Consider the following 185,052-nt stretch of genomic DNA (forward strand, 5'->3'; position numbering starts at 1 on the left):
TTACTATAGAGAGCACATTTCGTGCAGAAAGTTGATGCAAAACACAGCTAATCTATAATAACATTTTTGTGACGTTAATATTTCTAACATCACTTTTTAAAATTTCTAAATAAACAAAAAATATAGATATTATATATAGGTATATATACCTTCTGCTCGTATCACAGTCGACATATCCGACATTTCCTTTAACCATCCGACCTTCAATTAGTCGCGTACAACCTGCCGTGATGGGACTTTTTTTTTCATTATCCCCCCCTTTACTCCGTTCATTTCTGTAAATAAAAATAGATAACTCACCACGAATCATCCGCACCACAAATAAATAACTTAAAAACAAATGTATTATCCATTTACAATTCATCGCATCAATTTTACAGAATTCACATAAGCATGTATCTTCTGCCGCAGTTATTTCGCCAGGGAATGCAACTTCGAAGGCAACTAACTATAAACATTGAAGAAATTACGTATAAAATCCCCAATGGAGAATTATTAATGAACAAGAAGATTTTAGCAGCCGCTCTGGCAGCCTCTTTCGTTGTTGCTGGCTCAGCTACTGCAGGTGTAGAAGGTGGGCAACTTAATATTGGCGGTCTGGTAACGACAGGAACCTGTGCCATGATCATCAACAACGAGAAAGGTTATGACTATAACGTCATGCTGAAGACAGTCACTATCGCTGACGTTGGTAACGTTGAACAAACCGCTATCAATGGTGAAAATAAGCAGATCGATATGAAACTCGATTGCACTGGTACCGCTGTTGACCTTAACAGCACCAGTATGACTTTTGACTCTATGTTCAACAATACAGCCCAGGGCACCCTGAGCAATATTGAAACTGATCAAGCGGCGAAAAACGTCGACATCGCTCTGCACAATGTTGCCTCTGGCGGCGCTCTGCAGTTAGTTAAAATTGGCGACAGTTCCAGCGCATTTGCAGGAACACTCAGCTCCGATAAGAAATCTGCAACCTGGACTTACAAAGCCTCTTACGCAACCAGCGAAGCTGGCGCGGCGGTATCAGCGGGCCACGTTAAAGCAAACACCTCTTATATCATTAGCTACAACTAAGGCGCATTTTTCCTAAGAAGCTTCTGCGGAAAAAACATTATGGGATGCCGTCATGGCATCCCATTTAAGGGATAGATATATAAAGGGATAAATGAATGTTTTTGAGTCATAAACTAAATATCGCAATATTGACTACACTTTGTGCGATGGTTACTCCAGTAGCTCATGCCGATATTGTTATCAATGGTACGCGTATTATTTACGCTGAAAAAGACAAAAGTGTAACTGCGCGACTAGAAAATAAAGGAGCTCGTCCTTTATTGGTCCAGACCTGGTTAGATACCGGCAATGATAATGCTGATCCATCAGCAATCCAGGTACCCTTTAATGCCACGCCACCAGTATCTCGTATTGAACCCAAACGCGGGCAGACCATCACCATCACCTATACCGGTAGCCAACAACTGCCTAAAGATCGGGAAAGCGTGTTCTGGTTTAACGTACTGGAAATTCCCCCTAAAGCCAATGCAGCCGATGTCGCTGATAAAAATATATTACAGCTTGCATTCCGCACACGTATTAAATTGTTCTATCGTCCGACAGGACTTACCGGTGATGCGTTTTCTGCCCCTGCCGCCATTAAATGGCGTTGGGAAGGTAATAAAATTAAAGCCACTAACCCTACTCAGTTTCACGTTTCCTATGCTTCTGTCACATTGAAAGCAAATGGCAAAGAATATGCAGTAAAGGCCTCAATGATACCGCCGAAAAACGAGGCTGTATTTAATGTTGAGGGACTCAGCTCATCAATTAGCGGTGCGAAAATAACCTATGCCGCCATTAATGATTTTGGTAGTTCAGTGACGGGAAATGCGTCGCTCTGATTTTTATTTCGTTTAATGGCTGAGCGCCAGTACATGAGCACAAGAGAATGATGATTCGTTGTAAGTTGAAACATATTGCCCTTTGTTGCATTAGTGCATTTAGTGGATTCGCAGTGGCTGCGGAATCCATTGAATACGATGCTAATTTTCTTATGGGCTCTTCTGCTGCGGGCATCGATCTTTCTCGTTATTCCGAAGGTAATCCTGTATTACCAGGGAAATATAACGCGCGCGTATATGTAAATGATATATCAGCCAGTAGTATGGAAATTGAGTTTATCGATACCGGAAGTAAAGTAGCTTCAGCGTGTATTTCTCATAAAATGCTGGCCCGTTTACATATAAAACAGCCTGAATTAAAAGATAACGAAGGTATTCTGCAAAAACGTGAAAATCCTGAAGACGATTGTCTGAATCTTAGTGTCGCTATCCCACAAGCACATGAGTATTTCGATGTCGGTGAACAACAATTTAATCTCACGATCCCCCAGGCATGGCTAATAACCAATTATCAGGGCTATGTCGATCCCTCTTTATGGGAGGATGGTGTCACTGCTGCAATGCTCTCTTACCGCTTAAACGGCTGGGAAAACTCATATCATGGCGATGATAATCAGTCATTTTATGCGGCGCTAAATGCGGGTATTAATCTGGGTAACTGGCGTCTGCGCACTAACGGAAACTATAGCTGGACAAATGACGGCGAAAGCCGCTTCGATTTTCAAAACCGCTATTTACAGCGAGACATCTCCGCCATCCGTTCACAATTAATTCTGGGCGAAACCTACACGACAGGTGAGACGTTCGACTCTGTATCCATTAAAGGGGTTCGACTTTATAGCGATGACAGGATGTTACCGCCATCATTGAACGGTTTTTCGCCCGTAATTCGCGGTGTGGCAAACAGTAACGCAAAAATAACTGTTACTCAGGGTAGTTATAAAATTTATGAGAGTACGGTGCCTGCGGGTGCTTTCGTTATTGATGATCTCTCGCCAGCAGGTTACGGAAACGATCTTGTTGTCACCATTGAAGAAGCAGATGGTTCAAAACGCACATTTACCCAACCCTTTTCGTCAGTTGCACAAATGCTGCGCCCTGGCGTTGGTCGGTGGGATATTAGCGGTGGTCAGGTGGATAATGACTCGCTACGCGATGATTACAATCTTCTTCAAGGAAGTTTCTATTACGGTCTGAACAACTACTTTACCGGTTACACCGGTATTCAGATAACCGATAGTGATTATCTGGCGCTATTACTGGGTGTAGGCGTAAACACTAGCATGGGTGCGTTCTCGTTCGACGTCACGCAGTCAAAAGCCATCGTCGAAAATGACAACACATATACCGGGCAGAGTTACCGTATTTCATGGAATAAATTATTCACCCCGACAAATACGTCTCTCAACCTGGCCGCATATCGCTATTCCACCAGCGACTATCTGGGATTGAATGATGCTCTGACCTTACAGGATAACGCAAAGTATCTTGATAAAGGCGACGATTCCACTATGGAGACATATTCACGTCTGCGTAATCAATTCACTGTGAGTCTTAACCAACCTTTAAAAGTAGGCGAAGAGGACTACGGTTCGTTCTACTTAAATGGAAGTTGGATGGATTACTGGGGAGGAAGAGGTAGTCGTTCCAACTATGGTATGGGTTACAGCAAAGGACATTCTTGGGGATCGTGGAGCGTCAGCGTACAGCGCACCTGGGACGAAAATAATAGAAAAGACGACAGCATGTATCTGAGCATTACCCTGCCAATTGAAACACTGTTGGGCGGGAAGCGCCGGGAGAGTGGTTTCCGTTATATCGACAGCCGAGTCAGCAGTGATTTCAATGGCAACCATACCATGAATATCAGCAGCAACGGCAGTAATGAGAATTACAGCTACAGCCTCAATACCGGCTACAACATGAATAAACGAAGCGCCGACCTGAGCACTATTGGTGGCTATTTTAGCTACGATTCCCCATGGGGAACGATATCCAGCTCTGCTTCAGCCACCAGTGATAACTCCCGTCAGCTATCCCTGAGTACCGACGGTGGTTTTGTGCTTCATAGAGGCGGCCTGACGTTTTCTAACGACAGCTTCAACGACAGCGATACCCTAGTCCTGGTAAAAGCGCCGGGAGCGAAAGGAGCACGAATAAACGGTGGTCAAAATACTGTTGACCGCTGGGGCTATGGCATCACTTCATCCGCATCTGCTTATCGTGAAAATGAAGTGTCACTGGATATCGAAGGACTTGAAAACGATGTCGAACTGAAAAGTACCAGTGTGAAAACTGTTCCGCGTAGCGGGGCCGTTATTCTGACCAGTTTTGAAACCGATCAGGGCCGTTCTGCGCTTATCCATATGCGTCGTAGCGACGGCAATATCCTTCCCTTTGCGGCTGACGTAACTGATGAGACAGGAAACGTTTTGGGGAGCGTCGGCCAGGGAAATCAGGTATTTGTGCGCGGTATTGCTGAAAAAGGTGAGCTCAACATTCGTTGGGTCGATGTAAAAACCCAGCAGCCACAGTCCTGTAAAGCCTTTTACCAAGCCCCTCTCGTTGAAGAGGATGGTAAGAGAACTGTCGTGCTGGATAACGTAATGTGTACGGTATCTGGAGCACATTAATGTCGTTCAATATGGAAATCCTATGAAACGAAAAAACCTTTATTTAGCCCTGGCCACACTGGTGATTTCGGCGCCATCCTGGGCTAATGAATTAGACCTGGAGTTTATTGCCGAGATTAATGAACCCACCTGCAATATGGAAATAACCAATGCCAGTGGTGGAACACTTACTGGTGATGTCGCTGGGGGCTATACCCTGACTATTCCTGATATTGAGTTAGACAAGATCCAGAATAAAGAGAGTGGTTCAGAAGCAACATTTTTCCTTAAACCAAAGGACTGCCAGAGTACAACTGCTGTCAGCACAACAATTTCGACACAAGAAAGCGTTGTAGCTGGTTCAAACTTAATCGTTCCACTCGATGTTAGCGATGGTAAAACCAAGAATATTGGTATGGGTTTTAAACGAACAAGCACCTCTGGCGATACCTTTGTTAAACCCAATGACAACACCAGTAAAATAACCTGGACTGCGCCTGAATTTGGTTCATCAACCGTCCAGGGAACAGGTGTACCCATGACTGTCGCACTCCGGGCGACCACGTCAACGTTGGGCGATCTTCGTGTCGGTACATTTAGTGCGAAAGCAACTTTTAATTTTAACTACGAATAACAGGGCTACACCATGAAAATGAAAACATTACCGTTATGTTTACTGAGTGTGCTGGCCTGTGGCGGTTTTCTGTCAACATCAGTACAGGCAACACAAAACATTGATTTAACCGTAACCACGAATGTAAAAACCGGTACCTGTAATGCAGTAATGCAAAATGGTGGTGGCACACCAATCACTCAGGTTACCTTTACCGGCCCGATATATACTGATGACATTAAAAATGGAACAAAGTCAGAACTGTTCCAGATTTCACTGACAGGCTGCGCAGGTATTCCGGGGAAAAAAGCACTTATTTCCGTTACCCCTGCAGCAGGTTTTTCTTGTGATAACAACGGTACGGGCAGCTATTTTGCTAACCGCAATTCAACCGCAACGGGTGGAGCAAATGCCGTCGCGGTAAAAGTTGGTCTCACTCATACACCTTCTACAGGGCCTGTTCTTGGTTGCAACAGCTCAACCCCTGGTGAGGTGGATCTGACAAATGCCATATCCAGACCCGGTGGAGATAGATTAGTTGATCTTTACGCAACGTTAGTGAGAGACACAGGTAAAGCAGACACAGACATCACTGCCGGTACCTTTAGCGCCCCAACCGTATTCAACATTACTTACCAGTAATAAACTGGCTAAATGTGATAAGGGACATTATGAAAAAACACCGCCTTGCGGTTGCTGTGGTGGTGGGGGCGTTGTTCCCCGCCCCTCTTCTTCACGCCGAATTACCCCTTGAAATGTTAGCGACAATTACCAGCGCCACCTGTGAGCTGGAAATTAGCAATGGCGGGATCATTAACTTATCTACAGTGAAGCTGGATTATTTCACCAGTGGTATGACTGCAGAACAAAATATTGACGGCGGTGAAGATTTTTCTATTAAAGTGAAAGGTTGTACTGCACCGGGAGAAAATTCGCTTTCCCAACTCCATCTCCAGTTCATGCCCAAGAACGGTGTATTTGCAGCTGGCTCGCAACAAATTTTCCCAAATGAGGAAACCGTTGGAGCAGAAAATGTCGGTATTGTGATTTTCTCGGCTGTAGATCATAACAACATGTTTAATGTCTGGTCGCCTGGTGGACAATCCCGCTCCATCTATAGCGTAACGGCTGACAAACTGGTGAATAGTAGCTGGACCTTTTACACCAGGATGCAACAAGTTAACGCCTTACAAACGGTGTCTGCCGGGAAAGTTTCCACGAGCGTGTTGGTGGATGCAAGCTATAACTAAACCAACTCAATGGATTGAAGAATATAATGAAAGCATCTCAAAATAGCCTTATGCATATCATAATGGCGCTTCTGGTACTGGCGACCATCACAGTATCGCTCCCTACTCAAGCTATAGAACCAAGTTACGGTGACATGCATGATAAAAATAGCCCCGGCTTTTTTTCGGGGCAATTAAGGCCTTTTGCAAGAACAGGTGCTGTCATCGCACCAACAAATTCAGTCTCCCCTGTTGACACCGGTCTGGAGCGTAGTGGCGGCACTTATGTCTCATCTTCGGGCTCTGGTCGCGTATACTGCTCTCTGGGTTCAGAAGCCCGTACGAATGTGGCACACAACTTAGTCGCAGAACCGGGGAAAATGGTTAATGGTGAACAATTATTTCGTACCGACCGTCAAGGACTCTATTTTACATTCCAGATCATCAACGTTAGCGCGTCATCGATAACATATTCACCAGGAACATTTTATTTAATCGACGGGATAAAAAAAACACAATCAACGGTTAGCAACTGTCGTGATATTCCTGCTGAGGGTGTACCACTGTCTGTAGATATTAGCGTTAGATATTATATTGATAATACTTTTAGCCCAAATGCCAATAGTCAGGGATTGTATGCATCCGACTTTCTGGTGAAATGGCTAATAAATCCTAACCCCGGTTATGCGTTAACTGCGAATGGCCCCGCAGTTATATTCGAAGCCAGTAGTGGGGCAAATACCTATATTGCACTTCAGCTAAACATGACCGACTTTTACGTCTCTGGCCCAACATGTTATACCGCCCAATTGGTTGGCGATAATATGAAAAATAGTACGACTGTTGATCTCGGGAAATACACCACTGTAGAGGTGAAAAAAAATATAACCCGGCAGGTACCTTTTCAGGTTATGTTAGCTAACTGCCTGGCGGTAAGTAATATTAAGGTTAAATTAAAAACAGCTTTTGCCGCGCGAACAGATCCGACATTGCTGGGCAATAATTCCGGTACCGCTCAGGGAGCTGCCGTTGCCATTTGGGCTAAAAGCAGCACAAAAACAATGTTACTGCGGGCCGACAGTGCAAATACTTATACGGAAAATGAACCTGACGTATGGAACAGTGATTTTATTAACCTGGACGACATCACCAGCGGTACATCACAAACGTTGAACTTCCTGGCGCAAGTCGTTCGTGATGGCCCGGTAGAAACAGTCGTCACGGGAGGAACCGTTGGCGCAAATGGGACGCTGGTTTTCTCCTATGAATGATTATTATATGAAGCTGGTTATTATATAAAAACCACGCATCACCATACTCACTACGCCCGGTCAGCAACTTCTGCCCGGGCGTAGCTGACATCACTAAAACGATTGCCCCCCCTTCTCCGCCTGATAGAATGCCAACAGATCTGACATTAGCCATCAGGATACGTTATGAAACCGACTACCATTTCCCTGCTGCAAAAATGTAAACAGGACAAAAAACGCTTCGCCACCATCACTGCTTACGACTATAGCTTTGCAAAATTGTTTGCCGATGAAGGAATTAACGTCATGCTGGTGGGTGATTCCCTTGGAATGACGGTTCAGGGACATGACTCTACCCTCCCCGTCACTGTGGAAGATATCGCCTACCACACAGCCGCCGTTCGTCGCGGTGCGCCAAACTGTCTGCTGCTGGCTGACCTGCCATTTATGGCTTATGCCACTCCTGAACAAGCATTTGAAAACGCCGCAACTGTCATGCGCGCGGGTGCGAATATGGTCAAAATCGAAGGCGGTGCCTGGCTGGTAGAAACAGTTCAAATGCTGACCGAACGTGCCGTTCCGGTGTGTGGGCATTTGGGCTTAACGCCGCAGTCGGTGAATATTTTCGGCGGTTATAAAGTGCAAGGGCGCGGCGATGCAGGCGACCGTTTACTCAATGACGCATTAGCGTTAGAAGCCGCAGGCGCACAATTGCTGGTGCTGGAATGCGTACCGGTTGAGCTGGCAAAACGTATTACCGAGGCGTTGGCGATTCCGGTTATCGGTATTGGCGCGGGGAATGTAACCGACGGACAAATCCTCGTGATGCACGACGCATTCGGCATAACCGGTGGTCACATCCCTAAATTCGCCAAAAATTTCCTTGCCGAAGCGGGCGACATCCGCGCTGCTGTACGGCAGTATATGGCTGAAGTGGAGTCCGGCGTTTACCCGGGCGAAGAACACAGTTTCCATTAAGGAGTCACGTTGTGTTAATTATCGAAACCCTGCCGCTGCTGCGCCAGCAAATTCGCCGCCTGCGTATGGAAGGCAAGCGCGTGGCGCTGGTGCCTACCATGGGTAACCTGCACGATGGTCATATGAAGCTGGTCGATGAAGCCAAAGCCCGCGCCGATGTGGTCGTCGTCAGTATTTTCGTTAACCCGATGCAGTTCGACCGCCCGGAAGACCTGGCTCGCTATCCACGCACCTTGCAGGAAGACTGCGAGAAGCTAAACAAACGTAAGGTGGATCTGGTTTTCGCTCCATCAGTAAAAGAGATCTACCCGAACGGTACAGAAACCCACACCTATGTTGACGTTCCGGGGCTGTCCACCATGCTGGAAGGCGCCAGCCGCCCAGGCCATTTTCGCGGCGTATCAACCATCGTCAGCAAACTGTTCAACCTTATCCAGCCCGATATCGCCTGCTTCGGTGAAAAAGATTTTCAGCAACTGGCGCTGATCCGCAAAATGGTTGCCGATATGGGCTTTGATATTGAGATTGTCGGTGTGCCGATTATGCGCGCCAAAGACGGTCTGGCGCTCAGTTCTCGTAACGGTTATCTGACGGCAGAACAACGCAAAATTGCGCCAGGTCTGTACAAGGTTTTATGTTCGATTGCAGACAAATTGCAGGCTGGAGAGCGGGATCTCGATGAGATTATTGCTATTGCAGGGCAAGAACTGAATGAAAAAGGTTTCCGCGCCGATGATATTCAGATTCGTGATGCTGACACGTTGCTGGAAGTCACTGAAAACAGCAAACGCGCCGTGATTCTGGTAGCAGCCTGGCTTGGCGACGCTCGCCTGATCGACAACAAAATGGTCGAGCTGGCGTAATATTTAACTGGCGCTACGGCTGATGGCGCCAGTTATTCATTTGCCCACGTCATGGCGATGACGTCTGTAAGCAATTATTCATATCGCAGGCAATTTAGTTAATCAGCTTATCAAGCTCAGCAAGAGGTAAATTGGCCATTTCTGCAACATCGTCTCGAGACATCCCTTTACTCAAAAGACGCTTGGCGAATTCCTGCCTTTCCTTCTGGAGTCCCTCTTGATATCCCTTCTGAAACGCCTCCTGATACGCCTTCTGAAATCCCTTATCTTCAAACCACTGCGCCAACGTCTGCCTGGTTTCTCTCCGTGTCTTTATGTCCATAGGTTCCCTTAATTATCTGGTCAGTTAACAATAACAATTATCTGGCTATAACTGATAATACCGACAACTTAATTACTCAGTTTATCAATCTCAGCAAGAGGTAAATTTGCCATCTCTGCAACGTCTTCCCGAGACATTCCTTTACTCAGAAGACGTTGGGCGAATTCTTGACTTACTTCCTGTCTTACTTCCTGTGTTACCTCCTGTCTCACCGCCTGTCTTACCTCCTGTCTTCCCTTCTCTTCAAACCACTGCGCCAACGTCATCATAGACTCCCCTCCCGATTCCCTGTCTCTCACCACACCGTAAAACAAATCCGCTTGTTCAGTATGACCGCGTTGCAGCATATAGTTTTGCATGGCAACTAACTGACTTCCGCTAGTGTACCCTTCGTCAATCAGCGTGACCAGTTGCTCCAGCAATAACATTAAGTCGCGCTGGCGAATATGTTTTTGCAGCAGTTCGAGGATCGCAATCCGCCGGTGCTGCATGATTTCGTCATCCGGCGTGATAGTGATATCCACCAGCGGGAAAGGGTTGTTGTAGACGCGTCGCGCCAGTTCCGGTGAGTAAAACATATCAAACCAGCACATGGAGAGCGGGTAAGGTGTGGCCTCGCCCTGATAAAACAGAATCGGCACCACCAGCGGCAGCTTATCGTGGTCAGCCTCCAGATGTCGGTGCATGGCAGCAATAGAGTAGCGCATCATGCGAAAGGCCATTTTTTTGTCCGGCTTACTTTGATGTTCAATCACGACATACAGATAGCCGGGATTACCCAGCATTTGCACGGAATAGAGCACGTCGGTGCTGTGCCCTTTCAGGCTCTCTTCGATGAAACTTCCCGACTCCAGATGCAGCGTGTTGAGATCGCAGATCTCACGCAATTCCTCAGGCAGGTGTATGTCGAGGAAGTCGCGAGCGGTATCCGCATGCATTAAAAATTGTTTAAACACCGCGTCATGCGGCGTGGTACTTGGTGCGTCCATCTTACCTGCCTTCCGTGTTGTCTTGCGTGAAGGCAGTATCCAGTCAAGGCACGCAGTCGTCAGCCGCCTCTTTGTTGTTTACCGAGCAGCGTTCAGAGAAATTTCAATCGGTTACAGGCGTTGCATGGCGGGCTTCGGCGCGGTACGCAAACTGCTGATGCAAATGCCGTCAGATGAGTAGACACTAAACAAAAATCGGGCAATACTGCGTGAGAATTTTCTCAAAGCAGGCTCCGCCTGCTTCGTTAACGACAGGGTAGAAAGGTAGAAGTTATGATTCGCACGATGCTGCAGGGCAAACTCCACCGCGTGAAAGTGACTCATGCGGACCTGCACTATGAAGGTTCTTGCGCCATTGACCAGGATTTTCTTGACGCAGCCGGTATTCTCGAAAACGAAGCCATTGATATCTGGAATGTCACCAACGGCAAGCGTTTCTCCACCTACGCCATCGCGGCAGAGCGCGGTTCGAGAATTATTTCTGTCAACGGCGCGGCGGCTCACTGCGCCAGCGTCGGCGATATTGTCATCATCGCCAGCTTCGTCACTATGCCAGATGCCGAAGCCCGTACCTGGCGGCCAAACGTCGCCTACTTTGAAGGCGACAACGAAATGAAACGTACCGCAAAAGCGATCCCGGTTCAGGTTGCCTGATAATCACCCCTGCGGCTGGTTACTCACCAGCCGCGACATCGTCTCCAGCGAATCCGTTCTTAAGATATAAAGCCGTTTTAGCAACAAGGGATTATCCCCCGGTTTAACTTTACCTTTCATGGTCGTCACCGCCAGATGAAACCCGGCATCATTTGCCGCTTTAACCGCTTTGTCATTAAATCCGCCAAACGGATAAGAAAGATACAATACATGCGGATTAAATTGCGTCAGCGCCCGACGTGAACGTTCAAAATCAAACAAAATATTATGCTCACTGCGGCTAAGTAATATGGGTCGGCGATAACCATCAACCCGATGTAAAAAATGGGTATGTGACTGGAAATCAAAAACATCGCTGACATCATGCAGTTCAGAAATACTCATAAACTGTAATGACTGTGGATTCCATTTCTGTGGATGACGTTTGATGCGAGAGGTAATAATAAATGCCGTCGCCTTCATACCGTATTTTTTCAGAATGGGATATGCATACCGACTCACCGACTTCAAACCATCATCAAACGTCAGCACAACCGCGCGAGCAGGTAGATTCATCGAATTACGCAGATATCCTTCCAGTTGATACAAGGTCAACGTGGTATATCCCCTGTCGCGCAACCAGGTCATCTGGTTATTGAATGCACGTACCGACGTTGTGGTCGAAGTATGCCGAAAACGGGTATTCTCTTCATCGCGTAAAATATGATGGTAGGTCAATACAGGAATACCATTATCCTGCTGCGCATCCAGCGCACTGATATAGGCCAGGCGTTCGCCAATACGAATTTGATACCAGGTTTGATTCAGGCGATCTTTCAATTTATTGATAATGGGATAACGCAAGTTATCGGCCAGCACGCCAAATGGCGCACTGCCTGCATCGGGCGCGTTATATACCGGCGTATCTTTCCAGGTAATAAGATTTTGGTTGCTCAGTGGTTTATTCAGATCGCCCAGACCATCTTCAACTTTTTGCCGCCCTTGTACAGGCTCAAGATGACCTTTATCAATATACCCCCTACCAAAACCAAAATTGAATTCATAATAATCGGCTGCGGTTGGGATGACCGAAATAATCTGCCCGGCACGAATGTTACCGACTGTTACCGTGTTGTCGCCAATTTTTCCCCAGATAGTCACATCCTGAGTGGTTTGCATATAACGCGTGGGAAGTGCTGCGCTGACAGCAGATGAAACCAGCAGCACCAGGAAAATTATCTTTTTAATCATGAGGAAACTACCAGGCGAGAAACAACGCAGTTAGTGTAGCAAAATCAGAATGCGATTTAATACTCGAACCAATTGTGCTTGAGGACAAAAGGGGGATTCTTTTGTTGCTGATGCCAGAGGCTACTGACTTCAGGCGCTCCTGATGCCACGATATGCTCTCGAAATGCCGCACTGGACATTGTCTCCCGACAGGGGAGCATCTGCTCAATTAACGGTAACGTCACCCCAGAAATGACTTCACAACGAGAATGCTTGTGGCTTAATAACGACGCAACGCGATAAGGTGCAGCGCCTGCTATATCGGTTAAAAAAATCACCCCATCGCCAGAGTCCGTTTCATGCAGAGCATCGCACATCATGCGGCTAAGCATATTTGAACTTAACCCGCGCCAGAAATTTACTGCCCGACACTGGATAAGTGCACCATGTTTTTTTTCCAGCGCATCCAGTATCTCTTGCGCCCTATCGTCGTGACAGGTAATGACCCAACCTAACATCGCTTTCCTCCTTAGCCGAAAATCAGTCTACCCTGACCAGTGTTGATAAAGGGTGATAGCCGTCAAAACTCCCCTCCCCCGCATCCGGAGGAGAGGAGATAGACTTAGCTACGCAAGCCGCGCCCACGCTGGATCAGCGACCAGCAGATCAGATAAAACGCAATAATAAAAACAACCAGTACGCCAAAAGTAGTGACCAGCGGCACATCATTAATGCCGAGGAAGCCGTAGCGGAAACCACTGATCATATAAACGATCGGGTTCAGATGCGACAGCCCCTGCCAGAACGGCGGCAGCAAAGTCAGGGAGTAAAAGACCCCGCCCAAATACGTGAGTGGCGTTAACACAAAGGTTGGCACCAGGCTGATGTCATCGAATGTTTTGGCAAACACACCGTTCAGCAAACCCGCAAGGGAGAACAACACCGCTGTGAGCACCAGCGTTAAAGCAACGAATACCCACGAATGCACCTGAAACGGCACAAAAAACAGCGAGATCGCCGTCACCAGAATGCCAACAAACAGACCACGCGCCACGCCACCGCCGACATATCCGGCGATAATCACGTGCGTTGGAACCGGAGCGACCAGCAACTCTTCAATATTACGCTGGAACTTGGCACCAAAAAATGATGATGCAACGTTGGCATAGGCATTGGTGATCACCGACATCATGATCAGCCCCGGTACGATGAACTGCATATAGCTGAAGCCATGCATATCACCAATGCGAGAACCAATCAGGTTGCCGAAGATAATAAAGTAAAGGGTCATGGTGATGACCGGCGGCACCAGCGTCTGCACCCAGATACGCATAAAGCGATGAATTTCTTTCGCCCAGATGCTTTTTAACGCCACCCAGTAAAGATGCATCATGCGCGATCTCCTTGTTTTTCATTAACCAGTGAAACAAACAGCTCTTCCAGACGGTTGGCTTTGTTACGCATACTTAATACCTGAATGCCCTGCTCGCTTAACTGCGTAAACACACTGTTGATCCCCTGCTCACGCAGCACTTCAACTTCAAGCGTGGCGGTATCTACCAGTCGGTACTGATAGCCATCGAGCTTCGGTAACGGGCTTTTCGGTGCGAGATCGAGAATAAAGGTTTCCGATTTCAGCTTCGCCAGCAGCGCCTTCATCGAGGTATTTTCCACCAGCTCACCGTGTTGAATAATGCCGATATTGCGGCACAGCATTTCTGCTTCTTCCAGGTAGTGTGTGGTGAGAATGATGGTGGTGCCTTTGTCGTTTAAATCCTTCAAAAAGCCCCACATTGAGCGGCGAAGTTCAATATCCACGCCTGCGGTCGGTTCGTCGAGAATCAGTAGTTTAGGTTCATGCATTAACGCACGGGCAATCATTAAACGGCGCTTCATCCCGCCAGATAACATACGCGCACGTTCGTTGCGTTTTCCCCATAGATCGAGCTGTTTAAGATACTTTTCGCTGCGAATGTACGCTTCTTTGCGCTCCACACCGTAATACCCTGCCTGATTCACCACAATTTGCTGCACGGTTTCAAACGGGTTGAAGTTAAATTCCTGCGGCACCAGTCCCAACTGACGTTTAGCGTTCACGACATCCTTCTCGAGATCATAACCAAATACGCTGACCCGCCCGGAGGTTTTATTTACCAGAGAGCTGATAATACCGATAGTGGTCGATTTCCCGGCCCCGTTCGGCCCGAGAAGCGCATAAAAATCACCCGCTTCGACCTGCAAATCTATTCCACGAAGCGCCTGAACGCCGCCTGGATAGGTTTTTTTAAGCTGTTGAAGTTCCAGTGCAATGGTCATAAATTTTTACTTACCTTACGTTCTTACACTTTATCTGTGGTTTAAATCGTCCCGGAGTTGCCCTATATTAGCCAAACGTAATTATTTGGTTACAGGTCGTTAACCTCCATGAAAGACATAGATACACTCATCAGCAATAATGCACTATGGTCAAAAATGCTGGTGGAAGAGGATCCCGGGTTTTTTGAGAAACTGGCACAAGCGCAAAAACCGCGCTTTCTATGGATTGGATGTTCCGACAGTCGCGTTCCTGCAGAACGTTTAACCGGTCTTGAGCCGGGCGAACTCTTTGTTCACCGTAATGTTGCTAACCTGGTCATTCACACTGACCTGAACTGCCTTTCCGTGGTTCAGTATGCAGTGGATGTACTCGAAGTTGAACACATTATTATCTGTGGCCACTACGGTTGTGGCGGCGTACAAGCCGCAGTTGAAAACCCGGAACTGGGGCTTATCAACAACTGGCTGCTGCATATCCGCGATATCTGGTTCAAACATAGCTCATTGCTCGGCGAAATGCCGCAAGAGCGCCGTCTGGATACCTTGTGTGAACTGAACGTCATGGAACAGGTGTATAACCTGGGCCACTCCACCATTATGCAATCAGCGTGGAAACGCGGGCAGAAAGTTACCATTCACGGCTGGGCCTATGGCATTCACGACGGCTTGCTGCGTGATCTGGATGTCACAGCGACTAACCGCGAAACCCTTGAGCAACGTTACCGTCACGGGATTTCCAACCTCAAGCTGAAGCACATCAACCACAAATAAATTCGCCATGCCGGATGCAACACATCCGGCAACTTCACACTTACTCGTCCAGCAGAATCACTTTGCCGATATACGGCAGATGACGGTAACGCTGTGCGTAATCAATGCCGTAACCCACCACAAACTCATCCGGGATCGAGAAACCGATAAATTCTACCGGGACGTTCACTTCACGACGGGACGGTTTATCCAGCAGCGTACAAATCGCCAGCGACTTCGGTTCGCGCAGGCTTAAGATCTCACGCACTTTCGACAGTGTATTCCCCGAGTCGATGATATCTTCAACAATCAGCACGTCCTTGCCACGGATATCTTCATCCAGATCTTTGAGGATTTTCACATCACGGGTGGTGGACATGCCGCTACCGTAGCTGGAGGCGGTCATAAAGTCGACTTCATGAGATACCTGAACTTCACGGCACAGGTCCGCCATAAACATAAATGAGCCACGCAGCAGGCCTACCAGCACCATATCGCTGCCGCTGTCTTTGTAACGCTCAGTAATCTGACGACCCAGTTCGGCGATACGCGCTTTAATCTCCGCTTCGGGGATCATTACTTCTACAGTATGTTTCATATCTCTAACCATATGATTTAAAAACAAATCACTTCGCACGGGCTGGCTTCGGCACCGCAGCAAAGCGCAAGACACGCAGTATACCAGTAAAACTATTCATTGGCGGAATCTGTTAATAAAGCTCAAATTGTGATGACGATCACACATGTTAAAACCTATAATTAATTGCTACTAAAATATTAATGAATTGAAATGGTGTTTCTTTATGGCAATTAACAATACCGGCTCGCGACGATTACTCGTCACGCTAACAGCTCTTTTTGCAGCTCTTTGCGGGCTGTATCTTCTCATTGGCGGAGGCTGGCTGGTCGCGATTGGCGGCTCCTGGTACTATCCTATTGCAGGCCTTGTGATGCTCGGCGTCGCCTGGATGCTGTGGCGCAGTAAACGCGCCGCGCTTTGGCTGTATGCGGCTCTGCTGCTCGGCACCATGATTTGGGGCGTCTGGGAAGTCGGTTTCGATTTCTGGGCGCTGACCCCGCGCAGCGATATTCTGGTCTTTTTCGGCATCTGGCTGATCCTGCCGTTTGTCTGGCATCGACTGGTCATTCCTTCCAGTGGCGCAGTTGCCGCGCTGGTGGTGGCACTGTTGATTAGCGGCGGAATCCTCACCTGGGCGGGATTTAACGATCCGCAGGAAATCAATGGCACCTTAAGCGCCGATGCCACACCAGCAGAAGCCATCTCCCCCGTTGCCGATCAGGACTGGCCTGCCTATGGCCGCAATCAGGAAGGCCAACGCTTTTCGCCTCTGAAACAAATTAACGCCGATAACGTCCACAACCTGAAAGAAGCCTGGGTATTTCGCACGGGTGATGTGAAACAGCCGAACGATCCGGGCGAAATCACCAATGAAGTGACGCCAATTAAAGTGGGTGACACGCTTTACCTGTGCACCGCTCACCAGCGCCTGTTTGCACTCGATGCCGCCAGCGGCAAAGAGAAATGGCATTACGATCCTGAGCTGAAAACCAACGAGTCTTTCCAGCACGTAACCTGCCGTGGCGTCTCTTATCATGAAGCCAAAGCTGAAACCGCTTCGCCGGAAGTGATGGCGGATTGCCCGCGTCGTATCATTCTTCCGGTGAATGATGGCCGCCTGATTGCGATTAACGCTGAAAACGGCAAGCTGTGCGAAACCTTCGCCGATAAAGGCGTGCTCAATCTGCAAAGCAATATGCCGGACACCAAACCGGGTCTGTATGAGCCGACTTCGCCGCCGATTATCACCGATAAAACCATCGTAATGGCCGGTTCAGTCACCGACAACTTCTCAACCCGCGAAACGTCTGGCGTGATCCGTGGTTTTGATGTCAACACCGGGAAGCTGCTGTGGGCCTTTGATCCGGGCGCGAAAGATCCGAACGCGATCCCCTCTGACGAACACACCTTTACTTTTAACTCGCCAAACTCCTGGGCACCTGCGGCCTATGACGCGAAGCTGGATCTGGTGTATCTGCCGATGGGCGTGACCACGCCAGATATCTGGGGCGGTAACCGCACACCGGAGCAGGAACGTTATGCCAGCTCGATTCTGGCGCTGAATGCCACTACCGGGAAACTGGCGTGGAGTTACCAGACCGTTCACCATGACCTGTGGGATATGGATCTTCCGGCACAGCCGACGCTGGCGGATATCACCGTTAATGGTCAGAAGGTGCCGGTTATTTATGCTCCGGCGAAAACCGGCAACATTTTTGTGCTCGATCGTCGTAATGGTGAACTGGTGGTTCCGGCTCCGGAAAAACCGGTTCCACAAGGCGCAGCGAAAGGCGATTACGTTACCCCGACCCAACCGTTCTCTGAACTGAGCTTCCGTCCGACGAAAGATTTGAGCGGCGCGGATATGTGGGGCGCTACCATGTTTGACCAACTGGTGTGCCGCGTGATGTTCCACCAGATGCGCTATGAAGGCATTTTCACCCCACCATCTGAACAGGGTACGCTGGTATTCCCGGGTAACCTGGGGATGTTCGAATGGGGCGGGATTTCCGTTGATCCGAATCGTGAAGTGGCAATTGCCAACCCAATGGCGCTGCCATTTGTTTCGAAACTGATCCCGCGCGGCCCTGGCAACCCAATGGAACAACCGAAAGATGCCAAAGGCACGGGTACGGAATCCGGTATTCAGCCGCAGTACGGTGTACCGTATGGCGTCACGCTCAATCCGTTCCTTTCACCATTTGGTCTGCCGTGTAAACAGCCAGCATGGGGTTATATTTCGGCGCTGGATCTGAAAACTAATGAAGTGGTGTGGAAGAAACGTATTGGTACGCCGCAGGACAGTATGCCGTTCCCGATGCCGATTCCGGTGCCGTTCAACATGGGTATGCCGATGCTTGGCGGACCAATCTCCACGGCGGGTAACGTGCTGTTTATTGCCGCTACGGCAGATAACTACCTGCGCGCTTACAACATGAGCAACGGTGAAAAACTGTGGCAGGGTCGTCTACCAGCGGGCGGTCAGGCAACACCGATGACCTATGAAGTGAATGGTAAGCAGTATGTGGTGATCTCCGCAGGCGGTCACGGTTCATTTGGTACGAAGATGGGCGACTATATTGTGGCTTATGCGCTGCCGGATGATGTGAAGTAAGATTCGCTCAGATTACTGACAAAGTGCGCTTTGTTCATGCCGGATGCGGCGTAAACGCCTTATTCGGCCTACAAAATCGTATGGTGCGTAGGCCTGATAAGCGTAGCGCATCAGGCAGTTTTGCGTTTGTCATCAGTTTAATGCCCGGAGAGATCCGGGCATCTTCCCGAATACAGTATTTTTACACCGTAAACCCTAACATCATCCCCGTATCTTCATGCTCCAGCAGATGGCAGTGCGCCATATAAGCGTGTTCTTTCGGGGCATCGTGATTAAACTTCACCAGCACTTCGCTGACATTACCTTCTACTTTAACGGTATCTTTCCAGCCTGCGCGATGCGTCGCTGGCGGTTTGCCATTTTCTGACAAGATACGGAACTGCGTACCGTGGATATGGAACGGATGCAGCATCATGTCACCCACGCCAGAAATAACCCAACGCTCGTACTGCCCTTTCGCCGCCGCAAACATCGGCTTGTTCATATCAAACGCCTGACCGTTGATTTTATTGGCATGGTGGAAATCGAACTTCCCGCCGTGGTTCATATGATTCATATTGCCGTGCCCCATATGCCCCATCATCTGGCTGTGATCCATCCCGGCCATCGCCTGATCGCCATATTTATCCATTAGCATCTGCATCCCCATCATATCGAGCATCGGGTCCATAGAGAGTTGCAGCTTGCGTACCGTCAGCCCTTCCAGCGAAGGTAACGCAGGCAGGCTACTTAATGTGTCTGGCAAAGCACCGGAGGCACTAATAGCAATCGGCTGAATCCGCATTACCGGATGCGGCTTGTCAAACGGCGCAATCGCCATCCCCATCTGGCTGACCGGCAGCGTCACCAGGTCAAACGGTTTGTTGTCGTTAACCTCCACCAGCACTTCAAAACGCTCTCCCATCAGCACCGGCAGCTCGCTCACCTTCACCGGTTCAGGTAGCAGACCACCGTCGCTGGCAATCACATACAGCGGGCGATTGTCGCTGGTGGCGAAATTGAGCGAGCGGGCATTACAGCCATTGAGCAAACGCAGACGCAGCCAGCCACGCGGAGCAGCATGTTGCGGGTAGATAGCGCCGTTGGTCAGCAGCGTATCGCCAAACCAGCCCATGGCGGCGGTCATCACATCCAGTTGATAATCAATCTGTCCGTCGGCGTTAAATTTTTTATCCTGAACAATCACCGGGACATCATCGATACCCCACTGTTTCGGCAGCATTAATTTCAGGATTTCGTCATCTTCAATCACCACCAGCCCTGCCAGCCCCATCGCCACCTGACGCCCGGTTTTGCCGTGTTGATGCGGATGGAACCAGCAGGTAGCGGCAGGTTGATCAACGTTCAACGTCACCGTGCGTTTACCGCCAGGCGGAATAATCCCCTGCGGGCCGCCGTCCACTTCACCCGGCACTTCCAGCCCGTGCCAGTGCAACGTCGTCTCTTCCGCCAGTTGGTTATAGATATCAACCGTTACCGCTTTGCCGCGCTGTAATTTCACCGCCGGCCCCAGCAGATTGCCGTTGTAACCCCAGGTGGTCGCCGTTTTCCCGGCAAAGCTGGACTGGCCTTCACCAATAGTTAACTGAATACGATTACGGGCATCGGTCGTGAGCAAATCAGGGATCGGTAACGTTGGACGATCCGCCGCAAATACTGCGCGGCTCCATAGCGGCAAGGCCGAAGCCACGCCCAGCGCGACGGAATATTTTAAGAAATCACGACGTTGCATAGTTATTTCCTTATTCTTAAGCAGGCGAAACAAAATCAAACGTTGAGCATAGTCCTTCCCCTTACAGGAAGGTCAAGCCACAGACATAATTTAATCCACAATAATGGTCGTCGCCTCGCTCGCAGTGTGCTAACGTTTATCATCTTTAAGTCCTGGTAGAAGCAATGAAGACGTTTTTCAGAACAGTATTATTCGGCAGCCTGATGGCTGTATGCGCAAACAGTTACGCGCTCAGCGAGTCTGAAGCCGAAGATATGGCCGATTTAACGGCTGTTTTTGTTTTTCTGAAGAACGATTGCGGTTACCAGAACTTACCTAACGGGCAAATTCGTCGCGCACTGGTCTTTTTCGCCCAGCAAAACCAGTGGGATCTCAGCAACTACGACACCTTCGACATGAAATCTCTCGGTGAAGATAGCTATCGAGATCTCAGCGGTATTGGTATTCCCGTCGCTAAAAAGTGCAAAGCCCTGGCTCGCGATTCCTTAAGCCTGCTTGCCTACGTCAAATAATCCCTGATACCTTTTTGTAGAAATATTGACCGTGCATCTGCGGTCAATGTTAGCTATTATGTTGCGCCCTTTTTTTACGGGTGTTAACAAAGGAGGTATCAACCCATGGCCGAAAAAAAACGGTGGCATGAAACGCTACACGACCAGTTTGGGCAGTACTTTGCTGTAGATAATGTTCTGTATCATGAAAAGACCGATCACCAGGATCTGATCATTTTTGAGAACGCCGCATTTGGTCGCGTGATGGCGCTGGATGGTGTAGTACAAACCACCGAGCGCGACGAGTTTATCTATCATGAGATGATGACCCATGTTCCGCTACTGGCTCACGGTCACGCGAAACATGTGCTGATCATCGGCGGCGGTGACGGTGCCATGCTGCGAGAAGTGACCCGGCATAAAAACGTTGAGTCAATCACGATGGTGGAAATCGATGCGGGTGTCGTGTCGTTCTGCCGTCAGTATCTGCCAAACCATAACGCCGGTAGCTACGACGATCCGCGCTTTAAACTGGTGATCGACGATGGCGTCAATTTCGTTAATCAAACCCGCCAGACCTTCGACGTGATCATCTCCGACTGTACCGATCCCATCGGTCCCGGCGAAAGCCTGTTCACCTCAGCATTTTATGAAGGTTGCAAACGCTGCCTGAATCCTGGCGGTATTTTCGTCGCGCAGAACGGCGTCTGCTTTTTACAGCAGGAAGAGGCCATCGACAGCCATCGAAAACTCAGCCATTACTTCAGCGACGTTGGCTTTTATCAGGCGGCGATCCCGACCTATTACGGCGGTATCATGACTTTTGCATGGGCGACAGATAACGACGCCTTACGCCATCTCTCAACCGAAATTATTCAGGCGCGTTTTCTCGCCTCTGGCCTGAAATGCCGTTATTACAATCCGGCAGTCCATACAGCAGCTTTTGCCTTACCTCAGTATCTGCAAGACGCACTGGCTTCACAGCCGTCCTAAGGAGAAGATAAGAAATTGAAAAAACTGAAACTACATGGCTTTAATAATCTGACCAAAAGTCTGAGTTTTTGTATTTACGATATCTGCTACGCCAAAACTGCCGAAGAGCGCGACGGTTATATTGCTTATATCGATGAACTCTATAATGCCAACCGTCTGACCGAAATCCTGTCAGAAACCTGTTCCATTATCGGGGCCAATATTCTTAACATCGCCCGCCAGGATTACGAACCACAGGGTGCCAGCGTCACTATTCTGGTGAGTGAAGAACCGGTTGACCCGAAACTCATCGACAAAACAGAACACCCCGGCCCACTGCCAGAAACGGTCGTTGCCCATCTCGATAAAAGTCATATTTGCGTACATACCTACCCGGAAAGCCATCCCGAAGGCGGTTTATGTACCTTCCGCGCCGACATAGAAGTCTCCACCTGCGGCGTGATTTCCCCGCTGAAGGCGCTGAATTACCTGATCCACCAGCTTGAGTCTGATATCGTAACCATTGATTATCGCGTGCGCGGTTTTACCCGTGACATCAACGGAATGAAGCACTTTATCGACCATGAGATTAATTCGATTCAGAACTTTATGTCTGAGGATATGAAGGCGCTGTATGACATGGTGGATGTAAACGTCTATCAGGAAAATATCTTCCATACCAAGATGTTGCTTAAAGAGTTCGACCTTAAGCACTACATGTTCCACACCAAACCGGAAGATTTGACCGACAGCGAGCGCAAAGAAATTACCGCTGCGCTGTGGAAAGAAATGCGCGAGATTTATTACGGGCGCAATATGCCAGCTATTTAACGGCTCAGGCGGAGCACCGAGGCTCCGCCTGATTTAGTTACTTCTGTTGCACGAAATTGCGGTAAGCCGCCACCACCTGAAGAAAATCCTCAACGCCGCACAGCGACAGGCTTTCTTCGTCGTAGTAGTTCATCCCCTCTTCCATTTCATCGCCAGCGAATTCCAGTTGATTGGCGCGAATCATCACCTCTTCGCCGTCCATCCATAGCGTGTACTCATGCCCTGCCCGCTGCCAGGAACGTTCGCTACCTTTGAGCGTGCGCGCGGCGTCTTCCACTTCATCAAGCAAGGCCAGGTTTTCTTTCACCTCTTCATTAAACCAGTGCCCGACCACTTCATGCCCCATGGACATACGCACCTTTACCACTCCGGTAATATCGCGCAGAAATTCGTAATCCATAGTGTGTTCCTCTGCTCCCGGCAATGCGCCGAAATCGCATTGCGCCATTGATGTAATTATCGCAGCCTTACCGGAGAAAAACAGCGGAACAGCGATGGTTTAGAAATAAAAAATGCCCGGGAATCACATTCACCGGGCATTGTCTCGTTTATGCGCAGCGCGTGCGCTGACTTTTTAAACCGCAGTCTGGAAAATCACCCCATCCGCTTTTTCGGTGTACTGAGAAAGCTGGTTGAAGTTCAGATAACGGTAAGTATCAACGGCAGTTTTATCTACCTGCGCAACGTAGGTCTGGTACTCCTCCGGCGTTGGCAGTTTGCCAATCAGCGCCGCAACAGCAGCCAGTTCCGCAGAAGCCAGGAAGACGTTCGCGCCAGTACCCAGACGGTTCGGGAAGTTACGGGTAGAGGTGGAAACCACCGTCGCACCGTCTGCTACACGCGCCTGGTTACCCATACACAGGGAACATCCTGGGATCTCGATACGAGCCCCACTCTTACCGAAGACGCTGTAATAGCCTTCTTCTGTCAGCTGCGCGGCGTCCATACGCGTTGGCGGTGCTACCCACAGGCGAGTCGGCAACTGGCCTTTATGCGCATCCAGCAGTTTACCTGCGGCACGGAAGTGACCGATGTTAGTCATGCAGGAACCGATAAACACTTCGTCGATCTTCTCACCCTGTACCGCAGACAGCGGACGTGCGTCGTCCGGGTCGTTCGGTGCACACAGGATTGGCTCTTTAATATCAGCCAGATCGATGTCGATCACCGCCGCGTATTCCGCATCCGCATCGGCTTCCAGCAGCTCAGGATTTGCCAGCCATTTTTCCATGCCCTGAATACGACGTTCCAGAGTACGACGATCGCCGTAACCTTCTGCGATCATCCACTTCAGCAGGACAATGTTAGAGTTCAGATACTCGATGATCGGCTCTTTATTCAGCTTGATGGTACAACCAGCAGCGGAACGCTCAGCGGACGCATCAGTCAGCTCAAAGGCCTGCTCAACTTTCAGATCCGGCAGACCTTCAATTTCCAGGATGCGACCAGAGAAGATGTTTTTCTTGCCTTTCTTCTCAACGGTCAGCAGACCTTGTTTGATCGCATACAGCGGGATTGCGTGTACCAGATCGCGCAGGGTGATGCCCGGCTGCATCTTGCCTTTGAAGCGCACCAGAACAGATTCCGGCATGTCCAGCGGCATGACGCCAGTTGCGGCAGCAAATGCCACCAGACCAGAGCCAGCCGGGAAAGAGATACCGATCGGGAAACGGGTATGGGAGTCACCGCCAGTACCGACGGTATCCGGCAGCAGCATACGGTTCAGCCAGGAGTGGATTACGCCATCACCCGGACGCAAAGACACACCGCCACGGTTCATAATGAAGTCCGGCAGCGTGTGGTGAGTGTTAACGTCAACCGGCTTCGGATAAGCCGCAGTGTGACAGAAAGACTGCATCACCAGATCAGCCGAGAAGCCCAGGCATGCCAGGTCTTTCAGTTCATCACGGGTCATTGGACCGGTGGTGTCCTGCGAACCGACAGAAGTCATTTTCGGTTCGCAATAAGCGCCCGGACGAATGCCTTTCACGCCACAGGCACGACCAACCATTTTCTGCGCCAGCGAGAAGCCACGGTCACTTTCCGCCACATCTTTCGCCTGACGGAAAACATCGCTCTGCGGCAGACCAAGTGCCTCACGCGCTTTGGTGGTCAGGCCGCGACCGATAATCAGCGGAATACGACCACCAGCACGCACTTCATCAATCAGTACGTCGGTTTTCAGCTCGAAGGTCGCCAACAGCTCGTTGGTTTCGTGGTTACGCACTTCACCTTTGTACGGGTAAACGTCAATTACGTCGCCCATATTCAGGTTGGAGACGTCCACTTCAATTGGCAGTGCGCCGGCATCTTCCATCGTGTTAAAGAAGATTGGTGCAATTTTGCCGCCGAGGCACAGTCCGCCACCGCGTTTGTTTGGCACATGCGGAATATCATCGCCCATAAACCACAGTACGGAGTTAGTGGCGGATTTACGCGAAGAACCCGTGCCCACAACGTCACCGACGTACGCCAGCGGGAAACCTTTCTGTTGCAGGGCTTCAATCTGTTTGATCGGCCCAACAACGCCTGGCTGGTCTGGCTCAATACCTTCACGGGCATTTTTCAGCATCGCCAGCGCGTGCAGTGGGATATCCGGGCGTGACCACGCATCCGGTGCCGGAGAGAGGTCATCAGTGTTGGTTTCGCCGGTAACTTTGAAAACGGTAACGGTCAGTTTTTCAGCCAGCGCCGGGCGATTCAGGAACCATTCGGCATCCGCCCAGGACTGCATAACCTGCTTCGCGTATTTGTTGCCTGCTTTGGCTTTTTCTTCTACATCATAGAAGTTATCGAACATCAGCAGCGTATGAGACAGTGCTTTGGCGGCAATTGGCGCCAGTTTGGCATCGTCCAGCGCATCGATCAGCGGATGAATGTTGTAACCACCCTGCATGGTGCCCAGCAGTTCAATGGCTTTTTCTGGAGTCAACAGTGGGGATTTGGCTTCGCCTTTCGCGACAGCAGCAAGGAAACCAGCTTTTACATAGGCGGCTTCATCGACGCCAGGGGGAACTCGGTTGGTTAACAGATCTAACAGGAATTCTTCTTCGCCCGCAGGCGGGTTTTTCAGCAGCTCTACAAGCGCGGCCATTTGGTTTGCATCCAGGGGCTTGGGCGCAATCCCCTCAGCGGCACGCTCAGCTACGTGCTTACGGTATTCTTCTAGCACGACGGTTCTCCTCGCTCTCATTGTCATAGTGCGGCAGGCGATTCTCTTCACGCTCCTGTGAGACAGCAGTTTGTAGGGTAAATGCCCAGTACCGCAACGGGCAGAATAGCAGGATTTTGACGATGTGTTAATCTGTTTACAAAAAAGCAACATAAAAAAGTGGCTGAATCGTTAAGGATGGTCTAGAGATTGTTTCCCTTCGTAAAAACTTCGTTAATTCGCCTGGTGATAATCACCTTTCTCAACGAATCCCAAGATTAGTCAAAATTTAAACTACCGCCTCTTTATACTCGGATTCACAGCACCTGCGGGTGGCAGTTCGCCGACCATTGCGATTTCCTTGAGATCCGAATTATGAAAATGACTTTGCCGTTTAAACCCCATGTGCTGGCGCTAATTTGCAGTGCCGGGCTTTGTGCCACTTCCGGTGCTTTGTATGTAAAAAGCCGCACTGTGGAAACGCCTGTAGAAGCGCAAACTGTGCCTGTTGTCACTACAGCTACGCTTCCTGCAACGGTTTCCGCGCCGCCAGTAACGCCCGCCGTCGTCAAATCTACCTTCAGTACTGCACAAATTGATCAATGGGTCGCGCCTGTCGCGCTGTACCCCGATTCTCTGCTTTCACAAGTGTTAATGGCATCAACCTATCCGGCAAACGTTGCGCAAGCAGTGCAATGGTCGCACGATAATCCACTTAAACAAGGTGACGCTGCTATTCAGGCAGTAGCTGACCAGCCGTGGGATGCCAGCGTCAAATCACTGGTGGCGTTTCCACAGCTGATGGCATTGATGGGCGAAAACCCGCAGTGGGTACAAAACCTCGGCGATGCGTTTCTGGCGCAGCCGCAGGATGTAATGGACTCGGTACAGCGTTTGCGTCAACTGGCGCAACAAACCGGATCGCTGAAGTCATCAACCGAACAGAAAGTCATTACGGCAACGAAGAAAGCTGTACCGGTAAAACAGGCTGTCACGGCTCCCGTCATACAATCCAATACCGTTTCAACAGCCAGCCCCGTCATTGCAGAGCCTGCACCAACCGTAATAACTATCGAACCAACCAATCCGGATATGGTTTATATTCCCAACTATAACCCGACCGTGGTTTACGGGAACTGGGCCAATTCCGCGTATCCGCCGGTTTATCTGCCGCCGCCAGCCGGAGAACCGTTTGTTGACAGCTTTGTGCGCGGTTTCGGCTACAGCATGGGCGTCGCCACTACATACGCGTTATTCAGCAGCATCGACTGGGATGACGACGATCATGACCATCATCATCATGACGATGATGATTATCATCACGATGGCGGTCATCGTGACGGCAACGGCTGGCAACACAACGGTGACAACATCAATATCGACGTCAACAATTTCAACCGCATCACCGGTGAGCATCTTACTGATAAGAATATGGCATGGCGGCACAACCCAAACTATCGAGATGGTGTGCCTTATCATGACAGGGATATGGCAAAGCGGTTTCATCAAACCGATGTCAGTGGCGGCATGAGCGCCACGTCGCTACCTGCACCGTCGCGCGACAGTCAGCGTCAGGCTGCGGCAAGCCAGTTTCGGCAACGAACACACTCCACACCTGAGACTACACGCGATACCCAGCGTCAGGCTGCGGCACAGCGATTTAATGAAGCGGAACACTATGGCAATTATGAAGATTTTCGCGAGTTCAGCCGTCGCCAACCACTGACCCAGCAGCAAAAGGATGCCGCTCGTCAGCGTTATCAGTCCGCGTCACCTGAGCAGCGCCAGGCGGTACGCGAGAAAATGCGAACTAACCCGCAGAACCAGCAGCGAAGAGAGGCGGCGCGTCAGCGTATTCAGTCCGCGTCACCCGAACAGCGCCAGGCGGTACGCGAGAAAATGCAGACTAACCCGCAGAACCAGCAGCAAAGAGAGGCAGCGCGTGAGCGTATTCAGTCCGCATCACCAGAGCAGCGCCCATTGAACCAACAACAGCGTGATAACGCCCGCCAGCGTATTCAATCGGCATCTCCTGAACAACGTCAGGTTTTTCGGGAGAAAGTTCAGGAGAACCGCCCGCAACGTCTAAACGACAGTAACCATATTGCCAGGCTGAATAACGAGCAACGGTCAGCGGTACGTGAACGGTTGTCTGAGCGTGGAGCAAGAAGACTGGAAAGGTAAATTGCAGGCGTAAAAAAAGCGGCGTTGTTAGCCGCTTAAGACTGATGACAAACATCGAATCGCCCGATGCGCAAGTTTATCGGGCCTACACGGCACCTGCAATGCATTGAATTTGCATGATTTTGTAGGCCGGATAAGGCGTTTACGCCGCATCCGGCATCAACAACGAGCACTTTGTCAACAATCTGAAGCGGCCAGAATAGCCGCTTCTTAATTTGCCGGATGTTCCGGCACACGAAGAATTACTTCTTCTTCGCTTTCGGGTTCGGCAGGTCGGTGATGCTACCTTCGAATATTTCTGCCGCCAGACCCACAGACTCGTGCAGAGTCGGGTGCGCGTGGATGGTCAGCGCGATGTCTTCCGCGTCACAACCCATTTCGATTGCCAGACCGATTTCACCCAGCAGCTCGCCGCCGTTAGTACCGACAATTGCACCACCGATCACACGGTGAGATTCTTTGTCGAAAATCAGTTTGGTCATACCGTCTGCGCAGTCGGAAGCGATAGCACGACCAGAAGCAGCCCACGGGAAGGTGGCGGTTTCGTAGCTGATGCCTTTCTCTTTCGCTTCTTTCTCGGTCAGACCCACCCATGCAACTTCTGGTTCGGTATAAGCGATAGACGGGATAACTTTCGGATCGAAGTAGTGTTTCTTACCGGCGATAACTTCAGCAGCAACGTGACCTTCGTGAACACCTTTGTGTGCCAGCATCGGCTGACCGACGATATCGCCGATAGCAAAGATGTGCGGTACGTTGGTACGCAGTTGTTTATCAACGCGGATGAAGCCACGGTCGTCAACTTCCACGCCAGCTTTGCCTGCGTCGAGGTTTTTACCGTTCGGCACACGACCAATCGCTACCAGCACGGCGTCGTAACGCTGCGGTTCAGCCGGTGCTTTTTTGCCTTCCATCGTCACATAAATACCGTCTTCTTTCGCTTCAACAGCAGTGACTTTGGTTTCCAGCATCAGGTTGAATTTCTTGCTGATACGTTTGGTGAAGACTTTAACGATGTCTTTGTCAGCTGCCGGGATAACCTGGTCGAACATTTCAACCACGTCAATCTGTGAACCCAGCGCGTGGTATACGGTTCCCATTTCCAGACCGATGATACCGCCACCCATAACCAGCAGGCGTTCTGGTACTTCTTTCAGTTCCAGCGCGTCAGTGGAGTCCCAGATACGCGGATCTTCATGCGGAATAAACGGCAGTTGGATCGGGCGAGAACCCGCTGCGATGATCGCGTTGTCGAAGTTGATCACGGTTTTACCGTTCTCACCTTCAACTTCCAGGGTGTTTGCCCCGGTGAATTTACCCAGACCGTTGACCACTTTTACTTTGCGGCCTTTCGCCATACCAGCCAGACCACCGGTCAGCTGATTGATCACTTTCTCTTTCCAGGTACGAATCTTGTCGATATCAGTTTTCGGTTCACCGAAGACGATACCGTGTTCAGCCAGAGCTTTGGCTTCTTCGATAACTTTTGCTACGTGCAGCAGTGCTTTAGAAGGGATACAGCCGACGTTCAGGCAAACACCGCCGAGGGTGTTGTAGCGTTCTACGATTACGGTTTCCAGACCTAAATCAGCGCAACGGAAGGCAGCAGAGTAACCTGCGGGGCCTGCCCCAAGTACCACGACCTGAGTTTTGATTTCAGTACTCATCATGACCTCTATATATTTATCTCCGGCGGGTCTGACGTTTTTTTTATGACGCCCATTATCCACCGGGTCGTTCTATCCGTCGGTATTTTACAAAATTGTTAACAATTTTTAAACAACAAACGGCAACCGATTTGTCTATTCGCTAATAATCTCAATACATTCATGAGATTACCAGAAAAAAGCCGGCCGTTGGGCCGGCTCTTTTATTTACATCACCAGACGGCGAATATCAGACAGCGTGTTGTTAATGATGGTAATGAAACGGGCACCATCAGCACCGTCGATCACGCGGTGGTCGAAGGAGAGAGAAATCGGCAGCATCAGACGCGGCACGAACTCTTTACCATTCCACACCGGCTCCATCGCGGACTTGGAAACGCCGAGGATAGCCACTTCCGGTGCGTTCACAATCGGCGCGAAGTGGGTAGTACCCAGGCCGCCGATACTGGAGATGGTAAAGCAACCGCCCTGCATTTCGCTTGCAGTCAGCTTACCGTCACGCGCTTTCTTGGAAATGGTCATCAGCTCGCGAGACAGCTCGATGATGCCTTTCTTGTTGACGTCTTTGAATACCGGAACAACCAGACCGTTCGGGGTATCCACCGCCACACCGATGTTGATGTATTTCTTCAGGGTCAGACGCTGACCGTCTTCCGACAGAGAACTGTTGAAGCGAGGCATCTGCTCAAGCGCCGCAGCAACGGCTTTCATGATGAAGACAACCGGGGTGATCTTCACATCCAGCTTACGTTTCGCTGCTTCTTCGTTCTGCTGTTTACGGAACGCTTCCAGCTCGGTGATATCGGTTTTGTCGAAGTGAGTAACATGCGGGATCATCACCCAGTTACGGCTCAGGTTCGCGCCAGAGATTTTCTGGATACGGCCCAGTTCCACTTCTTCGATTTCACCAAACTTGCTGAAGTCCACCTTCGGCCACGGCAACATGCCTGGGATACCGCCGCCAGTCGCCGCCGGAGCCGCTTCTGCACGTTTGATAGCTTCTTTCACGTAAACCTGAACGTCTTCGCGCAGGATACGACCTTTACGGCCTGTGCCCTTCACTTTCGCCAGGTTAACGCCAAACTCGCGAGCCAGACGACGGATCAGCGGAGTCGCGTGAACGTAAGCGTCGTTTTCAGCAAATTCAGATTTGCCTTCGGCTTTCGCAGCCGGTGCTGCTGCCGGAGCTTCAGCTTTTGCTGCCGGAGCCGGCGCTGCCGCTTCCTGTTTCGCCGGAGCCGCCGCAGGCGCTGCGCCTTCAACTTCGAAGATCATAATCAGCGAACCAGTTTTCACTTTATCGCCAACGTTGACTTTCAGTTCCTTCACAACACCTGCAAACGGAGCCGGAACTTCCATAGAGGCTTTGTCGCCTTCCACGGTGATCAGTGACTGTTCAGCGGCAACTTTGTCGCCCACTTTCACCATCACTTCGGTCACTTCAACTTCGTCACCGCCGATATCCGGAACGTTAACTTCTTTCACGCCAGCCGCTGGCGCAGGTGCTGCTGCCGGAGCTGCTTCCTGTTTAGCCGCCGGAGCCGGAGCTGCCGCACCTGCTTCACCCGCAACTTCGAAGATCATGATCAGCAAGCCGGTGGACACTTTGTCGCCAACATTCACTTTGATCTCTTTCACGGTGCCCGCAAACGGCGCCGGAACTTCCATAGAAGCCTTGTCGCCTTCTACGGTGATCAGCGACTGTTCAGCTTCAACTTTATCGCCCACTTTCACCAGGATTTCGGTCACTTCGACTTCGTCGCTGCCGATATCCGGAACGTTAACGTCTTTTGCCGCCGCTGCCGCTGGTGCTGCTGCCGGAGCTGCTTCTTTCTTCTCTTCTGCCTGAGCAGGTGCAGCGTCAGCTGCACCGTCGGCGGAATCGAAAATCATAATAAGTGCACCGGTCTGGGTTTTATCGCCAACAGAGACTTTGATCTCTTTAACAATACCTGCCTGCGGAGACGGAACTTCCATAGAGGCTTTGTCGCCTTCTACGGTGATCAGCGACTGTTCGGCTTCAACTTTGTCGCCCACTTTGACCAGGATCTCGGTGATTTCAACTTCATCAGCCCCGATGTCCGGTACTTTGATTTCGATAGCCATTATTCTTTTACCTCTTACGCCAGACGCGGGTTAACTTTTTCTGCATCGATGTTGAATTTGGCGATTGCGTCAGCAACCACTTTCTTATCGATTTCGCCACGTTTAGCCAGTTCGCCCAGCGCCGCAACCACTACATAGGAAGCATCAACTTCGAAGTGGTGACGCAGGTTCTCACGGCTGTCGGAACGACCGAAGCCATCAGTACCCAGGACGCGGTAGTCGTCAGCCGGTACGTAAGTACGAACCTGCTCAGCGAACAGTTTCATATAGTCGGTAGATGCCACTGCCGGAGCGTCGTTCATCACCTGAGCAATGTACGGAACGCGCGGAGTTTCCAGCGGGTGCAGCATGTTCCAGCGTTCACAATCCTGACCATCACGCGCCAGTTCGGTGAAGGAGGTCACGCTATATACGTCAGAACCTACGCCGTAATCTTTCGCCAGGATCTGTGCTGCTTCACGGACGTGACGCAGAATAGAACCGGAACCCAGCAGCTGAACTTTACCTTTGCTACCTTCAATGGTTTCGAGTTTGTAGATACCTTTACGGATACCTTCCTCAGCACCTTCCGGCATTGCCGGCATGTGGTAGTTTTCGTTCAGCGTAGTGATGTAGTAGTAAACGTTCTCTTGTTTTTCACCGTACATACGCTCCAGACCGTCATGCATGATGACAGCAACTTCGTAAGCGTAAGCCGGGTCGTAAGAGATACAGTTCGGGATAGTCAGCGACTGAATGTGGCTGTGACCATCTTCGTGCTGCAGACCTTCGCCGTTCAGGGTGGTACGACCGGAAGTACCGCCGATCAGGAAGCCACGCGCTTGCTGGTCGCCAGCTGCCCAGCACAGATCGCCGATACGCTGGAAGCCGAACATCGAGTAATAGATGTAGAACGGAATCATCGGCAGGTTGTTGGTGCTGTAAGAGGTCGCCGCTGCCAGCCAGGAACAACCTGCGCCCAGCTCGTTGATCCCTTCCTGCAGAATCTGACCTTTCTCGTCTTCTTTATAGTAAGCAACCTGCTCGCGGTCCTGCGGGGTGTACTGCTGACCGTTCGGGCTGTAGATACCAATCTGACGGAACAGACCTTCCATACCGAAAGTACGCGCTTCGTCGGCGATGATCGGCACCAGGCGGTCTTTGATCGACTTGTTCTTCAGCATCACGTTCAGGGCACGAACGAAAGCGATAGTGGTAGAGATCTCTTTGCTCTGCTCTTCCAGCAGCGCGCCGAAGTCTTGCAGGCTCGGCAGCTCAAGCTTCTCGGTGAAGTTCGGCTGACGGCTTGGCAGATAACCGTGCAGTTTCTGACGCTGAGCGTGCAGATAGGTATGCTCTTCAGAACCTTCCGGGAAGGTGATGTACGGCAGTTTTTCGATATCTGCATCAGACACCGGCACATTGAAACGGTCGCGGATGTGACGCACGCCGTCCATGTTCATTTTCTTAACCTGGTGCGCGATGTTTTTACCTTCAGCCGCGTCGCCCATGCCGTAACCTTTAATGGTATGAGCAAGGATTACCGTCGCTTTGCCTTTAGTTTCCTGCGCTTTCTTGAATGCAGCGTAGATTTTCTTCGGATCGTGACCGCCACGGTTCAGTGCCCAGATCTGCTCGTCAGTCCAGTCTGCAACCAGTGCTGCGGTTTCAGGATATTTACCGAAGAAGTGTTCACGAACGTACGCGCCATCTTTCGATTTGAAGGTCTGGTAGTCGCCGTCAACGGTTTCGTTCATCAGCTGGATCAGTTTACCGCTGGTATCTTTACGCAGCAGTTCATCCCAACGGCTACCCCACATCACTTTGATCACGTTCCAGCCAGCACCTTCGAAGATGCCTTCCAGTTCGTTGATGATCTTGCCGTTACCGGTGACCGGGCCGTCAAGACGCTGCAGGTTACAGTTGATAACGAAGACCAGGTTATCCAGTTTTTCACGGGTAGCGATGGTGATCGCACCTTTGGATTCCGGTTCGTCCATTTCACCGTCGCCGAGGAACGCGTAAACGGTCTGTTTAGAGGTATCTTTCAGGCCACGGTGTTCCAGATATTTCAGGAATTTAGCCTGGTAAATAGCACCAATCGGTCCCAGACCCATAGATACGGTCGGGAACTGCCAGAATTCCGGCATCAGTTTCGGGTGCGGATAGGAAGAGAGGCCATTGCCGTGAACTTCCTGACGGAAGTTATCGAGCTGCTCCTGAGTCAGACGACCTTCCAGGAAAGCACGAGCGTAAACGCCCGGAGAGATGTGACCCTGGAAGTAAACCAGGTCGCCGCCATCCTGCTCGTTGCGTGCACGGAAGAAGTGGTTAAAGCACACATCATAAATGGTTGCGGAAGACTGGAAGGATGCCATGTGGCCGCCCAGTTCCAGATCTTTTTTGGATGCACGCAGAACCGTCATGATGGCGTTCCAGCGGATAGCTGAACGAATACGGCGTTCCAGTTCCAGATTACCCGGATACTCCGGTTGTTCTTCAACGGGGATGGTGTTGATGTAGTTGCTGACGCCGGTGCCTGCGGCTACGTTGACTCCGCCTTTGCGGGCTTCAGCAAGCAGTTGGTCGATCAGATACTGAGCACGCTCAACACCTTCTTCACGGATGACCGATTCGATCGCCTGGAGCCAGTCGCGAGTTTCGATCGGATCCACGTCATTTGGGAAACGTTCTGACATGGGTTATTCCTTATCTATCTAATAACGTTGAGTTTTCTGGAACCTGTCCCATTGAACTCTCACCGGAAAGCTCAATAAGACAGGTTCTACGTTTAGTTGCCGCGCTTTTATATGCGCTTGATTTACAACATCTTCTGGCTAATTTTCACCAGAAAAATCACTAATTCTTTCGTTGCTCCAGACGGCGCAGAGAACGCTCACGGCGACTCTCTTCACGGCTTCTGTCGAGCAAAATTTCTTCGATAAAGGCCAGATGGCGATGTGATGCTTCGCGCGCTTCTTCCGGCTTACCGGCCATAATCGCTTCGAATATGCGGGTGCGGTGACTACTCACCAGCGGCAGCATCTCGCGACGCGAATAGAGCAATTCGAAGTTCTGACGGACATTCTGAGCCAACATCGGCTCCATACACCTTAGCAGATGAAGCAAAACCACATTGTGGGCCGCTTCGGTGACGGCAATCTGATACTGGAGTACGGCGTTTGATTCCGCGTCCAGATCGCCAGACTGCTGCGCCAGCTCTATGGCGTGATGGAGTTCACGGATGCGTTCCTTGTCTTCATCGGTACTACGCAGCGCGGCGTAATAAGCGGCGATACCTTCCAGGGCGTGTCGTGTTTCGAGCAAGTCATACTGTGATTCAGGATGGTCGGAGAGCAGCTCCACCAGCGGATCGCTGAAACTTTGCCAGAGGCTGCTCTGGACAAAAGTGCCGCCACCCTGGCGACGAAGCAACAAGCCCTTCGCTTCGAGACGTTGAATCGCCTCACGCAAGGAGGGACGGGAGACGTCGAACTGTTTCGCCAGTTCGCGTTCCGGTGGGAGTTTTTCGCCCGGACGAAGTGTGCCTTCGAGGATCAAAAACTCCAGTTGCTGCTCAATCACATCGGAGAGTTTTGGTTGGCGGATTTTGCTGTAGGCCATGAGTTCCTGTCTTAAGCCACTTGCCGAAGTCAATTGGTCTTACCAATTTCATGTCTGTGACGCTAAAGTAACAAAGTATTCACCTTATGTCCATACAGGTTTTGATTGAAATCATGAAACTGTGCACATTTTAACAACTTGACACATATGACGTTTCAAAATTGTAACTATGCGCAAATGTAGACTTTACGTGAGCAATGGTTTTTTTAACGTTTATTAAACTATAAAAATCCAAATTGAACCGATTCACTTACCAATTTTTCGATTTTTAATGCCATTAAAATGAATTTATATTCATTTATTGCGATGGGGTGTTTCGGGGCTTTCCTTTACAAACGATTTCTTTTTAGGCAACTCATCTTCAACCTGGCATAAAGCGAGTGCATTCACTGGCGCATACCATTATTCTTGATCTGACGGAAGTCCCTTTGTAACAATTCAAACGCTTTTGATGTAAACAAATTAATACAACAAACGGAATTGCAAACTTACACACGCATCACTGCGTAGATCAAAAAAACAATCACCGCACGAGGTTTCATGATGGAAGGTCAACAGCACGGCGAGCAGCTAAAGCGCGGCCTTAAAAACCGCCATATCCAGCTTATCGCGCTGGGTGGCGCGATAGGGACAGGACTATTCCTGGGAAGCGCCTCCGTAATACAGTCCGCAGGGCCAGGGATTATCCTGGGTTACGCTATTGCCGGTTTTATCGCCTTTCTGATCATGCGTCAGTTAGGTGAAATGGTAGTCGAAGAACCGGTAGCAGGCTCCTTCAGCCACTTTGCTTATAAATACTGGGGCAGTTTTGCTGGTTTCGCCTCTGGCTGGAACTACTGGGTACTGTACGTTTTAGTTGCCATGGCAGAGCTTACTGCCGTCGGCAAATACATTCAGTTCTGGTATCCGGAAATCCCCACCTGGGCTTCGGCCGCCGTATTCTTTGTGGTGATCAACGCCATCAACCTGACCAACGTTAAAGTGTTTGGCGAGATGGAGTTCTGGTTTGCCATTATCAAAGTTATCGCGGTGGTGGCGATGATCATCTTCGGTGGCTGGCTGCTGTTCAGCGGCAACGGTGGCCCGCAGGCGAGCGTTAGCAACCTCTGGGATCAAGGTGGCTTCCTGCCGCACGGCTTCACCGGGCTGGTAATGATGATGGCGATTATCATGTTCTCGTTCGGTGGTCTGGAACTGGTAGGCATCACCGCAGCAGAAGCAGATAACCCGGAGCAAAGTATTCCCAAAGCGACTAACCAGGTTATCTACCGCATCCTGATTTTCTACATTGGTTCCTTAGCCGTTCTGCTCTCCCTGATGCCGTGGACGCGCGTTACCGCCGATACCAGTCCGTTTGTGCTGATCTTCCACGAGTTGGGCGATACTTTTGTCGCTAACGCCCTGAATATCGTGGTGTTGACGGCGGCGCTTTCGGTTTACAACAGTTGCGTCTACTGCAACAGCCGTATGTTGTTCGGTCTGGCACAACAGGGGAACGCACCGAAAATGCTCGCTTCCGTCGATAAACGCGGCGTACCGGTAAACACCATTCTGGTCTCTGCGTTGGTTACGGCATTGTGCGTACTGATTAACTACCTTGCCCCAGAGTCCGCATTCGGACTGTTAATGGCGCTGGTGGTATCTGCACTAGTGATCAACTGGGCGATGATTAGCCTTGCGCATATGAAATTCCGTCGCGCCAAACAAGCACAAGGTGTGGCTACCCGTTTCCCTGCTCTGCTCTATCCGCTGGGTAACTGGATCTGCCTGCTGTTTATGGCGGCGGTATTGGTAATTATGCTGATGACGCCGGGAATGGCGATTTCGGTTTACCTGATCCCGGTATGGCTGCTCGTGTTAGGCATCGGCTATCTGTTTAAAGAGAAAACCGCAAAAGCCGTAAAAGCGCATTAATTTCTCTACGCCCTCACCCGCGCTGGGTGAGGGCTACAATTTTTACACTAACGCTCCGTAAATCGTCAGTAGCGCAATCACCACCACAACCACGAACGAAGTTTTCTTCGCCATTGAAACCGCTGCTTTCGGCGTCTCCACCTTATCAACATGCGGTTCACGCGCCAGAGAGAACTGCGCCAGACGCGTTAACACCTGATATTGCGAAGTATGGAAATCACCCAGCGAAGCAAACCAGGCTGGTAATGCTTTCTCTCCGTGACCGATCAAGGCATATACCACGCCCGCAAGGCGAACCGGCACCCAATCCAGCACATGAAGCACGGCATCAATGCCGGACTGTAAACGATGATGCGGCGTCTGGTAACGCGCCAGCCAGTATTGCCATGCACGCAAAAACGCATAACCCATCAGCGTAACTGGCCCCCAGGTTCCCCCTACAATCAACCAGAACAGCGGCGCCAGGTAAAAACGAAAGTTAATCCACAGCAGTGCATTTTGCAGTTCACGCAAGTATTCACGTTCATCGCAGCCTGCTGGGACGCCGTGAATCATAGTGAGTTCGCCAGCCATCGTGGAGCGGGCATGGCTATCATTACGTGAAGCGGCTGCCAGATATGCATGATAATGGAGACGCACTTTACCCGCGCCAATACACAGCAAACCAAGCAACAGCCATACCAGCAGCGTCGGGACGTTGAACAATAACCCATGCAACGCGCGCAACAGCAAAAAAGTCACCCCCATCGCAATAATGGTCATACCTAACGTGCGCCCCAGCGAAAAATGTTTCACCCGCCGAAAGAACGCTTCAAGACGGTGATCAAGCTGCCAGTGCTCGCCCAACTTAAACAGGCGCTCAAAAATTAACACCAGTAAGGTTGTGAATAGCGTCATGTTGTCTCCTTGCTGACCAGCGCACGAAACCGTGCCCAATCAAATGCAGGACCAGGATCGGTTTTACGATCCGGCGCAATATCGCAATGCCCCGTCATGTTATTAGCGATATCTGGATAGCGATGAATCAGCGCCCGCGTAACCGCCGCCAGTTGCTGATACTGCGCATCGGTATAAGCCAGCGTGTCGGTGCCTTCCAGCTCAATCCCAATAGAAAAATCATTACAGCGTTCGCGACCTTGATACTGAGATATCCCCGCGTGCCAGGCGCGTTTATCGAAAGGAACATACTGGACAATTTCACCATCACGGCGAATCAAACAGTGGGCGGAAACGCGCAAATGGGCGATCTCAGCAAAGAAGGGATGTGCCTGCGGATCAATAGTTCCGGTGAATAATGCATCAATCCACGGACCGCCAAACTCACCTGGCGGCAGGCTAATATTGTGCACCACCAGCAGGGTGGGTGTTTCGTCATCCGGGCGGCAATCGTAATGTGGTGAGGGAACGCGGCGCGCGCCGACCAGCCACCCCTGTTCTAACAACATGCAGGATCTCCTTATATGTGGTGCTAATACCCGGTTCAGAGTAGCATGTTTCTACCTTATGATTCGTTAGCTATCTGGAGTTTTAACATGCCGCCTCGCCGCTATAACCCTGACACCCGACGTGACGAGCTGCTGGAACGCATTAATCTCGATATCCCCGGCGCGGTGGCTCAGGCGCTGCGAGAAGATTTAGGCGGAACAGTTGATGCCAACAACGACATTACGGCAAAACTTTTATCGGAAAATTCTCGCTCTCATGCCACGGTGATCACCCGCGAAAATGGCGTATTTTGCGGCAAACGCTGGGTTGAAGAGGTGTTTATTCAACTGGCAGGCGACGATGTCACCATTATTTGGCATGTGGATGACGGCGAACTCATCCACGCCAATCAACCCTTGTTCGAACTTGAAGGCCCATCCCGCGTGCTGTTAACGGGCGAACGCACGGCGCTCAATTTTGTGCAAACTCTTTCCGGGGTTGCCAGTAAGGTTCGCCACTATGTCGAATTACTGGAAGGCACCAACACGCAGTTGTTGGATACGCGCAAAACCTTGCCGGGTCTGCGTTCGGCTCTGAAATACGCGGTACTTTGCGGCGGCGGAGCGAATCACCGTCTGGGGCTTTCTGACGCCTTCCTGATCAAAGAAAACCATATTATTGCCTCCGGCTCAGTGCGTCAGGCGGTCGAAAAAGCGTCCTGGCTGCACCCTGATGCGCCAGTAGAAGTCGAAGTAGAAAATCTGGAAGAACTTGATGAAGCCCTGAAAGCAGGTGCCGATATCATCATGCTGGATAACTTCGAAACAGAACAGATGCGCGAAGCCGTCAAACGCACCAACGGCAAGGCGCTACTGGAAGTGTCTGGCAACGTCACCGACAAAACACTGCGCGAATTTGCCGAAACGGGCGTGGACTTTATCTCCGTCGGTGCACTAACTAAACACGTACAGGCACTCGATCTCTCAATGCGTTTTCGCTAATTCCTGACAGATTTATCCGCTCCGTAGCGGGCGGATAATCTTCCCTTCCCCAACTTTCTTCGTAACGCCTCGCAAATTTCTTGTCTTTCGCTGCAACGTAATAAAAAACCCCGGAAGCCACCTTCCCGTTTCGTTTTTTGCCCCTCGCCTGTACCGATGGCGTTTGCCAAAGTAGCGCCAACGAAATCAAGGAGCGAAACAGATGGACAAGCAACGCGGTTTTACACTTATCGAACTGATGGTGGTTATTGGCATCATTGCCATTTTAAGCGCCATCGGCATTCCCGCTTATCAGAACTACCTGCGCAAAGCAGCACTCACCGACATGCTACAAACCTTTGTGCCTTACCGTACTGCCGTAGAATTGTGCGCGCTGGAACATGGTGGATTAGACACCTGTGACGGCGGTAGCAATGGTATCCCCTCGCCCACCACCACTCGCTATGTCTCTGCCATGAGCGTGGCGAAGGGCGTGGTGTCGCTGACCGGGCAAGAAAGTCTTAATGGTTTAAACGTCATCATGACACCGGGTTGGGATAACGCAAACGGCGTCACCGGCTGGACGCGCAACTGCAATATTCAAAGTGACAGCGCATTGCAGCAAGCCTGCGAAGATGTCTTCCGCTTTGATGACGCCAACTAAGGAGCGGCAATGAATATTTCACAGCTCACCGCCCTGTGTCTGCGTTATCAGGGAGTCTTGCTGGATGCCAGCGAAGAGGTGGTTCATGTTGCGGTAGTCGATGCGCCTTCGCATGAATTCCTCGATGCCTTACATTTTGCCACCACTAAACGCATTGAGATCACCTGCTGGACGCGCCAGCAAATGGAAGGCCATGCCAGCCGCTCACAACAAACGTTGCCCGTAACCGTTCAGGAGAAACATCAGCTCAAGGCAGAGTTGCTGACCCAAACGTTACAATCTGCGCTGGAACAACGCGCGTCTGATATTCATATCGAACCAGCGAACAGCGCCTACCGTATCCGCTTGCGTATCGACGGCGTGCTGCATCCTTTACCAGATGTTCCACGGGATGCCGGAGCCGCATTAACCGCCAGATTAAAAGTGCTGGGAAGCCTGGATATTGCGGAACATCGCCTGCCGCAGGACGGGCAATTCACTGTCGAACTGGCAGGGAACGCCGTCTCATTTCGTATTGCAACCTTGCCATGTCGGGGCGGTGAAAAGGTGGTATTACGGTTGTTACAGCAGGTAAACCAGGCGCTGGATGTCAACACGCTGGGAATGCAGCCGTTACAACTGGCGGACTTTGCTCATGCCCTACAGCAACCACAAGGACTGGTGCTGGTAACTGGGCCAACCGGAAGCGGAAAAACCGTCACGCTTTATAGCGCCCTGCAAACGCTGAATACCGCTGATATTAATATTTGTAGCGTCGAAGATCCGGTTGAGATCCCCATCGCCGGGCTAAACCAGACGCAAATCCATCCACGTGCCGGTCTTACCTTTCAGGGCGTTTTGCGCGCGTTATTACGCCAGGATCCCGATGTCATCATGATCGGAGAGATCCGCGATGGCGAAACGGCAGAAATCGCCATTAAAGCCGCGCAAACGGGTCATCTGGTGTTGTCTACCCTACACACCAATTCCACCTGCGAAACGCTGGTGCGTTTACAGCAAATGGGCGTTGCTCGCTGGATGCTTTCATCGGCGCTCACGCTGGTGATAGCCCAGCGGCTGGTACGCAAACTTTGCCCGCATTGTCGCCTGCAGCAAGGGGAACCCATCCATATTCCCGACAATGTATGGACATCGCCGCTGCCCCGCTGGCAAGCACCCGGTTGTAGACACTGCTACCACGGTTTTTATGGTCGCACGGCCTTGTTTGAAGTTCTGCCTATAACACCGGTCATACGTCAGATTATTTCCGCTAATACCGACGTTGAATCGCTGGAAACGCACGCCCGACAGGCGGGAATGCGCACGCTTTTTGAAAACGGCTGCCTGGCCGTGGAGCAAGGCTTAACCACCTTTGAAGAGTTAATCCGCGTATTGGGGATGCCGCATGGCGAGTAAGCAACTCTGGCGCTGGCATGGCATAACCGGCGACGGCAATATGCAAGATGGGATGCTATGGGCAGAAAGCCGTACTTTGTTGATTTTTGCGCTACAGCAACAGACGGTTACCCCACTGCGTCTGAAGCGAATCGCCATCAATCCTGCACAGTGGCGAGGAGATAAAAGCGCGGAAGTCATTCATCAACTGGCGACGCTACTCAAAGCCGGCTTAACCCTTTCTGAAGGGCTGGCGCTGCTGGCGGAACAGCATCCCTGTAAGCAATGGCAAGTATTGCTGCAATCGCTGGCGCACGATCTCGAACAGGGCGTTGCCTTTTCCAATGCCTTATTACCCTGGTCAGAGGTTTTCCCACCGCTCTATCAGGCGACGATCCGCACGGGTGAACTGACCGGTAAGCTGGATGAATGCTGCTTTGAACTGGCGCGCCAGCAAAAAGCCCAACGTCAGTTGACCGACAAAGTGAAATCAGCGTTGCGTTATCCCATCATCATTTTAGCGATGGCAATCATGGTGGTTATGGCAATGCTGCATTTTGTTCTGCCGGAGTTTGCCGCTATCTATAAGACCTTTAATACCCCACTACCGGCGCTAACGCAGGGGATCATGACGCTGGCAGACTTTAGTAGTGAATGGGGCTGGTTGCTGGTGTTGTTCGGCTTTCTGCTGGCGATAGCCAATAAGTTGCTGATGCGCCGTCCGACCTGGCTTATCGTGCGACAGAAATTGCTGTTACGCATCCCAATTATGGGTTCCCTGATGCGGGGACAAAAACTCACGCAGATTTTTACGATTCTGGCGCTGACACAAAGTGCAGGAATTACTTTTTTACAAGGGGTTGAGAGCGTCAGAGAAACAATGCGCTGCCCGTACTGGGCGCAACTTCTGACACAAATCCAGCACGATATCAGTAACGGTCAGCCCATCTGGCTGGCGCTAAAAAATGCCGGTGAGTTTAGCCCACTCTGTTTGCAATTAGTGAGAACAGGAGAGGCATCCGGCTCGCTGGATCTCATGCTGGAGAATCTCGCTCACCATCATCGGGATAACACGCTGGCGCTGGCAGATAATCTTGCAGCCTTACTGGAACCGGCGTTGCTGGTCATTACAGGAGGAATTATCGGTACGCTAGTGGTGGCAATGTACCTGCCAATTTTCCATTTAGGCGATGCGATGAGTGGGATGGGATAACGCTGGCGTGGTGATCCACGCCAGCATTGGGAGATTACAGGTTATTGAAGATACGGTTTTCTTGTTCCTGCACACGGATAAACGTGGTGCGCTTGGTCAGCTCTTTCAGGCGTGAAGCCCCAACGTATGTACAAGCTGAACGCAGACCGCCTAAAATATCACGCGCGGTATTTTCAACCGGACCACGCAGCGGCAGCTTAACGGTTTTACCTTCTGCAGCGCGATATTCTGCAACGCCGCCAACGTGGCGTTTCATCGCAGACTCGGAGCTCATGCCGTAGAACAGCATAAATTTCTCGCCGTTCTCTTCTACAATGCGACCACCACTCTCTTCGTGGCCTGCCAGCATACCGCCGAGCATCACGAAATCAGCACCGCCGCCAAAGGCTTTCGCGACATCGCCCGGTGTGGTGCAGCCACCATCGCTGACGATCATCCCGCCCAGACCGTGCGCAGCATCGGCACATTCGATTACCGCAGAAAGTTGCGGATAACCGACGCCTGTTTTGACGCGAGTTGTACAGACAGAACCTGGGCCAATACCAACTTTAACGATATCGGCACCGGAGAGGATAAGCTCCTCACACATTTCACCAGTCACTACGTTGCCAGCACAAATGGTTTTGGTCGGCCACGCTTCACGCGCTTTCGCAACGAACTGCACGAAGTGTTCGGAATAACCGTTCGCCACGTCAATACAAACGAAGTTTAATGCCGGGTTCAGGTCGAGAATTTGTTTGGTTTTTTCGAAATCCGCATCAGACGTGCCGGTAGAAACCATCACATGTTTCAGCACATCAGCGGAAGAATTGTTGATAAACGCTTGCCACTCTTCGACAGAATAGTGTTTATGCACAGCGGTAAGAATATCAAAAGAAGCCAGCGCAGAGGCCATGGAAAAAGTGCCTACGGTGTCCATATTCGCGGCGATAATCGGCACGCCGGACCAGCTCTGACCTGAATGTTTGAAGGTGAATTGACGCTCCAGTTCAACATCGGAACGACTTTTAAGAGTAGAACGTTTAGGACGGATGAGGACGTCTTTAAAACCTAACTTCAGATCTTCTTCAATACGCATGTGCGGATTCCTGGGGTTAATGGCTATAAGGATAAGAGCGCAACTCCAGTGACGCTATCATACGCACTAATCGATGTGGCGCAAGACTGCGAAATTGTCTTTTTTTACGCTACAATCCCATAAATTTACCTGGTAAATAATGAGCGAACGTTCCATCAATTTCGCTTTTGTACGCTCATTTTTAACGTTTTGATAATCATGATGAATTCCCGGGAATATAAATTATGAGGTATATAGTTGCCTTAACGGGAGGCATTGGCAGTGGCAAGAGTACCGTTGCAAATGCGTTTGCAGACCTCGGAATTAACGTCATTGATGCCGATATTATTGCGCGTCAGGTGGTTGAACCAGGTGCACCTGCGCTACGTGCCATTGCTGAACACTTTGGCGCTGACATGATTGCTGCTGATGGCTCATTGCAGCGCCGGGTCTTGCGCGAGCGGATCTTCGCCAACCCGGAAGAGAAAAACTGGCTTAACGCCCTGCTGCATCCGCTGATTCAGCAGGAGACGCAAGGTCAGATCCAGCAGGCAACTTCCCCCTATATACTGTGGGTTGTGCCATTGCTGGTAGAAAACTCACTGTATAAAAAAGCGAATCGTGTGCTGGTGGTGGATGTCAGCCCAGAAACGCAACTTAAGCGTACCATGCAGCGCGATGATGTTACTCGCGAGCATGTCGAACAAATTCTTGCTGCCCAGGCAACGCGCGAAGCCCGTCTTGCCGTGGCAGATGACGTCATTGATAATAACGGCGCACCGGATGCTATTGCATCGGATGTTGCCCGCCTGCACGCACACTATTTGCAGCTTGCGTCGCAGTTTGTCTCACAGGAAAAACCGTAATGCAGACCCAGGTCCTTTTTGAACATCCACTAAATGAAAAAATGCGTACATGGCTGCGCATTGAGTTTTTAATTCAACAACTCACCGTAAATTTACCCATTGTTGACTACGCTGGCGCTCTGCATTTCTTCCGTAATGTCAGTGAATTGCTGGATGTTTTCGAGCGCGGAGAAGTGCGCACTGAGCTATTGAAAGAGCTTGACCGCCAGCAACGTAAACTCCAGACCTGGATTGGCGTGCCAGGCGTTGATCAGAGCCGTATTGAAGCATTAATTCAGCAGTTAAAAGCAGCGGGTAGCGTGTTGATTTCTGCGCCGCGTATCGGGCAATTTCTGCGTGAAGACAGGCTGATTGCCTTAGTGCGTCAGCGTCTGAGCATACCTGGCGGCTGTTGTAGCTTTGATTTGCCCACTTTGCATATTTGGCTACATTTACCCCAGTCACAGCGTGACAGCCAGGTAGAAACCTGGATTGCCAGCCTGGACCCGCTCACCCAGGCACTTAGCATGGTGCTGGATCTGATTCGCCAGTCGGCTCCTTTTCGTAAACAAACCAGCCTGAACGGTTTTTATCAGGATAATGGCGAAGACGCTGATCTGCTGCGGCTGAATCTGGCGCTTGATTCACAGCTTTATCCGCAAATTTCCGGTCATAAAAGCCGTTTTGCGATTCGTTTTATGCCGCTGGACAGTGAAAATGGTCTGGTGCCAGAGCGCCTGGATTTTGAACTGGCTTGCTGCTAAGGAGTTACGATGTCAGAAACTATTACGGTGAATTGCCCAACCTGCGGGAAAACTGTGGTGTGGGGTGAAATCAGCCCGTTTCGGCCATTTTGTTGCAAACGTTGTCAGTTGATCGACCTCGGAGAATGGGCTGCTGAAGAAAAACGAATCCCCAGCAGCGGCGATCTTTCTGAGAGTGATGACTGGAGCGAAGAGCCAAAGCAGTAACATTTTGTCTGATGCCGCACGTAGGCCTGATAAGACGCGGACAGCGTCGCATCAGGCATCTTGTGCAAATGTCGGATGCGGCGTGAACGCCTTATCCGACCTACAAAAACAAATTTATCAATGAGTTAGAAATCCCTTTAGGCCTGATAAGACGCGCCAGCGTCGCATCAGGCATCGTGTGCGAATGTCGGATGCGGCGAAAACGCCTTATCTGACCTACAGACGTTTAAGCTTCGCAATTACCGGTTCATTGGCTGGCGGAAAATCATCGGCATTAAGACCGACCAGCGACATCCACTTACCGGGTTGCCCTTCTTTACCCCACGGCTCCCCTTCCCAGCTTTCGACCAGCCAGAACCACAGAGTTATATGCCTGTCCGGGAATTCATATTCCAGTTTTTCAAATAGCGAAAAATGTTGTGGGGTAATCCCGACTTCTTCCTGAAGTTCACGCACCACCGCCTGTTCCGGCGTTTCGCCCATTTCAATTTTACCGCCGGGAAACTCCAGTTTATTCGCCATGTGCGCATCTGCTGCGCGACGCGTTATAAAGATTTCATTGTTCTCGTTGCGAATAATACCTACCGCAATTTGCAGCTTTTTCATTGTCTTAAACCTATAAAAAAGGCGCAGAATCCTGCGCCTTTTATTTCAACTGTTAGCTTTTATTGCAGGCGGCCATGACACTGCTTGTATTTTTTACCAGAACCGCACGGGCAAGGATCGTTACGTCCTACTTTGCGTTCACCGGTTTGCGCCGCCAGTGCAGCTGCGGCTGCAGAGTCGTCATCCTGATGGCTAAGCTGCTGCATTTGCGCTAAACGCTCGGCTTCCATACGACGCTGTTGTTCCAGCTCCTCAACCTCTTCAGGCATACGTACCTGAACTTTGCTCAGCGTACTGATAACTTCATATTTCAACGACTCCAGCATCGCTGCAAACATGGAGAACGATTCACGTTTGTATTCCTGCTTCGGATCTTTCTGCGCATAGCCACGCAGGTGGATACCCTGACGCAGATAATCCATCGCCGCCAGGTGCTCTTTCCACAGGGAGTCGAGCGTTTGCAACATCACGCCTTTCTCGAAGTGACGCATCATCTCAGCGCCAACCACTTCTTCTTTACGCTGATACACTTCAATGGACTGTGTCAGAATACGTTCACGCAGCGTCTCTTCATGCAGTTCAGGCTCTTTGTCCAGCCACTCGGCAATTGGCAAATCGAGGTCGAAATCGTTTTTCAGACGTTCCTGCAGACCCGGAATATCCCACATTTCTTCCAGTGACTGTGGCGGAATGTAGGCATCGATGGTCGCTTTGAACACATCTTCACGAATGCTGTTGATGGTTTCGCTCACATCGCTGACATCCAGCAGTTCGTTACGCTGGGAGTAAATGGCACGACGCTGGTCGTTGGCCACGTCATCATATTCCAGCAATTGCTTACGAATATCGAAGTTACGACTTTCAACTTTACGCTGGGCGTTAGCAATCGCTTTGGTCACCCACGGGTGCTCAATGGCTTCGCCTGGTTTCATCCCGAGTTTACGCATCATGCCGGAAACGCGATCAGAGGCGAAAATACGCATCAGCGCATCTTCCATCGACAGGTAGAAACGGGAAGAACCGGCATCCCCCTGACGACCAGAACGACCGCGCAGCTGGTTATCGATACGACGAGATTCGTGACGTTCGGTGCCGATGATATGCAGACCACCTGCCGCCAGTACCGCGTCGTGACGTACCTGCCAGTCGGCTTTGATTTTTTCAATTTGCTCTGCGGTCGGGTTTTCCAGCGTGGCAACTTCTGCCTGCCAGCTACCACCGAGCACAATGTCAGTACCACGACCCGCCATGTTGGTCGCGATAGTCACCGCTGCCGGATAACCTGCCTGAGCAACAATCGCCGCTTCGTTGGCGTGGAATTTGGCGTTCAGGACGTTGTGTTTGATACCAGCTTTGGTCAGTTCGTTTGACACCAGCTCCGATTTTTCGATGGAGATAGTACCCACCAGCACCGGCTGGCCTTTCGCAGTACGTTCTTTGATATCTTCGATAATTGCCTGAATTTTTTCCGCTTCAGTCATGTAGACCAGGTCTGGCAGATCTTTACGAATCATCGGACGGTTAGTCGGAACGACTACGGTATCCAGCTTGTAAATTGAGCTGAATTCGAATGCTTCGGTATCAGCAGTACCGGTCATCCCCGCCAGTTTTTCATACAGGCGGAAGTAGTTCTGGAAGGTGATAGAAGCCAGCGTCTGGTTTTCGTTCTGGATCTGCACACCTTCTTTGGCTTCAACAGCCTGGTGCAGACCATCGGACCAGCGACGCCCCTGCATGGTACGACCGGTGTGTTCGTCAACGATGATAACTTCGCCATCTTTAACGATGTAATCGACGTCGCGAGTAAACAGCGCGTGGGCACGCAGCGCCGCCGTTACGTGGTGCATCAGCATGATGTTGGCCGGAGAGTACAGTGACTCACCTTCCGCCATGATGCCTTCTTTCACCAGCAGTTCTTCAATCAGCACCAGACCACGTTCGGTCAGGTTCACCTGGCGAGATTTTTCATCAACCGAGAAGTGGCCTTCGCCCTGGAAGGTTTCGGAGTCTTCTTTTTCCTGACGGATCAGGTGCGGAATGATTTTGTTCACTCGCTTATACATTTCCGAGCTGTCTTCAGCCGGGCCGGAAATGATCAGCGGCGTACGTGCTTCATCGATCAGGATGGAGTCCACTTCGTCCACCAGCGCATAGTGCAGTTTACGCTGTACACGTTCTTCAGGGCTGAATGCCATGTTGTCGCGCAGGTAGTCGAAGCCGTATTCGTTGTTCGTACCGTAAGTGATGTCAGCCGCATAGGCTTCACGCTTTGCCGGCGCAGGCATTCCCGGCAGGTTGACGCCGACAGTCAGGCCGAGGAATTCAAACAGCGGACGGTTGTTTTCAGCGTCACGTTGCGCCAGATAGTCGTTGACGGTAACAACGTGCACACCTTTACCGGTTAATGCGTTCAGGTAAGCAGGCAGCGTTGCGGTCAGGGTTTTACCTTCACCAGTACGCATTTCCGCGATGCAACGTTCATTAAGAACCATACCGCCGAGCAACTGTACATCGAAGTGACGCATACCAAAGACGCGCTTACTTGCTTCACGAACGACTGCGAAGGCTTCCGGGATCAGATTTTCCAGCACTTCGCCTTTTTCCAGGCGCGCGCGAAACTCTGCGGTTTTTCCCTTCAACTCTTCGTCGGAGAGTTTTTCCATCTCCGGTTCCATGGCATTGATGACATTGACGACTTTGCGCATCCGGCGCAGGGTACGATCGTTACGACTACCGAAAACTTTAGTTAATAATTTGATTAGCATAATAAAATCTCAAACGCCCCGCGTTGCGGAGTTAATAAAATGAAGTAAAGGTTTATTGTTGTTAGCTGAAGCGTTGAGGGCCTGCACGGATGCCTTGCGCCAGGCTTATCCAGACGGGCGTGCTAAATGTTGTTTGCGGGGTAAAATGCGCATAATCAATGCGATAATCATTTTCAGACGGCGTGCCTTCCTGAGTCAGCAGCGCGCTGAGCGTATCCAGTAAAGCAAGATGTTGCGCCTGAAGAGGCAGAGATTCTTCGGCAACAGGCAGCGTTTGCGGCGCCATTGCAAAGGAAAGATGACGGATTACCGTGCGAATTGCGTGCTGATGCCAGTAATCAACGGAATAGTTTGAGTTCGGGCGGCGCGTGTTCGCTTCCAGCAAAGCCAACTGACTAAAGTTAACTTTGGCGGAAGGCTCGTGGTTGCGAGTTGTCGCTTTTGCGGGCGCGTTCGGCTCGGCGGCATTGCTGAGCGCAGGCAAACCTAAACTCGCCGCGACCATCCCTAATAAGAGATGCGGCCAGAAGTAGCGTTTACCAAACTGTCGCCAGCGCGTCAGTATTCCACTCACGTTATTGCCATCCCGATCGTATTCAAACGTATTTAGCGCACAAATCTTATCATTAAAGCCCGAAGTCCACAGCAGGAATGAAGATGAGTTGTGCGTAAAAGTGCTTAAGAAAACAGCGTTCGCACCGTTTCTTATCGCTCTTATAAAATTCAAAAAAAAACGACTGGTTCACCTGGCCGGAGAGAGTGCCAGATTTGCCAGTCGAATTTTATACGACAGTATAAATGTCGTTATGCCAGTACTGCTGAAGGCGCTTTGAAGGCCAACGGCAGTTCTGCGTCGTCCTGGAAGGTCACATATTCCCAGGCTTCCTGTTTTGCCAGGACAGCCTGCAACAATTTGTTATTCAGTGCATGACCGGATTTATAAGCGGTAAATGCACCAATAATGTTGTGACCGCACATGAACAAGTCACCGATCGCGTCGAGCATTTTGTGACGCACAAATTCGTCTTCAAAACGCAGGCCGTCTTCGTTCAGTACGCGATAATCGTCAACAACGATGGCACAATCGAAACTGCCGCCCAGGCACAAACCACGAGACTGCAGGTATTCGATATCACGCATGAAACCGAACGTACGCGCACGGCTGATCTGGCGCATAAATGCATCAGCAGAGAAGTTCATCGCATAACGTTGATTGCTGGAATCGATAGCCGGATGGTTGAAATCGATGGTGAAATCCAGCGAAAAACCATTGTACGGCTTAAATTCAGCCCACTTATCGCCATCTTCGACACGAACAGTCTCTTTGATGCGAACAAATTTCTTGGCGCAGTTCAGCTCGTCGATACCAGCATCAAGCAGCAGGTAAACAAACGGAGCGGCACTACCGTCCATGATCGGGATTTCCGGTGCGTTAACTTCGATAACGATGTTATCGATGCCTAAGCCCGCGAGCGCAGCATTCAGGTGCTCAACGGTTGAAATCCGTACATCATGCTCGTTGACCAGACACGTACAGAGCATGGTATCACGCACAGATTTGGCATCGGCCGGAAAATCTACCGGTGGATTCAAGTCGGTGCGACGATAGATGACCCCGGTGTTGGCCGGCGCAGGGCGTAACGTCAGAGTGACTTTCTTGCCGGTATGTAAACCGACACCCGTCGCCTGAACGATACGTTTAAGTGTCCTTTGTTTGATCATCGTATTATCTCGCCAAATTACCTATCCAACCGAAGTGTACTATACATTCGGCAGGCCAGTTTAGCACAAAGAGCCTGGTAACCCAAATTCCAGCTTAATCTTAGTCAGCTTGCTTACGCAGGAAAGCAGGGATATCCAGATAATCCGGCTCTTTCGCGGTTTGCGGCGTATTGTCGTTCACCACTTTAGCTACCGGTTTCTGCTCTTGCGTCAGCGGTGCCATACCATGCTGCTGGTAACGATCCATCACTGGCTGCTGAACTTGTTTATTGGTCACCAGAGTGATTTCAGGACGTTTGTCCATGCCGATACCTGTTGCAACCACGGTTACACGCAGTTCGTCGTTCATATCCGGGTCAAGAGAAGTACCGATAACCACAGTTGCGTTATCCGAAGCAAATGCACGGATGGTGTTACCTACGGTTTCGAACTCATCCAGACGCAGGTCGAAGCCCGCTGTGATGTTAACCAGCACGCCGCGCGCACCAGACAGGTCGATGTCTTCCAGCAGCGGAGAAGAGATAGCCATTTCAGCCGCTTCTTCCGCACGATCTTCACCGCTCGCCACGCCAGAACCCATCATTGCGTAGCCCATTTCAGACATCACGGTACGTACGTCTGCAAAGTCCACGTTCATCAGACCCGGACGAGTAATCAGTTCAGCGATACCCTGAACTGCGCCTTTCAGCACATCGTTCGCGGCGCCAAACGCATCAAGCAGGGAGATACCGCGCCCCAGCACTTTCAGCAGTTTGTCGTTCGGGATGGTGATCAATGAGTCCACATGCTTGGACAATTCAGTGATCCCCTGCTCCGCGAAGGCCATACGCTTCTTGCCTTCAAAGTTGAAAGGCTTAGTCACGACAGCAACGGTCAGGATACCCAAATCTTTTGCCACTTCAGCAACGACCGGCGCAGCACCTGTACCAGTACCACCACCCATACCTGCTGCAATAAATACCATGTCTGCACCTTCCAGCGCCGCACGCAGTGCATCGCGATCCTCATCAGCCGCATTACGGCCAACTTCTGGATTAGCGCCAGCTCCCAGTCCTTTGGTGATACCACTACCGATCTGAATCGTCTGCCCAACCGCCGTTTTACGCAGCGCCTGTGCATCGGTATTTACCGCGAAAAATTCAACACCTTCAATGCGCTCACGCACCATGTGCTCAACAGCATTACCGCCGCCGCCGCCGACGCCGATGACTTTAATCACCGCGTCGTTGGTAAGTTCCATTGGTTCAAACATAGTTTCTCTCCGATATGTGCCTGTCGCCTGAGGCCGTAATCACCGTCGACCTCATAAAAATTAAAACTCTTTTCGCAGCCAACTATTGAGTCGCTTGATCCACGAGCCAACTGATGCTGTAACACGTTTTTCTACTTCCGCTTCACCGTTAAGATGTGACTCTTTCCCGTAGTGAAGCAATCCCACAGCCGTCGAGTAATACGGCTCCTGAGCATAATCAGTTAAACCGGTGATATTCAGCGGCGCGCCAATACGCACCTGCGTATGAAACACGCGCTGAGCGCAGGCGGCAAGTCCTTCGATCTGCGCCGCGCCACCGGTTAATACAATGCCCGCCGCCAGGTGATGTTTCACGCCTTGTTGGCGAAGCTTTTCCTGCAGCTGCAATATCTCTTCGTTGACCAGATTGAGCAACTCGGTATACCGTGGCTCAATCACCTCCGCCAGCGTCTGACGTTGCAGACTACGCGGTGGTCGCCCACCTACGCTCGGCACTTCCACGCTCTCATCTTTACCGACGATGGAACCCAACGCGCAGCCATGGCGAACTTTAATCGCTTCGGCGTCGCTTGGCGGCGTGCCAAAGGCATAGGCAATGTCGCTGGTCACCACATTGCCAGCATAAGGAATTACCTTGGTGTGGCGCAATGCCCCACCGGTATAAACGGCGATATCCATTGTACCACCACCGATATCGACGACGCAGACTCCCAATTCACGTTCGTCTTCCGTCAATACCGAATAACTTGATGCCAGTCCGGCAAATATCAGTTGGTCAACTTTCAGCCCACAACGTTCAACCGCTTTGACGATGTTTTTCGCCATATCGTTGTGACATGTGATCAGGTGCACTTTTGCCTGCATTCGCACGCCCGAAAGTCCTACCGGATTTTTGATCCCTTCCTGATAGTCAATGGCATACTCTTGCGGGATCACATGCAGCACACGATGCTCATCGCGTACACGCACCGATTTCGCGGTATGGACGACGTTTTCCACATCTTCTTGCGTCACTTCTTCTTCAGAAATGGGCACCATACCAATTTCATTCTGGCAGCTGATGTGCTTACCAGAAAGCGCCAGATATACCGAAGAGATCTGGCAATCAGCCATCAATTCTGCCTGGTCAATAGCGCGTTGTACGCATTTGACCACAGATTCGAGGTCGTTAACCCCGCCTTTATCCATACCACGTGACGGGCAGCTGCCCACACCAATGATATTGACCATACCGTCGGGCAGAACTTCCCCTACTAAAGCGGCAACCTTCGCGGTGCCGATCTCCAGTCCTACTACCAGTTTTCTGTCCGTCGCCTTGATCATTGTTGTTCTGCCTGTGCCTGATTTTGTTGCTGAGTAGATTCCTCCGGCGGCAAGGGCGCCCAGCCAACTGCCGCTCCAGAGTCATAACGCAAATCAACGTAGCTAATCCGTTTGCCATCGGTTTGCGCCTGCTGCTGTAAAACCGGATAAAGTTCTACAAAGCGAGCCAAACGTTTCATCGTATCGCCCCGGCCAAGGTTGAGCTTAATATCGTTATTCAGCGTCAACTGCCAGGAACGCCGCGCGGTCATTGCCGCTTCCTTCAGAGTAAATCTGTCCTTTGCCAGCATTTGCCCCATTTCGCGATAACCCTGCAGCACTTCATTGGCGCTGCCTTCCGGGCCATACAACATCGGGAGCACCTGCTTGCTGGTGCGATCTGGCGGCACGCTGAAGGTGTTTCCTTCGGCGTCTACCATATGTTGATCATTCCACCGCGCAATCGGCACATATTCAACCAGATGAATCTTCAATTCATCAGGCCACTGCTTTCTGACGCTCACCTGCTTAATCCACGGCAGGCGTTGTTCAATTTGCGTCTGGATGATGTTGACATCCTGAGTCATAAAAGTACCCGGCTCACCCAATGCCAGGATCGACTGCCGGATATCGTCATTACGCGTGTAATGGCGTTCACCGGTCAACACCAGCTTTGAGAGCGGCAGGCGTTGCGCATCTTCCATCCAGCCCAACACGACCCAGCCGCTCACCAACACAGTCGTTAAAACCGTCAGCAGGAAAAGTATCCCCGCCAGACGCGTTCCATTATTGCGGTGAGAAGAAATTTCTTCTTCACTGTTTCGCGTGTTCAGAGCAGCCTGCGACATATTAGTCCGCCAGTTCCAGAATTCGTACTACCAACTGCGAGAAGCTTAAGCCTGCCTGACGTGCCGCCATCGGCACCAGGCTGTGGCTGGTCATACCCGGAGAGGTATTGGCTTCCAGCAGATAAAACTGTCCATCGCTGTCCAGCATGACGTCAATACGCCCCCATCCTTTACAACCTAAAGTCGTCCATGCTTTCAGCACTAATGCCTGCAAATTGGCCTCTTGTGCCGCTTCTAAACCTGCGGGGCAGAAATACTGTGTCTCATCAGAGAGATACTTCGCCTCATAATCATAGAAGGTTCCGGCGGGTTGAATACGTATTGACGGTAAAATTTCTTCACCGAGTATCGCAACCGTGAACTCCGGCCCACTTAACCATTTTTCAATCAATACTTCTTCATCGTGCTGAAATGCCAATCTTAATGCATCTTGTAGAGCATTTTCTGCTACTACTTTTGACATTCCCACGCTGGAACCTTCGCGGCTCGGCTTAACGATTAATGGTAAACCCAGGGCAGAAATTTCGGCTAACTGCTTATCGTTAAGGCCTTTTTCAAACTCTGCGCGGGTTAACGCCACCCACGGAGCGACCGGTAAACCAGCACCTTGCCACAGCAGTTTGCTGCGTAGTTTATCCATTGAAAGCGCAGATGCCATCACTCCGCTGCCGGTATAAGGCAGTCCCATCAGCTCAAGCATCCCCTGCAATGTGCCGTCTTCACCGCCGCGCCCGTGCAGAGCGATAAATACTTTCTGAAATCCCATCGATTTCAGTTGCGTCACGTCAACTTCTTTAGGGTCAACAGGATGTGCATCGACGCCGCCTTCGCGCAGCCCGGCTAACACAGCAGCGCCAGAATTCAGAGAAACTTCCCGCTCTGCGGAGGTTCCGCCCAACAGAACCGCGATTTTATCAGTCATGTTGTTCTTCCTCCGGAGTTTGCGGCTTCAGTTTGATTTCAGCTAAAGAACGGGCAATTTTTCCAATATTACCCGCACCCTGCACGAGAATCAGGTCGTTACCGGTTAATACTGGTGCTAACATCTCGGCTACCTGCGCCGGATCTGGCACCAGAATAGGATCAATTTTCCCACGTCCACGAATCGTGCGGCACAGCGAACGGCTATCCGCTCCCGGAATCGGTGCTTCACCTGCCGGATAAACTTCCAGCATCAACAGGGTATCAACCTGAGTCAGTACATTGGCGAAATCGTCATACAGGTCGCGAGTACGGGTAAAACGATGCGGCTGAAACAGCATTACCAGGTTTTTATCCGGCCAGCCTGCACGTGCCGCCTTTATAGTGGCATCCACTTCGGTCGGATGGTGACCGTAGTCATCAACCAGCATTGCTGTACCGCTTTTACCGTTGACCGGCTCCAGCGGGAATTCACCGAGGAAATCGAAGCGACGACCGGTTCCCTGGAAGCTCTCCAGCGCACGCAGAATAGCATCGTCGTCAATCCCCTCTTCCGTAGCAACCGCAACCGCAGCCGCCGCGTTCAGCGCATTATGACGACCAGGCGCATTCAGGGTAACGCGCATCGGCTCTTTGTCCTGGCGCAGCAGCGTAAAATGCCCCTGCGGGCCAATCTGCTGATAATCTTCTACACGCACATCGGCATCTTCGCTGAAGCCGTAAGTCGTGGTCTGACGCCCCACGCGCGGTAACAATTCGCGGATCACCGGATCGTCAACACACATTACCGCACGACCGTAAAACGGTAGGTTGTGCAGAAAATTAATAAAGGTCTGTTTTAAATTCTCAAAGTCGCCCTGGTAGGTATCCATATGGTCGGCTTCGATATTGGTGACAATCGCCACCATGGGTTGCAGATGCAGGAACGATGCATCGCTCTCATCTGCTTCGGCAATCAAATAGCGACCATGCCCTAAACGCGCATGAACGCCAGCCGCTTTTACCAGCCCACCGTTAACGAAAGTTGGATCGAGACCCGCTTCCGCATAGATGCTGGAAACCATCGCGGTGGTTGTCGTTTTGCCATGCGTTCCGGCAATGGCGATGCCATGACGAAAACGCATTAACTCAGCCAGCATTTCCGCGCGACGGATCACCGGAATACGCGCTTCATGAGCGGCAACAATCTCAGGGTTGTCGGCAGAAATTGCACTGGAAACAACGACCACGCTGGCGTCGCGCACGTTTTCCGGGCGATGGTTGAAGTAAATCGTCGCCCCCAGATTCATTAACTGCTGCGTGACCGGATTTGGCGCTAAATCTGAACCACTGATCTGATACCCTTCATTGGCCAGAACTTCGGCAATACCGCCCATACCGGCACCACCGATGCCGACAAAGTGAATGTGCCGAACGCGACGCATTTCGGGCACGATGTAACGCAGTTTTGCCAATTGTTGTGTATTCATTCTTTACGCCATTAACTTCTCAAATTCATGCGATGCAAAAGGCATCGCCACAATTACGCCCGGGCAGCCCGGCTCACTTCATTTGCCACTCGCTCGGTGGCATCCGGGATGGATGCAGCACGGGCGCGTTCTGCCATGGTTAATAAGGTTTCTCGCGACCACCCGGCCAGGGTGTTGGCGACAGCATCCACAGTAAGCTGTGGTTGCTCGATAATTTTGGCTGCGCCCGCTTTTTCCAGCGGCAGTGCATTCCAGTATTGCTGGCGGTCTTTATGCTGAAACGGCACAAACAATGCTGGTAACCCCGCCGCAGCGATTTCACTCACCGTCAACGCACCAGAGCGGCAAACGACAACATCCGCCCACGCATACGCCGCCGCCATATCATCAATAAATTCCGTCACTTTATGCTGCGGTTGCCCTGCTTCGGCATACGCTTGTTCAACGGATTGTTGCGAACCTTTGCCGCTCTGATGCCAGATAGTGACTGAATCGCCCAGCTTTGCTGCAACCAGCGGCATTGTCTGGTTAAGAATGCGTGCGCCCTGAGAACCACCCACTACCAACACACGAACCGGACCTTCACGTCCAGCCAAACGTTGCTGCGGCAACGGCAGCGCCAGCACATCGGTACGAACAGGATTACCCACCACTTCCGCATTAGGGAAAGCGCCTGGAAACGCCTGCATCACTTTGGTCGCAATCTTCGCCAGCCATTTATTGGTTAAGCCCGCAATACCGTTTTGTTCATGAAGTACGACCGGAATGCCTAACGACCACGCTGCCAGACCTCCTGGGCCTGAAACGTAGCCGCCCATACCGAGCACCACGTCAGGTTTATACGCTTTCATAATCGCCCGCGCCTGACGCCAGGCGTTAAAGATACGCAACGGAGCTGCGAGTAACGCTTTAATACCCTTGCCGCGCAAACCAGAGATACGAATAAAGTCGATCTCGATACCGTGCTTCGGCACTAAGTCCGCTTCCATACGATCGGCAGTACCCAGCCAGCGAACTTGCCACCCCTGGGTCATTAAATGATGCGCAACCGCAAGCCCCGGGAACACATGTCCGCCAGTACCGCCTGCCATCACCATTAATCGCTTCCCTTGACCACTCATCGTGAACCTCGTACAAACGCCTGCGCTTTCTCCAGACGCGTTTCATAATCAATACGCAACAGCATCATGATGGCTGTCGACATAATCAGTAAGCTCGAACCACCGTAACTGATGAGCGGCAATGTCAAACCTTTGGTCGGTAACATCCCCGCCGCAGCGCCGACGTTAACCAGCGCCTGGAAACTAAACCAGATGCCAATTGAACAGGCGAGAAAACCGGAAAAACGATGGTCAATTTCTAACGCTTTACGACCAATCGACATCGCGCGAAAAGCGACGAAGAATACCATTAAAAGCGCCAGCACCACACCGATATACCCCAGTTCTTCGCCGATAATGGCGAAAATAAAGTCAGTGTGCGCTTCCGGCAGATACTCCAGTTTTTGTACCGAGTTACCTAAACCTTGTCCCCACAGTTCGCCGCGACCAAACGCCATCAGCGATTGCGTCAGCTGATAGCCGCTGCCGAAAGGATCTTCCCACGGGTTCCAGAATGCGGTAACACGACGAATACGGTACGGTTCGGCGAGGATCAGCAACACAACCGCTGAAATCCCCATGCCAATAATGGCGATGAACTGCCACAATTTCGCCCCAGCCAAGAACAGCATCGCCAGCGTAGTCACAAACAACACCACCACCGTACCAAGGTCAGGCTGTGCCAGCAGCAACACGGCCAACACCAGAATCACGCCCATCGGTTTCAGGAAGCCGCGCAGGTTGTTACGCACTTCATCGCCTTTGCGCACCAGATAGTTGGCGATATAGCAAAACAGCGACAGCTTGGTCAGTTCAGCTGGCTGGATACGCAGCAAGCCAAGATCGATCCAACGCGATGCCCCTTTAACCGAGCTACCCACCACCAGCACGATCATCAACAGGATGATTGATCCGAGCAGCATCGTGGCACTATAGCGTTGCCAGAACTCCATCGGCAGACGCAGCGTAATGATCGCCAGAATGAACGCCAGGATCAGATAGACGCCATCACGCTTCGCGAAGAAGAACGGATCGTTGGTTAAGCGTTGCCCTATGGGCATTGACGCCGAGGTCACCATGATAAAGCCAATCGCCGCGAGGCCGAAGGTCAGCCACAGCAAGGTGCGATCGTACATGATCAGGCTGTCGGTATCTTTTTCCCGCGAGCCCATCACCCAGCCCTTTAGCGCCGTGGAGATCCAGACCAGGATACTAAATCCCGGCAGGCGCGGCATTTTCAGGCGAGGGAGAGATAAACGCATCAACCTAACTCCTTCGCCAGACGGGCAAACTCATTGCCTCGTTGTTCAAAGTTCTTGAACTGATCAAGGCTGGCACAGGCCGGGGAGAGCAGAACCATATCTCCTGGTTGGACACGCGGAGCCAGCAAGCGCATCGCCTGTTCCATAGTTTCGGTTTGCTCTGCCACTTCCGGGCGTAACGCCGCCAACTGTGCGCCATCACGACCGAAACAATACAGACGCACGTTATCGCCATTCAGATAGCGGGCCAGTGGGCTGAAGTCTGCCGATTTACCATCGCCACCCAGCAACAAATGCAGCGTGCCGTCTACGTGCAGGCCATTCAGCGCCGCTTCGGTACTGCCGACATTGGTCGCTTTCGAATCGTTAATCCAGCGCACACCGTTATGCTCCAGCACCACTTCAAAGCGATGCGGCAGACCGGTAAACGTGGTTAACGCTTTCAGGCTGCTGGCACGCGGTAAACCTGCGGCATCAGCCAGCGCCAGTGCAGCCAGCGCATTGGTGTAGTTATGCTGCCCGGAAAGTTTCATCTCTTTCACGTTCAACACTTTCTCGCCTTTCACCCGCAGCCAGGTTTCACCCTGCTGATGGTTCAGGTGATAGTCACCCATATTGACGCCGAAGCTGACGCAACGTTCATCCGCACCGCGAATCGGCATCGTTAAGGCATCATCGGCATTAACCACGCAAACTTTTGCGTTTTCGTAAATACGCAGTTTTGCCGCACGATACTGCTGTAAACCAAATGGATAGCGATCCATATGATCTTCAGTCACGTTCAGAATCGTCGCCGCCACCGCCTGTAAGCTGGATGTCGTTTCCAGCTGGAAGCTTGACAGTTCCAGCACATACAGCTCGCACTCAGCATCCAGCAGCATCAATGCTGGCAGACCAATGTTGCCACCCACGCCAACGTTAACGCCTGCTGCTTTCGCCATTTCCCCCACTAAGGTGGTGACAGTGCTTTTGCCGTTAGAACCGGTGATCGCCACGACAGGCGCTTGTGCTTCGCGGCAGAACAGCTCGATATCGCCAACAATTTCAATTCCGGCATCAGCAACGGCGCTTAAGGAAGGATGCGCCAGCGCAATACCGGGGCTGGCGACAATCAGATCTGCCGCCATCAGCCATTCATCATTGAGACCGCCAGTATGGCGCTCCACCGCTTCGGGTAATTTATCCAGACCAGGCGGTGTCATACGCGTATCCATTACGCGCGGCGTCACGCCGCGAGCAAGGAAAAAGTCCACGCAAGAAAGCCCGGTGAGGCCCAGGCCGATAATGACGACATTTTTACCCAGGTAATCAGCCATGATTAACGTACCTTCAGCGTTGCCAGACCAATCAGAACCAGCATCAGCGAAATAATCCAGAAACGCACAATGACGCGCGGTTCCGGCCAGCCTTTCAGTTCATAGTGGTGATGAATCGGCGCCATGCGGAAAATACGTTGCCCGCGCAGTTTAAAGGAGCCGACTTGCAAAATAACCGACAGGGTTTCGACGACAAACACGCCGCCCATAATCACCAGCAGGAATTCCTGACGCAGCAGTACGGCGATAATGCCCAACGCGCCGCCTAACGCCAGCGAACCGACATCACCCATAAAGACCTGCGCCGGATAGGTGTTAAACCACAGGAAGCCCAGCCCTGCCCCGACTATCGCGGTGCAGACAATGACCAGTTCCCCTGCATGTCGCAGATACGGTATGTGTAAATAGCTGGCAAAGTTCATGTTGCCGGTCGCCCACGCCACCAGCGCAAAACCACCAGCGACAAATACGGTCGGCATAATCGCCAGGCCATCAAGACCATCGGTCAGGTTTACCGCGTTACCGGTGCCGACAATAACGAAGTAGGCCAGCAGGATGTAGAACAAACCTAACTGCGGCATCACATCTTTAAAGAACGGTACAACCAGTTGCGTTGCTGGCGTGTCTTTCCCGGCAAGATACAAAGCGAAAGCAACACCCAGCGCAATGACCGACATCCAGAAATACTTCCAACGTGCGATCAACCCTTTGGTGTCTTTGCGCACGACTTTGCGATAGTCATCAACGAAGCCAATGATGCCGTAGCCGACCAGCACTACCAGTACGCACCAGACATACGGGTTAGACGGGTAAGCCCACAGCAGTACGGAGATCACAATCGCTGTCAGGATCATAATCCCGCCCATGGTCGGCGTACCGCGCTTGCTAAAGTGCGATTCCGGGCCATCGTTACGCACCACCTGACCAAAGGAGAGTTTTTGCAGATGAGCAATCATGCGCGGCCCCATCCACAATGAGATGAACAGCGCGGTCAGCAGGCTGACGATGGCGCGAAACGTCAGATAGGAAAAGACGTTAAAGCCGGAATAATATTTGACCAAATGTTCGGCCAGCCAAACTAACATGTCCCATTCTCCTGTAAAGCGCGTACTACCTCTTCCATGGCAGCACTACGTGAACCCTTAACTAAAATCGTAATTACCTGTTGCTCAGCAATCAGTGATTTAAGACGCGTAATTAACGCAGTTTTATCAGCAAAATGTTCGCCCACACCGCTGGCGGTACTAATAGCATGGCTTTGTTTACCCACGCTTAACACGCGGTCAATACCAGCAGCTTTTGCCGCTTCGCCCACCTGTACATGGCAGGCTTCGCTTTCAGCGCCCAGTTCCGCCATATCGCCAACGACCAGTACACGGTAGCCCGGCATCTCAGCCAGAACCTGAACTGCGGCAGTCATGGAGCCGACGTTAGCGTTGTAGGAGTCGTCGAGCAGCAACTGGTTTTCCGCCAGTTGGATGGGGAACAAACGGCCAGCAACAGCCTGTAGATTTGCCAGCCCCGCTTTGATGGCATCAAGCGTTGCGCCCACGGACATGGAGAGCGCCGCAGCAGCCAATGCATTCGCAATATTGTGACGCCCCGGCAGCGGCAGCAGGACATCGACGCTACCCGTTGGAGTTTGCAGCGTAAATTCAGTACCGTGCGAGGTCACATGAATATTGGTGGCGGTAAAATCACTGTTGGCGGCATTGGGTGAGAAACGCCACACTTTGCGATTGCCAATCACGCTTTGCCAGTTCAACCAGTCGTTATTGTCGGCATTCATAATGGCGATACCGTTTTCCGGCAGGCCGGTAAAGATTTCGCCTTTCGCTTTTGCCACGCCCGCCAAAGAACCGAAGCCTTCCAGATGCGCCGCCGCCAGGTTGTTGACCAGCGCGGCTTCCGGGCGGGTCAGGCTTACTGTCCAGGCAATTTCGCCCTGATGGTTCGCACCAAGTTCAATGACTGCGTAGTCGTATTCTGGCGTTAAGCGCAGCAGCGTCATCGGCACGCCGATGTCATTGTTGAGGTTGCCAGCCGTATAAAGCGTCTTCCCGCACTGGCTTAAAATCGCCGCCGTCATCTCTTTCACAGAGGTTTTGCCGGAGGAACCGGTCAGAGCAACCACGCGCGCCGGAACTTGCTGGCGAACCCATGCAGCCAGTTCACCAAACGCCAGACGCGTATCCTTGACGATTAACTGTGGCAGCTCGATGTCCAGCGGACGGCTAACCAGCAGCGCGCCCGCGCCGCCAGCTTTCGCCTGGTCGGCAAAATCATGGGCATCGAAACGTTCGCCTTTCAGGGCAACAAACAGGCAGCCCGGCGTCAGTTTACGGGAGTCAGTCGTTACGGCATCAAGGGTGATATCTGCCCCTTGCAGTTCACCGTTGAGAATGTTCGCCAGTTGGCTAAGGGTTACGCTAATCATGCGATCACCCCCAGCAGACGCGCCACCGTGACACGATCGGAGTAGTCCAGACGCTGGTTGCCAACAATCTGGTAATCTTCATGGCCTTTGCCCGCGACCAGCACCACATCATTCTCTTTAGCCTGCATAACGGCGCAAGTCACCGCTTCAGCGCGGCCTTCCATCACTTTGGCATGTCCGGCATCTAACATTCCCGCCAGAATATCGTTGATGATGACGCGCGGTTCTTCGGTACGCGGGTTATCGTCCGTCACCACCGCCACGTCAGCAAACTCTTCGGCAATTGCGCCCATCAGTGGACGCTTGCCTTTATCACGATCGCCGCCACAGCCAAAGACGCACCACAGCTTGCCCGCACAGTGCAGACGCGCCGCCTGTAAGGCTTTTTCCAACGCATCTGGCGTGTGAGCGTAATCCACCACCACCGTCGGTTTGCCTGGCGCAGTGAACACTTCCATACGTCCGCAAACCGGTTGCAGACGTGCGGCGGTTTTTAGCAGATCGGCCAGCGGATAACCCAGCGCCAGCAGTGTCGCCAGCGCCAGCATCAGGTTGCTGACGTTAAAAGCGCCCATCAGGCGACTTTCTATTTCGCCATCGCCCCAGCTTGAGGTGAAGCGGATAGTCGCACCGCTGTCGTGATAGTTCACATCGGTCACTTTCAGCCAACGACCGTGACAGTTCGGATTGATATTGTCTTCCATCGACACCGCAACCGCGTCTGGTAGTTTTGCCAGCCAGCGGCGACCCACTTCATCATCAGCGTTAACAATCGCCTGACCGCAATGATGTTCAGAATAAAGCAACCATTTCGCGGCTTCGTAGTGTTCCATATCACCATGATAATCAAGGTGATCGCGGCTTAAGTTGGTAAAAACTGACGCCGCAAATTTCAATGCCGCCACACGGTGCTGTACCAGTCCGTGGGAGGAAACTTCCATCGCGCAAAAAGTCGCGCCCTGATCCACTAGCCCCGCCAGCTCATGCTGAACGTCAACTGCCGATCCGGTGGTATTTTCCGTCGGGATGACTTTCCCCAGCAGGCCGTTACCAACAGTGCCCATTACCGCGCTGGTTTCGCCAAGCAGTTGGCTCCACTGCGCCAGAAGCTGGGTAGTCGTGGTTTTGCCGTTGGTGCCCGTTACGCCCACGAGACGTAAATTGTCAGAGGGTTCATGGTAAAAGCGACCCGCCAGTGCAGATAAACGCTCATTGAGCTGGCTGAGATAGATGACCGGTACGCCGTGCATTTCACGGATTTCACCGTCGGTCGCCTCATCTTTCGCCTCTGCAATAATGGCAGCCACACCTTGCGCTATCGCCTGCGGGATATATCGACGCCCGTCCGCCTGATGACCTACTACAGCTACAAAGAGATCGCCCGCCGCAGCCACACGGCTGTCGAGTGTCATCTCTCGCAGTGCTCGCGAAGGTGCGTCTGGCACCCACGGAGCAAGAAGGTCGCGCAAATTACGATCTGCCACCTGTCCCCTCGCCTTGATTAATCACAAATTCATTTTTATCACCCGTTGTCAGCGCATCCGGCTCGATGTTCATGGTGCGCAATACGCCGCCCATGATGGCACCAAAGACCGGCGCGGAAACGGCGCCGCCGTAGTATTTACCCGCCTGCGGATCGTTGATAACAACAACCAGCGCGAAGCGCGGCTGACTCGCAGGCGCAACGCCTGCGGTATAAGCAATATATTTATTGATGTAGCGACCGTCCGGCCCGACCTTTTTCGCAGTACCGGTTTTAATAGCGATACGATAGCCTTTAATCGCCGCCTTCACGCCGCCGCCGCCCGGTAGCGCCACGCTTTCCATCATATGCACCACGGTGCGGACAATGGATTCCGGGAAGACTCGTTCACCGGGAACCGGGGGGTCAACTTTGGTAATCGACAGCGGGCGATAAATGCCGTAGCTGCCGATAGTTGCGTAGACTCGCGCTAACTGTAACGGTGTTACCATTAGCCCGTAGCCGAAAGAGAAGGTGGCCCTCTCTATGTCAGACCACCGTTGTTTTTGAGGATATAAGCCACTGCGTTCTCCGACCAACCCCAAATTGGTCGCTTTTCCCAGTCCAAAACGTGAGTAAGTATCTACTAACGCTGAGGACGGCATCGCTAACGCCAGCTTGGAAACACCGACGTTACTCGACTTCTGTAATACCCCGGTCAGGGTTAATTCGCTGTAGCGCGCCACGTCTTTGATTTCGTGGCCGTTAATTCGATAAGGAACGGTATTCAGTACTGAGTTTTCTCGCACCACGCCGCGCTGCAACGCGGTCATCACCACCATCGGCTTGACGGTTGAACCTGGTTCAAAGACGTCGGTGATGGTACGGTTACGCATCGCCTCTTTTGGCGTGCCACTCAGATTGTTTGGGTTGTATGACGGGCTGTTAGCCATCGCCAGCACTTCGCCAGTGTTGACATCCACCAGCACGGCACTACCGGATTCCGCCTTGTTAAAGGCCACCGCGTTGTTCAGTTCGCGATAAACCAGCGCCTGCAGGCGTTCATCAATACTCAGCGCAAGGTTGTGCGCCGCCTGGCTGTCGGTAGAAGAAATATCTTCAATTACGCGACCGTAGCGGTCTTTACGCACAATACGTTCACCCGGCTGCCCGGTAAGCCATTTATCGAAACTCTTCTCGACGCCCTCAATCCCCTGGCTATCGACATTGGTAAAGCCAATGAGGTGAGCGGTCACTTCGCCGGACGGATAGTAACGGCGAGACTCTTCACGCAGATGAATCCCCGGCAGTTTCAGTTTTTTGATGTAGTCCGCCATGTCAGGGTTTACCTGACGCGCCAGATAAATAAAGCGTCCTTTCGGGTTGGCGTTAATGCGGGCTGAGAGCTGATCCAGTGGAATGTTAAGCGCGTTAGCCAGCGCCTTCCAGCGGTCACCGACGCTGATACCGCCAGCGTCATGCACTTCTTTTGGGTCAGCCCAGATCGCTTTTACCGGCACACTTACCGCTAATGGGCGACCAGAGCGGTCAGTAATCATGCCGCGTGAGGTGGATACTTGTTGAACGCGAAGAGAACGCATGTCGCCCTCTTTCACCAACATATCCGGGGAGATAACCTGTAACCACGCTACGCGCCCGAGCAGAAAAGCCAGCGCCAGTAAAATACAGCCGCATAACAACGCAAAACGCCAACTGATAAAGTTGGCATGTTCTTCCTGACGTTTTGGTTTCTGCGTTTTCGCCGCTGCTTTCATGCGTCGCGTTTATCCTTATTTTTGCACTACGATATTTTCTTGTGATGGATCGACATGCTGCATTTGCAGCTTCTCCGTAGCGATCCTTTCCACCCGGCTATGGTCGCCGAGCGCGTTCTCTTCAAGAATCAGGTTGCGCCATTCAATGTCTAAAGCGTCTCGCTCCAGCACCAGTTGTTCGCGCTGAGCGGTCAGCAAACGGGTATGGTGTGCTGTGGTCACCACAGTCACCGCCGTCAAAATAATGCAAATGAACAGGCAGAGTGGCAGCTTCCCAAATCGCAAAAGATCGTCACCGATGACGCCAGGCAAGGCATGGCGCTCGTGGCTTCCCATCGATCCTTTAACTTTGCTTAGAGCTTCTGTCACTCTGCTGATCATGCGTTCGTCCTCTCTGCAATACGCAGAACTGAACTACGGGCACGAGGGTTCTCTGCCACCTCTTCTTCGCCCGGCATCAACTTGCCTAATGCTCGCAACTGACGGCCACCCAGTTTTTTGAGCTGCTCTTCAGTCATCGGTAATCCTGCCGGTACTTGCGGACCACGACTGTTTTCACGCATAAAGCGTTTCACAATACGGTCTTCCAGCGAATGAAAACTGATGATCGATAGCCGCCCACCTGGCGCCAACACGTTGAGCGAGCTTTTTAGCGCCTGCTCTATCTCCTCCAGTTCACTGTTTACCCAGATGCGCACCGCCTGGAAGGTACGGGTCGCAGGATGTTTAAATTTGTCCTTCACCGGCGTTGCGGCAGCAACGACTTCCGCCAGTTCTTTGGTGCGGGTCATCGGCTGTTCGCGGTTACGCTCGACAATGGCGCGCGCAATGCGTTTAGCGAAACGTTCTTCGCCATACGTTTTTAATACCCAGGCGATATCGGCTTCTTCGGCAGTTTGTAGCCATTCAGCAGCGGATTGACCGCGCGTCGGATCCATACGCATGTCCAGCGGGCCATCGCGCATAAAGGAAAAACCGCGTTCAGCATCATCGAGTTGCGGTGAAGAGACGCCAAGATCGAGGAGAATGCCATCAATCTTGCCGATAAGATCACGCTCGGCGACGTATTCGCCCAGCGCGGAGAAAGGTCCATGTATGATGGAGAAGCGCGGATCATCAATAGTCTTCGCAACGGCAATAGCCTGCGGGTCGCGATCGATCGCCAGCAAACGCCCCTCTTCGCCAAGCTGCGAGAGGATCAGACGTGAGTGACCACCGCGACCAAAAGTTCCATCAATGTAGATACCGTCAGGACGGATATTGAGGCCATTTACGGCTTCATCCAACAGCACCGTAGTATGTTTATAGTTTTCCATCATTTTATAGAGACAAGTCCTGCAGCCGCTCCGATAAGTTTTCGGTAGCCAACTGTTCTGCGTCGATATCTTCCCTGACTTGTTGATGCCAGGTTGTTTCATCCCACAGCTCAAACTTATTGAACTGTCCAACCAACATCACTTCTTTTGTCAGCCCGGCATGTTGCCGCAGTACTGGCGCGATTAACAATCGACCTGCGCCATCCATCTGACATTCGCTGGCATGACCTAACAGAAGGCGCTGCACACGGCGCTCAACCGGGTTCATGCTCGACAGACGCGATAATTTTTGCTCGATAATTTCCCATTCAGGAAGGGGGTAAAGCAGCAGACATGGGTGATGAATGTCAATGGTACACACCATTTGACCGGCAGCGTTCCCGAGCAGCTCTTCCCGATAACGGGTGGGCACCGATAAGCGCCCTTTACTGTCGAGATTGACTAACGTTGCTCCCCGGAACATGCCAGTCTTCCCCCAATTACCACTTTATCCCACAAATTCCCACTAAAAGGAGTTTACGGAGCGGAGGAAAAGCTTGTCAAGCCAGGAACATTCCTTACCGAAGCAAAAAACCCGATGTTTACGACTAATATCTGCATTGTTTAAAAATCGCCCAACGAACGAAGCAAATTAACGTTATGAATAGTTGTAAGAAAAAATCCCACTCATCATTACCGTTTTAAAAACGACTTCTTTTTCCTTAATGAAAATATAAAGTGTCAGTTTGCGACGCGAGCGGCATTTTAGGACATATCGCCCCCGGATAACAGTCCCTGTTGCGCACGCGCCATGCCTGACGCCAGCGACTTTGCGTAAAAGATTAGAAAAGTGTTTGTTTAATCGGCAATTGCCGATTTGCATGTAACAAAATAATGCAATCGCAATCCATCGTTACGACTTAATTATCATTAAGCACATCGAATGAAGTTAATTGGTGAGATATTTAGAAGGTCTTATGGATAATAGTCAGGAATAGTCTTATTTACATAAAGGATATTGATGTCCAATTACGTACTCAATGCGCCAGCCGCAATCAACCAGCGCATCATTTTTTGTTTAACGTTTAGCTACGGCTGAGGACGCCGCGACGATAGAGATTTCGTTTGATGCGCGTTAAACCTGGTTTTGGCTTACGCGGCTCATCCAGACTCGCCAGGACAATCTCCAGCACGCGCTCTGCGACATCCCGATGACGCTGAGCCACTGCCAGCACAGGACATTGTAAGAAGTCGAGCAATTCGTTATCGCCAAAGGTGGCAATCGCCAGATCGGAAGGCAGTTTACCATCGCGACGCAGCGTGACATCCATCACTCCCTGCAACAATGCAAAAGAGGTAGTGAACAGCGCCTGCGGCATCGGATGCGTTTCCAGCCATTTTTCGAATAACTGGGCAGCAGCTTCCCGCTCATAGCTATTGGCATAAAGGAAATGCACTTCGCGCGGATCATCTTTCCAGGCAGTACGGAAACCCTGCTCACGCAGGAAGCTGACAGAAAGCTCCGGCAGCGCGCCAAGATAAAGTACCGTTTCGGCCGGAAACTTACGTAACTCTTCCGCCAACATTTCAGCATCATCCTGGTCGGCACCAACCACGCTGGTGAAATGTTCACGATCGAGGGCGCGATCCAGCGCGACAATCGGGAACGGGTCATTAGCCCAGCGTTGATAGAAAGGATGCTCTGGCGGCAGCGAAGTCGAAACAATGATGGCATCGACCTGACGTTGTAAAAGATGCTCAATACAACGCATTTCGTTGTCTGGCTGATCTTCGGAACAAGCAATGAGTAGCTGATAACCGCGTTGACGCGCCTGGCGTTCAAGATAGTTAGCAATGCGGGTATAACTTGTGTTCTCAAGATCGGGGATAACAAGACCAATAGAACGTGTGCGTCCAGCACGAAGCCCAGCCGCCACGGCATTCGGGTGGTAATTGTGCTCACGCACCACTGCCATGACTTTCTCAACGGTTTTGTCGCTCACACGGTATTGCTTCGCTTTGCCGTTAATAACATAGCTTGCAGTGGTCCGCGACACTCCCGCCAGCCGAGCGATTTCATCCAGTTTCACAATTGCCCCTTGCGTAAAATGTAAAAACCATAACCATTGTACTGGTATGGATTAAATTCATTAACATCTAAGCGCAGAAAATTAACTGCGGCAACTGCTTTTATTCCAGGTTCCTACTAAATTCGCAAAAAAAGCCCAACGTGGCTTATTGGGCTGCAAATTGCGCATTGAGATCATTCTCAACGCATTATTTTATCGCCGCGCGAAAGACCGACGACGCCAGAGCGGGCAACTTCAACAATTTTCGCCACATCGCGAATCGATGCTAAAAATGCATCGAGTTTATCGCTGGTGCCTGCCAGTTGAACGGTATAAAGCGAAGGCGTGACATCAATGATTTGCCCACGAAATATTTCCGTATTGCGTTTCACTTCGTCACGTCCATAGCCGCTGGCCTGAATTTTCACCAGCATAATCTCCCGCTCAACGTGCGCACCCTGCCCCAGCTCGCTCACGCGCAACACATCGACCAGCTTGTGTAATTGCTTTTCGATCTGCTCAAGCACTTTTTCATCGCCCACGGTCTGGATAGTCATGCGCGATAATGTCGGATCGTCGGTTGGCGCAACGGTCAGGCTTTCAATGTTATAGCCACGCTGGGCAAAAAGGCCGATCACGCGGGATAACGCGCCTGATTCATTTTCGAGTAATACTGATAATATCCGGCGCATAATCAGGTTCTCTCCGTTTTGCTTAACCACATTTCATCCATTCCGCCCCCGCGAATCTGCATCGGATAAACGTGCTCACTGCCATCGACGGTGACATCAACAAATACCAGGCGATTATTTCGTACCTGTTCCAGCGCCTCGCCAAGTTTACTTTCCAGCTCATCCGGGCGCGAAATCTGGATACCAACATGACCATAGGCTTCTGCCAGACGGACGAAATCTGGCAGAGATTGCATATAAGATTGTGAATGACGACCGGAATAGATCATGTCCTGCCACTGTTTCACCATCCCCAGATAGCGGTTATTAAGATTCACCACCAGCACCGGAAGCTCGTATTGCAAGGCAGTAGACAGTTCCTGAATGTTCATCTGAATACTGCCGTCGCCAGTAACGCAGACCACAGTTTCTTCCGGCAGCGCCATTTTGACGCCCAGTGCCGCAGGTAAACCAAAACCCATGGTGCCAAGGCCACCGGAGTTGATCCAGCGACGCGGTTTGTCGAAAGGATAATAAAGTGCGGCGAACATCTGGTGCTGCCCGACGTCGGACGTAACGTAAGCGTCCCCCTTCGTCAGTCGCCAGAGTGTCTCGATCACCGCCTGCGGTTTAATCTTTTCGCTCCGAGTGTCGTATTTAAGGCACTGGCGAGCGCGCCACTGTTCAATTTTCTGCCACCAATCACGGATTTCATCCAACGGTTGGTGAGCCGTTTCTTGTGCCAGCAACTCCAGCATTTGATCCAACACCAGCCGCGCATCGCCAACGATCGGGATGTCGGCGGTCACGGTTTTTGAGATAGAGGTTGGATCGATATCAATATGTAACACCGTCGCATTTGGGCAGTACTTTGCCAGATTGTTAGTAGTGCGATCATCAAAGCGTACGCCAACCGCAAAAATGACATCGGCATTATGCATTGTCATATTGGCTTCGTAAGTGCCGTGCATTCCCAGCATTCCCAGCGCCTGACGATGCGTTGCCGGAAACGCGCCTAATCCCATTAATGACGAGACGACAGGAAGATTAAGTTGCTCAATAATCTGTTTGAGTTGTTGATGGCAAGCCGCAGTCACTGCGCCACCGCCTACGTAAACGACCGGTTTTTTCGCCGCCGCCAGCGTTTGTAGTGCACGTTTAATCTGCCCTTTATGACCCAACGTTGTCGGGTTATACGAGCGCATACTGACCGATTCCGGCCAGACGTAAGGTAATTTGTTCGCCGGATTAAGAATATCTTTCGGTAAATCAACCACCACCGGACCAGGACGCCCGCTTGCCGCCAGCCAGAAAGCCTTTTTCAGCACCTGCGGAATGTCTTCCGTTTGCTTAACCAGAAAACTGTGTTTAACCACCGGCCGGGAAATTCCCACCATGTCACACTCCTGAAAGGCATCGTAACCTATCAGCGAGGTTGCCACCTGCCCGGAAAGGATAACCAGCGGAATGGAGTCCATATAGGCGGTGGCGATACCGGTAATTGCGTTGGTGGCTCCAGGACCCGATGTCACCAGCACAACGCCCACTTCTCCGGTCGCGCGCGCCAGGCCATCGGCCATATGTACCGCTGCCTGCTCATGACGAACTAATACGTGATCAATACCGCCCACGGTATGCAATGCATCGTAAATATCAAGGACTGCGCCTCCGGGATAACCGAATACTTGTTTAACGCCCTGATCGATAAGCGATCGGACGACCATCTCGGCTCCAGACAACATCTCCATGGCTTGCCTCACTGTTTGGCGGAAAAAATGTGTAAAACACATTAACCGTCCGATCTTGCTTAAGCAATTGACAAGCAGAGCCACAAGCGTGAAGAAATAAGAATAAACAGGAGGAAAGGAGAAAATAAACGATAAAATAATCCAGAATGGCGGACAGAATTGATAATAAATCGGTCAAATTCGACCAGTTACAGCAATTTCTCTATTTTTTCATTATTTCTAAAATCAGGGCAAACATGTATTCAGAATAAAATTCTGCATTTAATAAAAAATGCAGAATAAACCAGAATTACGCGCCTGATTTATTCTGCCTTTGCTTAACGTTTACAAATAGAGACTAATTGCTCTTCCATCCATTGATGGCCTTTATCACGCCCGGCAGCCTCATGCCAGGAGAGATAACAGGTTCTGCTGTTTTGTTTTAACGGCAGCGGTAATACCTGTAACTCTAAGGATTCAGCGAACTCTTCAGCCAACCAACGCGGCGCAATAGCAACCAGATGGGTTTGCGACACCACGCTAAGGACGCTCATCATTGCCATGCCCTGATACGCGATACTGGCTTGCTTATCTACCGTGTCATACCACGGTTGACTAAATGACGCGAAACGATCAAGCGAAACCGCCGCATGTTGTTCGTTATAAACGTCATGTTTCAGTAATGGGCCTTTAATAGTCGGATGGTTCTTGCTGGCTACCAGCACCATTTCATCTTTAAATAATGGCACACTGGTAAACTCAGGACGATGGAAGTCTTCATAACTAATAACAAACTCCGTTTCCTGATAACGTAGCTGATGTTCGGTGTTCTGATTTAATGAAGACTTGAATATCACATGAATATTTGGCGCGATTTGCTCAATGTGATTATAAATCTGCGAGGTAAGAATGCTATCTAACGGGCTGCAAACGCAAAGATGGAATACACGTTCGCTGCTGGCCGGCTCAAAACCTGAACCTGGTAATTCGTTTTGCACTAATTGCAGCGCCTGACGCACAGAGCCAAAAAGTTGAAAAGCGCGGGCAGTCGGTTGGATACCACGCCCATAACGAACAAAAAGCTCGTCATTAAACATCACCTTCAGGCGTGCAACAGCGTTACTGACCGCAGGTTGCGACATGCCCAGAACATGCGCGGCACGGGTAATGTTCTGCTCCTGCATCACGGCATCGAAAACGGTTAATAAGTTTAGATCGACCATGCGTAGCTGTGGCTTGCTTAACTCCGCAATTTCTGGATGATCTGTTTTTACCTCTGACATAGTTAACTCCACTGTCACACTTAACTCCCTTTCCCTTATTGGAATGCAGAGAAATAATCCTGAAAAATATGATTTACCATGCATATAAAATAAGAAAAAGAAAAATGCGTAAAATTAGGAAAACATAAAGATACGGGTTCTGATAAAAACAGAATCCATTGCCGTGCGAAGAGTCATTCACCACAGCATAATAATCCATAATGTTTTTGTTGCGAAAACAATCTAATCATAACTCCCGCGAATACTCAATCATCCAAGAAATGGATTAAACGTGCGCATTTAATAATTAATTTATATATTTGATGCGTTAATCCTTAACATTAATCGATCAATAATATTCATAAAATCAATATCAAAACATTCACTCAAAATATAATTCAATACAAATCATCAGGATAGACAGAGTAACGAATAAATTTCCCTCTTTCTTACCTCATTGATTAAATGCCATAAATTATTCTGAAGTATGTCCACCAATGAAAGGAATGTGCGGTTAAGCAGAAATTAATATCGACTGTTTAAACCCGTGCAGCACAATTAGCTAATTCAACTCATGCAGAACTCATGCTGGCGGGACGTTTTTGTTGCATCAGGGTTGACATCCGTTTTTGTATCCAGTAACTCTAAAAGCATATCGCATTCATCTGGAGCTGATTTAATGACTCACATCGTTCGCTTTATCGGTCTACTACTACTAAACGCATCTTCTTTGCGCGGTAGACGAGTGAGCGGCATTCAGCATTAAGCCAGCACGCAGTCAAACAAAAAACCCGCGCCATTGCGCGGGTTTTTTTATGCCCGAAGCGAGGCGCTCTAAAAGAGACAAGGACCCAAACCATGAGCCAGCAAGTTATTATTTTCGATACCACATTGCGCGACGGTGAACAGGCGTTACAGGCAAGCTTGAGTGTTAAAGAAAAACTGCAAATTGCGCTGGCGCTTGAGCGTATGGGTGTTGACGTGATGGAAGTCGGGTTCCCCGTCTCTTCGCCGGGTGATTTTGAATCAGTGCAAACCATCGCTCGCCAGGTTAAAAACAGCCGCGTATGCGCGTTAGCTCGCTGCGTGGAAAAAGATATCGACGTGGCGGCCGAATCCCTGAAAGTCGCCGAAGCCTTCCGTATTCATACCTTTATTGCCACTTCGCCAATGCACATCGCCACCAAGCTGCGCAGCACGCTGGACGAGGTGATCGAACGCGCTATTTATATGGTAAAACGCGCACGTAATTACACCGATGATGTTGAATTTTCTTGCGAAGATGCCGGACGCACACCGATTGCCGACCTGGCGCGAGTGGTCGAAGCGGCGATTAACGCCGGTGCCACCACCATCAACATTCCGGATACCGTGGGCTACACCATGCCGTTTGAGTTCGCCGGAATCATCAGCGGCCTGTATGAACGCGTACCCAACATCGATAAAGCCATTATTTCCGTACATACCCACGATGATTTGGGTCTGGCGGTCGGCAACTCACTGGCGGCGGTACATGCCGGCGCGCGGCAGGTAGAAGGCGCGATGAACGGGATCGGCGAGCGTGCCGGTAACTGTTCGCTGGAAGAAGTGATCATGGCGATCAAGGTACGTAAGGATATTCTCAACGTCCACACCGCCATTAATCACCAGGAAATATGGCGCACCAGCCAGTTAGTTAGCCAGATTTGTAATATGCCGATCCCGGCAAACAAAGCCATTGTCGGCAGCGGTGCGTTCGCGCACTCCTCCGGCATTCACCAGGATGGCGTGCTGAAAAATCGCGAAAATTACGAAATCATGACACCAGAATCTATTGGTCTGAACCAAATCCAGTTGAATTTGACCTCTCGTTCCGGTCGTGCGGCGGTGAAACACCGCATGGATGAGATGGGATATAAAGAAAGTGAATATAATTTAGACAACCTGTACGACGCGTTTCTGAAACTGGCAGATAAGAAAGGTCAGGTGTTTGATTACGACCTGGAGGCGCTGGCCTTCATCGGAAAACAGCAAGAAGAACCGGAGCATTTCCGTCTGGATTACTTCAGCGTGCAGTCTGGTTCTAACGATATCGCCACCGCTGCCGTCAAACTGGTCTGTGGCGAGGAAGTAAAAGCGGAAGCCGCCAATGGTAACGGTCCGGTCGATGCCGTCTACCAGGCAATTAACCGCATCACTGACTATAACGTCGAACTGGTGAAATACAGCCTGACCGCCAAAGGCCACGGTAAAGATGCGCTGGGTCAGGTGGATATTGTTGCCAACTACAACGGTCGCCGCTTCCACGGCGTCGGCCTGGCTACCGATATTGTCGAGTCCTCCGCTAAAGCGATGGTACACGTGCTGAACAATATCTGGCGCGCCGCAGAAGTCGAAAAAGAGTTGCAACGCAAAGCTCAACACAACGAAAACAACAAGGAAACCGTGTGATGTCGAAGAATTACCATATTGCCGTATTGCCCGGAGATGGGATCGGGCCGGAAGTGATGACCCAGGCGCTGAAAGTGCTGGACGCCGTGCGTAACCGCTTTGCGATGCGCATCACCACCAGCCATTACGATGTAGGCGGCGCAGCCATTGATAACCACGGGCAGCCACTGCCACCTGCGACGGTTGAAGGTTGTGAGCAAGCCGATGCTGTGCTGTTTGGCTCAGTTGGAGGCCCGAAGTGGGAACATTTACCACCAGACCAGCAACCAGAACGCGGCGCGCTGTTGCCTTTGCGTAAGCACTTCAAATTATTCAGCAACCTGCGTCCGGCAAAACTGTATCAGGGGCTGGAAGCGTTCTGCCCGCTGCGCGCAGACATTGCCGCTAACGGCTTCGACATCCTGTGTGTACGCGAACTGACTGGCGGCATCTATTTCGGTCAGCCCAAAGGCAGCGAAGGTAGCGGACAATATGAAAAAGCGTTTGATACCGAGGTGTATCACCGTTTTGAGATCGAACGCATTGCCCGCATCGCGTTTGAATCTGCCCGCAAGCGTCGCCACAAAGTCACCTCAATCGACAAAGCCAACGTGCTGCAATCTTCTATTTTATGGCGAGAGATCGTTAACGAGATCGCCATTGAATATCCGGATGTCGAACTGGCGCATATGTACATCGACAACGCCACCATGCAACTGATTAAAGATCCATCGCAGTTTGACGTTCTGCTGTGCTCCAACCTGTTTGGCGACATTCTTTCTGATGAATGCGCAATGATCACTGGCTCGATGGGCATGTTGCCTTCCGCCAGCCTGAACGAGCAAGGTTTTGGACTGTATGAACCGGCGGGCGGCTCGGCACCAGATATCGCAGGCAAAAATATCGCCAACCCGATTGCGCAAATTCTGTCGCTGGCGATGCTGCTGCGCTACAGCCTGGATGCCGATGATGCGGCTTCCGCCATTGAACGCGCCATTAACCGCGCATTAGAAGAAGGCATTCGCACCGGAGATTTAGCCCGTGGCGCTGCCGCCGTTAGTACCGATGAAATGGGCGATATCATTGCCCGCTATGTGGCTGAAGGGGTGTAATCATGGCTAAGACGTTATACGAAAAATTGTTCGACGCTCACGTAGTCTACGAAGCCGAAAACGAAACCCCGCTGTTATATATCGACCGCCATCTGGTACACGAAGTGACATCACCGCAGGCGTTCGATGGTCTGCGCGCCCACGGTCGCCCGGTGCGTCAGCCGGGTAAAACCTTCGCCACCATGGATCACAACGTCTCTACCCAGACCAAAGACATTAATGCCTGCGGAGAAATGGCGCGCATCCAGATGCAGGAGCTGATCAAAAACTGCAAAGAATTTGGCGTCGAGCTGTATGACCTGAATCACCCGTATCAAGGGATCGTCCACGTGATGGGACCAGAACAGGGCGTGACGTTACCAGGAATGACCATTGTTTGCGGTGACTCTCATACCGCCACTCACGGTGCGTTTGGCGCACTGGCCTTTGGTATCGGCACTTCCGAAGTTGAACACGTGCTGGCAACGCAAACCCTGAAACAGGGACGCGCAAAGACCATGAAAATTGAAGTTCAGGGCAAAGCCGCACCAGGTATTACCGCAAAAGATATCGTACTGGCGATTATCGGTAAAACTGGCAGCGCAGGCGGCACCGGGCATGTGGTGGAATTTTGCGGCGAAGCGATCCGCAATTTGAGCATGGAAGGTCGTATGACCCTGTGTAATATGGCAATCGAAATGGGCGCGAAAGCCGGTCTGGTTGCACCAGACGAAACCACCTTTAACTATGTCAAAGGCCGTCTTCATGCGCCGAAGGGCAAAGATTTCGACGACGCCGTTGCCTACTGGAAAACCCTGCAAACCGACGAAGGTGCAACTTTCGATACCGTTGTTACTTTACAGGCAGAAGAGATCGCCCCGCAGGTGACCTGGGGAACTAACCCAGGACAGGTGATCTCCGTTAACGAGAATATCCCTGATCCCGCTTCATTTTCCGATCCGGTTGAACGCGCGTCGGCAGAAAAAGCACTGGCCTATATGGGGCTGAAACCGGGTATTCCGCTGACTGAAGTCGCTATCGACAAAGTGTTTATCGGTTCCTGCACCAACTCGCGCATTGAAGATTTACGCGCGGCAGCGGAAATCGCCAAAGGTCGGAAAGTCGCGCCAGGCGTACAGGCGCTGGTGGTTCCCGGCTCCGGTCCGGTAAAAGCCCAGGCAGAAGCAGAAGGTCTGGACAAAATCTTTATTGAAGCCGGTTTTGAATGGCGCTTGCCTGGCTGCTCAATGTGTCTGGCGATGAACAACGATCGTCTGAATCCGGGCGAACGTTGTGCCTCCACCAGCAACCGTAACTTTGAAGGCCGCCAGGGGCGCGGCGGGCGTACGCATCTGGTCAGCCCGGCAATGGCTGCCGCCGCTGCTGTTACTGGTCATTTTGCCGATATCCGCAACATTAAATAAGGAGCACACCATGGCAGAGAAATTTATCAAACACACAGGCCTGGTGGTTCCGCTGGATGCCGCCAATGTCGACACAGATGCAATCATCCCGAAACAGTTTTTGCAGAAAGTGACGCGCACTGGTTTTGGCGCGCATCTGTTTAACGACTGGCGTTTTCTCGATGAAAAAGGCCAACAGCCAAACCCGGATTTCGTGCTGAACTTCCCGCAATATCAGGGCGCATCCATTTTACTGACGCGGGAAAACTTCGGCTGCGGTTCCTCGCGTGAGCACGCGCCGTGGGCGTTGACTGATTACGGTTTTAAAGTGGTGATTGCGCCGAGTTTCGCCGATATCTTTTACGGTAACAGCTTTAACAACCAGTTGCTGCCGGTGAAATTAAGCGATGCCGAAGTGGATGAGCTGTTTGCGTTGGTGCAAGCCAATCCGGGAATTCATTTCGATGTGGATCTGGAAGCTCAAGAAGTGAAAGCGGGTGATAAAACTTATCGCTTTGCTATTGATGCCTTCCGCCGCCACTGCATGATGAATGGTCTGGACAGCATCGGTCTGACACTGCAGCACGGCGACGCCATCGCGTCTTATGAAGAGAAGCAACCAGCGTTTATGCGTTAGTTTGTACTCCGTCCGCACTCAATCGCCAAAAAGAAAAAAGCCAGCAGGTATTCACTGCTGGCGTGGCGATTAACACCAATACTCAGTCACACATGATGTCTGCAAATCAGTAGTCAAAGTAACTCCCCTCCCACGGTATCCGTTCTTCAGGCATGACTAAACGTTGTAGAACGATTAACCCGCGAAGCCAGCACATCTTCTCTGTCACGATAAAATAGTGCCGATAAAACTGACGCATGGGATACCTCATTGCTTCATCGTTAAGAATTATTGACTTAATATAGGGAAAATAAAATTGCTGACTTTTGCGCAGGAGTTCCCCTTTTATGCCATCTGCTCGTCTGCAACAACAGTTCATCCGCCTGTGGCAATGCTGCGAGGGTAAATCGCAGGAGACAACGCTGAACGAACTGGCGGAGTTATTGAGCTGCTCCCGCCGTCATATGCGCACCCTGCTCAACACCATGCAGGATCGCGGCTGGCTGACGTGGGAAGCGGAAGTCGGGCGCGGCAAACGCTCGCGTTTAACGTTTCTCTATACCGGGCTGGCGCTACAACAACAGCGGGCAGAGGACTTACTGGAACAGGATCGTATCGACCAACTGGTGCAACTCGTTGGTGATAAAACCGCTGTGCGGCAAATGCTGGTTTCTCATCTGGGGCGTAGCTTCCGCCAGGGGCGGCACATCCTGCGCGTCCTCTACTATCGTCCGTTGCGCAACCTGATGCCTGGCAGCGCATTACGCCGTTCCGAAACGCATATCGCCCGGCAAATCTTCAGCGCGTTAACCCGCATAAATGAGGAAAATGGGGAACTGGAAGCGGACATCGCCCACCACTGGCAACAAATTTCTCCGCTTCACTGGCGTTTCTTTTTACGTCCGGGAGTTCATTTTCATCATGGGCGTGAACTGGAAATGGACGACGTAATTGCCTCTTTGAAACGGATCAATACGCTGCCGCTCTACTCCCACATTGCTGAAATTGTATCGCCGACGCCCTGGACGCTGGATATCCATCTCACACAACCAGACCGCTGGTTGCCGTTACTGCTGGGGCAAGTTCCGGCGATGATCCTGCCGCGTGAATGGGAAACCCTCAGCAACTTTGCCAGCCATCCCATCGGCACTGGTCCGTATGCGGTAATGCGTAACAGCGCCAATCAGTTGAAAATTCAGGCATTCGATGACTTCTTCGGTTATCGCGCGCTAATCGACGAGGTTAACGTCTGGGTCTTGCCGGAAATTGCCGACGAGCCAGCCGGAGGGCTGATGCTGAAAGGGCCGCAGGGCGAGGAAAAAGAGATTGAAAGCCGCCTGGAGGAAGGTTGCTATTATTTACTGTTCGACAGCCGCACCCATCGCGGGGCGAATCAGCAAGTCAGAGACTGGGTAAGCTATGTGCTTTCGCCGACCAATCTGGTTTATTTCGCCGAGGAACAGTACCAACAACTCTGGTTCCCGGCCTATGGGTTGCTTCCCCGTTGGCACCATGCCCGCCCCACGCATTGCGAAAAACCCGCCGGACTGGAACATCTCACCCTGACCTTTTACCAGGATCATATTGAACATCGGGTAATTGCCAGGATCATGCAGCAAATTCTGGCAAGTCATCAGGTGACGCTTAACATCAATGAGATCAGCTACGATCAATGGCACGAAGGTGAGATCGAAAGCGACATCTGGCTTAACAGCGCCAACTTTACGCTGCCGCTGGATTTTTCGCTGTTCGCGCACTTGTGCGAGGTGCCGCTGCTACAACACTGTATTCCGATCGACTGGCAAGCCGACGCCGCCCGCTGGCGTAATGGCGAGATGAATCTGGCGAACTGGTGCCAGCAACTGGTTACCAGCAAAGCGATGGTGCCGCTGATCCACCACTGGTTGATCATTCAGGGGCAACGTAGTATGCGCGGTCTGCGCATGAATACCCTCGGCTGGTTCGATTTTAAATCAGCGTGGTTTGCGCCACCGGATCCATGATTGCTGGTTGATAACAAAATCACTACACTAACGCCGTTCTCAACGGGGTGCCACGCAGACGCGTGCGCTGAGAAAATACCCGTCGAACCTGATCCGGATAACGCCGGCGAAGGGATTTGAGGCTCCTTCTCAAGTCCTTTGCCACTCTTTTTTGAGGTGCAAAGTGTTAAAAAAATGTCTTCCCCTGCTGTTGCTGTGCACAGCGCCCGTTTTCGCTAAACCCGTTCTGACTGTTTATACCTACGACTCCTTTGCCGCCGACTGGGGGCCTGGTCCGGTGGTCAAAAAAGCCTTTGAAGCCGACTGTAATTGCGAACTGAAACTGGTGGCGCTGGAAGATGGTGTCTCACTGCTCAACCGCCTGCGGATGGAAGGCAAAAACAGTAAAGCCGATGTGGTGCTGGGGCTGGATAACAATCTGTTAGACGCCGCCAGCAAAACCGGACTGTTTGCCAAAAGCGGCGTGGCAGCCGATGCCGTTAACGTTCCCGGCGGCTGGAATAATGACACTTTCGTACCGTTTGATTACGGCTACTTCGCCTTCGTCTATGACAAGAACAAACTGAAAAATCCGCCGCAAAGCCTGAAGGAGCTGGTTGAGAGCGATCAGAACTGGCGGGTGATTTATCAGGATCCGCGCACCAGTACGCCGGGGCTGGGCCTGCTGCTGTGGATGCAAAAAGTCTACGGCAATGACGCCCCGCAGGCCTGGCAGAAACTGGCGAAGAAAACCGTCACGGTAACGAAGGGCTGGAGCGAAGCCTATGGCCTGTTTTTAAAAGGCGAAAGCGATCTGGTATTGAGCTATACCACCTCTCCGGCTTATCACATTCTCGAAGAGAAGAAAGATAACTACGCCGCCGCCAACTTTAGCGAAGGTCACTATCTGCAAGTGGAAGTTGCCGCCCGCACCGCTGCCAGCAAGCAGCCGGAGCTGGCGCAAAAATTCCTCCAGTTTATGGTTTCTCCGGCTTTCCAGAATGCGATCCCAACCGGCAACTGGATGTATCCGGTGGCAAACGTCACGCTGCCTGCCGGTTTTGAACAATTGACCAAACCAGCAACCACGCTGGAGTTCACGCCAGCCGAAGTGGCGGCACAACGTCAGGCATGGATTAGCGAATGGCAACGCGCCGTCAGCCGTTAATTCCCAGCTGGTTAATTCCAGGCGTAAGCGCCGCTACGCTTGTGGTGGCGGTTGCACTGGCCGCGTTTCTCGCCCTGTGGTGGAACGCGCCGCAGGGTGACTGGGTGGCAGTCTGGCAGGACAGCTACCTGTGGCATGTAGTGCGCTTCTCCTTCTGGCAGGCGTTTCTCTCGGCGCTACTTTCTGTCGTACCCGCGATATTCCTTGCCCGCGCCCTCTATCGCAGGCGCTTTCCTGGACGCCTGGCGCTGCTGCGTCTGTGCGCCATGACCTTGATCCTTCCGGTGCTGGTCGCCGTTTTTGGTATTCTTAGCGTCTATGGTCGTCAGGGCTGGCTGGCATCGCTCTGGCAAACGCTCGGTCTGGAATGGACCTTTTCGCCCTACGGCCTGCAAGGTATTTTGCTGGCGCACGTATTTTTTAATCTGCCGATGGCGAGCCGTTTATTACTCCAGGCACTGGAAAACATTCCCGGCGAACAACGTCAACTTGCCGCACAGCTTGGGATGCGCGGCTGGCATTTCTTTCGTTTCGTCGAATGGCCGTGGTTACGGCGACAAATCCCGCCGGTTGCTGCGCTGATCTTTATGCTCTGTTTCGCCAGCTTCGCCACCGTGCTATCGCTGGGCGGCGGGCCACAGGCGACCACTATCGAGCTGGCAATCTATCAGGCGCTGAGTTACGACTACGATCCCGCCCGCGCGGCGATGCTGGCGCTGATCCAGATGGTCTGCTGCCTTGGGCTGGTGCTGTTGAGTCAGCGATTAAGTAAGGCCATTGCGCCCGGCACCACGCTGCTGCAAGGCTGGCGCGACCCGGACGATCGTCTGCACAGCCGCATTTGTGACACTGTGTTGATTGTGTTGGCGCTGCTGTTGTTGCTGCCACCGTTACTGGCGGTGATCGTCGATGGGGTAAATCGCCAGCTACCGGAAGTGCTGGCGCAACCGGTGCTGTGGCAGGCGCTGTGGACCTCGTTGCGTATTGCGCTGGCGGCAGGCGTATTGTGCGTGGTGCTAACCATGATGCTGCTATGGAGCAGTCGCGAACTGCGGGCGCGGCAAAAAATACTGGCGGGTCAGGCGCTGGAGATGAGCGGAATGCTAATCCTCGCCATGCCGGGTATTGTGCTGGCAACGGGTTTCTTTTTGCTGCTCAACAACACTACTGGCCTGCCGCAATCTGCTGACGGCATTGTGATTTTCACCAATGCGTTAATGGCCATCCCTTACGCGCTGAAAGTGCTGGAAAACCCGATGCGCGATATTACCGCTCGCTACAGCATGTTGTGTCAGTCGCTGGGCATTGAAGGCTGGTCGCGCTTAAAAGTGGTGGAACTGCGCGCCCTGAAACGCCCACTGGCGCAGGCGCTGGCCTTTGCCTGCGTGCTGTCGATTGGTGATTTTGGCGTAGTGGCGTTGTTCGGTAACGATGATTTCCGCACCCTGCCGTTTTATCTCTACCAGCAAATTGGCTCATACCGCAGCCAGGACGGCGCGGTCACCGCGTTAATTCTGCTGCTGCTCTGTTTTATGCTGTTTACCGTGATTGAAAAACTACCGGGGCGAAATGTTAAAACTGACTGATATCACCTGGCTTTACCACCATTTGCCGATGCGTTTTAGCTTAACGGTGGAACGCGGCGAGCAGGTGGCGATCCTCGGGCCAAGCGGCGCGGGTAAAAGTACCCTGCTGAATTTGATCGCCGGTTTTCTGACGCCAGCCAGCGGTTCGCTGACTATCGACGGCGTTGATCACACCACGACGCCGCCGTCACGCCGCCCGGTGTCGATGCTGTTTCAGGAGAACAACCTGTTCAGCCACCTGACGGTCGAGCAGAACATCGGGCTGGGGCTAAATCCGGGATTGAAACTGAACGCGGCACAGCAGGGGAAAATGCACGCTATCGCCCGCCAGATGGGGATTGATAATTTAATGGCGCGGTTACCGGGCGAGCTTTCCGGCGGTCAGCGACAACGCGTGGCGTTAGCGCGTTGCCTGGTGCGCGAACAGCCGATTTTATTGCTCGATGAACCGTTCTCTGCGCTCGATCCGGCGCTGCGTCAGGAGATGCTGACGCTGGTGAGCACGAGCTGCCAGCAGCAAAAAATGACGCTATTGATGGTATCGCACAGTGTAGAAGATGCGGCGCGGATCGCCACGCGTTCGGTGGTGGTCGCCGACGGGCGTATCGCCTGGCAGGGTAAGACCGAAGAATTGTTGAGCGGTAAGGCGAGTGCTTCGCCTCTGTTGGGAATTAAAGGTTAAAAGCGCACGTACAGTCCCCTCGCCCCTCTGGGGAGAGGGTTAGGGTGAGGGGAACAAACCAGCGCCGGTGCAAACTATCCCCTAAACCCCAACCACTTTACGCAAAATATCGATATACACCGGCATCAACGGATGGCGAATTAACACCACCAGCGCCACCACGCCAGTGGCAGATATCAACGGTGTCAGCCACAACAAATGACCACGCGACAAATAATGACTTAAACGGTCAGTTGCTTTGCCGCTGCGCCATAACCGCCAACACAGCCAGCCACCAACCCACAAAAACACCGCCGTCGCCAGCAACAGCCACTTAAACTCACCGCTCTGCATCCCGGCAGGAATATCAATCGCCGCGCCCGCCAGAATCCCCGGCAGGAAGTAAAACGGCGGCCACAACAAACAGCCGATAATATTTGGCGTGATAAATTTCGCCACCGGCAGATCCAGCATCCCCGCCACCATTGGCACCAGCGGACGCGTCGGGCCGACAAAACGACCGACCAGAATGGTGAACATGCTGTGCTGATGCAGCGCATGTTCGGTTTTATCGAGTAGTGCTTTGTTTTTCTTCAGAAATGACCAGCGATGCAACGGCTTTTTAAAACGCCAGCCCAGCCAGAAGGAGAGCCAGTCGCCCATCAGGCAGCCAATGATCCCTGCCAGCCAGGCGTGCCAGAAACTTAACTCGCCACTGCCAATCAGCGCCCCCAGCCCCGCCATCAGCACCGTACCGGGTAGAATCAACCCGACCAGCGCCAGCGACTCCAGAAAAGCCACCAATAACACCGCCATCAATGAGTACACGGTGGATTGGGTAATAAAGTGTTCCAGCAATGCTTGCATAATGTGCCTGTCAAAGGGACGAAGCAGGGATTCTGCAAACCCATTGCCACTCCGTCAAGCCATCAATTGTCTGATTCGTTACCAGTTATGACAACCTGACAGCTACATCATTCACTTTTTCTTCACAACCGGCACGGAACTCACTCGGACTCGCCCCGGTACATTTTTTAAATACCCGCGAGAAATAGAGTTGATCATCAAAGCCAACATTGCGCCCGACTGTGGCGATAGGCATCCGGGTGGTGCTCAAAAGCAGCTTCGCCTGACTAATGCGTTGATCCTCGCGCCAGCTTAAGACGCTAATCCCTAACTGCTGGCGGAACAAATGCGACAGACGCGACGGCGACAGGCAAACATGCTGCGCGACGCTGGCGATATCAAAATTGCTGTCCGCCAGGTGATCGCTAATGTACTGACAAGCCTCGCGTACCCGATTATCCATTGGCGGATGGAGCGACTCATTTATCGCTTCCATGCGCCGCAGTAATAATTGCTCAAGAAGATTTATCGCCAGCAACTCCGAATAGCGCCCTTCCCCTTGCCCGGCATTAATGATTTGCCCGAACAAGTCGCTGAAATGCGGCTGGTGCGCTTCATCCGGGCGAAAGAAACCGGTATTGGCAAATATCGACGGCCAGTTAAGCCATTCGTGCCAGTAGGCGCGCGGACGAAAGTAAACCCACTGGTGATACCATTCACGAGCCTCCGGATGACGACCGTAATGATGAATTTCGCCCGGAGGGAACAGCAAAATATCGCCCGGCCGGCAGACAAATTCTCGTCCCTGATTTTTCACCACACCCTGTCCACGAATGGTGAGGTTGAGAATATAGCCTTTCATTCCCAGCGGTCGGTCGATAAAAAAATCGAGATAACCGTTGGCCTCAATCGGCGTTAAACCCGCCACCAGATGGGCGTTAAACGAGTAACCCGGCAGCAGGGGATCATTTTGCGCTTCAGCCATACTTTTCATACTCCCGCCAATCAGAGAAGAAACCAATTGTCCATATTGCATTAAACATCATCAGCATTGCGTCTCTGGTGGGCTATCTTCACTAATCCAACCGACAACCCCGCTTGTGAAAAGCATTTTGTAACAAGGAGGGACGAAAGCCATGACAAAAACGCGTAACAAAAGTGTCTATAATCGCGGCAGAAAAGTCCACATTGATTATTTGCACGGCGTCACACTTTGCTATGCAATAGCATTTTTATCCATAAGATTAGCGAATACTGCCTGACTGTTTTTATCGCAACTCTCTACTGTTTCTCCATACCCGTTTTTTTGGATGGAGTGAAACGATGGCGATTGCAATTGGCCTCGATTTTGGCAGTGATTCTGTGCGAGCTTTGGCGGTGGACTGCGCCACCGGTGAAGAGATCGCCACCAGCGTAGAGTGGTATCCCCGTTGGCAGAAAGGGCAATTTTGTGATGCCCCGAATAACCAGTTCCGTCATCATCCGCGTGACTACATTGAGTCAATGGAAGCGGCGCTGAAAACCGTGCTTGCAGAGCTTAGCGCCGAACAACGGGATGAAGTGGTCGGTATTGGCGTGGACAGCACCGGCTCCACGCCTGCGCCAATCGACGCCGACGGCAACGTGCTGGCGCTGCGCCCGGAGTTTGCCGAAAACCCGAACGCAATGTTCGTATTGTGGAAAGACCACACAGCGGTTGAAGAAGCGGAAGAGATCACCCGCTTATGTCACACACCGGGCAAAGTTGACTACTCCCGCTATATTGGCGGTATTTATTCCAGCGAATGGTTCTGGGCGAAAATTCTCCACGTTACCCGTCAGGACAGCGCCGTTGCGCAATCTGCCGCATCGTGGATTGAGCTGTGCGACTGGGTTCCTGCCCTGCTTTCCGGCACCACGCGCCCGCAGGATATTCGTCGCGGACGTTGCAGCGCCGGGCATAAATCACTGTGGCATGAAAGCTGGGGTGGCCTGCCACCAGCCAGTTTCTTTGATGAGCTGGATCCGATCCTCAACCGTCATTTACCTTCCCCGTTGTTCACTGACACCTGGACTGCCGATATTCCGGTGGGCACCTTATGCCCGGAATGGGCGCAGCGTCTCGGTTTGCCTGAAAGTGTAGTGATTTCCGGCGGCGCGTTTGACTGCCATATGGGCGCGGTCGGCGCGGGTGCACAGCCTAACACGCTGGTAAAAGTTATCGGCACTTCCACCTGCGACATTCTGATTGCCGACAAACACAGCGTCGGCGAACGCGCGGTGAAAGGCATTTGCGGCCAGGTTGATGGCAGCGTGGTGCCTGGATTTATCGGTCTGGAAGCAGGTCAATCGGCATTTGGTGATATCTACGCCTGGTTTGGTCGCGTACTCGGCTGGCCTCTGGAACAGCTCGCCGCCCAATATCCGGAACTGAAAGAGCAAATCAACGCCAGCCAAAAACAACTGCTTCCGGCGCTGACCGAGGCGTGGGCCAAAAATCCTTCTCTGGATCACCTGCCGGTGGTGCTCGACTGGTTTAACGGTCGTCGCACACCGAACGCGAACCAACGCCTGAAAGGGGTGATTACAGATCTGAACCTCGCTACCGACGCTCCGCTGCTGTTCGGCGGTTTGATTGCCGCCACCGCCTTTGGCGCACGCGCAATCATGGAGTGCTTCACCGATCAGGGAATCGCCGTCAATAACGTGATGGCGCTGGGCGGCATCGCGCGGAAAAACCAGGTCATTATGCAGGCCTGCTGCGACGTGCTGAATCGCCCGCTGCAAATTGTAGCCTCTGACCAGTGCTGTGCGCTCGGTGCGGCAATTTTCGCTGCCGTCGCCGCGAAAGTACACGCAGACATCCCATCAGCACAGCAAAAAATGGCCAGTGCGGTAGAGAAAACCCTACAACCGCGCAGCGAACAGGCACAACGCTTTGAACAGCTTTATCGCCGCTATCAGCAATGGGCGATGAGCGCCGAACAACACTATCTTCCAACTTCCGCCCCGGCACAGGCTGCCCAGGCCGTTCCGACTCTATAAGGACACGAAAATGACGATTTTTGATAATTATGAAGTGTGGTTTGTCATTGGTAGCCAGCATCTGTATGGCCCGGAAACCCTGCGTCAGGTCACCCAACATGCCGAGCACGTTGTTAATGCGCTGAATACAGAAGCGAAACTGCCCTGCAAACTGGTGCTGAAACCGCTGGGTACCACGCCGGATGAAATCACTGCTATTTGCCGCGACGCCAATTACGACGATCGTTGCGCCGGTCTGGTGGTGTGGCTGCACACTTTCTCCCCGGCAAAAATGTGGATCAACGGCCTGACCATGCTCAACAAACCGTTGCTGCAATTCCACACCCAGTTTAACGCGGCGCTGCCGTGGGACAGTATCGATATGGACTTTATGAACCTGAACCAGACCGCGCACGGCGGCCGCGAGTTCGGCTTCATCGGCGCGCGTATGCGTCAGCAACATGCCGTCGTTACCGGTCACTGGCAGGATAAACAAGCGCATGAGCGTATCGGCTCCTGGATGCGCCAGGCGGTCTCTAAACAGGATACGCGTCATCTGAAAGTCTGCCGTTTTGGCGATAACATGCGTGAAGTGGCGGTCACTGACGGCGATAAAGTTGCCGCACAGATCAAGTTCGGTTTCTCGGTGAATACCTGGGCGGTTGGCGATCTGGTGCAGGTGGTGAACTCCATCAGCGATGGCGATGTTAACGCGCTGGTCGATGAGTATGAAAGCAGCTACATCATGACGCCTGCCACACAAATCCACGGCGAAAAACGGCAGAACGTGCTGGAAGCGGCACGTATTGAGCTGGGGATGAAGCGTTTCCTGGAACAAGGTGGCTTCCACGCGTTCACCACCACCTTTGAAGATTTGCACGGTCTGAAACAGCTTCCTGGTCTGGCCGTACAGCGTCTGATGCAGCAGGGCTACGGCTTTGCGGGCGAAGGCGACTGGAAAACTGCCGCCCTGCTTCGCATCATGAAGGTGATGTCAACCGGTCTGCAGGGCGGCACTTCCTTTATGGAGGACTACACCTATCACTTCGAGAAAGGTAATGACATGGTGCTCGGCTCCCACATGCTGGAAGTCTGCCCGTCGATCGCCGTAGAAGAGAAACCGATCCTCGACGTTCAGCATCTCGGTATTGGTGGTAAAGACGATCCTGCCCGCCTGATCTTCAACACCCAAACCGGTCCGGCCATTGTCGCCAGCCTGATTGATCTCGGCGATCGTTATCGTCTGCTGGTTAACTGCATCGACACGGTGAAAACCCCGCACTCCCTGCCGAAACTGCCGGTAGCGAATGCGTTGTGGAAAGCACAGCCGGATCTGCCAACTGCTTCCGAAGCGTGGATCCTTGCTGGTGGCGCGCACCATACCGTTTTCAGCCATGCGCTGAACCTGAACGATATGCGCCAGTTTGCCGAGATGCACGACATTGAAATCACGGTGATTGATAACGACACCCGCCTGCCAGCGTTTAAAGACGCGCTGCGCTGGAACGAAGTGTATTACGGATTTCGTCGCTAATTAGCCGCATCGGGCATTCAGCGCCCGATGCGACGCTGGCGCGTCTTCTCAGGCCTACACGCTGCGATTTTGTAGGCCGGATAAGCAAAGCGCATCCGGCATTCTTTTCCCCCTCGCCCCTTTGGGGAGAGGGTCGGGGTGAGGGGAAATGACCTCTCTGGAGTTAACATGTTAGAAGATCTCAAACGTCAGGTATTAGAAGCCAATCTGGCGCTGCCAAAACACAACCTGGTCACGCTGACCTGGGGCAACGTCAGCGCCGTTGATCGCGAGCGCGGCGTCTTTGTGATCAAACCTTCCGGCGTCGATTACAGCACCATGACCGCCGACGATATGGTCGTGGTCAGTATCGCAACCGGTGAAGTGGTTGAAGGCAAGAAAAAGCCCTCCTCCGACACGCCAACTCACCGGTTGCTCTATCAGGCATTCCCGTCCATTGGCGGCATTGTGCATACGCACTCCCGCCACGCCACCATCTGGGCGCAGGCAGGTCAGTCGATTCCGGTAACCGGCACCACCCACGCCGACTATTTCTACGGCACCATTCCCTGTACGCGTAAAATGACCGATGCGGAAATCAACGGCGAATATGAGTGGGAAACCGGTAACGTCATCGTTGAAACTTTCAAAAAACAGGGGATCGACGCGGCGCAAATGCCAGGCGTACTGGTGCATTCTCACGGTCCATTTGCGTGGGGTAAAAATGCCGAAGATGCGGTGCACAACGCCATCGTGCTGGAAGAAGTCGCTTATATGGGGATTTTCTGCCGCCAGTTAGCGCCGCAGTTACCGGATATGCAACAAACGTTGCTGGATAAGCACTATCTGCGTAAGCATGGCGCAAAAGCCTATTACGGCCAGTAATGACTGTATAAAACCACAGCCAGTCAACCAAAACCAGGCTATACTCAAGCCTGGTTTTTTATTGGATTTTCAGCGTGGCGCAGGCAGGTTTTATCTTAACCCGACACTGGCGGGATACCCCGCAAGGAACCGAAGTTTCCTTTTGGTTAGCGACGGACAACGGGCCGTTGCAGGTTACGCTTGCGCCGCAAGAGTCCGTGGCGTTTATTCCTGCCGATCACATTCCCCGCGCTCAGCAAATTTTACGTGGTGAGCAAGGTTTTCGCCTGACGCCGCTGGCTTTAAAGGATTTTCACCGCCAGCCGGTGTATGGCCTTTACTGTCGCGCCCATCGCCAGTTGATGAATTACGAGAAGCGCCTGCGTGAAAGTGGCGTTACCGTTTACGAGGCCGATGTGCGCCCGCCTGAACGCTATCTGATGGAGCGGTTTATTACCGCTCCGGTGTGGGTCGAGGGTGATTTGCGTGATGGCGCTATCGTTAATGCCCGTCTGAAACCGCATCCCGACTACCGCCCGCCGCTCAAGTGGGTCTCTATAGATATTGAAACTACCCGCCACGGTGAGCTGTACTGCATCGGCCTGGAAGGCTGTGGGCAGCGCATCGTTTATATGCTGGGGCCAGAGAATGGCGACGCTTCCTCACTTGATTTCGAACTGGAGTACGTCGCCAGTCGCCCACAGCTACTGGAAAAACTTAACGCCTGGTTTGCAAACCACGATCCCGATGTGATCATCGGCTGGAACGTGGTGCAGTTTGATCTGCGAATGCTGCAAAAACATGCCGAGCGTTACCGCATTCCGCTGCGTCTGGGGCGCGATAACAGCGAGCTGGAGTGGCGCGAGCACGGTTTTAAAAACGGTGTTTTTTTTGCCCAGGCCAAAGGGCGACTGATTATCGACGGTATCGAGGCGCTGAAATCCGCGTTCTGGAATTTCTCTTCATTCTCGCTGGAAACCGTCGCCCAGGAATTGTTAGGCGAAGGAAAATCTATCGATAACCCGTGGGATCGGATGGACGAAATTGACCGCCGTTTCGCCGAAGATAAGCCCGCACTAGCGACTTATAACCTGAAAGATTGCGAACTGGTAACGCAGATCTTCCATAAAACTGAAATCATGCCATTTTTGCTCGAACGGGCGACGGTTAACGGCCTGCCGGTAGACCGCCACGGTGGTTCGGTGGCGGCGTTTGGTCATCTCTATTTCCCGCGAATGCATCGCGCCGGATATGTCGCGCCCAATCTCGGCGAAGTTCCACCACACGCCAGCCCTGGCGGCTACGTGATGGATTCGCGACCAGGGCTGTATGATTCGGTGCTGGTGCTGGACTACAAAAGCCTGTACCCATCGATCATCCGCACCTTTCTGATTGATCCCGTCGGGCTGGTGGAAGGCATGGCGCAGCCTGATCCAGAGCACAGCACGGAAGGTTTTCTCGAAGCCTGGTTCTCGCGGGAAAAACATTGCCTGCCAGAGATCGTAACTAACATCTGGCACGGCCGCGATGAAGCCAAACGTCAGGGCAATAAGCCGCTGTCGCAGGCACTGAAAATCATTATGAATGCCTTTTATGGCGTGCTTGGTACGACCGCCTGCCGATTCTTCGATCCGCGCCTGGCGTCCTCGATCACCATGCGCGGTCATCAGATCATGCGACAAACCAAAGCGTTAATTGAAGCGCAAGGCTATGACGTGATCTATGGCGATACCGACTCAACGTTTGTCTGGTTGAAAGGCGCACATTGCGAAGAAGAAGCGGCGAAAATCGGTCGTGCACTGGTGCAGCACGTTAACGCCTGGTGGGCGGAAACGCTGCAAAAACAACGGCTGACCAGTGCGCTGGAACTGGAGTATGAAACTCATTTCTGCCGTTTTCTGATGCCAACTATTCGCGGAGCCGATACCGGCAGTAAAAAGCGTTATGCCGGGCTGATTCAGGAGGGCGACAAGCAGCGGATGGTGTTTAAAGGGCTGGAAACCGTGCGTACCGACTGGACGCCACTGGCTCAGCAGTTTCAGCAGGAGCTGTATTTGCGCATCTTTCGCAACGAGCCATATCAGGATTATATCCGCGAGACCATCGACAAACTGATGGCAGGTGAACTGGATGCACGGCTGGTTTACCGCAAACGGCTACGCCGCCCACTGAGCGAATATCAGCGTAATGTGCCGCCTCATGTACGCGCCGCTCGCCTTGCCGATGAAGAAAACCAAAAGCGCGGACGCCCCTTGCAATATCAGAACCGAGGCACCATTAAATATGTCTGGACCACTAACGGCCCGGAGCCGCTGGACTATCAACGTTCACCGCTGGATTACGAACACTATCTGACTCGCCAGCTTCAACCGGTGGCGGAAGGAATACTCCCCTTTATTGAGGATAATTTTGCTACACTTATGACCGGGCAACTTGGGCTATTTTGAGCAAAAAAAAGAGTTCGCCAGATACCATTTTGATGCGTGACGAATCCTTTGCCATCCAGTACCATAGCGCCCTTTCCATTCCTGGACCTGAATAACGCCACTACCACATAAGCCCGGTAGCGGGTAGTTATTGCCTGCAATTAAAGATATAGAGCCGAACACATATGCCTTTTACACTTGGTCAACGCTGGATCAGCGATACAGAAAGCGAATTGGGACTTGGAACCGTTGTCGCGGTGGATGCGCGAACTGTCACTCTGCTTTTCCCATCTACTGGTGAAAACCGTCTGTACGCACGCAGTGATTCCCCCGTGACCCGCGTGATGTTCAACCCTGGTGATACCATTACCAGCCATGACGGCTGGCAGATGCAAGTCGAAGAAGTAAAAGAAGAAAATGGCTTGCTGACCTATATCGGTACTCGCCTGGATACTGAAGAAGCCGGCGTGCCCCTGCGCGAAGTTTTCCTTGATAGCAAACTGGTGTTCAGCAAACCGCAAGACCGCCTGTTTGCCGGGCAGATCGACCGTATGGATCGCTTTGCGCTGCGTTATCGCGCACGTAAGTATTCCAGCGAACAGTTCCGTATGCCGTACAGCGGCCTGCGCGGTCAGCGTACCAGTCTGATCCCGCACCAGCTCAACATCGCTCATGATGTTGGTCGCCGCCACGCGCCGCGCGTTCTGCTGGCTGACGAAGTGGGTTTAGGGAAAACCATTGAAGCTGGGATGATCCTGCATCAGCAGTTGCTCTCTGGCGCTGCTGAACGTGTGCTGATTATCGTCCCGGAAACCTTACAGCATCAGTGGCTGGTAGAAATGCTGCGCCGTTTCAACCTACGTTTTGCTCTGTTTGATGATGAGCGTTATGCCGAAGCTCAGCACGATGCTTACAACCCGTTCGATACCGAACAGCTGGTGATTTGCTCGCTGGATTTTGCCCGTCGTAGCAAACAGCGTCTGGAACATCTCTGTGAAGCCGAGTGGGACCTGCTGGTGGTCGATGAAGCGCATCACCTGGTGTGGAGCGAAGATGCGCCGAGCCGTGAATATCAGGCCATTGAACAACTGGCAGAGCATGTGCCTGGCGTTCTGCTGCTGACCGCAACCCCGGAACAGCTGGGGATGGAAAGCCACTTCGCCCGTCTGCGTCTGCTGGACCCGAACCGTTTCCACGATTTTGCGCAATTCGTTGAAGAGCAGAAAAATTATCGTCCGGTTGCGGACGCCGTTGCCATGCTGCTGGCAGGTAACAAACTGAGCAATGACGAACTGAACATGCTTGGCGAGATGATCGGCGAGCAGGATATCGAGCCGCTGTTGCAAGCAGCAAACAGCGACAGCGAAGATGCCCAGAGCGCCCGTCAGGAGCTGGTTTCGATGCTGATGGATCGCCACGGCACCAGCCGCGTGCTGTTCCGTAACACCCGTAACGGTGTGAAAGGCTTCCCGAAACGCGAGCTACACACTATTAAACTGCCGCTGCCGACGCAATATCAGACGGCTATTAAAGTCTCCGGCATCATGGGCGCACGTAAAAGTGCGGAAGACCGCGCCCGCGATATGCTCTACCCGGAGCGTATTTATCAGGAATTTGAAGGTGATAACGCCACCTGGTGGAACTTCGATCCGCGCGTTGAGTGGCTGATGGGCTACCTGACCAGCCATCGCTCTCAGAAAGTGCTGGTGATCTGCGCTAAAGCCGCCACCGCGCTGCAACTGGAGCAGGTGCTGCGCGAGCGTGAAGGTATTCGCGCAGCGGTGTTCCACGAAGGCATGTCGATTATCGAACGTGACCGCGCAGCCGCATGGTTCGCTGAAGAAGATACCGGCGCACAAGTGCTGCTGTGCTCGGAAATCGGTTCTGAAGGGCGTAACTTCCAGTTCGCCAGCCACATGGTAATGTTCGATCTGCCGTTCAACCCAGACCTGCTGGAGCAGCGTATTGGTCGTCTGGATCGTATCGGTCAGGCGCACGATATTCAGATCCACGTACCTTATCTGGAAAAAACCGCTCAGTCAGTGCTGGTGCGCTGGTATCACGAGGGTCTTGATGCCTTCGAGCACACCTGCCCGACCGGACGCACTATTTACGATAGCGTGTACAACGATCTGATTAACTACCTGGCTTCACCCGATCAAACCGAAGGCTTTGATGAGCTGATCAAAAACTGCCGCGAGCAGTATGAAGCCCTGAAAGCACAGCTGGAGCAGGGGCGTGACCGCCTGCTGGAGATCCACTCCAACGGTGGCGAAAAAGCCCAGGCACTGGCAGAAAGCATTGAAGAGCAGGATGACGATACCAACCTGATCGCCTTCGCCATGAATCTGTTCGATATTATTGGTATCAATCAGGACGATCGCGGCGACAACATGATCGTGCTGACACCGTCCGATCACATGCTGGTGCCGGACTTCCCGGGTCTGTCGGAAGATGGCATCACCATCACCTTTGATCGTGAAGTGGCGCTGGCGCGTGAAGATGCGCAGTTTATTACCTGGGAACATCCGCTGATCCGCAACGGTCTGGATCTGATCCTTTCTGGCGATACCGGTAGCAGTACGATTTCACTGTTGAAAAACAAAGCGTTGCCGGTAGGTACGCTGTTGGTGGAGCTGATTTACGTGGTTGAAGCACAAGCGCCGAAGCAGTTGCAGCTTAACCGCTTCCTGCCGCCGACGCCGGTACGTATGCTGTTGGATAAAAACGGCAACAACCTGGCGGCGCAGGTAGAGTTTGAAACCTTTAACCGTCAGCTTAACGCAGTGAATCGCCACACCGGTAGCAAGCTGGTTAACGCCGTCCAGCAAGAGGTTCACGCTATCCTGCAACTGGGTGAAGCGCAGATTGAGAAGTCTGCTCGTGCACTGATTGATGCGGCGCGTAACGAAGCTGACGAAAAACTGTCTGCGGAACTGTCGCGTCTGGAAGCTCTGCGCGCGGTGAACCCGAACATTCGTGACGACGAGTTGACCGCCATTGAGAGCAACCGTCAGCAGGTGATGGAAAGCCTGGATCAGGCAGGCTGGCGTCTGGATGCCCTGCGTTTAATCGTTGTGACGCATCAGTAACGGAGTCGAAAATGGGGATGGAAAACTACAATCCACCGCAGGAACCCTGGCTGGTTATCCTGTATCAGGATGACCACATTATGGTGGTCAACAAGCCGAGCGGTTTGTTGTCTGTGCCGGGGCGTCTGGAAGAGCACAAAGACAGCGTGATGACGCGCATTCAGCGTGATTATCCGCAGGCAGAATCGGTGCATCGTCTGGATATGGCCACCAGCGGCGTGATTGTAGTGGCGCTGACCAAAGCGGCGGAACGGGAATTAAAACGCCAGTTCCGCGAGCGCGAGCCGAAAAAGCAGTATGTGGCTCGCGTCTGGGGGCATCCATCCCCCGCCGAAGGTCTGATAGATCTGCCATTGATTTGCGACTGGCCAAACCGCCCGAAACAGAAAGTCTGTTACGAAACGGGTAAGCCTGCGCAGACGGAATATGAAGTGGTGGATTATGCGGCGGATAACACGGCAAGAGTGGTGTTAAAGCCGGTTACCGGACGTTCGCATCAGCTACGTGTGCATATGCTGGCGCTGGGTCATCCGATTCTCGGCGATCGTTTTTATGCTTCACCAGAAGCCAGGGCGATGGCACCGCGTTTGCTGCTACATGCAGAGATGTTGACGATTACCCATCCGGCATATGGCAATAGTATGACGTTTAAGGCGCCTGCGGATTTTTAATAGTCACGCTGGTGCAGTTCGGTAGGCCGGATAAGGCGTTCACGCCGCATCCGGCCTACAATGTCTGACTCGCCCTAAAACTTATTTAAATCCTTTCTGCTGCTTTATCAGCTCATACGCCTGCTGAATTTCCTGCGCTTTTTGCTTCGCCATCTCCATCATCTCTGGCGGTAAACCTTTCGCTACCAGCTTATCGGGATGGTGTTCACTCATCAGCTTACGGTAGGCACGTTTAATGGTGGTTGCATCATCCGTCGGCTTCACGCCCAGCACGTTACAGGCATCTTCCAGCGTCGGGCCACGCTGCGCTTGCTGCCAGTTACCACCGCCAGACTGCTGCTGATAACCGCCGCCAAATTGCGCCCCACCCTGCATCATGCGCAGAAACTGGTCAAACTGGGCGCGGGAGATCCCCAACTCTTCAGCAATCACATACAACACCGCCCGTTCGTTTGGATGCAGTGAACCATCGGCAAATGCTGCCTGAATCTGGATCTCCAGAAACATACGAATTAAGTCAAAACGACCAAAGCAGACACTGCGAAACTGACGCATCTTTTCGCGCAGCGGGTAATTGTCTGATTTTCCCACCCGGAATGCATTTTGCGCCGCAGTACGGGAAGCACCGTGTAAATTCATCCGATCCATGAGCAATGTGGCAATATGAATATCAGCCTCAGTAACACGTCCTTTGGATTTGGTTAAATGCCCCATCACTTCAAAAGTGGTGGCAAAAAACAGCGCCTGACGCTCGCGCTGGTTGGCGAACCACGCCATTTTGCGGCTGCGGGCTTTATCAAACATATGGCCGATTAACAGACCTAATACAACGCCCCAAAAGCCGCCGCCCATCAGTAAGGCCACGGCCACGCCAATGATTTTTCCCCAATACTGCATATATTCCCCAAATCGACACACGGATATCAGGGCTATCTCCCACAATATAAAGGTGCTTTTACCGTTTTCCGGCTGCGGTCAATTGTGGGACATCGCCTATAATTTGCATTATCATACCTGTCATTCAATGCCGTGCCTAACACCACTGACGCTATTCGGACAGGATTAACACTAGCGTAGAGATGACGAGTACGTTAGTCTCTGACCGTTTGTCACGCGCAACGTTACCGATGATGGAACAATAAAATCAACGTATGAAAAAACGTATCCCCACTCTCCTGGCCACCATGATTGCCACCGCCCTTTACAGTCAACAGGGACTGGCAGCCGACCTCGCCTCACAGTGTATGTTGGGCGTGCCAAGCTATGACCGTCCTCTGGTACAGGGCGATACTAACGACTTACCCGTGACGATTAATGCTGACCACGCAAAGGGGAATTACCCCGATGACGCCGTGTTTACTGGCAGCGTAGATATCATGCAGGGTAACAGCCGTCTGCAGGCCGACGAAGTGCAGCTCCATCAAAAAGAGGCACCAGGACAACCGGAGCCGATACGTACTGTTGATGCGCTCGGTAATGTCCATTACGACGATAACCAGGTGATCCTCAAAGGGCCGAAAGGCTGGGCGAATCTGAACACCAAAGATACCAACGTCTGGGAAGGTGATTACCAGATGGTGGGTCGCCAGGGTCGTGGTAAAGCGGACCTGATGAAACAACGTGGCGAAAACCGCTACACCATTCTGGATAACGGTAGCTTTACTTCCTGTTTGCCAGGTTCTGATACCTGGAGCGTGGTAGGTAGCGAAATTATTCATGACCGCGAAGAACAAGTTGCGGAGATCTGGAACGCCCGCTTTAAGGTGGGTCCGGTTCCGATCTTTTACAGCCCGTATTTGCAGTTGCCGGTGGGTGATAAACGCCGTTCTGGTTTCTTGATCCCGAACGCCAAATACACCACCACCAACTACTTTGAGTTCTATCTGCCATATTACTGGAACATCGCGCCAAATATGGATGCCACCATCACGCCGCATTATATGCATCGTCGTGGCAACATCATGTGGGAGAACGAATTCCGTTATCTCACCCAGGCAGGCGCAGGCTTGATGGAACTGGATTATCTGCCTTCGGATAAAGTCTATGAAGATGAACATCCAGAAGATAGCAATTCACGCCGTTGGTTGTTCTACTGGCAACACTCCGGAGTGATGGACCAGGTTTGGCGCTTTAACATCGACTACACCAAAGTCAGCGACCCGACCTATTTCAACGATTTTGATAATAAATATGGTTCCAGTACCGATGGTTACGCAACGCAAAAATTCAGCGTTGGCTATGCGGTGCAGAACTTTGACGCTACGCTTTCAACCAAACAGTTCCAGGTCTTTGACGATAACAGTGGCAACAGCTACGCCGCTGAACCGCAGTTAGACGTCAACTACTACCATAACGATCTCGGTCCGTTTGATACCCGCATCTATGGTCAGGCTGTGCATTTTGTAAATACCAATAGCAATATGCCAGAAGCCACACGTCTGCACCTTGAACCGACAATCAATCTTCCGTTGTCGAATAACTGGGGTAGTCTGAATACCGAAGCCAAACTGATGGCGACGCACTATCAACAGACCAATCTTGACTGGTATAACAGCAATCCGCAAAACAATAAGTTGGCAGATTCTGTTAACCGTGTAATGCCGCAATTTAAAGTTGACGGCAAAATGGTCTTCGAGCGCGATATGGAAATGCTGGCACCGGGTTACACCCAGACGCTGGAACCGCGCGCACAATATTTGTATGTGCCGTATCGCGATCAGAGCGACATCTACAACTACGACTCGTCTCTGCTGCAATCTGACTACTCTGGCCTCTTCCGGGATCGGACTTACGGTGGTCTTGACCGTATTGCTTCTGCTAACCAGGTGACGACCGGTGTCACAACTCGCGTATATGATGACGCAGCCGTTGAACGTTTTAATATTTCCGTTGGTCAAATCTACTATTTCACGGAGTCTCGCACTGGCGATGACAACATAACATGGGAGAATGACGACAAAACGGGATCACTGGTGTGGGCAGGCGACACCTACTGGCGCATTTCCGAACGTTGGGGACTGCGTGGCGGGATTCAGTACGACACTCGCCTGGATAACGTGGCGACCAGTAGTTCCAGCATTGAATATCGCCGGGATGAAGACCGTCTGGTACAGCTGAACTACCGTTACGCCAGCCCGGAATATATTCAGGCTACGCTGCCTAAGTACTATTCCACTGCCGAGCAGTACAAAAACGGTATTTCGCAGGTAGGTGCAGTCGCCAGCTGGCCAATCGCCGATCGTTGGTCAATTGTCGGGGCTTACTACTACGACACCAATGCGAACAAGCAAGCCGACTCTATGTTAGGCGTGCAATACAGCTCCTGCTGTTATGCGATTCGCGTCGGTTACGAGCGGAAGCTGAACGGTTGGGATAACGATAAACAACATGCGGTATATGACAACGCAATCGGCTTTAACATCGAACTTCGCGGCCTGAGCTCTAACTACGGTCTCGGTACGCAAGAGATGCTGCGTTCGAACATTCTGCCGTATCAAAACTCTTTGTGATTTGTTGATTTACCACGTAATCCGCAGTGCGGTTAATTGAAATGGAAAAAGTATGAAGAACTGGAAAACGCTGCTTCTCGGTATCGCGATGATCGCGAATACCAGTTTCGCTGCCCCCCAGGTAGTCGATAAAGTCGCAGCCGTCGTCAATAACGGCGTCGTGCTGGAAAGCGACGTTGATGGATTAATGCAGTCGGTAAAAATGAATGCCGCCCAGGCAAGGCAGCAACTTCCTGATGACGCGACGCTGCGCCACCAAATCATGGAACGTTTGATCATGGATCAAATCATCCTGCAGATGGGGCAGAAAATGGGAGTGAAAATCTCCGATGAGCAGCTGGATCAGGCGATTGCTAACATCGCGAAACAGAACAACATGACGCTGGATCAAATGCGCAGCCGTCTGGCTTACGATGGTCTGAACTACAACACCTATCGTAACCAGATCCGCAAAGAGATGATTATCTCTGAAGTGCGTAACAACGAGGTGCGTCGTCGCATCACCATCCTGCCGCAGGAAGTCGAATCCCTGGCGCAGCAGGTGGGTAACCAAAACGACGCCAGCACTGAGCTGAACCTGAGCCACATCCTGATCCCGCTGCCGGAAAACCCGACCTCTGATCAAGTGAACGAAGCGGAAAGCCAGGCGCGCGCCATTGTCGATCAGGCGCGTAACGGCGCTGATTTCGGTAAGCTGGCGATTGCTCATTCTGCCGACCAGCAGGCGCTGAACGGCGGCCAGATGGGCTGGGGCCGTATTCAGGAACTGCCGGGAATTTTCGCCCAGGCGTTAAGCACGGCGAAGAAAGGCGATATTGTTGGTCCGATTCGTTCTGGCGTTGGCTTCCATATTCTGAAAGTTAACGACCTGCGCGGCGAAAGCAAAAATATCTCGGTAACCGAAGTTCATGCTCGCCATATTCTGCTGAAACCGTCGCCGATCATGACTGACGAACAGGCCCGCGTGAAACTGGAACAAATTGCAGCGGACATCAAGAGTGGTAAAACAACTTTTGCTGCCGCAGCGAAAGAGTTCTCTCAGGATCCTGGCTCTGCCAACCAGGGCGGCGATCTTGGCTGGGCAACGCCAGATATTTTCGATCCGGCCTTCCGTGACGCGTTGACCCGCCTGAATAAAGGTCAAATGAGTGCACCGGTTCACTCTTCATTCGGCTGGCATTTAATCGAACTGCTGGATACCCGTAATGTCGATAAAACCGACGCTGCGCAGAAAGATCGTGCTTATCGTATGCTGATGAACCGTAAGTTCTCGGAAGAAGCAGCAAGCTGGATGCAGGAACAACGCGCCAGCGCCTACGTTAAAATCCTGAGCAACTAATGGTTAAAACCCAACGTGTTGTGATCACTCCCGGCGAACCCGCCGGGATTGGCCCGGACTTAGTTGTCCAGCTTGCACAGCGTGAGTGGCCGGTCGAACTGGTTGTTTGTGCCGATGCTACTCTCCTTACCGACCGGGCAGTGATGCTCGGTTTGCCGCTTACTCTCCGCCCTTATTCCCCAGACTCCCCTGCACAACCGCAAACTGCTGGCACATTAACGCTACTTCCTGTCGCGCTACGATCACCTGTGACTGCGGGGCAATTAACGGTTGAAAATGGGCATTACGTGGTAGAGACGCTGGCGCGAGCGTGTGATGGCTGTCTGAACGGTGAATTTGCCGCACTGATTACCGGCCCCGTGCATAAAGGCGTCATTAACGACGCTGGTATTCCGTTTACCGGTCATACCGAGTTTTTCGAAGAACGCTCGCAGGCAAAAAAAGTCGTGATGATGCTGGCAACCGAAGAACTTCGCGTGGCGCTGGCAACGACGCATTTACCGCTACGTGATATCGCTGACGCCATCACCCCACCACTGCTGCATGAAGTCATTTCTATTTTGCATCACGATTTGCAAACCAAATTTGGTATTGCTGAGCCGCGCATTCTGGTCTGTGGACTGAATCCGCACGCAGGTGAAGGCGGTCATATGGGCACGGAAGAGATAGACACCATCATTCCGGTGCTCGACGAGTTACGGGCGCAGGGGATGAAACTCAACGGGCCTTTGCCTGCCGATACCCTGTTTCAGCCTAAATATCTCGACAACGCCGACGCGGTGCTGGCGATGTACCACGATCAGGGTCTTCCCGTGCTAAAATACCAGGGCTTCGGGCGCGGTGTGAACATTACGCTGGGCCTGCCCTTTATTCGCACATCGGTTGACCACGGCACCGCGCTGGAACTGGCGGGACGTGGCAAAGCCGATGTCGGCAGTTTTATTACGGCGCTTAATCTCGCCATCAAAATGATTGTTAATACCCAATGAATAAACGAGTCCACCAGGGCCACTTAGCCCGTAAACGCTTCGGGCAAAACTTTCTCAACGATCAGTTCGTGATCGACAGCATTGTTTCTGCCATTAACCCGCAGAAGGGTCAGGCGATGGTCGAAATCGGCCCCGGTCTGGCGGCATTGACCGAACCGGTCGGCGAACGTCTGGACCAGCTGACGGTCATCGAACTTGACCGCGATCTGGCGGCACGTCTGCAAACGCATCCGTTCTTAGGCCCGAAACTGACGATTTATCAGCAGGATGCGATGACCTTTAACTTCGGTGAGCTGTCCGAGAAAATGGGGCAGCCGCTACGAGTTTTCGGTAACCTGCCGTATAACATCTCCACGCCGTTGATGTTCCATCTGTTTAGCTATACTGATGCCATTGCCGACATGCACTTTATGTTGCAAAAAGAGGTGGTGAATCGTCTGGTTGCAGGACCGAACAGCAAAGCGTATGGTCGATTAAGCGTCATGGCGCAATATTATTGCAACGTGATCCCGGTGCTGGAAGTACCGCCATCAGCCTTTACACCACCACCAAAAGTGGATTCCGCCGTCGTGCGCCTGGTTCCTCATGCAACGATGCCTTACCCGGTTAAAGATGTTCGCGTGTTAAGCCGTATCACCACCGAAGCCTTTAACCAGCGTCGTAAAACCATTCGTAACAGCCTCGGCAACCTGTTTAGCGTCGAGGTGTTAACGGGAATGGGCATCGACCCGGCGATGCGAGCGGAAAATATCTCTGTCGCGCAATATTGCCAGATGGCGAACTATCTGGCGGAGAACGCGTCTTTGCAGGAGAGTTAACGATGATCAATTCGCCCCGAGTGTGTATTCAGGTTCAAAGTGTTTACATTGAAGCGCAATCTTCACCTGATAATGAACGTTACGTTTTTTCTTATACCGTAACCATACGCAACCTGGGGCGAGCGCCAGTGCAGTTGTTGGGGCGTTACTGGCTGATCACCAACGGCAATGGCCGTGAAACCGAAGTCCAGGGCGAAGGTGTGGTGGGCGTTCAGCCGCATATCGCCCCTGGCGAAGAGTACCAGTACACCAGCGGTGCGATTATTGAAACACCGATGGGCACCATGCAGGGTCACTACGAAATGATCGATGAAAATGGCGTTCCATTCAGCATCGACATTCCTGTATTCCGACTCTCCGTTCCAATACTCATTCATTAAAATAATATGGCGACATACCTTATTGGCGACGTTCATGGTTGTTACGATGAACTGATCGCATTGCTGCATAAAGTGGAATTTACCCCTGGGAAAGATACCCTCTGGCTGACGGGCGATCTGGTCGCGCGTGGGCCTGGTTCGCTTGATGTTCTGCGCTATGTAAAATCCTTAGGCGACAGCGTGCGTCTGGTTCTGGGTAATCACGATCTGCATCTGCTGGCGGTATTCGCCGGGATCAGCCGTAATAAACCCAAAGATCGCCTGACACCGCTGCTGGAAGCGCCGGACGCCGACGAGCTGCTTAACTGGCTGCGTCGCCAGCCTCTGCTGCAAATCGACGAAGAGAAAAAACTGGTGATGGCTCACGCGGGGATCACGCCGCAGTGGGACTTAGAGACAGCCAAAGAGTGTGCTCACGACGTAGAAGCAGTATTGTCGAGTGACTCCTATCCCTTCTTTCTCGACGCTATGTACGGCGATATGCCAAATAACTGGTCACCGGAATTGCGGGGGCTGGGAAGACTGCGTTTTATCACCAACGCCTTTACCCGTATGCGTTTTTGCTTCCCGAACGGTCAACTGGATATGTACAGCAAAGAATCGCCGGAAGAGGCCCCTGCCCCACTGAAACCGTGGTTTACCATTCCAGGGCCAGTTAGCGAAGAGTACAGCATTGTGTTTGGTCACTGGGCATCGCTGGAAGGAAAAGGCACGCCGGAAGGTATTTACGCGCTGGATACTGGCTGCTGCTGGGGTGGTACATTAACCTGCCTGCGCTGGGAAGATAAACAGTATTTTGTCCAGCCGTCGAACCGGCATAAGGATTTGGGCGAAGGAGAGGTGGTCGCGTCTTAAATCCCGTCGAGCATAAAATCTAATGCTCCTTTAATCAACGTTCGGTGCGCGCTGGCATCGCAAAATTTCGTTCCCAGCGCGTTAACTGGAACAGTGGCAGTCTCATGCGTCATTAGCACATATTCTTTGCCATCTACCAGTAAAAGGATTGGGTTAAGCCGTTCTGGTGGGCGAATACGGCTAAATCGTTCAATAGGTGTTAATGGAATAACGATACGGCGATTAATCTCACCAATAATGTCGCTGGTAACATCGATAACAAAGGGAAACGCGGCGTTCCTGCCGCGACTGCGGTATACCGTAAATTGCATCGCTAGAAGCTCCGGTACTCATCAGAGAAACATCCGGTTTCATCAGCCAATTGATTTAACGCAGCGATAGCTTCTGCGTTCTCTTCACGCCAACGTGTTGCTGCATGTTTTTTAAGTTCAGCATTGAGCGCAACCGTAAGGGTGGCGCTCATATTTAACCCTGCATCACGAGCGCGATTGACTAACTCACGGTCGACGGTGACGGTCACACTTTGTGTGGTACGTTTTGCAGTCATGATATCGTGCTCCTGTACAATTTATACGTCTAGTATACACGGATATCTGCACGTATCAGTGATGCCGGAATTCTAATATACAGAATTACCGCCGCTCCAGAATCTCAAAGCAATAGCTGTGAGAGTTCTGCGCATCGGCGTCGTGGAATTCGCTGAATACCGATTCCCAGTCATCCGGCTCGTAATCCGGGAAATGGGTGTCGCCTTCCACTTCTGCGTCGATATGCGTCAGATACAGTTTTTGCGCTTTGGGCAGGAACTGCTCATAAACGCGACCACCGCCAATCACCATGATTTCTGGTACGTCACCACACGCCGCGATGGCTTCATCCACCGATTTCACCCACGTTACGCGATCGTCCGTACCTGGCTTGCTGCTGAGGATAATATTCTTGCGCCCAGGCAGCGGGCGACCAATGGATTCCCAGGTATGGCGCCCCATAATCACGGGTTTATTTAAGGTGTTACGTTTAAACCAGGCGAGATCGGCAGGCAGGTTCCACGGCATGGCGTTTTCCATGCCGATAACGCGATCTACCGCTAACGCCGCAATCAGACTGATCATTGAGATTTCCCGATAAAAAAAATTGTCGCCACTATACGTAAAGCGTAAACCTTCGTCGACTGGCGTGAGGATGATGTTGAGGAAAATTTTATATTCTGCTGGCGAGTCCACGCTATGCCCCTGGACTCGCCTCATTACAGTTGCGCAAAAACAAACAGTTAGTTGTAAAGCGTGTGCTACATCACACTTTCTGATTACGATGGCTTAGTTTCTGGCTCATCCGCCATGTTGCCGGTATGTTTGCCTTCTTCGGTTCCCTGCCAGCCATGCCGTTGAATTAATGACAGATGTTCGCGATCCTCAGTAATAATCTCGCTTAACATCGCGCTGGTGCGTTTATAGACTGCCGCGCGGGCTTTGGTGTCGTTTTCGCCCATTGCCATCTCTTCCACCATCTGAATATTAAAGCGGCGGAACACATCCGCGCGTTCTCGCGCTTCATATGGCCCAAGACCTAAACTTTCCAGCGCCAGCCGCCCGGTTTTCAGCGCGCCTTCGAAAGTTTCACGCTCCGGCTTTTCAACGCCTGCCTGGCGCAGGCGGATATAGTGATCAACATCGCGGGCACGGGCAATAATCTGCAAATGTGGGAAATGCTCCTTCACCATCTCCGTCAGTTGCAGATTGGTTTGCGGATCGTCGATGGCGTTAATCAGCACTTCTGCTTTCGCCGCTCCGGCAGATTCCAGTAAATCCATCCGCGTGGCATCGCCGTAAAACACTTTCATGCCGAATTTGCGCAACGTTTCGATATGGTCAGGATCGTGATCGAGCACCACCATTTTCACCCCACTGGAGAGCAACAAACGTCCGGTGATCTGCCCAAAACGTCCAAATCCGGCAACAATAACCCGTGGCTGTTCTTCGTCAATCTCATCGGCTTCACGCGCTTCTTCAGTAGAAGATTGCTCAAGGCGATTGAGGATCACCAGCAGAATCGGCGTTGCCGCCATCGACAGCGCCACCGCCAGGGTCAGCGATTTCGCCCACTCCGGCTCCAGCACATTTGCCATCTGCGCCGCACCAAACACCACAAAGGCAAACTCACTGCCCTGCCCTAACAGCACCGCAAACCAGCGACGCTGTTTATTCGGCACCTGTAATGGTCGGGCAATCAGCCACAACATGGCGATTTTGATGATGAGGAAACCAAGCAGCAAAATGACAATGCGTAATGGATTTTCAAGCAGCGTGCCAAAGTCTATCGACATGCCAACGCCAATGAAAAACAGCCCCAGCAGCAAACCTTTGAAGGGTTCGATATCGCTTTCCAGCGCATGACGGTATTCCGAGCTTGCCAGCAGTACGCCCGCCAGAAACGCGCCCATCGCCATCGACAAGCCAACCTCTTCCAGCAACAAACCAAAGCCAAACACGAGGAATAACGCCACGGCACTAAACACTTCCCGCAAGCCAGAGCGGGCAACAAAACGCAGCGCCGGACGCGTGACATAGCGCCCCAGCAGTACCACCAGCACCAGTGCGCCCGCCACTTTTAATGCCGAGAGAGCAAATGCGCCCATCGTCGTCGAGGCACTGCTCGCCGCCAGTAGCGGGATCATCGCCACCAGCGGGATTGCGGCAATATCCTGGAACAGCAGTACCGCAAAGGCGCTGCGTCCCATCTGCGTCACCATTAGGTTACGCTCATTCATCGCCTGCATGGCTATCGCCGTAGAGGAGAGCGCCAGCGTCATGCCGATCAGTTCCGCTACCTGCCAGCGCAGCCCAAGTAACATGCAGAATAGCCCCAGCAGGCCGCCACAAATCACCATCTGCAATGCGCCACCACCGAACACCGCCGCACGCAGCTTCCACAGCCTTTGTGGGTCGAGTTCGAGGCCAATGATAAACAGCATCAGCACCACGCCGATTTCAGCAAAGTGCAGGATAGATTCGGCATCGGTCACCAGCCGCAGCCCCCACGGGCCAATAATGCAGCCTGCGATCAGGTAGCCAAGTACCGATCCCAGACCGAGGCGTACTGCAATGGGTACAATCAGCGCCGCCGAACCGAGGTAGATCAGCGTATGACTATCCATGATGTGCCTCCTGCCATTCCAGCAGACGTTGCTTATAGTGACGCGCCTGCCCTTCGAGGGTTTCGTCGTCACAAATAAAGGTGCAGTGCATGGCAAACGGCGGCAGCCAGTTCAGCCCACAGTAGATCGCCGTCGCCTGTAGCGGCTGCGACAGCACATCAAAGCCCGGATGCGCGCCAATCTCAAAATGGCTTTCCCCGCCGCCGGTCGTCACCGCCCACAGCAAATGTTTGCCATGCAGCGCCGTACCGCCGTGACCGTAAGCCCAGCCGTGCGAGAGGACTTTATCGATCCAAAGTTTAAGGAGCGGTGGAATGCTGTACCACTGCATCGGGTGCTGCCAGACGATCAGATCGGCGCGAGACAGCGCCTCTTGCTCGGCGGCAATATCGATATTGAAGTCAGGATAGAGTTGATAAAGAGAGCGAATTTCGACGCCTTCCAGCGTCCTTGCCTGTTCAAGCATCCGTTTATTCGCATGGGAATGATGCGGATAAGGATGCGCATAAATTATGAGAATCATAGTTAGCCTGCGCGGTGACGCCTTTGTTTTCCACAAAGTGTAGTCACATATTCACGCGGCTTATAGTCAATAATATTGATTCAGAAAAGAGAGAAATCTGAACAAATTACCCCATTCGCTGCCTGCGGATCGTCATATTGCTGGTCTGCGCCAGTGACATCCCACGGGTTTCCGGGGCAAATGCTACGGAAATCAACAAGCCAAACAGCGAGATACCCGCCCCCATCAGCATGGTGCTACTGATGCCGTAATTATTGATAAAGATAGGCAGCGCCCAGGTTGAAACAATGGTGCCAATCCGGCTTAAGGACATAATCACCCCCACGGCAGAAGCGCGGATATCCGTCGGGAAGAGTTCATTAGGATAAAGCCACTGCAAATTACCCGGCCCGCCAGAGAAAAAGGCATACACCGCGAACGCCATCACCACCAGCCAAATCCCCATATCCGGGATCAACCCCAAAACCGCCAGCGCCAGCGTCATCATGGCAAAGCTGCCAATCAACAATGGACGCCGTCCGGCAGTGTTTAGCCACAGCATCGGCGGAATACAGCCGAGCATAAAGAACAGGCTAATCACCACATTTCCCAGCGCCGCATTTTTGCCGACGCCCAGCCCCAGAAGACCAACGATTTGCGGACCAAAGGTGTAAATGGCAAACATTGGGATCACCTGGCAAGTCCAGATGGCGGCAACAAACAGAACAAACGGAAAATGGCGACGGTTAAACAGATCGCGAAAACGGGTTTGCTGTGGCTGCTCTTCATCGAAAGCCACCGGTTCGCCAAACAGTTTGATCATCATCTCTTCGCACTCTTTTACTCGCCCTTTGCGCAGCAGCCAGCGGGGAGATTCAGGCAGTTCGAATCGACCAATCAAAATCAACAAACAGGGGATCGCCGCGCTACCCAACATCCAGCGCCAACCACCTTCCACATCATAAAGCCAGTAGCCGACCAGATCGGCACATGTCGCGCCGACATACCACATGGCGGCAATAAAGCTGATGGAAAACGCCCGCTGACGGGTGCTGGAGAACTCGGTGATCATTGAGGTGGCGATGGGATAATCCGCGCCAATGACAATGCCGATGAGTACCCGCATCACCAGCAGTTCTACGGGGGATGAGACAAACATCGTCGCCACCGATATCACGCCGATGGCGATGATATCAATGAGGAACATTTTGCGCCGTCCGACTTTATCGGAGATATAGCCAAACAGCGATGTACCGACAAACAGCCCGGCGAGCGTTCCCGCGCCCAGCAAGCCAATCCAGTCGGCGTCCAGTTTCAGTGCCGGAGTCAGTTGCTCCAACGCCACGCCAATCATTACCAGTACGTAACCATCCAGAAACGGACCACCGCTTCCCCACAGCAAAATGCGGCGGTGAATAGAGGAGAATTTGAGATCGTCAAAGTTTCTGGACGGTTGCATGGGTTATTCCTGTTTTTTTGCAATGAGAGTCAGTACGGCGTTACGTATCAAACCAACATCAGCCGTAACGGAACTCCACACCAAAGGTGCCGCGCGGGTATTCCCACTGTTCCAGCGCCGACCCCAGCCCCAGAATGCGACAGGTGCCGCACTCCAGACATCCGGCGTAATCGAAGCGCACACTGCCGTCATCCTGCTTCTTGTACAGACCTGCGGGGCACGCTTTCACCAGCAGCTCCAGCGCCTGTTTATCAGCATCGGCCTTCACAACAATGTGCGGATGCTCTTCATCGACATTGAATTTATTGACGCCCAGTTTGACGTCCACATTGACGGGAGAAGTCATAAAACGGTCACTCCTTTCATGCCATCCTTGATTAGATTGATGAAGCCCACTTTCTTGCCGTGGCGGAGGATTTTCTTGCGCATCAGTTCCGGCGCGCTGCCGTCAATGGTGAACAGGTCACGCGCCACACCCACCGCCAGTTCCGGGTAGCCGCTAAACATGCGTGGGTTATCAAGGAACGCTGGTAGTTTTTGGTACATGCGCATATCGCGCAGCGGACCACTCTCCAGATGTTGACGATATTCCGCCAGTTTTTGCTTACTGAAATCGTCGCTTTTCATCGCTGAAAGCACGGTTTTTGCTGCTGCTTCCCCAGCGGCAATCGCCAGATCCATCCCGCGAATGGTAAAACCGAGGTTCATACACATTCCGGCGGCATCACCGGCAATCAGCACGCCGTCACCGACCAGTTCCGGCAACATGTTGATGCCCGCTTCCGGCACGACGTGAGCAGAATATTCCACCAGCTTGCCGCCCGCGATCAGCGGTGCAACTGCCGGATGCTGTTTGAAATCTTCCAGCATTTGCGGCACCGATTTTTTTGCGTCATGCAGATGATGCAAACCACAAACCAGCCCCAGCGACAGGGTATTTTCATTGGTATAAAGGAAGCCACCGCCCATCAGGCCATCGGTGGGGGAACCCGCAAACAGGCAAGCCGCGCCCTGATTACCCTGCAACTGAAAACGGTCTTCGATAACCGACTTCGGTAACTCGATCAGTTCCTTCACGCCAACCGCCACATCCGTCGGTTTAACGCGTTTTGCCATCCCCAGCTTTTCGGCAAGGATGGAGTTCACCCCGTCAGCAAGGATCACCGTTTTTGCTTCAATCACATCGCCATCGGCTTCTACGCCGACAACTTTGCCATCGCGCTGTACGAGGTTATCGACGCGGATCCCGGTAATTAACTGCGCGCCCGCTTCTTCAGCCTGCTCCATCAGCCAGGCATCAAATTTACTGCGCAAAACGGAGTAAGAACGCTGGGATGGCGAGGTTTCGTCGCCATTGCAGTAGTCCATGGTCATCGCTGACTTTTCCGTCATAAACGCGAGTTTTTCATGGGTGATCAGGCGTTCTACGGGGGCGGATTCGGCGAAACCTGGAATAATGTGTTCCAGACTGTGGGCATAGAGACGCCCGCCGGTGACGTTCTTGGCACCTGCGGAATTGCCACGCTCGATAACTAACACTTGCGCCCCTTCGCGGGCGAGCACCAGTGCGGCAACCGAACCGGCAAGCCCTGCACCGACGATGATGGCGTCAAAGATATCTTCGGACATAAGAACTCCCTGTCAGCGGCAGAGCCGAAATGCAGCCCTGCCAGAGTGGATCAACGCGCTAAAGCTGCGGTCAGCGCCGGAAGGATCTTCACGGCGTCGCCAACAATGCCGTAATCCGCGTACTGGAAGATCGGCGCATTTTTATCTTTATTGATGGCGAAAATGGTTTGCGACGCGTTAGCGCCAACCATGTGCTGGATCTGCCCGGAGATCCCCACAGCCAGGTACAGTTCAGGTTTCAGCATCAGGTTGGAGATACCGACATAGCGTTCGTGCTCCATCCATTTTTCGTTTTCTGCCACCGGACGAGAACAGGCCAACTCCGCACCTATCGCCTTGCAAAGCTGTTCTGCCAGCGCAATGTTATCTTTGCTGCCAATACCGCGACCGACGCTGACCACCAGGCGGGCTTTGTCGAGATCGACGCTGTTGCTCTGGCGCGCCTGGGTTGCCGTGCGGGTAATCGCCACAGCCGGAGCCTGCCACTCCACGGAGTGCGTTTCGCCAGTGCGTGACGCGTCCGGCTGAGCCGCATCGAACGTGCCGCTGCTGATGGTCAGTACCGCATACGGCGAGGCAATACGTTCTTCGCCAATCGCCAGACCGCCGTAAACCATGTGTTTCACTGCCGCTTTACCGTCCTGCACACTGACGGCGCTGGCATCGTTAGACACCGCCGCTTTAAGGCGGTAACCCAGTTTCGCCGCCAGTAATTTGCCGCGACGGGTGTTTGGCAGCAGCACCAGGCCGTCTGCGCCGTGCTGGCGAATAGTGTCAGCCATGACACTGGCGTAATCTTCGATCATCCGATCGTCCGGTTTGCCGCTTAATTTCCAGACATGATTAGCGCCAAGCTGGATTGCCTGTGCGCCGTCGGCATCACTCAGGACAAAGGTATTGATTTGATTAGCTAAAGTCTGCGCACCGTTCATCAGTTCCGGCAGACGAGAAGGGGTATCGCTGAATACCCAGACTTGAGAAAACGTGTTCATAGCATCCCCTGTAATTAAATGACTTTGCGAAGATTTTCAGCAAATGCGGCGATCTGTTCTTCGCCGTCGCCTTCAATCACGATGCGTTGACGCTCGCGCTGTTTCGGCGCGGCAACCTGTTGTTCAGACCAGGCTGCCTCTGCGTTAAAACCGATATCCGCCGCCGACCACACCTGAACCGGCTTTTTCGCCGCGCCGAGAATGGCTTTCATCGAAGGAATTTGTGGGGCGTTGATATCAGTGGAAACAGCAACAACCGCAGGCAGCGGAATGCTTAACGTTTCTGTTTCATCTTCCAGTTCGCGCTCAACGGTGAGGGTATCTGCCGTCAGGGAGAGGATTTTGCTGACGCCGTTAACGGCCGGAATATTGAGGATTTCGCCCACCAGCAACCCAACCTGCTGGGCATAAAGGTCAGAAGAACCATCGCCGCAGAGGATCAGATCAAAGCCTGCTTTCTGGGCAGCCGCAGCCAGTGCGGTTGCAGTTTGTTGCGGCAGTGCCTGCTCGAACTGATCATCAATCACTACAATCAGTTCATCCGGGCCGCGCGACAACACATCTTTACGCCCTTTGGCGTTGGTCAGGGCTTTACCGCCCACACTTAAGGCCGTCACCTGCGCCTCTGCCGCCTGCTGTTTTAACTGGCAAGCCGCTTCAATAGCGTTCAGATCGTATTGGCTTATTTTGGCATCGGCTTTACTGAAGTCTAATGAACCATCAGCATTATTGATCGCAATATCCTGTTCATCAGGCACGCACTTATAGCAAGTAATAATCTTCATTGCATCTCCAGAAATCATGAAGGAAACGTCGTTCATATCGGTGGTGTTAATTACAGATATCACGCCCTTTAATTTGGAAATAAAACTTTAATCACCAATATTGAAAATGTCACACGCAGATAAATCCAACTTTCAATATTGTTAAGTTCCTCACCAATATTGAAAACACGGCGTAGAAAAAAGAAATTTTCAATATTGTTTTATGGATCACCAATATTGAAAGTCAGATGCTATTTTTTTACTCACAATCAAGCATAATAAATTGATTAACAAGGAATATTTACATCAAAACACCTTGCTTTCACCCGATAGAAAAACGTGACTACCATCACAGAATACGGCTAACTGAATACCCATTATGAGTTAGCCATCAACGCGTTCACGAGGTTAATAATAATTATATTAAATGTTAACAAAAATAAAACAAACGGGAACGCAAAATAAATATTCGTTTTCACAGTGGAATTAACTCATGAAAGATGAAAAGAGAAAAACGGGAATAGAACCGAAGGTATTCTTTCCGCCGTTAATAATCGTTGGCATACTTTGCTGGCTTACAGTCAGAGATCTGGATGCGGCGAATGTCGTTATTAATGCCGTATTCAGTTACGTCACCAATGTATGGGGATGGGCATTTGAATGGTATATGGTGGTGATGCTTTTCGGCTGGTTCTGGCTGGTGTTTGGCCCGTATGCCAAAAAGCGTTTAGGTAACGAACCACCGGAATTTAGCACCGCCAGTTGGATCTTTATGATGTTCGCCTCCTGTACGTCTGCTGCCGTACTGTTCTGGGGCTCTATTGAGATCTACTACTACATCTCCACCCCGCCGTTTGGCTTAGAACCGAACTCGACAGGAGCGAAAGAGTTGGGGCTGGCTTACAGCTTGTTCCACTGGGGACCTCTGCCGTGGGCCACTTACAGCTTCCTTTCAGTCGCCTTCGCTTACTTCTTCTTTGTCCGCAAAATGGAAGTGATTCGCCCCAGCTCCACCCTGGTGCCGCTGGTAGGTGAAAAACACGCCAAAGGGTTGTTCGGCACTATCGTCGACAACTTCTATCTCGTCGCCTTGATCTTCGCGATGGGCACCAGTCTGGGCCTTGCCACGCCGCTGGTGACCGAGTGTATGCAATGGTTGTTTGGCATTCCGCATACCCTGCAACTGGACGCTATCATCATTACCTGCTGGATTATCCTCAACGCCATTTGCGTCGCCTGCGGTCTGCAAAAAGGGGTACGTATCGCCAGTGACGTGCGTAGTTACCTGAGCTTCCTGATGCTGGGTTGGGTATTCATTGTCAGCGGTGCCAGCTTCATCATGAACTACTTCACCGATTCGGTGGGGATGTTGCTGATGTATCTGCCGCGCATGTTGTTCTATACCGATCCTATCGCCAAAGGCGGCTTTCCGCAGGGCTGGACCGTGTTCTACTGGGCATGGTGGGTGATTTACGCCATCCAGATGAGTATCTTCCTCGCCCGTATCTCCCGTGGTCGTACCGTGCGTGAACTGTGCTTCGGCATGGTGCTGGGACTAACAGCGTCCACCTGGATCCTGTGGACCGTACTCGGCAGTAACACTCTGCTGTTGATGGATAAAAACATCATCAACATTCCGAACCTGATCGAACAGTACGGTGTGGCGCGCGCCATCATCGAAACCTGGGCCGCTCTGCCGCTCAGCACCGCCACCATGTGGGGCTTCTTCATTCTCTGCTTTATTGCCACCGTTACGCTGGTTAACGCCTGCTCTTATACCCTGGCGATGTCCACCTGCCGCGAAGTACGCGACGGCGAAGAACCGCCACTGCTGGTACGTATCGGCTGGTCAATCCTGGTTGGCATTATCGGCATCGTTCTGTTGGCGCTCGGCGGCCTGAAACCGATTCAAACCGCCATTATCGCCGGAGGATGCCCGCTGTTCTTCGTCAACATTATGGTGACGCTCTCCTTTATTAAAGACGCGAAACAGAACTGGAAAGATTAATTAACCCCCAAAATATCAAGAGGTTGAAAGATGGATTTTAATTTAAATGATGAGCAGGAACTGTTTGTCGCCGGTATACGTGAACTGATGGCCAGCGAAAACTGGGAGGCCTATTTTGCCGAGTGTGACCGTGACAGCGTCTACCCGGAACGTTTTGTCAAAGCACTGGCGGATATGGGTATCGACAGCCTGCTAATCCCGGAAGAGCACGGTGGTCTGGACGCGGGATTCGTCACGCTTGCCGCTGTGTGGATGGAACTGGGGCGTCTGGGGGCGCCAACCTACGTGCTGTACCAGTTGCCGGGCGGGTTTAACACCTTCCTGCGCGAAGGCACACAAGAGCAGATCGACAAGATTATGGCGTTCCGTGGCACGGGTAAGCAGATGTGGAACTCGGCGATTACTGAACCGGGCGCTGGCTCCGACGTGGGTAGCCTGAAAACGACTTATACCCGTAGAAATGGTAAGATTTATCTTAATGGTAGTAAGTGTTTTATTACCAGCAGCGCCTACACCCCGTACATCGTGGTGATGGCGCGCGACGGGGCTTCTCCGGACAAACCTGTCTACACCGAATGGTTTGTTGATATGAGCAAACCGGGCATCAAAGTGACCAAACTTGAGAAGCTCGGTCTGCGTATGGATAGCTGCTGTGAAATCACCTTTGACGATGTGGAACTGGACGAGAAAGACATGTTCGGTCGGGAAGGTAACGGCTTTAACCGCGTCAAAGAAGAGTTCGACCATGAACGTTTCCTGGTAGCCCTCACCAACTACGGTACTGCGATGTGCGCCTTTGAAGATGCGGCGCGCTACGCCAACCAGCGCGTGCAGTTTGGCGAGGCTATTGGTCGTTTCCAGTTGATTCAGGAAAAATTCGCCCACATGGCGATCAAATTAAACTCCATGAAAAACATGCTGTATGAAGCAGCGTGGAAAGCAGACAACGGCACCATCACCTCTGGCGATGCAGCGATGTGCAAATACTTCTGCGCCAATGCGGCATTTGAAGTTGTGGATAGCGCAATGCAGGTGCTGGGCGGTGTCGGGATTGCGGGCAACCACCGCATCAGCCGCTTCTGGCGTGACCTGCGTGTAGACCGCGTCTCCGGGGGATCTGACGAAATGCAGATCCTGACGCTGGGTCGTGCGGTGCTGAAGCAATACCGCTAAGTCCGTGCGCTGCCTGATGCGACGCTGACGCGTCTTATCAGACCTACGGGAGCACGAATGTAGGCCGGATAAAGCGTTTACGCCGCATCCGGCAGTCATGCGCTACATAAATTTTTCAGGAGCAAATAATGGATCATCTACCCATGCCGAAATTCGGACCGCTGGCCGGATTGCGCGTTGTCTTCTCCGGTATCGAAATCGCCGGACCGTTTGCCGGACAAATGTTCGCAGAATGGGGCGCGGAAGTTATCTGGATCGAGAACGTCGCCTGGGCCGACACCATTCGCGTTCAACCGAACTACCCGCAGCTCTCCCGCCGTAATTTGCACGCGCTGTCGTTAAATATTTTCAAAGATGAAGGCCGCGAAGCGTTTCTGAAATTAATGGAAACCACCGATATCTTCATCGAAGCCAGTAAAGGCCCGGCCTTTGCCCGCCGTGGCATTACCGATGAAGTCCTGTGGCAGCACAACCCGAAACTGGTTATCGCTCACTTGTCCGGTTTTGGGCAGTACGGCACCGAGGAGTACACCAACCTTCCGGCCTATAACACCATCGCCCAGGCCTTCAGTGGTTACCTGATTCAGAACGGTGATGTTGACCAGCCAATGCCTGCTTTCCCGTATACCGCCGATTACTTCTCCGGCCTGACCGCCACCACGGCGGCGCTGGCGGCACTGCACAAAGTGCGTGAAACCGGTAAAGGCGAAAGTATCGACATCGCCATGTATGAAGTGATGCTGCGCATGGGTCAGTACTTCATGATGGATTACTTCAACGGCGGCGAAATGTGCCCGCGCATGACCAAAGGTAAAGATCCCTACTACGCCGGTTGCGGTCTGTATAAATGCGCCGACGGCTACATCGTGATGGAACTGGTGGGCATTACCCAAATTGAAGAGTGCTTTAAAGATATTGGCCTCGCACATCTACTCGGTACGCCGGAAATCCCGGAAGGCACTCAGCTTATCCACCGTATCGAATGCCCTTACGGACCACTGGTAGAAGAGAAACTCGATGCCTGGCTGGCAGCACATACCATCGCAGAAGTTAAAGAACGCTTTGCCGAACTGAATATCGCCTGTGCCAAAGTACTGACCGTACCGGAACTGGAAAGCAATCCACAGTACGTCGCCCGTGAATCGATCACTCAGTGGCAAACGATGGATGGCCGCACCTGCAAAGGGCCGAACGTGATGCCGAAATTCAAAAATAATCCCGGTCAAATCTGGCGCGGAATGCCATCGCACGGCATGGACACGGCAGCCATTTTGAAAAATATCGGCTACAGCGAAAACGACATTCAGGAGTTGGTCAGCAAAGGTCTGGCCAAAGTTGAGGATTAAACGCGTGGCGCCAGTTGGCTTGACTGACTAGCGCCCGCCAATAACAAACGAACAAAATGGATAGAGGTGCAATGGATATCATTGGCGGACAACATCTACGTCAAATGTGGGACGATCTGGCGGACGTTTACGGCCATAAAACGGCGCTGATTTGTGAGTCCAGCGGCGGAGTCGTTAACCGGTACAGTTATCTTCAGTTAAATCAGGAGATTAACCGCACGGCAAACCTGTTTTATACGCTGGGGATCCGCAAAGGCGACAAGGTCGCGCTGCATCTGGACAACTGCCCGGAATTTATCTTTTGCTGGTTCGGGCTGGCAAAAATTGGCGCGATTATGGTGCCGATTAACGCCCGCCTGCTACGCGAAGAGAGTGCGTGGATCCTGCAAAATAGCCAGGCGTGCCTGCTGGTGACCAGTGCGCAATTCTATCCCATGTATCAACAGATTCAGCAGGAAGATGCCACGCAGCTACGGCACATTTGCCTGACCGATGTGGCGCTTCCCGCTGATGATGGCGTCAGTTCGTTTACTCAACTGAAAGATCAACAACCTGCCACCTTGTGCTATGCGCCGCCGCTATCGACCGACGATACGGCGGAAATTCTCTTTACCTCCGGCACCACTTCCCGACCGAAAGGGGTGGTGATTACCCATTACAATCTGCGCTTCGCCGGATATTACTCCGCCTGGCAGTGCGCCCTGCGTGACGATGACGTCTACCTGACGGTGATGCCTGCGTTTCATATCGACTGCCAGTGTACTGCGGCGATGGCGGCGTTTTCTGCCGGAGCCACCTTTGTGCTGGTCGAGAAATACAGCGCCCGCGCCTTCTGGGGACAGGTACAGAAGTATCGTGCCACCGTCACCGAATGTATTCCGATGATGATCCGTACCTTGATGGTGCAGCCGCCTTCTGCGAACGATCGACAACACTGCCTGCGGGAAGTGATGTTTTATCTCAACCTGTCGGAGCAGGAAAAAGACGCTTTTTGTGAACGCTTCGGCGTTCGCTTGCTGACGTCTTATGGGATGACGGAAACCATCGTCGGCATTATCGGCGATCGCCCCGGCGATAAGCGTCGCTGGCCGTCGATTGGTCGGGCGGGGTTTTGCTACGAAGCGGAAATCCGCGACGATCACAATCGTCCGCTCCCGGCAGGTGAGATCGGCGAAATTTGCATTAAAGGCGAACCAGGGAAAACCATCTTCAAAGAGTACTTTCTCAACCCGCAAGCCACTGCGAAAGTGCTGGAAGCCGATGGCTGGCTGCATACTGGCGATACCGGATACCGCGACGAAGAGGGCTTTTTTTATTTCGTCGATCGTCGCTGCAACATGATCAAACGCGGCGGAGAAAATGTCTCCTGCGTGGAGCTGGAAAATATTATCTCCGCCCATCCGAAAATTCAGGATATCGTGGTTGTTGGTATTAAAGATTCTATTCGCGATGAAGCCATTAAAGCGTTCGTGGTACTGAATGAAGGTGAAACATTGAGCGAAGAGGAATTTTTCCGCTTCTGCGAACAAAATATGGCGAAATTTAAAGTGCCATCTTATCTGGAGATCAGAAAAGATCTGCCACGTAATTGCTCGGGGAAAATAATCAGAAAGAATCTGAAATAAACATAATGGCAGGGAATTATCCTGCCAGCTAATAATCACGTTCTAAAAATAAATGCATTCTTTGCAGGGATGTTGTCGTCCCTGAAAAAAATAAAAATGGAGAAAAGGAATGAGTGAATCATTACATCTGACCCGCAATGGATCAATTCTGGAAATTACCCTTGATCGTCCAAAAGCAAATGCTATTGATGCAAAAACCAGCTTTGAGATGGGCGAAGTATTTCTTAATTTCCGTGACGATCCGCAATTGCGCGTCGCTATTATTACCGGAGCCGGAGAGAAATTCTTCTCTGCTGGCTGGGATTTAAAAGCGGCAGCAGAAGGCGAAGCGCCGGATGCTGATTTCGGGCCAGGCGGATTTGCTGGGTTAACCGAAATTTTCAATCTCGATAAACCGGTTATCGCAGCCGTGAACGGCTACGCCTTTGGCGGCGGCTTTGAACTGGCGCTGGCGGCAGATTTTATTGTTTGTGCCGATAACGCCAGCTTCGCCCTGCCGGAAGCCAAACTGGGTATTGTCCCGGACAGCGGCGGCGTGCTGCGTCTGCCGAAGATCCTGCCGCCTGCCATCGTCAATGAAATGGTAATGACTGGCAGAAGAATGGGCGCAGAAGAGGCGCAGCGTTGGGGGGTAGTCAACCGCGTGGTTAGCCAGGCGGAACTGATGGATAACGCCCGCGAACTGGCGCAGCAACTGGTTGACAGCGCCCCGCTGGCGATTGCGGCGCTGAAAGAGATCTACCGCACCACCAGCGAAATGCCAGTAGAAGAGGCATATCGCTATATTCGCAGCGGCGTGTTGAAACACTATCCATCAGTTCTGCATTCGGAAGATGCCATTGAAGGGCCGCTGGCGTTTGCCGAGAAGCGCGATCCGGTGTGGAAAGGGCGTTAACAACCGTGAGCTATTACGCCTTTGAGGGATTAATTCCGGTGGTTCACCCGACGGCGTTTGTCCATCCCAGTGCAGTACTGATTGGCGATGTGATTGTGGGAGCCGGTGTCTACATCGGCCCCCTCGCCTCGCTGCGCGGTGATTACGGACGACTGATTGTGCAAGCGGGAGCCAATATTCAGGATGGCTGCATCATGCACGGCTACAGCGATACTGACACCATTGTCGGGGAAAACGGTCATATCGGTCATGGCGCTATCCTGCATGGCTGTGTGATCGGTCGTGATGCATTGGTCGGGATGAACAGCGTGATCATGGATGGTGCGGTCATTGGCGATGAGAGCATTGTTGCCGCCATGAGCTTTGTCAAAGCAGGTTTTTGCGGCGAGAAACGCCAGTTGTTGATGGGCACGCCAGCCCGTGCGGTGCGCAGCGTCAGCGATGACGAGTTGCACTGGAAGCAATTGAACACTAAAGAGTATCAGGATCTTGTCGGGCGTTGCCATGCAGCGTTACATGAAACGCAACCGTTGAGGCAAATGGAGGAAAATCGTCCCCGTTTGCAGGGGACGACGGATGTGACGCCAAAACGGTAACATCGTCGGATGCGGCGTAAACGCCTTATCCGACCTGGCTGGAGAGCAACCGTAGGCCGGATAAGATGCGCCAGCATCGCATCCGGCAACCAGGCCGCGCGGTATCAACGAAATTAAATTAACGACGCATACTCTTCGACAACATCATCTGCCACTTCTGCTCTCGGTTAAGTTCCGTGAGCGGAACGGCAGGAATACGTGGCGTCTTTCTTACGCCGACTAATTTTTCCCGACTGTTATTACGCAGGCGCGCGTAAATTTGCTCATCGATATCGATCACTTTAACCAGTCGCTGACACTGACATCCCCGCCCTTCCAGCTTATTAGGGATCATCTTAACTTCGCAGCTTATTTCTGCGACTTCCGACAGAATATAAGTCAGGGTATTAATCGCCTTGCTGTGTTCAATATCGAAATGAATAGAGATCTCTCTTGCTATCACCCAACGATTTTCAGCCATCATCCATTCGGCGATTAACAAATAGAGTGGTTTTTCAACATATCCTTCACACATACGAACTCCAGTTTCACAAATTAAAAGTCTGGCTATGACTCGTTTTGAAGCAATCAAACAAGGCCATATTAAAATTGTGGATATATCGATAGTATGCAACTTCCCTGTCAATAAGTGTGAGCTAAATCCTGCTTACATCATCAAAAATAGAGTTTCCAGGAAAGATTGTCCTTACTGGTAAAAAAAAACGGTTCTCATCAGAGAACCGTATTAGTTATTCGATCAAATTGGCGGATAAAAAATATCTGCCATGACACGCTATTATTTGATCTGCGCGTGCATTTCCTGTACCGAAATAACTTTTTCGGTCGCATCGGCATTCAGTGCCATCGCAGTAGCAAAACCGCCGTTCAGGGTGGTGTCGTAATGCACTTTATATTGCAGCGCGCTGCGACGAATCACGCGGGAGTCTTCAATCGCGCGGCGACCTGACGTGGTGTTGATGATGTAGGTATATTCGCCATTCTTGATACGATCCTGAATGTGCGGACGACCTTCATGCACCTTGTTCACCAGACGCGGATTAATACCCGCTTCACCCAGCACAATCGCCGTGCCGTGGGTCGCATCCAGCTCGAAGCCCTGTTTCAGCAGTTTTGCCGCCAGATCAACCACGCGTTCTTTGTCGCCTTCACGCACGGAGAGCAGCGCACGGCCCTGTTTCTTCATGGTGGAGTTACTGCCCAGTTGCGCTTTAGCAAACGCTTCAGCGAAGGTACGACCAACGCCCATCACTTCCCCGGTAGAGCGCATTTCTGGCCCTAACAGCGGGTCAACGCCGGGGAATTTGTTGAACGGCAACACCACTTCTTTTACCGAGTAGTACGGCGGAATAACCTCTTTGGTTACGCCCTGCTCAGCCAGCGATTTCCCTGCCATGACGCGCGCCGCCACTTTCGCCAGCGGAACACCGGTGGCTTTGGAGACGAACGGAACGGTACGCGCCGCACGCGGGTTAACTTCAATCAGGTAAACTTCGTTGTTTTTCACTGCAAACTGCACGTTCATCAGACCGCGCACCTGCAATTCGAAGGCCAGTTTCTGCACCTGCTGGCGCATTACATCCTGAATTTCCTGACTTAAGGTGTACGCCGGCAGCGAACATGCGGAGTCGCCGGAGTGCACGCCCGCCTGCTCGATGTGCTCCATGATGCCGCCAATCAGCACCATTTCGCCGTCGCAGATGGCGTCAACATCCACTTCTACCGCGTCGTCGAGGAAGTGATCCAGCAGCACCGGCGCATCGTTAGAGACACTCACCGCCGTCTGGAAGTAACGGCGCAGGTCGGCTTCATCGTAGACGATTTCCATCGCCCGACCGCCGAGAACGTAAGATGGGCGCACCACCAGCGGGTAGCCAATCTCTTTCGCCTTCTCAACCGCCATTTCAATAGCCGTAACGGTGGCGTTAGCCGGTTGTTTCAGTTTCAGACGGTCAACCGCGTGCTGGAAGCGTTCACGGTCTTCCGCGCGGTCGATGGCATCCGGGCTGGTGCCGATAACCGGCACGCCAGCGGCTTCCAGTGCGCGCGCCAGTTTCAGCGGGGTCTGACCGCCATACTGAACGATAACGCCTTTCGGCTTCTCAATACGCACGATTTCCAGCACATCTTCCAGGGTTACCGGCTCGAAGTAGAGGCGGTCGGAAGTGTCGTAGTCGGTGGAGACGGTTTCCGGGTTACAGTTAACCATAATGGTTTCGTAACCGTCTTCGCGCAGCGCCAGCGAGGCGTGTACGCAGCAGTAGTCGAATTCGATACCCTGGCCGATACGGTTCGGGCCGCCGCCGAGCACCATGATTTTTTCACGGTCAGTAGACGGATTCGCTTCGCACTCTTCTTCATAAGTGGAGTACATGTAAGCGGTGTCGGTGGCGAACTCTGCCGCACAGGTATCCACACGTTTGTAGACCGGATGCAGGTCATACTGGTCGCGCAGCTTACGGATTTCCGCTTCGCGCACACCCGCCAGTTTTGCCAGACGCGCATCGGCAAAGCCTTTGCGTTTCAACTGGCGCAGGAAGTCAGCGTTCAGGCCAGTGATGCCCACTTCCGCCACTTTCTCTTCCAGACGCACCAGCTCTTCGATTTGCACCAGGAACCAGCGGTCAATGTTGGTCAGGTTGAAAACGCCGTCTACAGACAGACCCGCGCGGAAAGCATCGGCGATGTACCAGATACGCTCAGCGCCTGCATCTTTCAGTTCGCGACGGATTTTGGTCAGGGCTTCCGGGTCGTCGAGGCTCACTTTCGGGTCGAAGCCAGTCGCGCCCACTTCCAGGCCGCGCAGGGCTTTTTGCAAAGACTCCTGCTGCGTGCGACCAATCGCCATCACTTCGCCAACCGATTTCATCTGAGTGGTCAGACGGTCGTTAGCGCCAGCGAATTTCTCGAAGTTAAAGCGAGGAATTTTGGTGACCACGTAGTCGATGGACGGTTCGAAGGAGGCCGGTGTACGCCCGCCGGTGATGTCGTTCATCAGTTCGTCGAGGGTGTAACCCACCGCCAGCTTCGCCGCCACTTTGGCAATCGGGAAGCCGGTGGCTTTCGATGCCAGCGCCGAAGAACGCGACACACGCGGGTTCATTTCGATAACAATCAGGCGACCGTTTTTCGGGTTAACCGCAAACTGAACGTTGGAACCGCCAGTTTCAACGCCAATTTCACGCAGTACCGCCATCGAGGCGTTACGCATGATTTGATATTCTTTGTCGGTCAGCGTCTGGGCTGGCGCCACGGTAATGGAGTCACCGGTGTGGATGCCCATCGCATCGAAGTTTTCGATAGAGCAGACGATGATGCAGTTGTCGTTTTTATCACGCACCACTTCCATCTCGTACTCTTTCCAGCCGATCAGCGACTCATCAATCAGCAGCTCTTTGGTCGGGGAGAGATCCAGACCACGGGCGCAAATCTCTTCAAACTCTTCGCGGTTATAGGCGATACCGCCACCGCTGCCGCCCATAGTAAAGCTAGGTCGAATGATGCACGGGAAGCCAACTTCAGCGGCAACCGCCAGCGCCTCTTCCATAGTATGTGCGATACCAGAACGCGCGGTTTCGAGGCCGATTTTCTTCATCGCCACGTCGAAACGGCGGCGGTCTTCTGCTTTATCAATCGCGTCGGCGGTAGCACCAATCATGGTCACACCGAACTCTTCCAGCACGCCCTGACGCTCAAGCTCCAGCGCGCAGTTCAGCGCCGTCTGACCGCCCATCGTTGGCAGCACCGCGTCCGGGCGCTCTTTTTCAATAATCTTGCGTACCACTTCCCAGTGAATCGGCTCGATGTAGGTCGCATCAGCCATTTCCGGGTCGGTCATGATGGTCGCCGGGTTGGAGTTCACCAGAATGACGCGATAACCCTCTTCACGCAGGGCTTTACATGCTTGCGCGCCAGAGTAATCAAACTCACACGCCTGACCGATAACAATCGGGCCCGCACCCAGAATCAGGATACTTTTTATATCTGTACGTTTTGGCATGGCTCTTTTACTCCTGATTACTTAGCGGTTTTACGGTACTGCTCAATTAACTCGATAAAGTGGTCGAACAACGGCGCTGCGTCGTGCGGCCCAGGACTGGCTTCAGGGTGTCCCTGGAAGCTGAACGCCGGTTTATCGGTGCGATGAATCCCTTGTAACGTACCGTCGAACAGGGATTTATGCGTGACACGCAGGTTTGCAGGTAATGTTGCTTCATCCACCGCAAAACCGTGGTTCTGGGCGGTGATCATCACCACGTTTTTCTCCACATCTTTAACCGGATGGTTGCCGCCGTGGTGACCAAATTTCATTTTGATGGTCTTCGCTCCGCTCGCCAGCGCCAGCAGCTGATGACCGAGGCAGATGCCGAATACCGGAATATCTGTTTCGAGGAATTTCTGGATGGCGGTAATGGCGTAATCGCACGGGGCCGGGTCGCCAGGACCGTTGGAGAGGAAGATGCCGTCTGGATTCATTTTCAGCACATCTTCCGCAGAAGTTTGCGCCGGAACGATGGTCAGGCGGCAGCCTCTGTCCACCAGCATCCGCAGGATGTTGCGCTTGGCACCAAAATCGTAAGCCACGACGTGGAACGGCAGCTCGTCTTCTTTTTTCGCTTCTGGCAGGCCGCCGATCAGCGTCCAGCTCCCTTGTGTCCAGCTATAGGCTTCTGCGGTAGTCACTTCTTTTGCCAGATCCATACCATTGAGGCCTGGGAACGCGCGGGCTTTTTCTAACGCCAGCGCCGCATCCGGGTTGTCGCCCGCGATGATGCAGCCGTTCTGTGCGCCTTTCTCGCGCAGTAAACGCGTCAGCTTACGGGTATCGATATCGGCAATCGCTACGATGTTATGGCGCTTCAGGTAAGAAGAGAGGTCTTCGGTATTACGGAAGTTGCTGGCAATCAGCGGCAGGTCACGAATCACCAGACCTTGAGCATGTACCTGAGAAGATTCTTCATCGGCGTCATTAGTGCCGACATTGCCAATATGGGGATAAGTAAGAGTAACGATTTGACGAGAATAGGAAGGATCAGTGAGGATTTCTTGATAACCGGTCATTGAAGTATTGAAAACGACTTCCCCAACCGCCGAACCTGTTGCCCCTATGGCCCGACCGTGAAACTGGGTTCCGTCTTCCAGAACCAATAGCGCTGACTTAATCAAAACACCCTCCAGAGAATATTCACTCACTTTATTTGCATATTAATTCACAATGATGCGATGAATCAATGCAAATCTGCTTACCGACGAATTTCTGGCAAACGGCGGCATTCTGGAGATATGAGAGCTAAAAGTCAACTCAACAGCGGGATTTATTATATAATTTTATGCCTCATGCCTGTTTTACGGGCACTAACCGACAAAAACACCATCTAACAAGGTCTGGAAAACGCTTGCGCAGCGAGAAGAATATGTAAATGCAAAAACCGGAGAAGAAAAGTAGACCAGATGGTCAAAATTTACATTAAAACAACAATCATCAGCCACAAAACACTTACTTTCTCACTCATTAGTAAAAAACCATCACCAAACAACAAAAATAACAGGCCTTAAAAATAAAGACCTGTAAAATCATAAGATTAAATAAGTTATTTTTTCGTCATCGACAGTATTTTATAACTATAAACTGTTGAGATTAAGCACATCTCGCATATCAAAAAGACCACTTTTCTTGCTATTAAGCCACAAAGCCGATCTTACCGCACCGTTGGCAAAAGTCATACGGCTGGAAGCCTTATGGGTAATCTCCAGACGCTCACCAATATCGGCAAACATCGCAGTATGCTCGCCCACAATGTCTCCGGCGCGGACGGTGGCAAAACCTATCGTTCCGGGAACGCGTTCACCGGTATGCCCTTCGCGGCTGTAAACGGCACAATCTTTCAGATCTTTATCCAACGCATGGGCAATCGCTTCCCCCATCGCCAGCGCGGTGCCTGACGGCGCATCGACTTTATGTCGATGATGTGCCTCGATAATTTCGATATCAGTGTAGTCACCCATTACCTGAGTCGCTTTCTCCAGCAACTTAAGCATGACGTTGACACCGACGCTAAAGTTGGCGGCAAAGACAATCGCAATATCTTCGGCGGCATTACGAATCGCCTGTTTGCCTGCTTCGTCAAAACCCGTAGTGCCGATCACCATTCCTTTGCCGTGTTGGCGACAAAAGGCCAGATGATTCAGCGTGCCTTCCGGACGAGTAAAATCGATAAATACATCAAAATCATCTTTTACAGCATCAAGGCTGCTTTGTACGATAACGCCGGTTTTCCCGGCACCGGCCAGTTCGCCAGCATCGCTGCCCAGTAAAGAAGATCCTTCGCGTTCCAGCGCCGCGCCAAGCTGCACGCCCTCTAATGCCAACGCCGCCTGAATCAACTGGCGGCCCATTCGCCCCCCGGCTCCCGCGATGGCAACGCGGATGTTTGCATCATGCATAGCTATTCTCTTTTGTTAATTTGTATAGACCGTTTTCAGAGTAACCAGCGCATCGCTACGCCGCCAGCCAAAAACGCTGATAATTAGAAATTAATGATAAACAGGGAGGGATATCAGTGAAAGGCATGAGTCAGTGAATGACTACATGCCGATAACATGTGACAGGTTACGGCGCCAGCGCCAGCACCTCCGCCACCCACTGCTGGAAACCTTTCACATCCAGATCCAGCGCAACCTGAACATTTGCCGGTTTATCCAGCCGACCGTCAATATCGACGACTGTCGTACCCGCAGTAAATTCACCCTGCGTTTCTACCGCCACAAAACACGGCTTGAGAGTGAACAAGTCCGGGCGCACCAGCCACGCGATGGCACAGAGATCGTGCATTCGCAAGCCACTTTGCATACTGCCGCTGCGGTAGTGGCTAAACAGTGCATGAAGCATTTTTCCGGTGCGATTCAATTCCGGCAGTGTGGTGAGGTATTCGGGAGTTAGCATCGCCTGATTGGTAACGTCCAGGCCACACATCACAATCTCCAGCCCGCTCTGGAAGACCTGGGCTGCCGCTTCGGGATCAATAGCAATATTAAACTCGGCATTTGGCGTGAAATTGCCACGACCGGCAGAACCGCCCATGATCACCAGACGACGAATATGTGGTTTGCATTCCGGGCACTGTGAAAGCAATAGCGCGATATTCGTCAACGGGCCGATCGCCACCAACGTAATCGGTTCTGGCGCGCACATTAGCGCATCACGAATCGCCAGAAACGCCGGTTTCTCCAGTGGTTTCCGATTGTGCTCAACGAAGTCATAACCTTCCATGCCGGATTCGCCATGAACATAAGACGCATCACGCGGTGCGCGAACTAGCGGTGTTGCCGCCCCCTGGGCGAGTGGGATATCCGCATTCCAGAAATGCAGCAATTGCAGCGCATTTCGGGTAGTTTTATGCACCGAGACATTGCCTCCGACAGTCGTCATCAGTTGGAGATCGAGTTGTGGGGCAAAGATCGCGGCAGCAATCGCTGCGGCATCGTCGATACCTGGATCGGTATCCAAAAAAATCGGCAAGCGCATGTTTTCTCCATAAAAAATGCCGGTAACGAGACCGGCATTTTCGCATAACTTAGGCTGCTAATGACTTAATCAACTTCACGAATATCGACACGCAGCTCTTTCGGTACTTCGAAAACAATGTTTTCTTCACGGCCTTCCAGCGGTATGGCTTCGCCACCGCCCAGCTGCTGTAAACGTGCGACTACGTTCTGTACCAGAATATCCGGAGCTGATGCGCCAGCGGTCACACCGACGCATTTCGCTTCTTTTACCCACTCTTCCTGGATATCTGCCGCATCGTCAATTAAAAACGCGCGTTTGCCCATACGCTGTGCCAGTTCCGCCAGACGGTTGGAGTTAGAGGAGTTTTTCGAACCGACCACCAACACAACTTCCGCCTGCTCTGCCAGGGCGCGTACCGCTTCCTGACGGTTGGTAGTGGCGTAGCAGATATCATCTTTGCGCGGCCCGACAATTTTCGGGAAGCGTTTACGCAGCGCGTCGATAACATCAGAAGTGTCATCTACCGACAGTGTAGTCTGGGTCATAAAAGAGAGCTTCTCTTCGTTTTTGACCGTCAGTTTCCACACATCGTCTGGCGATTCGACCAGATACATTCCCCCTTCCGGGTTGCTGTACTGACCCATTGTCCCTTCCACTTCCGGGTGCCCGGCGTGACCGATGAGAATAGATTCTTCGCCACGACGGCTGGCGCGGGCGACTTCCATATGCACTTTGGTCACCAACGGACAGGTGGCATCAAACACCGTCAAATCGCGGCTTTTTGCTTCGTTACGTACCGCCTGAGAAACACCGTGTGCGGAGAAAATCAGGATCGCGCCGTCCGGTACTTCGCTAATCTGCTCAATAAAGATAGCCCCACGCTCACGCAAGCTATCGACCACATAGCGGTTATGTACCACTTCGTGACGGACATATATCGGTGCGCCGTAAATGGCCAGCGCGTTTTCAACAATGCTGATAGCGCGGTCTACCCCGGCACAAAAACCACGCGGGTTGGCCAACAGGATCTGCATGTTACGCCTCCAGTGCCGGATCGATTTCCAGCACTTCAATATCAAAATGAACGGTCTGCCCGGCCAGCGGATGGTTGAAATCAACGGTAATGGAGTCGCCGTTAATTTCGCGGATCACACCAGGCATCTCACTGCCATCCATTGCGGTAAAAAGCATAATTGCGCCAATTTCTGGCTCGCCTGCATCCATAAACTCGCGGCGGGAGAAGTACTGAATCAGATCCGGTGACGGCACGCCAAACGCCGCATCTGGCTCCAGCGAGAAGGTGGTTTTATCGCCCACTTTCAGCCCCAGCAGATGTTGCTCCAGCCCTTCGGAAAGAGAAGCATCACCCAGGCGGAACAGCGCCGGTTTACCGTTGTTGCGGGTAGACTCGGCGGTGGTGCCATCGTCGAGTTTTAGCGTGAAGTGCACCAGGACGGCGCTATTGCTCTGTACAGATTCAGACATGCAGGTTTGCTCTTGTATTTGAGGATTTTTGCCGGATGCGGCCTACGATTTCGCAGCAATCGGTAGGCTGCATCCGGCAGGTTTTATTATTGTTTTTTCGCTTTCGAAGGCAAAAAACCTTCCAGCACAATCAATGCCGCACCGACACAGATTGCAGTATCGGCGAGATTGAAGGTGGCGAAATGCCAGTCGCCGACGTAGAAGTCGATCATATCGACCACAAAGCCGTGCCACAGACGGTCGAACAGGTTGCCCAGTGCGCCGCCAATAATCAGCGCGTAAGCGATATTGTTTAGCTTTTGCGTAGCCTTCGAGCGATACATCATCACCGTCAGGATCACACTAATACCAATCGCAATACCGGCAAAGAACCAACGCTGCCAGCCGCCGCTATCGGCAAGGAAACTAAACGCTGCGCCATAGTTACGCGCATAATGCAGATTAAGCGACGGGAACAGCGGAACCGTATCCCCCAGAGCAAAGTTCTGGAGGATCAGGTATTTGCTGCCCAGATCGATAATCAGCACGACCACTACCAGCCACAGCCAGCGTAGCCCTGTTGAACAGATCGATTGACTCATCAGGCAAACTTACGTTTTTCACCGTCACCGGCGACGTTGCTGACACAGCGGCCGCAGATTTCTGCGTGTTCCGCCACCTTGCCGACATCCTGGGTGTAGTGCCAGCAGCGTGGGCACTTATCACCTTCGGCTTTACTCAACGCGACTTTCAGCCCTTTGAGTACTTCGCTCTGCTGCGCATCAGCAGGTGCGTCGTTATAGTCTGCAACGGCAGCGCCAGAGGTCAACAGGACAAATCGTAATTCATCGCCCAGCGCGGTCAGTTTCGCCGCCAGTTCGGGTTCCGCGTACAGGGTCACTGCCGCTTCCAGAGAACCGCCGACTTTCTTATCCGCACGAGCCTGCTCGATGACTTTGTTCACTTCGCCACGCACTTTCAGCAGCTCGTCCCAGAACGCATCGTTCATCGCTTCGCTGTCTGCCAGACCAAACAGGCCTTCGTACCACTCACCGGTGAAGACGTATTTTTCACGTTCGCCCGGCAGGTAGCCCCACACTTCATCAGCGGTGAAGGAGAGGATCGGCGCCATCCAGCGAACCAGCGCTTCTGCGATGTGATACAGCGCAGTCTGGCAGCTACGACGCGCCACGCTGTCTGCTTTCGCGGTGTACTGACGGTCTTTGATGATGTCGAGGTAGAAAGAGCCCATCTCAACGGAGCAGAAGCGCATCAGGCGTTGTACCACTTCGTGGAAATCGTATGCTTCGTACGCCTTGATGATGTCTTCCTGAGCCGCTTTCGCACAACCCACGGCCCATCTGTCCAGTACCACCATCTCTTCCGGTTTCACCATATCTTTTGCCGGATCGAAACCATTGAGGTTTGCCAGCAGGAAGCGCGCGGTGTTACGGATACGACGATAGCTGTCAGCAGCACGTTTCAGGATCTCGTCAGAAACGGCCATTTCACCGGTGTAGTCGGTTGATGCCACCCACAGACGCAGAATATCCGCGCCCAGTTTGTTCATCACATCCTGCGGCGAAACGGTGTTGCCGATGGATTTAGACATCTTGCGACCCTGACCATCCACGGTAAAGCCGTGGGTCAGTACCTGACGATACGGCGCTTTGCCCTTCATCGCGGTGGAGATCATCAGGGAAGACATGAACCAGCCACGGTGCTGGTCTGAACCTTCCAGATACATATCCGCTGCGTGACCGGCAAATTCCGGACGCACGTCAACAACGGAAGAGTGGGTAGATCCGGAGTCAAACCACACGTCCAGCGTATCCGGCACTTTCACGTACTGGTCAGCTTCGTCGCCGAGGATTTCTTTCGCATCGAGATCCCACCACGCCTGGATGCCGTCAACTTCAACGCGTTTAGCGACTTCTTCCATCAGTTCGAGGGTACGCGGATGCAGCTCTTCAGTGTCTTTGTGCACGAACAGCGACATCGGTACGCCCCAGGTACGCTGACGAGAGATACACCAGTCAGGACGGTTAGCAACCATCGACTCGATACGCGCCTGGCCCCAGTCCGGGATCCACTGCACGCCTTTGATCTCTTTCAGTGACTGCGCACGCAGACCTTTCTGATCCATGCTGACGAACCACTGCGGGGTTGCGCGGAAGATGATCGGCGTTTTGTGACGCCAGCAGCACGGATAGCTGTGCTGCATTTTCTCAACGTGCAGCAGCGCGCCTTTTTCCTGTAGCAGCGCAACGACGATATCGTTCGCTTTAAAGACGTTCACACCATCCAGAGTCGGGTAAGTACCCGGCAGATAAGTGCCGTCCGGGCCAACCGGGTTAGCGGTTTCCAGGCCATATTTCTGCCCAATCACATAGTCGTCCGGGCCGTGACCAGGCGCGGTGTGAACAGCCCCCGTACCGGCATCCAGCGTAACGTGATCGCCGAGGATTGCCGGAACGTCGAAGCCCATAAACGGATGGATAAAGCGCAGCAGTTCCAGCTCCGCACCTTTTACCGTGCCGAGAATGGTGTAATCGGTCACGCCGATACGCTGCATTACGCTTTCAACCAGATCTTTCGCCAGAATCACGGCCTGACCGTCGATCTGCACCAGCGCATAGTCGAAATCAGGTGCAATGGAGATTGCGCGGTTTGCAGGCAGAGTCCACGGCGTAGTAGTCCAGATAACCAGCGAGATTGAGCCGTTAACGTTGCTGACGGCAAATTTCGCTTTCAGCGCATCTTGATCGACTGCCTGGAAAGCAACGTCGATGGACGGAGAGGTTTTGTCGTAATACTCAACTTCCGCTTCAGCCAGCGCAGAACGGCAGTCAACGCACCAGTGTACCGGCTTCGCACCTTTGTGCAGGTGACCGTTGCCGATGATTTTGCCCAGCGCGCGGATGATATTGGCTTCAGTTTTGAAGTCCATGGTCAGGTACGGGTGCGACCAGTCGCCCAGCACGCCCAGACGGATAAAGTCTTTGCGCTGACCGTCAACCTGGGTCGCAGCGTATTCGCGGCACTTGGAGCGGAACTCGGCGGCGGTGAATTTCTCACCCGGCTTACCGTATTCTTGCTCTACTTTCAGCTCGATTGGCAGACCGTGGCAGTCCCAGCCAGGCACATATGGCGAGTCATAACCGGAAAGCCCTTTGGACTTGATGATTATGTCTTTCAGAATCTTGTTAACCGAGTGACCAATATGAATGCTGCCATTCGCATATGGAGGGCCATCATGCAGAATGAAGGTTTTTTTGCCTTTTTTAGCCGCACGAATGATGCCGTACAGATCATCATCAGTCCAACGCGCCAGCATTCCCGGTTCGCGCTTGGCGAGATCGCCACGCATCGGGAACCCTGTTTCCGGCAAATTCAGGGTTGATTTATAGTCACTCATCAGATTCTCGGTTCCGTATTTCGGTTTGATTACATAACAGGCTTAAGCCGGTTTTGTTAGCCCAAAAAATTCGCGGGCGGTTAATTCATCACGCGCAATCTGCGCCTTCAGTTCGTCCAGCGACGCAAATCGCTGCTCACTGCGTATTTTTTTACGCAGCACTACTTGTATATGGCGACCGTACAGGTCCATTGCAACATCTAACAAATGCACTTCCAGCTGCTGGCGGATACCTGCAACCGTTGGGCGCGTGCCGATGTTTGCAACGCCGGGTAACGGCTTTTCACCGAGGCCCAGCACTTCCACCGCATAAACCCCTTTCACCGGGGAGACCTGACGGCGTAGCGGTACATTTGCCGTCGGGAAACCAATGGTGCGCCCTAACTCATCACCGTGGACAACGCGCCCGGAGATGGCAAACGGGTGCCCCAATAAACTTTCCGCCAGAGCAAGGTTGTCATCTGCCAATGCCTGACGCACAGCGGTACTGCTGATACGCACGCCGCCTTCGCAAAAAGTTTGCGTACTGGTGATGTCGAAGCCGTATTCCGCGCCAGCTTTCTGTAATAACAAGAAATCACCTTCACGACCAGCGCCAAAGCGGAAATCATCACCAACAGCCAGAAATTTTACCCGCAAATGCTTTACCAGTAGATCGCTGATAAAGTTTTGCGCCGTCAGCGCCGCAAAACGCCTGTCGAAACGCACGCACAGCACATACTCCACGCCGCACTCTGCGAGGTAATGCAGTTTTTCCCGCAGTCGGGTCAGGCGTGCTGGGGCTTTATCGGTAGCAAACAGTTCCAGCGGTTGAGGCTCAAAAAGCATCACCATCACAGGTAAGTTGCGCTTGCGCCCTTCTTCCTGCAACCCCTGTAACAGCGCGCGATGACCGCGATGCACGCCGTCGAAATTACCAATAGTCAGCACACACCCTTCTTGCGGGGCCTGGCTGAGATTATGTATGCCGCGTATCAGCTTCATGTCTGGCTCAAAACAGTGAAAATCGTCCGAGTATACCTTGTACAGCGGTCAAGGTTAACCGGCGATTGAGTACTGAAATCAGAAAGAAGTGGCTTTTCATTGCCATGGCGCAAATCACGGTAAGAAACTAACGACCTGCTGCAATTTTATCGCGGAAAAGCTGTATTCACACCACGCAAGCTGGTAGAATCCTGCGCCATCACTACGTAACGAGCGCCGCCATATTAACGGCGCTTATTTGCACAAATCCATTGACAAAAGAAGGCTAAAAGGGCATATTCCTCGGCCTTTGAATTGTCCATATAGAACACATTTGGGAGTTGGACCTTGGCTAATATCAAATCAGCTAAGAAGCGCGCCATTCAGTCTGAAAAGGCTCGTAAGCACAACGCAAGCCGTCGCTCTATGATGCGTACTTTCATCAAGAAAGTATACGCAGCTATCGAAGCTGGCGACAAAGCTGCTGCACTGAAAGCATTTAACGAAATGCAACCGATCGTGGACCGTCAGGCTGCTAAAGGTCTGATCCACAAAAACAAAGCTGCACGTCATAAGGCTAACCTGACTGCGCAGATCAACAAACTGGCTTAATCGCCTTTTGTTGTCAGCTTTGTAAAAAAACCCGCGTAAGCGGGTTTTTTTATGTCTCCAGCAGGCCAAAACTGCAGCCTGCAAAGTACGAATGGTTATTTCGCGGCTGGCGTAAACAGCGCAGAGTAATCAGCATTGCAAATACGCTGTACCGCAGGGTGTTGAATCATCCTTTCGGCAAAAATCGCATGGTATTCTTCCATGACGTTCTCAACTCGCCCTATCTCCACAACCGAATTATCATTATAAAAATCATTGGCATACAGCGAAGGCGCAACGAAAATAGCGTTATGCGTCGCCCCAAAGGCTTTCATCAACGCCGCATCATCAAACTCCCCCAGAATTTCCACGTTTAAGCCCTGAGAGTTAAACCAGTTTAATAGCTTGCGTCCCAACATTGAGCGACGCCCCGGAATAAGTAAACGACGCTCTTCCAGACAGGCAGGAAACGGCTTTTCCGGCAGCGGGTTAGTGCACCAGAAACTGACGCCACACTCGCCAATTTTCATGGAAAACAGCCCTTCTTGTTGGGTGGAGTCGATCGGACAGTCAGAGATGATCATATCCAGCTTATGCTGACTCAACTGCTCTAACAGCATCTCGTGCGTCGATTCGAAACAGCGTAGATGGATCTGCTCGTCTTCTACGACTGCGGCATCCAGAACACTGCTGACCAGGCGTTTGGAAAGGGCATCTGCCACACCAACATCAAACAATAAGTTGGACTCTTTGCGATAGTTGACGATATCCAGCATTTCCTGGCTTAGCGTGAACATTTTATCGGCATAACGATAGACCAGTTCCCCCAGTTCACTGGGTTCCAGACCGCGTCCTTTACGCTTAAATAATTTCCCTTGCAGGCGCTCTTCCAGCGCCCGGATCTGTCCGGTAATGGTTTGTGGTGTTAAATAAAGCGCCTCCGCTGCGCCAACCACAGAGCCTTCTTTGTAGACATGCCAGAAGTAATACAAGTGGTTGTAATTGATATGAGACATGCTCATTTCTCTCCCTGATAAGAATGAAAAGGGAGCCATTTATGGCTCCCCGGAACATCGTCCAGTCAAACTGATGGACGTAAGCGAATGCGTAACCAGCTATATCCAATTACCGCCGAAGAGATTGAGCCGACCAGAATGCCCAATTTCGCCCAGTTAATCAGTTCTGGATCTACGCTACCAAAGGCCAGGCTGGCGATAAAGATAGACATAGTAAAACCGATACCACACAGGATACCAACCGCCATAATTTGCTGATAAGTGGTTCCCTCCGGCAAATGCGCCAGTTTCAAACGCAGCGCCAGCCAGCAGAACAAACTAATCCCCAACGGCTTGCCAATCAGCAAACCGGCGATGATCCCTAATGGCAGGATGGAGGTCAGGCCATCCAGCGTCACGCCTTGCAGAGAAACGCCGGCATTGGCAAAAGCAAACAGCGGCAAAATCAGATAAGCCACCCACGGATGCAATACATGCTCCAGGCGCTTCGCCGGAGAACGTCCATGCTTCTCTTTCAATGGAATAAAGAAACCGACAATGACGCCTGCCAGCGTTGCGTGGACGCCTGATTTCAACACTGCAGTCCACAACACCACGCCGACCAGAATATAAACTCCCGTGCGGCGAACACCACAAATGTTCAGCACCGCGAGCACCGCAATTGCTACAGCTGCAACGCCAAGAGAGGCCATCGACAAGTCATTAGTGTAAAACAAGGCGATGATAATGATGGCTCCAAGATCGTCGATAATAGCCAGCGCCATCAAAAAGATCTTCAGTGCTAACGGTACACGACTTCCCAATAACGCCAGGACACCGAGGGCAAAGGCAATATCAGTCGCCGCCGGGATTGCCCACCCTTCACGAGTGATAGGATCGGCGTAGTTAAAGGCCAAATAGAGCAATGCCGGGACAATCATCCCGCCGATTGCGGCAATAACCGGAAACGCAGCCTGGCGTAAACTGGCCAGCGATCCTTGCATCAGCTCGCGTTTAACTTCCAGACCAACTAACAGGAAAAATATCGCCATTAGCGCGTCATTTATCCATAACAGCATGTTTTTATTGATTTCAAGAGAACCTACCCGCAGCTGAACCGGCGTCTCAAGAAAGTCGTGATACCATCCACTGGTTGCACCGCTGTTGGCCATAATCATCGCCAGAACAGCGGCAATGATGAGAATAATGCCTCCCGAGGCATCACTGCTAAAGAATCGATGCAGATGTTTCACTTTTTATTTCTCTTTCAGGTGAATAGATCGTTTTTACTATTTTACTCTGCACGAATCATCGTTAAAATCAGATTATAGTGTAGGAATAATTCGCTTTTAACGATCTATAAAGAAGATTGCGTCACCAGCAGAGGGAGTGTTTTTGGCGCCCGAAAGCGGTGGCTGATGACCTCAAGCCCTGATAATCATAGCTTAATGTCAAGATTTCTGAGGGGTTTATTCGGAATAAGTAATAATTAATTTGCAATAAACCGGAGCTGTTTGTTAAGGCGATATTTCAAATATCTCCAATTTATCGTCAATAATCGCAATAAAAAGCTAAATCAACGTTAAATAATTGAATCCTTTAAAAATTACGCCATAAAAATGCGAGGCGTCTTCAGGATTAGAATCGATAAAACAGAATGGATTAAAGAGAGCAGTATAATAGCGGCGGGTGCTTGAGGCTGCCTGTCTCAGGCATTAGCTGGATGGCAGATAGAGAAAAGCCCCGAGTGATATTTTACCATCAACCCGAGGCCCCCTATATGCAGACCCATGTAGAGTGCCTCTTACTGACCGTAAGGTCAAGGAGAAGAGAGCAATGAAGCAGCATAAGGCGATGATAGTCGCCCTGATCGTCATCTGTATCACCGCCGTAGTGGCGGCGCTGGTAACGAGAAAAGACCTCTGTGAGGTTCACATCCGAACTGGCCAGACGGAGGTTGCTGTTTTCACGGCTTACGAATCCGAGTAAGAGCAACGGCGGGGAGCGATCCCCGCCACTTTACAAGTGCCCGCATATCTTCAACGCACCCTATTTTTTACCCTGGCCTGCCCACGGGCAGGCCTTTGGGGAAATTAGCGAGTCAGGTCGTCAAAAAACTTCTTCACGCCATCAAAGAAACTCTTCGAGCGTGGGCTGTTGTGCTCGCCGGTTGGGCCACCGAAGCTTTCTTGCAACTCTTGCAGCAGCTGTTTCTGCTTCTCGTTCAGACCTACCGGTGTTTCGACGACAACGCGGCACAGCAAATCGCCCTGTGCACCGCCGCGAACAGACTTGACGCCTTTACCGCGCATACGGAACAACTTACCGGTCTGGGTTTCGCCAGGCACTTTCAGTTTTACGCGACCATCAAGGGTCGGCACTTCGATTTCACCGCCCAACGCTGCCATTGCGAAGTTGATCGGTACTTCGCAATACAGGTTGTTGCCTTCACGCTCGAAAATCGGGTGCTGTTTAACCTGAACCTGAACGTACAGATCGCCTGCCGGTGCGCCATGTTCGCCTGCTTCACCTTCGCCCGCAAGACGGATGCGGTCTCCAGTATCCACCCCTGCCGGGATTTTAACGGACAGCGTTTTGCTACGCTCAACACGGCCATGACCATGGCATTTGTTGCACGGATCTTTGATAAGCGTACCGCGCCCCTGACAGTGCGGACAGGTCTGCTGTACAGCGAAGAAGCCCTGGCGCATCTGCACCTGACCAGAACCATGACAGGTCGGACAGGTCTGCGGCTGCGTGCCTGGTTTTGCACCGCTACCGTGGCAAACGTCACACTCTTCCAGAGTCGGAATGCGGATCTCTTTGGTCACGCCACGTACAGCTTCTTCGAGGGTGAGCTCCATGTTATAGCGTAAATCAGCACCACGCGCCGCACGTTGACGACCACGTCCGCCGCCAAAAATATCGCCGAAAACGTCACCAAAAATATCGCTGAAGTCTGCGCCGCCGCCAAAACCGCCGCCGCCCATGCCGCCTTGCTCAAACGCCGCATGACCGTACTGATCATATGCCGCGCGTTTTTGCGAGTCGGTCAGAACTTCATAAGCTTCCTTGATCTCTTTAAATTTCGCCTCGGCCTCTTTGTCACCCTGGTTACGGTCCGGGTGATATTTCATGGCCAGGCGTTTATAGGCCTTTTTGATTTCACGCTCTTCCGCTGTTTTGGAAACGCCTAAAATCTCGTAATAATCTTGCTTAGCCATTTTTTTTGATTTGCCCCTAGATGAATGCACGGGCGGAGAGGAAAATCCCCTTCGCCCGTGTCAGTATAATTACCCGTTTATAGGGCGATTATTTTTTGTCTTTGACTTCTTCAAACTCGGCGTCGACAACATCGTCATCTTTCGCGTTGTTTGCAGAAGCATCAGCACCGGCAGTCTGCTGCTGTGCATGTTGCTGCTGGGCGATTTCCATCAGTTTCTGGGAAACCTGTGCCAGTTCCTGCATTTTCGCTTCGATAGCGGCTTTGTCTTCACCTTTCAGAGCAGTTTCCAGTGCAGTCAGCGCAGACTCGATAGCAGTTTTGTCGTCAGCCGGCAGTTTGTCGCCAGCTTCTTCAACCTGCTTACGGGTGCTGTGCAGCAGATGGTCGCCCTGGTTGCGAGTCTGTACCAGCTCTTCAAACTTACGGTCTGCTTCGGCGTTAGCTTCCGCGTCGCGTACCATTTTCTGGATTTCATCTTCGTTCAGACCAGAAGAAGCCTTGATGGTGATCTTCTGCTCTTTACCGCTGTTTTTGTCTTTTGCGGAAACGTGCAGGATACCGTCAGCATCGATATCGAAGGTAACTTCGATCTGCGGCATACCGCGCGGAGCCGGGTTGATACCATCCAGGTTGAACTGACCCAGAGATTTGTTATCAGCCGCACGTTTACGTTCACCCTGCAGCACGTGGATGGTTACCGCAGACTGGTTGTCTTCAGCGGTAGAGAACACCTGGCTGTGCTTGGTCGGGATAGTGGTGTTTTTCGCGATCAGCGTCGTCATCACACCACCCATGGTTTCGATACCCAGAGACAGCGGGGTAACGTCCAGCAGCAGTACGTCTTTCACGTCGCCAGTCAGTACACCACCCTGAACGGCAGCACCGATTGCCACAGCTTCGTCCGGGTTAACGTCTTTACGCGGCTCTTTACCAAAGAACTCAGCAACTTTCTTCTGAACCATTGGCATACGAGTCTGACCACCAACGAGGATAACATCGTCGATATCAGATACGGACAGGCCAGCGTCCTGCAGAGCAACTTTCAGCGGCTCAATGGAACGGTTCACCAGGTCTTCGACCAGGCTTTCCAGTTTTGCACGAGTCACTTTGATGTTCATGTGTTTCGGACCGGTCGCGTCTGCGGTGATATACGGCAGGTTAACGTCGGTCTGCTGAGCGGAAGACAGTTCGATTTTCGCTTTTTCTGCCGCTTCTTTCAGGCGCTGCATTGCCAGCGGATCGTTGCGCAGGTCAATGCCCTGATCTTTCTTGAATTCTTCAACCAGGTAGTTGATCAGACGGCTGTCGAAGTCTTCACCACCCAGGTGGGTATCACCGTTGGTTGCCAGAACTTCGAAGGTTTTTTCGCCATCAACTTCGTCGATTTCGATAATGGAAATATCGAAAGTACCACCACCCAGGTCATAAACCGCGATAGTGCGGTTGCCAGTACCTTTGTCCAGACCGTAAGCCAGTGCAGCAGCGGTCGGTTCGTTGATGATACGTTTTACTTCCAGACCAGCGATACGGCCTGCGTCTTTAGTTGCCTGACGCTGAGCATCGTTAAAGTATGCCGGTACAGTGATAACTGCTTCAGTTACCGGTTCGCCCAAGTAATCTTCTGCAGTTTTCTTCATTTTTTTCAGCACTTCAGCAGAAATCTGCGGCGGTGCCATTTTCTGGCCTTTAACTTCGACCCATGCGTCGCCGTTATCAGCAGCAATAATTTTGAATGGCATGATGGAAACATCACGCTGTACTTCTTCGTCCTGGAAGCGGCGGCCAATCAGGCGTTTAATCGCAAACAGGGTGTTTTGCGGGTTCGTCACTGCCTGACGTTTAGCCGGCTGACCAACCAGAGTTTCACCATCCTGGGTATAGGCAATGATAGAAGGCGTGGTGCGATCGCCTTCGGCGTTCTCCAGCACACGAGGAGTGGTGCCATCCATAATCGCTACACAAGAGTTGGTAGTACCCAGGTCGATACCAATTATTTTACCCATCTAAACGTCTCCACTATATATTCGGTCATCATGTGGTTGTGAGTCTGTAATAGGGGCGAAACGTCTGGTTTCAACTGCCCAATTTCATTTTTTTGCAGACTCACTCACTGCGGTTGACTACTAAATGGGGTCGTAACCCACGTCATCAAGGGGGAGATGCAAAAATTTTTTGTGCTTTTGCGCAGAAATTTCACGATATGCCGGAAGAACTGAAAAAAAAGGGAACAATAACATTCACGTAAATAATGAATTTTACACAAGTTATTCACTAGAAAATTGTAATAAAAAGAAAAGATTACGTACCTGAATCTTCTTTTAATCAGCAGTAAACTAATGGCTATTCTTCCCCCGACTACTCCCCGCTAAGAGAATCTTAATGAAATCCATTTTTATGATTTCCGCCAGCCTCGTGCTCGGCCTGATGCTGTGCTGCACCGCGCAGGCCAACGACCATAAAATCCTCGGCGTCATTGCCATGCCGCGTAACGAGACCAACGATCTGACGTTGAAACTCCCCGTTTGCCGCATTGTAAAACGCATACAACTCACTGCCGATCATGGCGATTTACAGTTAAGCGCCGCGTCGGTTTATTTCAAAGCAGCCCGTAGCGCCAGCCAAAGCCTGAACATTCCGGCTGAAATCAAAGAAGGGCAAACCACCGGCTGGATCAACATTAACAGCGATAACTACAACAAACGCTGCGTGTCAAAAATCACCTTTTCCGGTCATACGGTGAACTCATCGGATATGGCCACGCTGAAAATTATCGGCGACGACTAACCTTTTAATACAGAAGCCACAATGACATGAACGTCAACTATCTACATGATTCAGACTTAGATTTTCTACAGCATTGCAGCGAAGAACAGCTGGCAAACTTTACCCGCTTACTCACTCATAATGAAAAAGGCAAAACCCGCCTGTCCAGCGTATTAATGCGCAACGAACTGTTTAAATCGATGGAAGGGCATCCCGAGCAGCATCGCCGCAACTGGCAGCTAATTGCTGGGGAATTACAACATTTTGGCGGCGATAGCATCGCTAACAAACTGCGCGGACACGGCAAACGGTATCGCGCTATTTTACTCGATGTCTCCAAACGGCTGAAACTTAAAGCCGATAAAGAGATGTCTACCTTTGCAATTGAGCAACAGTTACTCGAACATTTTCTGCGCAATACCTGGAAAAAAATGGACGAGACGCATAAAAAAGAGTTTTTGCAGGCCGTCAACGCAAAGGTTAACGAACTGGAAGAGCTGCTGCCGTTATTGATGAAAGACAAACAACTGGCCAAAGGCGTGTCGCATCTGCTTTCCAGCCAACTTACCCGCATTTTGCGTACCCATGCTGCGATGAGCGTGCTTGGGCATGGTCTGCTACGCGGCGCGGGTCTGGGAGGGCCGGTGGGTGCAGCATTAAATGGGGTTAAAGCCGTTAGCGGCACTGCCTTTCGGGTGACAATTCCAGCGGTGTTGCAAATCGCCTGTCTGCGGCGAATGGTTAGCGCCACTCAGCCCTGATACCTGACACAGGGGAAAATTTTCATTTTCCCCTCAAAAGATCATAGACACTGCCCCACTGGCTGATTATTATGCCGCGCCCTGAAAACACTACAGTTATTCAGGGAAATTATTTCACCATTCATTCGATGATGATTTTTGAGGAATTATGGGCAACACTAAGTTGGCTAATCCGGCACCGCTGGGCCTGATGGGCTTCGGCATGACCACCATTCTGCTTAACCTGCACAACGTGGGTTATTTCGCCCTGGACGGTATTATTCTTGCTATGGGCATCTTCTACGGCGGCATCGCGCAAATTTTTGCCGGTCTGCTGGAGTACAAAAAAGGCAATACTTTCGGTTTAACCGCCTTTACCTCTTACGGTTCTTTCTGGCTGACGCTGGTTGCGATTCTGCTGATGCCGAAACTGGGTCTGACCGACGCGCCAAATGCGCAGTTCCTTGGTGTCTACCTGGGTCTGTGGGGCGTGTTTACGCTGTTTATGTTCTTCGGCACGCTGAAAGGCGCACGCGTTCTGCAATTCGTTTTCTTCAGCCTGACCGTGCTGTTTGCCCTGCTGGCTATCGGTAATATTGCCGGTAACGCTGCAATCATCCATTTCGCAGGCTGGATTGGCCTGATTTGCGGTGCCAGCGCAATCTATCTGGCGATGGGTGAAGTGCTGAACGAGCAGTTTGGTCGCACCGTTCTGCCGATTGGTGAATCCCACTAATTGTTTGAGATCCCCCCGTTCGGGGGGATTTTTTTATTCGCTCACTTCGCGTCTTGCACTCTTCGGTCTGAATGCAGCAACCACTTCTGGTGCCGTTTCAACGTATGGCCCTTCCAGCAACTGAATGCAGTACGGTACGCTGGCAAAAATACCGTGCACCACAACGTTACCCTCAGCGTCCTTCACACCTTCCAGCGTCTCTTTAATAGACTTCGGCTGACCGGGTAAGTTAAGGATCAGTGCCTGTTTACGAATCACGCCAACCTGACGCGAAAGGATCGCCGTCGGCACAAAATGCAGGCTAATCTGGCGCATCTGTTCACCAAAGCCCGGCATCTCGCGGTCAGCTACTGCCAGCGTTGCATCAGGCGTCACGTCACGGCGCGCCGGCCCAGTCCCTCCCGTAGTGAGTACCAGATGGCAACTCATTTCATCCACCAGCTCACACAGGGTTTGTTCAATGATCGCCTGCTCATCAGGGATTAAGCGGGTTTCCAGCTCAAATGGCGTTGTCAGTGCTGATGTCAGCCATTCTTCCAGTGCAGGGATGCCTTTATCCTGATAAACGCCGCTGGACGCGCGATCAGAGATGGAAACTAAGCCGATACGTAAAGTATTCATCAAGATTTTTCCGTTTAAACAGTCTCGTTAAACAGAATGATACACTGCGAAGGGAGTGACAGACAGGCTTCAGAAGAGGTAGCGTGACCGACTTCCCGGTCACGCTAAGAATGATTACAGCAGATCGCCGATCATTTTTTCCAGTTTTTCCTGGTCAACAGCAAACTTACGGATACCTTCCGCCAGTTTATCTACTGCCATTGGATCCTGGTTGTGCTGCCACAGGAACTCAGACTCGGTGATGCGCGCCGGACGCGCTTTCACTTCGCCGGTGTAAGACAGTTTACGTTCGATAGCCCCTTCGCTCTCAGCCAGCTCTTTCAGCAGTGCCGGTGCGATGGTCAGACGGTCGCAGCCTGCCAGTTCCAGAATTTCGCCGATATTACGGAAGCTTGCGCCCATAACCACGGTTTCATAACCGTGCTCTTTGTAGTACTGGTAGATTTCCGATACAGATACCACGCCCGGATCTTCTGCCGGAGCGTACTCTTTCTTATCGGTATTGGCTTTGTACCAATCCAGAATACGACCAACGAACGGAGAGATCAGGAACACGCCCGCTTCCGCACAAGCACGCGCCTGAGCGAAGGAGAACAGCAGAGTCAGGTTACAGTTGATACCTTCTTTTTCCAGCTGTTCAGCAGCACGGATACCCTGCCAGGTAGACGCCAGTTTGATCAGAATACGATCGTTGCTGATGCCCGCATCGTTGTAGAGTTTGATCAGGCGTTTTGCTTTCGCAATTGACGCTTCAGTGTCATAAGAAAGACGCGCATCAACTTCAGTGGAGATACGGCCAGGAACCAGTTTCAGGATTTCCAGACCAATGTTTACGGCCAGTTTGTCAGTCGCGTCCACGATTTGCTGTGCGCGATCGTTGCTCTGCTGTTTCGCCCATGCGACAGCATCATCAATCAACTTGCGGTATTCCGGAATCTGCGCTGCATTAAGAATGAGAGAAGGGTTGGTTGTGGCATCCTGCGGTTGATACAGCTTCATTGCCGCGATGTCCCCAGTGTCGGCCACTACAGTGGTGTACTGACGAAGGGAGGTCAATTTGTCCGTCATGATAGTATTTCTCTTTAAACAGCTTGTTAGGGGGATGTAACCGGTCTGCCCTGATGATATCACGACGCAACGACAGCGCAACCGCAGACGAGAGGGTTATAGCCAGGCGAGACTGTTTAGGTTTTCTGACACTGCGTTGATATCGCTCGCCATTTTTAAACAAAAACTCGAGTATGCTACCCAAGCGTTATCTACCAATGCACATCGTATATAATTCTTAATCAATTGGTAACGTTTACACAGGAATGTAACCGCGTGCCGGCGACAAGAGGGATACGAATGCCTGATTTTTTCTCTTTTATTAACAATGTCCTATGGGGATCAGTGATGATCTACCTGCTCTTCGGTGCAGGTTGCTGGTTCACTTTTCGCACCGGATTCGTTCAGTTTCGCTATATTCGCCAGTTTGGCAAAAGTCTCAAAAATAGCGTTCATCCCCAACCGGGTGGCTTAACCTCTTTTCAGTCACTGTGCACCAGCCTTGCCGCGCGCGTCGGCAGCGGTAACCTCGCAGGTGTTGCGTTGGCCATTACTGCCGGTGGACCCGGTGCTATCTTCTGGATGTGGATTGCCGCGTTTATCGGCATGGCGACCTCTTTTGCAGAATGTTCCCTTGCCCAGCTTTATAAAGAACGTGACGCTAATGGGCAGTTTCGCGGTGGTCCAGCATGGTATATGGCGCGTGGATTGGGGATGCGCTGGATGGGCGTGCTATTCGCTATCTTTTTGTTCATTGCCTACGGATTGATTTTCAGCGGTGTTCAGGCAAACGCCGTTGCCCGCGCGATGAATTTTGCGTTTGATGTTCCACCATTAGTAACTGGCATCATTCTCGCCGTCTTTACCCTGTTGGCGATAACCCACGGTATTCATGGCGTAGCCCGACTGATGCAATGGTTTGTCCCCGCGATGGCATTAATCTGGGTACTCGCCAGTCTGGTCATTTGTGCGATGAATATCGAGCAACTTCCTCACGTCATTTGGTCTATTTTTGAAAGCGCCTTTGGCTGGCAGGAAGCGGCAGGCGGCGCGGCAGGCTACACCCTGAGTCAGGCGGTTACAAACGGCTTTCAGCGCAGTATGTTTTCTAATGAGGCGGGAATGGGTTCGACACCAAACGCAGCGGCAGCAGCGGCATCCTGGCCGCCGCATCCGGCTGCGCAAGGCATTGTCCAGATGATCGGCATTTTCATCGACACCCTGGTCATCTGCACGGCGAGCGCCATGCTGATATTACTGGCCGGAAACGGTACAACCTATATGCCGCTGGAGGGTATACAACTTCTCCAGAAAGCGATGCGAGCACTAATGGGTTCCTGGGGAGCAGAGTTTGTCACAATAGTGGTAATTCTGTTTGCCTTCAGCTCCATCGTCGCCAATTACATTTATGCAGAAAATAACCTTTTCTTTTTACGCCTGAACAGCCCCAAAGCGATCTGGTGCCTGCGTATCTGCATCTTTACCACCGTGATTGGTGGCACGCTACTTAGCCTACCCATGATGTGGCAACTGGCTGATATTATTATGGCGTGTATGGCTATCACTAATCTGACCGCTATTTTGCTGCTCTCTCCGGTAGTGCATACCATTGCCAGTGATTATCTTCGCCAGCGTAAACTTGGTGTGCGTCCGGTGTTTGATCCACTGCGCTACCCGGATATCGACCAGCAACTCGCGCCTGATACGTGGGATGATGTTTCGCGGGACTAATCACAACTATCGATCAATTCATCCGCTTTTTTTGCTACAGTCGCTGTAAATTTCCTGCAAGGACTGGATATGCTGATTCTGATTTCACCTGCGAAAACGCTTGATTATCAAAGCCCGTTGGCTACCACGCGCTATACGTTGCCGGAGCTGTTAGATCACTCACAGCAGCTTATTCACGAAGCGCGGAAGCTGACGCCCCCGCAGATTAGCACGCTGATGCGCATCAGCGACAAACTGGCGGGTATCAACGCCGCTCGCTTTCATGACTGGCAGCCAGATTTCACGCCAGAAAATGCCCGACAGGCGATTCTGGCGTTCAAAGGCGATGTCTACACCGGTTTACAGGCCGAAACCTTCAGTGAAGACGATTTCGCTTTTGCCCAGCAGCATTTGCGTATGCTTTCCGGTTTGTATGGCGTATTGCGCCCGCTCGATTTAATGCAGCCATATCGTCTGGAGATGGGTATCCGTCTTGAAAACGCCCGAGGCAAAGATCTGTACCAATTCTGGGGTGATGTGATCACCAACAAGCTGAACGAGGCGCTCGAAGCGCAAGGCGATCAGGTAGTGATTAATCTGGCGTCAGATGAGTATTTTAAATCAGTGAAACCGAAGAAACTGAATGCTGAGATTATCAAGCCGGTGTTCCTCGATGAGAAGAACGGTAAGTTTAAGGTTATTAGCTTCTACGCTAAGAAAGCGCGTGGCCTGATGAGTCGTTTTATTATTGAAAATCGCCTGACCAAACCAGAGCAACTGACTGGTTTTAATAGTGAAGGTTACTTCTTCGATGAAGCCAGCTCCAGCAATGGCGAACTGGTGTTTAAACGCTACGAACTGCGTTAAGTGTGTGGTAAATGTCGGATGCGGCGTAAACGCCTTATCCGGTCTACAAAACATGTAGATTCAATATATTGTAGAGATCACGTAGGCCTGATAAGCGTAGCGCATCAGGCAATTTGGCGTTTGTCATCAGTCTCAAATGCCGGAGGTCATCCGGCATTTATATTTACCGATGGTGACTGTCCGGACCTGGACGATGATCGCCGCCGTGATCGTGTCGATGATCTCCACGGTGATCATTTCGATGATCATTATACCAATTATGACGCGGCGATCCGTGTGGGTGCCAGCGATTGTCTCGCCATTCATAATTTCGATACCACCAGTCACGGTCACGCCAGTAACCGCCATCCCAGTAGTAACCACGGTGGTCGCGATCGCCAATCTGTAATGTCACTGATGGTACTAGCATTATTTCCCCAGCCTGCGCTGCCATAGGAGCGACCAGAATCAGGGAAAGTGCGAGTAGGATAGGTTGCATCTTTTTCACAGGTGACTCCTTTTATCATTGCCAGTTATGGGCCGATATCAGGAGCTTACGGTAAAAGAATCCCCGTTGTCATTCTCTACAATTGAAAGAGCTAAGTTACCGCATTTATTGAAAATTTCTCCTTTTTTTCTGTCGATTTTTCTCATGTTTTCTCCATAAAAAAGCCGAACTGCATAAACGCAAGCCCGGCCATTTTCAGGAAATTAATGGATACTACTTATGATTCATCATCAGCTTGCGCAACGCGGCAAAATCGGCGGGCAGATAATGAGAAAGCAGCGGTAATTCAGCTCGTTCTGCCAGCTCTTTTGGCAGCGCCAGCGATTCACCGAGAATCGCTTCCACACTCTCTTTAAACTTCGCCGGATGTGCGGTGCCGAGGAACAGACCATATTCGCCTGGATGCAACTGGTCACGCAGCGCACGGTAAGCCACAGCAGCGTGCGGTTCTGAGGTATAGCCCAGCTCTTTTAACTCGCGCATCGTCTGTTGCGTGGTTTCATCATCCACCGCTGCATAACCCAGCTCTTTCAGTTGCCAGACTTTCCGGCGGAACAACTCTTCCACACGCGGCCAGTTATTCGGCTGGCTAACATCCATCGCATTGGATAACGTCGCCTGGGTGGCTTTTGGCGACCACTGCCCGTCGTGCAGGAAACGCGGCACTGTATCGTTCACGTTAGTGGCAGCGATAAAACGCTTCACCGGCAGACCGAGAGATTTCGCCAGCAGGCCTGCCGTCAAATCGCCGAAGTTACCGCTCGGCACCGAGACAACCAGCTGGTTGCGCGCTTCCTGCGGCAACTGCGCCACAGCTTCAAAGTAGTAGCAAATTTGTGCCAGCAAGCGGCTGATGTTAATGGAGTTAGCGGAGTTTAACCCCAGCGCCACTTTCAGTTCTTCATCATCAAACGCCTGCTTCACCAGAGCCTGACAGGCATCGAAATCGCCGTCGATGGCAACGGTTTCAATATTGCCGCCCAGCGTACAGAACAGCTTTTCTTGCAGGGGACTGATTTTGCCGCGCGGATAGAGGATAACCACTTTTACATTCGGTAAACCGTAGAAAGCGTGAGCCACTGCCGCCCCGGTATCGCCGGAGGTTGCAGTCAGAATGGTCACTGGCTTATCGCCCGCTATGTGGGTCAGCATTTGCGCCATAAAGCGACCGCCGAAATCTTTAAATGCCAGCGTTGGCCCGTGGAACAGTTCCAGACAACCGACATCGCTTTCAACTTTGGCAACCGGAGCCGGAAAGGCAAACGCCGCGCGAACGCGCTCTTCCAGTGCGTCCTGCGGGATTTCATCACCAATAAACGCCGAAAGGAGCTTCGCGCTACGGGTGACGAAATCCAGTTTCAGCATCTCATCAATTTCGGTCAGGCCGAATTCCGGCAGATCGTGCGGAAAAAACAGCCCCTGATTTTTGCCCAACCCCTGCGTTACGGCTTGCGCAAAGCTAACCTGCTCGTTGTGATCTTTCAGATTGTAGAGTTTCATTTATTTTTCCAGTACTCGTGCGCCCGCCGTATCCAGCCGGCAAATATGAACAAAACCTTCCTGATTTTGCAGATAGTTCTTACCCAACCAGTCGGCAACGCGCTGGGCGGTATCCGGCTTGTCACACAAAGCGAACAAGGTCGGACCGGAGCCAGAGATACCGCTCGCTACCGCGCCGATTTCCGCAACCGCCTGCCGCGCCTGCCTGAAACCTGGCAATAAACGTTCACGGTAGGGTTCAGCGATAACATCTTTCATCAGCTTCGCGGCAAGCTCAGGCTGACGGGAATAGCAGGCGTGAATGAAGCCTGCCAGATGTCGCCCGTGCGCAATGCAATCCTGGCGGCGATACTGCGCCGGTAAAATAGCCCGGGCTTCTGCCGTCGAGACTTTAATCCCCGGATACGCCAGCACCCACAGCCACTCATCAAACCCCGGCACTTGCTGGCTGATGATGCCATTTTCTTCGATCATCAACTGCATACCACCAAGAAAACACGGTGCCACGTTGTCATAATGAATGCTGCCAGAGATACGCCCTTCCAGCTCGCCCATCAAGGCCAGTAAGCGGGTATCATTGAGCGGCTTGCCGCAGTGTTCATTCATCGCTACCAGTGCCGCGACCACCGAACAGGCGCTGGAACCTAAGCCAGAACCGATCGGCATATTCTTTTCCAGGGTCATCGCCACTGGAATTTGCTTGCCCAATTCCTGGCAAAAACGCTCCCAGCACTGATAAACGATATTTTCTCGTGGCTCTGACGGTAGCTTGTCGGCAAACCGCCCAAGGTTGTTGAGACTGAATGTCTCTGCCGCATCAACCGTCACCACATCCCCAAGCAACTCGCCATCAACAGGCGTTACCGCCGCGCCGAGCACATCAAACCCAACGCTCATATTGGCACTGGAAGCCGGAGAATAAACTTTAACCATGTCAGACTCCTAACTTCCATGAGAGGGTGCGTAGCAAATCGGCAAAGACACCGGCAGCCGTAACGTCATTGCCCGCCCCATATCCGCGCAGAACCAACGGCAGCGGCTGATAATAGTGGCTATAGAAGGCCAGGGCATTTTCGCCATTTTTCACTTTGAACAGCGGATCGTTACCATCCACTTCAGCAATTTTCACGCGGCAGACGCCATCGTCATCAATATTGCCAACATAACGCAAAACTTTGCCCTCATCACGAGCCTTCGCCACGCGTGCGGCAAAGAGATCGTCGAGCTGTGACAGATTCGCCATAAAAGCTGCAACATCACCCTCTGCGTTAAACTCTGCGGGCAGCACAGGTTCGATCTCAATATCCGCTAATTCCAGTTCACGTCCAGTTTCACGGGCGAGAATCAACAGTTTGCGCGCCACATCCATACCAGAAAGATCATCACGCGGATCCGGCTCGGTATAGCCCATTTCCCGCGCCAGCGTGGTCGCCTCGGAGAAACTCATGCCTTCGTCTAACTTGCCGAAGATATAAGAAAGCGAACCTGAAAGAATGCCGGAGAACTTCATCAACTCATCACCTGCGTTGAGCAGGTTTTGCAGATTCTCAATGACCGGTAATCCCGCACCGACGTTGGTGTCATAGAGGAATTTACGCCGCGACTTTTCCGCCGCGTAACGCAACTGGTGGTAATAATCCATCGACGAGGTGTTGGCCTTTTTGTTCGGAGTCACCACGTGGAAACCTTCGCGGAGGAAGTCGGCATATTGATCCGCCACCGCCTGGCTGGAGGTGCAGTCAACAATAACCGGATTCAGCAGATGATATTCTTTCACCAGGCGAATTAAGCGCCCAAGGTTGAACGGCTCTTTAGCTTGCGCCAGTTCTTCCTGCCAGTTTTCCAGGTTAAGACCATGCACATTGGTCAGCAACGCCTTCGAGTTGGCAACGCCACAGACTCGTAAATCAATATGTTTACTCTTCAGCCAGCTTTGCTGACGCTTCAGTTGCTCCAGCAGCGCGCCGCCAACGCCACCGACGCCAATCACAAACACTTCGATAACCTGATCGGTATTGAACAGCATCTGATGAGTAACGCGCACGCCAGTGGTCGCATCATCGTTATTTACCACCACGGAGATTGAACGTTCAGAAGACCCTTGGGCAATGGCGACAATGTTGATATTAGCGCGAGCCAGCGCGGCAAAGAATTTCGCCGAGATCCCACGCAGCGTGCGCATACCATCGCCCACCACCGAGATAATAGCCAGCCGTTCTGTCACTGCCAGCGGCTCCAGTAAGCCTTCTTTCAGTTCAAGATAGAACTCTTCCTGCATTGCCCGTTCAGCTCGCACACAGTCGCTTTGTGGAACGCAGAAACTGATGCTGTATTCGGAAGACGATTGCGTAATCAGCACCACTGAAATGCGGGCGCGTGACATTGCTGCAAAGACGCGCGCCGCCATGCCGACCATCCCTTTCATTCCGGGACCAGAAACGCTGAACATCGCCATGTTATTCAGATTGGAAATACCCTTGACCGGTAATTCATCTTCATCACGGCTGGCACCAATGAGCGTCCCTGGCGCTTGTGGATTTCCGGTGTTTTTAATCAGGCAAGGGATCTGGAACTGAGCGATGGGGGTAATGGTGCGGGGGTGAAGAACTTTAGCGCCGAAATAGGAAAGCTCCATCGCTTCCTGATAGGACATCGACTTTAACAACCTCGCATCGGGCACCTGACGCGGGTCGCAGGTATAGACCCCGTCGACGTCCGTCCAGATTTCGCAACAATCGGCACGTAAACAGGCAGCCAGCACCGCAGCGGAGTAGTCGGAACCATTGCGTCCCAGCACCACCAGTTCGCCTTTTTCATTACCGGCGGTGAAGCCTGCCATCAGCACCATGTGGTCAGCCGGAATGCGGCTTGCAGCAATACGGCGGGTGGATTCAGCAATATCGACGGTAGATTCGAGGTAGTGACCGACAGCCAGCAGTTTTTCGACTGGATCGATAACGGTAACGTTGTGACCGCGCGCTTCCAGTACACCGGCCATAATGGCGATCGACATTTTTTCACCACGGCAGATCAACGCAGCGTTGATGCTGTCCGGGCACTGTCCCAACAGGCTGATACCATGCAGAACATGTTTGATTTGGGCAAATTCTTGATCGACGAAAGTTTTCAGTTGCGCCAGCGGAAAACCCGGCTGGGCGGCGGCGAGTCCCGTCAGAAGTTCGGCAAAAATACGTTCGGCATCGCTGATATTAGGCAAAGCATCCTGGCCGCTAATCGTTTTTTCAATCATCGCCACCAGATGGTTGGTTATTTTGGCGGGAGCAGAGAGGACTGTAGCCACCTGCCCCTGCCTGGCATTGCTTTCCAGAATATCGGCAACCCGCAGAAAACGTTCTGCATTTGCCACTGATGTACCGCCGAACTTCAACACTCGCATGGTTGTTACCTCGTTATCTTTGGTCGAAAAAAAAGCCCGCACTGTCAGGTGCGGGCTTTTTTCTGTGTTTCCTGTACGCGTCAGCCCGCACCGTTACCTGTGGTAATGGTGATGGTGGTGGTAATGGTGGTGCTGATGCGTTTCATGGATGTTGTGTACTCTGTAATTTTTATCTGTCTGTGCGCTATGCCTATATTGGTTAAAGTATTTAGTGACCTAAGTCAATAAAATTTTAATTTACTCACGGAAGGCAACCAGTTCATAAGCTGCTGGCAGGTACTCTTTTTTTAATCCACTCAGAGACAGATTTCCCGTTGCAGTCAGAATGAAAACCTAAAAACCACATGACGTGGCGTTTTTTATTTGGTGATATTTTTTTCAATATCATGCAACAAACGATGCAACATTGCGGTATCCCGTTGCTCTAAAAGCCCCAGACGTTGCTGTAACCAGTCAACCAGTTTTGTGTCATCTGCCACCGCTAACGTCGTTAACAACGACATGGCACGTTCGCGTAAAGCGCGCAGTTGATGTTGGTCTGCCGTTGCGTTACTTTTCGTCGGTTGTTGTATTAATGTTGCTAATTGATAGCAATAGACCATCACCGCCTGCCCCAGATTGAGCGAAGGGTAATCTGCCACCATTGGCACACCGGTAAGAATATCAGCCAGTGCCAGTTCCTCGTTGGTCAGCCCGGAATCTTCACGACCAAAGACCAGCGCCACGTGATTCATCCACGCCGATTTTTCTTCCAACAATGGCACCAGTTCCACCGGTGTCGCGTAGTAATGATATTTCGCCCGACTACGCGCTGTGGTGGCAACAGTGAAATCTACGTCATGTAACGATTCAGCCAGCGTTGAAAAAACTTTAATATTATCAATAATATCACCGGATCCATGTGCAACCCATCGGGTGGCTGGCTCCAGGTGTGCCTGACTATCGACAATCCGCAGTTCGCTAAAACCCATCGTTTTCATTGCCCGCGCTGCTGCCCCAATATTTTCTGCTCTGGCGGGTGCGACCAGAATAATCGTCAAACGCATGTTGCTACTCTTCTTGACCAAATAACCGCGAATAGAGTGATGAATGTCAACTTACTGCGCGGAGAGAATTTACAAAATATTAACGCAAGTCGCAGAAAAAGCCCTTTACTTAACTTAAAAAAAGCTAAACTATTTCTTGACTGTACTAACCGTTCAATTGTTAAAAAACGCTACATATCTTTCTGTTTACTTAGGATAATTTTATAAAAAATAAATCTCGACAATTGGATTCACCACGTTTATTAGTTGTAGGATGCAACTAGTTGGATTATTAAAATAATGTGACGAAAGCTAGCATTTAGATACGATGATTTCATCAAACTGTTAACGTGCTACAATTGAACTTGATATATGTCAACGAAGCGTAGTTTTATTGGGTGTCCGGCACGTCTTAGCCTGTTATGTCGCTGTTAAAATGGTTAGGATGACAGCCGTTTTTGACACTGTCGGGTCCTGAGGGAAAGTACCCACGACCAAGCTAATGATGTTGTTGACGTTGATGGAAAGTGCATCAAGAACGCAATTACGTACTTTAGTCATGTTACGCCGATCATGTTAATTTGCAGCATGTATCAGGCAGGTCAGGGACTTTTGTACTTCCTGTTTCGATTTAGTTGGCAATTTAGGTAGCAAACATGCAGACCCCGCACATTCTTATCGTTGAAGACGAGTTGGTAACACGCAACACGTTGAAAAGTATTTTCGAAGCGGAAGGCTATGATGTTTTCGAAGCGACAGATGGCGCGGAAATGCATCAGATCCTCTCTGAATATGACATCAACCTGGTGATCATGGATATCAATCTGCCGGGTAAGAACGGTCTTCTGTTAGCGCGTGAACTGCGCGAGCAGGCGAATGTTGCGTTGATGTTCCTGACTGGCCGTGACAACGAAGTCGATAAAATTCTCGGCCTCGAAATCGGTGCAGACGATTACATCACCAAACCGTTCAACCCACGTGAACTGACTATTCGTGCACGCAACCTGCTGTCCCGTACCATGAATCTGGGTACTGTCAGCGAAGAACGTCGTAGCGTTGAAAGCTACAAGTTCAATGGTTGGGAACTGGACATCAACAGCCGTTCGTTGATCGGCCCTGATGGCGAGCAGTACAAACTGCCGCGCAGCGAGTTCCGCGCCATGCTTCACTTCTGTGAAAACCCAGGCAAAATTCAGTCTCGTGCTGAACTGCTGAAGAAAATGACCGGCCGTGAGCTGAAGCCGCACGACCGTACTGTAGACGTGACAATCCGTCGTATTCGTAAGCATTTCGAATCTACGCCGGATACGCCGGAAATCATCGCCACCATTCACGGTGAAGGTTATCGCTTCTGCGGTGATCTGGAAGATTAATCGGCTTACCACCGTCAAAAAAACGGCGCTTTTTAGCGCCGTTTTTATTTTTCAACATTATTTCCAGATACGTAACTCATCGTCCATTGTGGCTTCTTTGCTGGTTTTCATTTTCGGCAGTGAAAACGCATACCAGTCGATATTACGTGTCACAAACATCATGCCTGCCAGCGCCACCACCAGCACACTGGTTCCCAACAACAGCGCGCTATCGGCAGAATTCAGCAGTCCCCACATCACGCCATCCAGCAACAACAGCGCGAGGGTAAACAACATGCTGTTGCGCCAGCCTTTTAATACTGCCTGCAAGTAAATACCGTTCATTAACGCCCCAATCAGACTGGCGATTATCCAGGCCACGGTAAAACCGGTATGTTCAGAAAGCGCCAGCAAGAGCAAATAAAACATCACCAATGACAGCCCTACCAGCAAATATTGCATCGGGTGTAAACGCTTTGCCGTTAATGTTTCAAAAACAAAGAAAGCCATAAAAGTTAGCGAGATCAGCAAAATGGCGTACTTGGTCGCCCGATCCGTTAATTGATACTGATCGGCTGGCGTAGTGACTGCGACGCTAAACGCCGGGAAATTTTCCCAGCCGCTATCATTGCCTGAAGCAAAACGCTCACCGAGATTATTAGCAAACCAGCTACTTTGCCATTGCGCCTGAAAACCGGACGCACTTATTTCCCGTTTAGCTGGCAAAAAATCGCCTAAAAAACTGGGGTGCGGCCAGTTGCTGGTTAAGGTCATCTCGCTATTACGTCCCGTCGGAACCACAGAAAAATCACCAGTACCGCTTAAATTCAGCGCCATATTCAGCTTCAGGTTCTGCTTCAGCCAGTCTCCTTCGGGTAAAGGGATATGCACGCCCTGCCCGCCTCGCTCTAACCCGGTGCCGGGTTCAATAGTCAACGCCGTTCCGTTAAGTTCAGGCGATTTCACCACGCCAATGCCACGCGCGTCACCAACGCTAATCACGATAAACGGCTTGCCTAAGGTGATATTTGGCGCATTAAGTTCGCTAAGACGCGAAACGTCAAAATCGGCTTTCAGCGTTAAATCACTGTGCCAGACCTGGCCGGAATAAATCCCTATCTTGCGTTCTTCCACATTCTGATTGCCATTAACCATCAACGACTCCGGTAACCAGAAACGGATAAAACTCCGCTTGCGCTCCACAGTTTTATCCTCTTCCTGCACCGTATAAAGCTCGGTCACAGGAATAGCGATAAGCGGCCCAACCAACTTTTGTGGCCCGCTGGTGCTTTGACGAATTGCATCTTCAACATCGCTACGGTAATCGGCACGTTCGACAATCACCTGCCGAATCAACATTAATGGAATTAACAACAGCAACACCGCGCCAAACAAAGTGGTCATTTTCCAGAACAGGGGGGATTTCAACATAGTCTTCTCCTTTACAATGGCGGCAGTGTATGAAGGCTATGTGGGAAGAATTTGAAGTTATGTGAAGTGACGGTGAAGCCGAAGCGAGGCCTGCACACCGCCTTCCGGCATGTTGTGCAGCGTGACTTCGCCATTGAGCAAACGGGCAACTTCGCTGACAAACGCCAGCCCCAGACCACTGCTTTTTTGCCCATTTGCACGTGGCAAAGAGTAAAAACGTTCAAAAATGCGCGGCAGCGCGTAGTCAGGAATGCCACTGCCGGTATCCTGCACCTTAAGCGTGACTTGCTCCTGATCTGCCACAGCACTAAGCGTTATGCAGCCATGATCGGGAGTGAAATCGATGGCGTTATCCAGTAAATTCCCCAGCGCCTGCTCCAGTAACGCAGGTTCAGCAGCAACGTTAACCTCAATGGGCATAACATGCAGAGTGATATTTTTTTCTGCCAGCTGCACGGTGCGCGCTTCGCTGATGCGGTTACATAATGCCGCTACATCAACCGCAGAAAGAACCACTTCCTGGCGATTCTCCAGTCTTGCCTGGCGTAATAACGTTTCAACCAGCGCCTGCATTCGCGCATTTTGCGTCAAAATATTATCGGTAAAGCGAGCCACTACTTCCGGCGGTGGGCCTTCACGTAAAATTTCCGCCGCGCCACGAATCGCCGCCAGTGGGCTTTTTAGCTCATGGGTTAATGCGTAAACATACTGCTCAATATAGTTTTTCCCTTCCAGCTTCACGCGCATACTTTCCAGCGCCTGCGCTAACTTACGCAGCTCGCTACTGCCGAGTTCAGGGAGAGGAACGGGCTTATTGTCGGTAACGGAATCAGCATAGCGGGTGAGCCGGGCAATGGAGCGGTTGATCCACCAAACCATTCCCGCGCCAATCACCAGCGCAATCCCCAACAAAATGGTACTCGCCCATAAAATTCGCCGCTCACTGCGTTTAATGACCGGCGCCATCGCTGCGTTCGGTTTGCCTACGCTCAAAACACCAATTAGCCGCGAACCGTCCATAATCGGCGCGGCAACATACATTACAGAACTTTCGGGATCGGCAGGATTTTGCAACGTGCTACGCGCGCCATACTGACCACGCAACGTTAACCAGACATCATTCCAGCGGGAATAATCCTGCCCCACGGCTTTATTTGCCGAATCGAACAATACTTTGCCCTGCGCATCGGTCATATAGACATGGTATTCATTGCGCACTTTGTTAATGCCGCCGATATTGGCGCGAAACGGGCGATTTTGTAGCTGGTTAAACGCCTGCGCCAGTTGTCCATGCTCGGGGTCACCAGAGAGCAAATCGGGACGCGCCAGCTCCGCCAGCAACGTTGCGGTGTCGATCAGCGTCCCTTCCGTCGCCCTTCGCACGCCCGGTTTAACTTCTTTGACAAAAATTGCCAGTACGAACCAGGCCGCCACCGCCACCAGTAAAAAATAGCCCAGCAACAGGCGCATCCCGATGCGCATTACAGGCTCCTCAGACTGTATCCCATTCCGCGATGAGTATTAATCGGCGAAAGGTCGGGATTTATAGCGCGCAGTTTGGCGCGCAGCGTTTTGATGTGAGTATCGACGGTGCGATCGTAAGTGTCCTGTGCATCTTCCCAGACGCTATCCATCAATTGCTGGCGTGACCAGACACGGCCTGGCGACTTGAGTAACGTTTTCAACAACAAAAATTCGTACCGCGTCAGCGTTAATGGCGTGTCAAACCAGCTTATCTGCGCCGCAGGTTCATTCAGTTCAAAATGACCAATACGGATGACGGGAGACGGCGTAGAAAACTTCTTCACCCGACGCAGTAAGGTGCGCACTCTGGCGCACACTTCGCGGGGTGAAAATGGTTTAGCCACGTAGTCGTCAGCGCCAATCTCCAGCCCAAGCAGGCGATCCACCTCTTCACTACGGGCGGTCAGAAACAGTACGGGCAATGCAGGATGCAGCGCCAGCAACTGGCGACACAGTTCGAAACCGCTAATATCGGGCAGGCCGATATCGAGAATGATAACGTCAGGAACCTGCAGGCGCGCTTTATCCAGCGCCGGTAAGCCCCGTTCAAAGAATTCGACGGCAAAACCTTCCTGCTGCAACATGTAGACCAGCGTGTCAGCTATCCCTTGCTCGTCTTCCACTAACCAGACCGTTTCCCGTTGCATAAATCGCCTCTGTTATTGTCGCCACGGCATGACAGGAACGGCGCTGATGGCATTTTTCGGTGAACCATCAACAACTTTGTCGGAGTAAGCCAGGTAAGCGAGCGCGTTGCGTTTGGCGTCATAGAAACGCACGACCTGTAACGACTTAAAGACCAGAGAAGTCCGTTTTTTGAACACGACTTCACCCTGAGCTTTGCCGTTTTTAATGCGATCCGACAGTTCAATCGCCCCTACCTGCTGGCAGGAAATGGCCGCATCGGAAGTATCTTCCGCCAGACCTAATCCTCCTTTAATACCGCCGGTTTTCGCCCGACTCACATAACAGGTGACGTTTTTCACATCGGGATCGTCAAAGGCTTCTACGACAATTTTGTGATCCGGGCCGATCATTTTAAATACGGTGTCGACCGAACCAATTTCTTCCGCATGTGCCAATGGCCCCAGCATTATCAGGCTTAAGGACAAGATCAAATGCTTGTATTTCATATTGTTACCATTTTTATAAGTTACACTGAGCAATTAGTTCGTCACGATAAATAACATATTGATTAAGAACAAAATCTCAATTCTTTTATCTCCGTCAAGACCTAAAACATACTCTGCTAAGAAAAAAACACTGAATGCTAAAACAGCAAAAAATGCTATTATCCAATTACCTGATGTCAGGTGCTCGTTGTTGAAAGGATGAGGATATTTTATGGATCAGGCCGGCATTATTCGCGACCTTTTAATCTGGCTGGAAGGTCATCTGGATCAGCCCCTGTCGCTCGACAATGTAGCGGCGAAAGCAGGTTATTCCAAGTGGCACTTACAGAGAATGTTTAAAGATGTCACTGGCCATGCTATTGGCGCGTATATTCGTGCTCGTCGTTTGTCGAAATCGGCGGTCGCACTACGCCTGACTGCGCGTCCGATTCTGGATATCGCGCTGCAATACCGCTTCGACTCTCAACAGACATTTACCCGCGCATTCAAGAAGCAGTTTGCCCAGACTCCCGCACTTTACCGCCGTTCTCCTGAATGGAGCGCCTTTGGTATTCGCCCGCCGCTACGTCTGGGTGAATTTACCATGCCAGAGCACAAATTTGTCACCCTGGAAGATACGCCGCTGATTGGTGTTACCCAGAGCTACTCCTGCTCGCTGGAGCAAATCTCTGATTTCCGCCATGAAATGCGCTACCAGTTCTGGCACGATTTTCTCGGTAACTCGCCAACCATTCCGCCAGTGCTTTACGGTTTGAACGAAACGCGTCCAAGCCAGGATAAAGACGACGAGCAAGAAGTGTTTTACACCACGGCTCTGGCTCGGGATCAAGCCGACGGCTATGTACTGACCGGGCATCCGGTGCTGTTGCAGGGCGGCGACTATGTGATGTTTACCTACGAAGGTCTGGGAACCGGCGTGCAGGAGTTTATTCTGACGGTATACGGAACCTGTATGCCGATGCTCAACCTGACTCGCCGTAAAGGCCAGGATATTGAGCGATACTACCCGGCAGAAGATGCCAAAGCGGGAGATCGCCCAATTAATCTGCGCTGCGAGCTGCTTATTCCGATACGTCGTTAACGCTGTAGCTCGTCTAATGCAGGGGCGTCCAGATGCGAGATGTCCCCTGCTGTTTCAACGACCCAGCCAGATGCCAGCCACAGGCTTTCCTGATAATCCACGCGCGAAATAGAACAGTTACGCAGACGTAAGCGTCGTTCTGCCCATGCAGGTAAGCCCAGAATGGTACTCACCAGGCATCCCAGCGCGATACCGTGGCTCACCAGCAGCGGTCGACTTCCCGGTGGTAAATCCCGACAAGATTCCAGTGCTGCGTTAACGCGATCGCTAAGTTCCTGCATCGACTCGCCTTCAGGAATACGCCCGTCAACGGTGCCATTGACGAGCTGACGACGCCAGTTCTCTTCTTCTTCAGTCAGAGAGTCAATATGTCTTTTCTCCAGCACGCCCATATTTAACTCACGCAAGCGGGAATCAAAGATGATGTCACAACCACAAGCCTGGGCGATGATTTCCGCCGTACGCCGGGTGCGGCCTAAATCACTACTGATGATATGCGTAATGCCAAGCTCTTTGGCACGGTTCGCCACCTGCATTGCCTGTTGCTCACCTTTTGCAGTCAGCGGGCTGTCAGACTGGCCCTGAATACGTCGCTCGGCGTTCCACTGGGTTTCACCGTGGCGGACAAGGTATACCTGTAACATGCTTTTTTTCCGTATACTGCTTTAACGTTAATTTTGTGAGTAATCCTGATTATGCACCATGTTGTCTGTGCGACCACCAATCCCGCTAAAATTCAGGCCATTCTGCAGGCATTTCACGAGATCTTCGGCGAAGGATCCTGCCACATTGAGTCCGTTGCCGTCGAGAGCGGCGTACCGGAACAGCCCTTTGGCAGTGAGGAAACGCGTGCTGGCGCACGAAATCGGGTAGCAAATTCCCGTCATTTACGCCCAGAGGCTGATTTTTGGGTAGCGATTGAAGCGGGTATTGATGGTGACAGCACCTTCAGTTGGGTGGTGATTGAAAACGCCAGCCAGCGTGGTGAAGCGCGTTCAGCAACTTTGCCGTTGCCTGCGGTGATTCTGGAGAAAGTGCGTGAAGGTGAGGCGCTTGGCCCCGTGATGTCGCGCTATACCGGCATTGATGAGATTGGTCGTAAAGAAGGAGCAATCGGCGTGTTTACCGCCGGGAAACTCACCCGCACCAGCGTCTATCACCAGGCGGTGATCCTGGCGCTGAGTCCGTTTCATAATGCGGTGTATCAGCCATTGTAGGACGGAGAAGGCGTTCACGCCGCATCCGGCATTCGGTGCACGATGCCTGATAAGACGCTGGCGCGTCTTATCAGGCCTACAAAATCAATCGCTTTTCAGCAGCACTTCTTCCAGCCACTGGCGCAACTCGACGGGTGCGGCTTTCAGGCTGTTCGATCCACGAGTAATGGTCGCAATGCCCGCGCCGAGTTCGTTTTTTAACTCACGCTGGCTCATTTCACCGCGCAACAACTCTTCTACGATACGCACGCGAGTCCCCAACGCTTCGCGCTCATCCGGCGTCAGCATCAGGTTTAACAGCGGTAAATGGAGATCGTTTTCGTAGGCATTCTTAAGCAGGTCAACAAAACGTAACCACTCCTGGTGACGCTGTTCTGCCATCGCTGCTGAATAGGGTGATTGTTGAGCCATAGTGTGTCGCCATTGTTAGCGGGGGAAGCAAAATGCCTCCCCCGGTTGTACTCGCAAAAGAGTACGATAGCATATCATAAACGGGCGGTTCAGTAACGACGCCCCCATTCTGTGGCGCTCAAAAGCATCGGTTTATCGCCCATGAAATAGCGATAATACGCGTCATAAGCCAGCACGTTCTTCACATAACCGCGCGTCTCGGAGAACGGAATACTCTCGACAAATGCCACAGCGTCGATACGTCCGGCGCTGTTGCCAAGCCAGGTGCGTACCCGTCCTGGTCCAGCGTTATAGGCTGCCGATGAGAAAATGCGGTTATTACCAAACTGCTGATAAACATATTGCAGGTAACTGGTGCCAATGTTGATGTTCGTTTCCGGATCCAGCAATTGTCCTGGGCTGCTGTAACCTGGAATTGAGAACATTTTCACCGTATGGGTCGCTGTGCCCGGCATAATCTGCATCAGACCGCTGGCGCCTACCGGCGACTTCACTTTCGGATTCCAGGCGCTCTCCTGGCGAGCAATCGCCATTGCATAGCTTTGCGGGATATCTTTGCCACTGGTGTAGCGTTTGAAAAGATCGTTGTAGGCCAGCGGGAATCGCTCTTCCAGATGATCCCACAGTTTCCCGGCGATCGTCGCCTGAACGCTAAGATCCCACCATTGGTTGTTGAAAGCATACCGCGCCAGCTGTGCCTGCTCTGTTTTTGACTTGCTCTTCACCAGATTGGCCCACTCGCTACGCGCGGTGTTATCGAGATTCCAGTACATCAACTCGCGCACGCGCGCCATCTCCGGCCCCTGAGTCAGAGCACTGTCGATATTCTGCGGCGCTTTATCAATCTTCAGCTCATACTCTTCGCCGATCCGCTGTGCAGCAACCATCGGGTAGAAACCACGCTGTTGCATGAGTTGATGCAAAATCTCTTTTGCTTCCGCTTCACGACCGCGTTCCAGCAGTAAATCCGCTTGCCAGTAGCGCCATTCATCTTTCTCTTTCGCTTCCATCGGCAAGCGTGCCAGCCAGGTATTCAGGCCAGAACGGTCGCCAGTGCCAAGCGCCATCCGCACGCGTCGTTCAATTAACGACGTGGATTGCGAACGCATAATGGCGTCATCGCGCCATTTCGCCTGCTCGTCGGTGACGTCATTGCCCATCAGACGCCAAGCGACGATATCGCGTAGCTCCTGAATCTGCTCTTCATTAAGCTGCTGCGCCTGGGCAAGCGACGGGATCAGCAGCCGTGCGTTTTCTGCATCCTGGCGCGCCACGCTGGCAAACGCCACCGCTGCCATCTGGCGGGTAAAATCAGTCGCTCCGGTAGTACGTGCGAAGGTCAGTACCGTATTAGGGTTGTTCGCCAGTGAAATAATCGCCGAGGCGATAGTTTGATAATCGGCAGGCATCTGCCCTGCGAGTACTGTCACCAATCCGGTATTGCCCGCTTTCATCGCCAGGCGGATACGCTCTAAATAAGCCAGTGGTTCTTGCTTACCGGACGCGCGCCAGACGCTAAACAACTTATCGCAAGCGTTAGGCTGGCTCTTGCCGGTTAGCCACAGCTCTTTCGCCCCTTGCCAGGCTTCTTCACTCTGCCCGGTGTTCCATTTTGCATAGTAGTAATTACATTGCGCTTCGGTAGTCCCTGGTTTTTCCGGGCTAAAAGCTAACAAGCCACGCCAGTCTTCACGCCGCGCCAGTTCATTGACGAAACGAGATTGTAGTGCGCGAGCCGGAGGAAGCGTTGGGTTAGCACGAACAAAGTTAGTGACCGTGACCGCCGGTTGATTCATCAGATCATCGGTGATCTGGCGGTATTCCAGGTAGGGATAAAGTGGATAATCCTTCAGGGATGGCATCATTTGTTCGACCACGTCCATTTGTCGATTATCCCAGGCCTGCTTGATTTGCGCGTAACGGCTACGCTGCTCATCCAGTGAGTCGGCTCGCGCCACGCTGCTGACCGTCAGCAGACAGACACCGGCAGCCAACAGCCGCCAGGTAACTTGTTTGGCTTTTTCCACAAGCGCATCCTCTAAGTGTAAATACATCAATGCAGCGTCATGCCGCCTAATAGATTTATGCTAACCAGTCATTGCCGTTTGCGCCACGTTATGGACACTTTTTTACTTTTATCGGGAGGGTGATCGACCGGCTGGGATTAGATAAGGAAACAGGCTACACTTCGCCTTTGAAAACTCATCATCACGATAAACATAGAGGCGAAGTCCAACGTGGCTCAATTCGTTTATACCATGCATCGTGTCGGCAAAGTTGTTCCGCCGAAACGTCATATTTTGAAAAACATCTCTCTGAGTTTCTTCCCTGGGGCAAAAATCGGCGTCCTGGGTCTGAACGGCGCCGGTAAGTCCACCCTGCTGCGCATTATGGCGGGCATCGATAAAGATATCGAAGGTGAAGCGCGTCCGCAGCCGGATATCAAGATTGGTTATCTGCCGCAGGAACCGCAGCTGAACCCGGAACACACCGTGCGTGAGTCCATTGAAGAAGCGGTCTCTGAAGTGGTTAACGCCCTGAAACGTCTGGATGAAGTGTATGCGTTATACGCCGATCCGGATGCCGATTTTGACAAGCTGGCCGCTGAACAGGGTCGTCTGGAAGAGATCATTCAGGCTCACGACGGTCATAACCTGAATGTGCAACTGGAGCGTGCGGCGGATGCGCTGCGTCTGCCAGACTGGGAGGCGAAAATCGCTAACCTCTCCGGTGGTGAGCGTCGTCGCGTGGCGTTGTGCCGCCTGCTGCTGGAAAAACCAGACATGCTGCTGCTCGACGAACCAACTAACCACCTGGATGCCGAATCCGTAGCGTGGCTGGAACGCTTCCTGCACGACTTCGAAGGCACCGTTGTGGCGATTACCCACGACCGTTACTTCCTCGATAACGTTGCGGGCTGGATCCTCGAACTTGACCGTGGCGAAGGTATTCCGTGGGAAGGTAACTACTCCTCCTGGCTGGAGCAGAAAGATCAGCGTCTGGCGCAGGAAGCTTCGCAAGAAGCAGCACGTCGTAAGTCGATTGAAAAAGAGCTGGAGTGGGTACGTCAGGGGACTAAAGGCCGTCAGTCGAAAGGTAAAGCACGTCTGGCGCGCTTTGAAGAGCTGAACAACACCGAATACCAGAAACGTAACGAAACCAACGAACTGTTTATTCCACCTGGACCGCGTCTGGGCGATAAAGTGTTGGAAGTCAGCAACCTGCGTAAATCCTACGGCGATCGCCTGCTGATTGACTCCCTGAGCTTCTCGATCCCGAAAGGGGCAATCGTCGGGATCATCGGGCCGAACGGTGCGGGTAAATCGACCCTGTTCCGTATGATCTCTGGTCAGGAACAGCCGGACAGCGGCACCATCACTTTAGGTGAAACGGTGAAACTGGCATCTGTTGATCAGTTCCGTGACTCAATGGATAACAGCAAAACCGTATGGGAAGAAGTTTCCGGCGGGCTGGATATCATGAAGATCGGTAACACCGAGATGCCGAGCCGTGCTTACGTAGGCCGCTTTAACTTTAAAGGGGTTGATCAGGGTAAACGCGTTGGCGAACTTTCCGGCGGTGAGCGCGGTCGTCTGCATCTGGCGAAGCTGCTGCAGGTTGGCGGCAACATGCTGCTGCTCGACGAACCGACCAACGACCTGGATATCGAAACCCTGCGCGCGCTGGAAAACGCCCTGCTGGAGTTCCCGGGCTGCGCGATGGTTATCTCGCACGACCGTTGGTTCCTCGACCGTATCGCGACGCACATTCTGGATTATCAGGATGAAGGTAAAGTTGAGTTCTTCGAAGGTAACTTTACCGAGTACGAAGAGTATAAGAAACGCACGCTGGGCGCAGACGCGCTGGAGCCGAAGCGTATCAAGTACAAGCGTATTGCGAAGTAATTTGTAAGATGCCGGATGCGGCGTGAACGCCTTATCCGGCCTACAAGCTCAGCGATTTCAATACGTTGCGAAACAGTAGGCCTGATAAGACGCGTCAGCGTCGCATCAGGCATTGGACTCCGAATGCCTGATGCGGCGTGAACGCCTTATCCGGCCTACAAGCCCAGTTATTTCAATAGGTTGCAAAACAGCAGGCCTGATAAGACGCGTCAGCGTCGCATCAGGCATTGGGTCTTAACCCTGCTCCCCCATCATCTCCCGCACCAACTCCACGCAGCGCAGGAAACGGCTGTCGTAATCGTCCTCTTCAACCCGCACAAATTCGATATTGTTCTCTTCCAGCATCTCCACCAGCAAGTTCTGGAACTCTTTACGATCCACCGAACTGCCGAGGCTGCGTAAACCATCCGCCACCCACGGAGTATTGTTCTCCAGCAGGATCACCAGATCAAAACGGTATTCATCGATCAGCGCCTGCACGAACGGATGCTCACGCCCTTCGTACTTTTTGCAGAACGCCTGAGTTGTCACAAAATCAGTGTCGATAAACGCCACTTTATTGGCATATTTCACTGCGAAATCAATATATTGTGCGTGCCCCAGTGCAATTTTATCGTAGTCGGAATACTGCAACGCTATCTCATCGCCACCGAGGTGCGAAAAGACATAATCACGACCAAACTCCCACGCACTGGTGGTGTTGAAGATATTGGCGAGTTTATTTACCAGGGTGGATTTACCGCTCGACTCGCCGCCGAGGATCGCCACGGTACGCACAAAGAACGGTTTCACTTCGGTGGGAATATATTCCCAGTAGCGGAACGGGTTTTCACGGATCTGCGCTCCGCTGATACTCATAAAGGTGCGTTTCGGATCGACAAGCACCGTTTCGATCCCCAGATGCTCCAGGTACTGTGGTGCGTCGGTCTCTTCCGAGGTGTAGATCAGATCCGGCTGAATGCCTTTTTCGGCCATAAAATTTTTGATGCCGTTGCTCCACACGTCCCAGCCGTGCGGATACGGCTCCATGCCCTCTTCGTTGAAGGCATGAATACGGATATTTTTCTGATATTTAAAGGTTTGCAATAACCAGCGCAGACGATCCGGCACCGTTGGCTGCTGCGACATGGCGCTGTCTTCAAACAACGCGCGGTCGCGGGTATCGTCAAAGCCCATAATGATATGCAGCTCGTCAACCTGGCTACAGGCGCGCTGGATAAGGTAGATATGTCCGGTATGCAGCGGGTAGAACTTACCGAATACGACACCAATGGTTTTCTTCTGCCGGGGAAATTCAAGCCCCAAAAAACGGTGCAACGCCTCCAGCTTTTGTGCGCTGGGGCTTTTGATTTTGGCATTCAGTAACTGGCTTAAATACCCTTTGGTCATACCGCTGGCATCAGCAACCTGCTGTAACGTGCAGCCTTGTTGCTTAATAGCGGTTTTCAGGTAATCAAATGACGACATATCTCCCTCCGTATCTCTCATTATAAGTCGTCGAACACGCTAAGCGCGTCGGAGAGTTTTTTAACGCCAAAAATCTGCATCCCTTCCGGCGCTTTTTTCGGCACGTTGGCCGCCGGAACAATCGCCCGGCGAAAACCGTGTTTCGCCGCTTCAGAGATTCGTTCCTGACCGCTGGGCACCGGGCGGATCTCCCCTGCCAGCCCCACTTCGCCAAACACCACCAGATCCTGCGGCAGCGGCCTGTCGCGCAGGCTGGAAACCATCGCCAGCAGTAACGCTAAGTCGGCGCTGGTTTCCGTTACCTTCACGCCGCCGACCACGTTCACAAAGACATCCTGATCAGCCATTTGCAGACCGCCGTGACGGTGCAGCACCGCCAGCAGGATCGCCAGACGGTTTTGTTCCAGCCCGACCGCCACGCGGCGTGGGTTCGCCATCATCGAGTGATCGACCAGCGCCTGAATCTCCACCAGCAGCGGGCGCGTCCCTTCCCATACCACCATCACTGAACTGCCAGAGGTCACTTCATCGCCACGGCTTAAGAAGATTGCCGAAGGATTGCTGACTTCACGCAGTCCCTGTTCGGTCATCGCGAATACGCCCAGCTCATTCACCGCGCCGAAGCGGTTTTTATGGCTGCGTAAGGTGCGAAAACGGGAGTCGGCGTCGCCGTCCAGCAGCACCGAACAGTCAATACAGTGTTCCAGCACTTTCGGACCAGCCAGCGAGCCATCTTTGGTTACGTGCCCGACCATGACAATCGCCACGCCGCGCGTTTTAGCGAATCGTGTCAGATAAGCCGCTGTTTCACGCACCTGCGCCACGCTGCCAGGCGAAGACTGAACATCCGCCATATGCATCACCTGGATGGAGTCAATTACCATCAGCTTCGGTTGCTCTTCTTCGGCAATCAGGCAGATCTGCTCGATGCTGGTTTCCGACAACATATTGAGATTGTCAGTCGGTAGGCCGAGACGATGAGCGCGCATTGCCACCTGTTGCAGCGACTCTTCGCCAGTGACATACAGCGTTTTCATCTGCTGGGCCAGTTTGCACAGCGTTTGCAGTAGCAGCGTGGATTTCCCCGCACCTGGGTTACCGCCAATCAGAATGGCGCTTCCCGGCACTACCCCGCCGCCTAATACGCGGTCGAACTCTTTAAATCCGGTGGAAAAACGCGGCAGCTCTTCAAGGCTGATATCGGAGAGTTTCTGGACTTTTGCCACTCCGGCACTACCGGCATAGCCACTGAGACGCTCGTTACGCGCCACCGTTGGCGACGCAGCAAGACGCACCTCGGTGATGGTGTTCCAGGCATGACAGGCGCTGCACTGCCCCTGCCAGCGCGGATAATCTGCCCCGCATTCATTACAAACAAAGGCGCGTTTTGGAGCTTTTGCCACGGTGTACCTCGTTAATGCTGTGCTGCCCGCAGGATGACGGGCGTGCAATTACTTCTGATTCAGGCTGCCGGAGAGGATGCAGAACACCCCCATCAGGTCAGCGTGACGGATGGTGACTTCCGTCTTTTCATTCACTTTTGGCTTGGCATGGTAGGCAATCCCCAGCCCTGCTGCTTTGATCATCGGCAGGTCGTTGGCACCATCGCCAATCGCCACGGTCTGCGCCAGCGGGATTTCATACTCCTGCGCGAGGCGGGTCAGGGTTTTCGCTTTATATTGCGCGTCAACGATGTCGCCGATCACATTGCCGGTAAATTTACCGTCCATGATCTCCAGTTCATTGGCTACTACGGCGGTCAGGCGCAGCTTGTCGCGCAGGTATTCAGCAAAGAAGGTAAAGCCGCCGGAGGCAATCGCCACTTTCCAGCCCAGCGTTTCCAGCTTGAGTACCAGCTGCGTTAAGCCTGGCATCAGCGGCAGATTTTCACGTACCTGAAGCAAAATGTTCGCATCAGCGCCTTTCAGCGTCGCCACGCGGCTACGCAGGCTGGCGGTAAAATCAAGTTCGCCGCGCATCGCCCGTTCGGTTACTTCCGCCACCATCTCGCCCGTTCCGGCCAGTTTGGCAATTTCATCGATACATTCAATCTGGATGGCGGTGGAGTCCATGTCCATCACCAGCAAACCCGGCGTGCGCAGGTGCGGGATTTTCCCCAGCGGCGCGACATCCAGTTGCGCTTCATGGGCCAGGCGCGTAGCCCGTGCGGTGAGCGAACCTGCCAGACGAATCACCTGATAATCTTCCACGCACCAGGCGGCAACAATCACCATCGCCGCGCCCAGTTTGCTCTGGTACTGGGTCAGACGTTGTTTATCCAGCCCACGACCATACAGCAGCCAGCCGCTACGACCTGCGTGGTAATCCAGTGGCATCACTTCATCACCACTTAATGAAAGAGGCAGACCAGGCCATAAAGAGACATCTTCAGGCAGGTCGCACCAGGTAATGTTAGGCATTAAGGCTCCTGTAAAATCGTTCGAAGCAGGGAAAATAACGCATGAGGCTACCTTGTATCCATTGCTTCTGGCAACATTAAGTCTCAAATTTTCAAAGGGTGGAAGATGGCTCGCACAAAACTGAAATTCCGGCTGCATCGGGCAGTGATTGTCCTGTTCTGCCTCGCCTTGTTAGTGGCGCTGATGCAGGGGGCGTCATGGTTTAGTCAAAACCACCAGCGACAGCGTAATCCGCAACTTGAAGAACTGGCTCGCACCCTGGCGCGTCAGGTGACGCTGAACGTTGCGCCGCTAATGCGTACCGACTCTCCGGATGAAAAACGCATTCAGGCAATCCTCAGCCAGTTAACAGACGAAAGCCGCATCCTCGACGCGGGCGTGTATGACGAGCAAGGCGATCTTATCGCCCGCGCAGGCGAAAGCGTCGAAGTGCGCGATCGGCTGGCGCTCGACGGTAAAAAAGCGGGCGGCTATTTTAACCAGCAGATTGTCGAACCGATTGCGGGGAAAAATGGTCCGCTCGGCTACCTGCGCCTGACGCTCGACACCCATACGCTCGCCACCGAAGCCAAACAGGTGGATAACACCACTAACATTTTACGCCTGATGTTGCTGCTCTCGCTGGCAATCGGCGTGGTGCTTACCCGCACGTTGTTGCAGGGTAAGCGCACCCGCTGGCAGCAATCCCCCTTCCTGTTAACCGCCAGCAAACCGGTGCCGGAAGAGGAAGAAAGCGAGAAAAAAGAGTGACCCATTACTACAAGAAAGGAAATCGTTATGTCCACATTACGCCTGCTTATTTCTGACTCTTACGACCCGTGGTTTAACCTGGCGGTTGAGGAATGTATTTTTCGCCAGATGCCCGCCACGCAGCGCGTTCTGTTTCTCTGGCGCAATGCCGACACCGTAGTGATTGGTCGCGCGCAGAACCCGTGGAAAGAGTGTAATACCCGGCGGATGGAAGAAGATAACGTCCGACTGGCGCGGCGCAGTAGCGGCGGTGGCGCGGTGTTCCACGATCTCGGCAATACCTGCTTTACCTTTATGGCTGGCAAGCCGGAGTACGATAAAACCATCTCCACGTCGATTGTGCTCAATGCGCTGAACGCGCTCGGCGTCACCGCCGAAGCCTCCGGGCGCAACGATCTGGTGGTGAAAACCACCGAAGGCGACCGCAAAGTCTCAGGCTCGGCCTATCGCGAAACCAAAGATCGTGGCTTCCACCACGGCACCTTGCTGCTCAATGCCGACCTCAGCCGCCTGGCAAACTATCTCAATCCGGATAAAAAGAAACTGGCGGCGAAAGGCATTACTTCGGTACGTTCCCGCGTGACTAATCTGACCGAATTGCTACCGGGAATTACCCATGAGCAAATTTGCGAGGCCATAACCGAGGCCTTTTTCGCCCATTATGGCGAGCGCGTGGAAGCGGAAATCATCTCCCCGGACAAAACGCCAGACTTGCCAAACTTCGCCGAAACCTTTGCCCGTCAGAGTAGCTGGGAGTGGAACTTCGGTCAGGCTCCTGCATTTTCGCATCTGCTGGATGAACGCTTCACCTGGGGCGGCGTGGAACTGCACTTCGACGTTGAAAAAGGCCATATCACCCGCGCTCAGGTGTTTACCGATAGCCTCAACCCCGCACCGCTGGAAGCTCTCGCCGGGCGACTGCAAGGCTGTCTGTACCGCGCGGATATGCTGCAACAAGAGTGCGAAGCTCTGTTGGTTGACTTCCCGGAACAGGAAAAAGAGCTACGGGAATTGTCGGCGTGGATGGCTGGGGCAGTGCGGTAACTCACTGATTAAAATATCCAAGGAAGGAAATATGATCGTTCTGGAAAACCAGGAGCGGGAGATTATCAACTTAATGTTCAGCCAGCGTATTTCCTGGCTAGCCGCTGTGCGTATCAGGCATAAATTATCGCTTGCTGAATTAAGTAAAATGTTAGGTATCTCGATTAATTCTCTAAAACGGATCGAAAAGACGGAGCGGCTTAGCTCAAACATCAAAAGCAAAATGGCAGGAATTTATGGTTGTCCGCCAGAGTTGCTGATATGCCCTTCCTGGATGACGGCTGAACATACATGAATAGATACTTGAATGGATTTTATTTTCTATCCATATGAAAAATAATAGTAAATCTATAAATCAGTTGCTATTGATGAATAGATACTAAAAAGCCGGAGCAGTCACCCGCTCCGGCTTAACACGACAATCGCCTTTCAGCGAAAAACAATTACTCTTTATCGCCCAGCAGAACGGATTCCAGTGCGATTTTGATCATGTCGTTGAAGGTGGTCTGACGCTCTTCAGCAGTGGTCTGCTCGTGAGTGCGGATGTGGTCAGATACGGTGCAGATAGCCAGGGCTTTCGCACCAAATTCTGCTGCTACGCCGTAGATGCCAGCGGCTTCCATTTCCACGCCAAGGATGCCGTATTTTTCCATCACGTCGAACATTTCGCCGTCCGGAGAGTAGAACAGGTCAGCGGAGAACAGGTTACCAACGCGAGCATCAACGCCCAGAGCTTTAGCCGCGTCTACCGCGTTACGCACCATGTCAAAGTCAGCGATAGCGGCAAAGTCATGGTCTTTAAAACGGATGCGGTTAACTTTGGAGTCGGTGCAGGCACCCATACCAATCACCACGTCACGCAGTTTTACGTGCGGCAGAACAGCACCACAGGAACCCACGCGGATGATTTTCTTCACGCCGAAATCGGTGATCAGCTCTTTGGTGTAAATGGAGCAGGACGGGATACCCATACCGTGACCCATTACGGAAATTTTGCGGCCTTTGTAAGTACCGGTGAAGCCCAGCATACCGCGAACGTTGTTCACTTCACGGACATCTTCAAGGAAAGTTTCAGCAATATACTTCGCACGCAGCGGGTCGCCTGGCATCAAAACTACGTCAGCGAAATCGCCCATTTCTGCATTAATATGTGGGGTAGCCATTGTTTTATCCTTATCAACATGTTTTCACCCTCTCCCTGTGGGAGAGGGCCGGGGTGAGGGCATCAAGCCGCACCCATTATCAGAACATGGCTTTGCCATATTCCATATCAGAAGTGCCAAAATATTTTGCCAGAGTCTGACCGATATCTGCGAAGGTTTCACGGTGCCCCAGTGAACCCGGTTTTACTTTCGGGCCATACACCAGTACCGGAATGTGTTCACGGGTGTGGTCAGTACCTGTCCAGGTCGGGTCACAACCGTGGTCAGCGGTGAGGATCAGGATATCGTCATCGCGCAGCAGTGACATCAGCTCCGGCAGACGGCGGTCAAACAGTTCCAGACCCGCAGCATAACCCGCGACGTCGCGACGGTGGCCCCAGGAAGAGTCGAAGTCAACGAAGTTGGTGAAGACGATGGTGTTATCACCCGCTTCCTTCATCTCTTTGATGGTGGCGTCAAACAGCGCATCCAGGCCGGTCGCTTTCACTTTTTTGGTGATACCGCAGTTAGCGTAGATGTCCGCAATTTTACCGACAGAAACCACCTGGCCGTGTTTTTCATCAACCAGTTTTTGCAGCACGGTCGGTGCTGGCGGTTCAACAGCCAGGTCGTGACGGTTACCAGTACGCTGGAAGTTACCGGCTTTGTCGCCGATAAACGGACGGGCGATAACGCGACCGATGTTGTAGCCGCCGTTGGTCAGCTCTTCACGGGCGATTTCGCACAGTTCGTAGAGTTTATCCAGGCCAAAGGTTTCTTCATGGCAGGCAATCTGGAACACTGAGTCAGCGGAGGTATAGAAAATCGGCTTGCCGGTTTTCATGTGCTCTTCGCCCAGTTGATCCAGGATGACCGTACCGGAAGAGTGGCAGTTACCAAGGTAACCCGGCAGATTAGCGCGTTCGACCAGTTTATCCAGCAATTCTTGCGGGAAGCTGTTTTCGTGATCGGAGAAGTATCCCCACTCAAACAGAACCGGTACACCGGCGATTTCCCAGTGACCAGACGGGGTATCTTTACCGGATGACATTTCGTGCGCCCATGCGTACGCGCCGATAACTTCAGCGTTGCCGTCCATTCCTGCCGGAATGAAACCGGTAGAACCTTCGTGTGCTTTCGCCAGCCCCAGACGGGTCAGATTTGGCAGATTCAGTGGCCCTTTACGACCATTATCAGCTTCGCCTTTAGCACAAGCTTCTGCGATATGACCCAGGGTGTCAGCCCCGACGTCACCAAAGCGTTCTGCATCTTCTGTAGCGCCGATGCCGAATGAGTCCAGCACCATAATAAATGCACGTTTCATATGTTCTCCGTACTCAGTGCTTCAAATTTAAATGATCAGATCAGTATACAATTATTCACTGATACGACGATAGACAGTTGGTGTGCTTTCTGGGGCTTTATCGGCAAGTTTAATTGCCGCTTTCACCGCTTTCGCCGCTTCCTGCCAGCTGTTTTCGTCTTTCGCGTGGATAACCGCCAGCGGACGCTGACCGTCTACCTGGTCGCCCAGACGCGCCATATCAGTAAAGCCGACGCTATAATCGATGGTGTCAGATGCCTGACGGCGACCGCCGCCCATTGCAACCACTGCCATCCCCAGCGCGCGGGTATCCATTTCACTGACAAAACCTTCGGTATCAGCATAGACTGCTTTCGTCAGCATGGCTGTCGGCAGATACTTCGCGTAGTTCTCAACGAAGTCAGTCGGGCCTTTTTGTGCCGCGACCATACGACCAAAGACTTCTGCCGCTTTACCGTTGTCCAGCACCGCCTGCAATTTCGCGCGCGCTTCGGCGTCATCTTTCGCCAGTTTGCCGGAGGTAAGCATCTCCACGCACAGCGCCATCGTGACATCAAACAGACGCGGGTTACGATACTCACCCGTCAAGAACTGCACCGCTTCACGCACTTCAACCGCGTTACCGGCACTGGATGCCAAGACCTGATTCATATCGGTGAGCAGCGCAGTGGTGCGCACGCCAGCGCCGTTAGCCACGCCAACAATCGCTTCGGCGAGGGCTTCAGAGAGTTCGTAGGTCGGCATAAACGCGCCGCTACCCACTTTCACGTCCATCACCAGCGCGTCCAGACCTTCCGCAAGTTTCTTCGCCAGAATAGAGGCGGTGATCAGCGGAATGGAGTCCACGGTTGCGGTGATATCACGGGTTGCGTAGAAACGTTTATCCGCCGGAGCCAGTGAGCTGGTCTGGCCGATAATTGCCACGCCGACATCTTTAATAATTTCGCGGAAACGGTTGTCATCCGGGAAGATATCGAAGCCTGGGATTGATTCCAGTTTGTCGAGCGTACCGCCAGTATGACCGAGGCCACGACCGGAGATCATCGGAATATAGCCGCCGCAGGCCGCGACCATTGGCCCCAACATCAGCGAAGTCACATCGCCGACGCCGCCGGTGGAGTGTTTATCAACAATCGGGCCATTCAGATGCAGGCTTTTCCAGTCGAGAACGGTTCCTGAATCTCGCATCGCCATCGTCAGCGAGACACGCTCCGGCATTGTCATATCGTGGAAGAAAATGGTCATCGCGAGGGCGGCAATTTGCCCTTCGGAGATAGTGTTGTCGCGAATGCCGTTGATAAAGAAACGAATTTCTTCATCGCTCAGCGCATGACCATCACGTTTTTTACGAATAATTTCTTGTGCGAGAAACAAGGTAACCTCCCGTGGAATAAGTTTGAAGGCGTTGTTGCCAGGTGGCGGATGTTGTTATTGCCTGATGCTGACCGCTTCTTATCATGCCTACACGGCACTCGCCCCGTAGGCCGGACAAGGCGTTCGCGCCGCATCCGGCATCACTGCTGACAGCCTGATGCGACGCTGACGCGTCTTATCAGTCCTACAGGGGCACCCGACCCGTAGCATCCGCCCTCTGGCAAAAGACAGCTTAGTAGCTGCTGGCGCTCTTACCGTCGCCGTGGCCCAGAGCTTTCAGCAGGCTTGCCAGCAGGCTGGAAGCGCCAAAGCGATAGTGACGCGCATCTGCCCAGTCAGCACCGAACAGTTCATCTGCAATCGCGAGATATTTCTGCGCATCTTCCGCAGTACGCACACCGCCCGCCGGTTTGAAACCAACGGTTTTTTCTACGCCCATGTCGCGGATGACTTCCATCATGATGCGCGCGCTTTCCGGCGTCGCATTCACCGCGACTTTACCAGTAGAGGTTTTGATGAAGTCAGCACCCGCTTTGATGGAGATTTCAGACGCTTTGCGGATCAGAGCTTCGTCTTTCAGTTCACCGGTTTCGATGATCACTTTCAGCAGCACGTTCGCCGCTGCGCAAGCCTCTTTACAGGCTTTCACCAGGTCAAAACCAACCTGCTCGTTACCCGCCATCAGCGCACGGTACGGGAACACCACGTCAACTTCATCGGCACCGTAGGCGATTGCCGCACGGGTTTCTGCCAGCGCGATGTCGATGTCGTCGTTACCATGTGGGAAGTTAGTTACCGTAGCAATACGGATTTCCGGGGTGCCCTGCTCTTTCAGAGTCTTGCGAGCAATCGGGATAAAGCGAGGATAGATACAGATAGCGGCGGTATTGCCGACCGGAGTTTTAGCCTGATGACACAGGGCGATCACTTTCTCGTCAGTGTCGTCGTCATTCAGAGTGGTCAGGTCCATCAATTTCAGTGCACGCAGGCTGCTTGCTTTCAGATCAGTCATTTCATTCTCCTGGCTTGTCGCCAATAAAATTCACCTTGCGAGTTTGTTAGTATTCTAACATCGACTCCGCAACACACTTCGATATACATCACAATTAAGAAAATCTACTTACAAATTTGCATTACGGTAATGCGATCTGGTTCAAATAATTCACTTTCAAATGAATGCGCCAGTGGTGGCAAACGCATCAGGATCAAAGTGAACATCACGAAACTTCTTACAATGGCGCATCACCTTCGGCATAAAAGGAAAAGAAGATGCCCACTTCTCATGAAATTGCACTGCAACAACGTTGCCAGCAAATTGTCACCAGTCCGGTACTTAGCCCGGAGCAGAAGCGCCATTTTCTGGCGCTGGAAGCAGAAAACAATCTGCCTTACCCACAGCTTCCTGCCGAAGCCCGCCGCGCGCTGGATGAAGGCGTAATCTGCGATATGTTTGAAGGTCATGCGCCGTATAAACCGCGCTATGTCTTACCCGATTACGCCCGTTTTCTGGCGAACGGTTCTGAATGGCTGGAGCTGGAAGGCGCGAAAGATCTTGATGATGCGCTCTCCCTGCTGACCATTATTTATCACCATGTCCCATCAGTCACATCAATGCCGGTCTACCTGGGGCAACTGGATGCGTTGTTGCAACCGTATGTTAAAATTCTAACACAAGACGAAATCGATATTCGAATAAAACGTTTCTGGCGTTATCTCGACAGAACCCTGCCAGACGCTTTTATGCATGCCAATATCGGCCCGTCCGATTCCCCCATCACCCGTGCAATTTTACGCGCAGATGCAGAGCTGAAGCAGGTTTCACCAAATCTGACCTTTATCTACGATCCTGAGATCACTCCTGATGATCTGCTGCTGGAAGTGGCAAAAAACATTTGTGAATGTAGCAAACCGCACATCGCCAACGGTCCGGTACATGATAAAATTTTCACAAAAGGGGGTTACGGGATCGTAAGCTGTTACAACTCGCTGCCGCTGGCTGGCGGTGGCAGTACGCTGGTACGCCTTAACCTGAAAGCCATTGCCGAGCGCAGTGAATCGCTGGATGACTTCTTTACGCGCACTCTACCGCACTACTGCCAGCAGCAGATCGCCATCATCGATGCGCGATGTGAATTTCTCTATCAACAATCACACTTCTTTGAGAATAGCTTCCTGGTCAAAGAAGGGTTGATTGATCCTGAACGTTTTGTGCCGATGTTTGGCATGTACGGGCTGGCGGAAGCGGTTAACTTGCTGTGCGAGAAAGAAGGGATTGCCGCGCGCTACGGTAAAGAAGCCGCCGCAAATGAAGTGGGTTATCGCATCAGCGCGCAACTGGCGGAGTTTGTCGCCAGCACGCCAGTGAAATATGGCTGGCAAAAACGCGCCATGTTACACGCACAGTCGGGGATCAGTTCCGATATCGGCACCACGCCGGGGGCGCGCCTGCCGTATGGCGATGAGCCAGATCCAATCACCCATCTGCAAACCGTCGCCCCGCATCATGCATATTATTACTCCGGGATCAGCGACATTCTGACGCTCGACGAAACCATCAAACGTAATCCGCAGGCGCTGGTACAGCTTTGCCTCGGTGCCTTTAAAGCCGGAATGCGCGAATTTACCGCCAACGTCAGCGGTAACGATCTGGTTCGCGTTACCGGTTATATGGTGCGTTTGTCGGATTTAGAAAAATATCGTGCCGAAGGTTCACGTACCAATACCACCTGGCTGGGCGAAGAAGCTGCACGTAACACTCGTATTCTGGAACGCCAGCCGCGCGTGATAAGCCATGAACAGCAGATGCGCTTTAGTCAGTAAGATTATCCCCTTCTCCTGCGTTGACGGGCCAGGCAGTCGTCTGGCTCTGTTTTTGCAGGGCTGCAATCTGCGCTGCAAAAATTGTCACAATCCGTGGACGATGGGACGCTGCAATGATTGCAGGGAATGTGTGCCGCAGTGTCCACATCAGGCGTTGCAGATTGCCGACGGCAAAGTAATGTGGAACGTTGCAGTCTGCGAGCAGTGCGACACCTGCCTGAAGATGTGCCCGCAGAATGCCACGCCGATGGCACAAACCATGGGCGTGGACGAGGTGCTTAGTCATATCCGCAAAGCGGTGTTGTTTATTGAAGGGATAACGGTGAGCGGCGGTGAAGCCACGACGCAGCTGCCGTTTGTGGTGGCGCTGTTTACTGCTATCAAAAATGATCCACAATTGCGCCATCTCACCTGTCTGGTGGACAGTAACGGCATGTTGAGCGAAACCGGCTGGGAAAAATTGCTTCCGGTATGCGACGGCGCAATGCTCGATCTCAAAGCGTGGGGTAGCGCGTGTCATCAACAGTTAACCGGACGCGATAATCAACAGATTAAGCGCAGCATCAGTTTGCTTGCAGAGCGCGGCAAGCTGGCAGAACTGCGTTTATTGGTAATCCCCAATCAGGTGGATTATTTGCAACACATCGATGAGCTGGCGGCGTTTATCAAGGGACTTGGCGATGTTCCGGTACGCCTGAACGCGTTTCATGCCCACGGCGTGTATGGCGAGGCGCAAAGCTGGCCGAGCGCCACGCCGGAAGATGTTGAGCAGTTGGCTGGCGCGTTAAAGGAGCGCGGGGTAAGTCGATTGATATTTCCGGCGCTGTATTTGTGATAAGCCAGAGATGTCGCAAAACTCAACATCAAGCACAATCAGTCCCCTCGCCCCTCTGGGGAGAGGGTTAGGGTGAGGGGAACAAGCAGCACCAGTGTTCACTTACGGACGGCCTTACCAGCCATCGGGCACGTTAAACACCGCATACGTGTTATTAAGCAACACGTCGGCAATTTCATCCGCAGGTTCCGGGCGTAACTCACAAAGCACGGCAAACACCCGGGCAGCCTGCTCCGGGCGGTTAGGCTGCCCCTGAAAACCATTTAGCGGCATATCCGGCGCATCAGTTTCCAGCAACAACGACGCCAGCGGTAATTTTGCGATGACATCGCGGGTTTTACTGGCTCGCGGATAAGTGATAGTGCCGCCTACGCCGATTTTGTAGCCCAGTTGCACAAACCGTTCGGCCTGTTGCAGGCTGCCAGAAAATCCGTGAACCACGCCAGCACGCGGCAAATCGTGGCGTTTAAGATGCATCGCCAGTTTGTCATGCGTGCGCCGTGAATGAAGGATCACCGGCAGATCGTAGCGTTTCGCCAGCTTCAGTTGTTCGTCGAGCAACCACTGCTGACGATCAAATTGTGGATTGTCGCCAAAAAGATCCAGGCCTACCTCCCCTACCGCCACCACCTTCGGCGGACGCCTTTCCAGTGCCTGCTGTAACTGCTCCAGCGACGCATCGCTATGTTTTTCCAACATACCAGGATGCAAGCCCAATGCGGCATACAGCGGCTGATAATTTTCCGCTAACGCCTGCACGCGGGCAAAATTTGCCGCCTCGGTTGCCGGAACAATGATCTTGCCTACGCCCGCTTGTGCCGCGCGTTGCAGGCTGGCCTCTTCATCACCGCTAAACGGCGGAAAATCAAAATGGCAGTGGGTGTCGATAAAACGGCAAATCAAGCCAGATCCTCATTGTTAAATGTCGGGTCATTCGCCTGCGGGGCGTCTATCACCTCGGTAACCAGCGTATCGTTGGCGACTGGCGCAGGCGGAATGACGATTGGTTCCGGCGTCGCCACAGGCACCAGATGGCGAGTGAACGGTGCTTTTTCGGTTAGCATTTTACCGACTGTGGCCAGGAAATAGCGACCGCATAAACGCCCAAGTTTATAGTCATCGCGTAGCGCCGGAAGCCGACTGCCAAGCGCGATGCTATGCAGCGGCTTCGGCGGATAAATTTCGAAAATGCGTAACTTGCCGGGCGGTTTCTCAATAAATTGTTGGATGGCGCGATAACTGGTTTCATGATGCTGCACCAGATTGACCAGCGGTTGTAGGCTACTGTCACCCAACCAACGTTCCATACGTTTAAACCACTGAGGCGTATAGTACATTTGCGACGGCACAGTGCGGATCACCACCAGCGTTTTCGCCCCCTGTCTTGCCGCTTCTTTAACCGGGATCGCATCGCTGACGCCACCATCAAAATAGTTAATCCCATCAAGTGAAACTCCGGTGCGATAAAAACCGGGAATAGCACTGGAGGCGCGAATCAAATCCAGCCAGTTTTGTTTGGTCGGCACAAAGTAGTTCGGCGTGTAATCGTCCTGGCGGCAGGCGCACATATAAAACGATTTGCCGCTATCAAACAACCGCGCAGCGGTATCCATCTGCAACGGCATCTGGCTTGCAGTCGCCTCCACCAGCCAGTCGAGATCGATAAGATTTCCTCCACGGACAAAACGTACTGGATCGAAAAATTCACGTTTTGTGGTGTAGCGCATGATGACTTTACGCGCGTAACCAGGCTGGTTGCAGATATAGGCCGAAAGATTTTGCGCCCCGGCGGACGTGCCAAAATAGAGATCGAAAGGATTAAACTGCGCGCGCATAAACTCATCCAGCACACCAGCCGTGAAAATTCCACGCTGCCCACCGCCTTCGCACACCAGCGCAATTCGTCCAGGCTGGAACGGCCTTAGCGACAACGGCGCAATATTACCAAGCGTTACAGGTATTCGCTGCCCCACCTCTGCCTTCCTGTTTTTGTTGTGAAAGAATGACAAAGTAACGCAATTTATTATTCGCTAAAACCGCAAAAGCCAGTCCGCTGGACTGGCTTTGGATAAAATTTTCTTAATGGTCTGAAATCTAGGGTCGTTTTCGGCCCATGAACAAACTCACCAGGAACAGAATAATCCCGACGACAAAGACAATTTTAGCTGCGCCTGCAGCGGTACCGGCCAGACCACCAAACCCAAGTGCGGCGGCGATTAACGCGATAACCAGAAATATGATGCCCCAACGAAACATAAGCGTCTCCTTTACCATAGTTAATGTCACCGCTTGATATGAGCGTGAAAATCACTCAATGCGATATTTTTAGTGTGGTGCACATCGCGCCTCCCGACAAAGTTCGGGAGGACGAATTACGACGAATTACTTAGTTTTCAGATCATTTTTAACGCTTTTCACACCATCTACCGCTTTGGCGATACTTTCAGCACGGTCGCTCTGTGCCTGGGAATCGACGGTACCGGAGAGCTGAACCACGCCGTCGGTGGTTTCAACTTTCACATGACGGGAAGGGACGATATCGTCCGCCAGCAGTTTGGCTTTGATTTCACTGGTGGTGGCGGTGTCACCCGCGTAGCCCTTCACAGAGCCTTCTTTAGCGTCGCGAACGTGCAGTTTGTCGCTGACGGAGGTCACGCCTTCAACGCCTTTCGCCACTTTCACTGCCTCTTCGGCCTGTGCCTGGCTTTCAACAAATCCGCTTAACGTCACGACTTTTTGATCGGTTTTGACAGAGATATCAGTGCTCTTGATATTTTCATGATCCACCAGAGCTGCCTTCACTTTCGCAGTGATGGCGCTGTCATCCATGAAATTACCGACTTTATTCATAGAGCTATCGACTTTTTGCCCTGCGCTTTCATTGGTGGTCTGCGCGTTGTTTTCCGCATAGGCAGAACCGGTCGCGACGGCAGAGGTCAACATCACAGCCAGCAGAGTTTTCGAAATCTTCAGTCTTGTCATAGTCATCGATTTATTCCTGTATGTTTGCTCGTAATTTGAGCCAGGCAACACGAGGTTGCATTGCTGAATAGGGAGAGACTTCACCCTCGACAGAAGTCAATGGTCGCCATCACAAAAGCGATGGGTGATGAATAACGACCGTTACAGCTTCTGAATCAGTTATTAATATCAATCGAATGACAGTTAACGGTTTTAAATACTGTTACCTACGTACATAACGGTATTTAACGCCGACACAAATGTCATTGCTTTGTTAAATATAGATCACAATTTTGAAACCGCTCGCCGTATCGGCTAAAAAGCGAGCAAACATAAGCGAAAGCGAATGTTTTAAGAACATTCCGCAAGCGGCTAATAAGGAAGGGAAATTGACAGGGCGCAGCGGCTGCCGCGCCCTGGAGGCAAGAATTAATGCTCGCGGGTCTGGTGGAATTGAACGTCCGGATAACGCTCTTGCGCTAAGCGCAGGTTAACCATGCTGGTGGCGATGTAAGCAAGGTTATCGCCGCCATCGAGCGCCAGTTGGCTTTCGTTCTTACGCTTGAACTCTTCGAATTTCTTCGCGTCCGCGCATTCTACCCAGCGGGCGGTGGTGACGTTGACTGACTCATACACCGCTTCGACGTTGTATTCGCTCTTCAGGCGCGACACCACCACATCAAACTGCAGTATACCAACCGCACCGACGATCAAATCGTTGTTGGAGATGGGACGGAACACCTGCACCGCGCCCTCTTCGGAAAGCTGTACCAGCCCTTTGAGCAGCTGTTTTTGCTTCAGCGGATCTTTCAGGCGGATACGACGGAACAGTTCCGGCGCGAAGTTCGGAATACCGGTGAACTTCATCATCTCACCCTGGGTAAAGGTGTCGCCGATCTGAATAGTGCCGTGGTTGTGCAGACCGAGGATATCGCCCGGATAAGCTTCTTCAACGTGCGAACGGTCACCCGCCATAAAGGTCAGCGCGTCGGAGATCACCACATCTTTCGCGGTACGCACCTGGCGCAGCTTCATACCTTTTTCATATTTACCGGATACCACACGCATAAACGCCACGCGGTCGCGGTGTTTCGGGTCCATGTTGGCCTGAATTTTAAATACGAAGCCGGTAAATTTATCTTCGCTCGCCTCTACGGTACGGGTATCGGTCTGACGCGGCATCGGCGCAGGCGCCCACTCCACCAGACCATCCAGCATATGATCGACGCCGAAGTTACCCAACGCAGTACCGAAGAATACCGGGGTGATTTCACCTGCAAGGAACAGCTCTTTGTCGAACTCGTTAGACGCGCCTTTCACCAGTTCCAGTTCGTCACGCAGCTGCTGTGCCAGATCTTCACCGACCGCAGCGTCGAGATCCGGGTTGTTCAGCCCTTTAACAATGCGTACTTCCTGAATGGTGTGGCCTTTACCGCTCTGATAGAGATAGGTTTCATCTTTATATAGGTGGTAAACGCCTTTAAACAGCTTGCCGCAGCCAATCGGCCAGGTAATCGGTGCGCAGCCGATTTTCAGCTCGTTCTCAACTTCATCGAGCAGTTCCATCGGGTCGCGGATATCACGGTCAAGTTTGTTCATAAAGGTGAGGATCGGCGTGTCACGCAGACGGGTAACTTCCATCAGCTTGCGGGTACGATCTTCAACACCTTTTGCGGCGTCGATAACCATCAGGCAGCAGTCCACCGCCGTCAGGGTACGGTAGGTATCTTCCGAGAAGTCTTCGTGCCCCGGGGTGTCGAGCAGGTTAACCAGGCAGTCGTGATACGGAAACTGCATCACAGACGTAGTAATGGAGATCCCACGCTGCTTTTCCATCTCCATCCAGTCCGACTTAGCGTGCTGGTTGGAACCACGGCCTTTTACTGTACCGGCGGTCTGAATAGCCTGTCCGAACAGCAGCACCTTCTCGGTGATGGTAGTTTTACCGGCGTCCGGGTGAGAAATAATTGCAAAGGTTCTTCTTTTCGCTACCTCTGCGGCCAAAAGGCTTGTCATAATTGTTGTCTCTTTGATTATGTACAATCATATGTACAAAGAAAAATTCATGCCGCTGATTGTACATTTTGGAGGTATCAGAGCATAGCAGAACATGATCAGTAGGTGTATTTGTAGCCAAAGAACATTTGTACATGCAGCAATCTTTGTTCTATTGACACTGTTTATTCATACAGTTAAAAATAACACTGTATACAAACACAGTGTAGAGGGATTTTTATGCGTATTGAGATCTGCATAGCCAAAGAGAAAATGACTAAAATGCCAAACGGTGCTGTGGATGCGTTAAAGGAAGAATTAACTCGACGCATCAGTAAGCGTTATGACGATGTAGAGGTGATCGTAAAAGCCACCAGCAACGATGGCCTTTCTGTTACGCGCACCGCCGATAAAGATTCAGCTAAAACTTTTGTTCAGGAAACTCTGAAAGATACCTGGGAGTCTGCTGACGAGTGGTTTGTTCACTAATTAACACGTAAAATCGGTAACGGCTGGAAATCATTCAATACTCGCACTATCGGAAGTTCACCAGCCAACCGCAGCACGTTCTTGCATACGACGTGTCTGCGGTTTTTCAACCATTCAGATACAGCACTCTCATCACATTCATTCTTCCGCATTAAAGTATATATGACCATATCACCTTAATATTTTTCTTCTTCAGATAAAAATTGTTATCTATGTATACTTTTAAACCGAATCCGTGTAGAGTCTCTACCTAAGTTAGTTCACAGCTACCCCTTCAGTTTTCGCCATTAACTTCCTGACTTTTGCCGCTATCTGTAAGCATTCCTGTATACCTGAAACTACAGGGTTCATCTACGAACTTTAAGAACACCCAGGATAAAAATTGTCAACTATATTATATATAACACCATACTAATTCGAGGCTATATGAACAGCATACTGATAATCACTTCACTACTTATCATATTCAGCATTTTTAGTCATGCTCTAATAAAATTAGGGATTGGCATATCCAATAACCCGGACAAAACCGATGTATAAGTCAACATATCCTGAATCAGACATACAATATTGCAATGAAAACCAATAATATTTTAAGGAATATCTTCATGAAATCAAAAGACACCCTAAAGTGGTTC

166 protein-coding genes, 1 pseudogene, 1 riboswitch and 1 other annotated feature are annotated in these 185,052 nt (G+C 52.0%); of the genes and pseudogenes, 69 read left to right on the forward strand and 98 right to left on the reverse strand.

The features are described 5' to 3' along the window. Positions 1–498 precede the first annotated feature (498 nt). From HEN21_RS05945 to panC, 9 genes are all read left to right on the forward strand, one after another. Positions 499–1,077 carry a hypothetical protein gene (locus HEN21_RS05945; protein ID WP_001034994.1) on the forward strand — a complete coding sequence of 193 codons (579 nt, stop codon included), beginning with the start codon at positions 499–501 and terminating at the stop codon, positions 1,075–1,077. A gap of 95 nt (positions 1,078–1,172) precedes the next feature. Continuing rightward, entirely contained in the window at positions 1,173–1,901 is a 729-nt protein-coding gene (locus HEN21_RS05950; protein WP_000480007.1) for a fimbrial chaperone, read from the forward strand. A gap of 47 nt (positions 1,902–1,948) precedes the next feature. Further along, entirely contained in the window at positions 1,949–4,534 is a 2,586-nt protein-coding gene (locus HEN21_RS05955) for an outer membrane usher protein (protein ID WP_176251912.1), read from the forward strand. A 22-nt stretch (positions 4,535–4,556) separates the two neighbouring features. After that, on the forward strand, positions 4,557–5,147 hold the full coding sequence (locus HEN21_RS05960) for a fimbrial protein (RefSeq protein WP_000823892.1): 591 nt from the start codon (positions 4,557–4,559) through the stop codon (positions 5,145–5,147). Positions 5,148–5,159: 12 nt separating this feature from the next. After that, on the forward strand, positions 5,160–5,768 hold the full coding sequence (locus tag HEN21_RS05965; protein WP_000782895.1) for a hypothetical protein: 609 nt from the start codon (positions 5,160–5,162) through the stop codon (positions 5,766–5,768). A 29-nt stretch (positions 5,769–5,797) separates the two neighbouring features. Next, positions 5,798–6,376, forward strand: coding sequence for a fimbrial-like protein (locus HEN21_RS05970; RefSeq protein WP_000716607.1), 579 nt, complete (start codon positions 5,798–5,800; stop codon positions 6,374–6,376). Positions 6,377–6,402: 26 nt separating this feature from the next. Further along, on the forward strand, positions 6,403–7,626 hold the full coding sequence (locus tag HEN21_RS05975) for a hypothetical protein (protein ID WP_176251913.1): 1,224 nt from the start codon (positions 6,403–6,405) through the stop codon (positions 7,624–7,626). A gap of 165 nt (positions 7,627–7,791) precedes the next feature. After that, positions 7,792–8,583: a 3-methyl-2-oxobutanoate hydroxymethyltransferase gene (panB, locus tag HEN21_RS05980; RefSeq protein ID WP_000805483.1), complete on the forward strand. Its 792-nt coding sequence runs from the start codon at positions 7,792–7,794 to the stop codon at positions 8,581–8,583. Positions 8,584–8,594: 11 nt separating this feature from the next. Beyond that, a complete protein-coding gene (panC, locus tag HEN21_RS05985) occupies positions 8,595–9,446 on the forward strand; it encodes a pantoate--beta-alanine ligase (RefSeq protein WP_176251914.1) in 852 nt (283 codons plus the stop codon). A gap of 94 nt (positions 9,447–9,540) precedes the next feature. Here the strand turns inward: panC and HEN21_RS05990 are convergent, their stop codons facing one another. Both HEN21_RS05990 and HEN21_RS05995 read right to left on the reverse strand, forming a co-directional pair. Continuing rightward, positions 9,541–9,768: a hypothetical protein gene (locus tag HEN21_RS05990; RefSeq protein ID WP_000351996.1), complete on the reverse strand. Its 228-nt coding sequence runs from the start codon at positions 9,766–9,768 to the stop codon at positions 9,541–9,543. Positions 9,769–9,836: 68 nt separating this feature from the next. Further along, positions 9,837–10,757: an Rpn family recombination-promoting nuclease/putative transposase gene (locus HEN21_RS05995; protein ID WP_000339895.1), complete on the reverse strand. Its 921-nt coding sequence runs from the start codon at positions 10,755–10,757 to the stop codon at positions 9,837–9,839. Between the two features lie 273 nt (positions 10,758–11,030). Between HEN21_RS05995 and panD the strand changes: the two genes are divergently transcribed. After that, entirely contained in the window at positions 11,031–11,411 is a 381-nt protein-coding gene (gene panD / locus HEN21_RS06000; protein WP_000621508.1) for an aspartate 1-decarboxylase, read from the forward strand. Between the two features lie 3 nt (positions 11,412–11,414). Here panD and HEN21_RS06005 read toward each other — a convergent pair whose 3' ends face one another. The 4 genes from HEN21_RS06005 to HEN21_RS06020 all read right to left on the reverse strand — a co-directional run bounded on the left by HEN21_RS06005 (position 11,415) and on the right by HEN21_RS06020 (position 14,936). Beyond that, positions 11,415–12,641: a polysaccharide deacetylase family protein gene (locus tag HEN21_RS06005; RefSeq protein ID WP_176251915.1), complete on the reverse strand. Its 1,227-nt coding sequence runs from the start codon at positions 12,639–12,641 to the stop codon at positions 11,415–11,417. A 56-nt stretch (positions 12,642–12,697) separates the two neighbouring features. Beyond that, positions 12,698–13,138 carry a PTS sugar transporter subunit IIA gene (locus HEN21_RS06010; protein ID WP_000901973.1) on the reverse strand — a complete coding sequence of 147 codons (441 nt, stop codon included), beginning with the start codon at positions 13,136–13,138 and terminating at the stop codon, positions 12,698–12,700. A gap of 104 nt (positions 13,139–13,242) precedes the next feature. Continuing rightward, positions 13,243–14,013, reverse strand: a complete 771-nt coding sequence (locus HEN21_RS06015; RefSeq protein ID WP_000972201.1) for an ABC transporter permease — start codon at positions 14,011–14,013, stop codon at positions 13,243–13,245. Then, the gene (locus HEN21_RS06020) at positions 14,010–14,936 is read right to left on the reverse strand and encodes an ABC transporter ATP-binding protein (protein ID WP_000150637.1); all 927 of its coding nucleotides are present in this window, start codon (positions 14,934–14,936) and stop codon (positions 14,010–14,012) included. Before HEN21_RS06020 ends, HEN21_RS06015 begins: the two co-directional genes overlap by 4 nt. A 108-nt stretch (positions 14,937–15,044) precedes the next feature. On the opposite strand from HEN21_RS06020, the gene can reads away from it, so the two are divergent. Beyond that, positions 15,045–15,707 carry a carbonate dehydratase gene (can, locus tag HEN21_RS06025; protein WP_000651600.1) on the forward strand — a complete coding sequence of 221 codons (663 nt, stop codon included), beginning with the start codon at positions 15,045–15,047 and terminating at the stop codon, positions 15,705–15,707. Between the two features lie 40 nt (positions 15,708–15,747). Here the strand turns inward: can and hpt are convergent, their stop codons facing one another. Next, on the reverse strand, positions 15,748–16,284 hold the full coding sequence (hpt, locus tag HEN21_RS06030) for a hypoxanthine phosphoribosyltransferase (RefSeq protein WP_000683335.1): 537 nt from the start codon (positions 16,282–16,284) through the stop codon (positions 15,748–15,750). A gap of 205 nt (positions 16,285–16,489) precedes the next feature. Between hpt and gcd the strand changes: the two genes are divergently transcribed. Beyond that, entirely contained in the window at positions 16,490–18,880 is a 2,391-nt protein-coding gene (gene gcd / locus HEN21_RS06035; RefSeq protein WP_176251916.1) for a quinoprotein glucose dehydrogenase, read from the forward strand. 181 nt (positions 18,881–19,061) lie between these two features. Here the strand turns inward: gcd and cueO are convergent, their stop codons facing one another. Further along, complete coding sequence (gene cueO, locus HEN21_RS06040) at positions 19,062–20,612, reverse strand: multicopper oxidase CueO (protein ID WP_176251917.1); 1,551 nt, start codon at positions 20,610–20,612, stop codon at positions 19,062–19,064. Between the two features lie 164 nt (positions 20,613–20,776). On the opposite strand from cueO, the gene HEN21_RS06045 reads away from it, so the two are divergent. The 3 genes from HEN21_RS06045 (at position 20,777) to speD (ending at position 22,906) form a co-directional block, all read left to right on the forward strand. Beyond that, entirely contained in the window at positions 20,777–21,124 is a 348-nt protein-coding gene (locus HEN21_RS06045; protein WP_000846617.1) for a YacC family pilotin-like protein, read from the forward strand. Between the two features lie 105 nt (positions 21,125–21,229). Continuing rightward, positions 21,230–22,096: a polyamine aminopropyltransferase gene (gene speE, locus HEN21_RS06050; RefSeq protein WP_016159375.1), complete on the forward strand. Its 867-nt coding sequence runs from the start codon at positions 21,230–21,232 to the stop codon at positions 22,094–22,096. Positions 22,097–22,111: 15 nt separating this feature from the next. Further along, positions 22,112–22,906, forward strand: a complete 795-nt coding sequence (speD, locus tag HEN21_RS06055; RefSeq protein WP_105285305.1) for an adenosylmethionine decarboxylase — start codon at positions 22,112–22,114, stop codon at positions 22,904–22,906. A gap of 37 nt (positions 22,907–22,943) precedes the next feature. On the opposite strand, the gene yacL is transcribed toward speD, so the two are convergent. Together yacL and acnB are read right to left on the reverse strand one after the other, a co-directional pair. Beyond that, a complete protein-coding gene (gene yacL / locus HEN21_RS06060; protein WP_010350025.1) occupies positions 22,944–23,306 on the reverse strand; it encodes a protein YacL in 363 nt (120 codons plus the stop codon). A 174-nt stretch (positions 23,307–23,480) separates the two neighbouring features. Further along, a complete protein-coding gene (gene acnB / locus HEN21_RS06065; RefSeq protein ID WP_176251918.1) occupies positions 23,481–26,078 on the reverse strand; it encodes a bifunctional aconitate hydratase 2/2-methylisocitrate dehydratase in 2,598 nt (865 codons plus the stop codon). Positions 26,079–26,432: 354 nt separating this feature from the next. Here acnB and HEN21_RS06070 point away from each other — a divergent pair, with 354 nt between their 5' ends. Further along, positions 26,433–28,241: a DUF3300 domain-containing protein gene (locus HEN21_RS06070; protein ID WP_183082903.1), complete on the forward strand. Its 1,809-nt coding sequence runs from the start codon at positions 26,433–26,435 to the stop codon at positions 28,239–28,241. Positions 28,242–28,483: 242 nt separating this feature from the next. Here the strand turns inward: HEN21_RS06070 and lpdA are convergent, their stop codons facing one another. From lpdA to pdhR, 4 genes are all read right to left on the reverse strand, one after another. Continuing rightward, positions 28,484–29,908: a dihydrolipoyl dehydrogenase gene (lpdA, locus tag HEN21_RS06075; protein ID WP_000102484.1), complete on the reverse strand. Its 1,425-nt coding sequence runs from the start codon at positions 29,906–29,908 to the stop codon at positions 28,484–28,486. 207 nt (positions 29,909–30,115) lie between these two features. Further along, positions 30,116–32,014 (reverse strand): pyruvate dehydrogenase complex dihydrolipoyllysine-residue acetyltransferase, encoded by a 1,899-nt coding sequence (gene aceF / locus HEN21_RS06080; RefSeq protein WP_176251920.1) that lies wholly within the window; start codon positions 32,012–32,014, stop codon positions 30,116–30,118. A gap of 14 nt (positions 32,015–32,028) precedes the next feature. Continuing rightward, positions 32,029–34,692 carry a pyruvate dehydrogenase (acetyl-transferring), homodimeric type gene (gene aceE / locus HEN21_RS06085; RefSeq protein ID WP_000003836.1) on the reverse strand — a complete coding sequence of 888 codons (2,664 nt, stop codon included), beginning with the start codon at positions 34,690–34,692 and terminating at the stop codon, positions 32,029–32,031. Between the two features lie 160 nt (positions 34,693–34,852). Then, positions 34,853–35,617 (reverse strand): pyruvate dehydrogenase complex transcriptional repressor PdhR, encoded by a 765-nt coding sequence (gene pdhR / locus HEN21_RS06090; protein WP_000331776.1) that lies wholly within the window; start codon positions 35,615–35,617, stop codon positions 34,853–34,855. Positions 35,618–36,157: 540 nt separating this feature from the next. Here pdhR and aroP point away from each other — a divergent pair. Further along, complete coding sequence (aroP, locus tag HEN21_RS06095) at positions 36,158–37,531, forward strand: aromatic amino acid transporter AroP (RefSeq protein WP_077630333.1); 1,374 nt, start codon at positions 36,158–36,160, stop codon at positions 37,529–37,531. A 42-nt stretch (positions 37,532–37,573) separates the two neighbouring features. On the opposite strand, the gene ampE is transcribed toward aroP, so the two are convergent. Both ampE and ampD read right to left on the reverse strand, forming a co-directional pair. Next, positions 37,574–38,428, reverse strand: coding sequence for a beta-lactamase regulator AmpE (gene ampE / locus HEN21_RS06100; RefSeq protein ID WP_000171990.1), 855 nt, complete (start codon positions 38,426–38,428; stop codon positions 37,574–37,576). Beyond that, on the reverse strand, positions 38,425–38,976 hold the full coding sequence (gene ampD / locus HEN21_RS06105; protein ID WP_000923717.1) for a 1,6-anhydro-N-acetylmuramyl-L-alanine amidase AmpD: 552 nt from the start codon (positions 38,974–38,976) through the stop codon (positions 38,425–38,427). Before ampD ends, ampE begins: the two co-directional genes overlap by 4 nt. 87 nt (positions 38,977–39,063) lie before the next feature. Between ampD and nadC the strand changes: the two genes are divergently transcribed. From nadC to hofC, 4 genes are all read left to right on the forward strand, one after another. Beyond that, the gene (gene nadC, locus HEN21_RS06110; RefSeq protein ID WP_001135186.1) at positions 39,064–39,957 is read left to right on the forward strand and encodes a carboxylating nicotinate-nucleotide diphosphorylase; all 894 of its coding nucleotides are present in this window, start codon (positions 39,064–39,066) and stop codon (positions 39,955–39,957) included. 202 nt (positions 39,958–40,159) lie between these two features. Then, positions 40,160–40,600, forward strand: a complete 441-nt coding sequence (gene ppdD, locus HEN21_RS06115) for a prepilin peptidase-dependent pilin (protein WP_000360898.1) — start codon at positions 40,160–40,162, stop codon at positions 40,598–40,600. A 9-nt stretch (positions 40,601–40,609) separates the two neighbouring features. After that, on the forward strand, positions 40,610–41,995 hold the full coding sequence (gspE, locus tag HEN21_RS06120; RefSeq protein ID WP_105286996.1) for a type II secretion system protein GspE: 1,386 nt from the start codon (positions 40,610–40,612) through the stop codon (positions 41,993–41,995). After that, positions 41,985–43,187, forward strand: coding sequence for a protein transport protein HofC (gene hofC, locus HEN21_RS06125; RefSeq protein ID WP_176251921.1), 1,203 nt, complete (start codon positions 41,985–41,987; stop codon positions 43,185–43,187). The genes gspE and hofC overlap by 11 nt, the downstream gene beginning before the upstream one ends. Positions 43,188–43,221: 34 nt before the next feature. On the opposite strand, the gene guaC is transcribed toward hofC, so the two are convergent. Both guaC and HEN21_RS06135 read right to left on the reverse strand, forming a co-directional pair. After that, a complete protein-coding gene (gene guaC, locus HEN21_RS06130; RefSeq protein WP_001217338.1) occupies positions 43,222–44,265 on the reverse strand; it encodes a GMP reductase in 1,044 nt (347 codons plus the stop codon). A 155-nt stretch (positions 44,266–44,420) separates the two neighbouring features. Beyond that, positions 44,421–44,465: a hypothetical protein gene (locus tag HEN21_RS06135; protein WP_176241868.1), complete on the reverse strand. Its 45-nt coding sequence runs from the start codon at positions 44,463–44,465 to the stop codon at positions 44,421–44,423. Positions 44,466–44,489: 24 nt separating this feature from the next. Here HEN21_RS06135 and coaE point away from each other — a divergent pair, with 24 nt between their 5' ends. The 3 genes from coaE to yacG are packed head-to-tail and all read left to right on the forward strand — an operon-like array spanning position 44,490 to position 46,060. Continuing rightward, positions 44,490–45,110, forward strand: a complete 621-nt coding sequence (gene coaE / locus HEN21_RS06140; RefSeq protein WP_176251922.1) for a dephospho-CoA kinase — start codon at positions 44,490–44,492, stop codon at positions 45,108–45,110. Continuing rightward, on the forward strand, positions 45,110–45,853 hold the full coding sequence (zapD, locus tag HEN21_RS06145) for a cell division protein ZapD (RefSeq protein WP_176251923.1): 744 nt from the start codon (positions 45,110–45,112) through the stop codon (positions 45,851–45,853). The genes coaE and zapD overlap by 1 nt, the downstream gene beginning before the upstream one ends. Before the next feature lie 9 nt (positions 45,854–45,862). Further along, a complete protein-coding gene (gene yacG, locus HEN21_RS06150) occupies positions 45,863–46,060 on the forward strand; it encodes a DNA gyrase inhibitor YacG (RefSeq protein ID WP_000005033.1) in 198 nt (65 codons plus the stop codon). A 216-nt stretch (positions 46,061–46,276) separates the two neighbouring features. Here yacG and mutT read toward each other — a convergent pair whose 3' ends face one another. The 24 genes from mutT to leuO all read right to left on the reverse strand — a co-directional run bounded on the left by mutT (position 46,277) and on the right by leuO (position 73,342). Then, entirely contained in the window at positions 46,277–46,666 is a 390-nt protein-coding gene (gene mutT, locus HEN21_RS06155) for an 8-oxo-dGTP diphosphatase MutT (RefSeq protein WP_000736019.1), read from the reverse strand. Positions 46,667–46,725: 59 nt separating this feature from the next. Then, the gene (gene secA / locus HEN21_RS06160) at positions 46,726–49,431 is read right to left on the reverse strand and encodes a preprotein translocase subunit SecA (protein ID WP_176251924.1); all 2,706 of its coding nucleotides are present in this window, start codon (positions 49,429–49,431) and stop codon (positions 46,726–46,728) included. Between the two features lie 61 nt (positions 49,432–49,492). Further along, complete coding sequence (secM, locus tag HEN21_RS06165; protein ID WP_000014328.1) at positions 49,493–50,005, reverse strand: secA translation cis-regulator SecM; 513 nt, start codon at positions 50,003–50,005, stop codon at positions 49,493–49,495. A gap of 230 nt (positions 50,006–50,235) precedes the next feature. Then, a complete protein-coding gene (gene lpxC, locus HEN21_RS06170; RefSeq protein ID WP_000595482.1) occupies positions 50,236–51,153 on the reverse strand; it encodes a UDP-3-O-acyl-N-acetylglucosamine deacetylase in 918 nt (305 codons plus the stop codon). Between the two features lie 100 nt (positions 51,154–51,253). Then, entirely contained in the window at positions 51,254–52,405 is a 1,152-nt protein-coding gene (ftsZ, locus tag HEN21_RS06175; protein WP_000462777.1) for a cell division protein FtsZ, read from the reverse strand. 60 nt (positions 52,406–52,465) lie between these two features. Beyond that, entirely contained in the window at positions 52,466–53,728 is a 1,263-nt protein-coding gene (ftsA, locus tag HEN21_RS06180) for a cell division protein FtsA (RefSeq protein ID WP_000588474.1), read from the reverse strand. Further along, positions 53,725–54,555: a cell division protein FtsQ gene (gene ftsQ / locus HEN21_RS06185; RefSeq protein WP_000075731.1), complete on the reverse strand. Its 831-nt coding sequence runs from the start codon at positions 54,553–54,555 to the stop codon at positions 53,725–53,727. The genes ftsA and ftsQ overlap by 4 nt, the downstream gene beginning before the upstream one ends. Before the next feature lies 1 nt (position 54,556). Beyond that, entirely contained in the window at positions 54,557–55,477 is a 921-nt protein-coding gene (gene ddlB / locus HEN21_RS06190; protein WP_000130076.1) for a D-alanine--D-alanine ligase, read from the reverse strand. Beyond that, the gene (gene murC, locus HEN21_RS06195) at positions 55,470–56,945 is read right to left on the reverse strand and encodes a UDP-N-acetylmuramate--L-alanine ligase (protein ID WP_001096083.1); all 1,476 of its coding nucleotides are present in this window, start codon (positions 56,943–56,945) and stop codon (positions 55,470–55,472) included. The genes ddlB and murC overlap by 8 nt, the downstream gene beginning before the upstream one ends. Before the next feature lie 53 nt (positions 56,946–56,998). Then, positions 56,999–58,066: an undecaprenyldiphospho-muramoylpentapeptide beta-N-acetylglucosaminyltransferase gene (gene murG / locus HEN21_RS06200; protein ID WP_000016579.1), complete on the reverse strand. Its 1,068-nt coding sequence runs from the start codon at positions 58,064–58,066 to the stop codon at positions 56,999–57,001. After that, positions 58,063–59,307, reverse strand: a complete 1,245-nt coding sequence (gene ftsW, locus HEN21_RS06205; protein WP_010345404.1) for a cell division protein FtsW — start codon at positions 59,305–59,307, stop codon at positions 58,063–58,065. Before ftsW ends, murG begins: the two co-directional genes overlap by 4 nt. Continuing rightward, positions 59,307–60,623, reverse strand: a complete 1,317-nt coding sequence (gene murD, locus HEN21_RS06210) for a UDP-N-acetylmuramoyl-L-alanine--D-glutamate ligase (RefSeq protein WP_176251925.1) — start codon at positions 60,621–60,623, stop codon at positions 59,307–59,309. The genes ftsW and murD overlap by 1 nt, the downstream gene beginning before the upstream one ends. Positions 60,624–60,625: 2 nt before the next feature. Beyond that, on the reverse strand, positions 60,626–61,708 hold the full coding sequence (mraY, locus tag HEN21_RS06215) for a phospho-N-acetylmuramoyl-pentapeptide-transferase (RefSeq protein ID WP_000964122.1): 1,083 nt from the start codon (positions 61,706–61,708) through the stop codon (positions 60,626–60,628). After that, the gene (gene murF / locus HEN21_RS06220) at positions 61,702–63,060 is read right to left on the reverse strand and encodes a UDP-N-acetylmuramoyl-tripeptide--D-alanyl-D-alanine ligase (protein ID WP_176251926.1); all 1,359 of its coding nucleotides are present in this window, start codon (positions 63,058–63,060) and stop codon (positions 61,702–61,704) included. The genes mraY and murF overlap by 7 nt, the downstream gene beginning before the upstream one ends. After that, the gene (murE, locus tag HEN21_RS06225) at positions 63,057–64,544 is read right to left on the reverse strand and encodes a UDP-N-acetylmuramoyl-L-alanyl-D-glutamate--2,6-diaminopimelate ligase (protein ID WP_105287001.1); all 1,488 of its coding nucleotides are present in this window, start codon (positions 64,542–64,544) and stop codon (positions 63,057–63,059) included. The genes murF and murE overlap by 4 nt, the downstream gene beginning before the upstream one ends. Next, entirely contained in the window at positions 64,531–66,297 is a 1,767-nt protein-coding gene (gene ftsI / locus HEN21_RS06230) for a peptidoglycan glycosyltransferase FtsI (protein WP_000642204.1), read from the reverse strand. The genes murE and ftsI overlap by 14 nt, the downstream gene beginning before the upstream one ends. A gap of 15 nt (positions 66,298–66,312) precedes the next feature. Then, positions 66,313–66,678: a cell division protein FtsL gene (gene ftsL, locus HEN21_RS06235; RefSeq protein ID WP_000625658.1), complete on the reverse strand. Its 366-nt coding sequence runs from the start codon at positions 66,676–66,678 to the stop codon at positions 66,313–66,315. Continuing rightward, on the reverse strand, positions 66,675–67,616 hold the full coding sequence (gene rsmH, locus HEN21_RS06240; RefSeq protein ID WP_000970479.1) for a 16S rRNA (cytosine(1402)-N(4))-methyltransferase RsmH: 942 nt from the start codon (positions 67,614–67,616) through the stop codon (positions 66,675–66,677). Before rsmH ends, ftsL begins: the two co-directional genes overlap by 4 nt. A 1-nt stretch (position 67,617) precedes the next feature. Further along, positions 67,618–68,076: a division/cell wall cluster transcriptional repressor MraZ gene (mraZ, locus tag HEN21_RS06245; RefSeq protein WP_000488288.1), complete on the reverse strand. Its 459-nt coding sequence runs from the start codon at positions 68,074–68,076 to the stop codon at positions 67,618–67,620. Positions 68,077–68,677: 601 nt separating this feature from the next. Then, positions 68,678–69,682, reverse strand: a complete 1,005-nt coding sequence (cra, locus tag HEN21_RS06250; RefSeq protein ID WP_000762401.1) for a catabolite repressor/activator — start codon at positions 69,680–69,682, stop codon at positions 68,678–68,680. 81 nt (positions 69,683–69,763) lie between these two features. Next, a complete protein-coding gene (locus tag HEN21_RS06255; RefSeq protein ID WP_032147791.1) occupies positions 69,764–69,850 on the reverse strand; it encodes a hypothetical protein in 87 nt (28 codons plus the stop codon). A gap of 11 nt (positions 69,851–69,861) precedes the next feature. Beyond that, positions 69,862–70,353: an acetolactate synthase small subunit gene (gene ilvN, locus HEN21_RS06260; protein ID WP_010355142.1), complete on the reverse strand. Its 492-nt coding sequence runs from the start codon at positions 70,351–70,353 to the stop codon at positions 69,862–69,864. 2 nt (positions 70,354–70,355) lie between these two features. Beyond that, a complete protein-coding gene (gene ilvI, locus HEN21_RS06265) occupies positions 70,356–72,080 on the reverse strand; it encodes an acetolactate synthase 3 large subunit (RefSeq protein ID WP_000425627.1) in 1,725 nt (574 codons plus the stop codon). Positions 72,081–72,397: 317 nt separating this feature from the next. Next, positions 72,398–73,342 (reverse strand): transcriptional regulator LeuO, encoded by a 945-nt coding sequence (gene leuO / locus HEN21_RS06270; RefSeq protein ID WP_010345415.1) that lies wholly within the window; start codon positions 73,340–73,342, stop codon positions 72,398–72,400. 658 nt (positions 73,343–74,000) lie between these two features. On the opposite strand from leuO, the gene leuL reads away from it, so the two are divergent. The 9 genes from leuL (at position 74,001) to thiQ (ending at position 84,258) form a co-directional block, all read left to right on the forward strand. Next, the gene (gene leuL, locus HEN21_RS06275) at positions 74,001–74,087 is read left to right on the forward strand and encodes a leu operon leader peptide (RefSeq protein ID WP_001300467.1); all 87 of its coding nucleotides are present in this window, start codon (positions 74,001–74,003) and stop codon (positions 74,085–74,087) included. Between the two features lie 92 nt (positions 74,088–74,179). Next, on the forward strand, positions 74,180–75,751 hold the full coding sequence (gene leuA / locus HEN21_RS06280) for a 2-isopropylmalate synthase (RefSeq protein WP_052906208.1): 1,572 nt from the start codon (positions 74,180–74,182) through the stop codon (positions 75,749–75,751). After that, complete coding sequence (gene leuB / locus HEN21_RS06285) at positions 75,751–76,842, forward strand: 3-isopropylmalate dehydrogenase (protein ID WP_176252534.1); 1,092 nt, start codon at positions 75,751–75,753, stop codon at positions 76,840–76,842. Before leuA ends, leuB begins: the two co-directional genes overlap by 1 nt. 2 nt (positions 76,843–76,844) lie before the next feature. Next, the gene (leuC, locus tag HEN21_RS06290; protein ID WP_001140671.1) at positions 76,845–78,245 is read left to right on the forward strand and encodes a 3-isopropylmalate dehydratase large subunit; all 1,401 of its coding nucleotides are present in this window, start codon (positions 76,845–76,847) and stop codon (positions 78,243–78,245) included. A 10-nt stretch (positions 78,246–78,255) separates the two neighbouring features. Next, complete coding sequence (gene leuD, locus HEN21_RS06295; RefSeq protein WP_000818245.1) at positions 78,256–78,861, forward strand: 3-isopropylmalate dehydratase small subunit; 606 nt, start codon at positions 78,256–78,258, stop codon at positions 78,859–78,861. A gap of 326 nt (positions 78,862–79,187) precedes the next feature. Further along, positions 79,188–80,843: a DNA-binding transcriptional regulator SgrR gene (gene sgrR / locus HEN21_RS06300; protein WP_176252535.1), complete on the forward strand. Its 1,656-nt coding sequence runs from the start codon at positions 79,188–79,190 to the stop codon at positions 80,841–80,843. A 33-nt stretch (positions 80,844–80,876) separates the two neighbouring features. Further along, positions 80,877–80,976: riboswitch (TPP riboswitch) on the forward strand. A 30-nt stretch (positions 80,977–81,006) separates the two neighbouring features. Next, positions 81,007–81,990: a thiamine ABC transporter substrate binding subunit gene (gene thiB / locus HEN21_RS06305; protein ID WP_176252536.1), complete on the forward strand. Its 984-nt coding sequence runs from the start codon at positions 81,007–81,009 to the stop codon at positions 81,988–81,990. Continuing rightward, positions 81,966–83,576 carry a thiamine/thiamine pyrophosphate ABC transporter permease ThiP gene (thiP, locus tag HEN21_RS06310; protein WP_176252537.1) on the forward strand — a complete coding sequence of 537 codons (1,611 nt, stop codon included), beginning with the start codon at positions 81,966–81,968 and terminating at the stop codon, positions 83,574–83,576. The genes thiB and thiP overlap by 25 nt, the downstream gene beginning before the upstream one ends. After that, positions 83,560–84,258, forward strand: coding sequence for a thiamine ABC transporter ATP-binding protein ThiQ (gene thiQ, locus HEN21_RS06315; RefSeq protein WP_176252538.1), 699 nt, complete (start codon positions 83,560–83,562; stop codon positions 84,256–84,258). The genes thiP and thiQ overlap by 17 nt, the downstream gene beginning before the upstream one ends. Before the next feature lie 81 nt (positions 84,259–84,339). Here thiQ and HEN21_RS06320 read toward each other — a convergent pair whose 3' ends face one another. Both HEN21_RS06320 and araC read right to left on the reverse strand, forming a co-directional pair. Continuing rightward, positions 84,340–85,104, reverse strand: coding sequence for a DedA family protein (locus HEN21_RS06320; protein WP_176252539.1), 765 nt, complete (start codon positions 85,102–85,104; stop codon positions 84,340–84,342). An 85-nt stretch (positions 85,105–85,189) separates the two neighbouring features. Then, positions 85,190–86,068, reverse strand: coding sequence for an arabinose operon transcriptional regulator AraC (gene araC, locus HEN21_RS06325; protein WP_016159393.1), 879 nt, complete (start codon positions 86,066–86,068; stop codon positions 85,190–85,192). A gap of 338 nt (positions 86,069–86,406) precedes the next feature. On the opposite strand from araC, the gene araB reads away from it, so the two are divergent. The 6 genes from araB (at position 86,407) to rluA (ending at position 96,652) form a co-directional block, all read left to right on the forward strand. After that, positions 86,407–88,107: a ribulokinase gene (gene araB / locus HEN21_RS06330; RefSeq protein WP_105287008.1), complete on the forward strand. Its 1,701-nt coding sequence runs from the start codon at positions 86,407–86,409 to the stop codon at positions 88,105–88,107. A gap of 10 nt (positions 88,108–88,117) precedes the next feature. Next, complete coding sequence (araA, locus tag HEN21_RS06335; RefSeq protein WP_176252540.1) at positions 88,118–89,620, forward strand: L-arabinose isomerase; 1,503 nt, start codon at positions 88,118–88,120, stop codon at positions 89,618–89,620. Between the two features lie 168 nt (positions 89,621–89,788). Further along, the gene (araD, locus tag HEN21_RS06340) at positions 89,789–90,484 is read left to right on the forward strand and encodes an L-ribulose-5-phosphate 4-epimerase (RefSeq protein ID WP_176252541.1); all 696 of its coding nucleotides are present in this window, start codon (positions 89,789–89,791) and stop codon (positions 90,482–90,484) included. A gap of 74 nt (positions 90,485–90,558) precedes the next feature. Beyond that, the gene (polB, locus tag HEN21_RS06345) at positions 90,559–92,910 is read left to right on the forward strand and encodes a DNA polymerase II (RefSeq protein ID WP_176252542.1); all 2,352 of its coding nucleotides are present in this window, start codon (positions 90,559–90,561) and stop codon (positions 92,908–92,910) included. 164 nt (positions 92,911–93,074) lie between these two features. Further along, a complete protein-coding gene (gene rapA, locus HEN21_RS06350) occupies positions 93,075–95,981 on the forward strand; it encodes an RNA polymerase-associated protein RapA (RefSeq protein ID WP_176252543.1) in 2,907 nt (968 codons plus the stop codon). An 11-nt stretch (positions 95,982–95,992) separates the two neighbouring features. Then, positions 95,993–96,652: a bifunctional tRNA pseudouridine(32) synthase/23S rRNA pseudouridine(746) synthase RluA gene (gene rluA, locus HEN21_RS06355; protein WP_000525168.1), complete on the forward strand. Its 660-nt coding sequence runs from the start codon at positions 95,993–95,995 to the stop codon at positions 96,650–96,652. An 81-nt stretch (positions 96,653–96,733) separates the two neighbouring features. Here the strand turns inward: rluA and djlA are convergent, their stop codons facing one another. Beyond that, entirely contained in the window at positions 96,734–97,549 is an 816-nt protein-coding gene (gene djlA, locus HEN21_RS06360; protein ID WP_001200584.1) for a co-chaperone DjlA, read from the reverse strand. A gap of 254 nt (positions 97,550–97,803) precedes the next feature. Between djlA and lptD the strand changes: the two genes are divergently transcribed. From lptD to apaH, 6 genes are read left to right on the forward strand one after another with little or no spacing between them, the layout of a single operon-like run. After that, complete coding sequence (gene lptD, locus HEN21_RS06365; RefSeq protein WP_000746181.1) at positions 97,804–100,161, forward strand: LPS assembly protein LptD; 2,358 nt, start codon at positions 97,804–97,806, stop codon at positions 100,159–100,161. Positions 100,162–100,213: 52 nt separating this feature from the next. Beyond that, on the forward strand, positions 100,214–101,500 hold the full coding sequence (gene surA / locus HEN21_RS06370; RefSeq protein WP_032172666.1) for a peptidylprolyl isomerase SurA: 1,287 nt from the start codon (positions 100,214–100,216) through the stop codon (positions 101,498–101,500). Continuing rightward, a complete protein-coding gene (pdxA, locus tag HEN21_RS06375) occupies positions 101,500–102,489 on the forward strand; it encodes a 4-hydroxythreonine-4-phosphate dehydrogenase PdxA (protein WP_000241275.1) in 990 nt (329 codons plus the stop codon). Before surA ends, pdxA begins: the two co-directional genes overlap by 1 nt. After that, positions 102,486–103,307: a 16S rRNA (adenine(1518)-N(6)/adenine(1519)-N(6))-dimethyltransferase RsmA gene (gene rsmA / locus HEN21_RS06380; protein WP_001042780.1), complete on the forward strand. Its 822-nt coding sequence runs from the start codon at positions 102,486–102,488 to the stop codon at positions 103,305–103,307. Before pdxA ends, rsmA begins: the two co-directional genes overlap by 4 nt. A gap of 2 nt (positions 103,308–103,309) precedes the next feature. Beyond that, entirely contained in the window at positions 103,310–103,687 is a 378-nt protein-coding gene (gene apaG / locus HEN21_RS06385; RefSeq protein ID WP_000610905.1) for a Co2+/Mg2+ efflux protein ApaG, read from the forward strand. A gap of 6 nt (positions 103,688–103,693) precedes the next feature. Next, positions 103,694–104,542 (forward strand): bis(5'-nucleosyl)-tetraphosphatase (symmetrical) ApaH, encoded by an 849-nt coding sequence (gene apaH / locus HEN21_RS06390; protein ID WP_176252544.1) that lies wholly within the window; start codon positions 103,694–103,696, stop codon positions 104,540–104,542. Here the strand turns inward: apaH and HEN21_RS06395 are convergent. From HEN21_RS06395 to HEN21_RS06440, 10 genes are all read right to left on the reverse strand, one after another. After that, positions 104,539–104,853 carry a CcdB family protein gene (locus tag HEN21_RS06395; protein WP_001160966.1) on the reverse strand — a complete coding sequence of 105 codons (315 nt, stop codon included), beginning with the start codon at positions 104,851–104,853 and terminating at the stop codon, positions 104,539–104,541. The genes apaH and HEN21_RS06395 overlap by 4 nt on opposite strands. A 2-nt stretch (positions 104,854–104,855) precedes the next feature. Beyond that, positions 104,856–105,089, reverse strand: coding sequence for a type II toxin-antitoxin system CcdA family antitoxin (locus tag HEN21_RS06400; RefSeq protein ID WP_000125566.1), 234 nt, complete (start codon positions 105,087–105,089; stop codon positions 104,856–104,858). An 85-nt stretch (positions 105,090–105,174) separates the two neighbouring features. Further along, positions 105,175–105,654 (reverse strand): type 3 dihydrofolate reductase, encoded by a 480-nt coding sequence (gene folA / locus HEN21_RS06405; protein WP_024191058.1) that lies wholly within the window; start codon positions 105,652–105,654, stop codon positions 105,175–105,177. Between the two features lie 194 nt (positions 105,655–105,848). After that, positions 105,849–107,696, reverse strand: a complete 1,848-nt coding sequence (kefC, locus tag HEN21_RS06410) for a glutathione-regulated potassium-efflux system protein KefC (protein WP_176252545.1) — start codon at positions 107,694–107,696, stop codon at positions 105,849–105,851. Beyond that, complete coding sequence (gene kefF, locus HEN21_RS06415; protein WP_000600737.1) at positions 107,689–108,219, reverse strand: glutathione-regulated potassium-efflux system oxidoreductase KefF; 531 nt, start codon at positions 108,217–108,219, stop codon at positions 107,689–107,691. The genes kefC and kefF overlap by 8 nt, the downstream gene beginning before the upstream one ends. A gap of 106 nt (positions 108,220–108,325) precedes the next feature. Next, entirely contained in the window at positions 108,326–109,657 is a 1,332-nt protein-coding gene (locus HEN21_RS06420) for an MFS transporter (RefSeq protein WP_105287014.1), read from the reverse strand. A gap of 58 nt (positions 109,658–109,715) precedes the next feature. After that, positions 109,716–110,003 carry a ferredoxin-like protein FixX gene (gene fixX, locus HEN21_RS06425; RefSeq protein ID WP_000203741.1) on the reverse strand — a complete coding sequence of 96 codons (288 nt, stop codon included), beginning with the start codon at positions 110,001–110,003 and terminating at the stop codon, positions 109,716–109,718. Then, a complete protein-coding gene (locus HEN21_RS06430; RefSeq protein WP_001287739.1) occupies positions 110,000–111,286 on the reverse strand; it encodes an FAD-dependent oxidoreductase in 1,287 nt (428 codons plus the stop codon). Before HEN21_RS06430 ends, fixX begins: the two co-directional genes overlap by 4 nt. Positions 111,287–111,336: 50 nt before the next feature. After that, positions 111,337–112,278, reverse strand: a complete 942-nt coding sequence (locus tag HEN21_RS06435; RefSeq protein WP_176252546.1) for an electron transfer flavoprotein subunit alpha/FixB family protein — start codon at positions 112,276–112,278, stop codon at positions 111,337–111,339. A gap of 14 nt (positions 112,279–112,292) precedes the next feature. Then, a complete protein-coding gene (locus HEN21_RS06440; protein ID WP_176252547.1) occupies positions 112,293–113,063 on the reverse strand; it encodes an electron transfer flavoprotein FixA in 771 nt (256 codons plus the stop codon). 472 nt (positions 113,064–113,535) lie between these two features. On the opposite strand from HEN21_RS06440, the gene caiT reads away from it, so the two are divergent. The 6 genes from caiT (at position 113,536) to caiE (ending at position 120,685) form a co-directional block, all read left to right on the forward strand. Beyond that, positions 113,536–115,050, forward strand: coding sequence for an L-carnitine/gamma-butyrobetaine antiporter (gene caiT, locus HEN21_RS06445; protein WP_000650972.1), 1,515 nt, complete (start codon positions 113,536–113,538; stop codon positions 115,048–115,050). A 30-nt stretch (positions 115,051–115,080) separates the two neighbouring features. Next, on the forward strand, positions 115,081–116,223 hold the full coding sequence (gene caiA, locus HEN21_RS06450) for a crotonobetainyl-CoA dehydrogenase (RefSeq protein WP_000347117.1): 1,143 nt from the start codon (positions 115,081–115,083) through the stop codon (positions 116,221–116,223). 128 nt (positions 116,224–116,351) lie between these two features. Continuing rightward, positions 116,352–117,569, forward strand: a complete 1,218-nt coding sequence (caiB, locus tag HEN21_RS06455) for an L-carnitine CoA-transferase (protein WP_063086537.1) — start codon at positions 116,352–116,354, stop codon at positions 117,567–117,569. Positions 117,570–117,640: 71 nt separating this feature from the next. Continuing rightward, entirely contained in the window at positions 117,641–119,194 is a 1,554-nt protein-coding gene (gene caiC / locus HEN21_RS06460) for a crotonobetaine/carnitine-CoA ligase (protein WP_105285270.1), read from the forward strand. Between the two features lie 109 nt (positions 119,195–119,303). Continuing rightward, the gene (gene caiD / locus HEN21_RS06465; RefSeq protein ID WP_000004402.1) at positions 119,304–120,089 is read left to right on the forward strand and encodes a crotonobetainyl-CoA hydratase; all 786 of its coding nucleotides are present in this window, start codon (positions 119,304–119,306) and stop codon (positions 120,087–120,089) included. Positions 120,090–120,094: 5 nt separating this feature from the next. Beyond that, positions 120,095–120,685 carry a carnitine operon protein CaiE gene (gene caiE, locus HEN21_RS06470; protein ID WP_000122891.1) on the forward strand — a complete coding sequence of 197 codons (591 nt, stop codon included), beginning with the start codon at positions 120,095–120,097 and terminating at the stop codon, positions 120,683–120,685. Between the two features lie 118 nt (positions 120,686–120,803). On the opposite strand, the gene caiF is transcribed toward caiE, so the two are convergent. The 11 genes and pseudogenes from caiF to HEN21_RS06525 form a co-directional block, all read right to left on the reverse strand. After that, the gene (caiF, locus tag HEN21_RS06475) at positions 120,804–121,199 is read right to left on the reverse strand and encodes a carnitine metabolism transcriptional regulator CaiF (protein WP_000333115.1); all 396 of its coding nucleotides are present in this window, start codon (positions 121,197–121,199) and stop codon (positions 120,804–120,806) included. A gap of 261 nt (positions 121,200–121,460) precedes the next feature. Next, entirely contained in the window at positions 121,461–124,682 is a 3,222-nt protein-coding gene (gene carB / locus HEN21_RS06480; protein WP_001126396.1) for a carbamoyl-phosphate synthase large subunit, read from the reverse strand. A gap of 17 nt (positions 124,683–124,699) precedes the next feature. Then, positions 124,700–125,848: a glutamine-hydrolyzing carbamoyl-phosphate synthase small subunit gene (carA, locus tag HEN21_RS06485; RefSeq protein ID WP_176252548.1), complete on the reverse strand. Its 1,149-nt coding sequence runs from the start codon at positions 125,846–125,848 to the stop codon at positions 124,700–124,702. 456 nt (positions 125,849–126,304) lie between these two features. Further along, positions 126,305–127,126 (reverse strand): 4-hydroxy-tetrahydrodipicolinate reductase, encoded by an 822-nt coding sequence (dapB, locus tag HEN21_RS06490; RefSeq protein WP_016159415.1) that lies wholly within the window; start codon positions 127,124–127,126, stop codon positions 126,305–126,307. A gap of 166 nt (positions 127,127–127,292) precedes the next feature. After that, positions 127,293–128,207, reverse strand: a complete 915-nt coding sequence (rihC, locus tag HEN21_RS06495; RefSeq protein ID WP_001239106.1) for a ribonucleoside hydrolase RihC — start codon at positions 128,205–128,207, stop codon at positions 127,293–127,295. Between the two features lie 65 nt (positions 128,208–128,272). Next, complete coding sequence (ispH, locus tag HEN21_RS06500) at positions 128,273–129,223, reverse strand: 4-hydroxy-3-methylbut-2-enyl diphosphate reductase (RefSeq protein WP_001166391.1); 951 nt, start codon at positions 129,221–129,223, stop codon at positions 128,273–128,275. A gap of 1 nt (position 129,224) precedes the next feature. Continuing rightward, positions 129,225–129,674 (reverse strand): FKBP-type peptidyl-prolyl cis-trans isomerase, encoded by a 450-nt coding sequence (gene fkpB, locus HEN21_RS06505; protein WP_000004655.1) that lies wholly within the window; start codon positions 129,672–129,674, stop codon positions 129,225–129,227. Positions 129,675–129,760: 86 nt separating this feature from the next. Further along, complete coding sequence (lspA, locus tag HEN21_RS06510) at positions 129,761–130,255, reverse strand: signal peptidase II (protein WP_000083379.1); 495 nt, start codon at positions 130,253–130,255, stop codon at positions 129,761–129,763. After that, positions 130,255–133,071 (reverse strand): isoleucine--tRNA ligase, encoded by a 2,817-nt coding sequence (ileS, locus tag HEN21_RS06515; protein ID WP_176252549.1) that lies wholly within the window; start codon positions 133,069–133,071, stop codon positions 130,255–130,257. The genes lspA and ileS overlap by 1 nt, the downstream gene beginning before the upstream one ends. 42 nt (positions 133,072–133,113) lie before the next feature. Next, positions 133,114–134,055 (reverse strand): bifunctional riboflavin kinase/FAD synthetase, encoded by a 942-nt coding sequence (ribF, locus tag HEN21_RS06520; protein ID WP_176252550.1) that lies wholly within the window; start codon positions 134,053–134,055, stop codon positions 133,114–133,116. Positions 134,056–134,062: 7 nt separating this feature from the next. Continuing rightward, positions 134,063–134,280, reverse strand: a pseudogene (locus HEN21_RS06525) (DUF2575 domain-containing protein). A 102-nt stretch (positions 134,281–134,382) separates the two neighbouring features. On the opposite strand from HEN21_RS06525, the gene rpsT reads away from it, so the two are divergent. Next, a complete protein-coding gene (gene rpsT, locus HEN21_RS06530; RefSeq protein ID WP_001274019.1) occupies positions 134,383–134,646 on the forward strand; it encodes a 30S ribosomal protein S20 in 264 nt (87 codons plus the stop codon). Between the two features lie 95 nt (positions 134,647–134,741). On the opposite strand, the gene nhaR is transcribed toward rpsT, so the two are convergent. After that, the gene (gene nhaR / locus HEN21_RS06535) at positions 134,742–135,647 is read right to left on the reverse strand and encodes a transcriptional activator NhaR (protein WP_000062880.1); all 906 of its coding nucleotides are present in this window, start codon (positions 135,645–135,647) and stop codon (positions 134,742–134,744) included. A gap of 59 nt (positions 135,648–135,706) precedes the next feature. Then, complete coding sequence (gene nhaA, locus HEN21_RS06540) at positions 135,707–136,873, reverse strand: Na+/H+ antiporter NhaA (protein ID WP_000681376.1); 1,167 nt, start codon at positions 136,871–136,873, stop codon at positions 135,707–135,709. Between the two features lie 583 nt (positions 136,874–137,456). Here nhaA and mokC point away from each other — a divergent pair. Beyond that, a complete protein-coding gene (gene mokC, locus HEN21_RS06545; protein ID WP_000809168.1) occupies positions 137,457–137,609 on the forward strand; it encodes a type I toxin-antitoxin system toxin MokC in 153 nt (50 codons plus the stop codon). Between the two features lie 104 nt (positions 137,610–137,713). Here mokC and dnaJ read toward each other — a convergent pair whose 3' ends face one another. Both dnaJ and dnaK read right to left on the reverse strand, forming a co-directional pair. Then, a complete protein-coding gene (gene dnaJ / locus HEN21_RS06550; RefSeq protein WP_001118464.1) occupies positions 137,714–138,844 on the reverse strand; it encodes a molecular chaperone DnaJ in 1,131 nt (376 codons plus the stop codon). A gap of 88 nt (positions 138,845–138,932) precedes the next feature. Then, entirely contained in the window at positions 138,933–140,849 is a 1,917-nt protein-coding gene (dnaK, locus tag HEN21_RS06555; protein ID WP_000516135.1) for a molecular chaperone DnaK, read from the reverse strand. Positions 140,850–141,225: 376 nt separating this feature from the next. Here dnaK and HEN21_RS06560 point away from each other — a divergent pair, with 376 nt between their 5' ends. The 3 genes from HEN21_RS06560 (at position 141,226) to satP (ending at position 143,085) form a co-directional block, all read left to right on the forward strand. Then, complete coding sequence (locus HEN21_RS06560; RefSeq protein ID WP_176252551.1) at positions 141,226–141,630, forward strand: DUF2541 family protein; 405 nt, start codon at positions 141,226–141,228, stop codon at positions 141,628–141,630. Positions 141,631–141,656: 26 nt separating this feature from the next. Then, a complete protein-coding gene (msyB, locus tag HEN21_RS06565; RefSeq protein WP_016159422.1) occupies positions 141,657–142,370 on the forward strand; it encodes an acidic protein MsyB in 714 nt (237 codons plus the stop codon). 148 nt (positions 142,371–142,518) lie between these two features. Continuing rightward, complete coding sequence (gene satP / locus HEN21_RS06570) at positions 142,519–143,085, forward strand: acetate uptake transporter (RefSeq protein WP_000528538.1); 567 nt, start codon at positions 142,519–142,521, stop codon at positions 143,083–143,085. A 33-nt stretch (positions 143,086–143,118) separates the two neighbouring features. Here the strand turns inward: satP and mog are convergent, their stop codons facing one another. Next, positions 143,119–143,706, reverse strand: coding sequence for a molybdopterin adenylyltransferase (mog, locus tag HEN21_RS06575; RefSeq protein ID WP_001094685.1), 588 nt, complete (start codon positions 143,704–143,706; stop codon positions 143,119–143,121). Positions 143,707–143,820: 114 nt separating this feature from the next. Next, the gene (gene tal / locus HEN21_RS06580) at positions 143,821–144,774 is read right to left on the reverse strand and encodes a transaldolase (protein WP_000130187.1); all 954 of its coding nucleotides are present in this window, start codon (positions 144,772–144,774) and stop codon (positions 143,821–143,823) included. Positions 144,775–145,053: 279 nt separating this feature from the next. Between tal and HEN21_RS06585 the strand changes: the two genes are divergently transcribed. Together HEN21_RS06585 and yaaA are read left to right on the forward strand one after the other, a co-directional pair. Then, positions 145,054–146,484: an alanine/glycine:cation symporter family protein gene (locus tag HEN21_RS06585; RefSeq protein ID WP_176252552.1), complete on the forward strand. Its 1,431-nt coding sequence runs from the start codon at positions 145,054–145,056 to the stop codon at positions 146,482–146,484. Positions 146,485–146,553: 69 nt separating this feature from the next. Next, entirely contained in the window at positions 146,554–147,330 is a 777-nt protein-coding gene (yaaA, locus tag HEN21_RS06590) for a peroxide stress protein YaaA (RefSeq protein ID WP_176252553.1), read from the forward strand. 163 nt (positions 147,331–147,493) lie between these two features. Here the strand turns inward: yaaA and HEN21_RS06595 are convergent, their stop codons facing one another. From HEN21_RS06595 to yjjY, 7 genes are all read right to left on the reverse strand, one after another. Further along, complete coding sequence (locus HEN21_RS06595; RefSeq protein WP_194309646.1) at positions 147,494–147,808, reverse strand: DUF2502 domain-containing protein; 315 nt, start codon at positions 147,806–147,808, stop codon at positions 147,494–147,496. A gap of 222 nt (positions 147,809–148,030) precedes the next feature. Continuing rightward, complete coding sequence (gene thrC / locus HEN21_RS06600) at positions 148,031–149,317, reverse strand: threonine synthase (RefSeq protein WP_176252554.1); 1,287 nt, start codon at positions 149,315–149,317, stop codon at positions 148,031–148,033. Further along, entirely contained in the window at positions 149,318–150,250 is a 933-nt protein-coding gene (gene thrB, locus HEN21_RS06605; RefSeq protein WP_176252555.1) for a homoserine kinase, read from the reverse strand. Between the two features lies 1 nt (position 150,251). Then, on the reverse strand, positions 150,252–152,714 hold the full coding sequence (gene thrA / locus HEN21_RS06610) for a bifunctional aspartate kinase/homoserine dehydrogenase I (RefSeq protein WP_001264717.1): 2,463 nt from the start codon (positions 152,712–152,714) through the stop codon (positions 150,252–150,254). Positions 152,715–152,739: 25 nt separating this feature from the next. Beyond that, positions 152,740–152,859: a sequence feature (Thr leader region), on the reverse strand. Next, positions 152,795–152,860 carry a thr operon leader peptide gene (gene thrL / locus HEN21_RS06615; protein ID WP_001386572.1) on the reverse strand — a complete coding sequence of 22 codons (66 nt, stop codon included), beginning with the start codon at positions 152,858–152,860 and terminating at the stop codon, positions 152,795–152,797. Its footprint overlaps the feature before it by 65 nt. A 213-nt stretch (positions 152,861–153,073) precedes the next feature. Further along, positions 153,074–153,760 carry a tRNA/rRNA methyltransferase gene (locus HEN21_RS06620; RefSeq protein WP_105285263.1) on the reverse strand — a complete coding sequence of 229 codons (687 nt, stop codon included), beginning with the start codon at positions 153,758–153,760 and terminating at the stop codon, positions 153,074–153,076. Positions 153,761–154,159: 399 nt separating this feature from the next. Then, complete coding sequence (yjjY, locus tag HEN21_RS06625; protein WP_001303782.1) at positions 154,160–154,300, reverse strand: YjjY family protein; 141 nt, start codon at positions 154,298–154,300, stop codon at positions 154,160–154,162. Between the two features lie 95 nt (positions 154,301–154,395). Between yjjY and arcA the strand changes: the two genes are divergently transcribed. Continuing rightward, positions 154,396–155,112 carry a two-component system response regulator ArcA gene (gene arcA, locus HEN21_RS06630; RefSeq protein ID WP_001194358.1) on the forward strand — a complete coding sequence of 239 codons (717 nt, stop codon included), beginning with the start codon at positions 154,396–154,398 and terminating at the stop codon, positions 155,110–155,112. Between the two features lie 57 nt (positions 155,113–155,169). On the opposite strand, the gene creD is transcribed toward arcA, so the two are convergent. From creD to creA, 4 genes are read right to left on the reverse strand one after another with little or no spacing between them, the layout of a single operon-like run. Then, a complete protein-coding gene (gene creD, locus HEN21_RS06635) occupies positions 155,170–156,522 on the reverse strand; it encodes a cell envelope integrity protein CreD (protein WP_176252556.1) in 1,353 nt (450 codons plus the stop codon). Between the two features lie 57 nt (positions 156,523–156,579). Then, a complete protein-coding gene (gene creC, locus HEN21_RS06640) occupies positions 156,580–158,004 on the reverse strand; it encodes a two-component system sensor histidine kinase CreC (protein WP_176252557.1) in 1,425 nt (474 codons plus the stop codon). Then, a complete protein-coding gene (creB, locus tag HEN21_RS06645) occupies positions 158,004–158,693 on the reverse strand; it encodes a two-component system response regulator CreB (RefSeq protein WP_176252558.1) in 690 nt (229 codons plus the stop codon). Before creB ends, creC begins: the two co-directional genes overlap by 1 nt. Positions 158,694–158,705: 12 nt before the next feature. Further along, a complete protein-coding gene (gene creA, locus HEN21_RS06650) occupies positions 158,706–159,179 on the reverse strand; it encodes a protein CreA (RefSeq protein ID WP_176252559.1) in 474 nt (157 codons plus the stop codon). A gap of 211 nt (positions 159,180–159,390) precedes the next feature. Here creA and robA point away from each other — a divergent pair, with 211 nt between their 5' ends. Next, on the forward strand, positions 159,391–160,260 hold the full coding sequence (gene robA, locus HEN21_RS06655) for an MDR efflux pump AcrAB transcriptional activator RobA (protein WP_000371672.1): 870 nt from the start codon (positions 159,391–159,393) through the stop codon (positions 160,258–160,260). Here the strand turns inward: robA and gpmB are convergent. Further along, a complete protein-coding gene (gene gpmB, locus HEN21_RS06660) occupies positions 160,257–160,904 on the reverse strand; it encodes a 2,3-diphosphoglycerate-dependent phosphoglycerate mutase GpmB (RefSeq protein WP_000942335.1) in 648 nt (215 codons plus the stop codon). The genes robA and gpmB overlap by 4 nt on opposite strands. A gap of 51 nt (positions 160,905–160,955) precedes the next feature. Between gpmB and yjjX the strand changes: the two genes are divergently transcribed. Continuing rightward, positions 160,956–161,477 (forward strand): inosine/xanthosine triphosphatase, encoded by a 522-nt coding sequence (yjjX, locus tag HEN21_RS06665; protein WP_000546620.1) that lies wholly within the window; start codon positions 160,956–160,958, stop codon positions 161,475–161,477. A gap of 84 nt (positions 161,478–161,561) precedes the next feature. Here the strand turns inward: yjjX and trpR are convergent, their stop codons facing one another. After that, on the reverse strand, positions 161,562–161,888 hold the full coding sequence (gene trpR / locus HEN21_RS06670; protein WP_000068670.1) for a trp operon repressor: 327 nt from the start codon (positions 161,886–161,888) through the stop codon (positions 161,562–161,564). 89 nt (positions 161,889–161,977) lie between these two features. Beyond that, entirely contained in the window at positions 161,978–163,915 is a 1,938-nt protein-coding gene (sltY, locus tag HEN21_RS06675) for a murein transglycosylase (RefSeq protein ID WP_176252560.1), read from the reverse strand. A 210-nt stretch (positions 163,916–164,125) separates the two neighbouring features. Here sltY and ettA point away from each other — a divergent pair, with 210 nt between their 5' ends. Continuing rightward, positions 164,126–165,793 carry an energy-dependent translational throttle protein EttA gene (gene ettA, locus HEN21_RS06680; RefSeq protein ID WP_000046760.1) on the forward strand — a complete coding sequence of 556 codons (1,668 nt, stop codon included), beginning with the start codon at positions 164,126–164,128 and terminating at the stop codon, positions 165,791–165,793. Positions 165,794–166,027: 234 nt separating this feature from the next. Here ettA and nadR read toward each other — a convergent pair whose 3' ends face one another. The 3 genes from nadR to serB are packed head-to-tail and all read right to left on the reverse strand — an operon-like array spanning position 166,028 to position 169,680. Continuing rightward, positions 166,028–167,260 (reverse strand): multifunctional transcriptional regulator/nicotinamide-nucleotide adenylyltransferase/ribosylnicotinamide kinase NadR, encoded by a 1,233-nt coding sequence (gene nadR / locus HEN21_RS06685; protein WP_000093822.1) that lies wholly within the window; start codon positions 167,258–167,260, stop codon positions 166,028–166,030. Positions 167,261–167,280: 20 nt separating this feature from the next. Then, positions 167,281–168,663 (reverse strand): DNA repair protein RadA, encoded by a 1,383-nt coding sequence (gene radA, locus HEN21_RS06690; protein ID WP_001029698.1) that lies wholly within the window; start codon positions 168,661–168,663, stop codon positions 167,281–167,283. A gap of 48 nt (positions 168,664–168,711) precedes the next feature. After that, positions 168,712–169,680 carry a phosphoserine phosphatase gene (serB, locus tag HEN21_RS06695; RefSeq protein WP_001132950.1) on the reverse strand — a complete coding sequence of 323 codons (969 nt, stop codon included), beginning with the start codon at positions 169,678–169,680 and terminating at the stop codon, positions 168,712–168,714. Between the two features lie 105 nt (positions 169,681–169,785). Between serB and HEN21_RS06700 the strand changes: the two genes are divergently transcribed. From HEN21_RS06700 to HEN21_RS06710, 3 genes are read left to right on the forward strand one after another with little or no spacing between them, the layout of a single operon-like run. Beyond that, the gene (locus tag HEN21_RS06700; protein ID WP_105287026.1) at positions 169,786–170,430 is read left to right on the forward strand and encodes a YtjB family periplasmic protein; all 645 of its coding nucleotides are present in this window, start codon (positions 169,786–169,788) and stop codon (positions 170,428–170,430) included. Between the two features lie 27 nt (positions 170,431–170,457). After that, the gene (gene lplA, locus HEN21_RS06705) at positions 170,458–171,474 is read left to right on the forward strand and encodes a lipoate--protein ligase LplA (protein WP_176252561.1); all 1,017 of its coding nucleotides are present in this window, start codon (positions 170,458–170,460) and stop codon (positions 171,472–171,474) included. Between the two features lie 31 nt (positions 171,475–171,505). Further along, entirely contained in the window at positions 171,506–171,769 is a 264-nt protein-coding gene (locus HEN21_RS06710; protein WP_176252562.1) for a helix-turn-helix domain-containing protein, read from the forward strand. Positions 171,770–171,917: 148 nt separating this feature from the next. Here the strand turns inward: HEN21_RS06710 and deoD are convergent, their stop codons facing one another. The 4 genes from deoD to deoC all read right to left on the reverse strand — a co-directional run bounded on the left by deoD (position 171,918) and on the right by deoC (position 176,326). After that, a complete protein-coding gene (gene deoD, locus HEN21_RS06715; RefSeq protein WP_000224882.1) occupies positions 171,918–172,637 on the reverse strand; it encodes a purine-nucleoside phosphorylase in 720 nt (239 codons plus the stop codon). A 79-nt stretch (positions 172,638–172,716) separates the two neighbouring features. Beyond that, positions 172,717–173,940, reverse strand: a complete 1,224-nt coding sequence (gene deoB / locus HEN21_RS06720; RefSeq protein ID WP_000816471.1) for a phosphopentomutase — start codon at positions 173,938–173,940, stop codon at positions 172,717–172,719. Positions 173,941–173,991: 51 nt separating this feature from the next. After that, on the reverse strand, positions 173,992–175,314 hold the full coding sequence (deoA, locus tag HEN21_RS06725; protein WP_000477829.1) for a thymidine phosphorylase: 1,323 nt from the start codon (positions 175,312–175,314) through the stop codon (positions 173,992–173,994). A 232-nt stretch (positions 175,315–175,546) separates the two neighbouring features. After that, positions 175,547–176,326 carry a deoxyribose-phosphate aldolase gene (deoC, locus tag HEN21_RS06730; protein WP_001298497.1) on the reverse strand — a complete coding sequence of 260 codons (780 nt, stop codon included), beginning with the start codon at positions 176,324–176,326 and terminating at the stop codon, positions 175,547–175,549. A gap of 257 nt (positions 176,327–176,583) precedes the next feature. Between deoC and HEN21_RS06735 the strand changes: the two genes are divergently transcribed. Together HEN21_RS06735 and HEN21_RS06740 are read left to right on the forward strand one after the other, a co-directional pair. Further along, positions 176,584–178,134 carry a YjjI family glycine radical enzyme gene (locus HEN21_RS06735; protein WP_107164513.1) on the forward strand — a complete coding sequence of 517 codons (1,551 nt, stop codon included), beginning with the start codon at positions 176,584–176,586 and terminating at the stop codon, positions 178,132–178,134. Further along, a complete protein-coding gene (locus HEN21_RS06740; protein WP_176252563.1) occupies positions 178,106–178,969 on the forward strand; it encodes a YjjW family glycine radical enzyme activase in 864 nt (287 codons plus the stop codon). The genes HEN21_RS06735 and HEN21_RS06740 overlap by 29 nt, the downstream gene beginning before the upstream one ends. Positions 178,970–179,083: 114 nt before the next feature. On the opposite strand, the gene HEN21_RS06745 is transcribed toward HEN21_RS06740, so the two are convergent. The 5 genes from HEN21_RS06745 to prfC all read right to left on the reverse strand — a co-directional run bounded on the left by HEN21_RS06745 (position 179,084) and on the right by prfC (position 183,946). Next, complete coding sequence (locus HEN21_RS06745) at positions 179,084–179,872, reverse strand: metal-dependent hydrolase (RefSeq protein WP_105287031.1); 789 nt, start codon at positions 179,870–179,872, stop codon at positions 179,084–179,086. Further along, positions 179,869–180,942 carry a patatin-like phospholipase family protein gene (locus HEN21_RS06750; RefSeq protein WP_016159437.1) on the reverse strand — a complete coding sequence of 358 codons (1,074 nt, stop codon included), beginning with the start codon at positions 180,940–180,942 and terminating at the stop codon, positions 179,869–179,871. Before HEN21_RS06750 ends, HEN21_RS06745 begins: the two co-directional genes overlap by 4 nt. A gap of 121 nt (positions 180,943–181,063) precedes the next feature. After that, a complete protein-coding gene (locus tag HEN21_RS06755; protein ID WP_000490275.1) occupies positions 181,064–181,225 on the reverse strand; it encodes a DUF1328 domain-containing protein in 162 nt (53 codons plus the stop codon). Between the two features lie 126 nt (positions 181,226–181,351). After that, on the reverse strand, positions 181,352–181,957 hold the full coding sequence (osmY, locus tag HEN21_RS06760) for a molecular chaperone OsmY (RefSeq protein WP_016159438.1): 606 nt from the start codon (positions 181,955–181,957) through the stop codon (positions 181,352–181,354). A 402-nt stretch (positions 181,958–182,359) separates the two neighbouring features. After that, entirely contained in the window at positions 182,360–183,946 is a 1,587-nt protein-coding gene (gene prfC, locus HEN21_RS06765) for a peptide chain release factor 3 (protein ID WP_107164514.1), read from the reverse strand. A 219-nt stretch (positions 183,947–184,165) separates the two neighbouring features. On the opposite strand from prfC, the gene HEN21_RS06770 reads away from it, so the two are divergent. Together HEN21_RS06770 and HEN21_RS06775 are read left to right on the forward strand one after the other, a co-directional pair. Continuing rightward, on the forward strand, positions 184,166–184,414 hold the full coding sequence (locus HEN21_RS06770; protein ID WP_001217539.1) for a DinI-like family protein: 249 nt from the start codon (positions 184,166–184,168) through the stop codon (positions 184,412–184,414). A gap of 426 nt (positions 184,415–184,840) precedes the next feature. Continuing rightward, a complete protein-coding gene (locus HEN21_RS06775; protein WP_120795384.1) occupies positions 184,841–184,954 on the forward strand; it encodes a YnaM/YnfT family protein in 114 nt (37 codons plus the stop codon). Positions 184,955–185,052: the final 98 nt, after the last annotated feature.

It is taken from the genome of Escherichia sp. 93.1518 (genome assembly GCF_013368915.2).
GTDB lineage: Bacteria > Pseudomonadota > Gammaproteobacteria > Enterobacterales > Enterobacteriaceae > Escherichia > Escherichia ruysiae.

Coding starts and splice junctions, on each gene's coding strand:
- arcA (WP_001194358.1), top strand. CDS start 154,396: ATGCAGACCCCGCACATTCTTATCGTTGAAGACGAGTTGGTAACACGC.
- gpmB (WP_000942335.1), bottom strand. CDS start 160,904: ATGTTACAGGTATACCTTGTCCGCCACGGTGAAACCCAGTGGAACGCC.
- leuL (WP_001300467.1), top strand. CDS start 74,001: ATGACTCACATCGTTCGCTTTATCGGTCTACTACTACTAAACGCATCT.
- murD (WP_176251925.1), bottom strand. CDS start 60,623: ATGGCTGATTACCTGGGTAAAAATGTCGTCATTATCGGCCTGGGCCTC.
- thrB (WP_176252555.1), bottom strand. CDS start 150,250: ATGGTTAAAGTTTATTCTCCGGCTTCCAGTGCCAATATGAGCGTTGGG.
- caiF (WP_000333115.1), bottom strand. CDS start 121,199: ATGTGTGAAGGATATGTTGAAAAACCACTCTATTTGTTAATCGCCGAA.
- nhaR (WP_000062880.1), bottom strand. CDS start 135,647: ATGAGCATGTCTCATATCAATTACAACCACTTGTATTACTTCTGGCAT.
- caiC (WP_105285270.1), top strand. CDS start 117,641: ATGGATATCATTGGCGGACAACATCTACGTCAAATGTGGGACGATCTG.
- creD (WP_176252556.1), bottom strand. CDS start 156,522: ATGTTGAAATCCCCCCTGTTCTGGAAAATGACCACTTTGTTTGGCGCG.
- aceE (WP_000003836.1), bottom strand. CDS start 34,692: ATGTCAGAACGTTTCCCAAATGACGTGGATCCGATCGAAACTCGCGAC.
- zapD (WP_176251923.1), top strand. CDS start 45,110: ATGCAGACCCAGGTCCTTTTTGAACATCCACTAAATGAAAAAATGCGT.
- HEN21_RS06440 (WP_176252547.1), bottom strand. CDS start 113,063: ATGAAGATTATTACTTGCTATAAGTGCGTGCCTGATGAACAGGATATT.
- creC (WP_176252557.1), bottom strand. CDS start 158,004: ATGCGCATCGGGATGCGCCTGTTGCTGGGCTATTTTTTACTGGTGGCG.
- lplA (WP_176252561.1), top strand. CDS start 170,458: ATGTCCACATTACGCCTGCTTATTTCTGACTCTTACGACCCGTGGTTT.
- HEN21_RS06420 (WP_105287014.1), bottom strand. CDS start 109,657: ATGCAACCGTCCAGAAACTTTGACGATCTCAAATTCTCCTCTATTCAC.
- HEN21_RS05970 (WP_000716607.1), top strand. CDS start 5,798: ATGAAAAAACACCGCCTTGCGGTTGCTGTGGTGGTGGGGGCGTTGTTC.
- HEN21_RS06585 (WP_176252552.1), top strand. CDS start 145,054: ATGCCTGATTTTTTCTCTTTTATTAACAATGTCCTATGGGGATCAGTG.
- ftsQ (WP_000075731.1), bottom strand. CDS start 54,555: ATGTCGCAGGCTGCTCTGAACACGCGAAACAGTGAAGAAGAAATTTCT.
- HEN21_RS06400 (WP_000125566.1), bottom strand. CDS start 105,089: ATGACTGCAAAACGTACCACACAAAGTGTGACCGTCACCGTCGACCGT.
- yaaA (WP_176252553.1), top strand. CDS start 146,554: ATGCTGATTCTGATTTCACCTGCGAAAACGCTTGATTATCAAAGCCCG.
- HEN21_RS06010 (WP_000901973.1), bottom strand. CDS start 13,138: ATGTTAGGTTGGGTCATTACCTGTCACGACGATAGGGCGCAAGAGATA.
- cueO (WP_176251917.1), bottom strand. CDS start 20,612: ATGCAACGTCGTGATTTCTTAAAATATTCCGTCGCGCTGGGCGTGGCT.
- leuC (WP_001140671.1), top strand. CDS start 76,845: ATGGCTAAGACGTTATACGAAAAATTGTTCGACGCTCACGTAGTCTAC.
- ftsI (WP_000642204.1), bottom strand. CDS start 66,297: ATGAAAGCAGCGGCGAAAACGCAGAAACCAAAACGTCAGGAAGAACAT.
- thiQ (WP_176252538.1), top strand. CDS start 83,560: ATGTTAAAACTGACTGATATCACCTGGCTTTACCACCATTTGCCGATG.
- HEN21_RS06395 (WP_001160966.1), bottom strand. CDS start 104,853: ATGCAATTTACGGTATACCGCAGTCGCGGCAGGAACGCCGCGTTTCCC.
- carB (WP_001126396.1), bottom strand. CDS start 124,682: ATGCCAAAACGTACAGATATAAAAAGTATCCTGATTCTGGGTGCGGGC.
- deoC (WP_001298497.1), bottom strand. CDS start 176,326: ATGACTGATCTGAAAGCAAGCAGCCTGCGTGCACTGAAATTGATGGAC.
- HEN21_RS06700 (WP_105287026.1), top strand. CDS start 169,786: ATGGCTCGCACAAAACTGAAATTCCGGCTGCATCGGGCAGTGATTGTC.
- ftsW (WP_010345404.1), bottom strand. CDS start 59,307: ATGCGTTTATCTCTCCCTCGCCTGAAAATGCCGCGCCTGCCGGGATTT.
- HEN21_RS05950 (WP_000480007.1), top strand. CDS start 1,173: ATGTTTTTGAGTCATAAACTAAATATCGCAATATTGACTACACTTTGT.
- HEN21_RS06255 (WP_032147791.1), bottom strand. CDS start 69,850: ATGCGCAATTTGCAGCCCAATAAGCCACGTTGGGCTTTTTTTGCGAAT.
- HEN21_RS06735 (WP_107164513.1), top strand. CDS start 176,584: ATGCCCACTTCTCATGAAATTGCACTGCAACAACGTTGCCAGCAAATT.
- nadC (WP_001135186.1), top strand. CDS start 39,064: ATGCCGCCTCGCCGCTATAACCCTGACACCCGACGTGACGAGCTGCTG.
- HEN21_RS06005 (WP_176251915.1), bottom strand. CDS start 12,641: ATGATTAAAAAGATAATTTTCCTGGTGCTGCTGGTTTCATCTGCTGTC.
- pdhR (WP_000331776.1), bottom strand. CDS start 35,617: ATGGCCTACAGCAAAATCCGCCAACCAAAACTCTCCGATGTGATTGAG.
- HEN21_RS06320 (WP_176252539.1), bottom strand. CDS start 85,104: ATGCAAGCATTGCTGGAACACTTTATTACCCAATCCACCGTGTACTCA.
- gcd (WP_176251916.1), top strand. CDS start 16,490: ATGGCAATTAACAATACCGGCTCGCGACGATTACTCGTCACGCTAACA.
- aroP (WP_077630333.1), top strand. CDS start 36,158: ATGATGGAAGGTCAACAGCACGGCGAGCAGCTAAAGCGCGGCCTTAAA.
- fixX (WP_000203741.1), bottom strand. CDS start 110,003: ATGACTTCTCCCGTCAATGTGGACGTCAAACTGGGCGTCAATAAATTC.
- ileS (WP_176252549.1), bottom strand. CDS start 133,071: ATGAGTGACTATAAATCAACCCTGAATTTGCCGGAAACAGGGTTCCCG.
- thrC (WP_176252554.1), bottom strand. CDS start 149,317: ATGAAACTCTACAATCTGAAAGATCACAACGAGCAGGTTAGCTTTGCG.
- mraZ (WP_000488288.1), bottom strand. CDS start 68,076: ATGTTCCGGGGAGCAACGTTAGTCAATCTCGACAGTAAAGGGCGCTTA.
- araC (WP_016159393.1), bottom strand. CDS start 86,068: ATGGCTGAAGCGCAAAATGATCCCCTGCTGCCGGGTTACTCGTTTAAC.
- prfC (WP_107164514.1), bottom strand. CDS start 183,946: ATGACAAGCCTTTTGGCCGCAGAGGTAGCGAAAAGAAGAACCTTTGCA.
- lpdA (WP_000102484.1), bottom strand. CDS start 29,908: ATGAGTACTGAAATCAAAACTCAGGTCGTGGTACTTGGGGCAGGCCCC.
- coaE (WP_176251922.1), top strand. CDS start 44,490: ATGAGGTATATAGTTGCCTTAACGGGAGGCATTGGCAGTGGCAAGAGT.
- rsmH (WP_000970479.1), bottom strand. CDS start 67,616: ATGATGGAAAACTATAAACATACTACGGTGCTGTTGGATGAAGCCGTA.
- dnaK (WP_000516135.1), bottom strand. CDS start 140,849: ATGGGTAAAATAATTGGTATCGACCTGGGTACTACCAACTCTTGTGTA.
- araB (WP_105287008.1), top strand. CDS start 86,407: ATGGCGATTGCAATTGGCCTCGATTTTGGCAGTGATTCTGTGCGAGCT.
- kefF (WP_000600737.1), bottom strand. CDS start 108,219: ATGATTCTCATAATTTATGCGCATCCTTATCCGCATCATTCCCATGCG.
- rluA (WP_000525168.1), top strand. CDS start 95,993: ATGGGGATGGAAAACTACAATCCACCGCAGGAACCCTGGCTGGTTATC.
- HEN21_RS06020 (WP_000150637.1), bottom strand. CDS start 14,936: ATGACCATTGCACTGGAACTTCAACAGCTTAAAAAAACCTATCCAGGC.
- araA (WP_176252540.1), top strand. CDS start 88,118: ATGACGATTTTTGATAATTATGAAGTGTGGTTTGTCATTGGTAGCCAG.
- leuB (WP_176252534.1), top strand. CDS start 75,751: ATGTCGAAGAATTACCATATTGCCGTATTGCCCGGAGATGGGATCGGG.
- thrA (WP_001264717.1), bottom strand. CDS start 152,714: ATGCGAGTGTTGAAGTTCGGCGGTACATCAGTGGCAAATGCAGAACGT.
- rihC (WP_001239106.1), bottom strand. CDS start 128,207: ATGCGCTTGCCGATTTTTTTGGATACCGATCCAGGTATCGACGATGCC.
- leuD (WP_000818245.1), top strand. CDS start 78,256: ATGGCAGAGAAATTTATCAAACACACAGGCCTGGTGGTTCCGCTGGAT.
- creB (WP_176252558.1), bottom strand. CDS start 158,693: ATGCAACGGGAAACGGTCTGGTTAGTGGAAGACGAGCAAGGGATAGCT.
- panD (WP_000621508.1), top strand. CDS start 11,031: ATGATTCGCACGATGCTGCAGGGCAAACTCCACCGCGTGAAAGTGACT.
- caiD (WP_000004402.1), top strand. CDS start 119,304: ATGAGTGAATCATTACATCTGACCCGCAATGGATCAATTCTGGAAATT.
- serB (WP_001132950.1), bottom strand. CDS start 169,680: ATGCCTAACATTACCTGGTGCGACCTGCCTGAAGATGTCTCTTTATGG.
- ispH (WP_001166391.1), bottom strand. CDS start 129,223: ATGCAGATCCTGTTGGCCAACCCGCGTGGTTTTTGTGCCGGGGTAGAC.
- speE (WP_016159375.1), top strand. CDS start 21,230: ATGGCCGAAAAAAAACGGTGGCATGAAACGCTACACGACCAGTTTGGG.
- murC (WP_001096083.1), bottom strand. CDS start 56,945: ATGAATACACAACAATTGGCAAAACTGCGTTACATCGTGCCCGAAATG.
- ampD (WP_000923717.1), bottom strand. CDS start 38,976: ATGTTGTTAGAACAGGGGTGGCTGGTCGGCGCGCGCCGCGTTCCCTCA.
- trpR (WP_000068670.1), bottom strand. CDS start 161,888: ATGGCTCAACAATCACCCTATTCAGCAGCGATGGCAGAACAGCGTCAC.
- ribF (WP_176252550.1), bottom strand. CDS start 134,055: ATGAAGCTGATACGCGGCATACATAATCTCAGCCAGGCCCCGCAAGAA.
- ilvN (WP_010355142.1), bottom strand. CDS start 70,353: ATGCGCCGGATATTATCAGTATTACTCGAAAATGAATCAGGCGCGTTA.
- sgrR (WP_176252535.1), top strand. CDS start 79,188: ATGCCATCTGCTCGTCTGCAACAACAGTTCATCCGCCTGTGGCAATGC.
- yacG (WP_000005033.1), top strand. CDS start 45,863: ATGTCAGAAACTATTACGGTGAATTGCCCAACCTGCGGGAAAACTGTG.
- leuA (WP_052906208.1), top strand. CDS start 74,180: ATGAGCCAGCAAGTTATTATTTTCGATACCACATTGCGCGACGGTGAA.
- mraY (WP_000964122.1), bottom strand. CDS start 61,708: ATGTTAGTTTGGCTGGCCGAACATTTGGTCAAATATTATTCCGGCTTT.
- caiT (WP_000650972.1), top strand. CDS start 113,536: ATGAAAGATGAAAAGAGAAAAACGGGAATAGAACCGAAGGTATTCTTT.
- fkpB (WP_000004655.1), bottom strand. CDS start 129,674: ATGTCTGAATCTGTACAGAGCAATAGCGCCGTCCTGGTGCACTTCACG.
- HEN21_RS06775 (WP_120795384.1), top strand. CDS start 184,841: ATGAACAGCATACTGATAATCACTTCACTACTTATCATATTCAGCATT.
- HEN21_RS06620 (WP_105285263.1), bottom strand. CDS start 153,760: ATGCGTTTGACGATTATTCTGGTCGCACCCGCCAGAGCAGAAAATATT.
- aceF (WP_176251920.1), bottom strand. CDS start 32,014: ATGGCTATCGAAATCAAAGTACCGGACATCGGGGCTGATGAAGTTGAA.
- msyB (WP_016159422.1), top strand. CDS start 141,657: ATGAACGTCAACTATCTACATGATTCAGACTTAGATTTTCTACAGCAT.
- lspA (WP_000083379.1), bottom strand. CDS start 130,255: ATGAGTCAATCGATCTGTTCAACAGGGCTACGCTGGCTGTGGCTGGTA.
- caiB (WP_063086537.1), top strand. CDS start 116,352: ATGGATCATCTACCCATGCCGAAATTCGGACCGCTGGCCGGATTGCGC.
- osmY (WP_016159438.1), bottom strand. CDS start 181,957: ATGACTATGACAAGACTGAAGATTTCGAAAACTCTGCTGGCTGTGATG.
- tal (WP_000130187.1), bottom strand. CDS start 144,774: ATGACGGACAAATTGACCTCCCTTCGTCAGTACACCACTGTAGTGGCC.
- HEN21_RS06770 (WP_001217539.1), top strand. CDS start 184,166: ATGCGTATTGAGATCTGCATAGCCAAAGAGAAAATGACTAAAATGCCA.
- HEN21_RS05945 (WP_001034994.1), top strand. CDS start 499: ATGAACAAGAAGATTTTAGCAGCCGCTCTGGCAGCCTCTTTCGTTGTT.
- guaC (WP_001217338.1), bottom strand. CDS start 44,265: ATGCGTATTGAAGAAGATCTGAAGTTAGGTTTTAAAGACGTCCTCATC.
- mutT (WP_000736019.1), bottom strand. CDS start 46,666: ATGAAAAAGCTGCAAATTGCGGTAGGTATTATTCGCAACGAGAACAAT.
- rsmA (WP_001042780.1), top strand. CDS start 102,486: ATGAATAAACGAGTCCACCAGGGCCACTTAGCCCGTAAACGCTTCGGG.
- dapB (WP_016159415.1), bottom strand. CDS start 127,126: ATGCATGATGCAAACATCCGCGTTGCCATCGCGGGAGCCGGGGGGCGA.
- ftsL (WP_000625658.1), bottom strand. CDS start 66,678: ATGATCAGCAGAGTGACAGAAGCTCTAAGCAAAGTTAAAGGATCGATG.
- nadR (WP_000093822.1), bottom strand. CDS start 167,260: ATGTCGTCATTTGATTACCTGAAAACCGCTATTAAGCAACAAGGCTGC.
- leuO (WP_010345415.1), bottom strand. CDS start 73,342: ATGTCAGAGGTAAAAACAGATCATCCAGAAATTGCGGAGTTAAGCAAG.
- HEN21_RS05990 (WP_000351996.1), bottom strand. CDS start 9,768: ATGGACATAAAGACACGGAGAGAAACCAGGCAGACGTTGGCGCAGTGG.
- yacL (WP_010350025.1), bottom strand. CDS start 23,306: ATGGATTACGAATTTCTGCGCGATATTACCGGAGTGGTAAAGGTGCGT.
- rapA (WP_176252543.1), top strand. CDS start 93,075: ATGCCTTTTACACTTGGTCAACGCTGGATCAGCGATACAGAAAGCGAA.
- thiP (WP_176252537.1), top strand. CDS start 81,966: ATGGCAACGCGCCGTCAGCCGTTAATTCCCAGCTGGTTAATTCCAGGC.
- yjjY (WP_001303782.1), bottom strand. CDS start 154,300: ATGACTAAAGTACGTAATTGCGTTCTTGATGCACTTTCCATCAACGTC.
- HEN21_RS05960 (WP_000823892.1), top strand. CDS start 4,557: ATGAAACGAAAAAACCTTTATTTAGCCCTGGCCACACTGGTGATTTCG.
- mog (WP_001094685.1), bottom strand. CDS start 143,706: ATGAATACTTTACGTATCGGCTTAGTTTCCATCTCTGATCGCGCGTCC.
- creA (WP_176252559.1), bottom strand. CDS start 159,179: ATGAAATACAAGCATTTGATCTTGTCCTTAAGCCTGATAATGCTGGGG.
- mokC (WP_000809168.1), top strand. CDS start 137,457: ATGAAGCAGCATAAGGCGATGATAGTCGCCCTGATCGTCATCTGTATC.
- hpt (WP_000683335.1), bottom strand. CDS start 16,284: ATGAAACATACTGTAGAAGTAATGATCCCCGAAGCGGAGATTAAAGCG.
- ilvI (WP_000425627.1), bottom strand. CDS start 72,080: ATGGAGATGTTGTCTGGAGCCGAGATGGTCGTCCGATCGCTTATCGAT.
- robA (WP_000371672.1), top strand. CDS start 159,391: ATGGATCAGGCCGGCATTATTCGCGACCTTTTAATCTGGCTGGAAGGT.
- HEN21_RS06740 (WP_176252563.1), top strand. CDS start 178,106: ATGAACAGCAGATGCGCTTTAGTCAGTAAGATTATCCCCTTCTCCTGC.
- surA (WP_032172666.1), top strand. CDS start 100,214: ATGAAGAACTGGAAAACGCTGCTTCTCGGTATCGCGATGATCGCGAAT.
- can (WP_000651600.1), top strand. CDS start 15,045: ATGAAAGACATAGATACACTCATCAGCAATAATGCACTATGGTCAAAA.
- ftsA (WP_000588474.1), bottom strand. CDS start 53,728: ATGATCAAGGCGACGGACAGAAAACTGGTAGTAGGACTGGAGATCGGC.
- djlA (WP_001200584.1), bottom strand. CDS start 97,549: ATGCAGTATTGGGGAAAAATCATTGGCGTGGCCGTGGCCTTACTGATG.
- satP (WP_000528538.1), top strand. CDS start 142,519: ATGGGCAACACTAAGTTGGCTAATCCGGCACCGCTGGGCCTGATGGGC.
- folA (WP_024191058.1), bottom strand. CDS start 105,654: ATGATCAGTCTGATTGCGGCGTTAGCGGTAGATCGCGTTATCGGCATG.
- ftsZ (WP_000462777.1), bottom strand. CDS start 52,405: ATGTTTGAACCAATGGAACTTACCAACGACGCGGTGATTAAAGTCATC.
- kefC (WP_176252545.1), bottom strand. CDS start 107,696: ATGGATAGTCATACGCTGATCTACCTCGGTTCGGCGGCGCTGATTGTA.
- HEN21_RS06045 (WP_000846617.1), top strand. CDS start 20,777: ATGAAGACGTTTTTCAGAACAGTATTATTCGGCAGCCTGATGGCTGTA.
- dnaJ (WP_001118464.1), bottom strand. CDS start 138,844: ATGGCTAAGCAAGATTATTACGAGATTTTAGGCGTTTCCAAAACAGCG.
- HEN21_RS06015 (WP_000972201.1), bottom strand. CDS start 14,013: ATGATGCATCTTTACTGGGTGGCGTTAAAAAGCATCTGGGCGAAAGAA.
- HEN21_RS06595 (WP_194309646.1), bottom strand. CDS start 147,808: ATGCAACCTATCCTACTCGCACTTTCCCTGATTCTGGTCGCTCCTATG.
- caiA (WP_000347117.1), top strand. CDS start 115,081: ATGGATTTTAATTTAAATGATGAGCAGGAACTGTTTGTCGCCGGTATA.
- HEN21_RS05975 (WP_176251913.1), top strand. CDS start 6,403: ATGAAAGCATCTCAAAATAGCCTTATGCATATCATAATGGCGCTTCTG.
- HEN21_RS06755 (WP_000490275.1), bottom strand. CDS start 181,225: ATGTTTCGTTGGGGCATCATATTTCTGGTTATCGCGTTAATCGCCGCC.
- gspE (WP_105286996.1), top strand. CDS start 40,610: ATGAATATTTCACAGCTCACCGCCCTGTGTCTGCGTTATCAGGGAGTC.
- panB (WP_000805483.1), top strand. CDS start 7,792: ATGAAACCGACTACCATTTCCCTGCTGCAAAAATGTAAACAGGACAAA.
- murG (WP_000016579.1), bottom strand. CDS start 58,066: ATGAGTGGTCAAGGGAAGCGATTAATGGTGATGGCAGGCGGTACTGGC.
- HEN21_RS06710 (WP_176252562.1), top strand. CDS start 171,506: ATGATCGTTCTGGAAAACCAGGAGCGGGAGATTATCAACTTAATGTTC.
- HEN21_RS05955 (WP_176251912.1), top strand. CDS start 1,949: ATGATGATTCGTTGTAAGTTGAAACATATTGCCCTTTGTTGCATTAGT.
- yjjX (WP_000546620.1), top strand. CDS start 160,956: ATGCACCATGTTGTCTGTGCGACCACCAATCCCGCTAAAATTCAGGCC.
- HEN21_RS06560 (WP_176252551.1), top strand. CDS start 141,226: ATGAAATCCATTTTTATGATTTCCGCCAGCCTCGTGCTCGGCCTGATG.
- hofC (WP_176251921.1), top strand. CDS start 41,985: ATGGCGAGTAAGCAACTCTGGCGCTGGCATGGCATAACCGGCGACGGC.
- secA (WP_176251924.1), bottom strand. CDS start 49,431: ATGCTAATCAAATTATTAACTAAAGTTTTCGGTAGTCGTAACGATCGT.
- ddlB (WP_000130076.1), bottom strand. CDS start 55,477: ATGACTGATAAAATCGCGGTTCTGTTGGGCGGAACCTCCGCAGAGCGG.
- lptD (WP_000746181.1), top strand. CDS start 97,804: ATGAAAAAACGTATCCCCACTCTCCTGGCCACCATGATTGCCACCGCC.
- HEN21_RS05995 (WP_000339895.1), bottom strand. CDS start 10,757: ATGGACGCACCAAGTACCACGCCGCATGACGCGGTGTTTAAACAATTT.
- pdxA (WP_000241275.1), top strand. CDS start 101,500: ATGGTTAAAACCCAACGTGTTGTGATCACTCCCGGCGAACCCGCCGGG.
- ampE (WP_000171990.1), bottom strand. CDS start 38,428: ATGACGCTATTCACAACCTTACTGGTGTTAATTTTTGAGCGCCTGTTT.
- araD (WP_176252541.1), top strand. CDS start 89,789: ATGTTAGAAGATCTCAAACGTCAGGTATTAGAAGCCAATCTGGCGCTG.
- deoB (WP_000816471.1), bottom strand. CDS start 173,940: ATGAAACGTGCATTTATTATGGTGCTGGACTCATTCGGCATCGGCGCT.
- ppdD (WP_000360898.1), top strand. CDS start 40,160: ATGGACAAGCAACGCGGTTTTACACTTATCGAACTGATGGTGGTTATT.
- HEN21_RS06430 (WP_001287739.1), bottom strand. CDS start 111,286: ATGTCCGAAGATATCTTTGACGCCATCATCGTCGGTGCAGGGCTTGCC.
- HEN21_RS06435 (WP_176252546.1), bottom strand. CDS start 112,278: ATGAACACGTTTTCTCAAGTCTGGGTATTCAGCGATACCCCTTCTCGT.
- deoD (WP_000224882.1), bottom strand. CDS start 172,637: ATGGCTACCCCACATATTAATGCAGAAATGGGCGATTTCGCTGACGTA.
- HEN21_RS05965 (WP_000782895.1), top strand. CDS start 5,160: ATGAAAATGAAAACATTACCGTTATGTTTACTGAGTGTGCTGGCCTGT.
- murF (WP_176251926.1), bottom strand. CDS start 63,060: ATGATTAGCGTAACCCTTAGCCAACTGGCGAACATTCTCAACGGTGAA.
- apaG (WP_000610905.1), top strand. CDS start 103,310: ATGATCAATTCGCCCCGAGTGTGTATTCAGGTTCAAAGTGTTTACATT.
- apaH (WP_176252544.1), top strand. CDS start 103,694: ATGGCGACATACCTTATTGGCGACGTTCATGGTTGTTACGATGAACTG.
- HEN21_RS06070 (WP_183082903.1), top strand. CDS start 26,433: ATGAAAATGACTTTGCCGTTTAAACCCCATGTGCTGGCGCTAATTTGC.
- lpxC (WP_000595482.1), bottom strand. CDS start 51,153: ATGATCAAACAAAGGACACTTAAACGTATCGTTCAGGCGACGGGTGTC.